Origin of the sequence: Streptomyces sp. NBC_01013 (assembly GCF_045162765.1) — a bacterium.
Classification (GTDB): Bacteria; Actinomycetota; Actinomycetes; order Streptomycetales; family Streptomycetaceae; genus Streptomyces.
Map to the genome: position 1 here is coordinate 1,207,576 of NZ_CP108687.1, position 227,613 is coordinate 1,435,188.

A 227,613-nucleotide genomic window follows, 5' to 3' on the forward strand; every position below is an offset into this window, starting at 1 on the left:
GCGGCTGCCGGCCCCCGCGAACGAGATCCATCTCCCCGGCCTGGCGGCCCACTTCACGTCGACGGAGCCCGTCGATGCCGTCAGCGCGGGCCCCGACGGGGACGGCAGCTGCCGGGACGGGATCCTGCGGCTTCCGGAGGAGTACCTCATGGGTGAGGGCGCCGATGTACTCGGTTGCGTGCGACGGGTCCGCCACCATGTCATCGCGGACTCCAGGATCGAGGTCTCCGCGGCCGACCCGTGGATCCGCCGCCACCTCGCCTCCATGAACAGCAAGCCTCCGATGGAGGGGTACCCGGCCCCCGACCTGCAGCCGCTGGACGCCGATGCGGCGCAGCTCACCGACATCGACGCCGCCTACGGCCTCATCAAGACCGTCTGGCCCGGTCTGATGCCGGAACTCGACTCGTATGTCAGGCTCTTCGTCCCCTACAGCAGCGCCTTCCACTCGAGCTTCGCCGAAGCCTGCCTCATGCGGGCCGTGTTCCTCTCCGAGGCCAAACACCCTTTCTCGTCCACCGTGTACACCGCCGAGCACCTGCTCCACGAAGCCGCACACCTGCGGCTCACCCTCATCGAGGAACTCGATCCGCTCGTGACGGGCGCCATCGACACCTCATTCGCCTCACCGGTGCGCAAGGACCCCCGGCCGCTCTCCGCCATGCTGCAGACGGTGTTCGCGTTCGCCAGGATCGCCGCGTTCCACCGGCACGCCATCGAGGCGGGCCGAAGCACCGAACACGAAGCACGACACGCCGAGTCGGTGGGTCTGCTCCACAAAGCCCTCCTCGAGGTGGAGAGCGATACCTCACTGAATTTCACCGCGGCCGGTCAACGGCTGTGGTCCGACATGTGGGCCGAGGTCGAACACGCATGACGGGCACGTCCATCACCCCAGCACCCCTGCTCAGACTCCGCGGCCGTGTGCAAGCGGTCTGGGCCGGCGACAGCCTTTTGTTGCGTCTGGGCCCCCGGGCCAGGCGCGTGACGCCGTTCGGCGAGGAGGAGATGCGCCATCTGCACGCACTGCGTGCCGGGCTGACCACAGAAGACGTCCACGCCCGTCCCTGGATGAGGGAACTCCACGAGGCGGGCCTTCTCGAAGAGGTGCGCCCGCCGTCCGACGATCCCGATCTCGGACGTTTCGACCGGCTCCTCAACTTCCTTTCCGAGCTTGAACTGAGGGGGGACGACCGGTACGACATGCTCGCCCGACTGCGGGCCTCACACTGCGTCGTCGTCGGGCTGGGGGGCCTCGCCAGCTGGACGGTGTACAACCTGCTGTGCTGCGGCGTCGGCCGGTTGTCCGTGGTCGACGGGGACACCGTGGAACTGTCCAACCTGAACCGCAGCATCCTGTTCACCGAAGGGGACGTGGGGCGGCCCAAGGTGGACGCCGCCCGGGACTCCGCCCTTCGCTTCAGCCCTCGTACGACGTTCGACGGCCACCACATGATGATCGATTCAGCCGGAGACCTCGCACCGATACTCGCTGACGCCGACTTGGTGCTCGGCGTGGCCGATCAGCCGCCGTGGCTGATCAAGGAGTGGGTCGCTCTTGCCTCCCACCGCGCCGGCGTCCCCTTCCTCCAAGCCAGCGGGTCCCGCGTCGGCCCCTTCCACCGCCGACAGGGCGATGCCTGTTCGATGTGCGACTGGAGCGGACTGCTCAGGGAGCGCCCCGAGCGCGGGGAGATGCTGCGGCGCCAGCAGCTGCTGCCGCGAGGTGACTCCGGTGCGCTCAGCCCGCTCGGATCGATGACGGGGGGCATGATCGCCATGGACGCCCTGCGTCACCTGCTCGGCATCACTCCTCTGACGGCGGACCGCGTATGGGAGATGGGCGGCGACCTCACCTCCGTACTGAGTGAAGTCCCGAACGATCCTGACTGCGCGGTCTGTTCGGACACGCAAACACCCCTGCCGCTGCCCAGCCAGTTCGTGAGGCCCGCGTGACCGGGCTGCAGACACCTCCCGGGCTCCGGACCGCTGCCTCGACGGCCGGATGGAAACTCTGCCGGCACCACCGGGACGAGAGCGGGGCGATCAGTCTCTGGGAACACCCCAGTGGCGCGAAGCACCTGCACCACGAGCGCTCCGAGGAGCGGGAACACACCTTCGGAGTCGTCATCGAGACGCCCGCCACCGATGACCGGGGAGCGGCGCACGTCCTGGAGCACTGGGTCGGCGCCGGCTCCGCCGCCTATCCGATGAGCAGTGCTCTGCTGACCGCCTCCCAGCGCTGCGGCTCCGCGTTCCTCAACGGCTTCACCGAAACGGGCCGGACGTCGTACACCTTCTCGGCTACGGACGCCGAGGATCACCGCGGACAGCTGGATGTCCTGCTGGACGCGGTCTATCATCCGCTGCTCACCGACCGCACCTTTGCCCGTGAGGCGTGCAGGGCCCTGCCGTCCTCGGAGAGTGCGACGCGGGCGCACGCGTGGACAGGCGTCGTGCACAACGAGATGCGGCTGAAGCCCGAACGGCCCACCCAGTGGCTGTCCCGGCTGTTCGCGGCCCGCCACGCACCCGGAAGCCACCACGGATTCCGGCACGAGGGCGTGCCGTCCGCCCTGCCCGAGCTGACCGCCGCCGACACGCGCGCGTTCCACCGCGCCCACTACCGGCCCGGTGCCTCCTTCTCGTTCGGGACGGGACCAGGACTCGTCGATGCCCTGACCGCGCTGGCACGCGTGACAGCGGACGCGCCCGCCGGCCGGACGCTCCCGGCCGAGCCTTCCCGGAGCGTCACGGCGCTGCATCCGCCCGCGGCCCTGGCACGGCGAAGCTGGGTCACTGCCACGCTGTCCTGGCCGGGTCGCGAGACCGCGTCGTGGGTGGGCGCCCTGCACGCACACGCGGTGCTGATCCAGGCATGGGGTCGGCGGGGGAACGACCGGCTGATCTGTCCCCCGTCTGCCGTCGGGGACGACGTGGTGCTGCTCGTGGCAACGCCCGGTGACGGCCTCGACGCCCAGGCGCGCGAGGAGGCAGGGCAGAGCCTCCTTCGTGAGATCAGTAAGGCCACCGACGGTGCGTCCCCGGAGGGGCCGCGCCCTCCCACCCTCCTCGAACACTTCGCGGAACCCTACGGCGGACTTCCCGACGGCATCCGCTGGGGGCTCGCGGTCTCCGCCGCGAGATCAGCGGGCCTGGCCCCCTTCGCCCTGCTGGTCCCCGGCAGCGTCGAGGCCGCGAGCGTCCCACCCCGGCCGGCGGCGGCGTTCCTCGACCCGGCCGGTCTCATCGCCGAGCCTGGTGGACCTCCGACCACGGAGCGCGTCGAGTCGGACCAGGCCCTGTGGCGCCTGCAACCCCCTTCGCGGGACGCCCGCTGTCTTCCCCTCAGACCGCTCGGTGACCGGCCGTGGCAGCCGCTGGCCCCCGCCCACGCGCAAGGACCGGGCCTGGACCTCCTCGATCCCCCCGATGCTGACGGCACGGTGGTCGCCCGCGTGTCCCTGCCGGTGGACCGTTCTGACGCGCCACTGCTCCAGCCACTCGTGAAACTTCTGTCCCTGGGCGCCGGCAAGACGCGGCTCCTTCCGGGGATTCCACAGGTTCGCGAGGAAGGGCGCGGGGTCGTGGCCGACCTCTTCGTCGCGGGCTGGACGCCGGCCGGCTGGCAGCGCAGCACCTCCCGGCTTCGGGACCTTCTGGACGGGCAGCAGGGCGCCGTACGCGCCTCGGCAGTCGTATCGGCGCTGCTGCGCGCCGGCTCCGGGAGGCTGCTGCTCTCCCCTCAGGAACTGTCGGAGAGCGCCGCATTCGCCGAGGTGTCGGCCACCGGAGCCGCCCATGACGCCATGGCCGGGCTGCCCGCCATGGTCGCGTGGAAAGGGATGACGGACAGCGAGGCAGTGGTCGCGGGACTGCGTCGGCTCCTGGACCGGGCGGAACGTGCCCCGGTCCGGCTGCTGGCCTTCGGCTCCGCGGCTCTCGTGGTGGCCAAGGAACTGGCCGCGACGCTGCCGCCCCCTGCCACGGACGACGCCACTTCCTGGGACACGGCCCAGGCGCGGGACCGCATCCGCGTGCCGGCCCGCGGTGAGGGCTACGCCCACGCGCTCGTATGGCCACTGCCGCCGGCGGCGGCGCCCGCGGTGGCGGAGGTCCTGGCCCGCGACGTGCAGCGTCGCATTCTCCATCCGTGGGTACGGGAGGAGGGCGGCGCCTATGCGACGCATGCCTTCTACGATCCCGGCCGTGGTGGCCTCGGCATCTGGATCCACGCAGACCCGGCGGGAGAGGAGCGGCTCGCCCGTCTCCGGGAGAGGATCTGCGAGCGCTACCGTCCACCGGACCGCGACGGCCTCGAAACGGCGCGGCTGATGGCATCCCGCACCTTCACACCGCGGCCGGTCACCGGCCCACGCGAGGTGGTCCGGCGATGGGGTCCGGCCTCTCGCGGCGGTGGCGGACTGCTCTCCGTCACAGCCGACGATCTCGAGCAGGCTGTCAGCACCTGGCTCGGTCCGGTGCGACCAGCCGCGGCAACGCTGGGATGAGCGGTTGCTTCCGGACAGCCGCAGAAGCCACCACGCCGAGCCCACGAGCGGCACCCACCGGTGGGAACCGAAAGCAGCAGATCATGAACGGAAAGGCGGAAGCCGCATGCCCGGCACGCTCCTCGACCCCGACGCGCACGCAGCCGCCGGCCACCGGCAGCGGCTGGAGCTGTCCCTGACCGGCGAGCTGAACGAGCTCCTCACCTCCCTTCCGGGGGACACAGCACCGCACGATCCCCTCGCCTCCTCCTGCCCGTCCGCCGACGAAGGGCCCCTCTATCCCGGCCTCTACTCCGCGTACCACTCGCTGCGGAAGCAGGACGCAAAGGAAGCCGGCGCGCTCTGGTTCGCCACGCTCCGGCAGGAAGCCGCCTACCGCACCCGCAGGCGCGACGGGCTCGCCCGCACGGGTGAGTCGGACTACGCCGCACGCTGCGTGCGACGTGCGCTCTCCCAGGCCCCGCCCGAGATGGACCGGTCCACGGTCACCAGTCATCTGACCGACTGGAGCCCGCCGCAGCGCGCACTGCTCGACCGTGCGCTCGCCCTGCTGGACGCGGCCTGGCCGCAGGCGTACACGGAGGTGGTCACCGCAGTGGCCGAGGTCTCCCTGCTCGGTGGCCACGGACTGATCGGATTCACCGACTTCGTCGCCCACGGTGCCGTCTTCATCAGCGATTTCCAGCTGACACCGCGTGACGGAGTGAGCGCGGAGCACCTGCTCGCCGAGTCACTCCTGCACGAGGCCACGCACACGGTCTGCAATGCCTCCGCGACGACTGAGCCGCTGATCCGCAGCCCCCGGGGCGGAGAGGCCCCGCGGGTCAGCACACCCCTGCGTTCGGACCCGCGTCCCCTCGCCGGCTTGACGCAGCAACTCGTCGTCCTGACGCGCTGCGCGGAGCTGTACGCACGAGCAGGCGTCGAGGGCTCCGACGGCGCAGGACTGGCCCGACGCGCCCAACTCCTGGCCGGGCAGGCGGCCGCGGCCGGCACGACGCTGCGGAAGTTCGAGAAACATCTCACCGAGGCAGGCGTCCGACTGGTTGACGAGGCCGAGCGCCGCCGCCAGGAGGCGACGGCGGGCGTCGGTTCCGTGCCTCCCTCGGCCTGACTCCTGCACATGGGGCGGTGCGACGGCCACTCCGGTTGCCACCACCACCCGGTGCGCCGCACCCAAAGGCCGGAGCACCGCCGCCGGCCCTTGCGAACTCCCCAGTCCTCGTGCGTGCTTCACGCCCAGTCAGAACCACTCGGCCCGGACGGACCCTGCCATGTCTCCTGCACGACTCGCGGCCGACACCGTCGCTCCGCCGGCTCCGCACACCCTGCTGGTGTTCCTCCTTCAGATCGGTGTGCTGCTGGGGCTCGCACTCGTCCTGAGCCGACTCGCCCGCAAGCTCGGCCTGCCCGCCGTCGCGGGTGAGCTCGCGGCAGGAGTTCTGCTGGGTCCGTCCGTGCTGGCACCCGCGCTTCCCGCTCTCTCCGCATGGCTCTTCCCCCGCGACACCGCGCAGATGCACCTGCTGGATGCCGTCGGACAGCTCGGAGTCCTGCTGCTCGTCGGCTTCACGGGAATGCATCTGGACATGGCGCTGGCACGCAGGCGTGGCCGCGCCGCTGCCGGCATCAGCGCGGCCGGTCTCCTGCTGCCGCTGGCCATGGGGCTATGGCTCGGGCACGCTCTCCCGGCGCAGTTGAGACCGGCGGACGCGGATCCGGTCGTCTTCGCCCTCTTCATCGGCGTCGCCATGTGTGTCAGTTCCATTCCTGTCATCGCCCGGACGCTTGTCGACATGCGGCTCCTCCACCGCAACGTCGGCCAGATGATCATGGTGGTGGCAGCGATCGACGACATCGTGGGCTGGCTGCTGCTGTCCGTGGTCACCGCGCTCGCCACCACTGGCGTGGGAGCGGGCGAAATCGCGACGCCCCTGATCCACATGGCCCTCGTCATCCTCGCCTTTCTCACGCTCGGCCGTCAGCTGGTGCGCCGCGTCCTGTCCGCGGTGGGGTCCTCCGACTCCCCAGGGGCGAGCACCGCCGTCACTGTCGTCCTGCTCGTCCTGGCCGCGGCAGGAGCACAGGCCCTGGGATTCGAGGCCGTTCTCGGCGCCTTCCTCTGCGGCATCCTGATAGGTACGCACGGCCCGAAGGAGCTGACCCAGCGGCTGGAGCCGCTTCGGACGACGGTGCTGCATTTCCTGTCACCCTTGTTCTTCGCGGGAGCAGGTCTACGTATCGACCTCACCGCACTCGCCGCTCCCACGACTGCCCTGTGGGGCCTGATCGCACTGGCTCTCGCGGTGACCGGCAAATATCTCGGGGCGGCCACAGGGCTGTTCGCCGGTGGACTCACCCGCTGGGAGGCGCTGGCACTTGCCGCGGGAATCAACGCCCGGGGCGTCATACAGGTGGTCATCGCGGTGATCGGACTGCGGGTCGGTCTGCTGAACACCGCGATGTACAGCATCATCGTGCTCATCGCGATCATCACCCCACTGATGGCGCCGCCCGTCCTGCGACTTGCTGCCCGGCGCATCGAGGAGAGCGCGGAGGAACGGCTCCGCGAGCACGGCCTGCACGCCCCGGAGGGACAGGACACGACCCGGGCGTCCACGGAAGACGCGCCCGGCGCTGCCGAACTGATCCACGACCGGGGATCGAAGGCGGAACGGGCTCCCGACACGAGCTGACTGTCCATCAAATCTGGTGAGCAGCCTGCTTCGTACCGTCGAACCAGAACACCGGGACAGCCCTCAGCACGCTGCCGAGCGGCCGAGGCGCACATCGCCCGGTCCGGCGGGAGCAGCCCTTCGCGGCCGAGCAGGGTGGTGGGGAGCGGGGGTCAGTGCTTGGCGTGGTCGGTGATCCAGCGGGCGGCGAGGAGGCCGGAGGCGGCGGTGAGGGTAGCGGCGGCGATGACGGTGGCATGCAGGCCGAGGGTGTCGGCGAGGATGCCCGCGAGGAGGGCTCCGGCGGCGTAGCCGATGTCGCGCCAGAACCGGTAGGTGCCCAGAGCGTTGGCGCGCCAGGCGGGGTGTGCGTGGTCGGAGACGGAGGCGATGAGGGCGGGGTAGACCATGGCAGTGCCAAGGCCGAGAACTACGGCGGAGAGGACGCCGGCGAGCAGGGGATCGCTGAGCAGGGCGAGGGCGAGGATGAAACCTGCCGCTTGGACGAGCATGCCGGTGACGATGAGAGGTTTACGGCCGACGCGGTCGGCGAGGTGGCCGGCGGGGATCTGCCCGATGCCCCACAGGATGGGGTAGATGCCTTTGATGAGGCCGACGGCGGCAAGGCCGAGGCCGTGGTCGGTGAACAGCAGGGGGAAGACGCCCCAGGTGAGGCCGTCGTTGAGGTTGTTGACAAGTCCGGCCTGGCTGGCGCCGCGCATGGAGCGCTCACGCCAGGAGGTGCGGATGAACGTGGCGGCCAGGCCGGTCTTCTCACTGCTGGGCGGTGGTTTCGGGTGCTGGGCGAGTTCGAGGGCCACATGGGCGGCGGTGTCCCGGACGGTGAGGGACAGGGCCAAGCCGGCGGTGACGAAGACGACGCCGAGGAGTTCGGGGACGGGGCGCAGGCCGTAGCCGGTGGCGAGGTAGCCGGTGAGCAGTGCGGTGGCGCCGACGGCGGTGTATCCGGCGGCCTCGTTGAGGCCGGTTGCCAGTCCGCGGCGGGCCGGTCCGACGAGGTCGATCTTCATGTTGACGGTCATCGACCAGGCCAGGCCCTGGTTGAGGCCGAGCAGGACGTTCGCGGCGATGATCCAGGTCCAGGACGGTGCCCAGGCAAGCATGAAGGGGACGGGGACTCCGAGCAGCCAGCCGGTGAGGAGGAGCTGCCTGCGGCCGAAGCGCGCGGTCAGGGCTCCGGCGGCGAGGTTGGTCAGGGCCTTGGTGAGACCGAACGCGATGATGAACGAGAAGACCGCCAGGTCGCTGGTCAGGCCGAAGGTGTCGGTGCCGATGAGCGGCACGGTGGTGCGTTCCAGGCCCACGAGGCCGCCGACGGCGACGTTGACGACGACGAGGAGGGTGAACTGGAGCCGGTTCTCCCGCAGCCCGAGGCGCACGGCGGGTCCGGCGGGCCGCTGCGTCGGGGAGGTTGTCGTCATACGTGGGCGTCCTTGCGGTCTATGGGTGGCGGGCCTGACCGGGAACCGGCACGGCGAGCCGGAAGGAAGGGGCGGACGGGTCAGATGAACGCGTCGGCGAGCATGAAGGCCGCGACCGCGAGCAGTGCGCAGGCGAAAACGCGCTGCAGCGTGTTGCCGCTGAGTCGTTGTGCGTAGCGTTTGCCGTCCCAGGCGCCGAGGATCGCGGCGGCGGTGAAGGGCGCGATGACGGCCCAGTCCAGATGCACTCCGGTGCCGGTCCGGGCGCTGAGCGCGGCGATCGAGTTGATGGTGATGACCAGCAGGCTGGTGCCGATGGCCCGCCGCATGGGGAGGTTCAGCACCCGTGTCAGGGCCGGCACGGCGAGGAAACCGCCGCCCACACCCAGCAGCCCGGTCACGCCGCCGAGGCCGGCACCGGCGGCGCCGGCCTTGGCGGGGCGCACCTTGCCCGCGGCAGGGGCGGGCGCGGGGCGCAGCATGCGCAGTGCGGCGACTCCCGCGACGACGGCGAAGGCGATGGTCAGACCTGCCTGGGGCAGATGGCCGGCGACCGCGCCGGCCAGCATGGCGGGGACGATGCCCGCGGCAGCGAACAGCAGTCCGGTCCGCCAGACCACGTTGCCGTCCCGGGCGTGCCCGGTGAGCGCGGTGATGGACGTCAGGGTGACGATGATCAGACTGGCGGTGATCGCTTCCGCCGGCGGCATGCCGATCAGGTAGGTCAGGGCGGGGACGGCCAGGACGCTGCCGCCACCGCCGAGTCCGCCGAGCGCCAGGCCGACGACGGCTCCGGCGACGAGTGCGAGTATCAGGGCGGTCATGCCACCGAGCCCTTCGTGCCGCGTGCGCCGACGACCGGGTGCCCGGCGGCAGCCCACTGCTGCATGCCGCCCTTGACGTCCCACGCGTCCGCGCCGCGCTCACGGAGCAGCTCGGCGGCCTGTTGCGAGCGGTTTCCGCTGCGACATATCACCACCAGCGGCCGCCCCTGGGCTGCCTGCGGCAGTGCAGCCCCCGCGACCAGGGCGGACAGGGGCGCGTGCACCGCGCCGGGCGCCCGCCCGGCGTCCCACTCGCCCCGCTCACGGACGTCCAGCAGGACGTCCGGGGCGTGGGCGCCCTGGGTGCGCCGATGGGCCTCCTCGACGGTGACGCGTTTCTTGCCTCGGGAGAACAGGGACATCACAGGACCTCTCGAATGCGGTCGTGCAGGAAGTGCATGCAGGAATCGGGCCGGCCGCCGGGGGCCTTGTCACCGGCTGACTGATCAGCCGGTGACAACGGGCACCCCGGCAGCGGTGGCGGAGTCGAAGGCGTCATCGACGGCGACCACGTCGCGGCCGGCGGCGTCCAGGAGGGAGGCGGCGATCGCGGCGCGCATGCCGCCCGCGCAGTGCACCCAGACGGTGCCTGCCGGGACCTCGCCGAGCCGCTGGTGCAGCTGGTGGACCGGGATGTGCACAGAGCCTTCGATGTGTCCGGCGGCTCGTTCGGAGTCGCGGCGCACGTCCAGGAGGACGACGTCGTCCGTTCCCTGTTCGGCCAGGCCGGTGAAGGTGGCGCGGGGGAAGGATGCCAGGGAGGTGCCCTCGCCGGCCCACTCCTGCGCAGTGCCCGTGGCTGCGGCTGCGGGCCGGTCGATGCCGACGCGTACCAGCTCCCGCTGGGCGGCGGCCAGCTGCTGGGGTGATTCGGCGAGCAGGGTCACCGGCTTGCCCCACGGGATCATCCAGGCGAGATACGTGGCGATCTTGCCGTCCGACTCGAAGTTGAAGCTCCCGGCGACGTGGCCCTCGGCGAACGCGACCCGGTTGCGCAGGTCCACGACCCATTCACCGGCAGCCAGCCGGGCGGAGATCTCACCGGCGTCCGCGACGGCCGGGGGTGTCAGGTCTACTGGGGCGGGACCGGCGGCGTTGGCCGGGCCCATGTGCGCGTAGTAGGCGGGGACGTCCTCAAGACCGGCCAGGATCTCGGCGACGAAGGAATCGACGTCGGTGGTGAGCGCCGTGTTCGCGGACTTCTCCCGGCCGATGGTGGTGTGGTCGCCTTCGGCCTGCGCGGAGGAGCAGAAGCTGCCGAAGCCGTGCGTCGGCAGGACGGCCGTCGCGTCCGGCAGCTCGGCTGCCAGACGGTGTGCTGAGGCGTGCTGGGCTCGGGCCAGCTCCTCGGTCAGCCGGGGCTCGACCAGGTCGGGGCGGCCCACGGTGCCGATCAGCAGCGAACCGCCGGTGAACGCGGCGACGGGGGTGCCCTGCTCTTCCAGCGCGTACGCGGTGTGGTGCGGGGTGTGCCCCGGGGTGGCGACGGCCCGCAGCACGAGAGCGGCATCGACGGTCACGGTGTCGCCGTCGGACACCGGCACCCGGGCGAAGGACACGTGCGCACCGGCCGGCACGAGGTAGGCGGCTCCGGTGACACGGGCGAGCTCCAGGCCGCCGGTCACGTAGTCGTTGTGGATGTGCGTCTCCACGACGTGGGTGATGCGTACCCCGCGCCGGGCCGCCGCCGCCAGGACCTGGTCGAAGTCCCGCGGCGGGTCCACGGCCACGGCCGTGTCCCTACCGCCGGCCAGGTAGTGACGATTGCCAAGCCCTTCCAGCTCGATGGTCTCGATGAAGAACACGAAGCTGCTCCTTTCCTCGAAATACCCCATGGGGTATTCATTTGAACCAAATATACCCATGGGGGTATTTCCGGCGCTGGAGTGTGAGGCGGCTCCCCCCTGGCGCGGGGCCCGTTCAGCTCTCGGGCGTTCTGCGGCGCCGCCCCGCCGGGTCCTGACCTCGGTCCACCGAAACACCGCCGGGCCTGGACAAGGACTTCACGGCGATCGCCGGGAGCGAGTCCTCGCGGCGTTACTCAATCGGAGGATCGCAGCCCGGGGTGAGCGGGATGCTCACGACCGGTTCCGCAGGGAGGCGAGAACGGTGCGGATGTCGGTGCGCGGGCCGCGGTTGTAGGGCAGCTTGGAGAGCATCATGCCCATGGCACAGGTATTGCTGAGCGCGGCGAAGGTCAGCCCGGCGCCGACCGCGGTGCCGATCAGGTGCACGCCGGGGACGAAGAAGCCCACGATGCCGCTGACGAGCACGATCGAGCCGGCGATGAGACGGACCTGACGTTCCAGTTCCCAGCGCTGCGGGCCGCGGTTGACCGGTGCGCCGGAAGCCTCCCAGGCCATCATGCCGCCGTCGAGGACTCGCAGGCTGGGCAGGCCCGCCTCGGCGAGCGCCTCCTCGGCCTGCGTGGCGCGGGCCCCGGAGCGGCAGACCAGCACCACGTCCTCGTCCAGATGCCGCCCCAGCTCCATGCGGTGCTCGCGCAGGGTGTCCAGGGGCACGTTGTAGGCGCCAGGGATGTGACTGGTCTGGAACTCGCCGGGTGTGCGCACATCGAGCAGACGGGGGCCGTCGCCGGTCTTGATCAGGTGTTGAAGGGCGGCGGGTGTGAAGGCGGGGATACGGGAAGCGTCGGTGGTCATGAGAACTACTCCGTGAAGGGGAAACGGGAACAGGGACGGGAAGTGGAGAGCAGGCGCCCCCGCACGAGGGGCGTCAGGGCATGGACGTCCCGAGCGGGGCGCCGGCAGCCGAAGGAAGAGGGAGGGTGTCGCGTCAGGCGGCGGGCGCGTTGAGCAGGGCCCAGGCGGCCCAGCCGCCGAGTACGTCGGAGACGTCGTCGAAGCCGTGGTGGCGCAGCAGGCTCGCGGCGATCGAAGAGCGGTGACCGCCCGCGCAGTGCAGGACCAGCGGCTTGTCACGCGGGATCTCGTCGAGGCGGCCGGGGAGCTCACCCAGGGCGATGTGCAGGGCACCCTCGACGAACCCGTTCTCGCCGCGCTCGCCGCAGTTGCGGACGTCAAGGACGACCGGCGGGTTCTCACCGTCCAGCGCGGCGCGCAACTGGGCGGCGGTGATGCGGCCGGCCGGGGCGACCGCGTCATCCATCGCCTCCAGGGCTTCGTCGGGGGAGGCCAGGTACCCGGCGACCCGGTCGAAGCCGATCCGGGCGAGCCGGGTGACGATCTCCTCGTCACGCTCCTCCGGTGCCACGACCAGCAGCTCCGCCCCGGGCGGCAGCACGGTGCCCGCCTGTTCGGCGAACCGGCCGTCGGCGGGGACGTTGACCGCGCCGCGCACGTGACCGGCGGCGAACTTCTGCGGGTCACGCGCGTCGACCACCACCGCGCCCGTGGCGCGCTGGGCCAGGAAATCCTCCGCGCTCAGCGCCCGCGGCGCGCTCGCCGGGTCGAACAGTTCCCGCTCCCGGCGGTTGAGGTCCGCGTCGTAGGCGAAGTACCCCGGAGCCGCCGACTGCCCGGAAGTCACGATCGCGACGAAATCCCGCTCGCTCATCGGCGCACACGCGTAGTTCGTCGCGCGCTGCTCGCCGATCGTCGACTGCCGTTCGGTGGACAGGTTCTTGCCGCAGGACGAACCAGCGCCGTGCGCGGGGAACACCCGCACCTCGTCGGGCAGCGCCATCAGTTTGTTCTGCACGCTGTCGTGCAGCATCGCGCCCAGCTCATCGGCGGTCACCCCGACCGAGGCCAGCAGGTCCGGGCGGCCGACATCGCCGATGAACAGCGCGTCACCGGTCAGCACCCCGTACGGGACCGTGTCCTCGGCACTCTCGTACACCAGCACGCTGATCGACTCGGGGGTGTGCCCCGGGGTCTCCATGATCTTCAGCGTCACGCCGCCGAGGCTGATGGTGTCCCCGTCGGCCAGCTCGCGGATCGCGTACTCGGTCTCGGCCCGCCGCCCGTATCCGATCCAGGCGCCGGTGCGGGAGGCCATCTCCAGGTGGCCGGCGACGAAGTCCGCGTGGAAGTGGGTGTTGATGACACCCACGACGGTGAAGCCACGGGCCTCGGCATCACCGAGGTACTCCGACACGTCCCGGCGCGGGTCCACGACCACGGCCTGGCCGGTGGTCTCGTCGGCGATCATGTACGACGCCTGGGACAGGCACTCAAGGTAGTACTGCGAGAAGAACACGAAAACCTCCAGAACGGGACGCGGCTTATACCCTAGGGGGTATTAATCGAGGCAAGAGGCGGCCTGGCGCAAGGCGGCGCACGGGACGGGGCGACTCTCGACCCGCCGGGGCTCGACTCGGCGACAGCCGCGAGCCCCGGGTCACGGTGGATACCCCATGGGGTATTACGCATTCGACCGTACGGAGCCCTGCCGGCGTTGTCAAATACCCTGGGGGGTATCACTGGATCGAGAAGGCGTCGCCCGGCGAGCACACTCGATGACCACGGGCGGACACCCTGAAGCCAGTCGGCACGACCCGAGGAGACAGGGCCGCCGAAGCGCACCCTGCGGGACAGGCGCGCGACCTGGCACCGGCGGATCCGCGGGCCCTCCCCCGAGAGGGAACCCGCCCCAGCGCCGCGGCGCCGGCCTTGTGCGGCGCAAGCCGTCCGGCATGCCGACTTAAGCCCGGATTAATACCCCGCGGGGTATCGTTGTCGAGAACGAAGGAGGATGACGTGCAAGTAGACGAAGAATCGATGCAACCCGTCCTGAACCGCCTACGGCGGGCCCAGGGGCAGCTGGCCGCGGTGATCACGATGATCGAGGCGGGCCGCGACTGCAAGGACGTCGTAACGCAGCTGGCCGCCGTCTCCCGCGCCTTGGACCGGGCCGGATTCAAGATCGTCGCCAGTGGAATGCGACAGTGCCTCGCGGGAGACTCCGACACTCCGCCCATGTCGCCGGAGGAGCTGGAGAAACTCTTCCTCACCTTGGCGTAACCGTCAGCGGGACCCTGCGACGCGGCCGGCCGGCCGGCTCACCGAAGGCCCGGAAGCATCGGCTTGTGGTGCTCGGACCGTTCTTCCGTTTCGCGCGCCCCCAGAAGACCGTCCTCGTTGATCCCGCCCGAGGTCTGACCGCCCGAGGGCAGAGCGGCTTGACGGGTGCGACGCTGACACGTGACGAGCAACGCGTGCTGTTCCGCCGCTGGACAACGGATCCGGCCGTTCACCCGCACGAAGCCCTGCTGGGCATGCTCGCCCCGCCCGCCGGCGCAGTGCGGGGTCCCGGTTCACCTCGACCAATGCGGCAACGTCCTCCATGCGCCAGGGGAGAAGAACGAGAGCGGGAGGGGCCGGCGGCGCGGCCACCTGACGTACGACGGGGCCACTATGCGGCGGCGTTACCACCCGACGCCGACCGCGTGCGGGCTGCGCCGCCTTGCGACCGCCCCGTCACTGCTGTGTCCGGACGCGCAGTGCCTCGAGGGACCAATCGAACACCGGAGCCAGACTCTCCGGCGCCGGCCAGCCGTTGATCACTGCGAGCAGCCGGAGGTACCGCTCCCTGCGGGGGTCGTTCACGCTCTCCAGCCGAGCCGCCAGCCGGCGGCGAAGCTCGACGTCGTCGGGGCGCCCGAGGAGGTACGCGTAGTACGCAGTGAACGCCGCGACGATCGGACCGGCCTGGGGCGAGGCCGGGTCGATACCGGCGGTCAGGGCCGGGGCCGTCCGGTCACGGACGGCTGCGGCGATGTCGCGGCGCAGACCCGTCGTGTCGCTCTGGGCCTGCTCGGCTGCCTGGTCCTCGGCCATCCGCCGCACGATGGCGCGGAAATCCGGGTCCAGAGACATCTCGGCCAACTCCACCCACGCCCGGACTTGCTCCGCCTCCGGGTTGTCGGGCAGCTCGGGGGTCATCGAGCGCATGACCCCCTCGAATGCGGGGGCGGCATCAAGACCGCCGAACGCGGCGTCGAGGAAATCGCCGATCAGACGTCGGCGTTCGTCCTTGGAAAGCTGGGCCAGCCGGTGCATGAGTTCCGTCTCCTCAGGTGTGGACCCGCGCTCGGCCACCGCCGTCAGCACCGCGCGCCGCAGGCGCAGGACGCTGATCTGCACCGACAGCGCTTCGGCGTGCGCCGCGGCGACATCGGGAAGCGAGAGCTCGCGGTCCACGACCCTGCGGATCGTGGGAAGGTCCAGTCCCAGCTCGCGCAGGGTCCGCACGAGCTCCAGGCGCGAGACGGCGTCGATGCCGTAGAGGCGGTAGCCGGCCGGGCTGCGGTCCGTCGGCGCCACGATTCCGCGATCGGAGTAGAACCGAATGGTCTTGACCGTGAGACCGGTCCGTCGCGCGAGTTCGCCGATCGAGTAAAGCGTGTTGCCGTCCATGCCCCCACCTTTGCGTCTCCCCCTACTGGAGACTCAAGTCCCTTCGTCCGCCAGCAGGCAACCACTCCTCATCCACACGTCCTGACAATTCCTCGATCCTTGCGTCACGGCAGCCTCTGAGCTACGAGGAGCGTTGAGCCGATCACCGGCTCCCAGGCCTCTCCCTTGCGTACAGCCCGGCTCACCCTCACCACCTCTGAGAGGCCATCCGCTTTCCGAACGTGATCCGTTGGTTCGGCTGTGGTGGGCATGAACCGCGCTCCGTGACGGCAGAGATGGGGCGATTCGTCCGCTCACGTTGGCCAGGGCGGCGACCTCGCTCCTGCGCAGACGCACCCGGCGCCGACTTCCGGAGGGCAGTCCCGCCTGCTCGGGGGTGGTCCTCGCTCGCCGCGGGGTCAGGAACTCTCGGACCTCCGCTCTGGTGTCCACGCCTTCGACGTTACGTCTCGTACGCAGCCGTGGGGATGTACTGGCAGTACACCCCTTGACCGTGCCTCGCTACGCATGCCAGGAGCGGGTTACCTGGATGACGTGGTCCTCTTCGCCAGGCCGCGAGCCGGGCGGACCCGACGCCACCTCGCTCTGCACTCGGCGACGGCCGCTGACCCGCGGCACGCCGCCTCGCACCCCGCCCACGGCGCCGCCGACGCCGACCCCGGCCGCCCCGGCCCCGACGCAAGGCTCGCCGGGCCGATCCGTGACCGGCCGGCCGAACCCTTGAGGAGAAACAGAGCCATGCGCATCCGCCTCACGATCGGCGGCCACAGTCTGGCCGCGGCCTTGAACGACAGCGCCACCGCGCGGGACTTCGCCGCGCTGCTGCCCCTCACCCTCGATCTCGACGATTTCCAGCACACCGAGCGCATCGCTGACCTGCCGCGCGCGCTCAGTACCGACGGCGCCCCGGCGTCGTCCGACCCCAAGGCCGGTGACCTGGCCTTCTACGCACCGTGGGGAAACCTGGCCCTCTTCTACCGAGACGGCCACCCGTCACCGGGCCTGGTCGTCTTCGGCCGGCTCACCGACCGGGACGACACAACGCGCCTGGCCGACGCCGGCCGCGTCCGCATCCAGCGCGACTCCTGACCGCTCCCCCTTTCCAAAGGAGAAGTTCCCCGTATGTCCCCTCCCGCCGCTCCCGCGCCGGGCAAGCTGCCCTTCGTCGTGTGGGTGCTCGCCGCCGGCACCTTCCTGATGGGCACCACCGAGTTCGTCATCGCCGGGATCCTCCCGGACATGGCCCCCGATCTCGGCGTCGGCGTCTCCCAGGCCGGGCTGCTGATCACGGCCTTCGCGGTCGGCATGATCATCGGCGGTCCGACCATGGCCCTGGCCACCCTCCGCCTGCCCCAGCGCCTCACCCTGGTCCTCGCCCTCGTGGTGTTCGCCGCCGGGCACGTCGTGGCCGCCCTCACCAGTTCCTTCACCGTCGTCCTGGCCGCCCGGTTCGTCACCGCCCTGGCCACGGGCGCGTTCTGGGCCGTCGGCTTCGTCATCGCCACCACCGCCGCGGGCCGCGGAAACGCCACCCGGGCCGTCAGCGTGATGATGGGCGGCCTGACCCTCGCGAATGTCGTGGGCGTCCCCGCCGGGTCGCTGGTCGGACACGTCACCGGATGGCGCGGACTGTTCTGGGCCCTGGCCGCGCTCGCCGCCCTCGCCGCCTCCGTGATCAGCCGCTTCATCCCTGAAACGGAGCGACGCGCCCGGATCTCCGTGCGGGACGAGATCCGGGTCCTGCGCCAGGGACGGCTGTGGCTGGCACTGGCCTCTGCCGTCCTGATCATGGGGGGTGTTCTGGCCTTCTACACCTACATCACCCCGTTGCTCACGGACCGCGCGGGCATCCCGGTCGGTGCCGTGCCCCTGGTCCTGATCGCTTTCGGCACCGGCGCGCTGGGCGGCACCGCGATCGGTGGCCGGTTCGGCGACCGCCGCCCGATGGCCACGACGATCCCGGCAGCCGCAGCCACCGCTCTGACCCTGCTCGCGCTGATCCCGCTGTCCGCCACCCCGGTCGCCGCCATCGCCCTGATCTTCCTCATGGCGCTGGCCGGCTTCACCATCAACCCCGTCGTCACCGCACTCGCCGTCCGCTTCGCAGGCGATGCCCCCACGCTCACCTCGGCACTGACCACGTCCGCGTACAACACCGGCATCGCAGCCGGGTCAGCGCTCGCCGGGCAGGCCCTCGCCTCCTCCTTCGGGGTGACCGGGCCGGCCCTGGTCGGCTCCGTCTTGGCGGGCCTGACCCTGCTTCCGCTGATCGCCCTGGCCGTCGCCGCCCGACGCGGGACGACCCGGACCGTCGCCAAGATGCGCAGCCCCGAAGTCCCGGCCCCAGAAACGCGCGAGACCGCCGAAGCGGCCTCGTCGCGGAGCTGACCCACGACCTCTGCCCCGTAAAGCAACGCAACGCCACGCACCCGCACCCGCACCCGCACCCGCACCCGCCAGGAGGCAACTGCATGAACCCCACCTACGACTTCGCCGGCCATGTCGCCTTCGTCACGGGCGCCGGCTCCGGCATGGGCCTGGCCGCAGCGCGGGCCTTCGCCGCCTCCGGCGCCGCCGTTGCTCTCGCCGACATCGACGGGACGGCCGTCAACCAAGCTGCGAAGGAACTCACCGACACAGGCGCCAAAGCACTCGGCCTGGTCTGCGACGTCACCGACGAGGATCAGGTCGCCGCCGCAGTCGACCGCACGGTGGAGACCTTCGGCCGACTCGACATGGCCTACAACAACGCGGGCATCCAGATTCCGCCCGCCGACGCTGCCGACGAGTCGGCGGACGTCTTCGACAAGGTCACTGCCATCAACCTGCGCGGCATCTGGGCTTCCATGAAGCACGAACTGCGTCACATGCGCACCCAGGGCAGCGGAGCGATCGTCAACTGCTCCTCCCTGGGCGGCCTGGTGGGCCTCCCAGGCCGTGCCTCCTATCACGCCTCCAAGCACGGCGTGATCGGCCTGACCAGCAGCGCGGCCCTCGAGTACGCGCCGCGCGGCATCCGAATCAACGCGATCTGCCCGGGCATCATCGGCACCCCCATGGTCAGCGACATGATCGCCAAGGGAGAACTCGACCGCGCCGAAGCCGAGGCGAACCAGCCCATCGGCCGCCTCGGCACCGCAGAGGAAGTGGCCCAAGCCGTCCTGTGGCTGTGCAGTCCCGGCGCCGGCTTCGTCGTCGGCGTCGCTCTGCCCGTCGACGGCGGATACGTCGCACAGTAGCCACCACGGCACCCACCCACACATACGCCCACGCCCGAGGAGTGACCTCCATGCCGAAGCAGTCAGCCCCCGAGGAACTACGCGCCCTCGCCCCCAAACTCGTCGAGGTCACCAACGGCGTCCTCTTCGATGACATCTGGAATCGCCCCGGCCTGTCTCCACGCGACCGGAGCCTGGTGACCGTCAGCGTCCTCGCTGCGCTCTACCGCAGCGAACAACTCCCCTACCACCTCGGCGTAGCCGTGGAGAACGGCCTCAGCATCGAAGAACTCTCCGAGGCCATCACCCACCTGGCCTTCTACGCCGGCTGGCCGAACGCGATGACCGCCATCAATCAACTCAAGTCGATCGCCGACGGACGCGCCCTCTGACACCCGCGTACCGCCGCCACGACCGCACGAGAACGGGAAAGAACCATGGAACACATCACCTCCACCCCTACCGTCAAAGCCCCGGCCGAGCGCTTCACCGGCGACGTCTACCTCAACCCCATCGAGATGCCCACCGACCCCGCCCGCTTCGCCTCCGCCCTGGTCCGCTTCACCCCCGGCGCGCGCACGAACTGGCACTCGCACGCCAACGGCCAAACCCTCTACATCACCGACGGCATCGGGCTGGTGGGCACCCGAGAAGGGGACTTCGCGCGCGTGAGCGCCGGGCAGACCATCAAGTGCCCACCCGGGGAGGAGCACTGGCACGGCGCCACCGACACCACCCTCATGGCCCACATCGCCATGGTCGTCGGCAACGCCGAAGGAGACGGAACCACCTGGCTCGAGCCCGTCACCGACGAGCAGTACGCCCGCGCCCTCGACAACGAGAACGGGCACTGACCCACACCCCCGCAGCGGTTCAGTCCCCGCACCCCCCGCAGTAGTTCAGGCCCCGCAGCACCTGTCGGAGGCCGTGCCCGCAGGGGCTGCGACCGGCAGGGAGACGCCGGCGCCGATCTGTACGAGCGCGGGAGCCGGAGCGCAGCAGCCGCCTTCGTCGGCCTGGCCGGCGGCGGGGTCGTCGAAGAGTCCGGCTCCGCCGCAGACGCCGGTCTCGGGGAGGGTGAGTTCGACGCGGTCGGCGGCCTGGATGTCGCCGGCGAGGGCGGCGGTGATGGAGCGGACCTGTTCGTATCCGGTCATGGCAAGGAACGTGGGGGCGCGGCCGTAGGACTTCATGCCGACGAGGTAGAAGCCCGGTTCGGGGTGGGACAGTTCGCGGTGGCCGTGGGGGTGGACGGTGCCGCAGGAGTGCTGGTTGGGGTCGATGAGCGGGGCGAGTTCCCTGGGCGCCTGCAAGCGTTCGTCCAGGGCGAGGCGCAGTTCGGACAGGAAGGACAGGTCGGGGCGCAGGCCCGTGAGAACGATGATCTCGTCCACCGGGTCGAGGCGCCTGCCGTCCTCACCGGTCAGGATCAGCCGGCCGTCGTCGGCGGCCTCGATGGCTTCGGTGCGGAATCCGGTGACGGCGGCGGCGTATCCGTTGTCGACGGCGGCCTTGGCGGTCAGGCCGAGTGCGCCGCGGCCAGGAAGCTGGTCGGCGGAGCCGCCGCCGAAGGTGGAGCCGCTGATGCCGCGGCGCAGGATCCACACGGAGTGGGTCCCCGGCTCGTCCTGCGCGATGTCGGCAAGGGTGGCCAGGGCAGTGAAAGCGGAAGCCCCGGAACCGACGACGGCGGTGCGCTTTCCTGCGTACCGGGCACGGACGGCCGGGTCCTTGAGGTCGGGGACGCGGTAGGAGATGCGGGTGGACACAGCGTGCTCGCCGAGGGCGGGGAGGCCGTCGGCGCCGATCGGGGCGGGGGTGGACCACGTGCCGGACGCGTCAATCACGGCGCGGCCCAGGATGCGCTCCTCGCCCCCGTCGGCGCGCGCGACGCGAAGGGTGAAGGGCCGCTGTTCCCGGTCGGCGTCGACGATCCGGTCGCGGCCGAGGCGGGAGACGCCGGTGACGGTGGCGCCGTAGCGGACCGTGTCGCCGAGCACATCGGCGAGTGGCTGGAGGTACTGCTCGGCCCAGTCGCCGCCCGTGGGGTACGTATCGGCGGCGGGCTTGGCCCAGCCGGTCGGCGTCAGGAGCTTCTCGGCGGCCGGGTCGGTCAGTTCGCTCCAGGTCGAGAACAGCCGCACGTGCGACCAGCCGCGCACGGCAGTGGCGGCGGTCGGCCCGGCCTCCAGGACCAGGGGCTCGATGCCGTGCCCGAGAAGGTGGGCGGCGGCCGCCAGCCCGGCGGGGCCGGCGCCGATGACGACGACCGGGAGGTCTGCGGTGGTGGTCACGGCGCTGATGCCCTCCGGACCGGCGACCTGCCCCGGTCGCTGCTTCGATTGTTGTCTATGTCTGCAGATTGCCACTCACATAGATGAGTGTCAACATAGACACATGTCGAACTCAGAGGTTGTCGAGCTGCCGGTCCTCGCACCTGACGCCGGGGTGCGGTGCTGCCCGCCGATCACCGCCGGGGAACTGTCGCAGGACGATGCGGAGAAGATGGCCGCGATGTTCAAGGCGCTGTCCGACCCGGTACGGCTCCGGCTGTTCTCCAAGGTCGCCTCGCACCCGGGCGGCGAGGCGTGCGTGTGCGACATCTCCGACGTCGGCGTCTCCCAGCCGACCGTGTCCCATCACCTGAAGAAGCTGCGCGAGGCCGGCCTGCTGACCTCCGAGCGACGCGGGACCTGGGTCTACTACCGGGTCGCCCCGACCGTTGTGGCGGCCATGTCCGCCATGCTCGACCTGCGCACCTGACCTCGCTCCGCACCTGCAGGCCAACCGACCCGGGCAGCGGCGCGCCGTCCACGCACAGCCGATCACCGTCTGCACGTCATCCGGAAGAATCAACCCGACGCCCCCCATGCGCCAGGAGGAGAACTCGTGCAGGACGCCTTCGGCCTGGAACGCATGCGCGCCGAGCACGCCGAGCAAGTGCTGGCGATTTACGAGGCGGGGATCGAAGAGGGCAACGCCACTTTCGAGACCGCCGCACCGACGTGGGCCTCGTTCGACACGTCGAGGCTTACCGCCCACCGTCTCGTCGCCCTGCGAGCCGACGGGACAATTCAGGGGTGGGTGGCAGCCTCGGCGGCATCCGCCCGTCCCGCCTACGCGGGCGTGGTGGAGCACTCTGTCTACGTCCGCCCGTCGGCACGCGGCCAAGGCGTCGGCGGCTTCCTGTTGGAAAGGTTCATCGCCTCGACGGAAACGGCGGGAATCTGGACGATCCAGGCCGGAGTGTTCCCGGAGAACACGGCCAGCCTCGTACTGCACGAGCGAGCGGGGTTCCGTGTCATCGGCACCCGTGAGCGAGTCGGCCGCCTGCATGGGGTGTGGCGTGATGTCCTGTTGATCAAACGCCGCAGCCCTGTCGTGAACTGACGTGCGGAGCAAGAACGTTGCATCATCCGCGTCCGACCCGGCGTCCTCCGGCAGCACGATCGGCGGCGCGTGGAGCGCGGTGCCGCGGCGCTGACGCCCGGAGACCCTCAGCTCCACCTCGTCACGGGCGATGAGGCCTCCGCACGGGAGGGCAGGCGCACAACCCCCCTGCCCTATGGGCGACATCGGTACGTCTGAAGCCGCGCCGACCACAGCCGCACGCCACGAGCCATCGGTCCACGTCAGATCCGGAACGGACGGCCCCGATCAACCACGTACGTTCAACAGAGCGCGAGCGGACGGTCAGCCTGGCCGACGGCTCTGTCAGGTCGGCGGCGCCCACCGTTCGGTGGCGCTCCCCTGCTCGCCGGCCGGCGTCGCATCGCCCGCTTCCGCCTCGTCGCATCCCGGCGACCGGGCCATCACACCCGATCTCCACGCACTTGTACCATTCGAGTCGACGGGCGAGGGAGACACGCCCGGCGATCTACGAACTCCTATAGGGATTGATCATGGCACGCGTACAAACCGGCTGCCCCGACTGCAAGCGATGCACCAACAGTGCCGTCGGTGAAGGCGCCCGGAAGGCAGGCCGCTGGACCGCGGGCATAGCAACCATGGGTCTCAGCGAAGCGGGTATGGCGTTCACGCGTAACTGCCGAGGGTGCGGGCACGCCATGTCCCTCCACGACCGCAAGGACAACAGCGCGCTCACGCGAGACCTGAATCATCGGGGCGCCCCGGTCGTCCCGGTGAACGCGGCCCCTTACCCTCCCGCCCCGGCCCCCGCTCAGGGGGCACCCGCGCCCACCCCTTCCGCGTGGGGAGCACCCGCCCCTGCTCCGGCGCCCCCGGCTCAGAGCTCACAAGAGGTCATGGATCTCCTGCGGCAACTCGGCGAACTCCGCGATGCGGGCGTCATCACTCCTGGTGAGTTCGAGGCGAAGAAGGCCGACTTCCTTCGACGGCTCTGACCCGAACGGGGTGACCCGGCGGCCTTTCAGCAGGTTCAGCAGCTCGCTTGCCGGGCGCACCCGGCATCCGCGGTGCCAGAGGGCTGTCCCGCAATTTCTGGTGAGCGCACGACGTCAGCTACGGCACCTCGCCGCGTTGTCGAAACGCCCGAATACATCCAGTACGCGGGCGCCTCTCCGCCTTGCGATGCACCGCATCCGACGCCGCGCGCTGATCCACCAGGAGTTGCGGGACAGCCCTAAGGCCTGGAGAGAGAACAGCGAAACCTTCGCCACTCAGCCCGGGGCGGCGAGGGACGCATCGGCGCTCAGTCGGCCGGGGTTGTCGCCACGGCGCTCAGTGATGTGACGGGGCTGCCGGGTCCGATCTCCGGCGATGGCCCGCGCTGTTCGGCCTCGGCACATGGGGTGGGGCCGGAGAGAGTCTCTCCGGCCCCACCCCATGGCGGACTTCCAGGGCCCACGTGGGCCTCGGCACCCGCTTTCCACCGATCAGATCCTGCCGCGCGCCAGCCGGGTCAAGGGGCCCGTCGGCGGCTTGGCGGTCGACCGGCCGATAGCGAAAGCGGCTCCGGCTACACCGGCGACACCCGCTGCGGCTCCGGCGGCGACTGCCTTTCTGTGCTTGATGACGGTCCAGGCCGTGGTGGCCACACTCGCCGCCTTGGCGGCGTTGGCCGTCACCGCCTGCTGCCCGCTCTGCAGACCTGCGACTGCGGCTCGCCCGACGCGTCGGGTGGAATCGCCGGCCGCCCGCACGCTGTCCGAGGCCGAGTTCTTGGCGCCCTCGGCCTCGGACCGCGCCTTGTCCGCGGTGGCGGTGGCCTGCTTGCCGGCCGCCGCGGTGCCGGTGTCGGCGGCCTTCCGTGCCGAGGCGGCGGTCTTGCGGGCGGTGGTGCTCCTGGCCTTGCTCGGGGTGGAGTTCTTGGTGTCCTTGTTTTCAGCGGTCATGGCCTCCTCCTTGCCTTGGGTGATGCGATGAAACCTGGGACGGACGCACTCAGGCCCCGTTGTGCGGAAGCAGGGAGCCGAGCGGCCCCAGGTCGAGATTGAGGTCGTCCATCGTCAGGTCGTAGCGCTCGCACAGCTCTGTCATGCGGTCGTTCAGGATCATCAACGTCATGCCGATGCGCTCCTCCTGATGCTCACTCAGGTCGCCCTGGTCGACGCGGTGGATCGCTGTGCGTTCCATGAGCTGGCGGAGCAGTTCCACGATGGTGAGGACCAGCTTGATGAGATCCCGTTCCACGGTGTCCGGGTCGGTGTGCAGCCTCTGCGCCGCGGCCGAGGGGCGGCCGTCGTCCGGCTCCGCGAGGCTGAGCCCGAACGCCCGGGTCGCGGTACGCACCACTTCGTCGACCGTCGCGCCGGATGTGCCCGCCGCGCCCCGTACGTGATCGCCTTCGGTCATCGTGTCCGCCTCCTTGCCCCGGTGCTCCGCTCGGATACGAAGTCGGGCCGTTGGCTCACCATGGCGCCGGCTCCTCACCGGTGATCGAACGGATCACCGCTCGAAGATTGATGTGGACGAGATCCACGTCGGCGATGGACAGGACGAGATCGCCGGTGAGCACCGCGCCACCGTTCAGCAGGCGGTCCAGCAGGTCGATCAGCGCGACGGGCGGGCCTCCACGGGGCTCGGACTCGCCGAGTACGTCGCCGACGATGCCCGTGCTCACCGCGCGCCTCCTCCACCGTTCGCCACCACAGCGGTGGCGAACGAGTAGGGCGCCCATGGCCCCGTCACCTCGATCGACACCCCGGGGGCGCCGTCGGCCAGCGCAACCAGCTCCTGGCGCAGTTGCTCGGTGTGCTTGCGGGGCACGAGATACGCTTCGTTGGCCACGTTCACCCCGGCGCGGGAGGCGAGCTGTCCCTGCTGCGGGCGGTGCACCGCCCGCGAGGCGGACACCCTCTCCGCCACCTGCGCGGAACGGGCGGCCAGGTCGGACGCCGCCCGGTAGGCGTCCTGGCTGTCGCGCTGCTGGGCCTGGCGCTTCCGCAGATAGGCACGGCCCGTTCCGGCCCCCTCGGACGACGCGGCGGACGACGCCGGGACCGCGGCTGCCGCTGCACGGGGATCGGCGTAGACCTTCACGCCCAGTTCGACGTGTCCCTCCAGCCGGCTCAGCAGCTCCTGGAATTCGCTGCGTTGCCGGACCAGCATGTCGGCCACCCGGGCGTCGTCCAGGTAGACGGTGGCCAGCCGCATCGGCAGGACCGAAGCCTCGGCGAACGCGGCGTCCACCACGGCGTGATGGGCGCGGGCGACCGCTTCGAGCCGGTCCAGGTCCTCCATCTGTGCGGCAAGGCCCTGCTCGCTGAACGTGTCCGCCGGTACGGGAGATACGAGCGCGCACAGCCCTCCCCCGCTCACCGGCCGCAGGGGCCGGCCGTCCACGCCCGGCAGCCGGGAGGCGAGCGCGTGCAGGGCGGGGCCTTCGCGGCCGATGGCGTAGACGTACACCATCTCCTCGCCGTCCCGGCCAAGAAGGCCGGATGGCGCGTTCGGTGGGGTGCTCATCGTTCCTCCTCCCGCTCGGCCGGGGACACTTGACCGTCGGCGTCCGCGGACTCCGTGATCCCGGCCACCGACCGTAGACGGGCCAGTTCGGCACGTAGCTGCTCGTTCTCCTCGGCCAGGGCGTCGCTCCCGGAGCGGGCCTCCGCCTCGCGCGCGGGGCGAGCCCTCGACGAGAGCGAGGGGTCGTGCTCCCACCAGTCGATACCCATCTCCTTGGCCTTGTCGACGGAAGCGACGAGCAGGCGAAGCTTGATGGTGAGCAGCTCGATGTCGAGCAGATTGATCTGGATGTCACCGGCGATGACGATGCCCTTGTCCAGCACCCGTTCCAGGATGTCGGCGAGGTTGGCCGACGAACCCTGCTGCCCGTACGCCGGGGCCGCCCCCCTGGGCGGGGCCGGCAGTCGGCCGGCGAGTGAATCGGCCACGGTTTCTCACGCCTTTCCGTTGGGTCTCGGTGCTGGTCCGTGCGCGGGCCCGGTCACCGGTCGGCGGTGGCCGCACGGCGTCGGGAGCGGCGGGCCGGCCGTGGCTCCTCCTCCGCCTCGTCGTCCTGCTCCTCGGCGTCGGCGGCCTCCTCGTCCGCGTACTCCTCCGGCTCGGCCTCCTCCGGCTCCTCCAGCTCGTCCGCCGGCTCCTCGTCCTCGTCGGCGAGTTCCTCGTCCTGCGGCTCTTCGTCGTCGTACTCGGAATCGGCCTCGTCGTCGGGCTGCTCATCCTCGGACGGCTCATCCTCGGACGGCTCGTCCTCGGAAAGCTCGTCGTCGGACAGCTCGTCCTCGTTCGCGTCGTAGGGCGAGTCCTCGTCGTCGGCTCCGGCACCGTCCTGCGCCTCGCCGCCGTCGGCCTGCGCCTCTTCCTCGTCCAGCGCTTCCTCGTGGCTGACGACGACCTCTCCGTCGCGGATCTCGCCGCGCCAGCTGTCCGTCGCCTCGCCGCGCATCATGATGAACTTGCGGTAGAGCTTGAGGTCAAGTCGGGCCCGGCGGCCCTGGGCACGCCAGATGTTGCCCGTCTTCTCGAACAGGCCCTTGGGGAAGTACTCGAGAACCATCAGGACGCGGGTGAGGTCGTCGGTGAGCGCGTGGAAGGTGACCACGCCCTTGACCGTTCCCTTGGCGCCTTCGGTGGTCCAGGTGATGCGTTCGTCGGGCACCTGCTCGGTGACGTTCGCCTTCCAGCTACGCGTGGACTTGGCGACCTTCACCTTCCAGTTGCTGGTGGTGTCGTCCGTCTTCTCCACGCTGACGACACCCTTGGCGAACGAGCTGAACTCCTGGAACTGGGTCCACTGGTCGTACGCCTCGCGAACCGGCACACCGACGTCGATGTCCTCGACGACGGTGACGCTCTTGGACTTGCCTCCGCCGGATTTGCGCCCCTTGCCGAACAATCCCTTGACCTTGTCCTTGACGGTGTCCTTCAGGTGGGAGACGCCCGCGCTCAGAGCTGCCTGACCGGGCGACTTCCCTTCGCCGAGGGCCTGTCCGCCCTTGGCGATGCTCTTGAGGGCGCCGCCCCCGCCGCTCGGCTCCGCGAGCTTCGACACCGATTCGCCGAGGCGGTGGCCCAGCTGGGTCACCGCGTGCTCGGCGCGGGCCCGGACGTAGTTCTGCAACTCGTCCTTGAGCCGGTCGGTCGCCGGACTTCCGAGCACATCGTTCTTGATTCCGCCGATCGAGGAGTCAGGCATTGCCGCCTCCCCGGGCCTTGCGGGCGCCGGACGCCGCGGTCTTGCGGGCGGCTCCGGCGCTCTTGCGCGCGGGGGCCGAGGACTTGGCCGCGCTCCCGGACCTGCTGCCGGACGCGGACCGGCTCTTCGAGGCGGGCTTCGAGGCGGGCTTGCGGGGTGAGCGCTTGCGCTGCTCGCCGTCGCCCGATTCCTCACCGTCTCGGGGCGCGGTCTCCTCGGCGGTCTCGTCCTCGGTCTCGTCGCCGCCCTCCAGCGCCCGGGTGCGCTGCTGGAGCGAGTCGGCCAGGCTGCCGGCCCGCTGGGTGACGGCCTTGGTGGCTGCCGTCCTGGTGGCGTCCACCAACTCCTTGCGTACCTGGCCGTTGAGCGAACTCAGGACCGGGGAGTCGGCCAGCATCCTGCCGATCTGCCGCGGGTCGAGATCGATCCTCTTACCGAGCAGGAACATCCCGAACCCCAGGGCGAGTTTCGCCTTCTTCGTGCGCCCGAGCAGGTAGCCCCCTACCAGAGCCGCGCCTATCTTGGCATTCTTCGTCATCTGCGTTGCACCTCGGATCTCCCCCGGTCATGTGTGTTCGTGGCTGATGGTCAGGGTCGTGTTCGTGGCTGTGCGTCAGGATGTGCGCCGTCTGCTGTCCCGGTACGCCTCGATCTCGTCGAGCCGGTCGAGCAGCTCGTCCTCGCGCCGGTCGAACTCCTCGTCGTCGATGAGGCCGTTGTTGAGGTCCTGCTCCAGTTGCGCGAGCCGACCGCGCACCGGTTCGGGGTCGTAGTACTCCTCCTCGGCGGCGTGGACGACCTGGTCCAGAACCCAGACCGTCCCTCGCACGGGAGCCAGCGGCAGGGTCAGGATGCTGCTGATCAGACCCATGGCGGCAGATCACCTCCGCTCCTGGGAGCCGGACGGGCCCAGCGGTCAGACGAAGCTGTACGGCGGCAGCGGACCGGTCAGGGTGAACGAGTAGGCATCGCCCCGCTGTTCGGCCTCGCGCTGGACCGCGGCCACGAAGGCGTCGGTCTCCGCCCGGGGCACGAGGAAGGACAGGTTGAGGAAGTGCTGGGGGCCAGGTTCCGCGTGCGAACTGCGGGTGGCGGCATCCGCCAGCCGGCCGGCCACTTCCTCGGCCTCCCTCTGGTGGCGGGCGGCCACCTCGCGGGCGACCGTCTCCCCCAGCGCGACCCGGTCGTCGTGGTTGCCCTCAGTACGCGTCCGCTCGTTGAGCTGCCGTATCCCGTCGTCCTCGGTCATGATCTCCCGCAGGAGGTCGTCCTCGTCCCGGCCGGCCTTGAGGTTGTACTCCACCCGACCGTTCAGTTCCGCCAGCCGCTCCCGGTACCCGTCCGCCTCCCGGTCCAGGGCCGCGGTGACCTCGTCGTCTCCGGGGCCCACCAGGCCGAAACGCATGGGCAGGGTCGCGCCACCCGCCATCAGCGCCTCCAGCACAGTCTGATGAGCCATCACATCGCGTCGCTTGGCCCGAAGTCCGGGAGGCGCGTCGCTGACCACGGCGGCCAGCCGGTCGGTACGCAGGGTGCGCAGCGCGGACGGGGGGTCGCCGACGCCGTGCAGGCCGTTCAGCGGCAACGGGTGGTCGGCGCCGGTTATGGCGTAGATGTAGGTGTGCACCGCTACTCCTCGCGTCGCTGGGACTGACGGCTGGACGTGGTCTTGCGGGCCGGGCGCTTACGAGGTTCCTCCTCGGGCTCGTCGCGCTTGCCCTGCAGCGACTCGCTGAATGCCTCGACGGCCCCGGTCAGGGCGCCCTTCGACTTTCCCTTGGCGCCGTTCTCCGTCATATCGCCGACCAGGTCGGTGAGCTGACTCGGCGCCTTGCGGCCGGATTCGAGATCGAGCCGGTTGCACGCCTCGGCGAATCGCAGGTACGTGTCGACACTGGCCACCACCACCCGGACATCGATTTTCAGGATTTCGATTCCGACCAGGGAGACGCGGACGAATGCGTCGATGACCAGGCCGCGGTCGAGTATGAGCTCGAGAACGTCGTAGAGGTTTCCCGAGCCGCCACTTCCACCGGACGTGGCATTGCTCTGCTGAACGAGTGTCATGGGGAACTCCTTTCGGTGATCTTCGTCTCGTCCGACGACGTGACTTCAGCGACGATCGATCTGGCCCCTGGCATAGCGGCGCAGTCGTTCATAGGACATGAGCCGTCCCTGGGGGTCGAGTTGGACTCGGTAGGACGCCATGACGCTCATGGTGTCCGGAACTCGTTCCAGCTCGACCACCTCCACGTCGGTCGACCATCCGTCGTCGGTTGCCCGCACTGCGGAGACAATTCCTGGCTCGCACCGGAGCATTTCCGTGAGCTGCGCAGACGCTTGTCTCATTGCGGTGGGAGCGTCGACGCGTTTTCCGTCGTTCTCCTTATCGGTGTCCTTCTCGGTACTCATCCTCCACCTGTCGCCGGGGAAGACCGCTCACTGATCGGCCTCCGTTGTTCGGGGCTTCCGGTCGCCTGCCCCTGCAATCCGGACGTATGCGCGAACAGACGAATGGATGGCCGCGATGCGTTTCTCCGGGGGCTTCGCGTCCCGGCGGCCGCGCGAGAAGGCCGCGGCCCGTCGAGCCGAAAGGGGTCCCGGCCGCCGAGCGGGGTATCCGAAGCGGGTACATCGACCGCGAAGGAGTCAGCCATGGAAATCTCCGGACTCGTCAGCGCTCTGATCATCGGTACCGTGGTCGGGCTGCTCGGACGTCTCGTCCTGCCCGGCCGTCAGCACATCGGCGTCCTGTGGACGCTCGTGGTCGGCATCGCCGCCGCTCTCCTCGGCTCGCTGCTGGCGTCCGTCCTGGGCGTGGGCGGCACGCGAGGAATCGACTGGATCGAGTGTCTCCTGCAGATCGTCCTCGCCGGCCTGGGTGTGGCCGCACTCGACCGTGCCCTGGCCGGAACCGAACGTCGGCCCTGAGCACGGCGCACGGTTCGCAGCGGGCGACTCCGTGGGCCGCTCCTCAGCCCTTCCGCAGTTCTGTGGAGGGACCCGTCTCACCCATGGCCCGGCGGTCCTCGTCGGACCACGCACGGGTGTCGCGCGGCTCGACGTAGGGCTCCTCGAACGGGGGGTGGCCGCCCAGGATGGCGCGTTCCCGGGCCATCTCGGCGTCGAACTCCAGGCCCAGCAGGATCGCCAGATTAGTGATCCACAGCCAGACCAGGAAGACGATGACACCGGCCAGCGCGCCATACGTCTTGTTGTACGAACCGTAGTTGGCGACGTAGAACGCGAACCCCGCCGAAGTCACCACCCAGATCAGCAGGGCCAGCACACTGCCCAGGGAACCGAAGGTGAAGCCTCGCCCCTTCGCGTTGGGGGCCGCCCAGTACAGGATCGCCAGCATGGCGGCCACACAGACCACGAGGGCAGGCCACTTGACGATCGACCAGACGGAGAGCGCGGTGTCGCCGATGCCCACCAGCGCGCCGAGCTGACGGGCGATCCCTCCGGTCAGCACCACCATGAGGGCGCTGGCACACGCCAGGAGCATGAGGACCAGAGTGAGCCCGACGCGGACTGGCAGGATCTTCCACAACGGCCGGCCCTCGGGGAGGTCGTAGACGGAGTTCGCCGCGCGCATGAAGGCGGCCACGTAGCCCGAGGCGACCCACAGCGCGCCCAGCAGGCCGACGATCGCCATGACCGAGCCTGTGCCGCCACTGCCCTTCAGTTGGGTGATCGCACTCGTGAGCACATCCCTGGCGGCTCCCGGCGCCAGCTTCCCGACGTTGTCCAGCACCTTCTGGGTGGTCGACTCACCGGCGATCCCCAGGAGCGAGACCAGCACCAGGAGGGCCGGGAAGAGCGACAGGACACCGTAGTAGGTGAGCCCCGCAGCCCGGTCGGTCAGTTCGTCCTGCTGAAACTCCTTGGCTGTCCGCTTGAGCACCGCCCACCACGCGGCCTTGCCCATCTCGGTCGGCGCGGCCGGTGCGTCGCGCTCCACCTGGGCGTCCGGGCCCGCCGATCCGTGCCGATCCCCCTTCTCCTTCTGTTCCGTTCGCCCGTCACTCCCCGGGGCGGCAACACGCGGGGACCCCTGCTCGCTGCGCTGTTCGTTCGCCATGACCGACGCCTACCCCGGACGGCGTCGATATGCCGACCGACGGGTCGCGCCACGTGGGGCCCAACTCCAGGGGCCGGCCCGAGCGGCCGGTTCGGCTGTCCGCGGCGGGTTGGACTGGCCTCGCGGGTTCGACCGGCGCTTCACCCGGCCACGCGCTGAGGACGTACACGACGACCGGTCCCGCTCTCCCCCGGCCTCGTCGTACGCGGAGCGACGTGCCCGCGGGCCGGGTCCGCGGCTGAGCTCGCGGCCTCCGGTGCGCACCGCACCGCACCGGCCCGGGCGGCGCGGTGCGGTGCGGTGCGGTGCGGAGGTGGAGGGAGGTGCGGGGCGGGTGCGGAACCTGGATGGTCAGTCGGACAGTATGGAGTCGTCGTGGACCCGCGCCCCGGGCAACTGGTACCGGGCAGCGATCAGCGCCGCATCGACATCCTGTGTCCCCGTCGACAGGCACAACGAATACGCCAGATCGTCCATACGCTGACGCGCCTCCGCGCTTCCGTCCTCCCCATGCAGGACCTTCAGTGCCTCGTATTCCCTGACCAGGCCCCACAACACCACGGGATGCGCCATCAGCACGGCCGTTCTCCTCACCTCACGGGACACGTTCGTTCGTGCACCGGCTGCCCGGCAATCAACACGACATGCGCAAGTCATTCCGGTTGCCCTTCACAGGAACCCCGTCGCCCGGGCCGCGGGAGTCAGCGGAACGGGGAGCGTCGGACGGACAGGATCGCGACGTCGTCGTGGGGGCCTCCCTCTCCGGCGAACGACCGCGCGTCGTCGTAGAGGGCCAGCGGCAGTTCGGTGGCCGGGAGGGTCACGCGCTCACTGAGGCGTTCGATGACGGGGTAGAACGTGCCGTCGGCGGCGCGGGTTTCGGTGAGTCCGTCCGTGGTCAGCAGCAGCGTCGCGCCGGGCGGGAAGGTGAACCAGTCGACGGTCGCGGGCTCGGAGGAGAGTTCGGCGAGACCCAGGGGAACGCCGGAGCCGAGGACCGGTGTGACGACCGTGGCGTTGTGCAGCAACTGCAGGGGAACATGACCGCAGTTGATGACCTGGACCTCCTCGTGCGCGTCGACGTTGAGGATGAGGGCCGTGACGAACCGTTCATCGTCACCGGTCTGCGCCGCGTAGGAGTTGTGCCGCACGACGGAGGCGTCGAGGGCGTCGACGAGCGCGGTCAGGGTCGGCTCCCGGTGGGCTGCCTCACGGAACGCTCCGATGACGGCGAACGCGGCTCCGACCGCCGGCAGCCCCTTGCCCTGGACGTCACCGATCAGAACCCGGGTCCCCCAAGGAGAGACAACGACGTCGTAGATGTCACCGCCGACGAGCCGGTCCTCCTGCACGGGCTCGTACAGGCCGTCGACCAGCACGTCGTCGGTGAGCAGCGGCATGGGGCGCAGGATGTGACGTTGCATGGCCGCGGCCGTGGATCGCAGCCGGAGCATCTCGGTCTCGCGGCGGGTACGCCGCTGGCAGGCGTACACGGAGGCCGCGCCCAGGGCGAAGGTCAGCACCATCATGAGGATTCCGTCGAGCCATGAGGTTCCGTCTCCCCTGCGGACCAGCACGGTGACGATGACCACGAGCATCGTCCAGGCCGCCACGAAGGCCGTCTGGCGTACGGTGCACAGGGCGGACGCCGTCCCCGGCAGGAAGACGAGAAGCCCGAGAAGCCAGACCGGGGAGTCGGACAGGGCACCGAGGAGCATCACCAGGACGGTCACCGAGACCACGCCGATCACCACGTCGGCCTGGGGCGGTGGCTCGATGGCGTCGAGGGGGTCTGTGCGCCTCGTCGGACGGTTACGGAACACAGCGCCTCCCGGGTTGCTGGTGCATCCCCGTACGTTAGGCAGACCCGACCGTGAGCCCGCCGCGCCCCGCCGCACGGTGTCACCAGCGCGGTGGCCGGTCCGGGCAGGGCCGATGACCGCGCGGCCCTGCCCGCTGCGGGGAGTGGCCGCCTGACACCCCGGACGCCGTCAAGGCTGCTTCGCTCTCACCGTCACCGTCACCGCTCACGCGGTCAGGCCGGGCGGTCCCCCTCGGCGGCGGGGCCGCCCGGTCTCAATCGAGCGGGCCCCGGACGGGCGGTGCAACCCGCCTCCGGACGGGGCAGTGGCGTACGGGCGGGTCACCGCCCCACCCCCAGCAGGGCCTCCAGGCCGGCCGCAAGCTCCGCGGGACCGCCCCGCTCGGCCATCACGACGGCCGTCGCCCGCAGGCGAGGAAGCTCGCGTGCGGGCAGCCGATGGAGGCCCAGCCGGAATGTGGGGTCGGGTTCGTCCGCGTCGTCGTCCATCGCCCGCAGCTCCACGAGCAGGAATCCGAGGAGCCAGGCGGTGAAAGCCCGGTGGATGCGCACGACCTCGCCGTCGTCGAAACCGGCATCGTGGAGCAGCGCCAGGACGCGTTCGTCGCTCCGCAGCACGGGCAGCGGCCGCCGGGTCATCGGGGTGGACAGCAGACGGGTGGCCAGGAGCGGCACCACGTTGGGGTGAAGCAGAGCCACCCCGTAGGTGGTCAGCGCAATGTGGTGCAGCTGGGCCAGCCAGTCAGGCGTGAGGGGATTCGCGAGCCCTTGCTCCGGCCGGGGGGTGCTCTCCAGATTCCGGTCCAGTTCAAGGCAGAACTTCTCGACCAGCCCGTCCAGCAGCGCGTCCTTGCTGGGGGCGTAGCGGTAGAGGGCCATCGCCTCCACGCCCAGTTCGGCGCCGAGCTTACGCATGCTGAGGCCGGAGAGCCCCTCACGGTCGACCACGTCGAGGGCGGAAGCCAGTACCCGTTCCCTGCTGAGCCGGCCGTAGCGCCCCTTGTCGCCTGCCCTTCGCCCCGGCCCCCGCTCGGCTTCGTTCACGATGACCCGCCTCCGGTTGACATGAGGGAATAATACGCTCAAAGTCGTACGTATATGACGTAAACGTACAGCGACAACGTACGACGTAGACACGCAGGAGCGTCCAGTCATGACGCACAGCGAGCTGAAGCCGCAGGATCTCCTCCAGATGGAGCAACATCTGGCGCGGATCTCGGAAGGCAATGTCGTACGGGTCTGCGACGAAGGTCCCAGCTTCGCGCACCCCTACCGGGCGCGGAGCGTCCGGCGGACCACCTTCACTCCGGTTCTCCCCGCCCGGGACCGGGCCGCACTGTGGTCGATCGCGGTCTGCTGGGTGGTGTCCTTCCTGTGGTTCTGGTCCTGGTGGCTGCAACCGGAGCACCGGGCGGGCTGGGCAGGACTCATCGTCAACAGCCTCCTTCTGCTGTACCTCACCGGCATTCCCTGCTACTTCTTCATCACCGCCCTGCGGTTGCGCCGGGTCGATCCACGGATGCCCGTGCCGTCGGTGACAGTCGCCTTCGTGGTGACCCGTGCCCCTTCCGAACCGTGGCCGATCGTCCGCCGGACCCTTCAAGCCATGCTGGCGCAGGACTATCCGCACGCCTACGACGTCTGGCTGTGCGACGAGGACCCCACCGAAGAGATCGAACGGTGGTGCAGCGAGAACCGCGTCAGCATGTCGTGCCGGCGCGGAGTCCTCCCGTACCACCGAGCGGGCTGGCCCCGGCGCACCCGGTGCAAGGAAGGCAACCTCGCCTACTTCTACGATCACTGGGGTTACCGGCGCTACGCGGTGGTCGCGCAGCTGGACTGCGACCACGTACCCGCTCCGACGTATCTCGCCGAGATGGTCCGTCCCTTCGACGACCCCGCGATCGGTTACGTCGCCGCGCCCAGCATGTGCGACGCCACCGACGCCGCGTCCTGGTCGGCGCGTGGCCGGCTGCATCGCGAGGCCATCTGGCACGGTGCCGTGCAACTCGGCCACAGCGACGGGCTCGCCCCGATGTGCATCGGATCCCACTACGCGGTGCGCACCCGCGCCCTGCGGGACATCGGCGGCCTGGGGCCCGAGCTGGCCGAGGACTTCTCCACCACCTTCCTGCTCAACTCGGCAGGCTGGCACGGGGCCTTCGCCGTCGACGCCGAGGCGCACGGCGACGGGCCGCTCAACTTCGCCGACATGGTCACCCAGGAATACCAGTGGTCCCGGAGCCTCACCACGATGCTGCTCGGACTGCTGCCCCGCCATCTGCGGCGGCTTCCCATGATTCTGCGGCTGCGGTTCGGCTACGCCCTGGCGTACTACCCGCTCCTGGGCCTGATGATCGTGTCCGGGCTGATCCTTCCGCCGGTGGCGGTGATCACGGGACTGCCGTGGATGAACGTCAACTACTTCGACTTCCTGCTCCACTTCTGGTCGATGCCCATCTGGCTGCTGCTGACGCTCGGCCTGCTGCGGCACCGACAGCTGATGCGTCCGCGTACCGCTCCTCTGATGAGCTGGGAGACCTGGCTGTTCACGGTCGCCCGATGGCCCTTCGTGGTGTGGGGTCTGTTCGGCGCGGCACGTCAGAGGATCTGGCACACACAGCTGACCTTCAAGGTCACTCCCAAGAACACCGGCGGGCCCGTGCCGCTGCTGGCACGGCTGACCTCACCGTTCGCGGCAATCGCCGTACTGCTGTCCTCGGTCGCCCTTTACGGGGAGCTGAGCGGTCCGTCGGCCGGATACGTCTTCCTCTGCCTCCTCGGAGCGATCGTCTACGCGACGGTGGCACTCGCCGTCCCCCTCCTTCACGTACGGGAAGCGGCCAGGACCTCGGGAATGCGCTTCTTCGCCGCTCTGCGGACTGCGCGTCTGTCCCTGGCCGTCGGAATCCTCTCGTCCTTGCCCGTCGCCGCGGCAATCGTCTTCTACCCGGCCTACGCGGCCGCCGTCCTGGGCTGGTGAATGCAGTGACCATGAACGCACGCGCACACGCGAACAACCGTGACCACCGCGCGAGTTCACCCTCCACGATCCTCGTCACCGGAGGAGCCGGCTTCATCGGCTCACACGCCTGCGTCGAACTTCTGGACCATGGCTACGAGTTGATCGTGGTGGACAACTACTCCAACAGCAGCCCACAGGTCTTCGCCCGTGTGCAGCGGATCGCCGGCCGTTTCGTCGGTGCCGTGTACGAGCTGGACATCCGTGATCGACGCGCCCTCTCGGCAGTCTTCGACCGCCACTCCGTGGACGCCGTCGTACACTTCGCCGCTCTGAAGGCCGTCGGCGAGTCGACCCGGATGCCCGTCGAGTACTACGACGTCAACGTCGGTGGGACGACGTCGCTGCTGCGGGCGATGCACGAACACGGGGTGCACCGGCTGGTGTTCTCCTCGTCCTGCTCCCTGTACGGCGACGCCGGAGGCGGACGGCTCAGCGAGGCGTCCCCGGCCCGGCCGACCAATCCGTACGCCGCCTCCAAGTGGACCTGCGAGCAGATCCTCGCCGACGTGTGCCGACGGATTCCGGATTTCACCGCGCTCTCGCTGAGGTACTTCAACCCGGTCGGCGCCCATCCCAGCGGGCTGCTCGGGGAAGACCCCTCCGGGACCCCGGACAACCTGATGCCGTACCTGGCGCAGGTGGCAGTCGGCCGCCGCGCGCGCCTGCCCGTCTTCGGCGACGACTACGCCACCCCCGACGGAACGCCCGTACGCGACTACCTGCACGTCATGGACACGGTGGAGGCGCACCGTGTCGCGCTGGACCACTTCACCGACGGCCCCGGGATGCACGTGTACAACCTCGGTGCCGGCCGGGGCTGGTCGGTCCTCGACGTCGTCGCGGCCTTCCGTGAGGCCTGCGGCAAGCCGATCCCGTACGACATCGAGCCGCGCCGCCCCGGAGACGTGACCGAACTGGTCGCCGACGCGGCCGCGGTGGCCCGTGCCTGGGGGTGGCGGCCCACACGGGACCTGGCAGCCATGTGCCAGGACGCGTGGCGGTTCCAACAGCTCAACCCGTCCGGCTATGCCGGTCCTGCCGGCAGCAAATCCGCAAAGGAGTGAAGTCATGCGTATGACAGTGATCGGAACCGGATACGTGGGGACGGTGCACGCCGCGTGCATGGCCGACATCGGCCACCAGGTCCTCGGAATCGACATCGACCCGGCAAGGGTCGCGTCGCTTTCGGCAGGCCGCGCCCCCATGCACGAACCCGGCCTGGACGAGCTCCTCGCCCGTACCGTCGCCTCGGGGAGGCTGCGCTTCTCCACGTCGCTCGCCGAGGGCGCGGAGTTCGCGCGGACGCACTTCGTCTGCGTCGGCACCCCGCAGCGGCCCGACAGCGAGGCTGCGGACCTGCGGTACGTGGACGCCGTGGTGGACGAACTGGCACGGCATCTGCGGCCGGGAAGCCTGGTCGTGGGCAAGTCCACCGTGCCGGTCGGCACGGCTGCGGCCCTCGGAAGGCGACTGGCGGCGTCCACCCGGGACTGTGAGGTCGCTTGGAACCCCGAGTTCCTGCGGGAGGGCTCCGCGGTGCAGGACACCATGCGGCCGGAACGGATCGTGGTGGGCGTCGGCTCGCCACACGCCGAAGCGGCCCTTCGGGCCCTCTACGAACCCCTGGTGCGCGCGGGCGCGGAGTTCTTCAGTACGGACACGGCCACGGCGGAGCTGGTCAAGGTCGCCGCCAACTCCTTCCTCGCGACCAAGATCTCCTTCATCAACGCGATGGCCGAGGTGTGCGAGGCGGCCGGCGCAGACGTGACCGTGCTGGCCCGCGCCATCGGTGCGGACTCGCGGATCGGCCACCTCTTCCTGGATCCGGGGCTCGGCTTCGGCGGGAGCTGCTTCCCCAAGGACATCCGGGCCTTCGCGGCCCGCGCCGAGGAGATCGGCGCCGGTGAGGCGGTGTCGTTCCTGCACGAGGTCGACCGCATCAACGTCCGCCAGCGGCGGCGCACCGTCCTGCGTACCAGGCAGCTCGTCGGCGGTTCCATCGCCGGCCGCCGGGTCGCAGTGCTGGGTGCCTCCTTCAAGCCCGGCAGCGACGACGTCCGTGACTCGCCAGCCCTGGCCGTCGCCTCCGTCCTGCACGAGCAGGGTGCGAGCGTGCGCGTGCACGACCCCCAGGCACTGGACAACGCGCGCGCTGCCGTCCCCGACCTGACATACTCGCTGGACATCCCCAAAGTGTGCGAGGACGCGGATGTGGTCCTGCACCTCACACCCTGGCCGGACTACCGCCGGATCGACCCCCTGGCCCTCGCCCCCGTGGTCCACTCCCCGGTGCTCCTGGACGCTCGCAACAGTCTCGACGCCCAGCCCTGGCGCGCGGCCGGCTGGTCGATGCACGCGCTGGGCCGCCCCACGGGAGGCACGTCATGAAGGTCGTCGTCACAGGGGGTGGCGGATTTCTGGGATCCCATCTGTGCGAGGCACTGCTGGGCAGAGGCGACACCGTGTGGTGCCTGGACAACTTCTCCACGGGCGAACCGGAGAACGTGTCCCACCTGTGCGCGAACCCCCGGTTCCGGCTCCTGCCCGGTGACGTCACCGCGGCCATGGACATCCCGGGTACGGTGCACGCCGTCGCCCACCTCGCCAGCCCGGCGTCTCCGCCCGACTATCACCGGCTGCCGCTGGAAACGCTCTCGGTCGGCAGCCGCGGCACGGAGAACGCCCTGCGCCTCGCCCTGCGGCACGACGCCCGGTTCGTCCTCGCCTCGACCAGCGAGGTGTACGGCGACCCGGAAATCCACCCGCAGCCCGAGGACTACTGGGGCCATGTCAATCCGGTCGGCCCTCGCAGCGTCTACGACGAGGCCAAGCGGTACGCGGAGGCGCTGTCCACGGCCTACCGGCGCAGTCGGGGCGTCGACGTCGGCGTCATGCGGATCTTCAACACCTACGGTCCGCGGATGCGTCCGTACGACGGCCGCGTGGTGTCGACGTTCATACGCCAGGCGCTGGCGGGCGAACCTCTGAGCATCTACGGCGACGGGAGCCAGACCCGCAGCTTCTGCTACGTGGCCGACCTCGTACGCGGAATCCTGGCCATGATCGACCGGAGCGGCCTGAGCGGCCCGGTCAATCTGGGCAATCCGGTCGAGCACACCGTGCGGGAGCTCGCGGACCTCGTCCTGGGCGTCACCGGATCGCGGTCACGGATCGAGTACCTCCCGCTGCCGGTGGACGACCCCTGCCGCCGCCGCCCCATCATCACCCGGGCCCGCCAGGAGCTCGGCTGGGCACCCGTGGTCCCGGTCGAGGACGGCCTGCGGCGCACGGCTGCCTGGTTCACCGACAGCGCCCGCCCCCAGCGGCCGAACGGGGCGCTCCAGCCGGTCGGAGAATCCGGCCCCGGCCGCTTCGAGTCCCTGAAGGCCTGATCAGCATGCACCGGACAGCCGCGATGACCACTCTGGCCGCCGCGATCATCCTGGCCGCCGGGAGCGGATGCGCCGACACCCCCCACTACGCCCCAGCGCCCGCCACCTACTACGTCAGCCCCGGCGGGAACGACCGGAACTCCGGTACGTCGCCCGGCGAGGCATGGCGGACCCTGCGGCGCGCCGAGGGCACGGTCCTCCACCCCGGCAACAAGCTGATGTTGGAGGGGGGTGCCCGGTTCGCCGGCACGCTGACCGTGGGGAAGGGAGAGGCGGGCGACGCGGACCGGCCGGTGGTCATCGGTTCGTACGGGACGGGGCGGGCGACGGTAGCGGCGACGGACGGCCCCGGCATCTCCGTGCACGACACCGCGGGAGTGGAGATCCGCAACCTCGCGGTGACCGGAAGGAACGGCTCCTATCTCCGGGAGGGGGGCATCAACCTCTACAACGACCTGCCAGGCGGCAACACGCTGGATCATGTGGCCGTTTCGGGCGTCGAGGTCTCCGGGTTCCGTGCGGGCATCGCGATCGGGGGCACACGCGGAGGGGCGGGATTCGAGAACGTGAGCGTCAGCCGTTCCAAGCTGCACGACAACAAGGACGTCGGGCTGCTCGCCTACGGTCCCGACTTCGACGCAGGCCATCCCTCGTACGCCCACAGCCACATCCGCATCGCTGACGTCGCGGCTTATCACAACACCGGGGACCCGGCCTCGACCACGACCCATTCCGGCAACGGCATCGTCCTCGGCAGCGTCCGCGACGCGACGGTCCGCGATTCGCGCGCCCACGACAACGGGACCCGCGCCGCCGCCGAGGCGCCGGCCGGCCCGGTGGGCATCTGGGCGTACGACTCCACCGGGGTCCTCCTGGAGCACAACAGCTCCTACCGCAACCACACCGGCTCCCGCGTCGACGGCGCGGGTTTCGGCCTCGACTCCAATGTCTCGGACTCGACGATCCAGTACAACCTGGCCTTCCAGAACGACGGGCCGGGGTACTACACGTACACGAACAAGAGGAACGGGGCCCATCGGGACAACACGATCCGCTACAACATCTCGGCCGACGACGGACGCAAGCTGCCCGCGAAAGGCTCCCTGGCCGTCTACGGCATAGACGTCCGGAGCCTGCACGTCTATCAGAACACCCTGGTCATGCCGCACTCACCCAAGGGCCGGGGGCCGGCGATCGTGCTGCGGGCGGGCCTGTCGCACGTCACCGTGCGCAACAACATCCTCGTAGCCGACGATGCCCCGCTGGTCCTCGCCGCGAAGGGCCTCACCCCCCGCAACGTGCTTCTCCAGGGCAACAACTACTCCACGGTCTCCGGTTCCTGGAGCGTGGACTGGGCAGGCCGCACCTACGCGAGCCTGGCCGCCTGGCGCACGGCGACAGGCCAGGAGCGCGCGGGCGGAAAGCCCTCCGGTACGACCACGGACCCCTGCTTCGCCGGCGGCGCCCTGCCCCGGATCCGCTCCACCGAGGACGCGCCACTGATCATCCCCGACTGCGCGGCCCCGGTGGGGGCCGGACTCGATCTGCACGCCCTCTTCGGAACGGACCCAGGCACCGTCGACTACTTCGGCAGGACCACGGGGACGCCGCCTTCCGTCGGCGCGGCGGTCCCGTCGGTGAAGGACTGAACCGGCAGGAACGGTCCGTACGCGACAAGATGCAAGGCCCTCCGGCGGTACCTACCATCGGAGGGGAGGCGCATGAAAGTGACCCGGACACGAGGACTCATGACCGCCTACGTCATCCTCGTCGCCGGCTTCACCGGCGTCTACCTGGCTGTGCCCGGCGCTCTCACTCCCGTGTGGGCGCTGATCGGCCTCCTGAGCGTGGCCGCTGTGCTGGTCGGCGTCAGGGTCAACCGGCCCGCGCACCGCTGGCCTTGGTGGACCCTGGCGGCGGCGTTGCTCACCTTCTCGGCGGGCGACACGTACTACAACAGCCTCGAAGCCTACTTCTCGGCAGCCAACCCCTTTCCGTCCCCCGCGGACGCCTGCTACCTCGTGACCTATCCGCTCTTCACGGCGGGGCTACTCGGCCTGGTCCGGCATCGCGTGACGGAACGTGACCTGCCGGGCCTGCTGGACGCCCTGATCTTCACTGCGGGACTCGCGCTGCCGGTCTGGGTGTTCCTGGTGCAACCGCTCACCCACGTCGCGGACCTGACGTGGGTGCAGCGCGCCACCAGCATCGCCTATCCACTCGGCGACGTACTGGTCCTGGCACTGCTGGTCCGACTGCTCACGCTCGGGCCCCACCGGAACCGCAACCGGGCGATCCAGTTCCTCGTCCTCGGCACTCTGACCCTGCTCGGCTTCGACATCGCGTACGGGATTCTGCAGCTCAACGGAACGTGGCAGGCAGGCTCCGTCCTGGACAGCGGCTGGATCATCTTCTACACGTCCTGGGGCCTGGCAGCCCTGCATCCGTCGATGACCGAGCTGACCGCGGGCGTGAGCCGGCCGCAGTCGCTGCTCCCGCCGCCAGGGCGGCTGTTGCTCCTGGCCGGCGCTGTGCTGATCGCCCCCGCGATCCTGCTGTACGAGGGGACGAGCGGTGCCCCTCGGGACGTGGCCGTCATCGCCGGCTTCTCCGGGTTGCTCATCCTGCTGGTGATTCTCCGGCTGACGGGCATGGTCGTGGTGCACCGTAAGGCGGTGGCTCGTGAGAACGCTCTGCGTTCGGCCGTGACAGCCCTCGTCGCGGCCATCACGCCGCGGGACATCTCCCACGCCTGCGACCGAGCGGTGGCGGAACTGTTCGGCCCGGCGGTGCCGCACGCCAGCATGCTTCTCTGGGCGCCGGGCGTCGAGAGCTCCGCGATGCAGGATGCCGGTACGGGCGAGACGCCCGCTGGATCATCGGCCGTGCTCGCCATCCAAGAGACGTGCTTGACGCCGGTCGACCGGCTGGGACCTGGGCTCACCGCCCGGCTGGGGCATCTTCGGACCGCTCTTCTGTGTCCTGCGACCGAACCTGACCAGCCTGCCCGGGCCGGACTGCCGGGTGTCCTGCTGACCGCCGGAGCCGAGAAGCGACTGAGCGAAATGCGCAGCTCCCTGGAGATCCTGGCCTCGCACGCGGGTCTGGCCATGCAACGCATGTCGCTCCGCCGGGAGATCAGCCGGCGTGAGAACGAGGCCTACTTCCGCACCTTGGTGCACAACGCCGCAGACGTCATACTCATCGTGGGTTCCGACGACACCATCCGCTACGCGAGCCCCTCGGCCCGTCATATGTTCGGGGCCGTCGAGCTCGTCGGCGTATCGCTGCCAGGACTCGTGGAGGAGGAGGACGGGCGCAGAGCCGTTCGGGCGTTGGCCGCCATGCGCAACGGAGACCGGCGCGAGGCCCAGGGCCACTGGGGCATACAGAACGGCAACAACCACATCGAAGCCCAGGTGCGCTTCCGTGACCTGCGCGACGACCGCACCGTACAGGGGCTCGTCGTCACCCTGAGAGATGTGACCGAACAGCGCCAGCTGGAGCAGGAACTCACCCAGCGGGCATTCCACGATTCGCTGACAGGACTTCCCAACCGGACGCTGTTGCTGGAGCGGCTCGATCGGGCGCTGCTGCGCGGTGGCCGCCAGGCGTCCGTCACCGGCGTCCTGTTCATCGACCTCGACGACTTCAAGATCGTCAACGACAGCATGGGTCACCTCGCCGGGGACCAGCTTCTGGCCGCCGTGGGCAGCCGTCTGTCGGAAACCGTGCGCCGCACCGACACCGCGGCACGGCTGGGCGGAGACGAGTTCGCCGTGCTGATGGAGAACGCGACGGCCCCCATCGACGCCGAACTCCTCGCCGCGCAGGTCATCCAGACGCTGAGCCGCCCGTTCCGTCTGCCGGAGGGTTCCGTCAGCGTGTCCGCCAGCGTCGGTGTCGCCACGACGGTCGACAGCGCCGACACCAGCGAACTGCTCACCCATGCCGACCTCGCGCTGTACGCGGCCAAAGTCGCCGGCAAGTGCCAGTGGCGCCACTTCCAGAACCGTCTCCGGGACCGCATGCTGGAGCGGTTCGAACTGCGGACGAACCTTGACGCGGCCCTCAGCCGGGAGGAGTTCGCGCTGTGCTACCAGCCCGTGGTGGATATCGCCAGGGGGGAAATCGTCGGATTCGAGGCCCTCGCGCGATGGCCGAATCCTCGGTCCGGCCCGGTGCCGCCGCAGCAGTTCATCGCACTCGCCGAGGAGACCGGGCACATCAATTCGCTGGGAGCCTGGGTCCTGGGGAACGCGACCTCGGACATGGCGGTGCTGCAGAGGGCCGCACCCGGCAATCCGCCGTACGTCAGCGTCAATGTGTCGGCCCGGCAGTTCCGGGATGCGGACTTCCTGGACAAGGTGCGCAGCGCCCTGGCCACGCCCGGCCTCGCTCCGGGGTCGCTGCAGCTGGAACTGACCGAAACGGTCCTCGTGCAGCGGGACAGCCAGGTCGAGGCCGTGATGCGGAGCCTCAAGGATCTGGGGGTTCGCATCGCGGTCGACGATTTCGGTACGGGGTACTCCTCGCTGCGGTACCTGCGGGACTTCCCGATCGACGTGCTGAAGATCGACAAGTCGTTCATCGACGAAATCACCTCGGACGCCCGGCAGATGGCCCTCGTCGAGGGAATCGTCAACATCGCCGACACGCTCGGCCTACAGGTCATCGCCGAAGGAATCGAGGACCTCGGACAACGCGATCTGCTCGCCCGGACGAGCTGCCGGTTCGGTCAGGGCTTTCTCTACGCCCGTCCGATGACGCTCCAGCAGGGTGATCACCTCCTGCGCCATCCCGCGGGGAACTGGCATGTGTCGGGCAACGGGCACCCGCAAAGGCACGCGGAGCCCGTCAGGAACCGTGGGCCCGACACCGAAAGGGGCAGCTGATGCCGGACACAACTGTGGAGACCGTGGGTACGGCCGACGTCCGGCCCGATCCGCGCTGGGGGGATCTCGAACATCTCAGGCGGACGAGCCCGATGACCGACGCGGTGCTCGACGAGGTACGGGGCAGGCACATCCGCTGCGGGAACCACTGGCTGATCGACTTCGCGTCCTGCAACTACCTGGGCTTCGACTACGACCCCGACGTCATCGCCGCGATCGAACCAGCCGTACGGCGCTGGGGAACGCACCCCAGCTGGTCTCGGCTGCTGGGCAGCCCCCGGATCTACCCCGAGATCGAGGAGCGGCTCACCACGCTGCTGGAAGCGCCGGACACCTTGCTGCTCCCGACGGCCACCCTGATCCACGCCTCGGTGATCCCGATCCTGGCGGACGGCGGACATGTCTTCGTCGAAGCCACTGCACACCGGACCGTGTACGACGGGTGTGCGGGCGCGCGGGGGCAGGGTGCCACGCTCCATCGGTTCCGGGGCGATCGCCCGGGAGAACTCGACGCCCTGCTGCGGGCCGCACCGTCACGCTCCGCTCGGCTCGTCTGTCTGGACGGCGTGAACAGCATGAGCGGGAACATCCCCGACGTACGTGAACTGGCCGCTGTGTGCCGCCGCAACGGTGCCACCCTCTACATCGACGACACCCATGGCTTCGGCGTCATCGGGGAACGGCGGCCGGACGAGCTGAGTCCGTACGGAGCTCGCGGAAACAGCGTCGTACGGCACACAGGTGAGTCGTACGACGACATCGTGCTCGTCGGTGGATTCTCCAAGGCGTACTCGTCGCTGCTGGCGTTTCTCGCCCTGCCCACCCCGCTCAAGTCACTGCTCAAGGTCGCCGCCGCCCCCTACCTCTACTCCGGTCCGTCTCCGACCGCTTCCCTGGCCACCACCCTCGCGGGTCTGGAAGTCAACGACCGCCGTGGTGATGCCATCCGCGCCGATATCCACCGCAAGACCGCCCGGGTGCTCGACCACGTCCACGGCCTGGGCCTGGACACACCCAACAGGGACGGACTGCCGATCGTGGAGATCCCGCTCGACGACCCATCGGACCTGGATGCCGTCGCCCTTTCCCTCTGGGACAGCGGTATCTACGTGACGCTGGCCGCCTACCCTCTCGTACCGCGCGACCGCGTCGGCTTCCGCGTCCAGATCACGGCACTGAACTCCGACGACGACATCGCATCCCTGTGCGGCGCGCTGACGCGGCTCAGCGAGCAGTTCGCACTGCGGCGGCGGGAAGGCTGAGGCCGTCATGCGCGGGACACCGACGTACAACGACGACGTGGACTGGGACAGCTGGCCCGTTCAGGACTATCTCGCGGAGAACTACCGGGAACTGCACCCGTCGGACGCGGCAGTGATCGCGCATCACAGCGCCTTCTACCGTCGGCTGGAACCGGGCAGTGCCGCGCGCTCGGTCGAGTTCGGGGCCGGACCCAACCTCTATCCGCTCATGCTGGCCGCCGCGGCGAGCCGGCAGGTCGACGCGATCGAGGCGAGCGCTGCGGGCATCGCCTATCTGAACCGGCAGCTCGACCAGGGCGCCGATCCCAGTTGGGAGCCCTTCTACGCGCTGTGCCGGGAACTGAATCCGCAGCTGCCGCCGACGCTGTCACAAGCCCTCTCGGTGGTGCGCGTCGTGCACGCCGACGCCCGCAGTCTGACCCCCGGCACCTATGACGTCGCGTCGATGAACTTCGTCGCAGAGGGAATCACCGAGGACTTCACCGAATTCAGACAGTTCTGCGGGCGCTTCGTAAGCTCCGTGCGCCCCGGCGGGCGTGTGGTCGCCGCGTTCATGGAGAACATGCCCACGTACCGTATCGGGCCGGCCTCGCGATGGCCCGGCTGCCCGGTGAACCCTCGCCTCGTCACCGACGTCTTCGCACCCCTGACACGGCAACTCTCCGTCACCCGGATCGACTCGGACTCCAGTCTGCCGGATTACGGGGATTCCGGCATGGTGCTCCTGACAGCGGTCAGGCCGCCGGCGTGACCCCTGACCGCTGGAGCGCGAACGCCGTCTCCACGAGAGCGAGGTGGCTGAAGACCTTCGGAGCGTTTCCGAGCTGGCGACCCGCCTGGGGATCCCACTGCTCCGACAGCAGGCCGACGTCGTTACGGACACCGAGCACCCGCTCGAACATGTCGCGCGCCCCGTCCGGCTGACCGATGCCGGCGAGGGCCTCGGCATACCAGAGCGAGCACGCCACGAACGTGCCCTCGGAACCGCGCATGCCGTCGATGCCGTGCACGCCGCTGCCATTCGACGCGTAGCGCCTCAGGAAGCCCTGGTGATCGAGGCCGCGCATCGCCGCGACGGTGCCGCGTACCCGTTCGTCGTCCGGCGGAAGGAAGCCGAGTCGCGGAATCAGCAGAGCTGACGCGTCGAGGGAGGCAGACCCGTAGGACTGGACGAACGAGCGCTGTTCCGCGTCCCAGCCCTCGCGGCACACTTCCTCGCGCACGGCGGCACGCATCGCCCGCCACTCCCCCGAGGACCCGTTTCTGCCGAGGAGAGTGCCCATGCGCAGAGCACGGTCCGCTGCGACCCAGGACATGATCTTCGAGTGGACGAAGTGCCGCTGGGGGCCCCGTACCTCCCACAGCCCTCGGTCCGGATCGCGCCAGTGCGTCTGGAGGTAGCGCATCATCGCGTTCACGAGGCTCCACGCATGGTGGGGCACCGGTATGCCCGCCCGGAGGGACCAGTAGAGGGCGTCGATGACCTCGCCGTAGACATCGAGCTGGAGCTGGCCCACAGCGGCGTTCCCGAAGCGCACGGGGCGCGCCCCTTCGTATCCGGGAAGCCAGGGCGCTTCGGTCTCCGGCAGTCTGCGCTGCCCTTCGAGCCCGTACACCGCCTGCAGGTCCGCCGGTTCACCAGCGATGGTGCGCAGCAGCCAGGCCAGCCACGCTGACGCCTCTTTCCGGTAGCCGCTGCGCAGCAGGCAGGACAGGGCAAGAGCCGAGTCGCGCAGCCAGCAGAACCGGTAGTCCCAGTTGCGCTCTCCTCCGATGCACCCGGGAAGGGAGGTGGTCGGCGCCGCGATGATGCCGCCCGTGGGTGCGTAGGTGAGTGCCTTCAACGTGATCAGAGAGCGCACCACCGCCTCGCGCCAGGGCCCCTCGTAGCGGCATCGGGATGTCCATTCACACCAGAAGTCCGATGTCGCCTTCAAGGCGGTCTCCGCCGGCACACACAGTTCGACGGGAGGGTCGGTCAGGTGCGACGGAGCCCAGGCCAGCATGAAGGTCAGGCGCCGGCCTGCCGGGACGACGAACTCCGCGACGGTGGAGCCACCGGTGTCGACGAAGTCCACCGGGGCGTCGGTGCTCTGCCACAGCGCGTCCGGACCGGCGACGGCCACGGTACAAGCGCCCGCCGGTCTCACCCAGGGGACAACGCGCCCTTGATGGAAACGTGGTCTCAGTTCGCTGCGCATGGTGACAGCGCCCGCGATGCCCGCCACCGTGCGCACCAGACAGGGCGACTTACCACGTGGCGGCATGAAATCCGTGACACGCACGGCGCCGGTCTCGGTTTCCCACCAGGAGTCGAGGATCAGCGTGTCGTCGCGGTATCCCCTGCGGGAACACTCTCGTGCGCCTACGGGCGCGATGCGCCAGAAACCATTGTTTCCGGTGCCGAGCAAGCCCGCGAAACACGCCGGTGAATCGAACTGCGGAACGCAAAGCCAGTCGACCGACCCGTCGTTTCCGATCATGCCGGCGGTCTCTAGATCACTGATGATGGCGTAGTTCTCGATTGGATTGCTCATAATCGCACATACGCCGTCGTACACAATGCCGCTGTATTCAGACTACGCCACATCCCTGCCGGAGGAGGCCGAGATCAGCCGGTCGGAGAGGCGCGGCTCGTGTGGCGCGCACATCGCGACGCCCGGTATCAGTAACTGGTCTCCCGGTTATGCATTCAGGTCGACCGGCGTGCGAGTCCCATGGCCGTTCGCGATCGAGTCCGACGTTCCACAGGGACGCGGCGATTTTCCACGGGAGTGAGGGGAATGGCGCGGGGAGATGACTACGGTGGCGTTCCGGTGGCCTCAAGACGTGAGGACGTGGCGCAAGAGATGCAATTAAACTGAAGCGGTGTTCTGTCGAACGAACCACAAGCAGAGCCCCAGCGCGGGGACGAGAGCAGCGTCAGGCGAACACAGGACGCGAGCAACCCCCGTGGCTGCCGCACGAGGCGGCCGTCCGGCGGTCCAACGCCCACCGCCGTGGCCCGGTCCAGGGTGACCGGGAACCCACTCTGCCGACAGTCCGGTCCGGCAGCCGGTGACTCGGAGGGCCGGGTTCTCGCCAACTCCGGCACCCCCGCTGCCGCGGGCCGGCAGTGCCCCCCGTGCCGTGCCTGCCGGCGTGGCGCCCGCCCCACAGAGAGAGCCATCATGCCCACCATGATCCGTCGGGCCGTCATCCCCGCCGCAGGTATCGGCTCCCGGTTGCTGCCGCTGACCAAGGCCATCCCCAAGGAGATGCTGCCGATCGGCGACAAGCCGGTCATCGAGCACACCGTCCGCGAGCTGGTCGCCTCCGGAATCACTGACATCACGATCGTCGTGTCCCAGGGGAAGGGACTCATCCAGGACCACTTCCGGCCGGCACCGGCGCTGGTCGAGCAGCTCCGCGCCGACGGAAAGGCTCACTTCGCCGACGCCGTGGACGAGGTCGCGGCTCTGTCCCGCCGCGGTCACATCACCTACCTCGACCAGCACGGCCCGTACGGCAACGGCACACCCGTCCTCAACGCCGCCCACAACCACGGCGACGAGCCCATGCTCGTGCTGTGGCCGGATGACGTGTTCGTGTCCGAGGTCCCCCGTGCCCAGCAGCTGATCCGGGCCTACGAGGCAATGAACTGCCCGCTGTTGGCCCTCATGCCCATGGACCGCGCCGACTCCTTCCGCTACGGCGTCCCCGTCGTCAAGGAGGACATGGGGGAAGGGACGCTGCGGATCACCGGGCTGGTGGAGAAGCCCCGGCCGCAGGACGCACCGTCCGACTACGCCGCCATCGGCGGATACGTCGTCACCCCCGGCATCATCGACGAACTGCGCGAGCAGACCCGCCGGTGGCACGCCGCAGGGGACCCGACCAAAGAGGTGTACCTCACCGACGCCATCAACGCATACGCGGCGACCCGCGCCGCCTACGGGCAGGTCATCCAGGGCCGGTGGTTCGACACAGGGAACCCGGCCGCATACCTCGAAGCCCAGTTCGCGACCGCCCTGCAGGACCCCGAATACGGTCCGCACCTGCGCGAACTCGCGCGGAACCTGGGCACATCCGGCACTGCCGAGACGTCAGCAGGGTGATCTGCTGAGCGCACCGTGGGCGCAACGCTGACGCACAGGGACGTCGGGCATGGCCGGTCCGTCCTGCCGGCGAGGAGTCCTGGACCCGCCTGAGAGACCGCCACAGATCGGCCGGCCCTCCTTCCCGGGCGGCCAGTGCACGTTCGCTCCCCCGAGCTGAACCGGGCTCACAGCCGTGGACCGGCCTCGCTCGCGCAGTGCCCGACGCTGATCCGCTCCCCTGCGCCGCAGCCTCGGTCAGGCCGAGGCCCGGGCCTTGGCAGCCCGTCACCTTCCGCGTGAGCGTAATAGCGCCTCCGCATGACCGGGCGAAGTACCTGAACAGGCACAGGACATGACGTATCCACTGAAGAAGTGCCGCCGCGTCAGGCCCACATCCATCCGTAGACGCGAAGTCGGGCTCATCGGGGACCTGGGGCCGCTTGCCGGACACGTACAGGGCATGGAACTGAACGACGCTGATCCCGCCGTGCCGGTCGGAGGGATATCCGACCGCGAGCTGTGGGTGAGGGCCGTCGCCGGCGACCGGGAGGCGTTCGGCCGGATCTTCGACCGTCATGGGAAGTCCGTCTACAACCATCTGTTCCGGCGGACGGCCGACTGGTCCGAGGCCGAAGACCTCACCTCGACCGTGTTCCTGCACGCCTGGCGCCGCCGATCGGAGACGGTGCTGGAGCGCGACTCGGCCTTGCCGTGGCTGCTGGGTATCGCCGACCGCCTGCTGTCGAACACCAGACGGCGCCTGAGACGGGCCGAGGCGTTGCTGCGCCGGCTCATCTCGCACGACGAGTCGGTGGGCGACCACGCGGAGCGCGTCGCCGTCATGGTCGACGACGAGCGTCGTATGTCGGAGATCCACCGGGCGCTGGCTCGGCTGCCGCGCCACGAACGCGAGGTCGTCGAGCTCTGCGTGTGGTCGGGCCTGGACCAGCAGGCAGCAGCGGCAGCGCTTGAGGTGGCGGTCGGAACCGTGAAGTCCAGACTGCACCGGGCGCGTCGGAGGCTGGGGGCCGACCTCGTCGGCGGAGCCACGGCTGCGGCGTCATTCAGTTCGAAGAACCCCGTCAACGCGGAGGAGGTCGCACGATGACTGACACGCAGGGCATTCCTGCGGCTCCTTCCGATCGTGATCTGCCGAATCACCGGCGGACCCGAGAGGAGCTACTCATGAGGATCGGTCCAGAGGACAACCGTGTTTCACTGCAACGCAGGTGGGGGGTGCCGCTGGGTGTCGCCGCCGGCGTTGCCGCGGTGAGCGTCGCGGCCGTGGCCGCCTTCAGCGGGGTGGGGGATGCCAAACCGCTTCTCGCCGGCCCCGCCGGTAACCCGACGAACGCGGCCACGTCACCGGGCGCGAGCACGGCGCCCGGCTCCGCATCGGGCGGAGCCGGCTCGGCACCGGCCTCGGCTCCCGTGGCGTCCGCACCGGACGCCTTCACCATCACCAGCGGCAGGACGACCCCGATCGCCGCGGCGTCCGTCGCCAGGATCCTGTCCTCCTGCCTGGGCCCGGACGCGTCGCGCTACCACGCGGTGATCGCCGTCCGCACTCCCATCGCCTCGCAGGACTGGGACGGCGTGGTCGTCGCCGTCGACTCCGCGGGCCAGTACGTGCAGTGCGAGTCGAAGGGCGACAAGGGAAGCAGCCCGGACTCCCCGCCCACGTTCATCAACGATCGGCTGTGGGGCACCGGTCGTTCGATCGCGTACTTCGACTCCATCGGCGCGCCCGCCGGCAAGGAGCAGTACCTCATGCTGGGCGCCGGCCACTACACCTCCGGCATTGCCAAGATCACCATCAGCTACGGCGAGGACCCGAAACAGTATCCGGCGGTCATGGCAGGCGGCGCGTTCGTCTACGCGGCGGCTCTCTCCCCCGGCACGTCCCGCCTCGGCCCGCACTACGCGGGCCCGAGCCCCTACGTCCACGCGTACGACGCCTCCGGCAGGGAGATCTACAACCAGAAGAAGGACCCGCAGTTCACCGACGAGCAGTAGTCGGCGAGGTCGGGCTTTCCGACCGACCTCCTTGCCGCCCCGGCGATGTGCCGGGGCGGCAAGGGCCACGACGGCTCGGCACCTGTCTGCCTTCGGGTTCCGAGCAGGGATGAGCAGTCCCTCGCACCTACCGTCCTTCGCTCTGCCTCAATGGAGCCGTGTACGAAGCCGCCCGATCCCGTTCCTCCGCCGACGGTGTTCGCCGGCGCGAAGGTGGGACATCCGCGCGCCGCTCGGGTCCGCGGTGCCGGCCGGTGGTGGGCCTGCAGCCTCGGCCCGCACGAGGAGTCCCGCATTGCAGCCTCCCGGACACGGACCCTGATTCAGGCGACGTCCCCCGGCGCACCGACCACGATGATCTTGCGGCCCGTGACGCGGCGGGGCGAAAGGACCATGACACGCTCGCGTCCGTCCCCGGCCCACGGTGTCGAGTAGGCCGCCTCCCTGAGGCGTCGGGCGGCATCCTCGTCCGCCACGAGACGAATGGGTCCGACGAGCAGCACGCTCCACCCCCTGCTGAAGGCGTCATCGATGTGGTCGGCCTCGAAGGCGATCTCCGAGCCGTCGGCCAGGGTCAGCGGGGCGTCTTCGCCCGTGCTGAACACCACCTCGCCGTCCAGAACCTGGTAGTTCAACGGCAGCACGAGCGGCCCGTCTGCGCCGGCCAGCGCGACCCTCCCCACGCCGTGATCGCCGAGCAACGTCCAGCAGTCGGGTTCTTCGAGCTCCACCATTCGGGCCTGTCGGGCCGCTTTCGCGATCCCGGAAGGCAGATCCCCGGCCCCTCCCGTCAACTCCTCGACGGTGGTGTCGAGGGCGTTGGCCAGCCGGAGCAGAAAGCCGATGCCCGGCGCCGTCGGCGCATGCTCCTCCACGTACTCGATGTAGCCGGGGGCGGCGGCCGCGCGCAAGGCCACCTCCTGCCTGGACAGACCGAGCTGTCTGCGGCGCGCGGCAACACGTCGGCCGATGTCACCTCGCGCCGGATGCGGTGGTGAGGCCATCGTCGGGCTCCCTCTTCGTCGGGTCACGCCTACAGCCTCACGCTAACGAGAGTGGCGGCCGACCGCAGGGCGGGGCGCCGCGGGTGTGCCCGAGGGCGTGCTCCACCTCGAACCGCCGTGACGGGGTGCTCCCCGGGGTGTCCGGGGCCCGGGGAGCACCCCGTCACGGCAGCCGCACCGGAGCGCGCCACCGGGTGGATCACCGCACCCCCCTTGCTTCGGGCCCCGGCACAGGTGCCGGGGCCGACGCTGCGGCCGGCGGAGAAGCATCCCGGCCCGGGACAGCCCGTTTCGGCTCCGGGAGGGGCGGCCCGGGCCTGGGCAGCCCTCGGGCGCCGCAGCGTATTCACTCGTATCGTGGAGCAGTACAGCCCCGATCAGGACCGAGGCGGACAGCACATGCGGCACCCGCAGATCGATTACGAGGCGGTTTTCCGGGCCCTCCCCGGCATGGTGGCACTGCTCGGCCCCGATCTGGTCTACGCCGACGCCAATGAGGACTTTCTCCGGTTGGCCGGGCGCACCCGAGAGCAGTTGGTGGGCCGCTACATCTTCGACGTGTTCCCCGAGAACCCCAACGAACCGGCGGCGGCCGGCATGCGGGAGACCAAGGCGTCGATGCTGCGGGTGGTGGCCACCGGCGAGCGGGACACCATGGCGCTGGTGCGCTACGACATCGAGGATCGCGAGCGCCCGGGGCACTGGGGTGAGCACTTCTGGAGCCCGGTGAACGCACCCGTGCTCGCCCCGGACGGGAGTGTGGCGCTGGTCCTGCACCGGGTGGAGGAGGTCACCGAGCTCATCCGTGCCCGTGGCGGCTCCGGCGGTGGCAACAGCCCGGCCCGCGTGCTGGAAGCCGAGCTCTACACCCGCGCCCGTGAACTGCAGGAGCTCAACGAACGCCTGCGCCGGGCTCAGGCGCGCGACCGCGAGATCGCCCTGGCCCTCCAGGACGCGATGCTTCCGGCACCGATGCCGGTGGGGCACCACCGGGCAGCGGTCCGTTACCAGCCCGCCGTCGGCACCCTGAACGTGTGTGGTGACTGGTACGACCTGGTCGACCTGCCGGGCGACCGCATCGCGGTCGCCGTCGGCGACGTCGTCGGTCACGGCCTGAGAGCGGCCTGCGTCATGGGACAGCTGCGCAGCGCCTTGAGCGCCGCGGCCCGTGTGGCCAACGGCCCGGCCCAGGCCCTGGAAGCTCTCGGACTGTATGCGCGCCATGTCGAGGGTGCGGAGTCGACCACCGTGGTGAAGACCTTCATCGACTGGGCCACCCTCACCATCACCTACAGCAGCGCGGGCCATCCTCCGCCCGCCCTGCTCCACCCCGACGGCACGGTGGCCTTCCTCGACCGGGCGACCGATCCGCCGCTGGGCGCCCGTCCCGAACACGTCCCCCGCCCTGAGGCCACCACGGCCTTCGTGGAGGGCGCCACTCTGGTCCTGTACACCGACGGCCTGATCGAACGCCGCCATGAGGACATCGACACGGGCCTGGCCCGCCTCGCCGACTCCCTCGTCCGCCATGGGCAAGCCGGTCCCGAAGGCCTGGCCGACGCGCTCATTGCGGAACTCCTCCCGCCCGACGGGAACACCGACGACACGGCGCTGGTCATCATCCGTCTGTGACCTGGCTCGTCGACTGCCCCGGGATGGATGCGGCCCGACAGCGGCCCGACCTTGTTCGGCCTGGCTTGTCCTGGTTTGACTTGGCCTGGTTCGGCTCTGCTTGACCCGACTGTGGCAGGAACAAAAAATCCGGAATCGTGTCCGATTTGACTCTTTGGGCAGTTCTGCAAACGTAGTGAGAGTCATGCCCTGCACCTCCCGCGAGGCCCCGACGGCGCAGCCGGGGCCTCGACGCCGAACGGCGACGGCGTTCTCGCTGCCCGGGCCACGGTCCGGGGGGCCGAGGAGTCCGCCCCCAGGCTCCGGATGGGCGAGTGCCGTACGCGAGCCCGCGCCGGCCCGTCCCGTGCGGCGCCGCTCGACGGCCGAAGTCCCCTCGACACGGTCCTGACCGTCTACCCCCTGGACGGACGACATGAAGCACCTCACCGCGCAGGAGCGGGCGTCACGCGGCAAGGCTGCGCGCGCCTCCGCACCCCGGTCCGGCCACGCCGAGTTCGAGCCCGGATCCGAGCGGCCGGACCCCTTGGAGATCATCGCAGCGCAGTCGGCGACTCGAGTGCAGGAGCTCGTGCCGATCCGCTACGGCAGGATGTCCGAGTCGCCGTTCCGGTTCTACCGGGGGGCGGCCGCCGTCATGGCGTCGGATCTCGCCGGCACCTCGACGTCCGGACTGCGGGCCCAGCTGTGCGGTGACGCACACATGCTGAACTTCCGGCTGCTCGCCTCACCCGAACGACGGCTCATGTTCGACATCAACGACTTCGACGAGACGCTGCCGGGCCCGTGGGAATGGGACGTCAAGCGCCTGGCCACCAGTCTCGTCATCGCAGGCCGGGCGAACGGCTTCAGCACCAAGGAGCGGGCAGCGATCGTCCGGGCCACCGTGCGGTCGTACCGCGAGACCATGCGGTCCTACGCCGGACTCGGCAACACAGCCGTCTGGTACGCCCGGTTCGACGTCGACTGGGTACGGGCCCGGTTCGGGGCGGACCTGTCCTCGCGGGGCCGCGCACGGTGGGCACAGGCCGTGACCCGGGCACGTTCGCGCGACACCCTTCAAGCGTTCGACAAATTCACCCGAGTCGTCGACGGCAAACGGCGCATCGCCCCTGATCCACCGCTCATCACGCGCCTTGAGGACTTGTTGCCCGACGACCAGCGCGGCGATGTGGAACAGGAGATCCACCGCCTGATCGAGCGCTACGGCCAGACCCTGCAGTCCGACCGGCGGTTCCTGCTGGAGCAGTACCGCGTGGCCGACATGGCCCGCAAGGTCGTCGGGGTCGGCAGTGTGGGCACCCGCTGCTGGATCGTGCTGCTGCTCGGCCGTGACGACGAGGATCCCCTCTTCCTCCAGGCCAAGGAGGCGGACGAGTCGGTGCTGGCGCCCCATGTGGGGGCCAGCACGTACCGGACGCAGGGCGAGAGGGTGGTCGCCGGCCAGCGGCTGATGCAGGCCACCAGCGACATCTTTCTGGGCTGGGAGCGCGCCGAGGGCATCGATGGCCGACGGCGGGACTTCTACGTGAGGCAGCTGCGGGACTGGAAGTGGGTCGCGACGGCCGAGGACATGGTTCCGCGCGGCATGCGTACCTTCGGCGCACTGTGCGGCGCGACACTGGCCCGAGCTCACGCCCGGTCCGGCGACCGGATCGCGATCGCCGCCTATCTGGGCGGCGGCGACAGCTTCGACCGCGCGTTGGTCACCTTCGCCGAGCGCTACGCCGACCAGAACGAGCGCGACCACCAGGCGCTCGTCGACGCCGTCCGCTCCGGGCGTCTGCCCGCCGAGGCAGGCTGAGACGGTGGGGACGCCGCGTCTCCGGGATTCCGGGGTCTGTCGCTTGAAGGCACCCCGCACCTTCACGAACTGCGTGGGGTCCCGGGCCGGGCGCCGGATGCGTTCTGCCATCAGGTCCGTCGGGCCGAGCCGAGCACGGTGCCGACGGCTCGGAGGGCGCACACGGACGGTTCAGGCGGTGTGCAGGTGGCGCGTGGGCTGGAAGGGCTCGGAAGCGGCGTCGCAGAAGGCGACCAGTCCTGTGGTCAGGGCCTGACGCGCCTCGGGCGTCATTCGGTTCATGGCCTGGGACAGGGCATGCTCACGGCGGCGCCGGATCTCCCGCAGGTGGGCCGAGCCCGCCTCGGTGAGTTCCAGCTGTACTTCGCGGCGGTCCTCGGTGCAAGGGGTTCTGCGGAGGAAGCCGGCTGCCTGGAGACGGTCACACAGGCGGGTGACCGAGGGTGCGGCTACGGACAGGTGGCGGCGCAGGGTGCTGAGGTTGATGCCGGGTTCACGTTGGATGATGTACATCACGCGCGTCTGTGCGGTGGAGACAGGAGCTGTGGTCAGGACGTCGCGACCGCGCTCCCAAGCGATTTCGAGCAGTTCCAGGGCCTGGACCACCTCCGGCAGGGCGTCGGGCAGCGGCGGGTGGAGAGCGGAGAGATCCTCGCGCATGTGACACTCCCGTGGGGCATTTTTGCCCCGTTTCGGCCGGTCGGTATGAGCAGTCGCACAAGTAAAGATATGCCAGGGAAGGCAGGACAAGCAGCGGTGAAGAGACCCAGTGCAGTCGAGCGCGCTCTGCGTGAGGCCGCACCTCATGAGATTTTCGACGTTCTTCGCGCTCTGATCGAGCGACGCCATCACGCCCTGGCGGTGGACCTGCTGATGGCCGACTACGCCATGACTCAGCTCCAACCGGTCGGCGTCCTTCCGCGAACCCGTTCGCCCCTGTCGATGCATGACACCGACGAAGGCCGTGCTTTCGGCGCCCAGGAGCCTTGCACCGTTCGGAACGGCTCCCTCTCCACCGTAACGGTCCATCTGCCCGTCAGTGTCCGGGGTGACCGGCTGGGTGTGCTGAGCGTCACCCTGCCTGCCGGCGCGGACGACGTCGCGGCAGGCACCGTGGACGACCTTCAGGAGTGCGCGAGTGCGCTGGCGCACGAGGTCGTCGTGGCGGAACGTGACACCGACCTCTTTCTCCAGGCCCGGCGGGCCGAGAGGCTGACTCTCGCCGCCGAGATGCAGTGGCAGCTCCTGCCGGGCCGGTCGTGCTCCCGGCTCGAGTACAGCCTCGGCGCTCAGCTGGAGCCCGCATACGCGATCTTCGGCGACAGTTTCGACTGGTCCGCCTCAGCCGACGACCTCACGCTGACAGTCAGCAACGGCATGGGCGAGGGCATCGACGCCGCCCTGCTCACCAACCTCGCGATCAACGCCCTGCGCAATGCGCGCCGCGCCGGGCTGAGCCTGGCGGATCAGGCGTTCCTGGCCGATCAAGCCATCTACGGCCAGCACCAGGGCCGGCAGTTCCTGTCCACACTGCTGCTCCGCTTCCATCTGCCGACCGGGCACGTGGAGATCATCGACGCCGGTTCACCCCGCATCTGGCGGCTGCGCGACGGAGTCGTCGAGCCCATCCACCTCGACGACCAGATGCCCCTCGGCATGTTCGAGGACACGGTCTACGCCCCTCAGCACTTCACCGTCGAGCCCGGGGACCGGCTGCTGTTCATCAGCGACGGTGTCTACGACGCCCTGTCACCCGCGGGCGAGAAGTACAGCCTCCACGCACTGGCCGAAGCGATCACCAGCACGGGTGCGCTCTCCGCTTCGCAGGTGCCGAGGACGATGCTGCAGGAGCTGCTCGGCCATCGTGGCGCGGGTCCGGCCGCGGACGACTCCCTGATCGTCTGCCTGGACTGGCACGGTCGCCCGAGCAGGGACTGAATCGGATATGTCACTCGACGACCCACCAAGGTGAAGCGCGTGACACCCCCGTCCATGACCTTTCGGTGAAGATACCGAAACCACGGCGTGTGCACGGCTCCGCGGTGGGCCGTCCGCGCTGACATGTCGCGCGGGGGCGGGTTGCCAGGAGGCGCACACCTGGGGGATGGTTGCCGCAAGGTAAGTATTTTCGTCCAGGTGGAAGGTGGTGCGGCTCGCCACAGGCGAGTCCCCCCTCATGGCCCCAGTCAAGGGAAGCTCCGTTACGAAGGCTCAAGTGCGTCCGGCGTCCGACGTGTGGGGCATGGCCCCGTATCCCGTGATCGAAGCCCACGCGGACGGCACCGTCATGTCGATGAACCCTGCGGCATCCCATCTTCTGGAGGGTGCGCTGCCCGGGTCCTCCATGGCGGACGTGGTCCCGGTCTGGCTCGCCGAAGCCCACCACGAGGTGGGCCTGCGCGCCGTGCTTCCGGCTCAGAACCCTCGGTGCGGCGGCGCGCTCACCTCGGTGTCGGGGCAGATCGAGGCACAGAGCTTCGTGGCACATCCCACCCGGGGGCAGGACGGGAACGTGGTGTGGTGGCTGGTCGAGGACACCGACCGGCGGCTCGCCGAGCAGGCCTTGGCCATCGAACGCGAACGCACGACGTTCCTCTCGGAGGCGTCCAATGTGTTGCTGGCTTCCCTGAACACCGACCGGTGCATGACGGTCACCGCGCAACTCGCCGCCCAGTACCTCGCGGATGCGGCGGTCGTGGTTGCCCCGGCCAGAGGCCACAAGCTGCCCGTCGCCCACGCCATCTCCGGGCAGGACGTCATCCGCAGCCTGATCGTGGCCGACCCGTCGCAACTACCGGGCCTGCAGGAGGCACTGCAGGGGTTCCCGCCCGTTCCCTCGCGCTGGCTCGACCCCACGACGCTGCCCGACTGGGTCACCCCCGAGGGGTACACCGGGACGATCGGGTCGGTCGTCATCACCCCGCTGCCCGGCCACGGCGCTCCTGCCGGTGCGCTGATCCTGCTTCGCGGCAACGGTCAGTTCACGGAGAACGAGGAGATCTTCGCCCGGCTGTTCGCCGCTCGGGCAGGTGCCGCCCTGTCTGCCGCCCGGATGTACGCCGAGCAGAGCGACATCACCACGACGCTGATGCGTGATCTGCTGCCGCCCCAACTGCACCGGATCAACGGGGTCGAGTTCGCCGGTGGCTACCGGCCGGCCGGTGCTGTCGAGCGGGTCGGGGGCGACTTCTACGACGTCCACCCGGGCAGCACCGAGGCCGAGGCTTCGCTGGTGGTCCTGGGCGACGTCTGTGGCAAGGGTCTGGACGCAGCCGTACTGACCGGCAAGATCCGCAACACCCTGCAGGCACTCATACCGATGGCCGATGATCACCAGCGAATGCTGCAGCTCCTCAACGGAAGCCTGCTCAACTCGCACCACACCCGTTTCGCGACCATGGTCATGGCCTCGGTCCAGCGTGCGGACAGCACGGTCCGGCTGCGCCTGACCTCGGCAGGCCATCCCCCGCCTCTGGTGGTGCGCGCCGACGGCGAGGTCGACGAGATCGAGACCCACGGCACCCTGATCGGAGCCCTCTCCCACGTCGAAGCCCACACCGTGGAAACCACCCTGCGCCCCGGTGAGACCTGTCTGCTCTACACGGACGGGATCACCGAGGCCCGCGGCGGGCCTCTCGGGAACGAGCTCTATGGCGAGGAACGCCTGAAGCAGGCCCTGTCGGAATGCGCGAACATGCCCAGCGAAGCAGTCGTCGAGCACATCCAGATGCTCGTCTCCCAATGGCTGCGCAGCGGCCGGCACGACGACATGGCCGTCGTCGCTATCACCGCTCCCCTCACCAACCACCTGAGCGCGGTGAACGGCCACACCCGGGGCAGGTACACCGCATGACTCCGTACACGACCGCCGACGACGAGCTCCAGGAACTGCAGGACCGGTTGTGGTCCGCGGCGGTCGACCGCGACGAGTTCGCGGCCGCCGGCCTCGTCTTCGCCGCCCTGGACAACGGCATGGACGCCGAGTCGGTCCTCCTCGACGTCATCGCCCCCGTGCAGATGAGGGTCGGCACCGAATGGGCGGCCAACCGCATCACCGTCGCCCAGGAACACGCCGCCAGTGCCATAGCCGAGCGCGTCGTCGCCGCCGTCGCCCACCGCCCCTCTTCCCGCACCACACCCCACCTCGGCCGGGTCACCGTGGCCTGCGTGGAGCAGGAGTGGCACGTCCTGCCTGCCCGACTCCTCGCCGAAGTCCTGACCCTGCGGGGGTGGGAGGTCGACTTCCTCGGCGCCCAGGTCCCCACCCCCCACCTGGTCGCCCACCTCCATCGCGCCGGTGCGGACGTGGTGGCTCTCTCCTCCTCCATCCCCACCCGGCTCCCCGCAGCCCATGGCGCGATCACCGCCTGCCAGTCCGTCGGCGTACCCGTCCTCGTCGGCGGTGCCGCCTTCGGGTCCGACGGCCGCTACGCACGCCTCCTCGGTGCCGACGTCTGGGCTCCCGACGCCCGCACCGCCGCACAGAAGCTCGCGGACGGGATCGCCGCGCCCAACCTGGCCGCCGGGCGGCTGCAGATCGATGACCTACCCCACCTGTCGGACCAGGAATACACCCTCGTCACCCGCTCCCAGGAGCAGCTCGTCAAACAGGTGCTCACACAGATGGAAGAGCGCTTCCCGGCGATGGCCGCCTACAGCGATCAGCAGCGTCAGCGCACCGCCGAGGACATCGCGCACATCGTCGAGTTCCTGACAGTGGCTCTCTACGTCGATGACGACGACCTGTTCACCAATTTCATGACCTGGACGGCGGGCATCCTCACCGCGCGCGATGTCTCCGCCCGGTCACTGCACCCGGCCCTGGGCATACTGGCGGCCGAGCTGAACGAATTTCCCCGGTCCACCCGGCTGCTCGACCAGGCGCGCCTGGCTCTGGACAGCACTGCGGCAGCCGGCGGCCGACACCCCGGAGCTCTCACATGACCGCGATGCCCCGCCCCTCCTTCAAGCTGGCCGCTGAAGCCGGACCGGAGGCCGTACGTCTGCGGCTCGCAGGGGATCTGGACTACGACACGGCCGACGAACTCCTCCAGTACGCGCACCGGTGCATGGCCGAGCAGTCACGACTGCGCGCGCTGCACCTGGACTGCTCCCAGCTGAGAGCGTGCGACTCCATGGGCGTCTCCACCCTCATCCAGATCCATCGCAGCTCCACGGCGCGTGACGTGCGCCTGCACCTGGAGAACCCGCCCCCTTTCCTGGAGCGACTCCTGCGCGTCACCGGAATCCGTCACCTCTTCGCCCCGGACGGCCGCGAGCCCCGGCAGGCCTCACGTACACACGCGGACGAGGCGCCCGCTCCGGCCGAAGCCCAGGCGCAGACCTCTCCTCCCCCCGCGCCCACCGTCTGACCACCACACCCCATCGCCGGGGTGGTGAGCGAGACCTCGGAGCAGCGCCGGCAGCGGACCGGTCGCCGGCGACGGCCGCACCGCACCCCCTCGCAAGCCGGGGCCGGCGCACATGCCCTTCGCCACGGGCCCGGAGACGGGCCGGTCGCTGAACAGCGGCAGGACGTGGGGCTTCGATGCGGGGCTGCGGACGGACGTGGCGTACCCCCGCGCCGTAGCGCGGCTTTCGCCCTGAGACCCGGGCGGAACCGGGCGGCTCCCGGTGCCTCGCCACGGTCGCGGGCCGCCTCGCCGCAACAGGCAGGGTCACGTCGTGGGGTCCATGATCGGTCCAGAGGGCACGGTGCCGTGGAACGGGCCGGGAGAAGGGACCGTGGCGATGGACGGACAGCGGGCGGGCGGAGCGGTTGCTCCGGCCGGTGACCGGGGCGTCCGGCTACATCGGCGGGCGCTCGACGCCGGAGCAGCCGGAGGCCGGTCGTCGAGGGCCGTGCCCGGTCCGCTCAGCCGCCGACTCCGGGACCGGCCCCGGTCCACCGAGGCCGAGAGGGTCCAGGAGGCCGTGGTCGGTGTCGACGTCGCCTGCCGACGACGTGGACCGGGCCTTCGACATCGACGGTCCGCACGTGCGCACCTTCACCCGTGCGGGCTCCTCGGTCACGCCTGTTGGTGGGCCGTATCCCCCTGCCACGCCGGCGGCTTCGGCGGCGCGGCCCGCAGCGTCACCCGGGCGGCCGCCAGGCGCTTGACCACCCGCAGGGGTGATGTGCCCGACCGGTGCATCCGGCGCCGCCACCCCCGACGAAGTGTGCAGCACCAGGCACCCGTTCACGCACCACTGCGCCAGGAGTGAAGCCATGACCGTCGCGGTCGTCCTGTTCACCTCGGACCTGCGTCTGCACGACCATCCACCGCTGCACGCCGCGCTCAAGGCGGCGGACGAGGTGGTGCCGCTGTTCGTGCTCGATTCGGGGATCCACGCGGCAGGCTTCGACGCGCCCAACCGGCGGGGTTTCCTCGCCGACTGCCTCAACGACCTCGACGCCTCACTGCGCCGGCGCGGCGGCCGCCTCGTGGTCCGTGCGGGCCCGGTCGTCCGGGAGGTCTGCGCGGTCGCCGCAGAGTGCGAGGCCACCGAGGTGCACATGGCCGCGGGCGTCACCGCGTATGCCGACCGCCGTGAGGAACGACTGGGCGAAGCACTCGGCGCCAGTGGTGTGGCACTGCGCGTGCACGAGACGGTGATCACCGCCCTCGCCCCGGGAGCGGTGACACCCGCCGGATCCGACCACTTCGCCGTCTTCACCCCCTACTTCCGCCGCTGGTCCCAGGAGTCGATGAGGAGTCCCCTCTCCGCGCCGCGGTCCGTGCCCGTCCCCGACGGGGCACACGGCGAGCCACTGCCCGAGCGTGCCGACGTGACCGGCACTTCGCCGGGTCTTCCGCCCGGAGGGGAGACGTCCGGGCGTGACCTGTTCTCGCGGTGGTCGCGTTCCGGACTGTCCCGGTACGAGGACCGCCACGACGACCTCGCGGGTGACGCCACTTCCAAGGTGTCGCCGTATCTCCACTTCGGAGCGCTCTCCCCGGTGGAACTCGTCCACCGGGCCCGCAAGCACGGCGGCCCCGGCGCGGACGCGTTCGTACGTCAGCTGTGCTGGCGGGACTTCCACCACCAAGTGCTGGCGGCACGGCCAGAGGCATCCGGGAAGGACTACCGCACCCACCACGACCAGTGGCGGAACGAGGACGACGCGGCCGAGGACATCGCCGCATGGCGGGACGGCCGCACGGGATACCCGATCGTCGACGCGGCCATGCGCCAGCTGCGCCACGAAGGCTGGATGCACAACCGCGCACGCCTGCTGGTGGCGAGCTTCCTGACCAAGACGCTGTACGTCGACTGGCGGATCGGCGCACGGCACTTCCTGGACCTCCTCGTGGACGGCGACGTCGTCAACAACCAGCTCAACTGGCAGTGGGTCGCCGGCACCGGTACCGACACCCGGCCCCATCGCGTCCTCAACCCCCTCCTCCAGGCGAAGCGGTTCGACCCGGACGGCACCTACGTACACCGCTGGGTCCCCGAGCTCGCGGACGTGGAGGGCAAGCAGGTGCACGAACCCTGGCGGCTTCCGGCGGGACAACGCGACGGACTCGACTACCCGGCCCCCCTCATCGACCTCGCCGACGGGCTCGCACGCTTCAAGCACGCCCGCGGCCGGGACTGAGGAGGCACCCGTCGTGCACTGGCTCTTCGGCGACCAACTCGGCCCGCACTTCCTCGCCCCGGGCGAAGGAGGACCGGGACGCGACACGCCCCTGCTCATGATCGAGGCGCGCTCCGTCTTCCGGCGGCGCCGGTTCCACCGGGCCAAGGCCCACCTCGTGCTGTCCGCGATGCGCCACCGCGCGGCAGAGCTCGGCGACCGCCTCACGTACGTACGGGCCGACACCTACCGGCAGGGCCTGGACCGGGCGACGCACGGGCGTCCGGTCAGCGTCCACCACCCCACCTCACACGCGGCCCTCCGCCTGATGCGTGCCCTCCCCCAGGTGACTGTGGGACCCGCGCGCGGATTCCTCGTACCGACGGCCGATTTCTCCGCCTGGGCGGACGGCCAGGGCGGGAAGCGCCTGCGGCAGGAGGACTTCTACCACTGGGTGCGTCGCGGTCACGACCTGCTGATGGACGGCGACCAGCCCGCGTCGGGCCGGTGGAACCTCGACCACGACAACCGGGAACGCCCGCCCCGCGACACCACCGCCCTCCAGGTCGGCCGTCCCTACAGGCCCCGTGAGGACGACATCGACGACGAGGTCCGCCACGACCTCGACCGGTGGGAGCGTGACGGGGACGTCTCCTTCGTCGGACGGGACGGCCCGCGCCTGTTCCCTGCGACCCGCACGGAGGCACTACGGGCCCTGCATCGCTTCATCGACCAGCGACTCGCCACGTTCGGGCCCTACGAGGACGCCATGCTCGGCTCCGATCCCGTCATGAGCCACAGTCTGCTCTCCTCCTCCCTGAACCTCGGCCTGCTGGACCCCGCCGAATGCGTCGAGCAGGCGGAAACGGCGTGGCGCCAGGACCGGGCACCGCTGAACAGCGTGGAAGGGTTCGTTCGACAGATCGCCGGCTGGCGCGAGTACGTCTGGCAGCTGTACTGGTACTTCGGCGAGGACTACCGGCACTCCAACGAGCTTTCGCACACCGCCCCGCTGCCCGACTGGTGGAACGACCTGGACGCGGAGGCCGTCCGGGCCAACTGTCTGCGTACCGTCCTGGCGCAGGTGCGCGACACGGGATGGACCCACCACATCCCGCGGCTGATGATCCTGGGAAGCCACGCACTCCAGCGTGGCTGGGACCCCGCCGCCGTCACCGACTGGTTCCACCGCTGCTTCGTGGACGGCTTCGACTGGGTGATGCTCCCCAACGTCATCGGCATGTCCCAGTACGCCGACGGTGGCCGGATGACGACCAAGCCCTACACATCGGGCGGCGCGTACGTGAACCGTATGAGCGACCTGTGCGGTCCGTGCGTCTACCGGCCGGGCGACCGGACCGGCGAGAGCGCGTGCCCCTACACCGCGGGCTACTGGGCGTTCCTCGACCGGCACCGGAAGCTGCTGGCCGGCAACCACCGCGTCGCCCAGCCGGTGCGGCAACTCGACCGGCTCACCGACATCGCGGACGTACGCGAACAGGAGCACGCCCGAGGTGACGCGCCGCCATGAGCCGCATACCGATGGGCCGCCGGGATGAGTTGACCCGGCGCCGGCGCCGACTCGGCAGGAGACGGCGCATCCGTATCAGGACGTCCGGCGGAAGCACTGACGTTCGGATGACCGAGAGTGAGAAGGGGTTGTGCATGTCTGGACAGCCGATGGCGGTCCCACCGGCCGGACTCGTCGAAGATCCTCTCGCCGCGGCCGACGCCACGGACGCGGTGGGCAGCGTCCTCATGCATGTCCTCGACGAGCGACTGCGCCATTCCCGCGCCGTCGATCCCGTCTTCGCCAGGGAGCTGGCCGAGCGCCTGGCCGTGTTGGTCGAGCGCGGCGGCAAGCGGCTGCGCACGGCGTTCACGCACTGCGGCTGGCGTGCCGCGGGCGGATCGGGTGACACCACCGCGGTCCTGCGGACAGGAGCCGCTCTGGAGCTGCTCCAGGCGTGCGCCCTCGTGCACGACGACGTGATGGACGGCTCAGTGCAACGCAGGGGTGCCCCGGCCATGCACGTGCAACTCGCGCGCAGGCACTGGGCCTCGGGCATGCACGGCTCCGCGGAGTCGTTCGGGACATCGGCCGCCGTCCTCGTCGGGGACCTGGCGCTGGCCTGGGCGGACGACCTGCTGACGGAGACGGCACTCGGTACGCCGCACGGACCGCGCCTGCACGAGGAGTGGCGGGCGATGCGCACCGAGATGGTCGCCGGACAGTACCGCGACCTGCACGCCCAGGCCGCTCGTTCGTCCGGTGCCGACGAGGCACTGGCCATCGCCACCCTGAAGAGTGCTCTGTACACCGTCGCCCGCCCACTCGCGCTGGGCGCGTCGCTGGCCGGGGCCGACGATCACGTGCTGGACACCCTGCGGGCGGCCGGCCGGTGTGCCGGGCTGGCCTTCCAGCTCCGTGACGACCTCCTGGGCGCCTTCGGCGACCCGGCGCTGACCGGCAAACCGGCCGACGACGACCTGCGGTCCCGCAAGCTCACCTACCTCCTCGCCCTCGCCGTCCAGCTCGCGGACACGGCCGGCGACCACCAAGCCACCGCAGCGCTGGCTCCGGACACGGTCCCGAAGTCCGAGTACGCCGTGCGGCAGATGCGGGCGGCCCTGAGACGCACCGGCGCCCGGGACCTGGTGGAGGCGAAGATCGAGGAGCTGACCGCAATGAGTCTCGACCACTTCGAACGCAGCGGCGCACACCCGGCCCTTCGGCACGAGTTCGCCGCGCTGGTCCAGCGTGCGACGGGCGTGGGCCCGCGCCGTGCGCAGGCGATCGCGTGAAGGGCGTGACGGGGCCGACCGACCATGTGGTCGTGGTGGGCGCCGGACTGTCCGGACTGGCCTGCGCCCTGCACCTGCTGGGCGCGGGGCGCCGGGTCACCGTCGTCGAACGCGACGCCGGCCCAGGCGGCCGGGCGGGCCGTGTGCAGGTGGGCGGATACCGGATGGACACCGGCCCCACGGTGCTGACCATGCCGCATCTGGCCGACGAGGCGTTCGCGGCCGTCGGTGACAGCCTCCACCGGCGCGTCGAGCTGATGGCTCTGGACCCGGCCTACCGGGCATGCTTCGCGGACGGCTCCTCGCTCGACGTGCGCACCGACGGTGAGGCGATGGAGGCAGAGGTGCGGCGTTTCGCCGGACCGGCGGCGGCGGCCGGGTACCGGGACCTGAGGCAGTGGCTGGAACGGTTGTACCGGGCGCAGATGCGCCGCTTCATCGACACGAACTTCGACTCCCCCTTCCAGCTGCTGCACCCGGATCTGGCCCGGCTGGCAGCGCTGGGCGGCTTCGGCCGGCTGGACGGCCGCATCAGCCGCTTCATCGCCGACGACCGCCTGCGCCGCGTCTTCTCCTTCCAAGCGCTGTACGCCGGCGTGGCCCCGGCCCGCGCACTCGCGGCCTACGCCGTGATCGCGTACATGGACACCGTCGCCGGCGTCTGGTTCCCGAAGGGCGGCATGCACGCCCTCCCGCGTGCGATGGCCGACGCGGCGGCGGAAGCCGGCGCCGATCTGCGCTGGACCTCCGAAGTGAGCACACTGGAGCGCTCGGCGGGGCGGGTACGTGCCGTACGCCTGGCCTCCGGCGAGCGCATCCCCTGCGACGCCGTGGTGCTGACCTGCGAGCTGCCGACCGCCTACGAGCTTCTGGGGCGTCGGCCACGGCGCCCGGCACGCCTGCGTCATTCACCGTCCGCCGTGGTACTTCACGCGGGCACCGACCGCACCTGGTCGCACCTCGCCCACCACACCATCTCCTTCGGCGCCGCATGGGAGAGCACGTTCGATGAACTGACCCGTACGGGCGAGCTGATGAGCGATCCCTCTCTGCTGATCACCCGCCCCACCACCCACGATCCCTCCCTGGCACCGCCGGGGCGCCACCTCCACTACGTCCTGGCGCCCTGTCCCAACACCACGGTCGGTCCCCCGGCCGCCGCGTGGCGAGACCTCGGTCCGCGCTACCGCGAACGTCTGATCGGCGAACTGGAACGCCGGGGCCTGGACGGGTTCGCCGACAGCGTCCAGGAAGAGGTCCTGGTCACCCCCCTCGACTGGGCGGCGCAGGGCCATGCCGCCGGCAGCCCCTTCTCGGTCTCCCACACATTCGCCCAGACCGGACCGTTCCGCCCGCGCAACCTCGTACGAGGCGTGGAGAACGTGGTCCTCGCGGGATGCGGGACCACTCCGGGCGTCGGCGTTCCGACCGTGCTGATCAGCGGCAAGCTCGCGGCTGCCCGCATCACCGGCGGCAGTGGCCGCCGGCCCGCACGAGCGCGTCCGCTGCCGGCCACAGCCGACGTGTCCACCGTCCCGGCCCCGGCAGGTACTGATGACCCGTCATGAACTGGACGCGGCGGGGATCACCGATCCCGCGCTGCGCGCCGCCTACACCCAGTGCCGACGGCTCAACGCCCGTCACGGCAAGACCTACTTCCTGGCCACGCGTCTGCTGCCGCTGGAACGCCGCTCCGCCGTACACGCTCTGTACGGCTTCGCCCGTTGGGCGGACGACATCGTGGACGACCTCGACCGGCACCGGACGCCCGAGGAGCGGGACCGGCTGCTGCACCTTCTGGAGAGCGATCTCGCCGGCGGGCTGCGCACCGGTACCGGCAGCGAACCGGTGGTTCGGGCCGTCGCCGACACCGCCGACCGGTACGGCATCGGACATGTGCTCTTCGCCGACTTCCTTTCCTCGATGCGCGCCGACCTGACGGTCACGGACTATCCGACCTATGCCGATCTGCAGGTGTACGTGCATGGTTCCGCGGCCGTGATCGGCCTGCAGATGCTGCCGGTCCTCGGCACGGTCACGCCGCGGGAGGAAGCGGCACCGCACGCGGCAGCGCTCGGCGTGGCGTTCCAGCTCACCAACTTCCTGCGGGACGTGGGCGAGGACCTCGACCGGGGCCGTGTCTACCTTCCCGGCGACCTGCTCGCCGCCCACGGTGTGGACCGGACGCTGCTGGAGTGGAGCCGACGCACTGGGCACCGCGACGCGCGCATCCGGGCGGCCCTGGTGGACGCGGCAGCCATGACGCGGGACGTGTACCGGACGGCGGAGCCGGGCATCGCCATGCTCGATCCGCGGGTGCGTCCCTGTATCCGCGCCGCGTTCACCCTCTACGGCGGGATTCTCGACGCGATCGCTGAGCAGGACTACACCGTGCTGCATCGGCGTGCGGTGGTGTCCCGTCGGCGTCGTGCGGCCACCGCCGCGGGTGGTGTGCTGCGCGTGGCCGGTGCCCGGTGGCGCGCACGCGCCCCGCGCCGCGCCGTCGCGGCGAGCGGTCCGGCGACCAGGGGGAAGGGACCGGTTCGGTGAGTGGACGCAGGAACGGGAAGCACTGGTCGCCACCCCTGCGGCGCAGACGTTCCGGTCCGGGCTGGGCGGCACAGGCACCGACCTGGCGTCAGGCGCGGCCGGCGCTCATCGCCGAGGCGCTCAAACGGGCATCCGCCCGGCCCTCCGGCAACTGGTTCGTGGTCGGCGCATCCCGGGACGTGCGTCCGGGAAGGCGCCCCTACGGCACGGCGGTCGGTGGTGTGGAAGTGGTGCTGTGGCGCTCGGACGACGGTGATCTGCACGCGGGGCCGGGCAGTTGCCCGCACCTCGGCGCTCCCCTGCGCGACAGCCGGGTGGTGTGCGGCACGCTGGTGTGCCACTGGCACGGCCTCGCGCTGGACGGTTCTCCGACCGCCGGCTGGCAGCCGTTCCCGGTGCACGACGACGGCGTACTGATCTGGGCACGGCTGGACGAGGTGGGCGGCGAGGAGCCCACGGAGCGCCCCATGGTGCCCCTGCGCCCCCCGACGGGCAGTGGGGTGGACGCGGTGTTCACGACGGTGGGGCGGTGCGAACCGCAGGACGTGGTGGCCAACCGGCTCGACCCGTGGCACGGCTCGTGGTTTCACCCGTACTCGTTCGTCGACCTGTCGGTGGTACGGGAGCCGCAGGGCGAGGAGGACGACGCGTTCGTCGTCGACGTCTCCTTCCGGGTCGCCGGGCGCATGGTGGTCCCGGTGCGGGCGGAGTTCACCGCTCCGGAGCCGCGCACGGTCGTCATGCGCATCACCGAGGGCGAGGGGTCCACTTCCGTGGTGGAGACGCACGCGACGCCGCTGACCGGACTGGACCACGAACGGCCGCGCACCGCGGTGGTCGAGGCGACAGTCGCCGCTTCGAACCGGTCGGGCTTCGCCCTCGCCCGGGCCGCCGCTCCTGCGCTGCGCCCACTGATGCGCCGGACGGCCGGGCGCCTGTGGCGCGACGACCTGGCCTACGCCGAACGGCGCTGGGCGCTGCGCAGTACCGGGCGCTTCCCCGGCTGAGCCGGCAGCCGTGGCCTCCCGCCCCGGCGGGCGGGAGGCCCCCGGTCACGGACGACGCCTCGCCATCGCGCCGAGCGCCCGGAGCACGGGTGAACGGCCCGCCCGGGGGACGGTCCACAGCACCTGTCCCCGTACGCCCCGGTCGGCGAGCAGGGCGTTCGCGGCCAGGAAGCCGGTGGTGGCGGCTCGTTCCATGAGGGCGACGGGCAGGTCGCAGCGGATCGCGTCACCGGCCAGGGTCAGCCATGAGTGAGGAGTGCGCACGGCGGGGCGCCGGCGGTGGGAACCGATCTCGAAGAGCGGGCAGTCCGAGCGCCACTCGTGCCGGTCATCGACGATGCGCGCCTCCCGGGTCTCCGGGTACACCTCGTGCAGCTGGTCGACGAGCATGGCCTGCACGTCCTTCCGTTCCGCCGCGGGATCGGCGGCGTAGGCGTGCAGTTCCACGACCGAGCCCCCGGTACGCGCGGCCCAGCGGGTGGCCTCGCCCTCGTACCGCTCCAGGATGCTGATGTTGTCCAGCCCGCCGTAGCCGCTGGTGCCGAGGAACCCCGGCCGGTCGGCGCGGACCGGCCGGTCGAGCCAGAGCCGGGAGACGAGGAAGGGCGGTGCGGTACGCAGGGCCGCGATGCTCTCGCGCCAGGCGGAGGTGCCCAGGCCGGGGGACGCGGCGACGGTCTGCCGCAGTCCACCGGCGTCGAGGGCGAACACCACGGCCTGGTGGTGGTCGGTACCGGTCTCGGTGCACACGTCCGCTCCCGCGCCGTCGCGGGGAAGGACGGCGTGCACGGGGGTGCCGGTGCGCACGTGGGCGCCGAGGCTCTGGAGGTAGTCGCCGAGCGGGTCCCAGAGCGCCTGGGGGAAGGGCTCGCTCGGCACGTCGAAGAGCAGGCCCTCGGCCGATCCGAGGAAGTAGATGTGGAACATCAGCAGCAGTTCGGCGGCGGACAGCTCGCGCGGGTCGGCGAAGAAGCTGCGCGAGAAGACCTCGAAGGCCAGGTGATGCGCGGCTTCCGGGAAGCGCACGCTCTCCAGGAAACCGGTGGCGCTGACGTCGTCGAAGCGTTCGTACACCTCGGGCACGCGCACGTCGAGGAGAGGGAGCGCAGCCCGGGCGTCCATGGCGGCCAGGTCCCGCCAGCCGAAGGTAGGGCTGAGGGCGACGAATCCGAGCGCGCTGAAGGGCGGGGTCCTCGGGACGCGGGCGAAGCTGTCGGTCAGGCCGCCGCTGTGCCGCAGGGGGTAGTCGGGCAGCGGGGTGAGTCGCGAAAGGGCGGGGTCCGTACGACGGAGCAGACCGCGAAGGTTGTAGTACTGGCGGAAGAAGGCGTGGAACCCGCGGGTCATGGTCACCGGAGAGCCGTCGGCCAGTGTGGTGCGCCGGCCGGAGAGCCGGCCGCCGAGTGAACCGTCCTTCTCGTACAGGGTCACGCGGGCGCCGCGTTCGGCCAGCTGGGTGGCCGCGGCCAGACCGGCGATTCCGCCACCGATCACGGCGACGGACGGTTCTTCCCCGCGCCGGAAACGCTCCGCGCCAGGTGCGGGCAACAGGATCTCGGCCTTGCGGTCACGGCCTCGTCCGGCGGCGGCGGTGCTGCGGGCTGTCACTGGGTTCGCTCCCTTGTCGTGGTCGAACCACCGTTGCGGGCGAGGAGGGCGCGGCGCAGCATGCCCGCGGAGGTGTCCACGGCCGTGATCCGGGCCGCGGGCGCGACTCTGAGCAGGGCTCGGGTGGAGGCGCCGGTGCCGCATCCGAGGTCGAGCAGATGCAGCCCGGCTCCGCCGTCGGGAAGGCGGAGACGGCGGGCCGATCGCAGGAGGCCGGTGCGGTAGCCGGGGTTGAGGGTGGTAAGGCCGTCGTAGGTGTGGGAGGCGTGGTCGAAGGCGCGGGCCAGGTCGTGGTCGCGCAGGAGGCTCATCGGTGGCTCTCTCCGCTTCTTGCGAGGGGCCGGGAACGGCGGGGCAGGAAAGGCAGTTCGGCTGCCGTGAGGAGCATCGGGCGGACAGGGGTGCGCAGCCCGATCCCCCACTCCTCCCGGAGCGAGGTCGTGCCGTCGAGGAACCGCAGCAGGCGCTCGGCCGGGACGTGGCGGAACAGGTTGGTGAAGAAGTCCGGGCCGTTGATCCGCCCGGTGTCCAGAGCGCGCAGCAATATCGCGTCCATGGCCAGCGCGCGTCGCCCGTAAGGCGCGGGAACGGTTCCGTGCCCGTCGCGCAGGGTGGCGGCGATGGTTCTGCTCTGTCGTTGCGCCGCGGCGAAGGTGTAGCCGGTGGCGGGACGGGTGGTGCCGCCCGCTGTCCCGATCCGGAACACGGAGGACCCGGCCCGTCGTGGAAAGCGGGCGTCGGTCATCGGGATGATTCCCTGCTCCGCCCGCTCCACCGTGAACGTGCCGAAGCCGAGGATGTCGCGGCAGTAGTGACCGAGTGCCGCCTCGTAGGCCTCGGTGGTCAGCGTGTTGCGGGAGAACTCGGTGTACTCCACGAGTGCCCGGTCCGGCGCCAGGGGCAGGACGTAGCCGAAGGCGAGCCCGTGTGCCGGCTGGGGGACCCTGAAGTCCATGAGGTCCGCGACCGCCGGGTCGAAACGGTCGGTTCCGGTGCGTACGAACCAGCCGCGGAAGTGCTGCAGCAACTGCGTGCGCGCCGGCGGCAGGGCAGGCAGCGGCCGCGAGTCGAAGACGTGGCGGGCGCGCAGTGTCCGCGACCGGCCGCCGGGCAATGCGCAGCGGATCTCCGCGCCGCCGGGCACGCTGTGCACCGATTCCGCTGTCGCGCGCAGGACGCGCCCGCCCTCCGAGCGGGCCAGGTGACCGTGGACCAGTCGTTCGAAGGCTGTGGAACGCACCATGCGGTAGGTGAACGGGGACGGTTCGACGGTGATCGGGCGGCCGTCGGCGCCGTGCACGCGCACCACGTTCCAGGACGCGCTGACGACCTCTTCGAGACCGTCGACACCCGCGTCCCAGTAGCACCAGGTCCGCTCCGCAGGGCGTAGCGGACCGTCCGGCGGCTCGATCACGGTCACGGTGGTGCTGCCGGTCTCCACCAGGCGGTGCGCGAGGCTGAGACCGGCCGCGCCGCCTCCGACCACGACCACATCGGACATGTCGGCGGAGCGGGGTGTCACCGGGCTCGCCGTTCCACGACGGGCGTTCCGTCCGGCGCGCGCACCGGCTCGGCGGCCGCCTGTCGCGGGTCGCCGCCCCCGGGCAGTGGTGACGGTGTGCCCGCTACCGGGCGACGGGCCAAGCCGGTGTCGCGATGCCCCGGCCGGGCCCCCCGTACGCGAGGGCACGGTGCGGATTCATGGGCATCGAAGCGAGCGGTCGGAGGGCAGAACTCCGCCGTCGGGCCCGACGCCACCGCCGAACCGGCCCGGCGTGCAGCGCCCGGGTACGGCGGGACCGCGTAGGGCAAGCGGTTCGGATCGCGTCCGGCGAGGGCCACGGGCGCACCCCGGCCGACGGCTCCGGCGGCGATGGCACCGCCCAGCACTCCGGTGGCACCGGCCACCAGGACACGGGCACCCCTCAGTTCCACACTTCACTCCTGGATACAGATCCGACGAGGTCATCCGATCGGTCAGTACTACGGGCCCTGGGCCTTCCACGGATGCGGCCGGTCACGACGTGGTCCCGGCGTCATCTCTGCCGCCCCAGGTCGGCGGCCACCTCCCGCGCGGCACGCGCACCCGATGCCAGGGCGCCCTGCACGGATCCCGTTGCCCGGTAGTCCCCGCACACGTACCTGCCGGGGCCGAGGCGGGTGGTGCGGCTCAGCGGCCACGGAGGAAGCATCTCCGGCAGCGCGCCTTCGACCGTGCAGGCGGCGACCTGCTGCCAGCCACTCGTGTCGCTGCCGTACAGCTCGGCCAGACGCCGGAGGACCGCCGGTGCTCTGCCGGGGCGGTCCGTCCCCAGTACGGAGGTGGAGATCAGCCCGGTGCCGGGGGGCGCGTAGGTGGGAGCGACCGCGCTGAGTACGCAGGTGTTCAGGATCGCGCCGGTGCTGTCCACCATCAGGACGGGTTCGTCCGTCGGTGTTCTGTCGGTGGCGTGGTAGTAGGTGGTGACGGTACGTGTGCCGGGCACGGTGAGTGCGGGCAGCAGCCGGGCGGCGGTCGCGGGGTCCGTCGCCACCACGACGGTCCGGGCCGGCACCTCTTCCCCGTCCTTCAGCAGCACTCCGGCGTCGGTGATCTCCTCGACGGGGGCACCCAGTCGCAGGACGCCGCCGGGCAGGCCCTCGGCGAGCTGGGCCGGCACGGCGCCGATGCCTGCCGCCGGCAGGCACAGGGACCCCCGCACCATGCTTCGCCAGATCAGGTGGAAGAAGCGCGCGGAGGTCTCCAGACGGTCCTCCAGGAAGACACCGGCCAGGAACGGCCGCAGGATGTCGGCGATCGCGGCGTCCGACACTCCCGCCCGGGTCAGAGCCGCCGAAGTGGAGCCCTCCCTGCGCCGTTTGACAGCGGAAGCGGGCAGCACGGCGTCGCGCGCGGTGAGTGCCGCCAGAGCGGCCAGGTCGCGGGCCGAGAAGACCCGCCCCGGCAGCAGAGCCCCCGCCGCACCGGGCTCCCTCGTGGGGTCGGCGAGACGGACCGGCCCCTTCGGTGTGTGCGCGACGAGGCCCGCGGTGAACGGCCGCAGCCGCAGGCTCCTCAAGTCCAGACGCCGCTTCACCTGTGGATACGAGGTGTTGAACACCTGGAAGCCACGGTCCAGCAGGAACCCGTCCCGCCGATCCGTGCGCATCCGGCCGCCCACCCCGTCGGACGCCTCGAGCAGGGCCACCCGCCGTCCGGCACGGGACAGGTCCAGCGCGCATGCCAGGCCGGCGAGCCCCGCACCGATCACGACGGCGTCCGGTGCCCGGCGGTGTTGGTCGGTCATGTCGCTCCTCGGTCGACTCGACAGCTGTGGCGCACGGAAGCGCGGGCGCCTCTCCCGTCCTTCACCCGGCCGGAGCCCGGTACCCGCCGGCACGGGCCGCCGCCTCGAACGCGGCGCCGAGGGCAGCCGGCCGACGACGAGTGGCGCAGGGGCGGCCGCCGGTCCAGCGGACCACGTTCCGCCGGCCGATGCCAGGCGCCACGACCAAGCAGCCTGACGACGGGACGTCACTGGGCAACCACCGACTCCAGGGTGGCGACGGCCTCGGCAAGTCCCACCGGGCGCGCCGAGCCGACCGGCGCCTGACCTGCCCAGCCCGGTCCGAGGGTCAGGACGACCGGCCTTCGACGGGCTCCACGCACGCCCCACTCCATACCGGCCACGTGCTGGGCCAGCGGCCGGCTGGCGGTGGTACGGGACTGTGCCCACAGCCCCACCGCGGCCGGGCCGGTCCTGCGCACCGCGGAGACGAGCGACTCGACGGGCAGCGCTCCGCCGAACATGCGCACCGGAACGCCCCTCTCCGTCAGCGCGGCGGACAACACCTCCAGCGGCAGTGTGTGCATCTCCCCCGGGACGCAGGCGAGCACCGTGGTGGCGCCTCGCCGGTCGGCGGCCGTATGGGGCACGGCTCGCCGCAGCGCGCCGGAGACGTGCCAGGAAAGGAAGTGCTCGACCTCGACGTACTTCTCGCCCGAGGTCTCCCACTTACGACCGACGGCCTGGAGCGTCGGCATGATCACCTCGGTCCAGGCGGTGACCAGTCCGTGCTCGGCTATCGCGGTGCACAGCAGCTCGTCCAGTGCGGCGGCGTCGAGGCGCAGGGCCGCCCGGGCGATCCCCCTGCATTCCTGACGCACGTCGCCGAGCCGCATACCGCTCCCCGCCCGGCTGCGCGCGTGGGCCGGGAACGGCGGCGCCCCGACGCCCGTCCGTGCCGGCGGAGCCGCCGTCAGCGGCTCCTCCCTGCGCGCCAGGCGGGCGGCCTCGGCGGGCGGCAGTCCGGTCGCCGTCCACGCGCACATGCGCTCCAGCCGGGCCACGTCCCGTGCGGTCCACCGCCGGTGACGGCCGCCGGTGTGCCCCTCGGGGCCGAGCCCGTACCGGCGGTCCCACGTACGGACCGTGGTGGGAGCCACCCCCAGACGCCTGGCCACCTCGCCGGTGGTCAGCCCGCCGCCCTGCGAACAGCCCTCGCCGCCGTCCCGGCCCTCACCGTCACCCGTCGCCGCGTCCATGCCTCCAGCGTACGACGCACAAACGACGCATGTTGCTTGCGTCATTTGTGCGTCCAAGACTGGCCCGCACGCACGGCGGCCACGCACGGCGACCGGCGAACTTGCCGTCCGACGCGGGAACTTCCGTCCCCGCAGCACACGGCAGGAGGAATCAAGTCATGAACACGAGCACGCGAACGATCACCGCCCCCGGCACGGAGGAGACGCGGTACGAGGAGGACCTGGCCCGTGGTCTCGTCGCCGCGGACGAGGAGGCGTTCGCGGCCATCTACCGTCACTGGGGCTCGCTGGTCCGCACCATGGCCACCCGCTCCCTCGGCGACGTCCACGAGGCCGAGGACGTGACCCAGCAGGTCTTCGTCGGCGCCTGGCGCGGGCGGCACGGATTCCGGCCGGAGCGAGGCGCGCTCGGCGCCTGGCTGGTCGGCATCACCCGCCGCAAGATCATCGACGCTCTGGCCGCCAGGACACGGCGCATGGCCGTCGTCGACTCGGCGACGCGGGACGCCACGCCCACCCGGCTCACCCAGGCCGCACCGGATGCCGTACTGGACCGCGTGCTGCTCGCCGAGGCTCTGTCCCAACTGCCTCACGCTCAGCGCGACGTCCTGCGGATGGCCTTCTACGAGGATCTGACCCAGGTGCAGATCGCGGAGCGCACCGGTGTGCCGTTGGGGACGGTCAAGAGTCACGCTCGACGCGGTCTGCACCGGCTGCGTCTGATGATCGACCAGCCCGGCGTGCACGGCGCAGGCATCCGACCGAACCGATGACCGTCGAAGCCGTCAGGGCCGGTGGCGGTCGTCGATGGGGACGCGTGCCTCCTCGAACAGGGCCGGGCCGTCCTGCGGTGTCTTCGGCCAGGCGCCCGACTCCGGGTTGAGTGCGATGAGTTGCTCGGTGGAGAGGGCGTAGACGACCCGGCCGAGCCCGGAGCGGACGATGCCGCCTGCACACATGCCGCAGGGTTGGCAGCTGGTGTACATGGTGGTGCGGGCGGCCGTGCCGGGGTCGAGTTCGCGGGCCGCCCAGCGGGCGAGTTTCAGCTCGGGGTGGGCGCTGATGTCATGGTCGCGGCGCACCGTGTTGTGGGCTTCGGCGAGGATCGTGCCGTCCGGGCCGGCCAGCAGTGAGCCGTACGGCGCGTCGCCCACGGTGGTGGCATGGGCTGCGATGGCGATCGCCCGCCGCAGGAGGTCCTCGTCGGCGGTGGTGATCACGATGGTGTCCTCCAGTGGGTGGCTACGGCGGTGAGCGCCTGCCATGCAGCGTGGGGCCGGCGGGTGTCCTCCGGGTCTCCGTGGTACGGGTCGAGCACGACGGTGTCGGCCCCGAGGTGGTGCAGCCGGTCGAGATCGTCGAGGATCTGTTCGAGGGTGCCGGTGCCCGCGGGCCGCTCGGGGTCGTCGACCGGTGTGGTGGTCAGCCGCAGGGCAATGCGGGGCGCGAACGCCGGCAGAGAGTGGTTCGCGAGGACCGAGCGCATCCAGGGAAGGGTTCCCCGCAGCGGATGCCAGGCGTCGCCGAACCTGATGGCGCGCCGGATTCCCGCTTCGCTGTTACCGCCGACCCAGACGGGGATCGGGGCCGTGTTCTCGTCGGCCTCCTCGCGCCAGGCTTTCCGCAGGGTGACGAGGTGTTCGTCGGTGAGCCTGCCGCGCGCGGTGAACGGCACACCGAGCGCGTCGAACTCCCGGGCTGCCCAGCCGACCCCCACCCCGAGCACGAGTCGGCCGCCGCTGAGCTGCTGGAGGTTGGTGGCCATGCGTGCCACCAGCAGCGGATGCCGATAGGGCAGCACGAGCACGGTCGTGCCCAGTCGCACCCGGGAGGTGATGCCGGCCACCCAGGACAGTGTGGTGAACGGCTCGTAGAACGGCGCCGGATAGCGCTCGGCCACGTCCGGAGTGACAGCCACGTGATCCGACACCATGAGGAGGTCATAACCGAGTCCCTCCACGACGCGTGCCCACTCGCGCAGCACTCCGGGGTCGGTTCCCGGCCCGAAGTTCGGTACATTGACGCCAAGTTGCATGAGTGGAGGCTATCCCGGCGATCACGGAGCCCGGAAGTAGCTTCTCCCGGTCGCCCTCGCATTCCCCTGTTGGTTTCCCGGTAGAATCGCGATATGGCCGGGAATCTTGACGACATCGACTGGGCGATCATCGACGAGCTGCAACGGGACGCGCGTCTCTCCCTCAGCGAGCTGGGGCGGCGGGTGAACCTCGGATCGTCGGCCACCACGGAACGGGTGCGTCACCTGGAGGCGACGGGCGTCATCACCGGCTACCGCGCCGTGGTCGACCTGGCCAAGGTCGGCTTCCCCGTACTCGCCGTCGTCCGTCTGAAGTACCCCGGAAACCGCCACCAACCGTTGCGCAGGCTGCTCAGCGACAGGCGGGAGATCCTGGAGTGTCTGCGGACCACCGGCGACGACTGCTACACCCTGAAGGTGGCCGCGACCTCCATGGAACACCTGGAGGCACTCATGGACGAGCTGGCCGGCCTCGGCAGCACGACGACGAGCGTCGTCTACAGCCAGACGCTGCCGTATCGCGGACCCGACCGGCCTTGACGGACAGCTGACCGGCCGCCGCAGCCCCGCACGTTGAGGTGGTACAACGAAGCGCTCCGGGTGCGCCCGGGCTCGACAGCATTCACTGAGCCCCCACCAGCGCGCCGGAGCCCACTCCTTTCGGAGTCGTCATTCCTTCCTGACCGCACCCTTCGAAGGTCGCGGGGCCCGGGGCTTCGGTGATCGCCGGGGGCCTCGCCGCCGATGCCGTTGTCAGCCGCTCCGGCGAGCGGGTTCGCCCGTACCGGGCCGAGCAGGACCCTCGCGCGATCACCGAACGGGCCGCAGGTCGCTTTCGAGGCCCGTTGCGAACAGAAGCACAGGAAACTCCTGGCTCCACGGTTCGCCGGCACGCGCTTCCCCGGTCCGCTCCCCGCGAGTTCTGCCTGTAGTTCTGCCTGGAGAGTGAAGCGCTCCCCTGGTTGGCTGATGGTGCGGGCGGTCACCCGGATCTCGCCGAATGCAGGCCGGTGGCGCTGTGCAGCAAGGTCGCTGCTCGCACCACGAGCCACCCGGCGTCGCCGGGCACCGGACACAGCCCTCCGGGAGGTGCAGCCGTCCGTTGCCGCCCCTGAGCCACTTCCCAGAAAGAGGAGCAACTTGAGCCCGGTGTTGACAACCGCCTCGGTGCCGGACCGGGACAAGGTCACGTACTGGAACGACGCGTTGAACAGGACGCTGGTGCCGATGACCGTCACGCCGCGCGACGACGGCCCCTTCGACGCCCGCATCGTCACGAACCGCCTCGGCTACCTCCAGGTCTCCACCATGGAGGCCGACGCGGAACGGGTCAGCCGTACTCCGGCTCAGATCGCCCGCTCGTCCGAGGCGCTGGTGGCCGTCGGTGTCCAGATATCGGGCACCGCCACCTTCGTCCAGGACGGCCGACGGGCCGAAGTGGGTGAAGGAGACCTGGTGGTGTGCGACAGGAGCCGACCGTACTCCTTCGACTATCCGCACCGGTTCGCCACCCACGTCTTCCAACTGCCGCGCCGCGTGCTGGGCGTGCCGGACACCGAAATCCGTCAGGTCACGGGCCACGCCATCGGCACCAGGGACGGCTTCGGTGCGGTGCTGCTCCCCTTCCTGGCGTCCCTGGCCTCCGCGACGGACGCCTACCCGCCGGCCGTGGCGGACCGGCTGGCCGGCAATGTCGTCGACCTGATCGCCACTCTGATCACCGAACGGACCCACGCGAGCGGTGCGGACGCCGAGGACACCGCCCGCAACCACCTCCTGTTGCGCATCCGCGACCACATCAACCAGAACCTGGGCGACCCGGACCTGTCACCGGAGAGCATCGCGGGGGCGCACCGGATCTCCATCCGGTACCTCCACCGGCTGTTCGAGGGCGAGGGGACCACGGTCGCCCGGCTCGTGCAGAAGCGGCGCCTGGAGGAGTGCGGCCGCGAACTGGCCCGCCGCGGCAGGACAGCCCCCACGGTGTCCGCCGTCGCCCAGCGGTGGGGCTTCGTCAACCCCGCCCACTTCAGCCGGGCCTTCCGCGCCGCCTACGGTGTCTCCCCCCGCGAATGGCGCAACCTGCGCACCCCCCAGGGCGACATCGCACTCCCTCCCGTCCGCAGGCCGGCGCTCTCGTCGACGGTGGCAGACCGGCCGGCGTCCGACCTCGCGCCCTCCAGGGGGTAGGGTGCCCGCTCGGAGCCGCGCGGGACGCCCCGCACCCACGACGGTGCTGTCCCGGCCCGGCAGCCGCAGCATCGTCCGCCGCCTCTCGACCGTGTGCTCGGTGCGCCGGGAACCCCTTCCTTCCAGCACTTCGCTTGGCCCTCTCGGCAGGAGACCGCGTGACCGACTTCGCCGCATCGCCCCTTCGGCACCCGGTCCTGGACCACGGCACCCGGGCGTTCGTGGACAGACACACCTGCCCACCGTCGGGGCACGACCCGGACCTGGCACAGGCCCGACTGGACCTGGCCCGGTTGCAGGGCGAGGACCTTCCGCCCGACGAGCAGGAGACCTCCACGGAGTGGTTCGCGCTGCCCGGCGGGCCGACCGGTCACGTACGGGTGAAGGTGGTCAGGCCCGCCGACAGCGTCGGCGAGATCCCCGTCGTGCTGTTCCTGCACGGTCTGGGCTGGGTCCTGGGTGATGCCGGCACCCATGAGCGCCTGCTGCACGCGTTCGCCCTCGGTACGGACGCGGCCGTGGTCTTCGTCGAGTACGAGCGCGCCCCCGAGGCGCAATACCCGATCGCCGTCGAACAGTGCTACGCGGTGGCCAAATGGATCTGCGAGCAAGGTGGCGAGATCGGCCTGGACGGGAGCCGGATGGCCGCCGTCGGCGACTCGGCCGGCGGCAACCTGGTCGCGGCACTGACCCTCCTCGCCAAGAAGCGCGGCGGAGTACGGCTGCTCCAACAGGTGCTGCTCTGCCCCATCACCGATGCCGACTTCGACACCCCCTCGTACCAGGAGTTCGCCAAGGGCTACTTCCTCGGCCGCGAGACCATGCGCTGGTTCTGGGACCAGTACCTGCCGGATGCACGACAGCGCAACGAGGTCACCGCGTCGCCGTTGCAGGCGACCCTGGAGCAGCTCGCCGGACTTCCCCCGGCGCTGGTGGTCACCAGCGAGGCCGACGTGCTGCGTGACGAGGGTGAGGCCTACGCGGCGAAGCTCCGGGCGGCCGGCGTCGCAGTCGTCTCCATGCGCTACCACGGAACGATCCACGGCTTCATGGTGCTCGATCCGCTGCGCGACACCGACGCCGCTCGCGCAGCCCTCATCCAGGCCCTCGACACCCTGCACATCGCCCTGCACCGGCACCGGGCCTGACTGCTCCTTGCGCCGCGGGGTGTCCGTCGCCCCCACCGGAAAGCCGCCCGAGCGGGCGACGCGGGCGCGTGTGACCGCGAGTGACACGGCACGGGGGCCGGTCGGGAGCCGGCAGCGTCGTGGGCAGAGCGATCCTCCCTCCTTTGTCCCCTCGCGTCGGTCTCCGCCATGATCACCGGGCCCGTGGCAGCCCCGCAGGATGCCGACCCGGGGCACGTCGCGGCCGCCGGGGCGCGACTCACTCGCCGGAGTGCGTGTCCAGGAGCTCCTGAGCGGCCTTCAGACGGCTGCTGTCGGCCGCGTCGCCGAGGACGAGAACCCGACGCAAGCAGGAGCGGGCTTCCTCGGTGTCCCCCGGTTCGGTCAGGGCTTCACCCAGCCCCAGCAGTGTGAGGCCCTCCAGGATGGTCTGGCCGGTGCGGTGGGACTGCACCACGGTCCGGCGATGGAAGTCGGCGGCCTCGCGCCACCGCCCGAGGGCGGCGTAGTCATGACCGAGGGCGCCGGTCGCGATGGCACGACAGGTGTCGGCGGCTTGCCCGGTCACCGGGCGTTCGGGCGCACGGTCCGGCGTCCGCGCCCCGCCCCGGGCGCGGACAGGCCACATCCGGTGCACCGAGAGGCAAGGCGCCTTCCGCGGTCGCCGCTAGTGTGCTGTGCGCGCCTGCGGCTCGGACACCGCGCACGCCGCCCCGGCCGCTGAAGCGGCTCGGACCCTGAAAGCGTCGTCGACGTCCGCGGGCGCATCCGGGGCGGCCGGGCCTTCGTGGCGCTCCGGATGGTGTTCACGCGCGAACGAGGAGGTGATCACACACGTGAGGATCCAGGTATCAGGGAGGCCCTGCGGACGTGATGCTTACTCAGGACGGAGACCCGGTTGAACGCGTTGATGGTGATCGCCACCCAGATCACCGCGGAGATCTCGTCGTCATCGAGGACCTGTCGTGCTGTCTCGTAGGCACTTTCCTGAGCGACGGCGTTCGCGGGTTCGGTGGTCGCCTCCGCCAGGCCGAGCGCCGCGCGTTCCCGTTCCGTGAACAGTTCGGTGTCGCGCCACGCGGCCAGCACGCCCAGCCGCTGGGTGGTCTCACCGGCGCGCAGCGCGGCCTTCGTGTGCACGTCGAGGCAGAAGGCGCAGCCGTTGAGCTGGGAGACGCGGAGGTTGATCAGCTCCACCGAGCGGCGGTCCAGGCCCGCCTCGTCGGCGACCGCGCGGACCGCATCGGCCGTCTCGACCAGTGCGCGGTAGGCCTTGGGGCTCTGCTTGTCGATGAAGACCCTACGGCTCGCGGGGTCTGCTGTGGGGTGACTCAACGTGGACTCCTTCGGGGCCGCTCCCGCCCTCGCTCGGTTTGCCGTGCATGTGCTGAGCAAGGACTTACTATCAGGCATCATTGTTGAATATGAAATCACCTTCGGGTGTGAGAGGCAGCGCGATGAACAACGTCGACACGGATCCCGACGGCCTGCCCGGCGGTGACGGGGAGCACGCCGAGGGCTCCCCGCAGGTCGACGTGCTGACCGCGCGGGACGTCCCGTTGGGCGGGCCAAGGGCGATGAGCGTCCGGCGCACCCTGCCGCAGCGCGCCCGCACGCTGATCGGGGCCTGGTGTTTCATCGACCACTACGGCCCCGACGACGTCGCCGACACGGGCGGCATGGACGTCGCTCCCCATCCCCACACCGGCCTGCAGACCGTGAGCTGGCTGTTCAGCGGAGAGATCGAACACCGCGACAGCATGGGCAACCACGCACTGGTACGGCCCGGTGAGCTGAACCTCATGACCGGTGGGTACGGCATCAGCCATTCGGAAGTCTCCACCCCCCGCACCACGCTCCTGCACGGCGTGCAGCTGTGGGTGGCCCTGCCCGGAGAACACCGGCACACCGGCCGTGACTTCCGGCACCACGTCCCGAGCCCGGTCACCGTGGGCGGGGCTGAAGTCAGAGTGTTCCTGGGGTCTCTGGCCGGCGACACCTCTCCGGTGGGGACGTTCACCCCCCTGCTCGGCGCCGAACTCCTCCTGGAGCCGCGCTCGACGACCACACTCCCGGTGGATCCCGCCTTCGAGCACGGCCTGCTCGTCGACCGAGGGAATGTCCGCGTCTGTGGAACGCCCCTTCGACCGACGGAACTCGGATACCTGCACGCGGGAAACGACACCCTGACGCTGACGAACGAGACGGACACCCCGGCTCGGGCGGTCCTGCTCGGCGGGACACCGTTCGAAGAACAGATCGTCATGTGGTGGAACTTCATCGGCCGCAGCCACGAAGACATCGCCGAAGCCAGGACGGCCTGGCAGGACGCGTCCGACCGCTTCGGGAACGTCGACGCGTACGACGGCGACCGCCTGCCGGCGCCCGCCCTGCCCAACGCCACCCTCGCACCGCGCACCAACCCGACGCGTCACTGAAAGGCACACCATGACTCAGCCCGCCGCCGCTCCTACCGTCCGCCGAGTGGACGCCAAGCACCGTTACGAAATCCTGGTCGACGACAAAACCGCAGGCCTCACCGCCTACCGGGACCGAGATGATCAGCGCGTCTTCTACCACACCGAAATCGACGACGCCTTCGCCGGACAGGGCTTGGCCTCGGTACTCGTGCAGCAGGCCCTGACCGACGTACGCGCCTCCGGGAAGCGCATCGTGCCGGTCTGCCCCTACGTGGCGAAGTTCCTCAAGAAGCACGACGAGTTCGCCGACATCACCGACCCCGTGACGTCCGAAGTCCTGCATTGGCTGGAGGCCCAGCGCCGGCACTGATCCTGCGCCGCCGCCCGGTCACTCGCACCTGCGGGCACGCAGGACCGTGGGCCTGTGTGCCCGCAGCCGGGCCCCTGAGGGCGAGCCGCATCCTCCGAGACCTCCTCATGGAAGGGTCCGTACGGAGCCGGTGTAGCTTGGATCGCGTAGGGGGAGCCGCCCCTGCGGGCTGCACCACCGGGGCAATGCCCCTGGTCAGCACCGTAAAATCTTCCTCGCCGCCGCCGACCGACTCGCCTTGTTCGGGCACGAGCGGTTCGGGTGTGGGTGACGTGAGGGAGCAGGTGGGGCCGGGTGGCCGACGTGGGTGGTGAGGGATTCGGCGCACTGTTGCGTCAGCTGCGGTCGGAGGCGTCGCTGACGATCGAGGCGCTGGCGGAGGCGTCGGGGGTCAGCGTCCGCGGGATCGGAGATCTCGAGCGGGGGCGGCGGGCGACTCCACAGCGGGGAACGGTCGCCGCGCTGGCGACCGGCCTGGGACTCGGCGAAGTGGAGCGGGAGCGTCTGCTGGCCGCCGCCCGGACCGGCCGCAAACCCCGTCACACCGCGTCCGGCGTGCGTGCGTTCCCGCGCGGCATCGACGATTTCGTCGGCCGGGAGGCGGAGCTGACACGGCTGACGGCACTGGCCGGACAGGCCGCCGGACAGCCGGTGGTCGTGGTGCTGCCCGGGCCGCCGGGGACGGGCAAGACCACCCTGGCACTGCACGCCACCCGAATGCTGGCCGACCGCTTTCCCGACGCGCAGCTCATGGTCGACCTGCGCGGCATGGACGACACCCCGCCCGGCCCGGCCGAGCTGATACTCCGTGTCCTGAAGGCGCTGGGGGTGGCGGACCAGGACCTGGCCAAGGCCGGCCCGCAGGGCCACCCCGAGCTGTACCGGCAGGCACTGGCGGAACGGCGCTGCCTGCTGGTGCTGGACAACGCCCGCGACGAAGCACAGGTCCGCCCGCTCCTGCCGAGCGCCGGCGCGGGAATGGTGATGATCACCAGCCGAAGGATGCTCACCGGCCTGGAGAGCGTTCACCGCCTGCCCCTCGGCGAGCTCTCCCCCGCGGAATCCGCCGCCTTCCTGGCCCCCTTGGTCGGACAGGAGCGCGCGGACGCCGACCCGGCCGCGCTCGCCGAGGTCGCCCAGCGGTGTGCGCATCTCCCGCTGGCCCTGCGTGTGGCGGGAAACTGGCTGGCTACCCGCACGGGCTGGACCGTACGCCGCCTCGCCGACCGTCTCGCGCTCGAAGAGCGCCGCCTGGACACCCTGACCGCCGGTGACCTGCATGTCTCGGCGGCCTTCGAACTCTCCTATCGCCAGCTCACCCCCAAAGCAGCCCGCCTCTTCCGGTTGCTGGCCCTGGTCGACGGTCCCGATGTCAGCACCGCCGGCGCCGCCCAGCTGACCGGCCGGCCACTGTTCGAAACCGAGGACACCCTCGAAGAACTGGTCGAGAGCGGACTACTGGGAACCGACCAGGACCGCTACCGCTTCCACGACCTGCTGTGCCTGTACGCCCGAGGCCGACTGCGGGCCGAGGAGCCCGACGGGACCGCCGAGGCGGCCCGGTCGGCACTGCACCGCTGGCTGCTCGAAACCACAATAGTGGCCGGGCGCTGGTACGAACCCGGCCACGGCGCCCCACCCCCCACCTGGCAGGGCACCGTCGACCTGTCCACCGCCGAACACGCCCGTCAGTGGCTCCAGGCCGAAGGCGACAACTGGCTCGCCGCTCTTCGCGCGGCCGCCGCGGCGGGGGATCACGCCAACGTCGTGGAGGTCGCCGAGGCCCTGCACTGGTTCTCCGACCAGTGGATCTTCTGGGGGCACTGGCCCGAGGTCTTCCGGACCGCCGTCCAAAGCGCCCAGGCCCTCGGGGACCCGCTCCTCGAAGCGACCCAACTGAACTACCACGCCTGGGCCCTGATGATCTGCGAGGGCCGCCACCACGACAGCGTCGAGCGCTCCGCCCGGGCCCTCGCCGCGGCCCGGCGCGCCGAAGACCTCCGGCAGCAGGGCTGGGCCCACTACTACAGTGCCTGGGCCCTGGGTCTGCTCGGCGACCACGCCGCGGCGGCACCGCACAACCGGGAGGCAGCCAAGCTGTTCGAAGCTGTCGGTGACCTCCACGGGACCCTCCAGGCCATCAGCAACACCGCGCAGAATCTCTCCCTGGGGGGTCGGCACGAGGAATCCATCACGGAGATCCAGCGCACGCTCGCCTTCCTCGATCAGGTCGGCGACCGCATCGAACCGCATATCGCCGCCTTCACCCGTGCGACGCTGCACAGGAACTGCGGCCTGGCCCACACCGCCCTGGGGAACTGGTCCGAGGCCGCCGACCACCTGCGCACCGCAGCGGACCTCTGGCGGGACAGCGGAAACCACGGCGTGGAAAGCCGCGCCCTGGTCCGCCTCGGCGACGTCCTGCTGGCTGCCGGGCGCCGCGACGAGGCCCGGGACGCCTTCACCCGGTCGGTAGCCCTCGGCAAGGCAGCCGACCCCATCCGCCTAGCCGAGGCCCGCGCACGCCTCGCCGACCTCGACACCCACCGAGCATGGCCCCCTGCGCCCGGCTCTGCGGCCGGCCGTACGACCGGAACCGAGTAGGCACGGTCGAGGGCCGTCGGGGCGACACCGTTGTGACTGAGCGCGATCCGCGGCCTGGACAGCCAACCCCAATACTCAGGGTCTATTGAGGCCCCGAGGATTCGGGAGGCTGCCGCGGGCTTCGACCCAACGCGTTGGCCGCTGGTGCGCTGCGAATCGGAAGACGGATCCCGTCCCGGCAACAGACTTCCTGCATGTCTACCGAATTCAGCGGGATGGTGGAGTGCAACCCGGGAGCACATCGCTGGGGTCCGGATGACGAGGACTCCGTGTGGCAGTCCGCCATCGACGTATGGCTCCTCAACTCCGGCAATGCCTATGACGCCCTGGCGGCGCTGTTCGGCGTCCGCAACTACATCGGCTTCCGTCCGCCGGCGGAGGACCGCGGCCTGCCAAAGGACACGTCCCACGGAATCCGCGACGTGTTCGCCGCTACCGGCGGACCCGATGATGTGTACGGCACTACGTGGATCACTTGGGCGGAGCTGACATCGGCCGACTGGCAGGAGACCCACAGCTCAGGCTCGCTCAGTCGCCAGGACGTGGCAGGAGACAGGACCCATGGGGGTCCGGTCCGGAGACCCATGGGGGTCCGGTCCGGAGTGTGATGCGCTTCCTCGCCGTGCTCTACGGCCCCGAGAACGTCCGGCTCATCGTCTGAGTAATTGTCAAGAGCTGTGGATCGATGGGCGGGGCGAGGGCGAGGTGCCCTCGTGCTGTCGTGATTCCATCGATGGTTCGGTGAGTGCCGAACCGTCCGGCCGGTAGCGTGCCGAGTCCTGCGGGAGATGCCCGCGCTGGTAATCGCCGGAGGCGACCCGATGCCGGAGACAGACCTGAAGCAGCAGCTCGCCGAGCGATTCCGCGAAGTCAACGGCGACCATCCGATGACCGATACCGATGACGCATACGTCAGCGCGCAGTTCGTTGCCCTGGAGGAACTGTGCGCAGTTCATGGCCGCGATGCCGATGCGGTCCGCCGGCTGATGCTGGGGCAGCATCTGCCGCTTCCGGGATATCTGCGCACCGACGGTGCTGAGATGGTGCCGGCCGACCTGTTCGCTCTCGCCGACGAAGCCGGCGGTGTAGAGCTGCTCGAAGCGTGGTTCACCGCTCACTGGGCCGACCCGATCACCGGGAAGGCGGAGTGGAATGCGTATCTCAGCGGACAGTACGTGTGCCTGCACTCGGTGACCCCGGCCGCCATTCAGCGCAAGGATTACCTGACGACCGCGATCAGCGCCGCAGCGAACGAGCCGGATGCCGGTTCAGCACAGTGGTCTGAGCAGCTGCAAGCACTGGTCGACGAACTCGACACGCTGGAACCGGCGTTCACGGCCTACGACCGTCTTCGGTTCGGTGGACCCACGTCCCGGGACATCTGCATCGACGCCACGCGCGCCCGCTTCCCGCGCCCGTGACCCGAATCCATGGGTGGCGTTCTGCGGATCGGTTGCGATCGCTCATGCCGCGCGGGCTTCGGGACGTTCGGCGAGGTGGCCGCGTTCGAGGCGGGCTCCGCGCGGACGAGGGCGACGAGGTGGGGCGCGTTCACGGCCCGCCACAGGGCCTGCGGACTCGATGAGCTTGAAGACCATCGTCAGGGCTGCGGTGCGGGAGCCGGCACCGCGGGTGACCTTGCTCAGGGCGCCGTCGCCGACCGCGAGGACCGGGGCGCGCATGCTCCGGCGGGGCTGTCCCGTAAACGCTGGCCGGGTTGCGCCCAGGTGAGCACGGGGATACGCGCGAGCCTCCGACACGGCCGGTGTGGCAGCCTGCTGACATGCCATGGGATCTGCGAGAACATGCAGGCCGTCACTACGCCGTCCTGTTCCACTACGCCTTGCCTGACGATGCCTGGGCCGTGGAGCTGAGCGAGGCTGTGCCTGCGCCGGTCACGGGTACCGAGAACTCCCACGCCGCGGTGACCCACTTGCCCGGCGCCGCCTTCTTGGCAGCGCTTGTCCCTGACGAGGACCCGAGTCTGCAACCAACCGTCCGCGTCTACAGCCCTGACGAGCGTGTTGTCCCCTACGAGGTCATGCGCTGGTTCATGGAGCAGGTGGCTGACCAGGTGGAACGCTGCCGCATCGCGTTCGAGCAGGGGGAACCTGAAGCAGCGGAATGATCACGCAGTGAACAGTTCCTGGCGGGACAGCCCTTAGTGGTTGGCTCCGGAAGTCCTTCGGGGGTTGACGCGGCAGTTGGTTTCGGGGCCGAAGTGCGCAGGTGTGCCGACCGCTGGTGGGACGCGATCACTACGGTCTTTGAGCAGCCTCACGGCCCTCACCCAGTCCCTCTCCGTCATCACCAACCAACGATGGCCACCTAGATGCAACCCTTGGGTTGCGCCTAGGCGGCCGAAGTGCAACTCTGGGGTTGCATCCGATGGTGACGGTGAAGGAGTCCCCCATGAGCGAGGACCGGATCGAACGCGAAACCCTGATCACAGCACCCCTGGAGCTGGTCTGGTCGCTGGTGGCCCAACCCGGGTTCTGGGTGGCCGACAAGGCGAGCCTGCCCGGCACCGTGGCCAAGGAAGGCGAGTCGATGATGGCGAAGAACGCCGAGCACGGCGACTTCCCTGTGCGTGTGGAGAAGGTCGAGCCGCCCACGTACCTGGCGTACCGCTGGACCAGCGCGTTCCCCGGAGAAGAGCTGCGCGAGGACAACAGCACGCTCGTGGAGTTCACGTTGACCCCGGAAGGCGAGCAGACGCGGCTGCGCGTCGTCGAGAGCGGGTTCGCGGCGCTGGCCGGGTCCGAGGAGCTGCGCAGTCAGAACCTGAAGGACCACACGGAAGGCTGGCCCCTGGAGCTCGACGCGCTCAAGACACGCGCCGAACAGCCCTCCACGTGAGGGAAGAACGTCCCGGCGCCGCCGAGGTCGTCGACAGCGTCCTCGGTGCGCTGGCCGACCCGACGCGACGTCAACTGCTCGACCTGCTCGCCGCACAGGGCGAGGCCACTGCCACGACGCTCGCCGAACGACTTCCCGTCTCGCGGCAGGCGGTGGTCAAGCACCTCGCCGTCCTGGAGGCCGCCGGGCTGGTTTCCGGCGGCCGGGTCGGACGCGAGGTGCGGTATGCAGTGCGGCCCGCGGCGCTGGACACGACGGCACGGTGGATGGCCGCACTCGCGGCCTACTGGGACCGGCGGTTGGCGAACATCAAACGCGTCGCTGAGGCAGCGGAGCGGGATTCGAGTTCGACACGCCCCGAATGAAGGAAGCACGCTATGGACACGACAGTACTTCGCAGCGCCTACGACAGGTTGCTCGATGCGGCGGCCATCCCCGACCTCGGCGACGCGGACAATGGAGGATGGAACGCCGACCAGATACTGGCCCATCTCCTCAGCGTCGACGCCTCGATCGCAGCGGTTGCTCTGGGCGTCGTCGCCGGCTCACGGCCCACCTTCGACAACCGGATCTCCCTCGACACCTGGAATCTTGACCGGATCATCACCGAGCACTCAGGTCGGGCGGACCTGATTGATCACGTCCGGAGCCAGGCCACCGTCCTGTGCGACATCGCCGATCGACTCAACGAGGAAGCCGCCTCGGTTCTGGTGCCGTCGCTCCTCCTTTCCAATGACGCACTCGTGCTGGACCGGCCGATTCCGCTGACAGGCCTCATAGACGGCCTCGCCGAAGACCATGTGCCCGTGCATACCCAACAGCTCCTCGATCTCCGCGTCGCCGTCCCCGGGCACGCCTGAGGGCGGCGCCTGAGTCGGACATCGGGCACCCGGTCCCCCGGTCTCCTCTTGAGGACCGACTGCGTGGACCGGGCCGCTCCGCCGGCGCACGGCGCTGAACCTGTACGCCCACACCTGGAACGGCACACCGCTCGGCGCGGACGAGTACGTCATCAGCGCCGACGAGAAGACCTCCATCCAGGCCCGCTGCCGCTGCCACCCCACCCTCGCCCCCGGCCAGGCCCGGGCGATGCGGGTCAACCACACCTACGGACGCGGCGGCGCCCTGGCCCACCTCGCTGCCTACGACGTCCACCGCGCCCGCATGTTCGGCCGTACCGAAGCGCCCAGGTCGGGGACCGGCTCCGAGCTTTCGAAGACCGCTACAAACGCCACGGCACAGCCGTTCCAGCGGAGGTTCACCACCTCAGACCTGGACGATCTGCTGGCCAGGCTCGACCGGCACACCACCGATCACCACCACGAATCCTCGGCCGCACTGGCAGAGTGACCAACCCCCGAAGGACTTCCGGAGCCGACCACTTAGCGTGAGGGAGGCGCGGCGCCCTGCTGTTGCGACAGTGCACTGGATTCATTCCCCGAGTGCACCGGTCTCCCCTGTCCGCACGCGCTGCCCCAAGTCCGCACGCTCGGGCCCCTCGTTCGTACGCTCTGGGGTCAGCGACGGTGCGCTGGTGGTCAATTTCCGCCGTCTTCGGCGTTTTAGCGTGGTCTCCGACGACCCCGCAGATCCCTGTTCCGGACCCGGGAGTCGCGTCACCCTGCCGGAAGAGCCGGCGCACCAGATGAAACTCAGGAGATTCGCATGTCTGACGCCACCGGGCCGGTTCAGCCGGTCCTGGAGCCGGCCGCAGCCGCTTTCGCCGAAGCGACCGCCAACCCGCCCTACCTCTTCGACCTGCCGCCCGCCGAGGGCCGCAAGGCGGTCGACGACGTTCAGTCCGGCGGGACCGACGAGCCCCGGATCGACGAGGAGTGGATCACGGTCTCCGGAGGCCCGACGGGCAGTGTCCGCGTACGTATCGTGCGCCCGGCCGGCGTGGAGGGGCCTCTGCCGGTTGTCCTCTACATCCACGGCGCCGGCTGGGTGTTCGGCAACGCCCACACCCACGACCGCCTGGTCCGCGAACTGGCCGTCGGCGCGAACGCCGCCGTGGTCTTCCCCGAGTACGACCTCTCCCCCGAGGCCCGCTACCCGATCGCCATCGAGCAGAACTACGCGGTCGCGAAGTGGGTCGTCCAGGAGGGCGGGTCCAAGGGCCTGGACGGCTCGCGGCTGGCGGTCGTCGGCGATTCCGTCGGCGGCAACATGAGCGCCGCGCTGACCCTCATGGCCAAGGAACGCGGCGACGTCCCCCTCGTGCAGCAGGTGCTGTTCTACCCGGTCACCGACGCGAACTTCGACACCGGCTCCTACCACCAGTTCGCGGAGGGCTACTTCCTGCGCCGCGACGGCATGCAGTGGTTCTGGAACCAGTACACCACCGACGAGGCCGAGCGCGCCCAGATCACCGCCTCCCCCCTCCGGGCCACCACCGAGCAGCTCACCGGGCTGCCCCCGGCCCTGGTCATCACCGGCGAGGCCGACGTCCTGCGCGACGAGGGCGAGGCCTACGCCAACAAGCTCCGCGAGGCCGGTGTCCCCGTCACCGCCGTCCGGTTCCAGGGCATCATCCACGACTTCGTCATGCTCAACGCCCTGCGCGAAACCCACGCCGCCGAGACGGCGATCACGCTGGCCATCAGCACCTTGCACAACGCGCTCCACGCCGGCTGACCGACGCTCCGGCGTCGCGAGCACACCCACACCCACACCCACACCCAGGAGAAGCATCCGGTCATGACCACGTCTCCCCTTCCCACAGCAGTTCTCGTGCACGGAGCCTTCGCGGACGCCGCCAGCTGGACGGGGGTCATCGCGGAACTGCAGAACGACGGCATCCCCGTGGTGGCGCCGCCGAACCCGCTGCGCGGACTGGCGTCCGACTCCGCGTACATCGCCTCCGTGGCTGCTCAGATCGACGGTCCCGTGGTGCTTGTGGGCCACTCCTACGGCGGGGCGATCATCTCCGTGGCAGGTGCCACCGAGAACGTCGTCGGGCTGGTCTACGTAGCGGCCTATGTCACCGAAGAGGGCGAGAGCCTGGGCGAGTTGCAGGGACGATTCCCCCTCTCGCCGCTCGTCAGCAACCTGAAGGAAGCGACGTACCCCGTGGAGGGCGGGGAGCCCGCGGTCGAGGTCACCATCAAGGCCGAAGCGTTCCCGGACATCTTCGCCGCTGACGTACCGGCCGCCGTCACCCAGGTCCTGGCGGTCGCGCAGCGTCCGCTGGCCGCTTCGGCGTTCGCGGAGACGGCCACGGCCGCCGCATGGAAGACGAAGCCCTCCTGGGCACTCGTGGCCGGCGCGGACCAGGCGATCAACCCCGAGGTCGAGCGCTTCGGAGCGAAGCGGGCCGGCGCGACCATCGTCGAGATCGAGGGCGCCTCGCACGCGGTGGCCGTGTCCCGGCCCAAGGAGGTCGCCGCTCTGATCCGTGACGCGGTGCGCGCCACGAGCTGACTGAGTTGCCGAAGGGCCGCGCGGCCGACTCCTCCGGGAGTCGGCCGCGCGGCCCTTCGGCAACTCGGCGAAGCGCTCCGCGCGCGGCCTCGACCGTTCGGTGGAGGGCCGGACAGGTGTGGACCACGTACTGGAGCCGGTCGTCGGGTGCGGTCACCACGTCACCCGGCGCGGTCCGCAGAGACGTCCCGTGGTCCGGGCCGGACGGGCCCCCTCGGCCACGAAAAGGTCGGCGACCACTTGGCCGTCCCCTCGTCGGTTGCCTCCGCACGGGGTCCGGCGCCCCAGCCACAGTCCGCAGCCACGGCTGCCTCACCGGCGAGGGCGGAACACCTGGCCGGCTCGGGGCACAGTGCGCCGACGGGCATCACCGCGTGCACTGTCCGGCAAGGCACCCTCCGTCCGGGTACCTAGCGTGACTCGGGTACGCACAGCACGACACCGCAGGAGGAAGACCATGACCACCAGTTCCAAGCCCGTGATCAGCAGCCAGCCGTGGCTGCACCAGAAGGGCGAGGTGATCCAGGAGTTCGGCACCGTCAAGCAGTTCCCGATCGGTCTGTCCTACGAGGCGCGGATGTACTCCTGCCAGCGCCTGAACAGGGCCCTGGCGGACACCCAGATCCTCTTCGGCCTCTACAAGAAGCACCACTGGCTGATGCGCGGAGCGACCTTCTACCAACTGCACCTGGTCCTGGACAAGCACGCAGCGGAGCAGCTCGAACTCATCGACACGATCGCCGAACGCGTCCAGTCCCTGGGGGGTGTCGCCGTGGGCGATCCCAGGCATGTCGCGGAGCTCACGTCGATTCCGCGGCCCCCGGACGGAGTGGAGGAGGTGCCGGCCATGCTGTCACGGCTGCTGGAGGCTCACGAGGCCATCCTCATCGACGCCCACGACGCCGCCGCCCGGACCATCGAGCTGGGTGACGACGGTACGAACGACCTGCTGGTCTCACAGGTGATCAGGACCGGGGAGCTGCAGACGTGGTTCCTCGCCGAGCATCTGGTCGACACCCCGCTGGTCCGCGCCTGACGGTCTTTCGGCCCGCGATCGAGGCTCCTGTGGCGGCAGGGCACGAGCACGGCCAGGCCCGGACGGCGCCCCGCCGACCCCGTACTACGGAGCGGGGATCGAAGGTACCGCCCCCGCCCCGGCGGTGCCGGCGTGGCCCGGCCGCCGCGGGCCCCGGCGGCGGCGTCCCGTCCGTTCCGCACGGGCCGCATCCGAGCGGTTCGCGCAACGGCTGTCCTCGTCCCCGGCCGGGGCGGAGGGCGTCGCGGGCAGGTCTCCCTGGATAGGGTTCCGCGCGGCTCCCGGCCCCGGGTCGCGGACCGGAACACCCCTCGGCCACGCGGAGCAGGACGGGCATCCTCGGCATGGCCGCCGGCTGTCGCCGACGAATCTCCGACTCGGGTCACCAGGGCGACCGGGTACAGTGCGCGCCGGCAGTTACTTGAGGAGGGAACGCGTGACGGACACCAGCGAAGCCCGGTCCGCGGACGGTGCGGCGGATGCGACCCAGCAGAGTCGGCTGCGCCGCCTGATGCGCTACATCCCCATGATCGCCCCCGTCCTGCTGTGGTCCGTGCCCTGTTGGGTGCTGTTGCACACCGGCCAGCACTGGCCACTTCCCGTGGCGCTGGGCGGTACCGCCCTCTTCCTCCTCGGGCTGATCGCCATGCCGCTCGCGATGATGCGCGGCCACGGCCGCCGGCAGCAGGACCGGGCGGCAATCGTCGGAGACACCCTCCTCGGGGTCGGCTGGGTGCTGTTCGCCTGGTCCGTCCTGCTCGGGGTCCTGCTGCGCCTCGCCCTGACGGTGGCCGGCACGGGCGACGGTCAGAGCCGAGCCCGTATCGTCACCTGGGTGGTCCTCGGCGTCGCCGCAGTGCTGCTCGCATGGGGGTACGCGGAAGCCCGCCGGGTTCCACGGGTACGCCGGCTCGACGTACAACTCCCCCGCCTGGGAGCCGGGTTGGACGGCACTCGCGTCGCCCTCATCACCGACACCCACTACGGGCCGCTCGACCGTGCCCGCTGGTCGGCGCGGGTGTGCGCGAAGGTCAACGCTCTGGAGGCCGACCTGGTCTGCCACACCGGTGACATCGCGGACGGCACGGCCCAACGCCGGCGCGCCCAGGCCGCGCCGCTGGGCACGGTGCGAGCCACCCGGGCCCGGGTCTACGTCACCGGAAACCACGAGTACTACAGCGAGGCCCAGGGTTGGGTCGACCTGATGGACGAACTGGGCTGGGAGCCGCTGCGCAACCGCCATCTGCTGCTCGAACGCGGCGGTGACACCCTCGTGGTCGCCGGCGTGGACGACGTCACGGCCGAGTCGTCCGGCCTGGCCGGCCACCGCGCCCACCTCGCCGGAGCCCTGAGCGGCGCCGACCCCGACCTGCCCGTCCTGCTCCTGGCCCACCAGCCCAAGTTCGTCGGCCAGGCCGCAGCGAGCGGCGTCGACCTCCAGCTCTCGGGCCACACCCACGGCGGCCAGATCTGGCCCTTCCACCACCTCGTCCGCCTCGACCAGCCCGCCCTCGCCGGCCTCAGCCGTCACGGCACCCGCACCCTCCTCTACACCAGCCGCGGCACCGGCTTCTGGGGCCCGCCGTTCCGCATCTTCGCCCCCAGCGAGATCACCCTGCTCGTGCTCCGCTCCCCGAAGCGTCCAGACACGCCCTGAACCGTCACGGCCTGACGGCTTGGCTTGTTCCTCAACTACCGATGATCGTTGCGGATGCGGGGAACAAGTTCTGCGGCTCCGCGATATCCCGCCGAGGTGGCTGATCGTGCCCCGGTACGCTGAGAACGTGATGGTCAGGAGGACAGGATGACAGTGGCTCGTTGCCACACTGACCGCTTCTGCTGTACTCACCGCTGGCTGCGCCCGCACCGTACACACCAATGATCTGCCGGGCGAATACCGTAACGAGAAGACCGGCGGACAGATCCGCCTCGCGCGCGACGGAGCGTTCACCGCAACGCACGTATCGACCAACTCCCGCTCGGCCCCTGCCGATTTCCACGGCCGGTGGGAGTTCGTCGACAGCAGCACGACCAACGACTTCATTTACCCCGACGTCGAGGACAGCGGCCTCGGCAAGGTGTCCGGCATCCAGCTGCACACGAGCGGCGACGGAACGGTGGAGTTCAGGGTCCCGGACAACCCGTGGTCCCTGGTGCTCACCAAGGTGCCCCCGTCGTAGAAGTCCCACCTCGCTCAGCTGTGGGAACCCTCTGGCCCGATCCTCAGCTGGGATCTGCCCCACTTCCGGACAGCCTTCCCATGGTGTCTGTCCGCGCGGAAGGATGCGTGCTGCGAACCCACTGCCGCCCTGCTGTGTGCGGACGGCGCGGTACGGGCACCGGTAGAGCTGCCACTGACGGCCGAGTACGGTCGCCTACGGCTCGCTGGACGGCGCCCTGGCCGTGGCACGATGTACCGCATGACGACGAACCGAATGGTCCATGCCGCCGTCTGGAACCTTCCGACCCGGCCCTACGACGCGGCCGGAAGACAAAGGACGAGCCAAGCCGTCCCACCATTCCTGGCGGGCCACGAGGACGGCTACGACACCTCACCGCGTTGTCGAAACGCCCGAATACATCCAGTACGCGGGCGCCTCTCCGCCTTGCGATGCACCGCATCCGACGCCGCGCGCTGATCCATCAGGAATTGTGGGACAGCCCTTGGGCGGATGTGTCCGTCGCCGCTGCGATCAGGGCCGTTGCCGCAGCGCGGGAGGCCACGGCTGCCGTGGAGTCGTGGTCCATCAGGGCGGAGATGCCGGCGCCGTCGTAGAGGAGTTGGAGCTGGTGGCCCAGGGCGTCGGGGTCGGCGGCGCCGGCCTCCGCGGCGAGGCGGGTGAAGAGTTCGCGCAGCCAGCCGCGGAAGGCGTCCGCCGCTTCCTGGACCAGTCCACCGGGGCTGGCCTCGGCGCCGGCACGGATGAAGGCGCAGCCGCGAAAGTCGGGCCGGTCGAACTGCCGCCCCTGGGACTCGAAGACCGCCAGGATCTGCTCACGCGGCGTGTCGCACTCCGCGACGGCCCGGGTGATCCGGTCGGCGGAGCCTGCGTGCCGGGTGTCGAGGTACGCCCGGACGAGCTGCTCCTTGCCGCCGAAGGTGTTGTACAGCGACGCCTTCGCCACGCCCGCGTGCTCGATGACCCGGTCGATCCCGACGCTCTGCACGCCCTCGGCGTAGAACAGCTCGTCAGCGGCGGTGAGCAGGCGCTCACGCGCCGAGGGCTTCGCGGTGTTCCGGACACTCGCCATGACGGCCACTCCTTCAGACAGATCTGTCTACATTATGCCCCGGCCGTGGCCCTCCGCCCGGAGTCCCGGCCGGGTCCCGGCCGGACGTCACCCCTCAGGCGTTGCCGCCGACCGGCTCGCCCGACAGGACCGCCGCCCCGTCCCGGCCGCCGCGCAGCAGTCCGAGGAGGGCGAACGCCGCGAGGACGATCACGGCGGCGCCGTACTCCTGCGCGGTGGCGGTCAGTCCGCCCGCGTGGACGACGAGGAAGCCGGCGATCACGGCGGGCACCCCCATGCCCAGGTAGGAGATGACGAAGAGCAGCGACAGCACTCCGGAGCTCTCGTGCGGCCGGGCCAGCGGCATCACCGTACGGATGCCGCCCTGGAACCCGCTGCCGAAGCCGACGCCCGCGACGGCGGTTCCGACGAAGAAGCCGGTGGAGGAGGAGTCGCGGATCGAGACGAGGGTGAGAGTCACCCCGGCGATCAGCGCGAGGATGCCGGTGAGCATCACCGTCCGGGTTGCCGCCTTCCTCAGGACAAGCACCGAGAGGGCGGCCACCCCGGCGAGCACGAACAGGCTCAGCCCACCGAGGACTTCCGACCTCGAACCGGTCAACTGCCGTGCGAGGGAGGGGCCCAGCGACCCATACAGCCCGGCCAGCGCCCAGACGGCGAACAACACCGGCGCGGCCACCAGCATCGGGCGGCGTACGGCGCGCGGCAGCTTGATCTCCGGCGCCAGGCTGGCCAGCGCCCCCGGCTCGCGGGTCACCGTCTCCGCCATCAGGGCGACGGCTACGGCCTGGAGGACGAAGATCACCAGCAGCCCGTAGTAGACCAGATGGGTCGGGGCGGGCAGGAACTGCACGACGAGGCCGGAGACCAGCGCGCCGGTCGCCGTGCCGATGCCCGGGACGACCGCGTTGGTGATCGTGCCGCGCGGCCGGTCGATGTCCATCATCCCCGCCCCGATCGCGCCGAGCGCTGCGCCGGTCGACAGTCCCTGGACGATCCGGGCGACCATCAGCCCCGAAACCCCGTCGGCGGTGGCGAACACGACCATCGAGGTGGCCTGCGCCGCCAGCGCGGCGAGCAGCACCGGCCGCCTGCCTACGTGGTCGGAGAGCTTTCCCATGGTGAGCAGCCCGAGCAGCACGGCCACCGCGTAGACGCCGAAGATCATGGTGGTGGTGATCGGGTCGAAGCCCCATTCGGCCTGGTAGACCGCGTAGAGCGGGGTCGGCGCGCTGGAGGCCGCCAGGAACGAGATGGCGATCGAGGCGAGTACGTACAGCGCCACGTTCGGCGGCAGCCGCCTGCCCCGCGCGGACACGACGGCAGGCTCGGAAGCGGATTCGGCATCGGTGCGCACCACGTCCGAAGAGGGCGCCGGCTTGGACGCCGGAACGACCGAGAGATTCGTCATGACCATTCCCGTCCGAAGCTTGAGTAGACCTGTCTGTCTAATCGCGCTCACATTAGACAGACAGGTCTACTCAGGTCAAGCGGGAAGGGTGAGCGTCGCCCGGAGCGCGATGCCGGGCTCGCGAGAGGGGGCGCGCTGACGGGCAGGCGGGCCCGGGATGTGCTGACAGGCTCGCGGCCTCGCGGGCAGGCCCGGGGCCCGCGAGGCCGCGAGGCCGGGCCGCCCGGCCCGACGGAAGGCCGGAGCCCGTCGGAGCCGGCCACGGTCGAGGCCGCGCGGTGGTGGCGGTGCCGATTGCGGGCGCGAAGGCGAGGGGCAGGCCCGGCACCCGTCCGGACGGAGAAGCGCGGACCCCGCAGACGCACTGTCCTGGTGACCGGCCCCCAGGCCGCGCAGGAACCGCGTCAACAGCCTCCGGGTCCGCACACCCGGCCGGCCCCGAGCGCACCCCGCCCGCTCACACCGCGCCGATGAGCCTGGCCGGGCCCCGGTCGGCCGAGCTGATCAGCGCAGTCCGGCAAAGAGATCGTTCTCGGGTACGGCCGCGCCGGAGGCGTCCCTGACGCGCACGAAGGTCTCCATGCCCATGAACTCGCCGAACCGCTCCTTGCCCATCTTGAGAAAGAAGATGTTCTCGCCCTGGCTGGAGTGCGCGGCCAGCGCATCGAACTTCTGGCCGCTGTACGCGGTGGTGTCCACCCACGTGGTGATCTCGTCGTCAGGGAGGCCGATCTCGGCCAGCGCGGCGGCTTCGGCCGGGTCCGGCTCCGGCATGTCCTCACGGAACTCGCGCATGATCTCCCCGAACCGCTGCATCATCGAGCGGGGCATCGTCGTCCAGTACACCTTCGGGGTCAGCTCGGCCATCTCCAGCGCCGCCATCGTGATGCGGTTGGCCTGGATGTGGTCGGGGTGCCCGTAGAAGCCGTTCTCGTCATACGTGACGACCACATCGGGTCGGTAGTGCCGCATGAGCTCCGCGAGTCGGGCAGCGCCTTCCTCCACGGGGGTCTGCCAGAAGGATCCGGGGGCGTCATTGCTCGGCCAGCCCATCATCCCGGAGTCGGCGTAGTCCAGCAGCTCCAGTTCGCTGATTTTCAGGACGTCACAGCTCGCCTCGAGTTCTTGACGGCGCATCAAGGCGACGGCGGCCGGGTCGTGCCCGGGGTCGCCCGGCTTGACGCCCCCCGGCCCGTCACCGCAGCCGCCGTCGGTACACGTCACGAGAACGGTGCGGATGCCTTCCGCCGCGTACCGCGCAAGCACCCCTCCGGTCCCGGTGGCCTCGTCGTCCGGGTGGGCGTGCACTGCCATGAGTGTCAAAGGCCGGTCAGACATGAAAATCCTCCTGCTTACATGCGTATGGGTCGAGGGCGCGGCGGACGTGCCGCGACCCTGGGCCCGGTTCCTGGCAGGGCGGACGGCCTGCGTCCCCGCCCCCCCCGCCCGTGCGGCGCCGGCCCCTCGCTCGGTGCAACCGCGCAGGCCGCACCGGCTGTTCCCGGCGCAGCGGATTGACTGTCGGGCATCGGGGCCGGCGCGGACGGGGGACGGACTCGGCCTGCGCGACTCCGCGCCGCGGGGCGCGCGCACCCGGTTCAGCGTCCGCGAGAGGTCACGTGACCGCGGGGGCCGGGGTGCCGTGTCGGGTGAAGGCCCACAACACGAGCCCGACGCAGCTGAACGCGGCACCCAGCGCGCACACCGCACCCCAGCCGCCCACCGCGTAGAGCGAGGTGGCGGCGATGGCTCCGGTGGCGCTGCCGATCGAGTAGAAGACCATGTAGCCGCCGATCAGCCGGCCGCCCGCGTCCGGGTGGAGCTCGTAGATGAGGGTCTGATTGGTGACATGAACCGCCTGTACGGCGAAGTCGAGAAGGATCACTCCGACGGCCAGGGCCACGAGCGAACTGCGGGTGAAGGACAAGGGCAGCCACGAGCCGACGAGCAGCGCCAGGGCGATGCCGGTGGTCCTTCCCGAGAATCCGCGGTCGTTCAGGCGGCCTGCCACGGTCGCAGCCGGCGCGCCGACGACGCCGATCAGGCCCAGCGCCCCGATCTCACTGTGGGACAGGTGGTACGGGGCCCCGCTGAGCGGCAGCGCGACGCTGCTCCACAGGGTGCTGAAGGCCGCGAAGATCAGCAGGCCGAACAGGGCGCGGAGCCGCAGCAGGCGTTCCCGCGCGAACAGGGTGATCGTGGAGCGCAGGAGCTGTCCGTAACGCAGGGCCGCCGGCGGAGCGCCATCGCGGCCCGGCAGCACGCGGTGCAGGACCAAGGCGAGCAGGGCAGTGAGCGATGCCGAGCCGAGGTAGACGGAGCGCCAGCCCACGAGATCGGCCATGACGCCGGATGCGGTGCGGGCGAGCAGGATTCCGATGACCACGCCGCTGGTGACCAGACCGACGACCCGCCCTCGCCCGGCGGGAGGGGCCAGGGAAGCCGCGAAGGCCACCAACGTCTGCGTGACGACCGCGAGAAGCCCCATAGAGGCCAGGCCCGCGAGCAGGATCGCCGCCGTGCGGGCGGTGGCCACCACGACCAGCGCCAACACCAGGAGGAGCAACTGGGCCACGACGAGCCGCCGGCGGTCGACGACGTCGCCGAGCGGCACGAGGAAGAGGAGTCCCAGCCCGTAGCCGACGTGCGTGAGGGTGACCACGGCGCCGACGAGTGCCGGGCTCATGCCGAGGTCGTGGCCCACGGTCACCAGGAGCGGCTGGGAGAAGTAGACGTTGGCCACCGCGGCCCCGCAGGCGACGGCGAGCAGAATGACGACGCCGCGGGACAGCACGAACCCTGAACCTTCTCCCCTCGGGGCGTCGGTCCGACGCGTCACCGTCTCACCGTTGCCGGGCATCAGGACCCCCTCCACACATCTGGTTGCATCTTGCTACCAACACTGCGGCGACGGTAGCCCGATTGGTAGCATGTTGCAACCAGACATCGAGGAGTGAGGGAACGCTTTGGTGACCAGGACGCGCTTCGACGACAGTGAATGCCCTGTCGCCCGGTCGGTGGACGCCATCGGCGACTGGTGGTCGCTGCTGATCGTGCGGGACGCCTTCGACGGAAGCCGGCGCTTCGGGGAGTTCCAGCGCAGCTTGGGCGTGGCGAAGAACATCCTCACCGCGCGCCTGCGCAGCCTGGTAGCCGGGGGCGTCCTGGAATCCGTACCGGCCTCGGACGGCAGCGCCTACCGCGAGTACGTACTGACTCCGAAGGGCAAGGCGCTCTTCCCGGTCATCGTGGCGCTGCGGCAGTGGGGCGAACAGAACTTCTTCGCCCCCGGCGAACAGCACTCACAGTTGATCGACCGCCGAGAAGGCCACCCCCTCCGCCCCCTGGAGGTGCGGTCCGCGGACGGTCGCCGGCTGAACCCCGACGACACCGCCGTCCACAAGATCTCCCGCCAGTGATCCGAGCGGGGGGCGCGGCGCCGGCACACCGCTCTGCCGGTCACTCCCCCGCTCTGCCGGTCACTCCCCCGAACCGGCCGGGGCATGGGCACCGGCCCCCTCCGCCGGTACCCCCGGCGCCCCGCGGTCAGGGCTTCAGGAGGGCCTTGATGGCGCGGCGTTCGTCCATGGCCCTGTAGCCCTCGGCGACCTGGTCGAGGGGAAGGGTGAGGTCGAAGACCTTGCCCGGGTTGATCCGGCCCGACAGGACCCGGTCGATCAGATCGGGGAGGTAGCGGCGTACGGGGGCGGGGCCGCCGCGCAGGCCGACGTGGGAGAAGAAGAGTTCCTGTCCGTCGACGGCGACCTCGTGGGGGACGCCGACGAAGCCGACGTTGCCACCGGGGCGGGTGGAGTGCAGGGCCTGCTGCATGGCCTGTGCGGTGCCGACGCACTCCAGCACGCTGTCGGCACCGATGCCCGCGGTGAGGTCCTTGACCCGGGCGATGCCCTCGTCGCCGCGCTCGGAGACGATGTCGGTGGCGCCGAACTCGCGGGCCAGTTCCTGACGGGAGACGTGGCGGCTCATCGCGATGATGCGCTCCGCTCCCCTCTCCTTCGCCGCGATCACGGCGGAGAGGCCGACCGCGCCGTCCCCGACCACGACGACCGTCGAGCCGGGCCCGACCTCGGCGGCGTCCGCGGCCCACCAGCCGGTGCCCATGACGTCGGAGACGGCGAGCAGACCGGGCCAGAGGTCCTCGGCGGGAATCCCGTCCGTGGCGACCAGCGTGCCCTGGGCGTTGGGAATGCGTACGTAATCGGCCTGGCAGGTGGACATGAACTCGCGGTGCAGGCAGTTCGACTGGAATCCGTTGCGGCAGTTCGCGCAGGTGTTGTCCGAGGTCGCGAACGAGCCGACGACGAACTGCCCCGGCCTGACGGAGGTGACCTCGCTGCCGACCTCCTCGACGAAGCCGACGTACTCGTGCCCCATCGGGTGCGGGTCGCCGATCGGCTCCAGACCGCGCCAGGGCCACAGGTCCGAGCCGCAGACGCAGGAGACGGCCGTGCGGATGATCGCGTCGGTCGGGTGGAGGATCTTCGGGTCGTCCAGCGACTCGAAGCGGACATCGCCGGGGGCGTGGATCACTGCACCGCGCATGAGAGGGATTCCTTACGTACGGGGGGTCGGACCGCTTCGGGCGGTCCACGTGCTGGGGGGCCGGGCCACTTCGTACGGCACGGGCCCGGGGCGCTCGCTCCGCGTACCGCCGGCGGCCGCGAAGGAGTGCCACGTCATCCAGGTAACCGCCATTCGCTCCGGGCAGCCAGTCACCGTCGATGGGTGTACCGGCAGTACATTCCTCCCGCGGCCCGCACGACGTACGGTCGAGGGGTGGACAACCAGCAGGAGGTCCGCGAGTTCCTCACCTCGCGGCGCGCGAAGATCACCCCCGAGCAGGCGGGACTGGCCTCAGGCAGCAGACGCCGCGTCCCTGGCCTGCGACGCAGCGAAGTCGCGGCACTCGCCGACATGAGCGTCGAGTACTACGCCAAGCTCGAACGCGGCAGCCTCGCAGGCGTCTCCCCCGCCGTCCTCGAAGCTGTCGCCCGCGCGCTGCGGCTCGACGAGGCCGAACGCGCCCACCTGCTCCATCTGGCCCAGGCCGCCGACGGCTCCGACTCGCTCACCCGGCCACGTCGCCGACGCGCCAAGGGGCAGTGGACCCCGCACCCCAGCCTGCAGTGGACGCTGGACGCGATCACCGCGGGGCCCGCCTTCGTCCGCAACGGCCGTATGGACGTCCTCGCCGTCAACGCGCTCGGACGCGCCTTCTACAACGACGTCTACGCCGCACCCCACAACCAGGCGAACCTCGCCCGGTTCACCTTCCTGGACCCGGCCGCCCACCGCTTCTACCCCGACTGGGCACCCGCCGCCGACGTCACCGTCGCCATCCTGCGCACCGAGGCCGGCCGCAATCCCCACGACAAGGACCTGCACGACCTCGTCGGCGAACTGTCCACCCGCTGCGACGAGTTCCGCACCCGCTGGGGCGCCCACAACGTCCGCCACCACGGCACCGGGACCAAGAACTTCCACCACACCGCCGTCGGTGATCTCACCCTTGCCTTCGAGGGACTGGAGATGGCCGCCGAACCCGGGCTCACCCTGACCATCTACACCGCCGAACCCGGCTCACCCTCCGAAGAGTCCCTGCGCCTCCTCGCCACCTGGGCCGCCACGCAGGAAGCCGGCACCCCCACCCGGCAGACCTTTCACTGACGGGCACCCGTCCCGGACTCGCGCCGGGACCGCGCAGCACGGGAAAACCACGGGCGCCCTCCGCCGCCGCACGGGATCATGGGGCATGTACCTGAACTCCTGGCACGCCATCGACGGGGTCGAGACCTTCCTGGCCCGCGCAGGCGACTTCCTGCACTCACGTCCCGCCCTGCACACCCTCCCCCTCACGGTGACCGAGTCGCTGCGTAGGCGCGGAGCGCACGCATTCGGCACCGAAGCCCCTGTCTTCGGCATACTCGAGAGAGAGGGCGAGGTCCGGGCGAGCTACTTCCGCACCCCGCCGCGCCATCTGAGCCTCACCCCCCTGACGCCCGACGATTCCGACTCACTCGCCGTCCATCTGGCCGCCCTCGGACACACCCTCCCCGGCGTCAGCGCCGACCGTGACACCGCCCTGTCCTTCGCCGAGGCGTGGCACCGGCACACCGGCGCGACCCCGGTCCTGAGCAAACGTCAGCGTCTGTACCGCCTGGGCACGCTGACCGTGCCGGAGCCCCGCCCGGAGGGTCGGAGCCGGATCGCGGGCGTACGGGACCGCGAACAACTCATCCGCTGGCACGACGAGTTCGTCGCCGCCATCGGGGGCTCTCCCTCCGGCGACGCCGCCTCCTGGGCCGACGTACGCATCGCCGACGGGAGCGTCATCCACTGGGAGACTCCGGACGGCAGCCCCGTCTCCATGGCGGGCGTGACCCCCGTGGTCGCCGGACAGATCAGGGTGGCCCCCGTCTACACGCCGGCCCATCTGCGCGGCCGGGGCTACGCGGGCGCTGCGACGGTCGAGGCCTGCCGGGCCGCGGTGGCGGCGGGCGCGTCGGAAGTGCTGCTGTTCGCCGACCTGGCCAACTCCACGAGCAACGGCCTGTACCAGCGGATCGGCTTCCGTGCTGTGGCGGACTTCGCCCTGTACGACTTCCCGCATGTGAGGGCCGGATGAGCGACAGCCGGTACCGGCCTTCCGTGACCCACCGCCATGGGGGGTGACATTGCGGACAGCCTTCCGGATTTCACCTGCCGCGACCTTCACCCATGCGCACGTTATGTACCTTTTTGCACTATATTCACGTTCGGTGGATGCGTGGGCACTGGAGTTCGTCGTGGTTCGTGAACGGGGTGGGGATGGCGGACGGCAAGCAGGCGGAGGCGCTGCGGCGTCCGGTGCGTGAGCCCTCGCCGGCTGAAGCCGATCATCGGCACCGTCATATTCGGTGCCGTGCTGGAGGAGTCCGGGCTCATCGCACGGGTCCTGTCGTCACACCTGTTCCGGGCCGGGTTCGGGAAGCGCGCGCCGACGACGCCGGGTCCGTCCCCGCCTCGCGCCGACAGCGGCACTGCGCCCTCCGCGCATGTCCCACACGCCTCGGCGTACGGACCGGCGCACGGAATCCGGCACACACGTTCCGGCGCACAGACGAGGGAAGACATGAGCTACGCAGAGACCAGCACCGCGACCGCGTCCCCCAGTGACCGGCCCGCGGCAAAGCTGACCCTGGTGACGCTGACCACGATGGTGGTCGGCTCCATGGTCGGCGCCGGGGTCTTCTCGCTGCCGAGCCGGTTCGCGCAGGAGACCGGGGTGGCCGGGGCGTTGATCGCCTGGGCGATCGCGGGGACGGGCATGCTGATGCTCGCCTTCGTCTTCCAGGCGCTGGCCGTGCGGCGGCCCGCGCTGGACGCTGGTGTGTACGCGTACGCCAAGGCCGGATTCGGCGAATACCTCGGGTTCTTCTCGGCGTTCGGTTACTGGGCGAGCGCCTGCGTCGGCAACGTCACGTACTGGGTACTGATCATGTCGACGATCGGCGCGATCTGGCCCGCGCTCGGTGACGGCGACACGTTCCTCGCCGTCGTCCTCTCCTCGGTCGGACTGTGGGCGTTCTTCCTGCTGATCCGACGCGGCGTCAAGGAGGCGGCCGCGATCAACAAGATCGTGACCGTGGCGAAGGTCGTACCGATCCTGGTGTTCGTCGTCCTCGCGCTGTTCTACCTCGACACGGATGTCTTCGTGGACAACTGGGGCGGCGCCGACTACGCGGGCTCGCTGTTCAACCAGGTCCGCGGGACGATGCTGGCCACGGTGTTCGTGTTCCTCGGAGTCGAGGGCGCCAGTGTCTACTCCCGGCACGCCAAGCGGCGGGAGGACGTCGGCCGGGCCACGGTCCTCGGGTTCCTCAGTGTGTTCGCGGTCTTCGCCTCCGTCACCATCGTGTCCTACGGGATCATGCCGATGGCCGAGATCGCCGAGCTGCGCCAGCCGTCCATGGCGGGCGTGCTCGAACACGCCGTCGGCACGTGGGGCAAGGTCTTCGTCAGCGTCGGTCTCATCATCTCCGTGCTCGGCGCGTACCTCGCGTGGACACTGATGGCCGCGGAAGTGCTCTTCGTCGCCGCCAAGGACAAGGACATGCCCCGGTTCCTGGGCCGCGCCACACCCGAGGACGTACCGGTCCCCGCGCTGCTCATGACCACCGTGCTGAGCCAGGTCGTCCTGGTCGTCACGATGTTCTCGGACGACGCGTTCAACTTCGCGCTCGACCTCACCAGCGCGCTGAGCCTGATCCCGTTCCTGCTCGCCGCCGCCTTCGCCGTGAAGATCTGCTTCGGCCCCGGCCGTGCGGAGAGTTCCGGGCGGAGCACCCGCCCGGAACTCGTGATCGCCGTCGTCGCCACGCTCTACACGGCGTTCCTGCTGTACGCCGCCGGGCTGAAGTTCGTCCTCGTCTCCTTCATCCTGTACGCCCCCGCGACGTTCCTCTTCGTCAAGGCCCGGCGGGAGCAGGACCGCCGGCTGTTCTCGCCCCGCGAGGCCCTCATCTGCGCCGTCTCGGTCGCCGGTGCCGTGCTGGGCGTGATCGCCCTGGCGGCGGGCTGGATCGAACTGTGACCCGTACCCGACCCGTGCCGTACCCGACCCGTGCCGTACCCGACCCGTGCCGTACCCGACCCGTGCCGTACCCGATCGAAAGGCGCACTGCGATGAGTCCCGACACCACTTCCGAACCGGCCCTCGGCGTTCACTCCGAGGTCGGCAGGCTCCGTAAGGTCCTGGTGTGCGCGCCCGGGCTCGCCCACCGCCGGCTCACCCCGACCAACTCCGACGACCTGCTCTTCGACGACGTCATGTGGGTGGAGAACGCGCAGCGGGACCACGCGGACTTCGTCGACCAGCTGACCGGCCGCGGAGTCGAGGTCGTCGAACTGCACGATCTGCTGGCCCGGACCATGGACATCCCCGAGGCCAGGAGCTGGCTCCTGGACCGCAAGATCGTCGCCAACGAGGTCGGACTGGGACTCGTCGACGACACCCGCGCCTTCCTGGACACGGTCGGCTCCCGGCAGCTCGCCGAGTACCTGATCGGCGGCCTGTCGACCACTGACCTGCCGGCAGGGTTCCGCTCCGGTTACGTGTCGCTCGCGCGCGAGGCGATGGGGGCGCGGGAGTACCTCATGCCCCCGCTCCCCAACACCCTGTACACCCGTGACACCACCTGCTGGCTCTACGGCGGTGTGACGCTGAATCCGCTCTACTGGCCCGCCCGGCACGGTGAGACCCTGCTGATGAAGGCGATCTACACCTTCCACCCGGACTTCAGGGACAGCACGGTGTGGTGGGGCGACCCCGAACAGGACTGGGGTCAGGCCACGTTCGAGGGCGGCGACATCATGCCCGTCGGCAACGGGGTCGTGCTGATGGGCATGAGCGAACGCACCTCCCGCCAGGCCATCACCCAGGTGGCCGCCTCCCTGTTCCGCAACGGCGCGGCCGAGCAGGTCATCGTCGCCGGGATGCCCAGGCTCCGTTCCGCGATGCACCTGGACACGGTCTTCACCTTCGCCGACCGCGACATCGTCACGCTCTATCCCAAGATCATGGACGCCGTGCACACCTTCTCCCTGCGCCCGAGCGACAAGGACCCGGGCGTGGAGATCACCGATGAGGAGTCGACGCCGTTCGTCGACGTCGTGGCCAAGGGCCTGGGCCTGCCCCGGCTGCGGGTGGTCGAGACGGGTGGCGATGTGTACGCCTCCGAGCGGCAGCAGTGGGACAGCGGCAACAACGCCGTCGCCCTGCGGCCCGGCGTGGTCTTCACCTACGACCGAAACACACAGACCAACGCCCTGCTGCGCAGGGCGGGCGTCGAGGTCATCACGATCGTCGGCGCCGAGCTCGGGCGCGGGCGCGGTGGCGGCCACTGCATGACCTGTCCGCTGATCCGCGAGCCCGTCGACTTCTGATCCCGCCCGGTGGGCGCGCGCCGCGTCGGCACATGTCACGCACCCGGCTGCCGCGGACCGACGGGCGGTCCCGCCGGCTTCCGGTCAGGGGGTCGCGGCGGAGACGACGTACACGACGGGCGACATCGGGTCGGTCATGTCGACGGTGATGTCCTGCGTGGGCCGCGGGTCCTTGTTGGTGTGCGTGGTGCCCGCCCACGAGACGCCGTCGCCGAAGTACCAGCCCGCGATCTTCGTGTCGCGCTCGCCGACGGTGACCCGACCGGCCTCCAGTGCGGCACGGCCCGTGCCCACCTGGGTCAGGAAGCGGTCGAGGCCGTTGGACGTCGTGCGGAACTGCACGTACATCCGGCTGGCCTTCCAGTTGTTGGTCTCGTAGTACTGGACCTCCTTGGCGTCCCCGGGGATCGGCACCTCGAAGATGCGGCGGAGCATCCGTGACGGCCAGCCCTCCCGAAGACCCTGGGCCGCCGCCTCGGCGGCCTTGTCCTGCCCGGACCGGCGGCTCTGCCCGGCGGAGATCAGCAGATAGCCGGCCGGGATGCCGATGAGCAGCACGATGATCGTCGCCGTGATCAGGCGGCGGCGGATGGTCCGGCGCCGCTCCTCGGGCGTCGGCCCCTCGCCGGGCGGCGGGGACTGGCGCGGCACGACGGGGTGCTCGGCTGCTGTCATGGGTGCGGGGATTCCTAAGGAGTGCGGGTGTTGCGCGTGTTACGGATGGTGCTGGCGGCCTGGTCGTACATCTGGGCGTACCGCTCGTACCGCTCGACGCGTCGGCGGTTGGTACGCCGGAAGCGGCGCGCCACCAGCCTGGCGAGGTCGGCCGCGCCGACCATACCCGCCTCGGGGCCGAGCTGCGCCTTCGCGATCCGGGCCTCGGGGCGGTAGCCGCGGCCGGTGAGCTGCCGTTTGAAGGCGTCCCTGGCCGGTCCGATCAGCAGGTCGTCGGCGGCGCTGACACCGCCTCCGATGACGAAGCAGGAGGGGTCGAGCGCGGCGGCCAGATTGGCGATGCCGACACCGAGCCACTGGCCGATGTCCTGGAGGAGCTCGATGCACATCGCATCGCCCTCGCGGGCCAGTTCGGTGATGAGCGGCCCGGTGATGTCGGGGATGTTGCCCTTGACCCGCTCGATGATTCCGTGGGCCACCGGGGAGTCCGCCGCGGCCAGTTCCTTGGCCTCCCGGACGAGTGCGTTCCCGGAGCTGTACTGCTCCCAGCAGCCGCGGTTGCCGCAGGGGCAGCGGTGACCGCCGGGCACCACCTGCATGTGGCCGAACTCACCGGCGACGCCGTACTTGCCGCGCTTGACCTGACCGTCCTCCAGGATCGCGCCGCCGATGCCGGTGCCGAGCGTGATCATGACGAGGTGGTCCTCACCGCGGCCGGCACCGAAGCGCCATTCGGCCCAGGCTGCGGTGTTGGCGTCGTTGTCCACCATGACCGGGACCACGAGCCGGGAGGCGAGGGCGTCGCGCAGGGGCTCGTCGCGCCAGGCCAGGTGCGGGGCGAACAGAACCTTGGACCGGTCGGCGTCGACCCACCCGGCCGCCCCGATGCCCACGGCGTGCACGTCGTGGCGGTCCGAGAGGTCCAGCACCAGCTCGACGATGGTGTCCTCGACGACCTTGGGGCTCTTGGACTTGTCGGGCGTCTCGGTGCGCAGGGTCTCCAGGATGTTCCCGTCGGCGTCGACGACGCCGGCCATCACCTTGGTCCCCCCGATGTCGATGCCGACCGTGGGGACCCGTGGCGCGGTGAGGTGCGAGCGCCGCTCCCTGGTGCCTACGGTCCGCAGGACGGTGGCGCGGGCGGAGCCGCGGTGTGTGAAGTCGCGGTACGTGCTCATCGTCCCTGCGGGGTCTGGGAGGGCCGGTTCGTCGTGCTGCCGGCGGCGGACGGTGCCCACCGGAGTCGATTCTGCCACTGCCGAACACGGTCCGTACCGCGACCGGCCTGCCGGCGCCCGCCGCCCGGGCCGGAGGCCGCACCCGGGAGGCGGGCTGGGACGGTGGCGGACACGGTCACGCGGAGGTGTCGTCCTCGTCCCGACGGCCGTCGAGCAGGCCGGGACCGGGGGTCCGTTCCAGCTCGTGGCTGAGCTCCTCCAGCTCGCTGCCGCCCGCCATCTGGCGGGTCAGCTCGTCCAGCGTGACGCCGTCCTTCGTGTGGCTGCCCGCCATGGCGCCCCGCTTGAGCAGCACGAAGCGGTCACCGACGAGGTAGGCGTGGTGCGGGTTGTGCGTGATGAGGACCACGCCGAGTCCCGCGTCCCGGGCGGCGGCGACGTACTTGAGCACCACCCCGGACTGCTTGACGCCGAGCGCAGCGGTCGGCTCGTCCAGGACGAGGACCTTGGCGCCGAAGTGGACGGCCCGCGCGATGGCGACGCACTGGCGCTCACCGCCGGACAGGGTGCCGATGGGCTGGTCGACGTCGCGCAGGTCGATGCCCATCCTCAGCAGCGCGGAGCGGGTCGTCTCCCGCATCAGCCGGACGTCGAGGCGCTTGAACGGCCCGGCACCGGTCGTCGGCTCGGAGCCGAGGAAGAAGTTGCGCCAGACCGGCATCAGGGGGACGACGGCGAGGTCCTGGTAGACCGTGGCGATACCCCGGTCCAGGGCGTCGCGCGGATTGGCGAGGGTGGTCTCCTCGCCCTCGATCAGGAAGCTCCCGGCGTCGTGCCGGTGCAGACCCGCGATGATCTTGATCAGGGTGGACTTGCCGGCGCCGTTGTCGCCGAGGACGCAGGAGATCTCGCCCGCGTGGACCTCCAGCGAGACGTCCTGCAGCGCCTTGATGTTGCCGTAGTACTTGCTGACGTGGTCCAGCTCGACCAGCGCCCGCCGGTCGGTGGCCGCCGGCCCGCTCGATTCCCTGGGGGCCGTCATTTCGTCGCCTCCGCGCGCTTGCGTACCCATGCGTTGAGCAGGGTGGCCAGGAGCAGCATGGCTCCGAGGAAGAACTTGAACCAGTCCGGGTTCCACTCCGCGTACACGATGCCCTTGCTGGTCATGCCGAAGATGAACGCACCGACCGCGGAGCCGATCGCGGAGCCGTATCCGCCGGTGATCAGACAGCCGCCGATGACGGCCGCGATGATGTAGATCAGCTCGTTGCCGACGCCCTCACCGGACTGCACCACGTCGTAGCTGAACAGCAGGTGCTGGCCGGAGACCCAGGCGGCGAACGCCACCCCGAGGTAGAGCCCGATCTTGGTGCGGATCACCGGGACGCCGACCGCGCGGGCCGCATCGGCCTCGCCGCCGACGGCGAAGATCCAGTTGCCGAAGCGGGTACGGATCAGGATCCAGGTCGCGATGGCGACGAGGACGGCCCACCACAGGATGGTCACCTTCAGCTCGACGCCGCCGACCGTCCAGGCCGAGGCGAAGACCTTGCGGGCCGAGTCGAAGCCCTCCATGTTGCCGATGGTCTTCGTCGAGACGGTCCCGCTGATCAGCTTGGTGAATCCCAGGTTGAGACCGGTCAGCATCAGGAACGTACCGAGCGTGATGATGAAGCTCGGAAGTTTCGTACGCGTCAGCATGAAGCCGTTGAAGGCGCCGATGGCGAGCGTGACCAGCAGGGACACGAAGACGCCGACCCAGACGTTGGCCGTCATCCGGTAGCTGAACATCGACGAGATCAGTGCCGAGCTGGTGACCATCACACCCGCGGAGAGGTCGAACTCCCCGCCGATCATCAGCAGCGCCACAGGCGCCGCCATGATGCCGATGGTGGAGGCCGCGTACAGCACGGTGCCGAAGCTGGTGGCGCGCAGGAAGCTGTCGGCGACGACGGCGAAGAAGAGGAAGACGGCCAGCGCGCCGACGACCGAGCCGAGCTCGGGACGGCCGAGCAGCCTGCGCAGCGGTGAGGTGCGCAGCAGCCTCTCGTCCGCCACGGCGGAGGACGTGCCGGGCCCCGCGGTCATCGGGTTCCCCGGTCCGCGTACTCGGCCAGCTGGGCGGCGTCGTCCGCGGTGATGACCTGCGGGCCGGTCAGGACCGGGCGGCCGCCGCCGAGCACGTTGCGGTTGTAGCGGTAGAGCCAGAGCAGGTCGACGGCCTCGTACCCCTGGAGGTAGGGCTGCTGGTCGACGGCGAACCCGAGGGCCTTGGCCTGGAGGTCGGCGGCGACCTTGGCGTTCAGGTCGAAGGTGTCGATCTCGGCCTTGCTCCCGGCCGTCTTCTTCGCCTTGACGGCGGCGTCCGCGAACGGTGCGCCCAGGGTGACGACCGCGTCGATGCCCTTGTCTGCCTGGAGCTTCGCCTCGATGGAGGCCTGGACGTCGGGCATGTTGGTGCCCTCGACGTACAGGTTCTGCATCTGGCCGTCGAAGGTCTTCTTCGCCCCGGCGCAGCGCTGCTCGTGGCCGACGTTGCCCTGCTCGTGCAGGATGCACAGGGCCTTCTTGCGGCCGCGTGCGTTGAGCTCCTCGCCGACGGCCTCGCCCGCGATCGACTCGTCCTGGCCGATGTGGGTGAGCGCGCCGTACTTCTTGGACTCGGCGGAACCGGAGTTCACCGTGATCACCGGGATGCCGGCCTTGGTGGCCTTGGCGACGACGGCCTTCATGGCGTCGGGCTTGGCCAGCGTGACGATCAGCCCGTCGACCTTCTTGTCGATCGCGGCCTGGACGAGCTGGGCCTGCTGCTGCGCCTCGTCGTTGTGCGAGTACAGGAAGTTGATGTTGTCCTTCTTGGCCGCCATGTCGGCGCCCTTCTGGACGATGTCCCAGAAGGTGTCACCGTCGCCCGAGTGGGTGACCATGGCGAAGGTCCAGCGGGGCGTGTTCACCGCGGACCGGCCCTCGGCCGCAGCCTTGGCCGCACGCTCCTCCGCCCGCTTGCCGCCGGTGCTGCTGCATCCCATGAGGGAGGCCCCGAGCACCGCCGCAAGCACGGCGCCCATCGCACGTACCCCTGTCCGAACCCTTGCCACGACGCCGTGCCCTTCTTGTGCTGCTCGCTGTGCTGGTGGAGCCGGGGCCATGCGGTCCCGGCCCGGCTGGACAAGTATCCCCGAGCCCGGCTCGCGCCCGCCCGGCAGGGGCGAGGCGCGTGTGTCGGATCGGGGCGTATACGGCGCCGGGGCGGCCGGGTGCGGCCGTCCGTCACCGTACGAGTAGCCGAGAAGCCTGTGACACCGTACGAGAGCCGGGGCCCCCTGTCACCGTACGAGGAGCTGGAAATCGAAGGCGTAGCGCGAGGCGCGGTAGAGGTGTGAGGCGAACTCGACCGCCCGGCCGGTGTCGTCGAAGGTGGTGCGCTCCATCGTGAGCAGGGCCGCGCCCTGTCGCTCGCTCTCCCCGAGCAGGGCGGCCTCCTCGGCGGTGGCGAGGCGCGCTCCGACGGTCTGCCGGGCGCTGTGCAGGGTGATGCCCGCGCCGCGCATCATCCGGTAGAGGCCGGTGGCCGCCGGCTGGTCGCCGGAGAGGTCGAGGAGTCCGGCGGGGAGGTGGTTGCGCAGGAGGGCTAGGGGCTCGCCGTCCGCGTGGCGCAGCCGCTCGATGTACTGCACCTCGGCGCCCTCCGGGACGCCCAGCGCCGCGGCGACGGCTGCCGTCGCGGGGCGTGGGGCGTTGGTGAGGACGGTGGTCGAGGGGTGCCGGCCCGCGGCCTCCAGGTCGTCGTAGAGACTGCCGAGTGCGAGCGGTCGCCTGACCTTGCTGTGCAGCACCTGGGTGCCGACGCCGCGGCGTCGGACCAGAAGGCCCTTGTCGACGAGCGACTGGATGGCCTGGCGCACGGTCGGCCGGGACAGCCCGAGCCGGGCGGCGAGCTCGATCTCGTTGCCGAGGAGGGCGCCGGGGGCGAGCCGCCCGTCCTCGATGGCCGCCTCCAGCTGCTGGGCGAGCTGGTAGTAGAGCGGTACGGGGCTGGAGCGGTCCACGTTCAGGTTGAGGGCCGTGGCGTCGGCGGTGGGTTTCGGCACCTCGGGAGCGTAACGCTCACGTCCGCATCTCCGGTAGTTCGGTCGTCCTGTTGTCCGGACACCTTCACACGGTGTTCAACCTACCGAAACCGGCACCCATTTGTCAGGACATACAGTTGACACCGCCACGGGTGGACGGCACGTTGGGTCCATGCGCATCGGACTCCTGGGCACCGGCCGGATCGGCTCCTTCCACGCGGGCGTCCTCGCCCGCCATCCAGCGGTGGAGGCGCTGGTGGTGGCGGACATCGACCCGGACCGCGCGGCCGTCGTCGCCGCCCGCACGGGGGCGCGCACCGTGCCCACGGCGACGGCGTTGTTCGACGCGGGTGTGGACGCCGTGGTGATCGCCTCCGCCACCTCCGCCCACGCCGAGCTGATCGGCCGGGCCGCCCGAGCCGGTCTGCCCGCCTTCTGCGAGAAGCCCGTCGCCCTGGACCTGGCGGGCACCCTGAGGGCATTGCGTGAGGCGGAGCGCGCCCACAGCATCCTGCAGCTCGGCTTCATGCGCCGGTTCGACGCCGGATACGCGGCGGCCCGTGCCGCGGTCCGCACGGGAGCACTCGGCCGGCTGCACACCGTCCGCACGGCGACTTCCGATCCGACGCCGCCGCCCGCCGCGTACCTGCCGCTCTCCGGCGGGCTGTTCCGGGACTGCCTGATCCATGACTTCGACATGGTGCGCTGGGTGACGGGCCGTGAGGTGACGCGGGTGTACGCCACCGGGTCGGACGCCGGACCCGCGATGTTCCGCGCGGCCGGGGACGTGGACACGGCGGCGGCACTGCTGACGCTGGAGGACGGCACTCTGGTCACCGCGACGTCGACCCGGTGCAACGGCGCGGGGTACGACGTCCGGATGGAACTCGCTGGGGAACTCGACCAGATCGCCGTCGGCCTCGACGCCCGCACGCCCCTCACCTCCGCCGAACCGGATGGCCCCGGCGCCCCGGCCCACCCCTGGCCGGGTTTCCTGGAGCGCTTCGCCCCCGCGTACGAGGCCGAACTGGACGCCTTCGTCCGTCTGGTACGCGGCGAGGCGGCCAATCCGTGCGACGGCCGGGAAGCGCTGAGCGCCCTGCGGATCGCGGAGGCGTGCGAGGTCTCACGGCGGGAGAGGCGCCCGGTGGAGCTGACGGAGATCCCGTCCGCCTGACCCGGGCACGCCGTCCGCGGCTCACCACCTGACGGGCAGCTCCTCCGGTCCCCGGATGAGCATCCCCGTACGCCACGTCAGCTCCGCCGGATCCCCGTCCAGCGCCAGCTCCGGGCAGCGCTCCAGCAGCTTTCTGACGGCGACCGCCGCCTCGATGCGTGCCAGTGGCGCCCCGAGGCAGTAGTGGATGCCGTGGCCGAAGGCCAGGTGCCCCCGGGCGTCCCGGGTGATGTCGAAGCGGTCCGCATCCCGATAGCGGTCCGGGTCGCGGTTGGCGTCGGACATCGCGACCAGGACGAGTTCGCCGCCGCCCGGGATCACCGTGCCGCCGATGTCGACCGCTTCGGTCGTGAAGCGGTACGTGGGCGTCTCGACCGGGCCCGCCCAGCGGAGCATCTCCTCCACGGCGTTGTCGATCAGGCCGAAGTCCGCCCGCAGCGCCGCCAGTTGCTCCGGGTGTGTGAGGAGGGCCAGCACCCCGCCTGAGATCAGGTTGACCGTGGTCTCGTGGCCCGCGACCAGCAGCAGCCAGGCCATGCCCATCAGTTCAGCGGCGGACAGCCGGTCGCCCTCCTCGTCGGCGGTGTGAATGAGCGCGCTCATCAGGTCGTCGCCGGGCTGCTTCCGCTTGTCGTCGAGCAGCCCGGCGAGATAGCCGGACATGTCGGCGGTCGCGGCGCGTCGGGCCGCACCGTCGAGGGACGACACCACGGTGTTGGACCAGTCGCGGAAGGCCCGGCGGTCCAGGAACGGCACACCGAGCAGCTCACAGATGACGGACATCGGGAGCGGGAAGGACAGGGACTCGACGAGATCGGTGCTGCGCTCCGGGCCCGCCAGCATGGTGTCGAGCAGTTCGTCCGCCATCTGCTGGACGCGCGGGACGAGTTGCTGCATGCGCCGGGCGGTGAACTCCCGGGTCACGAGCTTGCGCAGCCGGGTGTGCGCCGGTGCGTCCGAGCTGAGCATGGAGGTCCCTGCGGAGACCTGGCTGACGCCGAGGGAGGGCGAGGCGTTGTGCCACTGCTTGGAGAACCGCTGATCCGCGAGCGCGGCCCGGCCCTCCTCGTACCCGACGACGAGCCAGGCGGCGGTGCCCTCCGGAATCCGGACCCGGTGCACGGGCCCGCGGGCCCGTAAGGCCGCGTACACGGGGAAGGGATCACGGGTGAACCGCTCACCGAGCGCCCCGAGGTCGAATATGGCTTCGGTGGTCACGTGGGCTCCTTCAGGACGAGGTGGCGCTCAGCACGGTGCCCTGGGCGACGGCACAGAGGGTCTCGGCACCGTCCTCCCCCACGACGGAAAGGTCGCAGCGCGCCACTGCCTGCCGACGGCCGGTGTGGACGACCTCCGCCCGTGCGACGAGCGTGGTGCCGGTGGCGGGGCGGACGTACTGGATGGAGAAGCCGCCGGTCAGCACCGCCGGGCCGAGCGTCGTCCCGGCGGCGAAGGTGAGGGCGTTGTCGGCGGCGTAGGCGAGCACGCCGCCGTGCAGGAATCCGTTCTGCTGCCGCAGTTCCTCGCGGCTGTCGATCTCCAGCGTGGCCGCGCCGTCACCGAAGGCGGTGATCCGCGCGCCGACGAGGACGCTGAAGGGCTGGCTGTCGAGTACCTTCCGTGCCATCTGCAGGTCGAGTCCGGTCATGAACGGGTCCCTTCTCCGTCACCAGCGCACGGGGAGCCGGCGCACCCCGCGGATCAGCATGCCAGGCAGCCAGTCCGGTTCTCCGGCCGCCGGGTCCAGCAGGAGCCCGGGGCAGCGTTCGAGCAGCGTGCGGATCGCGATTCGGCCCTCCATCCGGGCCAGTGGGGCCCCCAGGCAGAAGTGGATCCCGTGGCCGAAGGCCAGGTGCCCCTGCGCCTGGCGCCGGATGTCGAAGCGGTCGGGACCGGGGTAGCGGGCGGGGTCGCGGTCGGCGCCGGCCAGGGAGACCAGGACCGGGTCACCGGCCGGGATGGTCCGCGAGCCGATCCTGACGTTCTCGCGGGCGAACCGGAAGGTGGCGGTCTCCACCGGTCCCTCGTAGCGGAGCATCTCCTCCACCGCACTGTCGAGGAGACCGAAATCGGCACGCAGATCGGCCAGTTGGTCGGGATGGGTGAGCAACGCCCGTACGCCGTTGGAGATCAGGTTCACCGTCGTCTCGTGGCCCGCGACCAGCAGCAGGAAGGCCATGCCGACCAGTTCGTCGGGTGACAGCGTGTCCTCGTCGTTGTACCGGGCGGCGATCAACGCGCTCAGCAGGTCGTCGCCGGGCGAACAGCGTTTGTCCTCGATCAGTTCGGCGAGGTAGGCGCCCATCGCACGGACGGCGTCGCCCTCCTGCTGCGCACCGGCCGGGGAGACCACGGCGTTGGACATCACACGGAAGGCGGCCCGGTCCAGGTCGGGTACGCCGATGAGTTCGCAGATGACGGTCATCGGCAGCGGGAAGGCGAGCACGTCCAGCAGGTCGGCCTTCCCGGCGGGCAGCATCGTGTCGAGCAGTCCGTCGGTGATCTGCTGCACGCGGGGGCGCAACGCCTCGATCCGGCGCGAGGTGAACTCCCGGGCGACGAGTTTGCGCAGGCGGGTGTGGTCCGGCGCGTCCATCTCCAGCATGTTGGCGTTGACCGGGTCCCCCGCGCCCGCCTGCCCGGGAAGGGCCCGCCAGTCCTTGCCGAATCTCTGGTCGGCGAGCACGGCACGTCCCTCGTCGTACCCGACGACGAGCCAGACCCGGTCGAACTCGTCGGTACGGATGGTGTGCACGGGACCGTCGGCGCGCAGTCCCGCGTAGTACGGGTACGGATTCGCGGTGAAGTCGGCGACCGCGCGCAGATCTGCGTCGACATGGGACATGGGCCCGCCTCCCGGTCAGATCGGTCCGGTCAGCCTATGCCGACCGGTGCGGCGGGGACGACGGGTTCAGGACAGGCCGGTGTCGGCCTCTTCGTCGAGGAGGCCCGCGTCGTGGACCAGCAGCGCGATCTGCACCCGGTTGTTGAAGTCGAACTTGGCGAGAACGCGTGACACCTGGGTCTTCACGGTGGCAACACTCAGAAAGAGGGAAGCGGCGATCTCCGCGTTGGACCGGCCCTGCCCGACGGCGACCGCCACCTCGCGCTCCCGGTCGGCCAGCAACGCGATCCGCTGCCGTGCCCGTTCGCCCCGGCCGACGCGCTCCTCCCGGCCGGAGCCCGCCGCGCGGGCCATCAACTGCCGGGTGACCGCGGGCGACAGGACGGGGTCACCCGCCGCCACGCGCCGCACGGAGTCGACGATCTGGGCGGGCGGGGTGTCCTTGAGGACGAAGCCCGCCGCTCCGGCACGGATGGCGCGGAGCACCTGTTCGTCGGCGTGGAACGTCGTCAGGACGACGATCTCGGGCGCGTCCGGACGGCTGCGCAGCACCTCGGTGGCGGTCAGCCCGTCCATGACCGGCATCCGGATGTCCATCAGGACCACGTCCGGCCGGAGCCGGTCGACGAGTTCGGCCACCTCGCTGCCGTCGGCCCCCTCGCCGACGATGTCGATGTCCTCGGCGCCCCCGAGCATGAGGGTGAGCCCCGCGCGTACGAGCGGGTCGTCATCGACGATGAGCAGCCGAACGGGCCGGGGCGGGGAGGCGGGTGCCGGGGTGGTCATGAGGACCACGGTAGCCAGGCCCGCACTCCGAACCCGCCGTCCGGTTCCGGTCCGTGGTCGAGACGGCCTCCGGCGAGGGTGGCCCGCTCGGTCAGGCCGATGAGGCCCTGGCCGGATCCCGGCACGCGCTCGAAGGGTTCGGTGGGGGCCGGGTTGCACACCTCGACGGTGATCCCCCGGCCGGGCCCGCCGGTGACGGTGACGGTGGCCTCGGCGCCGGGCGCGTGCTTGCGGGCGTTGGTCAGTCCCTCCTGGGCGATGCGGTAGACGGTGCGGCCGGTGGCTCCCGGGGCGGCGGCCGGGTCGGCGATGCGGTTGTCAAGGGTGACCTTCATGCCGGCCAGGCGGGATTCGGCGACGAGGGCGTCCAGCGTGGCGAGTGTGGGCTGCGGCCGGTCGGCGTCGCCGTCGCGGGGGCTGCGCAGGACGCCGATGATCTCGCGGAGGTCCTGGAGTGCCTCGTGCGCACTGTCCCGGATGACCCCGGCGGCGCGGGCGACCTCGGCCGGGGGTGCGTCGGGGCGGAACTCGAGGGCGCCGGCGTGGACGCTGAGCAGGGTCAGCCGGTGGGCGAGGACGTCGTGCATCTCGCGGGCGATGTCCTCGCGGGCCAGGCGCTGCGCCTGTTCGGCCCGGAGTCCGGCCTCGGTCTCGGCCCGCCGGGCGCGCTCGCGCAGCGTGCCGACGAGTTGGCGCCGGGACCGTACGACCATGCCCCAGCTGAGCACGAGCAGGACCAGCAGCACTCCGATGACGGTGGACGCCAGGAACGAGGTGGACGGATCCGGGCGCAGATACGGCTGTACGGGGGCGACGACCAGGGCCCCCGCGCCGACCAGGGCTACCGGGCGGAACGGCCGGTGGACCGCCACGCTGAAAAGCGCCACCAGCAGGGCTCCCGCGGCGACCGGCTCCACGGTGGACAGGAGCGTGAGCACCACGGCGAGGCCGACCGGCCACCGCCGCCGGACCCACAGGGCGCAGCAGGCCGCGGCGCCGACGAGCGAGTCGAGGAGGATCACGCCGGCGGGGGTGCTGTGGTCCGCGTCGATCGCGGCGACGGTCGCCATTCCGATGCCCGCCGCGCACAGGAAGGCCATGATGTCGACCACCCAGTCCCGCACGGTGCGGCGCGTTCGGCTGCCCCGGTCGCCCGGGAGCTCGGGATCGGCCATCGCCGAGGGCAGCAGCCAGGGGTACTCGGTGCGCGTCATGTCGACAAAGCTACGCAGCCTGGACGGGGCTTTTGGACGTTCCGGGCCACGGAGCGACCAAAGTCGCGGAAGCGGAGACTTTCGGACCGGCCGCGCAGACGACCGGCCGACGCGGCGCCCGTGTGCGGCCCGGCAGGCTCGCTTCCATGAAGAAGATCTGTGAGACGGTCGGATTCCTGGTGTTCGTCCAGGGCGCAGCCGGGCTGCTCCACGAATGGCTCGACTGGTTCGGTTTTCTCAGCGTGGTGCGGCGGCTGCCGTTCTTCGGTGACTACGCGTTGTTCGCCTGCATCGTGCTGGTGGTGACGGGGGCCGCCATCATGATCGCCTCGGACTCGGTCAAGGAGTGACGCGATACGGGGCGACGCCGTCAAGGAGCGGCTGGTTCCGCGCTGCGGCGCCCCCACGCCGTTCCGGCCAGTACCAGCACCGCGCCCGCGACCCCCAGGACGCCAAGCCGCTCGCCTCCGATCGCGATGCCGACAGCGGCGGCCCAGAGCGGCTCCGTACCGAGCAGCAGGCTGACCCGGGACGGCGAGGTGCGGCGTACGGACCACATCTGCACGAAGAACGCGAAGAGTGTGCAGAAGACCGACAGGAACAGCAGCCCGCCCCATTCCCGCACGCCGAACCCGGCGGCGACCGACCACGGTGACTCCCCCGTGCCGGGGGCGGCGGCCAGCAGGGCGAAGACGGCGACCGCGCTGCCGAGCTGGACGGTCGTCAGCGACAGCGAGTCCGCCGACCGGACGGACTTGATGCGCGCCATCAGAAGCACGTGGAGCGTACGGGCGAGTGCGGCGACCAGCATCAGCAGATCGCCCGCCGAGGGGCTGGTGAATCCGCCGCCCTGGGTCAGCAGGACCACCCCGGTGACGGAGAGCCCGGCGGCCGCGAGGAAGGTCCCGGTCGGCCGGGTCCGCGTCACGACGGCCTCGGCGAGCGGGGTGAAGATCATGGTGAGGCTGATGATGAGTCCGGCGTTGGTCGCCGAGGTGTGCACGATGCCGTAGGTCTCCACGAGGAAGATCCCGCTGAGTACGAGGCCCAGAAGTCCCGCGCCCCGCCACTGGGCCGCGGTCAGCGCCCGCAGCCGGGACCATCCGGCGATCACCAGGACGGGGAGCACGACGGCGAACCGCAGGACGAGGACGGCGATCACGGTCTGCGTCGTGGTGATGCCCTTGGCGGCCAGATAGCTGGAGCCCCACACCACGGCGACGAGCAGGACGGGCAGATCGGTAAGCCACGCCCGGCGGGGCGGGGCGAGGACGGGCACGGCGACGGAGGACACCCGGATCTCCTGGTTCTCCACAAGGATGGTGTGGAGACCTCACTGGCTCGCACGCGGAGCGATCACGCTACCTGGCGCCCTCCTGCGAGGGCGAGCCCCGGGACCGGTCCGCCGCAGCCGCCCGCACTGCACGGAACACGGAGTCGCCCGTTGGCGGGAGAGCCTCCCGGGCGGACGGGGCCGGTGGGGTGGTCGGGACAGACAGGACCGACAGGACCGACAGGGCGATCGTGCCGACGTCGCACTGGAGGAGCCGGCACGCATCGGCTCCGGCAGGACCGGCGCCAACGACTCGTCGACACTCCGACCATGACCGGCGCCGACGACTTGGTGAAAACAAACAGCACGCTCGTTCGTCCACTTGTATGGTGGCGGGCATCCGGCGCGGACGGCCGTGCCGGACCTCGGAAGGGGCCACTCGTGCCGCACACCCTCTGGAGCACGGCCTGGCAGGCCGGCCCGGCCGCCGAGCCGCACGACCGCGGCACCGACGTGGTCGTCTCCGTCACCGAATTCGTCACCCACCGCCCGTGGACCACCCCCTCCGTCGGGGCCGCTGGACTGCGGCTGCGCCGCACCTGGCCGCACACCCCCGGCGCGGTCGGCATGTGGCTGTGGGCGGACATCGGTCCCCGGATGAACCGCTCGGGCTCGGTCACGGTCTGGACCGCCCGTGCGCACCTGCTGGGATTCGTCGCACGCCCCGACCACCGGCACATCGTGCGCGCGTACCGGGACCGGGGCACCCTGCGCTCGGCCACCTGGCACACCCCGTTCACCGGCCGCACCGCGCTGCGCGAGGCCGCCTGGAGTCTGCTCTCCGGGTCCGCCCCGTGGCCCGCAGCCGAGTCCTGAACCAGCCACGCCCCCGTCCTCGCTCAGGCGCACTCACAAAGGAATCCGGACCATGGACATCGTGCAACTCGACCGGGCCGCAGTGCTCGAGTCCGTCCGCGTGGTGGAACAAGCAGGCCCCGGCGACTGGGACCGGCCCACCCCCTGCGACCGCTGGACCCTGCGGCTCCTCGTGGAGCACATGGGCACCCAGCACCTCGGTTTCGCCGCCGCCGCACGGGGCGAAGGCTCCGAACCGGCCGCCTGGGAACCGCGTGCGGCCGGCAACGATCCCGTCGAGTGGTACCGCTGGGTGGCTCACGCCCTCCTGGACGCGTTCGCTCAACCGGGCGTGCTGGAGCGGCGGTTCGCGCTCCCGGAGATCGACGCGAAGGCGCGGTTCCCCGCGACCACCGCTATCGGGTTCCACTTCATCGACTACGTCGTGCACTCCTGGGACGTGGCGGCCGCCCTGGGATCGCGTACCGCGTTCGCGCCGGCCGTGCTCGATGCCGCACTGCCCGTGGCGTTGCGCGTGCCGGGCGGGGAACGGCGCGAACAGCCGGGGGCGGCCTTCCGGCCCGCTCTCGGTCCCGCCCCCGGGGACGGCACGCTGCGCCTCGTGCTGTCGGCCCTCGGCCGCTCCCCGGACTGGCTTCCGCCGCACGGCAGTTGACCGCGAGGGTCACTCCGACCGCGTCGGCCGCTCAGCTACCGTCCGGGATCGAGCCGAAGGTGGCCCGTCCGGTGGGACGGTAGGTCTGGATCGCGATGCCGTTGGGCGTCGTCCGGGATCCGGTCAGCTCGAAGGCCGTCGGCAGCCCGCCGTCCGGGAACAGCCGTCCTCCGCGGCCCAGCACGACCGGATGGACGAGCAGGTTGTACTCGTCGATCAGGTCGTGCGCCATCAGGGAACGCGCGAGTGCGCCGCTGCCGTGGATCTGCAGTTCACCGCCGCGCACGCTTTCCTTGATCCGGGCCACCTCGTCGGCGACACCGGTGGAGATCACCGTGGTGTTCTCCCAGTCGGCCTTCTCCAGCGTGGTCGAGGCGACGTACTTGGGAAGGGCGTTGAGACGGGAGGCGATCGGGTCGTCCGGGTCGGTGACCGCCGGCCAGTACCCGGCGAAGATGTCGTACGTGCGCCGGCCCAGCAGGAACGCCGCAGCACGGTCGAACGTCTCGATCATGAACTGCCCCATGGCCTCGTCCATGATCGGCGCGACCCAGCCGCCGTACTCGAACCCGCCGGCCAAGTCCTCCTCGGGTCCGCCGGGTGCCTGCATGACGCCGTCGAGCGTCAGAAAGGTGGTGAGCGTCAGCTTCGCCATGGTCCTGCTCCTTCGGGATCACCTGCCGGTCGTGCCTCCACCTGTTCCGACCCCGCCGGCGCCCCGAACTCATCGGCAGCGGCCGCCGCCGTACCGGAGTGGGCGTCCGTTTCCCGCCGGTATCCGGCCCCTCGAAGCACTTTGCTTGGTCCTGTCAGCACGACCCGCAACGGACAGGAACCCTCATGAACAGCGGCATCAGCACGAACCGCACCGCGCTCGTCACCGGCGGCAGCCGCGGCATCGGCGCGGCGACAGCCCTGCGTCTCGCCCGGGACGGCGCCGATGTGGCGCTGACCTACGTACAGGACGAGGAGGCGGCCCAGGAGGTCGTGCGCAAGATCGAGGCGGGCGGCCGCCGGGCCATCGCCCTGCGCGCGGACTCGGCCGACCCGGAGGCCGTCCCCGCGGCGGTGCACCGGGCGGCGGAGGTCTTCGGCCGGCTCGACATCCTGGTCAACAACGCGGGCATCGGTGTGCTCGGCCCGATCGACGGCATCACCGACGCCGATGTCGACCGGGTGCTCGCCGTCAACGTCCGGGCGGTCTTCCTGGCCTGCCGGGCGGCGGCCGGTGTCCTGGAGCAGGGGGGTCGCATCATCTCCGTCGGCACGGCCCTGAGCCGGTACGCGGGCGGTCCCGGCGGCACGCTCTACGCCATGAGCAAGTCCGCGCTGTCCGGACTGACCAAGCCGCTCGCCCGTGAACTCGGTCCGCGCGGCATCACGGTCAATCTGGTCCAGGCCGGTGCGGTGGACACCGACATGAACCCGGCCGACGGTCCGTTCGCCGCCGGGCAGCGTGCCGCCAACGCGCTGGACCGGTTCGGGACGACCGGTGAAGTGGCCTCCCTGATCGCGTACTTGGCGAGTGACGAGGGGGCGTACATCACGGGTGCGGAAATGGTCGTGGACGGTGGCCACGCGGCGTGAGCGTGGCAGGGTGAGGGCAGCGAGCGAGCCCTGAGGAGGCCCTCATGTCCGTGTCGGGTGAAGAGGGCGGCCGCCGGTCGGACGAGCGGTTCGGCTTCCGTATCGCCCGGCGCGGATACGACCGCGATCAGGTCGAGGCCTACATCACCCGGCTCCGCGAGGGCGCCGCGCCGGCCGGGTCCGTGGCGTTCGACCTGGTCCGACGGGGCTACGCGCGGGGCCGGGTGGACGAGGTGATCGCGCAGCTGCACCGCGAGGCGGGTTCCCCCGGCCGGCCCTAGGCTGGCCGGGCAGTCCCCCACCGAGAAGGGAACACCATGCCCGCGACCCCGGCGCACACCCTCGTCGACGGCCACACGATCCCCGCGGTCGGACTCGGCACCTGGCCCATGGACGACGCCTCCGCCGAGGAAGCCGTCGACGGCGCGCTGGGTCTCGGCTACCGGCTCGTCGACACCGCGCTGAACTACGGCAACGAGACCGGTACGGGGCGCGGCATCGCCCGCAGCGGCGTGCCACGCGAGGACGTCTTCGTCACCACCAAGGTGCCGGGCCGGCACCAGGGGTACGAGAAGACCCTCGCCTCCTTCGAGGAGTCGCGCCGCAATCTCGGCCTGGCCTATGTGGACCTGTACCTCATCCACTGGCCGCTGCCCCGCGTCGATCTGTACGTGGACACGTGGCGGGCACTGATCCGGCTGCGCGAGGACGGGCTCGTACGCTCGATCGGGGCCTCCAACTTCACCGCGGACCATCTGGCGCGGCTGGAGGACGAGACGGGGGTGCTGCCCGCCGTCAACCAGATCGAGATGCATCCGCGGCTGCCGCAGGAGGAGTTGCGCTCCGTGCACGCCGCCAAGGGCATCGTCACGGAGAGCTGGAGCCCGCTGGGGCGCGGCCACGATCTGCTGGCCGACCCGGCGCTCGTGGCCGTCGCAGGGGCGCACGGTGTGACGCCGGGCCAGGCCGTGCTGCGCTGGCACACCCAGTTGGGCGCCGTCCCGATCCCGAAGTCGGCCGACCCCGGACGACAGCGCGAGAACCTCGATCTGTTCGGCTTCGAGCTGACACCGGACGAGCTGGCCCGCATCTCGGCCGGCCCGCAGGAGCGGTTCGGCGGGGACCCCGAGGTGCACGAGGAGTTCTGAGCCGGGCGGCGGGACGGCCCGCGCGCCTCGGCCTCAGCTGGATCGTGGCTGCACCTCGGCCATGCGGGACCAGCCCTCGCCCGGCACCTCGACGTTGATGATCTCGGGCACCTCCGCCACCAGGTCCGCCATCGTGTCCATCGCCGCCGCGAAGTGGGCCGACTGCACGTGGGCCGCCCCCGCCTCGGGAGACGCGAACGCTTCCAGGAGCACGAACTGGTCCGGGTTCTCGACGCTGTAGGACCAGTCGAAGAACACGTTGCCGGGCTCCTGCCGGGTGGCGAGGGTGAAAGCCTCGACTGCGGGCAGCCAGTTGTCGCGCTCGGCGGTGCGCACGGTGAACCTGACGGCGATGAAGATCATGGCGACTCCTGTGGGGATGTGCGGGAACCCGGACAGGCTCCCGCATCTCTAAGCTATCGCCCGAATACGGACAGGCCCCGGCAGGGTGCGGCCGGCGGCCCGGACTCGACCGCCGAGAAGGCCGCCCGGACTCAGCCACCCAGTTCCACGTGGCGGGCGGCCAGCCGTGCCGCGCCCTGCGTGGTCAGCGAGCCGAAGAGGCGCAGTCGCGAGATTCCGCCGTCCGGAAAGATGTCGATGCGGACCTCACCGGCCCGTACGGCCTCCGGCAGGACGAAGCGGTGGTTGGTGTCGGGTTGCAGGCGGGTCCTGGGCAGCACTTCGGCCCATTCGCCGCTGCCCGCAGCCCGGGCCGAGAGGCTCGCCCAGCCGGCCGAGTTGCCCTTCAGGTACGCGGTGTCGATCTCGACGGCACGGATCTCCGCCTCTTCGACGAGGTGGTAGTGGATCCAGTCGTTGCCCTGGTCGCGGCGGCGCCGGGTCTCCCAGCCGTCGTCCATCTTGCGGGAGCGGCCGGGCTGGATGGTGTTGGTCGCCGGGGAGTAGAAGCGGTCGGACGCGTCCTCGATCCGGCCGCCGTTCTCCAGCGCGACGAGGTCGAAGGTGCCGAGCGCCGTCAGCCAGGCCGGATCCGGGGACACTTCGCCGTGGACCCGGAGCCGGGCTATGCCACCGTCGGGGTGCTGTTTGACCCGCAGGTGGGTGAAGCGTTGCGCCACGTCGACGGCGAAGCCGTTGGCCGCATGGCCGCCTACGGCCGTACGGGGGACGAGCGTTGTCCACTTCACGTCGGGCCCGCAGAGGTCTTCGGGCGACGGGGAGCCGGGCAGCGAGACGGCTTCGACGGAGACCGCCTGCGGGTAGTTGCCGCGGAAGTGGGCGGTGTCGACGACGATGCCGCGCACGACGCCGGGTGCGCCGAGCCGGACCAACGCCCAGTCGTGGTCCTCGTCCGCCGGGTGGGGCTGTGCCGCGCTCACGCCACGGCGTCGGCGGGTCTCCCAGCCGTCCATGATCTTGCCCTTGTGCCCGAAGTGCTCCGGGTCGAAGTGGGCGGGCTCCGGCTTCAGCAGATTCTCGCGTTCCGCGAAGAACTCGTCGTTGGCCGCGATGACCCCCGCGCCCAGCCGCCGGTCCGCGAGGTCGACGAGGTGGGTGAAGGGGAGGTCGGTGGTGCGGTAGTCGGCATACGGGTCGCCGCCGCCGTACGGGTTCGCGTCGCCGGTGAAGTGCGCTGTCGCCGTCATGGTCAGGTGTTCCTTGTCTGGAGGCGGCCGGTGGGTTCGGCGAGGGTGCCCTCGGTGGCGATCCGTACGCCCCGCAGCCAGGTCGACCGCACGACGCCGTGCAGGGTCCGGCCGGCGTACGCGGTCACCTGGTTGCGGTGGAAGAGCTCGGCCGGGTCGACGGTGAAGGTGGCTTCGGGCGCCAGGACGGCGAAGTCGGCGTCGCGGCCGGGCTCGATCGCACCCTTGCGGTGAAGCCCGGCCAGTTCGGCGGGGGCCGCCGACATCCATCGGGCCACGTCGTCGAGCGAGTGGCCGCGCCTGCGTGCCTCGGTCCAGATCGCGGGCAGTCCGAGCTGGAGGGATGAGATGCCGCCCCAGGCGGAGGCGAAGTCCGGCGTCTTGAGGTCGGTGGTGCAGGGCGAGTGGTCGGAGACGATGCAGTCGATGGTGCCGTCGGCGAGCCCCTGCCACAGCGTGTCCTGGTTGGCGGCCTCGCGGATGGGCGGGCAGCACTTGAACTCGGTGGCGCCGTCGGGGACTTCCTCGGCCGTGAGGGTGAGGAAGTGCGGGCAGGACTCGACGGTGACGCGGACGCCCTCGCGCTTTGCGGCGGCGATCAGCGGCAGTGCGTCGCTGGAGGAGAGGTGCAGGATGTGGACGCGCGCGTTCAGCCGCCCGGCATGGGCGATGAGCCCTTCGATCGCGGTGTTCTCCGCGTCGCGGGGCCGGGAGGCGAGGAAGTCGGCGTAGGCCGGGCCGCTGCGCTGCGGCGCGGTCGCCAGGTGGTGCGGGTCCTCGGCGTGCACGATCAGGAGGCCGCCGAAGCCCGCGATCTCCGCCATCGAGCGGGCCAGTTGCTCCTGGTCCAGTTCGGGGAACTCCTCGACGCCGGAGGGCGAGAGGAAGCACTTGAAGCCGAACACCCCGGCCTCGTGCAGCGGTCGCAGATCCTTGACGTTCGACGGGATCGCGCCGCCCCAGAAGCCGGTGTCGACGTGCACCTTGGGTGCCGCCACCTGCTGCTTGACCCGCAGGTGCTCGACCGTGGTGGTCGGCGGGAGCGAGTTGAGCGGCATGTCGAGCAGCGTGGTGATCCCGCCGGCCGCGGCGGCGCGGGTCGCGGTGTAGAACCCTTCCCACTCGGTGCGGCCGGGGTCGTTCACGTGGACGTGCGTGTCGACGAGTCCGGGCAGCAGGACGTCGTCGCCGAAGTCCTCGACCCGGGCACCCGCCGGCGTCCGTGCGTCGTAGGGCAGGACGGCGTCGATCGTCCCGCCGGCGACATGGACCGCGGCGGGCCGTGTGCCTCCGGGTGTGACGACGCGCGTCGAGCGCAGTACCAGCTTCACGTCCGTACCGGACACCCCTGCTCCCCACTTCATGAATTCAACGAACTGTTGAAGGAGTCTTCACTCGGGAACGCGACCCGTCAAGACCCCATCCTCCGCTCGGACCGCCCAGCCGACCACGCGTGGCGTCGACTGGAGGTTTCCACGAAGTAAAAGACTGTTTTCGGAGTGTGGAATGTAGAATGAGCCAGGCGCGGCGCCGCACGCCCCGTCGGACCGGCCCCGGACACCGGGACAAACGAGCCCTGACCGGCCAGGACGGTACCCCTTCGACAGTGGGCCGATCGGGAAGCGCCCGGTAGGCTGCTGCCTTGCTCTTCCGCTTCGAAAGGACCGTTGACGTGCCGCCGTCCCACGCCAGCACTTCCGACTCCAAGCCCGCCGGTTCCAGCGGTGGTGTGCAGTCCCTTGAGCGCGCCTTCGATCTGCTGGAGCGGATGGCCGATGCGGGGGGCGAGGTCGGCCTGAGCGAGCTCTCCGCGAGCAGCGGTCTTCCGCTGCCCACCATTCACCGGCTGATGCGCACCCTGGTCGTCTGCGGTTACGTACGCCAGCAGCCCAACCGGCGCTATGCGCTCGGCCCGCGCCTCATCAGGCTCGGCGAGTCCGCCGCGCGACTGCTCGGCACCTGGGCCCGCCCGTATCTGGCCCGGCTGGTCGAGGAGACGGGTGAGACGGCCAACATGGCGCTCCTCGACGGCGACGAGATCGTGTACGTGGCGCAGGTGCCCTCCAAACACTCGATGCGCATGTTCACCGAGGTCGGGCGCCGGGTGCTGCCGCACTCCACCGGCGTGGGCAAGGCGCTGCTGGCGCACACGTCGCCCGACGAGGTGCGGGCACTGCTCGCGCGCACCGGGATGCCGGCCGCCACCGAGAAGACGATCACCACACCTGACGGCTTCCTGGACGCTCTGGAGCAGGTGCGCAGGGTGGGTTACGCGGTGGACGACAACGAGCAGGAGATAGGGGTCCGCTGCCTGGCGGTCCCGGTCCCCAACTCCCCCACCTCCGCGGCGATCTCGATCTCCGGGCCGGCGGGCCGGGTGACCGAGGCGGCGACCGAGCGCATCGTGCCGATCCTCCAGCAGGCCGCGAAGGAACTGTCCGAGGCGCTGGCCAGCAGCGGGCCGGCCGGCTGAAGCGCGAGGAGGGCGGTCGGGAGCCTCAACTCCGGACCGCCCCTCAGCCCTGTTCGGACACCCTCTCGTTCAGGTCAGTGCCGGAGCGGTCAGCCGACCGTCCTCCATCACGACGGTCAGGTCCATTCGGTCCAGATGGGTCCGGTCGTGGGTGACCATGACGGTCGCCGTGGACCGCTGCCGGGTCAGCGAGACGAGGAGATCGAGCACCGCCCCGCCCCGTTCGTGGTCCAGGGCGCTGGTCGGTTCGTCGACGAGCAGGACCGCCGGGTCGTTCATCAGGGCCCGCGCGATGTTGATCCGCTGACGCTGCCCGCCCGAGAGCTGGTGAGGCCTGCGATCCGCCTTGTCGGCGAGACCGACCGCGTCCAGGAGCTCCAGTGCGCGAGCCCGGGCGGTCCGCGCCGCACGGCCCGACAGGTGCGACATGACCTGGAGCTGTTCGGCTGCGGTCAGCGAGGGCAGCAGATTGGGCTGCTGGAAGACGATGCCGATCCGTTCGCGGCGCAGCGCGGCCTTGTCCGCGCGGCCGAGCCCGGCCGTATCCGTACCGGCGACGACGACGGCGCCCTCGTCGGGGGTGACCAGGGTGGCTGCCACGGCGAGCAGGCTCGACTTGCCGGAGCCCGAGGGGCCGACGACGGCGGTGAGGGTGCCCGCGGGCACATCGAGCGCGACACGGTCCAGGGCGGTGAGCCGCCCTTCGCCGTCCGGGTAGGTGAGCGTGACATCGGTGAGCGTGAGGGTCATCGGGCACTCCGGGGTGTGACGTAGGGGCTGGAGGTCACCGGGCACTCCCCAGTGCGGTGAGCGGGTCGACGGCGGTGATCCGCCGGATGGACAGGGCCGCCCCGACCGCGCCGAGGGCGATCATGACGGCAGCCGGGACGAGAACGGTCGACGCCTCCAGGACGAAGGGCACGGCCCCACCGCTGACCAGTGCGCCGACGCCGGAGGCGAGCACGGTGCCCACTCCCGTACCGATCGCGAGCATGACCACGGCCTGGCCGAGCGCGTCCCGCAGCAGATACGGCGTCGAGGCACCCAGCGCCTTGAGAACGGCGACATCGCCGCTGCGCTGGATCGTCCAGACGGTGAAGAAGGCGCCGATCACCAGGGCGGAGATGGCGAAGAGGAACCCCCGCATCAGCTGGAGGGAGCCGTTCTCGGCCTGGTAGGAGCCGATAGCCGAGAGGGAACCGTCGAGTGTGAGCGTGCTGGTGCCCGCCGCCCGGTCGCCGGCAGCCAGATCGGCGCCGTCGGCGGTGGTCAGCGCGATGACGGTGGCGTGCTCCGTACCGCCGTCACCCTCGGCCCCGAACCGCTGCCAGTCGGCGAGCACGGTCCACACGACCGGCGTGTGGCTGTACGAGGCGCTGCCTGCGACCGCCGCGACGGTGACCTCGTCGCCGCCGAGCCGCAGCCGGTCTCCGGCGCGGGCCGCCAGGTCCTCGGCGGCCTGCTCGGAGAGCACGACCTTGCCCGGGCCGACCTTGGTGCCCGATGGCGACAGGCCGCTCCCCGCCTCGACACCGAACGCCGAGACGGCCGCCGTCCGCTCCCCCGTCACCGCCGCGGCGTTCAGCGTGCGGATACCGAGGGGCTGTGCGGCCTCGACCCCCGGCTCCTTCTCCCAGCTCTGCCAGGCGGTCTCCCGGACGGTCGAACCGGTGAAGGACACCGACTGGCCGTCGGGCGGGGCGGCGAACGCGATGTGGTCGGCGTTCAGCCCCGTGACGGCCGAGGTGTTCTCCCGGGCCAGTCCGGCCATGAGGCCGGACAACAGGCCCACCAGCAGCGTGATCAGCACCACGACCGTGCCCATGAGCGCGAACCGGCCCTTGGCGAACCGAAGATCTCTCCATGCGACGAACATGACTCCAGCCTCGGGTTTCCCGGCCGCGCAAACATCGCCCGCGGGCCGGTCCCGACATCAACCTTTCGATTGACCGGCCTCGCAGACCCCGCGTCTACGCTGGACGAATCATGGAAACGCGTGTTCATCCCCCGGTCGCCGCCGCGCTGCGGCTGTGCCTGCACGCCCTGCTGCTGGGTCTGCTGGCGCTCGCCGCCGTCCAGGCCGTGAGCGACGGGGCCGCGCACTCCGTGGCCGTCGTCGCCGTCGCGGGCGTACTGGCCGTGGTGTACGCGGCAGGGGCACTGGCCCCGTCCGTCCAGCCACGGACCCGGGCGGGAGCGCTCTGGCTCGCGGTCCTGTGGGTGCTCTGGCTGGCGCTGCTGGTCCTGTCGCCGGACGCGCTGTGGCTGGCGTTCCCGCTCTACTTCCTCCAGCTGCACCTGCTGCCGATCCGCTGGAGCCTGCCCGCCGTGGTGGTGACGGCTGCTGCCGCGATCACCGGTTTCCTGCTGCACGGCGAGACGGTCACCCCCGGGACGTTCATCGGCCCGCTGCTCGGGGCGGCGGTCGCGGTCGCCACGGTCCTGGGATACGACGCGCTGTTCCGCGAGAGCGAGCGGCGTCGCGAGCTCATCGAGGAGCTCGTCTCGACACGCGCGGAGCTGGCCGAGGCGGAACGCACCGCCGGAACCCTCGCCGAACGTGAACGGCTGGCCCGCGAGATCCACGACACCCTTGCGCAGGGCCTCTCCAGCATCCAGCTGCTGCTGCGCGCCGCCGAACGCACCCTTCCCACGGACGCCCCCGCCGTCGCCCATGTCCGCCAGGCCCGCGAGGCCGCCCAGGACAATCTCGCCGAGGCCCGTCGCTTCGTACGCGCCCTGACCCCGCCCGATCTGGAGAACGGCTCACTCGCGGCAGCTCTGGAACGGCTCTCGGCCCGCATCACCACGCCCGGGCTGACCGTGCAGTTCGCCGTGAGCGGCACCCCGGTGGAGCTGCCCACTCCGTACGAGGTGGCGTTGCTGCGCACCGCTCAGTCGGCGCTGGCCAACACGGTGCAGCACGCGGACGCGCGGCGGGCGGAGATCACGCTGAGCTTCATGGACACCTCGGTGGCGCTGGACGTGGTCGACGACGGCCACGGCTTCACGGACGACTCCGCCGCGAGCTTGGGCACCGGGACGGGCGGCTTCGGCCTGCCGGCCATGCGGTCCCGGGCCCGTTCGCTGGGCGGCACCCTGAGCGTCGAATCGGCGCCGGGCCAGGGCACGGCCGTCGCCCTGACCCTGCCGCTGCCGCTCTCCGACGGCCGGACCGGACGGGACGCCGCATGACCGAGACCACGCAGATCAGACTCCTGCTCGCCGACGACCACCCGGTGGTACGGGCGGGCCTGCGGGCCGTCCTGGACACCGAGCCGGACTTCCGCGTCGTCGCCGAGGCCGACACCGCCGAGCGGGCGGTTGCCCTGGCCGCGACCGGTGAGTTCGACGTCGTCCTGATGGACCTGCAGTTCGGTGCGGGCCTGCACGGCTCGGAGGCGACCGCCGCGATCACCGCGCAGCCGGACGCGCCCCGGGTCCTGATCCTGACCACGTACGACAGCGACGCCGACATCCTCGCCGCGGTGGAGGCGGGCGCGGCGGGCTATCTGCTCAAGGACGCCCCGCCGGAGGAACTGGCCGGCGCGGTCCGTACGGCGGCGGCCGGCCGCTCCGCCCTGGCGCCGGCCGTCGCACACCGGCTGATGGACCGCATGCGGATGCCGGCCCAGGCGCTCACCAAGCGCGAGCTGGAGGTCCTGCAACTGGTCGGTGAGGGTCTTTCGAACCTTCAGATCAGCAAGAAGCTCTTCCTCAGCCAGGCGACGGTGAAGTCCCACCTGGTGCACGTCTACGCCAAACTGGGCGTGGACTCGCGCACCGCGGCCGTGGCGGCGGCGACGGCCCGCAGGCTCATCCGGCGGTGAAGCCGATGGGGCGGGCCCCCGCCCCACCCCGTCGGCTTCACCGCCCCACAGGCTTCACCGCCGCGGCGGCTCGCCGAACAGATCGACCGCGATCCGCACGTCCCTGAGTGCCGATGCCAGTGCGCTGACCGAGCCGACCGCCCCCGCGATCAGCAGCAGCGACCGGCGGAGCCGGGGAATCTCGGGCGCGCCCCCGGCCGCCATCGCGTCCAGCGCCGCCAGCTCGTCCTCGGCGATCGCTCGGTCCGGGAACTCCGCGGGATGTCCGGCCAGCTCCCGGCGGAGGCGGGAGACGGCCGTACGCAGCTCCGTCACTCTCGGGTCCTCGCCACTGCTGGTCACCCGCGCCTGCCCCACGCTCTTCAACAAAGCACTCCCCCTCGCACATCTTTGTGCCGGTGTTTCGACCAAGCCCCGCACCGTGGTCAAGTGTCCGGGGATGCGGGCAAGTTAACGCCATGACAGGTGTCGGGCGCCACTCCGCGGACGGAACTCGGAGTGTCCCGCACATGGACGCGGCCCGGCGGACCGGCCCGGTCCGTGCGCGAACGGCCCGTCCGGTGTATCCAGGCGGGATGACAAGCACACCGCAGCCCCTCACCTCCCCTCCCCCGCCCGCCAGCCCCGTCATTGCCGGATTGCTGCTCGCGGCGGGTGGCGGGCGCAGGCTCGGCGGGCGCCCGAAGGCCCTGCTGGAACACCGTGGCCGCCTGCTGGCCGACCATGCGGTGGGCACGCTCCGGGAGGGCGGCTGCGATCCGGTCCAGGTGGTGCTCGGCGCCGCCGCCGACGAGGTGCGGGCGCGCGCCGAGCTGGCCGGCTGCATGGTGAGCGTCAACCCGGAGTGGACCGAGGGCATGGGCTCCTCACTGCGGTCGGGGCTCACCGCCCTCGCCGGCGGGGGCGCGGAAGTGGACGCGGTTGTCGTACTCCTGGTCGACCAGCCCGGCATCGGCGCCGAAGCCGTGGCCCGGGTACGGGCGGCGTACCGCTCGCGCACGAGCCTGGCGGCTGCCTCGTACGACGGAGAGCGCGGCCATCCGGTGCTCTTCGGGGCCGATCTGTGGACGGACATCGCGGCGGGCGCGGTGGGTGATCGGGGGGCCCGGGCGTACCTGCGGGCGCATCGCGATGCGATCACGCTCGTCGAGTGTTCGGATGTGGCTCAGGCCTACGACATCGACACGGCGGAGGACCTCTCCCACCTGGAGTAAACGCACTGGCACGCTGCGACAACAACCGCCCGCTTGTGTCGACCCGGAGAATCTCGACATCAACAAACCATTGAACTTCCACCATGAGGAAACTACTATCCACTGGTCAGAAGCCCTCTGCACCTCAGACGGCGACCACGGCCGTATCCCGGAGCCATGGCACGCCGTGCCATTTCAGGCGACCCGGCGGCCGTGAGACGTCGCCCGCACCGCCCGCTGAAGGAGTGACAGCTCATGTCCGCACCAGCGCCGTCCTCGCTGGCCATCGTCGATGCCGAGCCCCTGCCCCGGCAGGACGAGGTCCTCACCCCCGCGGCCCTCGCGTTCGTGGCCGAGCTGCACCGCCGGTTCACGCCCCGCCGGAACGAACTGCTCTCCCGACGCGGGGAGCGCCGTTCCGAGATCGCCCGCACCTCCACGCTGGACTTCCTGCCGGAGACCGCCGCGATCCGCGCGGACGACTCCTGGAAGGTCGCACCGGCCCCGGCCGCGCTGAACGACCGCCGGGTCGAGATCACCGGTCCGACCGACCGCAAGATGACCATCAACGCCCTCAACTCGGGCGCGAAGGTCTGGCTCGCCGACTTCGAGGACGCGTCCGCCCCCACGTGGGAGAACGTCGTCCTCGGCCAGCTCAACCTGATGGACGCGTACGACCGCGCCATCGACTTCACCGACCCGAAGTCCGGCAAGTCGTACGCCCTGAAGCCGGCCGACGAGCTCGCGACCGTCGTCACCCGCCCCCGCGGCTGGCACCTGGACGAGCGCCACCTCCAGCTCGACGGAACCCCGGTGCCCGGCGCGCTGGTCGACTTCGGCCTCTACTTCTTCCACAACGCGCAGCGCCTCATCGACCTCGGCAAGGGCCCGTACTTCTACCTGCCGAAGACGGAGTCCCACCTGGAGGCCCGCCTCTGGAACGACATCTTCGTCTTCGCCCAGGACCATGCGGGCATCCCGCAGGGCACCGTGCGCGCCACGGTCCTGATCGAGACGATCACCGCCGCCTACGAGATGGAGGAGATCCTCTACGAGCTCCGCGACCACGCCTCCGGGCTGAACGCGGGCCGCTGGGACTACCTGTTCTCCATCGTCAAGAACTTCCGTGACGGCGGCTCGAAGTTCGTCCTCCCGGACCGCAACGCGGTGACGATGACCGCCCCGTTCATGCGGGCGTACACCGAACTCCTCGTCCGCACCTGCCACAAGCGCGGCGCCCACGCCATCGGCGGCATGGCGGCCTTCATCCCGTCGCGCCGGGACGCCGAGGTCAACAAGGTCGCCTTCGAGAAGGTCAAGGCCGACAAGGACCGCGAGGCGAAGGACGGCTTCGACGGCTCCTGGGTCGCCCACCCCGACCTGGTCCCGATCGCCATGGCCTCCTTCGACGCCGTCCTCGGCGAGAAGCCGAACCAGAAGGAGCGGCTGCGCGAGGACGTCTCGGTGGCCGCCGGAGACCTCATCGCCATCGACACCCTGCACGCCAAGCCCACGTACGACGGTCTGCGCAACGCCGTCGCGGTCGGCATCCGCTACATCGAGGCGTGGCTGCGCGGCATGGGCGCGGTCGCCATCTTCAACCTGATGGAGGACGCGGCCACCGCCGAGATCTCGCGCTCGCAGATCTGGCAGTGGATCAACGCGGACGTGGTCTTCGAGAACGGCGAGCACGCCACAGCGGATCTGGCCCGCAAGGTCGCGGCCGAGGAACTGACCGCGATCCGCACCGAGATCGGCGACGAGGCCTTCACCGCCGGCAAGTGGCAGCAGGCCCACGACCTGCTGCTCCAGGTCTCCTTGGACCAGGACTACGCGGACTTCCTGACGCTTCCGGCGTACGAGCAGCTGCGCTGACGCGTCGCGCGTACGCGACCGCCCCCGGTGCCGCACGGCGCCGGGGGCGGAGTCGTAGGCCAACGCACCCGAGGTGTGGAGGGCGTCAGGAGGGCGTCAGGATGACGAACCTGACCGGCTCTTCCAGAACAGCCCGCGCACCCTCGAGGTCGGCAAATCTCGTTGCCAGAGTCGCCTGCGCGAGACGAGCGGGAAGCGCCTCACCGAACTTCAGCCCCTTTACGGCCCGCTGGTCGACGTCGGGCAGACAGAGCTGGTCCGGTTGCTGGTCGAGGTCCAGATCGGTGAGTGGCACAGGCCTTGGAACGCCAAAGACGGCGTCCAGCTCGACAGCGTCCCGGAGTCGAGTCAATGGGCAACCGATCCGAGAGGTTTCGGGCAGATCGGCTGTATCTATACGGCGCAGAACTTCGAGTTCGACTGGACCGGAGTCATCATCGGTCCTGACCTGGTCTGGCAGAACGGGCGCTTCACCGTGGACCGGACCGGGACCCATGACGGCAGGCTGAAGCAGAAGACAGTTAGCGACGCGCAGGTCGACCGCCTGATTCGGCACGCCTACCACGTCCTGCTGACGCGCGCCCGGAGCGGGATCGTCATCTACTCCGAGGACGAGGGCACCCGCAACGTTTGCGCACTCTGATCTCGGGCACAGTCGCCGACTCGCCTTTGGCTAAACCCAAGAAGAAGCTCCCGCCACTGGTCACAGAGGTCGAACAAGCTGTTGCGCAGCAGCTCACGATAGAGTTCGACTAATTGTCATTGCGGCCCGACGGGCTTCCGCTCCGCTCCGGCGGGGTCTCGAAGGACATGCCCCCACCCGCACGAGTTCCTTCGTGCTGCCTGGGAGCATCCGTTGCTGTTCCGCGAGTCCGCCGCCGCGGTCGCCGCTGAGTGTCTGTCCGGCTCTCTCTTCCTCCGACTGGCTGAGCAGTTCGTCCACGTGCACGGTTACCGGCCCAGCCCCTCCGAGGCGCGGTAATGGGAGCGCAGCATCCCTGCGCTGGCCAACGCGCTGAACGAAGCCGGTCTCGACCAGGTGGAAATCCTGTTGGAGTATGGATTGCCACTCAACAGCAAGCGTGCTGACGCAGTGGTGGCCGGCGTGCACCCCCAGACCGGAGAGCCGTCGTACGTCGTTGTCGAGCTCAAGCAGTGGAGCAGCGCCGAGCCGGATGACGAGGATCCATCGCTGTGCCGCATCGACGCGTACGCTCGCCCGGTGCTCAATCCTGTCGACCAGGTGCGCGCCTACTGTCAGTATCTGGTCTCCTTCAACGGCGCACTCGCCGAGCACCCTCACCGGGTCTCCGGAGCCGCATATCTGCACAATGCGAACGAGTTCGGCGTCCGTGGGCTGTTCGAGGCCGAGCAGGACTCCTTCGGGCAACTCTTCATCGGCGCGCGACGCGGCGAGTTCATCAACTATCTGCGCACGAGGTTGGGGACGGGTTCCGGAGCATCCGCCGCCGACGAGTTCCTGGCCGGAAGAATTGGTCCGTCCCGACAGCTGATGGCTGTGGCTGCTCAAGAGGTTCGCGAGCGGGAACAGTTCGTATTGCTGGACGAGCAGCAGGTCGCCTACCGCACGGTGCTCAATGCCGTGCGGCGATCAAGGCAATCCGACCACAAGGAAGTCGTGATCGTCACCGGCGGTCCAGGTACCGGAAAGAGTGTCATCGCGCTCTCATTGCTCGGCGAGCTGTACCGCCAGGGAACCACAGCTCTGCACGCCACTGGGTCGAACTCGTTCACCACGACGATGCGTAAGGTGGCCGGCGCCCGGAAGCGCGAAGTCCAGGACCTTTTCAAGTATTTCAACAGCTTCATGACAGCCGAGCGCAACAGCATCGACGTCCTGATCTGTGACGAAGCGCACCGCATCAGGCAAACCTCGGCAAATCGCTACACGTCGGCGTCAAGCCGTACGGGCAAGGCACAGATCGAGGAACTCATCGACACGGCACGGGTGCCGGTCTTCCTGCTCGATGAGCATCAGGTTGTGCGGCCAGGAGAGATGGGCACGGTCGCCGAGATCAGAGCGGCAGCTGCCGCCCGGGGGCTGAACTGCCAAGTGATCCCTCTGGACAGCCAGTTCAGGTGCGGAGGTAGCGACGCCTACCTGCGTTGGACGGTCCGCCTGCTGGGCTTGGAACCAGGAGGCCCCGTGCAGTGGGATCCGGACGACAAGATGAAACTTGTCGTCGCCGACAGCCCACAGGAGATGGAGGAGTTTCTCGAAGGCCGCCGCGCGCAAGGTTTCGGGGCGCGTATATCGGCGGGTTACTGCTGGAAGTGGTCCAAGAAGGTCCCGCCCGGCCAGGCGCTCCCTGCGGATGTCGTCATCGGGGGCTGGGAACGGCCCTGGAACGTCTTCGGCGAGCGAGCGGTCGCGGGGGCGCCTCCGGCTGCACTCTGGGCAACCGATCCGGCAGGCTTTGGGCAGGTGGGGTGCGTCTACACAGCTCAGGGATTTGAGTACGACTGGAGCGGCGTGATCCTGGGCCCCGACCTTGTCTGGCGCGAGGACGGCTGGGTCACCGACCGCACTGCGTCCAAGGATCCCGTCTTCAAGAAATCCACGTCTGACGCAGACGTGGACCGCCTCATCCGAAACACGTACAAAGTTCTCCTCACACGCGGCATGGTGGGGACGGTGCTGTATTCAACCGACTCCGCAACGCGCGCGAAGTTGCACCAGTTGGTCCGAGCCGATGCTGATCACGCCGCGTCCGCTCACCACACGGGCATGGTGCGCTGAGCCAGCAACTCGCCCCGGCGCTATGAGTGGGACTGCTATATCTCACGCTCGCAGATCTGGCAGTGGATCAACGTGGACGTAGGCTTCAAGTGCGGCGCCCCCGGTAACCCACGGCGCCGGGTCGGAGCCATGTACGGGGCACCCGAGCGGGCCCGTGGTGCGTCGCCCGTCGTGAAATCATCCCGGCGTCGGCCTTCGGAGCCCGACTCCGTCATGCATCGACCGAGGGAGCGCCGCGCCGCATGCCCGTCCATTCACTCGCCCACTCACCCCTCTCCGCCGCCGCCGTGCGGGAGTTGCTGGCCATGCCCGCGATGCCGGCCGTCCCCGAGGAGGAGTTCGACGAGTACAGCGAGAAGGTGCTCGGCTGGGAGTACACCTATCTCGTCTCCGACGCCGTCCTCACCGGGCACCATCACGTCCTGTGGTACGAGGGCGATCCGCTGGGCGACCCCGAGTGCACGCTGATCCTGACCTTCGGCGAGGCGTATCCCGTCGATCCGCCGGATCCTGATGAGTACGGTCATGACTCGCTCGTCGAGCTCATCGGGGAGTGGGCCGCGCTGCCGGGCTGGGTCCTTCTCCAGCAACCGGACGAGGCGGAGTGCGAGGCCGTGCTCGACCGGGCGGCGGACGTCGTCGCCGCCGAGCTCGGTCCGCCCGTGCGCACGCTGCGCTCCGACGGCCGGCTCGGCATGGGGCCATACCTGCGCTGCCGGATCTGGCGGATGGGCGAACACGGTGTGGTGCTCGCCCCGCGCGAGGACGGCGGCCCCTACGGCTATCTGACGCATCTGGTCCTGACGGTGCTTCCCTGGCCGGCGGGCGAGGAGCTGCCCGCCGGGGACGAGGAATGCCTGCGATGGGTGCGGGACCGCATCATCCTGTGAGACCGCGCCGTCCGGCCCGCGGAGTCCGCCGGACCTCCGCGGGCCGGAGAGCCTCTAACGCAGCCCGGAGTCGAGCGCGCCCATCAGCGTGCCCTGCGGGGTGTCCCCCGACATCTCCCAGACCATGACGCCCAGCAGGCCCTTGTCCTTCACATAGGCCGCCTTCCTGCCGATGGACCAGGTGTCGTCGAACGACCACCACTGATTGCCGGTATATCCGTATGTCGATACCGACTGCTCGTCGTGGTGCACCGTCATCGCCGGGTACGCGCCGACGAGGTTGGAGTAGCCCCGGGTGCCGGCCTCCTCCGCGAACTGGCCGGGGGCGGCGCCACCCGCCGGCTGCCATTCGCCGGCCGCTCCCCCGTCGGTGACGTTCTGCCAGCCGCGGCCGTAGAACGGGATGCCGAGGGTCAGCTTGCGCGGTTCGACGCCCGCGTCGGTGTACGCCTTGATGGCGGCATCCGCGCTGAAGTGGAAGGCGTACGGGTCCTCCGCGTCGTTGTAGAGGCTGGCCTGGTGGCCGGTGCGGTTCGGCTCCCAGGAGTTGTCGCTGCCCGAGCCGTGGAAGTCGTAGCCCTGGACGTTGGCCACGTCGAGGGAGTCGAAGACCTTGGCCAGGTCCCAGCCCTCGCCGATCTTCTGCGGGTCGGCAGGGGTGAAGGCGGTGAGGAGGCGGTGGCCGCCACCTACGGCGTCCAGCTGCCTGCGGAACTCGGCGAGCAGCAGGGTGAGGTTGTTCTTGTCGTTCGGCGCGTAGTGGTTGCCGGGTGCCCAGTGCCGGTGCCGGGCCACTCCCAGTCGATGTCGAAGCCGTCGAAGATGCCGGCCGCGGTGCCGGGGCCGCCCGCGCCGTTGTACTCGGGGAGGTTGCCCTTGATGTACATGTCGATGCAGGAGGAGACGAACTTCTTGCGCGCCGCGTCGGTGGCGGCGACGTCGGAGAAGTACTTCGAGTAGGTCCAGCCGCCCAGGGAGACCACGATCCTGAGGTCCGGGCGCAGCTTCTTCAGTTTCTTCAACTGGTTGAAGTTGCCGCGCAGTTTGCCCCAGCCGTCGTCCGCGGTCCCGTCCACGGACTGGGCAGCGCTGAACGCGCGGGCGTAGTCGGCGTCCGCGTCACCGGCGCCGGTGCCCTGCTCGGGGTCCTGGGGGTCGGCGGTGGTGCCCTTGGTGACGCCGTTCAAGCAGGTGAGGTTGTTGGGGTCGATGTTGGCGAACGCGTAGTTGACGATGTCGAGTTTCCCCGCGGCGCCGGATGTGTGGAGGTTCTTCACGAAGTACTGACGGCCGTAGATCCCCCACTGGACGAAGTAGCCCACCTTCGCGTAGTTGCCCGCGCCGACGATGTCGTCGGTCTTCACCGTGAGGGTGTTGCTCGCGGGCGACACGTTGTCGGCCGCGTCGCGCGCCTTGACGGTGAAGGTGTACGAGGTCGAGGGCGACAGGCCGCCGATGGTGGCGGTGGTCGTGGTGCCGGAGACCGTGGTGGCCGGGGTGGAGCCGCGGTAGATGTCGTACGCGGCCACCCGCTGGTTGTCCGTCGCAGCGGTCCAGGCCAGCGTGACGGACGAGGAGTCCCTCGCGGTGGCGTGCAGGGCGGCCGGGGCCGTCGGCGGGAAGGTGTCGGTGGCCGGGTCGACGGTGGTGACGGTCAGCGGGGCGCTCTCGGCGGAGGTGTTCCCGCGGGTGTCTTTGGCCCGGACGGTGAACGCGTAGGCGGTGGCGGGGCTGAGGCCGGTGACGGTGGCGGAGGTCGCGGCGGTGGCCGAGCCGACCACCTTGCCGCCGGCCAGGATGTCGTACGAGGCCACGGGGAAGTCCCCGGCCACGGCGGCGGTCCAGGACAACGAGGCGGTCCGGGCGGTGACATCGGTCCGCTTCAGGCCACCGGGCGCGCCGGGCGGTGCGTCCGCGGACCCGTCGCACTTGTCTCCGTTGATCCGGCAGCCGGCCGGGGCGGTGATCGGACCGGTGGCGACGAACCAGAAGCTGTACGGCTCGGTGGTGCCGTGCGCGGCGACCGTGCCGTTGTAGTGGGCGTTGACTGCGGTGATGTGGCTGCCCTGCGTGGTGACGGTGCCGTTGTACGAGGAGCTGATCGCGACCCCGGCGGGCAGGTCGAACTCGAGGCTCCAGCCGGTGACGGGAGTGTCGGTGTCGTTGCGCAGGATGTAGGTCCCCTTCCACCAGGGGCCGTTGTCGGCCGAGGTGAAGGTCGCCGTCAGCTTGCCCGCCGCGTGAGCGGGGCCGGTCTGGAGGGACAGCAGGGCGAGGAGGAGGGCGATGGCGGCAAGCAGCGCAGTCGTCGTTCTCCGTCTGAAGGGCATGTGCTCGAACATGGTTCTCCCTAGCGGCTGGGACCGGTGAGGCGGTCCTCGGGGGAGCGGATGCATGTCGTTCCATGGAGCACAGGGGAAGGTAATTGGTCTGGACCAAGTCGTCAAGAGGTACAGACCACTTGCCATGCACCCGCGGGCGGACCTCCTCCCGGACCGGCCCCCTCAGCGCCGACGGCCAACTCGGGTACGGGTGTGCGAATTCGGCGGCGCGGCCGCTAGGATCATGAACGGCAAGGCTGTAGCGCAGAGGTCGTCGCGCCCTAGCATCGAGCTGGAGGACGTCGGTTCGAATCCGACCGGTCTTGCCGCCTTTTCGTGAAGGAAAGTCGATGGCGTCGGCGTCCTGGACGGGCGGCGGACGCGGTCGTCCTCCGGCCCCGCGGGATTTCGGCGAGGGACTGGGGAGTTGAGATGTCGCAGCCAATGCCCGTGCGCTGCCCCGCGATCGAGCACCCGGACATTCCGCTCGCCGACGCGGCACAGCTGGATCCGCTGCTGGACCGGCTCGCGCAGGAGCGGGCCGTCGGAGCGGACGAGGTGTTCCCGCTGGGGACCCTGCGTGCGGACGGACGTGTCGATCTGTGCAAGCAGGGGCTCGGAGCCACCGGTGCGGCCCGGGTGATGCCCGCTCTCGTACGGTCGCCGCACGCCGTCCACGCCCTGCTCGGTACCAACTCCCTCGGCGACGAGGGCGCGCGCACGGTCGCGGACGCGTTGCGCGGCGGACATCACTCGCTGCGGACCGTCTATCTCGGCTGCAACCGCATCGGGGCCGAGGGAGCCGCCGCGCTCTCCGACGCCCTCGGCGGGGACGAGACCGTCAGGGCGCTGTGGCTGAAGCGCAATCCGCTGGGCGACGCCGGTGTCCGGGTCCTCGCGCGGATGCTGGCCCGCAACACCACGCTGCGCAGCCTGGACCTGGTCAACAGCGGGATCACCGCCACCGGGCTGGACGTACTGCTCGGGGTGTTGTCAGCCCGGGAGCGGCCCGTGGAGCGGCTGTTCCTCGGCGGCAACGGGCTGGAGGCGGAGAGCGCCCCCGCTCTCGCCGCGCTGATCCGCGACGCGGGCGTGCGTGAGCTGTACCTGTCGGCCAACCACCTGGGCGACGCGGGGGCCACCGTGCTCGCCGCCGCGGCCGATCCGGCGCGCCCGGTGCGGCTCGGGCTGGGCGGCAACGGCATCGGGCCGGCGGGGGCGCGTGCGCTGGCGGGCGCGCTCGACGGGATCGAGGCGCTCGACCTGGGGCGCCCGATGTCGGAGCGCAGCCTCGGGGCGGCGGGCAACGCGACGGGTGACGCCGGGGCCGGGGCGCTGGCCGGGGCGCTGCGCGGCAGTCCGCTGCGACGCCTTGAGCTGGCCCACACGGGGCTGACCGGGCGGGGCGCGAAGGTCCTGCTGGGCGCGGTGGGGACGGATTCCCGACTGGAGTACGTCGGGCTGGGCCCGGGGCTCCCCCGCAAGGTGAAGCGGTCCTTCGCGACGCGGCTGCGCCCGGACAGCGGCGCCCACGCGGACCTGCGGGCGATACGGAGCGTCTACCGGTGAAGCGCCGCCCCGACGACCCGTTCCTCCCGGCCGAGGCAGCGTCGAGTCTGCGCAGCGCACGTCGGTACGCCGTGCCCCGCTGGATGGTCGAGCGTGCCACGGAGCGCCGACTGGCGGGTGACTGGCGGGGAGCGCTCGCCGTGTCCGGATTCGATGTGGCCTTCGACCCGGCGCAGGTGGCGGCCGAGCACGGTCGGGCCGTGGCTGCGGCGCTCGTGTCGGACCTCCAGCACCTGGCCCCCGACCTGGTGCGCTGGCATCTTCCCCGGGTACTGGGAGGACGCTCGACGGTCGCCACGGACCGCACCGTCGTCCTGGCGGGCTACCGGACCGGCGGCGGTCTGCCCCTCTCTCCGTATCTGCATCTGCGGACGCCCCCGATGGTCGACGGACCCCAGCGGCTCGCGTTGCGCTTCGGTGGCGTCCCCGGCGAGACCTCGCCGGGTGTGTTCGGTTCCGGCACCGAGGACTGGCGGGCGGCCCGCTACGTGTGGGATGCGCGGCGTACCGACGAACTGCGCGGGGCCGCGGGTGCCGGGGAGTGGATCCCGTTCCTCCACGACGACGGCACCCCCCTGACACCGCGGGAGCTCGGCCCGTCCGGCCGCGGGGACGCGGCGGAGCGGGCGGAGCGGGTGACGCTGCTGCACCAGGACGGCAAGGTCGCCGAGGCGTTCGCGGCCGCGGGGGTCGACTGGGATCCGACGCCGCCGGAGTCGGAGCGCTCGTGGTACCGCGTGAATCCCGAGGAGGTCGTCGCCTGGTCGGCCGTCGACATCGCACGGCTGGAGGCGGGAGTACGGCGGGCGACGGCAGCCACCGGGAGGGAGCGCTTCCTGATCGGCGCCCACTGGCGGGGGCACGTCCTGCTGGAACTCACCGACCACAGCGCCGGCGGGCGGCTGCGGGCCCGCGTCGTGGAGCCCGGGACGGTTCCGGCCGCGGCCTTCCTCCCCCAGGTGGTCTGGCACCGGCTTCCCGACCTCGATCTGCTGCGGGCCGGCGCCATGCCCGCGAAGTGGCTGCATCCGCTCGTCGCCAGGGCGCTCTTCCCCGGGCTCGAAGGCCCGTTCGGCCCACCGGATCCGTCGGCGCCGAGCCCGGTGCGGGTGCGGTGCCGAGGCGAATGGCACGAGGTCGTGTTCCGGGACGGTGCGCTTCGCTCCCCGCACACCGAGGAGGAACGCAACCGCGAGAGCGCCATGCGTGCGTTCGGCGGCGCCGTGTCCGGCTGCTTCGCGGTCGAGCACTCCTGTACCTCGGGAACGGGGCGGCTCCCGAAGGCGCTGCGGGCGCAGCGCCAGGAGTTGTTCCTGCGCGTCCAGCACGGGGACACCCCGGGTGTGCTGGAGCTGCTGGACGCCGGTGTCGACGTGCACGTACGCGACGGCAGGCGGCGCGGGCTGCTGCACGTGCTCCATCTGCTCGACCACGAGGAGTTGCTGCCCCGGCTGCTGGCGGCGGGGCTCGACCTCGAAGCCCTGGATCACCACGACCGGACCCCGCTGGGTGTCGTGGTGAGCGAGGCCGGCTCCCCCGCGCTGGTGAGGGCTCTGCTCGACGCCGGGGCCCGTATCGACGTCATCGATCAGATGGAGCTTTCGCTGGCCCAGGTGATCCGCCGGTACAAGCGCGCGGACCTTGAGTTCCTCCGGGAGCGGGTCCTGACGGAGCACCCGGGCATCGGGGCGCAGTGGTACGACGACGCGCTGCAGCAGAAGGAAGAGGACGAGGAACAGTGAGCACCACCATCCGGCCCCCGTCCGTCGGTTCCGGCCCGCTGGCGGCCGCGGACGAGCTCAACCGGCGGTTGCGCACCACCCGCACCGAGCCGTCCGGCAGCCCTCAGCTGGAGGCGCTGGCCCTCGCCGTGACGGCCAACCAGCCCGTCCTGCTGTGGGGTGAGCCGGGGATCGGCAAGTCCGCCGGTATGGAGCAGCTCGCCGCAGGTCTGGGGCTCGGCCTCGAGACGGTCATCGCCAGTGTCCACGAACCGTCGGACTTCGCCGGCTTGCCGGTCGTGGGTGACAACCCGGCGGAGACGGGTGTGCCGATGGCACCGCCCGACTGGGCGGTGCGCCTCGCCCGGACCGGCCAGGGGCTGCTCTTCTTCGACGAGCTGTCGTCGGCGCCGCCCGCCGTGCAGGCCGCGCTGCTGCGGGTCGTACTCGAACGCCGGGTCGGCAGCCTGGTGCTGCCGGAGGCGGTACGCATCGTGGCGGCGGCCAATCCTCCGTCCAGCGCGGCGGACGGCTGGCACCTCAGCCCGCCGCTCGCCAACCGGTTCGTCCATCTGCAGTGGACGCACGACCCGCGCACCGTGGCCCGCGGAATGGCGGGGACGTGGCCCGCCCTGGGCGTTCCTGTCGTCCAGGCGGCCAAGGTGCCGGGGGCCGCGGCCCGTGCGCGGGGTGCCGTCTCCGGTTTCCTGACGGCGCGGCCCGGCCTGGTCCACCACATCCCTGCCGACGCGGAGAGCCGGGGCCGGGCCTGGCCTTCGCCGCGTACCTGGGACATGGCGCTGCGCCTGCTCGCGACCGGGTACGCGACGGACGCCGGGCGGGAGGCGCTCGCCGCCGCCCTGACCGGAGCGGTCGGGGACGGTGCGGGCATCGAGTTGCTGTCCTATCTGGAGAACCTCGATCTGCCCGACCCCGACCGGGTGCTCGCCGACCCGGACGCCTTCGCGCTCCCCCGGCGCGGGGACCGGCAGCTCGCCTTCCTGATCGCCGTCGTGGCCGCCGTGCAGGGCGATCCGACCCGGCAGCGCTGGGAGGCGGGCTGGGCCGTGCTGGCCAAGGCCGTGGAGGCGGGGGTGCCCGATGTGGCCGCCCGGGCCGCGGTCGACCTGGCGGCCATGCGCAGTCTCGACTGGCCTGTACCGCCGGGGATCGACGGGTTCCTGGATCTGCTGCGGCAGTCCGGCGCCCTACCGCAGGGGGGCTGAGCCGGCTGGACACGACGAAGCTGCTCGCGGCGCGCTACCGGGCGGCCCAGGACCGCCCGTACCTCGCGTCCGCGTTGTACGCGCTGACGGTGGTGCCGAGCGACGACGTGCCGACCATGGGCGTGGACCGGCACTGGCGCTGCTACGTGTCGCCGGCGTTCGTGGACGGGACGCCGGTGGCGGAGCTGGCGGCGGTCTGGGTGCACGAGGTGGCACATCTGCTGCGCGACCACCACGGCCGGGCCGGACTGCTGTCCGCTGCGGACCAGCGGGACCGGCACCGCGTGAACGTCGCACAGGACTGCGAGATCAACGACGACCTGATCTCCGACGGGCTCCCGCTGCCCGCCGGGCGGCTGGAGCCGCGCCTCTTCGGTCTTCCGGAGGGGCAGCTCTTCGAGGTGTACCTGGCGGCCCTGCCCCCGTCCCCTTTCGCCCACGACTGCGGGTCGGGCGCCCATGGGCAGCCGGTGCCCTGGGAGTTGGACGGTCCGGGGGCCGGCCCGACGGGGGTCGGCCCGGTCGAGGCCGAGGCGCTGAGGCGCCACACCGCGGAAGCGATGCGCGCCCATGCGCGCAGCAGAGGCAACCTGCCCGGTGGCTGGCGGCGCTGGGCGGACGAGGTCCTGGAGCCCACGGTCGACTGGCGGCGGGCACTCGCGGGCGCGGTCCGGGAGGCAGCCGCTTGGGCCGCCGGAGCGGTCGACTACACCTACCGACGTCCGTCCCGCCGGAGTGCGGCGCTGCGCGGCGTCGTCCTGCCGAGCCTCCGCCGGCCGCTGCCCAGGGTGGCGGTCGTCATCGACACATCGGGGTCGATGGGCGAGCCCGAGATCGCCTCGGCGCTGGCCGAGGTCACCGGCGTACTGCGCGAGGTGGGGATCCGGGGCAACCGGGTGACCGTACTGGCCTGCGACGCCGATGTGCACGCCGTCTCACGGGTCACGGCCGCTGAGCAGATCACGCTCGGCGGGGGCGGCGGCACCGACATGCGGGTGGGCATCGCCAGGGCGCTGGCCGCCCCCGAGCGGCCCGGCATCGTGGTCGTCCTCACCGACGGCTTCACTCCCTGGCCCGACGAGGCCCCCTCCTGCCGGCTCCTCGCGGCGCTCATCGGGACGGACGCCCCGCAGCCGCCGCCGTGGATCGAGACGGTCCGCGTCCCCGGCTGATCCCGGCGGATGGCTCAGCCCGCGAGCACGACCGTGCGCGCCGCCGAGAAGTCACCCCACTTGCCGTCCGGCAGCTTGGCGCGGATCTTCATCGAGTGACGGGTGCCGCGCGGCTCGCTCAGGGTCAGCCGGTAACTCGCCCGGCCGGCGGGCGGTTCGCCGCCCCAGACGATCGTGGTGGTCAGCCTGCCGTCCAGGTAGAGCTGGTAGGCGGGTATCTTGCCCCCGGTCTCCGGCTGCTTCCAGTCCAGGTCGACCGCGTACTCCTTGCCCTGCGCGCTGCTCGTGATCCGCAGATCCGTGGGGGCGGTGCTCGCGGGTGCGCCGGGGACGGCCGCGGTGGTGAGGTCGACGGTGTTGCTGTCCGACGACGAGGTGTCGGCCGCGTCGCGGGCGCGGACGGTGAAGGTGTAGATGGTGCCGGGGCGCAGTCCGGTCAGCCGCGCCGTGGTCTGCGCGGCGGGCACGCTGTGGATGCGGGAGCCCTCCTGGTAGATGTCGTACGCGGTGACGCCGACGTCGTCCGTGGAGCCGCCCCAGGACAGGGTCGCGGCCCGGCCGCCGTCCGCCTTGCCGCGCAGTTTCACCGGCCGAGTGGGGGCCTCGTGGTCGGCGGGGGTCGGCGCGGGAGTGGTGAGGGCTGCGGCGGTGCTCGGCTCGGAGAGGTTTCCGGCAGCGTCCCTGGCCCGGACGGTGAAGGTGTACGCGGTCGACGCGGTCAGCCCGTCGACGTCGGTCATCACCTTCGACGCCGGGACGGACTTGGCCTTCCTTCCTTCGCGGTAGACCTCGTACCCGGTGACGGCCGTGTCGTCGGTGGACGGCTCCCACATGACGTGCGCGGACGTGGCGCTGCTCGCCTGGGCGGTCACCCCCTGCGGCGCGGTCGGTTTTCCGGTGTCGACCTCGGCGTTCTTGCCGCAGGCGGTGAGGGTGGCGAGGAGCAGGGCGGCGGAGCAGGCAAACGCGGCGGTTGCGTGGGGGCGTTGCACGGTGGTGCCTTCCATCCGACAGCAATGGTCCAGACCTGTATCGCATGGCACGGGGGCCGCCGACAAGGGGCGGAGCGGGAGCCTTCCGCAATCTGCCGATCTGCACCGCCGGCCGGCCGCCTGACGTACCGTCGGCGGATGCTGTGCGTACGAGGAGTGGTGCTGCCCGAACGCGAGGAGCGTTCCTTCCTGGTCGACGGAGAGGTGCTCCGGGCCGGGGCACCGCCGGGGGGTTTCGCGGGCCGGCATGCCGAGATGGTCGTGGACGGCGGCTGGCTGCTGCCCGGACTGGTCGACGTGCACACCCACCCCGGGGCCACGGAGCCGGGCACCCCCTTCGACGAGGACCTGCTGCGCGAGCAGTTGGGCGAGCACCGGGACGCCGGCGTGCTCGCGGTGCGCACGCCGGGGACCGCCGGGCGGATACCCGCGTGGGTGGGCAGTGATCCGGCTCTGCCGCGGGTCACCTCGGCGGGGCGGTGGCTGGCCACGCCCGGCAGGTTCTTCCCCGGATTCGGCCGGGACGTTGCCGAGGGCGACCTCGTGCGGGCGGCGCTGGAGGAGGCTGCCGCCTCGTCCGGGTGGTGCAAGGTCATCGGCGACTGGCGCGCGGACGAACCCGCGCTGCCCCTCGCGCTGCTGACCGAGGTGGTCGCCGCCGTGCACGCGGCCGGCGGCAAGGTGGCGGTGCACTGCCAGACCGCCGAGGGCACCCGCAACGCGGTGCTGGCGGGGGCCGACGGCCTGGAGCACGGGATGCATCTGGATCCCGCGCTGCTGGACCGGATGGCCGCGCAGGGCACCGCGTTCGTACCGACGCTGGGTGCGTTCGGCGTGAAGGCCGACGCAATGCGGGCGCGGGAGCCGAGCGTGCGGCGGGATCTGTGGCTGGCCGGCTGGGACACCATGTTCGGCAACGTCCGGGCCGCGCACGAGGCGGGCGTCACGGTGCTGGCCGGCACGGACTCGTTCCCCTGCGGAACGGTCGCGGGCGAGGCGGCCTGGCTGCGGCGAGCCGGCCTGTCCGCCGAGGCGGCTCTCGGCGCGGCGTCCTGGACGGCCCGGGCCTGGCTGGGGCTTCCCGGCCTGGCGGACGGGGCTCCCGCCGACCTCGTCGCGTACGCCACCGATCCCACCGCCGATCCGGCGGCACTCGATCACCCCAGCAGGGTCATTCTGCGGGGACGCGTGGTGCGCTGAGCGATGAGTCCGGGGCGTTCCGGCAGTCTGCACAGGTATGGATACGCAGACGAACCCATCGCCCCTCCTCGACCTCGAACCCGCGGCCCGGCAGATCGCCGGGATGCTCGACACCATCGACGATGCCCGGCTGTCCGGCCCGACCCCCTGCCCCGACGTCACAGTGGGCGCGATGCTCGCCCATGTCGAAGGGCTGGCCGTGGCGTTCCGTGACGCCGCACGCAAGGAGCTGGGCGCCACCACCGACACGGCACCCTCGGTGGAGTCGGGGGTGCTGACCGACGGATGGCGCAGCACGCTGCCCACCGCACTCGACGAGATGGTGGCTGCCTGGCGCTCCCCGGACGCCTGGCAGGGCATGACCCGGGCAGGGAGTGTGGACCTGCCCGGCGAGGTGGCCGGCATGGTCGCACTCAATGAGCTGGTGCTGCACGGCTGGGACCTGGCGAGGTCCACCGGGCAGCCGTACCGGGCCGAGGAGGCGCATCTGCGGACCTCGATGGCGCTGCTCGCCGACCTGGGCGACAACCCTCCGGCCACCTCCCCGTTCGGGCCGCCGGTCCCTGTCCCCGACGACGCGCCCCTGCTGGACCGGGCGGTCGCCCGCAGCGGCCGGCGCCCGGACTGGCAGCCGGGGAGCTGATCCAGCGGGCGCCCCCGCCGCCGGCGGTGCCCCGGGGCGGGCCCGTCAGCTCGTGAAGAACTCCGTGATCTGCTGGGCGACCTGGTCGGCATGGACCTCGTGCAGCCGGTGGCCGCCGCCGAGCGTGATGAGGTGGCAGTCCGGGATCAGCGAGGCCATGTCCTGGAGGCGGGCCTGCGGCATGGTGCTGGCCGGGCCGCCGGCCAGCATCAGCGTCGGGGCCACGATCTCCCCGAGGCCCTCCGCCCAGGCCGGGTCGGGGTCGGCCACCTGGGTCCGCACGGCCGCGAGCACGGCCTCGTCGTAGTCGACCGGTCCTTCGGGGGGCACGGCGGGGCCCGCCGCGCCGGGGAACGGCGGCGGGGTCTCCACCAGGACCAGTCGCTCCACCCGGTCCGCGTGCTCCTGGGCCACGAGGTGGGCGACGACCCCGCCCATGTCGTGGCCGACCAGGCCGACCCGGTCGATCTCGCACGCGTCCAGGAAGCCGAGGACGTCGTCCCGCATCAGCTCGAAGTCGTACTCGTCCGGCCAGTCGCTCTCGCCGTGACCTCGCAGGTCGAGGGCGTACACCCGCCATTCCTGACCGAGCAGACTCCCGGCCGCCTCCCAGTTCGCGGAGGAATCGCCGAGGCCGTGCAGCAGCAGCACGGGCGAGCCGAACGGGTCGCCCCAGGTCCGGTACGCCAGACGTACATCGCCGACATCCACAACAGACTGATCATCCATACCCCTGACGCTACAGCCGAATGAGCGAAGATCATTCCCACGGCCTGGCAGGCTGGAAAGGTGAAGCTCACCGCGCGTTCTCCAGTCGTCACCCTCATCGCTCTCGTCCTGGCCGTCGCGGCACCCTCCGGCTGTGCGGGGGTGGGTACGGGCAACTCCTCGGGCAAGGGGGCCTCCGGTGCCGGACTGGACGATCCGGCGAAGAAGGACATCGCCATGCGCCTGGTCTCCAGCGCGGAGAACTCGACCCTGGACTGGAAGGCCCAGTACGGCTACATCGAGGACATCCGTGACGGCCGCGGCTACACGGCCGGCATCATCGGCTTCTGCTCGGGCACCGGCGACATGCTGAGCGTGGTCAGGCGCTACACGAAGGCCCGGCCCGGAAATCCGCTGGAGCGGTTCCTGCCCGCCCTGCGCGCGGTGAAGGGGACCGACGCGCACACCGGACTCGGCCGTCCGTTCACCGAGGCATGGTCGAGGGCCGCCGGTGACGCGGCGTTCCGCAGGGCCCAGGACACCGAGCGGGACCGGTCGTACTTCGATCCCGCGGTCAGACAGGCGAAGAAGGACGGGCTGGGCACGCTGGGCCAGTTCATCTACTACGACGCCTATGTGATGCACGGGGCCGGTGACACCGCGGGCAGCGTCGGATTCCGGACGATCCGCAGCCAGGCACTCGACGACGACCGGACGCCCACGGACGGCGGCGAGGAGGGGACGTACCTCGACGCCTTCCTCGACGCGCGGGTCGCGGCGATCCGCAAGGAGCCCTCGCACAGCGACACCAGCCGGGTCGAGACGGCCCAGCGGGTGTTCGTACACGAGGGCAACTTCGGTCTGGAGACACCGCTGGAGTGGAAGGTGTACGGCGACAGCTACCGGATCAAGGGGCCGGGCGGTTCGTAAACCCATGATCGACAGGCGCGCGAGGCATTGGCCGCGCGATCTGTGTACGCCGGTGCAAACCACATGTGACCTGTGCTTTCGCTGCCCCGGCACAGACACCCGCGACCCGTGACCCGTCGGCCGGCCGGCCCGTTGAGGCGGGCGGACGGTCCACGCGTCGTGGGCCGGATCACTGAGGAGCTTGCGACATGATGAAGAAGATTCTGCTGGCCGCGGCCATGCTGACCGCCGGTCTCGGTCTGGCCGTCTCCCCCGCCGCCCAGGCCGCGCCGAGCACGGTGACGGCGCACAGCGTCGAGGCGGCGCCGACCCTGGTCTGCACGGTCAACGACAACGGAGTGAACTTCCGCGGCGGGCCGGGGACGGACTACCCCGTGCTGGGCCAGGTGAACCGGGGCCAGAACCTCGACTACCGCGGCCAGCAGGGCAATTGGGTGATGGGTAACCTGTGGGGCGGACCCACGGGTGTCTGGATCCACGTGGCCTATCTGGACTGCTGACCCGGCACTACCTGCCCCGCACCACGCGCCCTTACGGCCCGGTGCGGGGCTTTCGTACGTCCGGTCCGAACCGAACTCGCACGTGTCGCAGGGGTGTACGACCGTCGTTCGACTCTGATAGGAAAGCTTCCTAACAGAATCATCGGAACGACGAACTCCCTTGGAGGACTGGTGCACGCTCCCCACAAGCGCACCGTACGTCGCAGCAACCGATCCGTGCGCGTCGCACTCGTCGCGCTCGGTCTGACCCTCACGGCGATCCCCGCCACCGCCTTCGCAGGCACCACATCCGCCCCCACGGCGGTTCACCACCAGGAGGCAGCCGCGACCGGGCTCGACGATCCGGCGAAGAAGGACATCGCCATGCAACTGGTCTCCAGCGCGGAGAACTCCTCACTGGACTGGAAGGGGCAGTACGGCTACATCGAGGACATCGACGACGGCCGCGGCTACACGGCCGGCATCATCGGTTTCTGTTCCGGCACCGGCGACATGCTCGACCTGGTGGAGCTGTACACGGAGCGGGAGCCGGACAACGTCCTCGCCGAGTACCTGCCGGCCCTGCGCGATGTGGACGGCACCGACTCGCACGACGGCCTCGACCCCGGGTTCAGCGAGGCCTGGGAGGCGGCTGCCGGTGATCCGGCGTTCCAGCAGGCCCAGAACGACGAGCGCGACCGGGTGTACTTCGACCCGGCGGTCAGCCGGGGCAAGAGCGACGGGCTGGGCACGCTCGGCCAGTTCGCGTACTACGACGCCATCGTGATGCACGGCGACGGCGGCGACAGTACGAGCTTCGGGTCCATCCGCAAGCGCGCTCTCGCGCAGGCGAAGCCGCCGGCCCAGGGCGGCGACGAGGTCACGTACCTCAACGCATTCCTCGACGCGCGGGTCTGGGCCATGCAGCAGGAGGAGGCCCACTCGGACACCAGCCGGGTGGACACCGCCCAGCGGGTCTTCCTGGACGAAGGCAATCTGAACCTGGATCCGCCGCTCGACTGGAAGGTGTACGGCGACAGCTTCCACATCGGCTGACACCCGGGGCCTGCAACGGTTGTGGCGCGTACGGCCGCCCTCGCGGGCGATGGCGTACGCGCCACAACGTTTTGGCAGGCCGTCAGTGCGCCCCCACCGGGGCAGCGCTGACCGGATCGCGGTCCTGGGCCTCCGCTTCGGGCTGGGCGTCGTCCGGCTTCCGGCCCAGGTGGTTGAAGGCCACGTTGAGGACGATCGCCACGACGCACCCGGTCGAGATCCCCGAATCGAGGACGACGAGCAGGTCCTTCGGGAAGGCGTGGTAGAACTCCGGCGCAGCGATCGGGATCAGCCCGATACCCACGGCGGCCGCCACGATCAGCGCGTTCTCGCCCTTCTCCAGTGCGGCGGCGGCCAGCGTCTGGATGCCGCTCGCCGCGACCGAGCCGAAGAGCACGATGCCCGCCCCGCCCAGCACCGGCAGCGGCACCAGCGCGATGACGGACGCGGCCACCGGGCACAGACCGAGCAGAATGAGGATGCCGCCGCCCGCGGCGACGACGAAGCGGCTGCGGACCTTCGTCATCGCCACCAGACCGATGTTCTGGGCGAAGGCGCTGCACATGAAGCCGTTGAACAGCGGGCTGAGGGCACTTCCCAGCGTGTCGGCGCGCAGACCGCCCTCGATGGTCCGCTCGTCGGCCGGCCGGTCGACGATCTTGCCGAGGGCGAGCATGTCCGCGGTCGACTCGGTCATGCAGACCAGCATCACGATGCACATGGAGACGATCGCGGCGATCTCGAACTGCGGCGCCCCGAAGTGGAACGGCGTGGGGAAGCCGACGACATCGGCCTCCTTGATCGCTCCGAAGTCGGTGATGCCGACCGGTATCGCGATGAGCGTGCCGATGACGAGCCCGAGCAGGATCGCGATCTGCTGGAGGAAGCCGCGCAGCAGTTTCCTCAGGGCCAGGACGATCACCAGGGTGACCGCCGCCATCGTGATGTTGGTGGTGGAGCCGTAGTCGTCGGCCGTGGCGTTGCCGCCCTGGGACCAGTTGAAGGCGACCGGCAGCAGGGAGACACCGATGAGGGTGATGACCGTGCCGGTGACGACGGGCGGGAAGAAGCGGACCAGCTTGCAGAAGTAGGGGGCGAGGACGAAGCCGAGGAGGCTGGCGACGATGATCGCGCCGAAGATCACGGCGATGCCGTCGTGTCCGCGGTCCTTGCCGATCGCCACCATCGGCGTCACCCCGGCGAACGAGACACCGTTGACGAACGGCAGCCGGGCGCCTATTCGCCAGAAGCCGAGCGTCTGGAGCAGGGTGGCTATGCCCGCGGTGAACAGGCTCGCCCCCATCAGGAAGGCGGTCTCCTTGGGGGTGAGGCCCACGGCGGGTCCCACGATCATCGGCGGGGCCACCACACCCGCGTACATGGCGGCCACGTGCTGCAGACCGCTGGTGAACATCTTCAGTGGGGGGAGCGTCTCCTCGACCGGATGTTTCCGGTCGGACGGGGCCGTTTCCGGCCGGCCGTCCGGGTCGGGTGCTGCACTTGCGTCGTTGCGAAACCTGGGCGTAGCTGCCACGGCGGTTCCTCCGGTCGGGTACACGTCTGCGGCGACGTGGGTATCAGGGAGGTGGTGCCGGAGCCGGTCCGGAGGACCGGGCCCCGTGTGGTGCGTTGATGCAGGTGGGGCAGGTCGTGCAGCTGGTGCGGCAGCTTATTCACCGGTACGGGAGGTACGTACCTCTGGGTACGCGCCTCCCGGACCGGCTGCCGTGGACCCCGCTCGGGTCCACGGCGGCCGGCCGAGGGCCGTCCCCCTCGGCCGGCCGGTATCGGGGCGCCGGAAGCCGTCAGGCTCCGGCGGCGATCTGCGCGAGGCGGCGGGCCTCGTCGCGGGTGGCACGGGCGATGGCGTCCTCGTCCACGGTGGTCAGGCGGTGGGATTCGACGACCGGCTTGCCGTTGACGAGGGAGAGCGTGACGGGGGCGGCGGCACCGAAGACCAGGGCGGTCACCGGGTCGGCGATGGAAGCGTGGGCGAGGGTGTCCATCTTCCAGAGCACGAGGTCGGCGAGCTTGCCGGGTTCCAGGGAGCCGATCTGGTCCGCGCGTCCGAGGACCTCGGCGCCGCCGTACGTGCCCAGGCGCAGGGCCTGACGGGCGTTCAGGGCGCGTTCGCGGTGGGGTCCGAGGCGGTTGATGAGGAGGGCGTTGCGCAGTTCGGTGTGGAGTTCGCCGGACTCGTTGGAGGCGGTGCCGTCGACGCCGAGACCGACCGGGACGCCCGCGGCCAGCATGTCCGGGACCCGGGCGATGCCTGCGGCGAGGCGGGCGTTGGAGGACGGGCAGTGCGCGACGCCGGTACCGGTACGGGCGAAGGCGGCGATGTCGGAGTCGTTCATGTGGACGCAGTGCGCCATCCACACATCGTCACCGAGCCAGCCGGTCGACTCGAAGTAGTCGGTCGGGCCCATGCCGAACAACTCGTGGCAGAACTTCTCCTCCTCCACCGTCTCGGAACCGTGCGTGTGCAGCCGGACCCCGCGCCGCCTCGCCAACTCAGCCCCCTGCCGCATCAGTTCGGTGGACACGGAGAACGGGGAGCAGGGTGCGACGGCGATCTGGGTCATGGCGTCGAAGGCGGTGTCGTGGTGCGCGTCGATCGTCGCCTCGGTGGCGGCCAGCGCGCCTTCGAGGGTCTCCACGGCGAAGTCCGGCGGCAGCCCGCCGTCCTTCTCGCTGCGGTCCATCGAACCGCGCGCGAGCGTGAACCGTACGCCCACGTCACGGGCGGCGCCGATGATCGCACCGGACAGGTCGCCGGAGCCCTTCGGGTAGACGTAGTGGTGGTCCATGGCGGTGGTGACGCCGCCGCGCGCCATCATGGCCAGTGAGCCCTGAGCGGCGGCACGGGCCATCGGCTCGTCGATGCGCGCCCAGGTCGGGTACAGCGCGACCAGCCAGTCGAAGAGGTTGTGGTCGGTGGCCAGACCGCGGGTGATCCACTGGTAGAAGTGGTGGTGCGTGTTGATCAGACCGGGCGTGACGAGGTGCCCGGTGCCGTCGATGCGCCGTACGACGTTCTCCAGGCCCTCCGGTGCCCGGCCCGCGCCGACGGACTCGATGCGGTTGCCCGCGACGACGACATGGCCCGCGGCGTACTCGGTGTCGTCGGCGTCGACGGTCGCGATCGAGCAGTTCTCGATGACGATGCGTTCCACTCGGTCGGCTGCCGGTGCTGCCATGGTGCTTCCTTCTCTCATCAGCGATGTGGGCACGGCAGGACCCTAGGAGGATTTGAGTGCCACGGCCGTGCGGCCGTGGGTGCCGAGGTGGTGGAAGAACAGGTTGAGCAGGACCGCGACAAGCGCACCGGCGCTGATGCCGGAGCCCAGGACGGTCTGTGCCCAGGACGGGAATCCCGCGTAGAAGCCGGGCGCGGCGAGCGGGATGATGCCTGCGCCGAGCGCCACGGCGACCAGGATGATGTTGGAACTGTCGTCGAGTCCGGCCTCGGAGAGCGTACGGATGCCGCTGACTGCGATGGAGCCGAACAGGACGATGCCGGCGCCGCCGAGCACGGGCATCGGGACGAGCGAGACGACCGCGCCGAGGACCGGGAAGACGCCGAGGACCAGCAGGGCGCCGCCCGCGGCCGCGACGACGTACCGGCTGCGCACCTTCGTCAGCGACACCACGCCGACGTTCTGCGCGAACGCACTGGTGGGGAATCCGCCGAAGACCGGTCCGGCCAGGGTGGCCAGGCCGTCGGTGCGCAGTCCGCGGGTGATGGTCCGCCCGTCGGTGCGCCGGTCGCAGATCTCGCCGAGCGCGAGCATTCCGGCGGACGACTCGGTCATCAGGACGAGCATCACGATGCAGAGCGAGAGGATCGCCGCGGGCTGGAACTCCGGCGCCCCGAAGGCGAAGGGGGTGGGCAGAGCCGCGACCGGCGCCGACCGGATCGCGGAGAAGTCGGCGAGCCCGAACGGCACGGCGGCCAGGGTTCCAACCAACAGACCTATGAGCAGGGCCACTTGACGGAAGAAGCCCCTGCCGAAGCGCTGGACGAGCAGGATGACGACGAGGGTGAAGGACGCCAGGGCGAGGTACTTCATGGCGCCGAAGTCGGCGGCCGTTCTGTCGCCTCCCTGGGCCCAGGAGACCGGGACCGGCATCAGGGTGACACCGATGAGGGTGATGACGACGCCCGTGACGAGCGGCGGGAAGAAGCGGAGCAGTCTGCCGAAGAACGGGCCGACGGCCAGGCAGAAGATACCTGCGACGAGCACCGCCCCGTAGATGGCGGGTAGTTGGTGGCCGGGAGCAGTGGTCTCGGCGATGGCGAGCATCGGCGCGATGCCCGCGGACGAGGCGGCGTTGACGAACGGCAGCCGGTTGCCGGCGAAACCACCGATGCCGAGCGTCTGGACGATGGTGGCGCAGCCGGCGATCAGCAGGCTCGCCGCAATCAGCCGGGTCATACCCGCCTGGTCGAGACCGACGGCCTGGCCGATGATGAGCGGTGGAGTGACGACACCCGCGTACATGGCGGCGATGTGCTGGAGCGCGGCGGGGACGAGCCGCGACGGGGCAGGCTTCTCGTCCACCGGGTGGACCGGGCTCCGAGGCGGGGTGGGACATGGGCCTTCTGCTTCTGCGGGCCCAAGTGCTGGCTGTGCCATGGGAATTCCCTCCGGCCCGGCCGGTTCCCGTCCGCTGTGGACGGACGGGAACCGGCACGGCGCCGCGTCAGAGGTTGGTCATGTCGACCGGGATCTGCGGCTCGACTCCGTCCCGCAGTACGGTGGCCTCGATGAGCCCGTACGGACGGTCGGCCGCGAAGTAGACCTCGTTGTCGTTCTTGAGGCCGAACGGCTCCAGGTCCACCAGGAAGTGGTGGTTGTTCGGCAGCGAGAACCGGATCTCGTCGATCTCGCTGCGGCTGTTGATGATGCGCGAACCCATCTGGTACAGCGTCTGCTGGAGCGAGAGGGAGTACGTCTCGGCGAAGGCCTGGAGCATGTGCTTGCGCGCCTGCTCGTAGGACTTCTCCCAGTTCGGCATCCGCTGCTCGTCGTCGGTCCAGTTGTAGCGCCAGCGGGCGGAGACGTCGGTGGCCAGGATGCGGTCGTACGCCTCCTTGAGCGTCGTGTACCTGTCCTTGACGTAACCCCAGAACTCGGAGTTGGTCGAGTTCATCACGGTCAGGTCCTTGAGCCCGGAGACGACCTGCCACTTCTCGCCGTCGAAGGTGATCTGGCTGGTGCGGATCTCCTGGTTCTTGCGGACGAAGGAGTGCTTGACCTCGTCGGAACCGATGAACTGCGAGTTGCCGTCGGAGGTGGCGATGCGCTCCCAGGCGTACTCCTCGATCCGGATCCGCGCGGTCCTGATCGGCTCCTGCGACGTCACGAAGTGACGGGCGAGGTGGATGCCGAACTGCTCGGCGGACTCGATGCCGTGCTCCTTGGCGAAGGCGAACACCGTGTTCTTGGTGGTGTCCGTGGGCAGCACGTTGGCGTTGGAGCCGGAGTAGTGCACGTCGTCCATGTCGCCGGAGAGGGCGACCGAGACGTTCAGGTCCTTGATGTGGTGGGTGTCGCCGTCCCTCGTGATCTTGACGACGCGGTTCTCTGCTTTGCCGTACTGGTTCTGGCCGAGAATCGTGGGCATGTGTCTGCTAGCTCCCTCGGTATACGGAGTAGCCGAACGGGTTGAGCAGCAGCGGTACGTGATAGTGCTCGCCCGGGGTGACGGCGAACGTGATCGCCACCTCCGGGAAGAACGCGCCGCTGTCCCTTACGCGGGGGGCGTCCTGCTGCGCCTCGGCTTGCTTCTTGCGGGCGAAGTACGACTCGGTCTCGAAGTCGAGCCGTACGTGGGTGGTGCCTTCCGGCAGGGCCGGCAGGTCCTTGCAGCGTCCGTCCGCATCGGTCGCGGATCCTCCGAGCGCCACCCACTGCGCGTCACTGCCCGAGCGGGCGGCGAGCGCGATGGCGACGGCTGCGGCGGGCCGGCCGGTGCTGGTGTCCAGGATGTGGGTGGACACCGATGCGGTGGCGAAGGTGCTCAAGACCTTCACTCTCCTTCTTCTGCTGGCTCCTACGAGCCTTCCGTGACGAGACGGGTGAGGCGGATGCGGTTGATCTTGCCCAGTTCGGTGCGCACGATGGCGCGTTCCTGCTCGGGCGTGTTCCCGGTCCGGGACTTCACCGCGTCGCGCATCTGCTCACCGGTGGCTCCGGTGGCGCAGATCAGGAAGACATGTCCGAACCGCTCCTGGTAGGCCAGGTTGAGTGCGAGCATCTCGGCCTTGAGCTCCTCGGTGGCGCCGGCCATCCCCCGCTGTTCGCGGGAGGAGGCCGGGTCCCCGGGCTTCGGGCGGCCGATCGGCGGGTGACCGGCCATGGCCTCGGCCAGGTCCTGCGCGTCGAGTGCCGCCGTGGCGGTGTCGCTCGCGGAGAGCAGGGCTTCGGCGGTGGCGTACGGGCGGTGGGAGAGGATCGCTCTTCCCCAGGCCGCACTGGCACAGACCTCGTGCAGCTCGGTGGCCGCCTCGTCGTCCGCCAGGGTGTTGAACCGGGTGAGGCCCGGCGTGGAGCTCGAAGTCACGGGAGCCTCCGTGGCTGTTTTCGCTGTGCGTTGGTCGGGCTGCGGATAGCTAACGCCCTCCACAACACCACGTCAACACTTTGTTGAAATTCCGTTCACGTAAAAGGCCGTCGCCCGATGACCCGGACGACGGCCCGCACGTTAACGCGTTGTTCACCTCTACCCGACGGCCCGGGGGCCCGACTGCTCACCCTTGGCCCCGTTCTCACGGTTCAGGTAGTTGTAGACGGTGAAGCGGCTGACGCCCAGGGCACCCGCCACGGTCTCGACGCCGTGCCGCACCGAAAAGGCACCGCGTGCCTCCAGGGTCCGGACGACCTCCTGCTTGGTCCTGCGGTCCAGTTCGGCGAGCGGCTTGCCGTGCCGGCGCTCCAGCGCGGCCAGGATGCGGTCCAGCGAGTCGGAGAGCTGCGGCAGCCGGACGGCTATGACGTCCTCGCCCTCCCAGGCCAGGACGACGTCGTCGGCCTGTGCCTGCTCGGGTCCGAGCAGCTCGGCGCCCATGGCGTCGACGAGCGGCTTGACGGCGGCGACGAGGGGGTGGTCCGCAGGCCCGGTCACTTCGGGTCCTCCCCGATGACGTTGACCTGGAGCGAGACCCGGGTGGCACCGGATGCCAGGGCCCTGCGCAGCAGGGAGTCCACCGCGGTGAGCACCTCGTCGGCGCCGCCCTCCGCCGTGTTGCCGAAGGGGCCCACGTCCACCGCGTCCAGTTCGGCCGACTGGATGACCTCGCGGGCCACGACCGCGTGGGCCGGTGCCTCGTCGAGATCGAACGGCTCGGTGGTGAACTCCACTCTCAAGCGCACTGTGCCTCCCACGTGTGTCGCACCGCGTCAGGGGCGACCCGCGGCTCGGGCATGACCCTGGGGCGTGTCGCCGGACCGCTGTCGTCGCCGCCCGGCGGACGGCAGTCCGGCGACACACCTTAACGGACCGGCGCCGCCCCGCACGGCCTACAGCGGCAGCACGCAGACCGCGGCCGGGGCGGGGAACGGCGCCCCGGCCGGGCTCATAGCGCCGGTGGTCGTGTCGACGCGGAAGGACGTGACCGTGCCGGACCGCTGGTTGGCGGCGAGGAGGAGGGTTCCGTCCGGGGAGAAGGCGGTGTGCCGGGGGAAGTCTCCGCCCACCGGCACGGTGTCCAGCAGTCGCAGCGTGGCCCCGCCGTCCTCCACGGCGTACCGGGTGAGGCTGTTGTGGCCCCGGTTGGCGAGGTAGGCGAAGCGGCCGTCGGCGGTGACCAGGAGCTGGGAGGGGTAGCTGGTGCCCTCGCCCGTGCCGGTGGACTGTGGTGTGCCCGGGGTCAGGGCGCCGGTGGCGGGTTCGTAGCCGCAGACGACGACCGTGTTGTCGAGCTCGCACGCCAGGTAGGCGTGGCGGCCGCCCGGGTGGAAGGTGAGGTGACGCGGCCCGGCGCCGGGGCGCAGTGCGGCGTACGAGGACTGCGTCAGGGTGCCGCGTTCCTCGTCGAACCGGTAGGTGTACACGGTGTCGTTGCCGAGGTCGACGGCGAGGACGTGGCCGCCGTCGGGGGCGGTGAGGATCTGGTGGGCATGGGGGCCGTCCTGGCCCGGTCCGGGCGCGGGCGCGGTGTGGGCGACCAGGTCCGTACGCTCCCCCACCGATCCGTCGGCGGCCAGCGGGTGCACGGCGACGCTGCCGGAGGTGTAGTTGGCGCTGAACAGCCACTGCCCTCCCGGGTGGACCGAGAGGTGGCAGGGGCCGGCGCCGCCGGTGGCCCGTGTTCCCAGGACGCGGAAGGTACCACCGGTGAGCGCGACGGCCGTGACGCCTCCGTTCTCCTGTTCGTCGACGGCGTAGAGCGTGCCGCCGGTGGGGTGCACTGCGAGGTACGAGGGGTTTTCGACGCCGGTGACGACGGTGCGGGAGGTGATGCCGCCCGTCGCCGAGTCGTACGAGGCGACGCCGATGCCGGTGCCTCCCGGGGTGGTCGAGGTGTACGTACCCAGGAACAGCGTCCCGGTCCGGCGGGCCCCGGGCTTCACGGGGCGCGGCGGCGGGCCGGGGCGGATCTCGCCGCGGGGAAGCGTGGGGGCGGCGGCGAGGGCGCCGCCCGCCAGGAGTGCGCCGAGGAGGGTTCGGCGGCTGGTGGGCGATGTCATGCGAGGCACCTCGTGGGGTCGGTGGCGTCGGATGTGTCAGTCACAGTGGCCTTCCCCGAGCGCCCTGCGCAAGAGACGCACGAGCCATTGCGCAGGACGCAGCGACAGCGGAGCCGTGGGCCGTCCGCGCGGGGCGGGCGGGCGGCGTCCGCGCGGGGCGGGCGGGCGGCGTCCGCGCGGGGCGGGCGGGCGGCGTCCGGCTCAGTCGCCGGACTGGATGTCACCGCGGGTGGACGACGTGATCGGGTCTCCCTGGGCGAAGTCCCCCGGCGGGATGCCCGGGTGGTGCCCGCCCTCCAGATGCTCCACGGCGGCCGCCGGACCGAGGGCCAGCCGGGAGACGATCCGGTAGCGGTCGCCGCGGTAGAGCGAGTGCACGTACTCCACGGGGCAACCGGTCGTGTCCGAGGTCAGCCGCTCGAAGAGGAGGGCCGGGGAGAGCTCCGGAACGTCCAGGAGCCGGGCCTCGGCCCGGGTCACCACGGTCGGCTCGATCGCCTGGACCGCCTCGTGGACGTGCACGTCGTGGCGCTCGCGCAGGTGCTCGTACAGGTCGCCGTTCTCCAGCTCCTGGGCCGAGAGGCCCGGGACCAGCTCGGCCCTGATGTGCAGGTGCTCGATCGCCATCGGGGCGCCGTCGACGAGCCGCAGCCGGGCCACGTACACGATCTCCGCCGCGGGCGACATGCGCAGCTTGCGGCCGACCCGGGCGCCCGCCTGGAGGGTGGTGAACTCCAGCAGGCGGCTCGACCAGGCCCCCGCAGCCTGCGGGACCGTCAGGGCCAGGTCGGCCGAGACGAGCTCCTGGGTGATCTTCTCGGGTGCGACGAACATCCCGCGGCCGTGCTCGCGCACCAGCAGCCCGGAGGCCACCAGTTCGTCGATGGCGGCGCGCAGAGTGGGCCGCGAGACGCCGAGTGTGACGCAGAGGGAGCGCTCCGACGGGATGGCGTCGCCCGGGCGGCGCGACTCGATCAGCTCCAGTACGGCGTCACGGGCCCTCTCCCGTTTGAGCACCGCCCCCGATGCGTCGGCGTCCATGCACTGCCCCCTTCTCACACGTCACTTTCTTACCAGTCGAGTGACCAGTTGAGCCAACTGCGCTACTGGTCAGGGAAAGTGTAGCCCGTCACGCGCCGGGCATCCGGCCCGCGTTCCCACCGAGATCACTAAATCCCTTTGCAGCCAGAGGGGTTGACGACCTCATTGGTCTATGCCACCTTCATCCACCATCAAGAGGTGAGCTGTCCAGTGGACTTCACTGGTCAGGTGGTCAGGTCCTGTCTCCCAGAGGTGAACCGTGAAGTACCGCTTGCTTGCCGGTGGGTCCGCACTCGTGATGGCCGCCGTTCTCAGTGCCTGCAGTTCGTCGTCCGACTCCACCGGTACCTCCGGGGACGGAGCGACGAGCATCGATGTGTGGCTGATGCGCGACAGCGTGTCGGCGCAGTTCCAGAAGGAGTTCGTGACGGGCTTCGAGGCCGCGCACCCCACGATCAAGGTCCGGGTGCAGATCCAGGAGTGGGACGGCATCGGGGAGAAGATCACCGCCGCGCTGGCGAGCAACGACGCCCCGGACGTGATCGAGAGCGGCAACACCCAGGTCGCGCAGTTCGCCCAGAGCGGGGGGCTGCTCGACCTCAGCGACAAGGTCGACGAGCTGAACGGCAAGGACTGGCTCAAGGGGCTGGCCGAGCCGGGCGCCTACGAGGGCAAGCAGTACGGCGTTCCGTACTACGCGGCCAACCGCGTCGTCATCTACCGCACCGACCTGTTCGCGAAGGCGGGGATCGACGCGTCCGCGATCAAGACGCGCGACCAGTGGCTCACGGCCACCGGAAAGCTCAACAAGGGCGGGACACAGGGCATCTACCTGCCGGGCCAGATGTGGTACGCCCTGGCCGGCTTCGTCTGGGACGAGGGCGGCGACCTCGCCACCGAGTCCGGCGGCACGTGGAGGGGCTCCCTGGACACCCCCGAGGCGCTGCGCGGAATGGAGTTCTACGGCAAGCTCCAAGGACTCGGCAAGGGCCCCAAGGACTCCGACGAGGACGACCCGCCGCAGGCCGACGTGATGGCACAGGGGAAGACCGCCCAGGTCATCTCCACCCCGGGCGGCGCCAATGTCGTCATCGAGAAGAACCCGGACCTCAAGGGGAAGCTCGGCTTCTTCCCCATCCCGGGCAAGAGCGCCGACACCCCGGGCGCCGTCTTCACCGGCGGTTCCGATCTGGTGATCCCCACGGCGTCCGGCAAGCAGGAGGCGGCGCTGACCTTCGTCAGGGAACTCACGGGCGACGCCTGGCAGAAGAAGCTAGCCGTAGCCATGAGCTACGTGCCGAACAGAACCACGCTCGCTTCCGCCGTGGCCGGCGACCCGGGTGCGGCGGCCATGGCGGCCGGTGCGGCGAACGGGCACGCGACGCCCAACACGCCCGGCTGGGCGGCCGTCGAGGCGGAGAACCCGATCAAGGACTACATGGCCGCCGTGCTCACCGGCGGTGACCCGGCGAAGGAGGCCGCCAAGGCCTCCGAGGACATCACCCGGGCCATGAACACCGCTTCCTGACCCCGCCCCTCCTGCCGTCCCGACCCATGAGAGGAGGCGAGCCGTGTCGGTCATCCGGGAACGGACCGCACCCCCCAGCCCGCTGCGCCGGAGAACCGCCGGCCCATCAGGACCGCCGCCCCGCCGGCGGCGGTCCGGGGAACCACGCGGCCTGTGGCCGTACGCCCTGATCGCACCGGCGGTGGGCGGCATGGTCTACCTGCTGCTCTACCCGCTGCTGCGGGCCGTGCTGATCTCGCTGCAGGACTTCCGGCTGCGCCAGCTGATCATGGGTGACGCACAGTTCGTGGGGCTGCGGAACTACCGCACTCTGCTGTCCGACCCGCGGTTCTGGGAGGTGGTCAGGCGCACCTTCCTCTTCATGGCGGTCAACGTGGTCCTGATCATGGTGATCTCGATCCTGGTCGCGCTGATGACGGAGCGGCTGGGCCGGTTCGGCCGCACCGTGGTGCTCAGTTCACTCGTCCTGGCCTGGGCCATGCCGGTGATCGCGGCCACCACGGTCTTCCAGTGGCTGTTCCACTCCGAGTTCGGCATCGTCAACCATGCGCTGACCGGGGCGGGCTTCTCCTCCTTCGACCGCTACCCGTGGTTCGCACACGGCACCGCCGCCTTCTGCATCCTGGTCCTGCTGGTCGTCTGGCAGTCGGTGCCCTTCGCGGCGATCACGATCTACTCGGCGCTGACCACCGTCCCGGCCGAGCTGTACGAGTCGGCGCGGCTGGACGGGGCATCCGGGTCCCGGATCTTCCGCTCGGTCACCGTCCCGATGCTCCGGCCGATCTTCCTTCTGGTCTTCTCGCTGGAGGTGATCTGGACATTCAAGGCGTTCGTCCAGATCTGGGTCATGACCCGCGGCGGCCCGGGGGACGCCACCACGATCCTGCCCGTGTACGCGGTGCAGACCGCCCTCGCCGGCCAGCGCTACGACCTGGGCTCCGCCGCCTCGATGGTGACCGTGGTCCTGATGTCCGGGGTGCTCGTCCTCTACTTCCGCCAGATGCTCCGCCAGGAGGGCGAAACCCCATGAGCCGGACACACCCGCGGGTCCGCCGGATCCCGTTGAACGCCGCCGCCGTACTGACCGTCCTGATCTGCCTGTTCCCCGTCTACTGGATGATCTCCACCGCGTTCAAGCCGTCCAAGGACATCCAGTCCACCCGCCCGCAGCTCGTCCCGCACACGTGGACGCTCGACCACTTCCGTACGGCGGTGCAGGCCGACGGCTTCGAGGTCTTCTGGCGCAACAGCGTCCTGGTGACGGCGAGTTCGATCCTGCTGGCACTGATCGTCGCCATGGGGTCGGCGTACGCGGTGGCACGGATGCGGTGGAAGGGCCGGCGCCAGTTCATGCTCATGGTCTTCATCGCCCAGATGGCGCCCTGGGAGTCGTTGATCATTCCGATCTACATCATCTCCCGCGACACGGACATGCTGGACCGGCTGCCCACGCTCACCCTCGTGTACTTCATGGTCACGCTGCCGTTCTCGATCATCGTGCTGAGGGGCTTCATCGGGACGATCCCGCCGGAGCTGGAGGAGGCCGCCCAGGTCGACGGATGCACCAGGACGGGGGCCTTCAGGAGGGTGGCACTGCCACTGCTCGCGCCGGGGCTGATGGCGACCTCGCTGTTCGGTTTCATCACCGCCTGGAACGAGTTCGCCTACGCCAACTTCCTGATCATCAAGCACCAGGAGAGCCGCACCCTGCCGGTCTGGCTCTCCTCCTTCCAGAACACCTTCGGCACCGACTGGGGCGCCACCATGGCCGCCTCGACGCTGTTCGCCCTGCCCGCGCTGGTCGTCTTCCTGCTGCTCCAGCGCCATGTCACCTCCGGCTTCGCGGCCGGCGCCGTCAAGGGCTGACCCGCCCGACGATCCGATTCCGGAGGACCCCCATGCCCTCGCCACGCCCCGAACACTCCCTCGTCCCCCGTCCCCGCAAGGTCGCGGCCCGCCCCGGCCGGTTCACCCTCGACCAGGACACCTCGATACGGGCCTACCCCGGCGCGCAGGACGCGGCCGACCTGCTGCGCACCCTGCTCGCCCCCGCCACCGGCCTGCCCCTCGCCCCCTCCGCCGCCGGCCGCATCGTGCTGGCTCTCGACCCCCAGCTGGGCGGGCTGGGGGAGGAGGGTTACGGGCTGACCATCGGCTCCGACGCCCTGCTGCTGCGGGCCGCGCGCCTGCCCGGCCTGCTCAGGGGCGTACAGACGATCCGTCAACTGCTGCCCGCCGAAGCCCTTTCGGACACGGCACAGCGCGGGGCGGCGCCGTGGACGCTGCCGTGTGTCGAGATCAGTGACGTGCCGGCGTATCCGTGGCGCGGCACGATGCTCGACGTCGCTCGGCACTTCCAGCCGGTCTCCTTTCTGCGCCGGTACGTGGACCTGATGGCGCTGCACAAGCTCAACACCCTGCATCTCCACCTCACCGACGACCAGGGGTGGCGGATGCCCGTCCCCGCCTACCCGCGACTGACCGGGATCGGCGGTCACCGCAGGCAGTCGATGTCCGGCCCGCCCGGCCGCGGGGAGGAGCGCTTCGACGGGATTCCGCACTCGGGCGCGTACACCCGTCAGGAGCTGCGGGACCTGGTGCGGTACGCGGCGGCGCGCGGGGTGCGCGTGGTGCCGGAGATCGAGATGCCCGGCCATGTGCGCGCGGCGCTCGCCGCCCACCCCGAGCTGGGCAACAACCCCGCGCGGCGGCTGGACGTGTGGACCCGCTGGGGTGTCTGCGACACGGTGTTCGGCGTCCACGAGGAGGTCTTCGACTTCTGCCGCACAGTGCTGGAGGAGGTCATGGACGTCTTCCCGTCCCCGTACATCCACATCGGCGGCGAGGAGTGCCCGACCACGGAGTGGGAGTCGAGCCCTGCGGCTCTGGCGCGGGCCGCCGCCGAGGGGCTGCCCGACGCCCGGTCTCTGCACGGCTGGTTCATGGGCCGGATCGGTTCGTTCCTGGCCGAGGCAGGCAGGCGCCCGGTCGGCTGGGCCGAGACGGGCACCGAACTGCCCCTCGAATTCACGGTGATGACGTGGCGCGACCCGGCCCACGCCCGCGCCGCAGCCCGCCGCGGCCATCGTGTGGTCACCGCTCACCACCGCACGACGTACCTCGACTACGCCCAGTCCACCGATCCCGGCGAGCCGGCCACCCAGCCGGGGCCGCCCGTCGGCCTGCGAGCCGTGCACGGCAACCGGCCTGTTCCGGACGGCTGGGAGGCCGCGGACGCCGGCCAGGTGCTGGGCACGCAGGCCCAGTTGTGGACCGAGTACGCGAGCACGCCGGAGCGGATCGAGTATCTGACGTATCCGCGGCTGTGCGCCCTCGCGGACCGCGCCTGGTCGGGCGGACGCAGCGACTGGCCCGGCTTCCTGTCCCGGCTCGGCCGGCACACGGCACGGCTGGACGCCCTCGGTGTCCGCTACCGCCCCCTGAACCCCCGGTCGCTCCTGACCACTTCCCCAGGAACAGCGCCACCTCGACAGGAACCACTCCCCCACGACCGTTCCGGAGAGGAACAGGTTTCATGAAGTCACTCGCGAAAACCCGAATCCGTGCGGCGGCGGCAGCCGCCGCCACACTGGCACTGGGCTGTACGGCCCTGGCCGCCGTCCCGTCGTCGGCGAGCGCCGCCGGCGTGCCGCTGACCGTGCAGTACCGCACCAGTGCGTCCGGCAGCACGGCCGACCAGAGCGAGCCCTGGCTGAAGGTGCGCAACACCGGCAGCGCAGCCATACAGCTCAGCAACGTCAAGGTCCGCTACTACTTCAAGGGCGAGGCGGCGGGCGACGCCTACCGGTTCGCCTGCTCCTGGGCGGTGAAGGGCTGCGCGAACATCACCGGGACGTTCGGCACACTCGCCTCCCCGACCGCCACCGCCGACCGCTATCTGGAGATCGGCTTCACCTCCGGCGCGGGGTCGCTCGCACCCGGCGCCGACACCGGCGACATGCAGCTGCGCTTCTACCGGTCGAGCTGGCAGCCCCTGCTGCAGAGCGACGACTACTCCTTCGACGCGGGCCGGACGGCGTACGGCGACTGGTCGAAGGTGACCGCGCAGCTCGGCGGTGCCACGGTCTGGGGCGAGGCCCCGGCCGGCAACGGCCCGACGGACCCGACCGATCCCACGGACCCGACCGATCCGCCGGAGGGTGCGCCCACGCTGTTCGACGACTTCAACTACGGCTCTCACACCGACCCGCAGATCGCCGCGCACGGCTGGAACGTCCGCTCGAACTCCGGCGGGCCCGGCGTGCCCGGCGCCACGTGGGCGCCGGAGAACGTCACGTTCGCCACCCAGAGCGGGAACTCGGTGATGAACCTGGAGACGTCGACGGCGGGCAGCGGCGAGTCCACGAAGCAGACCGAGATCCTGACCCAGTCGACGAAGTTCCGCAACGGCACCTACGCGGCGCGGGTGAAGTTCAACGACGCACCCGTGGCCGGTCCGGACGGCGACCATCTCGTCCAGACGTTCTTCACCATCAACGACCTCAAGGCGCCGATGGCGGACGACTACGCGGAGTACGACTTCGAGTACCTGCCGAACGGCGGTTGGGGCGAGAGCGGCAACATCCTCTACACGACGTCGTGGGAGACCTACCGCCCGGACCCGTGGGAGGCGGTCAACGCACACAGTGAGGCCCGGCAGAGCTATGCCGGCTGGCACGACCTGGTCGTGACCATCGACAACAGCGCGATCACCTACTACATCGACGGACAGCTGTTCGGCACCCACGGCGCGGCGTACCTGCCGGAGCGCGGGATGTCGATCAACTTCAACCAGTGGCTGATCGATCTGGCCGGGCAGACGAGCACGACGCCCCGCTCGTACGACCAGCAGGTGGACTACGTCCTGCACGTGAAGGACCAGGTCCTCACACCGGCCCAGGTCAACGCCAAGGTGAGCGCCTACCGCTCGGCGGGGACCACGTTCCAGGACACGGTGCCGGCCGGGTGATCCGGTAGGGGAAGCAGAAGGCGGGGCGCAGGCCGACGGGCCTGCGCCCCGCCTTTCGTGTGTCCGGAGCCGTGCGAGACCCGCGGTGGCCGGCCGCGACCGGCCGCGACCGGCCCGAATTCCGGGCACCCCCTTGACAGCCCGCCCACCCTCCGGGCAATCTTCCGTTAAGCAGAAACTAACTTCCGCAATACGGAAGGAGCGCCGAAACCCTCATGGGCTACCCGGACCAGCGCTTCGATGTGAACCTTTCGATCCTCTTCACGGAAATCCCGCTCCTGGAGCGACCCGCGGCAGCCGCCGCGGCGGGCTTCACGGCGGTCGAGCTGTGGTGGCCATGGACCGAGACCCCCACCCCTCCGCAGGCCGGACTCGACGCGCTGAAGAAGGCGCTCGACGAGGCGGGCACCCAGCTGGTGGGGCTGAACTTCTACGCCGGACAGCTGCCCGGCCCCGACCGCGGCGCACTGTCCGTGCCCGGCACGGAGTCGGACCGCTTCCGGGCCAATGTCGAGGTGGCGGCGGACTTCGCCGCCTCGGTCGGCTGCAAGGCGCTCAACGCGCTCTACGGCAACCGGGTCGACGGCGTCGACCCCGCCGCGCAGGACGAACTCGCCCTGGAGAACCTGGTCACCGCCGCCCGCGCGGCCGACCGGATCGGTGCGGTCCTGCTGATCGAGACCCTGAACAAGCCGGAGTCACCGCGCTATCCCCTGGTGAGCGCACCGGCCGGGATCGCGGTCGTGGACCGTGTCAACGCGGCGACGGGCCTCGGCAACGCGAAGTTCCTCCTGGACCTGTACCACCTGTCGATGAACGGCGAGGACCTCAGCCAGGTCATCGCGGCGTACGCCGACCGGACCGGTCACGTCCAGATCGCGGACAACCCGGGGCGCGGCGCGCCCGGCACCGGCTCGCTCCCGCTGGAGCAGCTCTGCGACGAGCTGACGAAGGCCGGTTACGACGGCTGGGTCGGCCTGGAGTACAAGCCGGGCGACCGGCCGAGCGCCGAGTCCTTCGAGTGGCTCCCGGCCGCCGCGCGGGCCGCCCGCTGAGGGCGGCGGCGGACTCCCCTCGTACACACGCTGAATCGGAAGGCACCCTCATGAGCAACAACCTCCCCAAGGTTGCGTGGATCGGGCTCGGCATCATGGGCTCACCCATGTCCGAGAACCTGATCAAGGCCGGTTACGACGTCACCGGATACACCCTGGAGCAGGACAAGGTCGACCGGCTGGCCGCGGCCGGCGGCACCGGCGCGGGCTCGATCGCCGAGGCGGTCAAGGACGCGGACGTGGTCATCACCATGGTGCCCGCCTCCCCGCAGGTCGAGGCGATCGCGTACGGCCCCGAGGGCATCCTGGAGAACGCGAAGCGCGGCGCGCTGCTGATCGACATGTCCTCGATCACCCCGCAGACCTCGGTGGACCTGGCGAAGAACGCCGCCGAGAAGGGCATCCGGGTCCTGGACGCCCCCGTCTCCGGCGGCGAGGCCGGCGCGATCGAGGCCGTGCTGTCCATCATGGCCGGCGGTGAGCAGGCCGACTTCGATGCCGCGAAGCCCGTACTCGAAGCGCTGGGCAGGACCATCGTGCTCTGCGGTCCGCACGGCTCCGGGCAGACGGTGAAGGCGGCCAACCAGCTGATCGTCGCCGTCAACATCCAGGCCTGCGCCGAGGCCGTCGTCTTCCTGGAGAAATCCGGGGTGGACCTCGCCGCCGCGCTCGACGTCCTGAACGGCGGACTGGCGGGCTCGACCGTGCTGACCCGCAAGAGGGACAACTTCCTGAACCGGGACTTCGCTCCGGGCTTCCGGATCGACCTGCACCACAAGGACATGGGCATCGTCACGGACGCCGCCCGCAACGTCGGCGCCGCACTGCCGGTCGGCGGTGTCGTCGCTCAGCTCGTCGCGTCGCTGCGCGCGCAGGGCGACGGCGGCCTGGACCACTCGGCGCTGCTGCGCTCGGTCGAGCGCCTGTCCGGTCAGCCCGTCCAGGGCTGACCGATGCGGCCGGGCCCTTCGCGGGCCCGGCCGGCACCCCCCCCCGCCGGGTGAGCACCCCCCGGCCCACAGACTTCCGGGCGGCGTCGGCGCTGACACCTGTCCTGTCGCGCCCAGGCGCCGGCGCCGTCCGGAACACCTCTTGCGCCACCTCTCCACCATGAATTTCAACAAACTGTTGACGTCGGGTTCGGAGCGTACTTACGCTCCCGGGGGCGTGTCCGCAACGTGTCGTCGTCCGCCCGAAGGGCGGGCCACGCCCCCCAGGCCCCCAAGCCGTCGCAGTTCAGCAGCTCCCGTACGGAAGGTCGCCCCGACACCATGACGCAGCGCGTGCTTACGACCGAGTCCGGCGCCCCGGTCGCCGACAACCAGAACTCCGCCACCGCCGGCGCCGGCGGCCCGATCCTCCTCCAGGACGGTCATCTCCTGGAGAAGCTCGCCCGCTTCAACCGGGAGCGCATTCCGGAGCGCGTGGTGCATGCCCGGGGCTCCGGCGCATACGGCTACTTCGAGGTGACCGACGATGTCACCGGCCTCACCCGCGCGGACTTCCTCTCCGAGGTCGGCCGCCGAACCGAGACGTTCATCCGGTTCTCGACGGTCGCCGACTCGCTCGGCGGCGCGGACGCGGTGCGCGACCCACGCGGCTTCGCGCTCAAGTTCTACACGAACGAGGGCAATTACGACCTCGTAGGCAACAACACCCCGGTGTTCTTCATCAAGGACCCCATCAAGTTCCCCGACTTCATCCACTCGCAGAAGCGCGACCCGTTCACGGGCCGTCAGGAAGCGGACAACGTCTGGGACTTCTGGGCGAACTCCCCCGAGGCCACACACCAGATCACCTGGCTGATGGGTGACCGGGGCATCCCGGCCTCCTACCGCCACATGAACGGGTTCGGTTCGCACACCTACCAGTGGACGAACGCCGCGGGCGAGGCCTTCTTCGTCAAGTACCACTTCAAGACGAACCAGGGCGTGCGTTCCCTCTCCGCCGGCCAGGGCGCGGAGCTCGTCGGCAAGGACGCCAACTCCCACCAGACGGACCTGCTCCAGGCCATCGAGCGCGGCATGAACCCGTCCTGGACGCTGTACGTGCAGCTCATGCCCACCGCCGAGGCCGCGGACTACCGCTTCAACCCGTTCGACGTGACCAAGGTGTGGCCGCACGCGGACTACCCGCTCCAGCGGGTGGGCCGACTGGTGCTGGACCGCAACCCGGACAACGTCTTCGCGGAGGTCGAGCAGGCCGCGTTCTCCCCGAACAACTTCGTGCCCGGCATCGGCCCGTCCCCGGACAAGATGCTTCAGGGCCGGCTCTTCGCCTACGCGGACGCCCAGCGTTACCGACTCGGCATCAACCACACCCAGCTGCCGGTGAACGCGCCGCGCACCGCGACCGTCGACAACTACGGCCGCGACGGGCTGCACGCGACGCGCTACGGCGCACGGCACGACAAGAACTACGAGCCCAACTCGCACGCGGGTCCCGCCCAGACGGACGCGGCGCACTCCGCGCCGCTGGCCGTCCACGGCTGGACCGGCACGCACGAGGCGCCCGCCCACAGCAAGGACGACGACTTCTTCCAGGCGGGCGAGCTGTACCGGCTGATGTCGGACGACGAGAAGGGCCGGCTGATCGCCAACATCGCGGGGGGCCTTTCGCAGGTCACGCGTGACGACGTGATCGAGAAGAACCTCGCCCACTTCCACGCCGCGGACGCCGAGTACGGCAAGCGTGTGGAGGAAGCTGTCCGCACCCTGCGCGAGGAGTAGCCCTCGCGCTCACCAGCCCTGCCCGCGTCGTCGCGCCCGCCCGGATGAGGGGTTGCGCGGGGCGCGGGCAGGACGAGGCCGCGGCGGTGGTGCGATACCAGTGCGGTGGTGTGGGCGGGCGGTCCTGGTCCCTGACCTGAAGGGGCGGGTCCCGTCACCCGTTCGCGCCCCGCCGCGGCCCCTGTTCTTCCCTGAGCCAGGGCGTGGAGTACGGATACGGTCCCGTACTCCACGCCCTTTCGCGTGTCCGGCCACCACCCGACCGGTTCCGTCCTTGATCGCCGGACGGGCTCGGGGGCACGCGGCGTCGGGTCCGGCGGGGAGGGCCACGGCAGGATCACGTCCTCCCGGCTGCTGAGGACGTCTCCGGCGACACGACCCCGCGGCCCCCACCCCCCGTTGGACGGGAGGCAGGGGCCGCGGGGTCGTGGGGGATCAGGCCTTCGCGAACGGCCGGATCGCCGTGGGCGCGTGGCCCGGCTCCGTCGCCACGTCCTCGAACTCGTTGACCGAAGCGATGTCCGTACCGCTCATCGCGATGTTCGTGACCCGCTCCAGAATCGCCTCGACGACCACCGGCACCCGGAACTCCGCCGCCAGCTTCTTCGCCTCCTCGAAGGCCGGCAGCAGCTGATCGGGCTCGGTGACCCGGATCGCCTTGCAGCCGAGCCCCTCGACGACCTTGACGTGGTCCACGCCGTAGACGCCCAGCTCGGGAGAGTTGAGGTTCTCGAACTCCAGACTGACCTGGAAGTCGATGTCGAAGTTGCGCTGCGCCTGGCGGATCAGCCCCAGGTAGGAGTTGTTCACCAGGACGTGCACGTACGGGATGCGGTGCTGCGCGCCGACCGCGAGCTCCTCCAGCATGAACTGGAAGTCGTAGTCGCCGGAGAGGGCGACGACGGAGCCTTCGGGGTCGGCCGTGGCGACGCCCAGGGCCGCCGGGATAGTCCAGCCGAGCGGGCCCGCCTGGCCGCAGTTGATCCAGTGGCGCGGCCGGTAGACGTGCAGCATCTGCGCGCCGGCGATCTGCGAGAGGCCGATCGTGGTGACGTAGCGGGTCTCGGGCCCGAACGCCCGGTTCATCTCCTCGTACACGCGCTGCGGCTTCAGCGGCACGTTGTCGAAGTGCGTGCGCCGCTGGAGGGTCGCCTTGCGCTCCTGCGTGGACGCGGCCCACTGCGAGCGGTCCTTCAGCTTGCCGGCCGCCTTCAGCTCGTGCGCCACCTCGACGAACAGTTCGAGCGCGGCCTTGGCGTCGGAGGCGATGCCGAGGTCGGGGGCGAAGATCCTGCCCAGCTGGGTGGGCTCGATATCGACGTGGACGAAGGTCCGGCCCCTGGTGTAGACGTCCAGCTTGCCGGTGTGGCGGTTGGCCCAGCGGTTGCCGACGCCGAGGACGAAGTCGGACTCCAGGAAGTTCGCGTTGCCGTAGCGGTGCGAGGTCTGGAGGCCCACCATGCCGGCGTTGAGCTCGTGGTCGTCGGGGATGATGCCCCAGCCCATCAGGGTCGGGACGACCGGAACACCGGTCAGCTCGGCGAACTCCACCAGGAGTTCGGCGGCGTCGGCGTTGATGATGCCGCCGCCCGCGACGAGCAGCGGGCGCTCGGAGGCGTTCAGCATCTCCAGGGCGCGTTCGATCTGCTTGCGGGTCGCGGCGGGCTTGTGCACCGGCAGCGGGTCGTACAGGTCGGGGTCGAACTCGATCTCGGTGAGCTGCACATCGATCGGGAGGTCGATGAGGACGGGTCCGGGCCGGCCGGTGCGCATCAGGTGGAAGGCCTGCTGGAAGACGCCCGGGACCTGCGCGGCCTCCAGGACGGTGGTGGCGGCCTTGGTGACCGGCGCGGCGATCGACGCGATGTCGACTGCCTGGAAGTCCTCCTTGTGGAGCACCGCCGTCGGAGCCTGGCCGGTGATGCACAGGATCGGGATCGAGTCCGCGATGGCGGAGTAGAGGCCGGTGATCATGTCGGTGCCGGCCGGGCCCGACGTCCCGATGCAGACGCCGATGTTCCCCGGGCGGGCCCGGGTGTAGCCCTCGGCCATGTGGGAGGCGCCCTCGACGTGGCGGGCAAGCGTGTGATGAACCCCGCCGGAGGCCTTGAGGGCCGCGTAGAAGGGGTTGATCGCCGCGCCCGGCACACCGAACGCGTTACTGACGCCTTCGCGCTTGAGGATCTCAACTGCCGCTCGGGCAGCGGTCATTCGAGGCATTGAGTGCTCCTGCTCGGACCTGGGTGGAGTCGGGCTCTGTCGCGCCACCTGAGAGCACCAATTCCGTATTACGGAAGTTTGATTCTGCTATACGGAAGCAAATCTAAAGTGTGCTCCCACGGCCGTCAAGAGAGGCGGGCCGGACGCCGGCGGCAGGGACAGCCGCCTCGAAGTACCCCAAGTCCCTCCCCCGGGCGTCGCTCTTGGTGGAGCATGGAGGTACGGAGCGGAGCCGGCCCGGAATGCGGGTGCCCGGCCGCTTGGTCATCGGCCGTAGGGAGTCCGAGGTGGAGTCAGTGCCGGTACGGTGCCCGGCCTGCCGGCGCGACCACGCGTACACCACGCCCGTCTATCCGTGCCCGTGCGGCGCGCCGACCGCACCGCCCCTGCTGCGCGGCGCCCCTGTCACGCCGATCACCCACCGCACCTGGAACGACGACTGGGTGACCGTGCGCTGCAGTGGCTGCGGCCGGCACGACCAGTGGCCGCAGCCCGAGCTGTGCTGCCCGTGCGGGGCCGTCCTGCGCATCCCGGTCCGGCCGGTGGCGGCGCCCGGCCGCCCGGCCGGCTCGTCCGCCCCGCCCGTGCGGCCGTCGCACATACCGCTGCCCCGCACGGCTCCGGCCCCACGGCCCCCCTTCCGGCCGCAGGCGATCCGCACCGCACGCGACGCGGTCGGCGCCGCGGCGCAGTACCTGACGTGGCTGGGCTACCGCGATGTCGTACAGCCCGCCGGACGCCCCGCGTCAAGAATCGATCTGCGGGCGGCCGGACTGATCGCCCAGGTCGACTCCACCACTCGGCCGACCACCCTGCGCGACATCGAATGCCTGTGGCTCAACGCGCTCAGCACCTCGGTGACGAGCGTGTTCTTCTCCCTGGCGGGATACGCGCAGGACGCCCGGGAGCGGGCGGACGGGCTCGGCATCCCGCTGTTCGTCATGGACCTCACGGGAACCCCGCAGCCGATGAACCCGCCGGCGGACGAACTTCTGAGCTCCGGCGCCTGAGCCCGGCGCCCGCCCGCCGAAGGGGCGCCGGCCGCCACACCGTGCGCATGAATCCGGCCTCGCGGCCGGGCTGGGCGCAATGCGCGCCGCGGAGGCCGAACACGGCCTCGACCGGTGACCGCGGGTCCGCACGCGGCGCAACGTGCCGCACCTCACAGAAACCGTCCGGCCACAGTGAGTGCTATCCGTCACGTTCGAGCCAGGGGCCACAGATGTTCGGTCCGTTGTCGGTGGCGGGCTCTACAGTGGGGCGCATGGTCTTAACTCCACGGCTTTCTCCACCCGCGACACCGGTTTCACCCGCCGCACCCGCGACCCCGGCGCACCACACCTTTCCCGCACAGCCGGCCCACCCCGCCGCCGTAGAGGCGAACGAGGCGATCCGTGCGCTCGTGGACGCGCGCGCCGGCCAGGACTGGTCCCCCATGGAGTCCGCTGCCTACGAGGTGCTCCTCATCGAGTGGGCGGCCGCGACGCAGGGCACCACCGGCGACATCATCGAAGCCGCCTGACGGCGCCCCGGCGCCCGTCCCCACCCCTACCGGGCGTAGTTCTCCCGTAGTTCGATCTTCCGGACCTTCCCGCTGACCGTCATCGGGAAGGTATCCATGATCTGGAGCAGGCGCGGCACCTTGTAGTGCGCCAGCTGCCCGTGGCAGAAGTCCCTGACCTCCTTCAGGCTCGGGGGGCCGGCCGGGTCCGCCGCGATGACGCAGGCCAGGATCTCCTCGCCGTACCGCTCGTCCGCCACCCCCACCACCTGCACGTCGGCGATCTTCGGGTGACGGTAGAGGAACTCCTCGACCTCCCGTGGATAGACGTTCTCGCCACCCCTGATGATCACGTCCTTGATGCGGCCGACGATCTGCACATAGCCGTCCTCGCGCATCACCGCGAGGTCCCCGGTGTGCATCCAGCGCCCCGCGTCGATCGCCTCGGCGGTCCGCTCGGGCTGCTCCCAGTAGCCGAGCATCACGCTGTAGCCGCGGGTGCACAGTTCGCCCGACGCGCCGCGCTCCAGCGTCACTCCCGTCGCCGGATCGACGACCTTGACCTCGATGTGCGGCATCACCCGGCCGACCGTCCCGGTGCGGCGCTCCAGGTCGTCGTCGCGGCGGGTCTGGGTGGAGACGGGGGAGGTCTCCGTCATGCCGTAACAGATGGACACCTCGTCCATGTGCATCTCGGCGACGACCCTCTTCATCACCTCGACCGGGCAGGGAGATCCGGCCATGATGCCGGTGCGCAGCGAGGAGAGGTCGTACGAGGCGAAGGTGGGGAGGTTCAGCTCCGCGATGAACATGGTGGGGACGCCGTACAGCGAGGTGCAGCGCTCCTGCTCCACCGCGGCAAGGACGGCGGCCGCCTCGAAGGCGGGGGCCGGGATCACGATGCAGGCTCCGTGCGAGGTGATGCCCAGATTGCCCATCACCATGCCGAAGCAGTGGTAGAACGGCACCGGCAGACAGACCCGGTCCTGTTCGGTGTAGGCGACCAACTCCCCCACGAAGTAACCGTTGTTGAGGATGTTGTGGTGGGAGAGAGTGGCACCCTTGGGGAAACCGGTCGTGCCGGAGGTGTACTGGATGTTGATCGGGTCGTCGCAGGACAACCCGGCTTCACGGGCCGTGAGTTGCTCTGCGGTCACCGATCCGGCGACGGCGAGCAGATCGTCCCAGGAGCGGTCGCCGATGTAGTGCACGGCGCGCAGGTCGGGGCAGCCGGCCCGGACCTCGTCGACCAGCGCCCGGTAGTCGCTGGTGCGGTGCGCGAGCGAGGCGACCAGGAGCGAGACCCCGGCCTGCTTCAGTACGTACTCCAGCTCGTGCGCGCGGTAGGCCGGGTTGATGTTGACCATGACGGCGCCGATGCGCGCGGTCGCGTACTGGACGAGGACCCACTCCGGGCAGTTGATCGCCCAGATGCCGACCCGGTCCCCCTTCGCCACGCCCGAGGCCATGAGCGCACGGGCCAGTTCGTCGACGGCCGCGCCGAATTCGGCGTACGTCCAGCGCCGTCCGGACGGTACGTCGACGAGCGCCTCCCGGCCGGGGTACGCCTGGACCGCCCGGTCGAGATTGCGTCCGATGGTGTCGCCGAGGAGTGCGGTGGTGCCGGTGCCGTGGGCGTAGGACGGTTCGGTCATGCCAGGTCCCCCTCGCTGTACTCGGTTCCCGTGCCCTGGGCAGTGCGCTCGCGCAGCTCGATGCGGCGGATCTTCCCGGAGACGGTCTTGGGCAGCTCGGCGAACTCCAGCCGGCGGACCCGCTTGTACGGGGCGAGCACGGCCCGGGAGTGGGCGAAGAGCACCTTGGCGGTGTCCGGTCCGGGCTCCCAGCCCTCGGCCAGCACGACGTACGCCTTCGGGACGGAGAGCCGCAACGGGTCGGGGGCCGGCACGACGGCGGCCTCGGCCACGGCCTCGTGCTCCAGCAGGGCGCTCTCCAGCTCGAACGGGGAGATCTTGTAGTCGGAGGCCTTGAACACGTCGTCGGCGCGGCCGACGTAGGTGATGTAGCCCTCGGCGTCGCGGGAGCCGATGTCTCCGGTGCGGTAGTAGCCGCCCGCCATGGCTTCGGCTGTGCGGTCCGGATCGCCGTGGTAGCCGGTCATCAGGCCGACCGGGTGGGCCGACAGGTCGAGCGAGATCTCACCTTCGACGGCGCCCGGCTCGCCGCTGACCGGATCGAGGAGGACGACCTTGAAACCCGGGCTGGGGCGGCCCATCGAACCGGCCTTCAGGACCTGGCCGGGTGTGTTGGCCACCTGGACGGCGGTCTCCGTCTGGCCGAAGCCGTCGCGGATGGTGACGCCCCACGCCCGCCGGACGGTCTCGATGACCTCGGGGTTCAGCGGCTCGCCCGCCGCGACGACCTCGCGCGGCGGGGTCGTCAGCTGGGAGAGGTCGGCCTGGATGAGCATGCGCCACACGGTGGGCGGGGCGCAGAAGCTGGTGACGCCCGAGCGGTCCATCTCGGCCATCAGCCGGCCGGCGTCGAAGCGGGTGTAGTTGAAGATGAAGACGGTCGCCTCGGCGCTCCACGGGGCGAAGAGGTTGGACCAGGCGTGCTTGGCCCAACCGGGCGAGGAGATGTTGAGGTGGACGTCCCCGGGCTTGAGGCCGATCCAGTACATCGTCGACAAGTGGCCCACGGGGTAGGAGACATGGGTGTGCTCGACGAGCTTGGGGCTGGCGGTGGTGCCCGAGGTGAAGTACAGCATCAGCGGCTCGTCGGCGTCGGTCTCGCGGTCCGCCGTGAACGTATCCGGCTGGTCGTCGGCCCCGGCGTAGGAGATCCAGCCCTCGGTGTCGGCGCCGACGGAGATCCGGGTGTAGTCGCCGGGCACCTCGTCGAACTTGGCGGTGTCGGCGTCCCGGACGAGGACGTGCCTGACCCGGCCGCGCTCGACCCGGTCGCGCAGGTCGGCCGGGCCCAGCAGCGGCGTCGCGGGGATGACGACGGCGCGCAGTTTCATCGCGGCGAGCGCGGTCTCCCAGAGCTCGGCCTGGTTGCCGAGCATGACGAGGATGCGGTCGCCCTCCCTTACGCCCTGGGCGCGCAGCCAGTTCGCGGCCTGGTTGGAGCGGGCGGACATCCGGGCGAAGGACATCTCGGTGCGTCCGCCGTCCTCCTCCACGATGTGCAGGGCGGTGCGGTCGTTGTCCCGGGCGATGACGTCGAACCAGTCGAGCGCCCAGTTGAAGTGGTCGCTGCGGGGCCAGCGGAAACCGTCGTAGGCCGCGGTGTAGTCCTCGCGGTGCCGAAGCAGAAAGTCCCGGGCGGCCCGGAACGTCTCCGTCGCGCTGGATGCCGACATGTGCCCTCCTCATTGCGGACCGGACCGGTCGCTTAACATCATGTAAACAGTGACCCAGCTCTCACCACCCCCGAACGGGGGTGCCGCGGGGAATGTCGTGTCCCCCTGAGCCGGGTGGAGAGGCGTCAGCGTGCCGGAATCCGTCGATGCGGTCGAGATGCAAGCAGCGTTGTTGCGGCTGCGCCGGACGAGCGGGCTGCCCGTGGCCTTCGGCGGGCTGCTCTCCGACACCCGCCACGCCAGGATCGCGGAGCTGAACGGGGCGCAGACCGCGGCCCTGCGCGGACTGGTGATCTCGGCCGGCAGCGGTCTCGGCGGGAAGGCGATCGCGCTCTCGCGGCCGTGCGCGGTGACCGACTACCACTCCTCGCGCCACATCAGCCACGAGTACGACCTGGCTGTGGCCGCGGAGGGCCTGCGCTCGGTGGTCGCCGTGCCCGTCGTCGTACGCCGCCGGGTGCGGGGTGTGCTGTACGGGGCGCTGCGCGAGCCCCTCACGCTCGGGGACCGGACCTTCGACGCGGCGGTCGCGGCGGCCCGCGACGTGGAGCAGGCGCTGGCCGTGCGGGACGAGGTGCAGCAACTGCTCGCCGTGACCCGGGAGGAGGTCACCGACCCCCGGGCCGTGCCCGGGGCGTGGGAGGACGTCCGGGAGGCGCACCGAGAGCTGCGCACCCTCGCCCCGAAGGTCGTCGACCCGGCCCTGCGCGACGAACTGCTCGCGGTGTGCGGGCGGCTCGCCGCGGCGGCGGGAGCGCGGGTGCCCACGGTGCGCATGTGCCGGCTGGCGCCGCGCGAGGTCGACGTCCTCGCCTGTGTCGCCGCGGGCGCGACGAACGCGGTGGCGGCGGACCGGCTGGGGCTGCGGCCGGAGACCGTGAAGGGCTACCTGCGCTCCGCGATGCGGAAGCTGGGCGCGCACACCCGGCTGGAGGCGGTCGTCGCGGCCCGGCGGGCGGGGCTGCTGCCGTAGTCAAGCCGCTCACGCAGGCGGGGCGGGGTCCGGTACGGGACTCGCCCGTTCCTCGCCGGCGGTGCGCCGGTCCCCCTCCGGGGACCCGCGGGAACGCGAGGCGTGCGCTCTCTCCACGGGACCCGCTTCGGCTGCGAGTTCCGTCCGGCACCGGGCCACGACTCCGCCACGTGGAGTACGACGCCCTGACCCGCCGGCGGGGCCGGCGGGTCCGCGTCGCGGGGATGCGCTCGCGTGGCGTACGGCAGGTGCCCTCCGTACGGGAGGGTCAGCGCACCTTGCGCACCGGCAGGATCGCCAGCGCGCCGCCGAGGCACACCAGGGAGGAAGTGATCAGCAGGATCGAGTAGTTGTGGCCGCCGCCGAGGGAGATGAGCAGGGCTCCGAGTGCGGGCGCGAAGATCTGCGGGGCCGACATCGCGATGTTGAAGATGCCGAGATCCTTCGAGGGATTCTTCGGGTCCGGCAGTACGTCGATGACCAGGGCGAGGTCGACACCGAGGTAGGTGCCGAAGCCCAGCCCCAGGACGATCTCGGCGCAGTAGAACAGGCCGACCGTGTCGGACCGGCTGAGGATCAGCATGCCGACGCCGAACAGCACCGCGGCGGCGGCGATGAAGGGCTTGCGGCGACCGCAGCGGTCCGAGAGCCAGCCTGCGGCCTGAGCGGAGCTCATCACGCAGAGCCCGTAGATGAGGACACCGGTGGCCAGCGTCTCGGTCGCCTCCGCGGTGGTGAGCCGCATCTCGTGCTGGAGGTAGATGAGGCGGAAGGTGGTGAACATCCAGTTGGCGAGGGTCAGCAGGAAGCGCGAGAGCCAGGCCCAGGCGAAGTCCGGGTGCTGCCTGGGGCTGACCCAGTAGGTGCGCAGGACGGCCTTGAACCCCTCCCGCGGGGGCTTGTGCTCCAGCGGCCTGTCCGGCAGGACCAGGACGTAGCCGATCACCAGGAGGATGCCGATCAGGCTGGGGACCAGGAAGAGCAGCAGCATCTGGTCGGTGAAGCACTTGGCTATCCAGGTGCCCGCGGTGGGGGCCAGGTTCTGCATGATGCCGAGCAGCCCGCTGATCCTGCCGCGCTTGTGCTCGGGGACGTTGTCGGCGACGGTCGCGACGAAGGCGGCGAGTGCCGCGTTGGCGGACGCGGAGGCGATGACGAAGCCGACGGCGACGACGGCGACGCTGCTCGCGGTCGCGATGATCATCAGCCCGATCAGCAGACCCAGCATGCCGAGGACGAGCCAGGGCCTGCGACGGCCGAAGCGGCCGGCGGTGCGGTCGCTGAGACGCCCGAAGAACGGGTTCGCCAGCATTGCGGCTACCGAACCGGTCATGGTGATGATGCCGAGCGAGGTCACCTGGTCGTCCTCGGGGACGATCGACTGCACCTTGAGTTGCAGGCTCACCAGGATGGGCGTCAGAAGGGCGAGAAACAGGCCGAGTTGGCCTGCTGCCATGCCGACCACAAGTCGGGGCCGGGGCGCCTGGGCGGAGGCGGGGGACTCGCCGGGCGGGGGCGCTCCGGCGTCGCGGCGGAGGGTGTCCGTGGTCACGGTGGGGGCTGCTTCCTGTTGAGCGGGCAGGACGTGCGCAGAGGTGGGGAGGCACGGTGTGAGGCAGCGCTCGCCTGCCGTCGGTTGCGGCAGGGTTCACGCGGGGTCGGGGAGATGTTCGGCCCGTGGGGACGGGGGCGCGGGGTCGCGGAGATGTTCGGCCCGTGGGGACGGGGGCGCGGGCGCTGGTTACGAATGGGTGAGGTGGCGCTCCGCGCCCACCCGGCGCTGCGGTCCGGTGAGTTCGATGTCGGCACTCAGCCGGATGTCGCCGCTGGAGGAGCCGACCATGAGGCGGATGGTGCCGGGTTCGACGATGCGCAGGCCGTCACCCGAGGCGTCCTTGGTGTACGAGGTCTGGTCCGCGTGGACCCTGAACGACACCCGGGTCTCCTCGCCGGGCGCGAGGTCGACCGCCTTGAAGGCCGCCAGTTGCTGGGTGGGACGGGCGACCTGTGCGACCGGGTCGTCGTAGTACATCTGCACGATCTCTCGGCCCGCGCACCCGCCGGTGTTGCGCACCAGGCAGGAGACCTCGATGAACCCGTCGGTGGGAACGCGCCCCTCCTGGGCGACACGCAGGTCCTCGTAGCCGAAGGACGTGTACGAGATGCCGTGCCCGAACGGATACAGGGGCGTGTTGTCGAGCACGCTGATCCCGTCACTGAAACGGCCGAGGGGCGGGTTGAGATAGGTGCCGGAGCTGTTTCCCGGTGTGGCCGGGATCTGCACGGGCAGTTTGCCGCCCGGAGTGACCCGGCCCGACAGCACGCGGGCCAGCGCGGGGCCACCCTCCTCGCCCGGCATGAAGGTCTGCACCACGGCGGCACACCTCTCCGCGAGACCGCCGAGAGCATAGGGGCGGCCGGAGACGACGAGCAGGACGACCGAAACCCCGGCGGCAAGGACATCCTCGACCAACTGAGTTTGCACACCCGGCAGTTGAAGGTCAGGGGCGTCACACCCCTCCCCCGAGGTGCCATTGCCGAACATGCCGGAGCGGTCGCCGACGACGACCAGGGCCAGATCGGCCGAGGCGGCGGCCCGGACGGCGGCGGGCAGACCGGAGCGGTCGGTGCCGCTGACCGTGCAGCCCCGCTCGTAGGTGAAGGTGACGTCCGGCAGCTCGGCGGTGAGCGCCTCGCGCAGACTGGGCAGCGCGAGTCCCGCCGGGTGGCCGGGGTGCTTGGGCAGCACGTGGTTGGGGAACGAGTAGCAGCCGAGGAACGTGCCGGAGTCGTCCGCGCCCGGGCCGATCAGGGCGATGACTGGAGTGCGGGCGGCCTCCAGGGGAAGGGCCGCGCCCTCGTTGGCGAGCAGGACGACGGAGCGTTCGGCAAGGGTGCGCGCGAGCGTGCGGTTGGCCGGGGAGTCCAGGTCGACGGCGGTGCCGACACCGGCGTCCGCCTCGGGGGTGTAGCCCTCGTCCAGCAGGCCGAGCGTGAGCTTGTGGCGCAGGACGCGTTCGACGGCACGGTCCAGGAGTTCGGGGGCGACCCGGCCGGCGTCGAGCTGCTCGGCGAGAGGGCCGCCGTAGCAGCGGGTGTTGGGGAGTTCGATGTCCATGCCGGCGCCCAGGGCGAGTCCGGCAGCATCCCCCTCGGTGGCGGCGACGCGGTGCATGGTCCGCAGGAACGCGATCGACCCGTAGTCGGAGACGACCGTACCGGTGAAGCCCCACTGCTCGCGCAGCACGGTCGTCAGGAGGTGCTCGTCTGCGCAGGCCGGGACGCCGTCCTGGTCGGTGTAGGTGTTCATCACCGAGCCGACGGCGCCTTCGCGCACAGCCATCTCGAACGGCGGCAGGATCACATCGGCCATCTCGCGGGCACCGATGGAGACGGGCGCGTGGTTGCGGGCCCCCCGCGAGGCGGCGTGACCGGCGAAGTGCTTGAGGGTCGCGATGACGCCCTGGGACTGCATGCCGCGCACATAGGCCGTGCCCACGAGTCCGGTCAGGTACGGGTCCTCACCCAGAGTCTCCTCGACACGGCCCCAGCGGTAGTCGCGTACGACGTCCAGGACCGGGGCTAGCCCCTGGTGGACGCCGACGGAGGCCATGTCGCGGCCGATCGCGGCACCCATCTTTTCGACCAGCGCGGTGTCGAAGGTCGCGGCCCAGGCCAGGGGCGTGGGGTAGACGGTGGCGCCGAAGGCGGCGAAACCGGTGAGGCACTCCTCGTGGGCGATGGCGGGGATGCCCAGGCGGGTGGCGTCGATCAGCCGTCGTTGCAGGCGGACGAGCTCGGTGCGGCCCTGGTCGGGGGTGAGGGGCCTGGTGCCGTAGGGGCGGGTGAGATGGCCGATGCCGTGGGCGAGGGCCGTGGACTCCCCCGAGGCGGCGGCGAGTGCCTCCTCGATCGGTGCGACGCGGGCATCGCCGCTGCCGACATTGGCCTTGGCCCAGTAGCTGCCCAGCTGGGCGAGCTTCTCGGCCTGCGTCATCTCGGCCATGAGGGCCTCGACCCGCTCGTCGTCGCCGAGCGCGGTGTCGTTCCAGGGGTTCATGGGGGGGCTCCTGCTCCCGGCCCGCGAGCCTGCGACGCCACGTCGGAAGTCGGACCGGTGAGATAAGTTCACATCAATAACAAATGGTGGATGCAGCATGCACGGGAGCAAACAGCCAGGTCAAGAGATTGCGAGTGTGGTCTTCAACCATCCGGAATCAAGGATTCCGGGCAGGCTGAAGAGCGGCTGCGGCCCCGGTCGGGGACAGCGCGCAGCCGCTACGGTCCTTCAGGAACTCCGAGTGGCGGGCCCTCTGCGAGTGCCGACGTCAGTGGCCGAACGACCGGTGCGCCACGCCCTCCAGATGCACGCGCATCGCCGCCTCGCAGGCGTCCCCGTCCGCTGCCTCGAACGCACCCAGGACCGCTGCGTGTTCGGCCAGCGCCTCCTGCGTATCGGTGACGCGACCGCCGGTGAAACGACGGAAGCGCTGGATGTGCGCGCCCAGCGGGTCGATCGCCGCGGCGAGGAAGCGGTTGCCCGCGGCCCGGGCGATGGTGGCGTGGAAGGCGGAGTCGGCCTGGAGGTAGGCGCGGAAGTCGTCCGCCACGCGCTGCCCCGCGGCTGCTTCCATCAGCCGGTGGCTCTCGGCAAGGGCGCGCGCCGTGCCTGCCGCATCCCTCTCGCATGCCTGGCGGGCGCTGTACGGCTCGATGAGCAGCCGGGCACCCATCAGCTCACGGAACCCGCCGTCGTCCAGGAGCGGGGCGACCGTGTAGCCGCGGTGCGGGACGCGCACGACCAGGCTGGTGCTCTCCAGCTTGGCGAGTGCCTCGCGCAGCGGCGTCGGCGAGACGCCCCAGTCCTTGGCGATGGTGTCGATGCGCAGGGGCGTACCAGGCTCCAGGCCCTCATCGAGGATCAGGGCGAGCAACGCGTCGTACGCCTCGTCCATGAGCACGGTCCTGCCGAGCCCTGCCGGACGTACCTGCCTGCCGACTGGTCCCATCGTTGACTCTCCCTGTGATGTGCCGGACGCTTCCCGGCGGACCGGCTTTCAGCCTAGTCGGAGCGGCCGTCCCTCCCGCCGTGGGGCAGCGTTCAGTGCGCGGTCCGCGGGGAGAGCAGCGTGATCAGCGCCGAGTCGTCCTCGGCGGCGAGGCCCTGGCTGATGGCGAGCTGATAGAGCTGGTCGGCCGCGGCGGCCACGGAGGTGGCGACGCCGGCCTTCTTGGCGAGGGACACCACGATGTTCATGTCCTTGCGGATGATGTCCAGCCGGGAGCGCAGCTCGGGTCCGCCGGTGCCGTCCTCCTTCACCTCGTACTGCTGGACCATGCGCGGGCCGCGGTCGGCCAGCATGAAGGACGCGGCGGCGCCCTGGCCCAGCACGTCCACGGCGCGGTCCAGGTCGATGCCGAGGGCACGGGCGAGCGCGAGGGACTCGGCGGCGGCCGCGGTGTGGATGCCGCACAGGAGCTGGTTGACCGTCTTCATGATCTGGCCGTCGCCGATGCGCGGTCCGACGATGTGCAGCGTGGAGCAGAGCCGGGCGAGGACCGGCCGGGCGGCGGCGAGGGCCGCGTCGTCCGCGCCGACCATGATCAGCAGATCGCCGGTGCCGGCACGGACGGAGCCGCCGCTGACGGGAGCGTCGACCAGCCCTACGCCCTGCTCGGCGAGGCGCGCCGCGACGTCCTGGACGCCGTCGACACCGACGGTGGAGGTCACCACGACGACCGCACCCTCACGCAGCGACTCGGCGGCGCCGTGCTCGACGATCCCACCACCGAACAGGCAGGACTCAAGCTGTTCCTGGTCGCGAACGGCGATGACGACCACATCGGCGCCCTGCGCGGCCTCGGCCGGAGTGGCAGCGGGCGTGGCACCGGCCTGCGCGGCGAGGGCGCGGCGTTCCTCGAAGACGTCGAAGGCCCGGACCGGGAAGGCACCGGCGAGGCGAGTGGCCATGGGCAGGCCCATGGCGCCGAGGCCGAGGACGGCGGTGGTGGGGGTGGAGGTGGGGTTCTCAGCAGGCATCGGGTGCTTCTTCCTTACAGGATGCGGTCGTGGGGGCCGCATGAACGGATTCTCTTACGGGTCCGTGGAGGCCGGGCCCGTTGCCCGCTCCAGTTCGGGAGCGGGCAACGGGCCGCGAGCCTGCGGGCAGGACGTCGCGGGCAGGACGGGTCAGACGAAGACCGCGTACATGAGCAGGGACATGCCCAGGCCCATCACGGCGACGATCGTCGAGAGGGCCGACCATGTCTTGATGTTCTGGGAGACGCTCATCCCGAAGTACTCCTTCGCCAGCCAGAATCCGGCGTCGTTGACGTGCGAGAAGAAGAGCGACCCCGCACCCACCGCGAGCGCGATCAGGGAGGCCTCCACCGGAGGGACGCCGGCCGCCAACGGAGCCATGATGCCCGCGGCGGCGGTCGTGGCGACCGTGGCGGAGCCGGTGGCCAGCCGGATCAGGACGGCGAGCAGCCAGCCGAGGACGAGCAGCGGCATGTGCGCCTCCGCGGCGAACTTGCCGATGGCGTCGGCGACGCCGGTGTCCACGATGAGCTGCTTGAAGCCACCGCCCGCGCCGACGACGAGCAGGATGCCGGCGACGGCGGGCAGGCCCGCGCTCACGGTGGCGCGGACCTCGGCGCGGTCCCGGCCGAGGCGGAAGCCGAAGGCGACCATGGCTACGAGCACCGCGACGAACATCGCGACGAGTGGGGTGCCCAGGAAGTCCAGCAGGTGGTTGTACCAGGCGTCACCCGGGAAGGCGATGTCGACGACCGACTTGGCGAGCATCAGCACGACGGGCAGGGCGACCGCGCCGACGGAGACGGCGAAGCTCGGCACCCGGCGGTCCGCGCCCGCCTCCCGCGTCCCGTCGGCCTCCTTGACGAGGGAGGCGATGAGTTCGGCGGGCGCCTCGCTGCGCACATGACGGGCGATGAACCTCCCGTACAGGGGGCCGGCGACGATCACGGTGGGTATCGCCGCGAGCAGGCCCAGGCCGAGCGTGGTGCCGACATCGGCGTTGAGCGCGCTGACGGCCACCAGCGGACCGGGGTGCGGCGGCACGAACGCGTGCATGGTGCCCAGGCCCGCGAGGGCGGGCACGGCGAGCAGGACCAGTGGCGTGTTCGTCCGCCTGGCCATGACCACGATGATCGGCACCAACAGGACGAGGCCGACCTCGAAGAACATCGGCAGGCCGATGACCGCGGCTATCAGCGCCATCGACCAGGGCAGCAGGCGGGGCCCCGAGCGTGAGCCGATGGTGTCGACGATGCGGTCGACGCCTCCGGAGTCGGCGAGGAGTTTGCCGAGGATCGCACCGAGCGCGATCAGGGCGCCGGTGGAACCGAGCGTGGAACCCATTCCGGCGCTGAACGAGTCGACGACCGTGGACAGGCCGGTGCCCGAACCGACACCGAGGACGAGGGAACCGCCGATGAGGGCGACGAACGGATGGAAGTCCAGAATCGCGATCAGCGAGATGATCACGCCGATGGCGAGGGCGACCATGACGATGAGCCGGGTGTCGTGTCCGGTCCAGGGCGCGGTCGCCGCAGCCAGGCTGTGAGTCCCGGACATGGCGAGCGGAGACATGCAGGGTGCACCTTACGTCGTTGTAAGTGAGGGCAGGGGGCGATGCTGATCAGGTGGCGCTGACGAGGTGGCGTTGATCAACGGGGCGTACTTGTCCGCGGCTGGGGGTGTCAGCAGCCGGACCCGGGCTCGCCTTCGGGACCTTCGTGACCGGCAGCCGCGGCGGTGTCGTACGCGTCGAGGACGGCGACCTTCTCGCCCGAGGGGGAGGACGCGTCGAAGCGGTACCCGAGCCACTCGCGAACGAGTCGGCGGGCGAGTTCGATGCCGATGACGCGCTGGCCCATGGTGAGGACCTGGGCGTTGTTGCTCAGGACCGCGCGCTCGACGGAGAAGCTGTCGTGCGCGGTGACGGCACGGACTCCCCGCACCTTGTTGGCGCTGATCGCGACACCGAGCCCGGTTCCGCACAGCAGCAGGGCCCGGTCGGCGTCCCCGTCGGCGACCAGGCGGGCGGCGGCCACCCCGATGTGCGGGTAGGCGGTGTGCTCGCCCTCGGTCACACCGACGTCGACTACGCACTCGACGCGAGGATCCGCTTCGAGGTCGGCCTTGAGGGCTTCCTTGTACGCGTATCCGGCGTCGTCGCAGCCTATGACGATGCGGAGCGGAGCAGGGTGCTGGTTCTGCGTCATGTCAGGTTTCCCAAGGGGTGGTGGGGATGGTCGGGATCATTCGGGCCGCGAGCGGGGAGCCGTGAGCCCGCGGGGCCCGGCTCTCGCTCAGCCGTTGTCGTTGCCGCCGAGGCGGCCGTTTCCCTGGCCGTTTCCCTGGCCGTCGCCCTCGCCGAGCAGAGCCGCGACGGTCCGCGCGCACAGGGCCAGGGAGAGGGCTCCGGCGTCGGGGGTGCCGACGCTGCGTTCGGCCAGCGGGCGGGCGCGGCCCAGGCGCGGGGTGAGCGCGGCGGTGGCGGCAGCGGCCTCGGTGGCCGCGGCTGCGGCCTCCGCGAGGACGGACCGGGGATTCCCCCCACGCGCGACGCCGGCGGTGAAGGTGTCGACGAGCGGGACGAGGGCGTCGACGAGGGTTTTGTCGCCGGGCTTCGCACCGCCGAGGGAGGTGACGGCGTCGAGAGCGGCGCGGGCACCCGCGGCGGCGCGCATGCCGTCGGCCCGGCCGGTGTCGCCGAGTTCCTGGGCGAGGGCGCGCAGGGCGACACCCCAGAGGACCCCGGAGGTGCCGCCGGCCTCGTCGGCCCAGGCGTCGGCGGCGGCGCTGAGCAGCGAACGGGCGCCCGCGCCGAGCGCCTCGGCTTCCTCGGCGGCCCGCACGGCGGCGTCGACGCCCTTGGTCATGCCGCGCCCGTGGTCACCGTCGCCGGCGACCGCGTCGATGCGGCCGAGTTCCGCGGCGGCATCGTGCAGCGCGGTACGCAGCGAACGCAGGGCGGCCAGAGTGTCGGCAGCGGCCGCACGCGAGGCGCTGTCCCCCCGGGTGACAGGGGCCTTGGCTATCGCTTCGGGCTCGGTGCCGGGCCCGTCCGGGGCCTTCGGCAGCGGCAGCCGGCTGAAGCCGGGGGTGTCGGCCCTGGAGCACCACCAGCGCTCCAGGTCCTCGTCGAGCCACATCAGCGTGAGTGAGCAGGCGGCCATGTCGAGACTGGTGACGAGCTCGCCGACCTCGGGCCGCACCACCGTGAGCCCGGCCCCGGCCAGGGCGTCGGCAACGTGTCCCCACAGCAGGAACAGTTCCTCGTACTTGGTGGCGCCCAGTCCGTTGAGGATCGCGGCGACGCGTCGGCCCGCCCCTTCCGGGCGCTCGTCGAGGAGCCGCTCCACGAGGGTGCGGGCGATCGTCGGAGCGTCGGCCATGTCGGCGTCGCGGACGCCGGGTTCGCCGTGGATGCCGAGGCCGATGGCCATCTTGCCCTCGGGAACCACGAAGAGCGGAGCATCGGCGCCGGGCATGGTGCAGCCGTCGAAGGCGATACCGAAGGAGTACGTACGGTCGTTGGCGTGGCGTGCCGCGGCCTCGACGCCGTCCAGGTCGAGGCCCTCCTCGGCGGCCGCGCCGGCGACCTTGAAGACGGTGAAGTCGCCTGCGATGCCGCGGCGTTCATGACGCCGCTCGGCGGGGGCGCTGGCCACGTCGTCGGTGACCATGACACTGCGGGTGTCGATCCCGGCGTCGCGCAGGCGGGCCTGGGCCATGCCGAAGTTCATGCGGTCGCCCGCGTAGTTGCCGAAGGAGAAGAGGACTCCCCCGCCGGCGTCGGCGGCCCGGGCCACGGACTCGGCCTGCCGGGCGGAGGGCGAGGTGAATATGTTGCCGACCACGGCGCCCGCCGCGAGTCCTTCCCCCACCAGCCCGCTGAACGCGGGGTAGTGCCCCGAACCGCCGCCGACGACCACGGCGACCCGGCCCGCGGCCAGCGGCCGGGTACGGACGACGCCGCCGGGCACCACGGTGACGTGCTCCGGGTGGGCCGCGGCGAAGCCTCGCAGTTGGTCCTCGCTGAAGCGGTCGGGGTCGTCGAAGAGCCGGGTCATGGCGGGTGAGCTCCTAGTCGGAGAGGTAAGGGTGGGTGCGGCGCCTCGTCGGTGCGCCGGGGAAGGCCTGCGGTACGAAGGCCGGTGAAGGGGCCCTTGCGGGGCCCGGCACTCCGCACCCGGGGCCCGCCCGCGTCAGGGGAGGCGGGGGCGGTGCGGGCGCCCGGGGGCGTGGGAGGGACGGGGCGGCCGGGGCCCGCTCGCCGAGCAGGCCCCGGCACGGCTGACGCACGCGCGTCACTGAGTCAGGACGCGTCACGGCATCGCTTCACGGGCGCCGGATCGCGGCGCCGTGTTCTGCGTGGGCCGGGCAGCGGGGGGAGCTGCTCAGGCTCCGGTGCGGCGCGGCAGGATGCGCCTGAGGTAGTCGCGGTTGGAGGCAGCCACGCTCAGGCCGTCGCCGCCGTAGTGCTCGACGCAGAAGGCGCCGGTGTAGCCGTGCGCCAAAGCGATCCGGACGGCCTGGCGGTAGCTGACGAAGCCCGACTCCATGGGCGCAGGGGACGTCAGAACGGTGCCCGTGGCGGGGTCCTCGACACGGTAATAACTCTTCACGTGCCAGTAGTTGGCATGCGGCAGCGTCTTGGTGACCATGGATTCCCAGGACTCGATGGGCCGCTGCATCCGGATGAGGTTGCCGAGGTCCGGATTGAGGCCGACATTGTCGCGGCCGATGTCCGTGAGCAGGGCGACGGAGGAGTCGGCGGTGCCGAGGTAGGTGTCCTCGTACATCTCCAGGGACAGCTCGACGCCCACCGAGGCTGCGTGGTCGGCGAGTTCGCGCAGGCGGGTGACGGCCTTGTCCCAGGTCTCGCGGTCGCCGACCGGGTCCTTGGGCCCCGGCACCGTCCAGAACCAGAGCACTGCCTGCTGCTCAGGGGTGAGCGGCCGGTGCAGACCTACCGAGACGAGCGGGACACCGAGAGCGGCGGCCGCCTCGATGGTGCGGTGCGAGTACGCGAGGTTGGCGTCGCCGTCGACGGGGTCGATGACGCTGCGCCGGATCGCGGAGATGGCGGGGGCGCTCAGGCCGACCCGGGAGAGCGTGGACCGCAGTTCTTCGAGGCGGGCGGGGGCGAGGTCGCCGGGGCGCAGCCAGCCGTCCGTGAGGTCGACCTCGGTGAACCCGGCGTCCACGACGTCCTGAAGGCTCTCGGCCCACTGCTGGGCCGTCTGCTCCTGAGTGGAGACACCATCGGGCCCGACGTTCGGGAACTGCAGCAGGGCGGCGGCGATCGGCCAGGTTTCTGCGGTGTGAGTCATCTTCGGCTCCCTTTCTCTATTTCATATAGGATCTAGAATTATGGAGGCTGTCAATGTGGCCCATCTCACACCTCGACGGCGTGCGCTGGTGAGTCGACACCTGGACGAAGAGGTGGGGGACGCCGGAACTTTCCACGACGTCGATGCCTCCCGGGCCCGGCGAAGGGCCGCCGGCGACCAGGTGGCTGTGCGGCCGGCGTCCTACGGGAGGATCTCGCGAGCCTCGCATGGCCGATGCCACGTCATGTGTGCTTGGTGCAGCGGGAGTTCGGTGAAGACCCGAAGCGAGTTCAGGGGGTTCGCAGCTCGTTCCCGGCGGCAAGCGAGCAGGAGGAAGCTGCGAGACCCCGAGTCGATCGCAGGAGGACTACCGGGGAGGTGAAGGGCCGACGGGCAGCGCGCACCGCTCAGGCGTCGAAGTCGACGAACGGGGCGAACCTGATGTCGTGGCCGCCGCCGTCGGTGTCCGCCTGTGTCATCACGGAGAGCAGTGCCGCGGCCTCGTCCGTGACGGCGTCCCGCTCGGCGGCGGTGAACGGGCGCAGCTCCTGCACGGTGACGGTCGTCGGCCCGCCGGACCGGCCGGCCTCCAACCGCCAGATCGCCGCGAGGAATCCGTCGACCAGCACGCTTCCGTACGCCTGGTTCCCCACCCCGTTGCGTCCCTTGAACCGCGGCGGGATCACACGGGTCCGGTCCGCGTGGCCGAGCAGGACGTTGTCGAACTCGGGCAGGAAGCGCGGCGGCGCGGGGGTGTCCTCGGCGGGGCGCGGGGCGTCGGGCAGGTCGAAGAGTTCGACGCCGCTCTCGTCCCGGAAGGTGACCAGCTGCGGGCGGAGCCGTTCGAAGACCTCGCGGAGACGGGTCAGCCCGGCCCACGTCTGCATGTCCTTGACCGAGGCGGGCCCGAAGGCGGCGAGGTAGCGCAGCACGGTGGCGTCGGGCGCGGGGACCGGCGCGGCGGGCCTGCCGAGCCAGTGCTCCGCGGTGGTCAGCGCGACCTGGCCGCTCCTCCCCCACACCCCGCGCGGGGTGATCTGGACGAGCGGCAGCAGACAACGCGCGGCCGTACTCAGGGCCTGCGGGTCCGCTTGGGGCCATTCGACGAGGAGCCGCTCGCGGATCTGCTTCGGGGTGCGGGGCGCCTCCTCGACGTACGCCCTGCTGAGGTCGCGGAGCCGGTCCAGGTCCACACCCACGAGCCGCTTCCGGAAGATCCTGAGCTCCCGGTCGCGGGCCTCCTGCACGAGGGGACGCAGGGTCAGGGCGTCGTCTGCGGTGTGGGTGTGGATGGTGGAACGCAGGGTGACGATACGGACGACCTCGCGCGACTCCATCAGCCCGGCCAGCTCGGCCGGCTCGAAGCCCTCCAGCCGGGCGAGGAGCTGGTAGTACGGCGGCTTGGTGTTCTGCGCCTGAAGGCCGACGAGGTGACGGACGGCCTCCTCGGCGCTCATCGCCGCACGATGGAGCAGGAGTTGGCGCTCCAGGGTCGCGCGCCCCAGCGCCCGCGGCGAGAGCACGGCGGGCGGGACGGCGGCGGAGGACTTCTTCTTCACGGCCATGGAGGGCACGCTACGCGGCCAGGCGGTCAGGTTCCGTCCTGATGGCGAGCCGTCCTTCGCCGAGACCTCCTCCGCCATGCCGTTGCCCGGCTGGATCCCCGATTGCGTGCCGGGCACCCCCATCATGGTCCGGTGATCAGCGTCCTGTTCGCCGTCATGACCGCGCTCAGCAACGGCGCGGCGTCCGTCCTCCAGCGCCGCGCGGCCAGTACCGCCCCCGACAGCGATGCGATGCGGCTGTCGCTGATCGGCCATCTGCTGCGCCAGAAGGTGTGGTTGGCCGGCATCGGCCTGGTGATCGTCGCGGCCGTCTGCCAGGCCGTGGCACTGGCCACCGGCCCCATCGCCGTGGTGCAGCCGATCTTCGTGATCGAGCTGCCGGCGACGCTCCTGATGGCGAGCTTCGTCATGCGGGTACGGCTCCCCCGGCCCGTGTGGTTCGGGGTGGTTGCCGTGACGTCGGGCCTGGCACTCGGTATGGCATCGGCCGCTCCGGAGGGCGGGAGCGCCACGGTGCACGGGGCGGCATGGGTGCCGGCACTGATCCTGACGGGCCTGTTCGAGGCGGGCCTGATCGCGGGGGCCATGGCCACCCGCGGCAACCCCCGGGCGGCGCTGCTGGGTCTGGCCGCCGCCTGTGCGTACGCACTCACCGCCGCCCTGATGAAGGACGCCATGGCCCGGCTCGACGACGGCGGTGGAGTGACGGCGTTGTTCTCGTCCTGGCAGCTCTACGCCATGGCCGTCGTGGGCGTCGGCGCGCTGTTCCTCCTGCAGAACGCGCTGCAGGCGGGCACGCTCGTCGCGGTCCAGCCGTGTCTGACCCTGGGCGACGCCCTGATCAGCATCCTGTACGGGGTGACCCTGTTCGGGGAGCACCTGCGCACCGGCTGGTGGCTCCTTCCGGAACTGCTGGCGCTCGCCCTGATTGCCGCAGGGTGCGTGCAGCTGGCGCGTTCGCCCCTGGCCTCCGGGAACGCGACGGCCCCGGCCCGTACGCGGCGGGTCGGCTGAATCGCCGCGTACGGGCCGGGGCCGGGGCGATTCAGCCGACCCGCCTGCCGGTGGCCAGAGGCTACTTGCTGACCGCGAAGCGCATCAGGGCCTGCTCGTCGCCCTGCTTGATCTTCCCCGTCTCGTTGATCACCTCAAGCTTCCAGCTGCCGCCGGCCCGCATGGCCTTGGCCACGGCGCAGCCGTTGTCGTTGCTGAGCAGGCTCGGCCAGATGTCGGCGACCTGCTGGGAGCTGCCGCCCGTGGCGTCGTACACCTTGAAGCTGATGTTGCGCGCGCTCTGGAAGGAGCTGTGCTTCTTGTACGCGGCAGCGATGAAGACGATGGACGTGATGTTGGTCGGCACCCGGGCGAAGTCGACGGTCACGGTCTCGTCGTCGCCGTCACCGTGGCCCGTCTGGTTGTCGCCGCTGTGCAGCAACGAGCCGTTGCCCAGCGGGTCCAGGGAGTCGAGGCCGGCCAGACGCACGGGCTCCGCGCCCTGCATGGCGATGGCGATCAGGTCGAGGTCGGTGCCCTTCTTCTGACGCAGCTTCCCCATGAGCCCGCCACTGGCGCCGACCGTGGGGTCCCAGGACACCCCGATGGACAGGTGGGTGACCCCGTCCAGATCCGCCGGGCCGTCTTCCTTCTTCAACGTGATCATGCGTGATCCTCTTCGTGGCGAGATTCCTACAGCTTGAGTGTGCCTGGTGTCCCCTGGATGCAGCCCACCAGGGGCAAAATTTCGACCAAGTGTTGGACGGCTCAGGACGAATTGTCCTGCGTCGGCACGATGCCGTCGGGCATGGGCGCGTGATATGGGTCCGCGACTCCGACGATGCCCCGGGCGCGCAGTTCCGCGATGTCGGAGGCACTGCGTCCCAGGTCGGCGAGGATCCGCTCGGTGTGCCGGCCCGCCGCCGGGACCGGATCCATCCGCGGAGCGACGCCGCCGAGGTCCACCGGCGGCAGGAGTGCCTGTACGGGGCCGGGGGCCCCGGGGACGGAGATATCGCGCCAGCGGTCGCGCTCGGTGAGCACGGGGTGGTCGAGGAACTCCGCGACGGAGTTCACGCCGGCGTTGGCGATGGCGGCCCGGTCCAGGAGCTCCATCGCCTCCTCGCTGCCGAGGTCAGCGAACCGTGCGGCGACGATCGCGTTGATCTCCTCGCGGTGGGCGACCCGGTCCGGGCCGGTGGCGAACCGGGGGTCGTCGACCAGTCCGGGCAGGCCGAGGACGGTGACGCACAGGGCGTCCCACTCGCGCTCGTTCTGGATGGACAGCATCACGTCCTTGCCATCCGCGGCGGTGAAAGGGCCGTACGGCGCGATCGTGGCGTGCTGCGCGCCGATGCGCGGCGGCTGGGTTCCTCCGTAGCGCGTGTAGTACGCGGGCTGGCTCATCCACTCAGCGAGCGCGTCGAACAGGGAAACCTCGACGGTGGGGGCCCGGCCCGTGGTGGCTCGGGTGAACAGGGCGGACAGGATGCCGCTGTAGGCGTACATACCGCCCGCGATGTCCGCGACGGAGATCCCCGAGCGGGCGGGTTCGTCGGGCGAGCCCGTGATCGACAGCAGGCCGGTCTGGCACTGCACCAGCAGGTCGTACGCCTTGCGTCCGGACCACGATCCGCTGGTGCCGTAGCCGCTGACCGTGCAGGTGATGAGGGAGGGATGCCGGGCCTGGAGGGCGGCGGCGCCGAGACCCATCCGGTCCGCCGCACCGGGCGCGAGGTTCTGCACGAACACATCGGCCCCCGCGATGAGTTCGTCCAGGATCTCGCGCCCCTGCGCTTCCTTGAAGTCCAGGGTCAGGGACTCCTTGGAGCGGTTGAGCCAGACGAAATAGCTGGCCTGACCGTGCACGGTGGTGTCGTAGCGGCGGGCGAAGTCACCTCCGTCGGTGCGCTCGACCTTGATGACGCGAGCGCCGAGGTCGGCCAGCTGACGGGTGGCGAAGGGCGCCGCGACGGCCTGTTCCAGGCTGACGACGGTGATGCCCGCGAGCGGAAGCGGAAGCGGTTCGGTCATGGGCACATGATCCAGGGCCGCCGCGCCCCTGCGTCCCCGCTGGGTGCCCGTGCCGCAGTGTGCCCGGGCCGGCATCACGTGTAGCGGCTCAGGCGCTCGGCTCCGGCACCACCAGCGGCGTCCCGAGGAGCTGGTGCCCGCCACTGGCGAGCATGCGCACCTCTCCGCGCTCACTGATCTCCGCGCGGACGATGCCGGTCTCGTCCTCGTAGACCGGGTATCCGCCCGCTCCGGACTGTGCGGTTCGCCGGACGATCACGGTGTCGTCCTCCACGGCGGACGTCTGAAACACCAGCTGATAGCTCTCCGGGTAGTCCATGACGGGCCTCTCCACGACGGCCTTCGGACGGTCTGGGCGGGCCGTTCGGGCGAGGGACTGCGCCCCCCGGCCCCCTGCGGTCCGGCCTGCACCTCCCATGGTCTCGCACACCTACCGTCCCCGCCCGCGCAAGGCCGCACGGTGCGGGCGGGGGCCGTGGCTGCCTATCCTGAAGAGGTGGGGGGAGTTCGAAGGCAATCGGGACGTTACGCCCCTTTGCTCCCGCGTCGTACGGCAGGCATGGCCCGGGATCCCCGACACCGGGAAGGGAATCGTCATGGAAGGTGCCGACCGGGGCGACGATGTGTACCAGCCCCAGCAGCCGGAGGCCGCCGACCCCGTCGAGCAGCTCGACACGGCGGACACCCTCGACAACCGGCAGCTCGCCGACGTCCTGGACGAGGGGTACTCACCGCCCGAGCGGCCCTGGGCCGTGGAGGACCGGGGTACCACCGGGGCCGAGCAGCTCAGGGGGGAGACGCTGGACGGTCGGCTGGCCCGGGAGCTGCCCGAGGCCGCCGACCGGCCCGGCGACGACGTCGGCGACGTGTCCGACGGGGACGGCGAGCCCTGGGACGCCGAGGTCGGGGACGCGCGCGCCGGCCGGCTCACCCGGGAGCTCGACCTGAACGAACCGGACAGCATGGCCGGCGAGGACGTCGGGATCGACGGGGCGGCGGCGTCCGCCGAGGAGGCGGCCATGCACGTCATTCCGGACGCCCAGGCCTAGACGCTGCTGGCGTACCGCCTCGGCCGGAGCCCCCGGCCCTTCCGTCGTGCCACCGCGGGATCGCCGCACCCACCACGGCCTCGCGGGCTCACCAACACCCACCACAGCCAACGCGAACTCACCGCACCCACCAACAGGGAGAGTCACATGCCGCACATCACCGTCGGCCGGGAGAACTCCGCCGGGATCGAGCTGTACTACGAGGACCACGGGACGGGCAGGCCTGTCGTCCTCATCCACGGTTTCCCGCTGAACGGCGCCTCGTGGGAGAAGCAGCTGCCGGTCCTGCTCGGGGCCGGATACCGGGTCATCACGTACGACCGGCGGGGCTTCGGCCGGTCCGACCGGCCGACGGCCGGCTACGACTACGACACCTTCGCAGCCGACCTGGACGTGTTGATGGAGAAGCTCGACCTCCAGGACGCCGTGCTCGTCGGGTTCTCCATGGGGACCGGAGAGGTCACTCGCTACCTCGGCAACCACGGATCGGCGCGGGTCGGTCTCGCTGTGCTGGTGGCGCCCGTGCCCCCGTTCCTGCTGAAGACGGACGACAACCCCGAAGGCGTCGACCAGAGCGTCTTCGACGACATCATGAGCGCCATCACGGCGGACCGGCCCGCCTATCTGACGGACTTCCTCGACGCGTTCAACAACACCGACGAACTCGGCGGCACCCGGATCAGCGAGCAGGCGCTGCGCTCGCAGTGGACCGTGGCGGCCGGAGCGGCAGCCCATGCCACCCTCGCGTGCGTCCCGACCTGGCTGACGGACTTCCGCGAGGACCTGCCGAAGAACGACGTGCCCACGCTCGTCGTCCAGGGCGACCAGGACCGCATCCTGCCGATCGACTCGACCGGGCGCAGGCTGCCGGACCTCATCCGCGACAGCCGGCTCGTGGAGATCGCGGGCGGCCCGCACAACATCGGCTGGACCCATGCCGACGAGCTCAACACGGCGCTGATGGGCTTCCTGGACGAGCACCGGCGCTGACAGGAGCCGGGGCACCCGCCGCGGCCGCCCTTACCCCGGAGGTAATCGACGCCTCCCGCCCCCGTCGGACATCGTGTTCCTCACGAGCACAGCGCTCCCGGCCCACCGGCCGGGGCCGACGAGAGGACCGCACGATGACCGCTTACGACGAGGCCGTCCAGCGCTACTTCGCCGCCTGGAACGCCACCACCCCCGAGGAGCTGGAGAAGGCCGTCGCCGCGGCGTTCACCGAGAACGCCACGTACACCGACCCGCTGGCCGACGTGCGGGGGCACGAGGCCCTGGCCGCCGCGATCAGCGGCGCCCAGCAGCAGTTCCCCGGGTTCTCCTTCCAGCCGGACGGGGCGGTGGACGGGCACCACGCCCTCGCCCGCTTCAGCTGGGAACTGGTCGCCGCTGCCGACGGCTCGGCGCCCGTCGCCGGCTCGGACGTGATCACTCTGGCCGACGACGGGCGGATCAGCTCGGTCAGCGGCTTCCTGGACCGTGTGCCCGCCGCCTGAGCCGGGACGGAACGGCACACGGGGGCAGGCCTCGCGGGGCGGGTCGGTCTAAAGCGTGTTTCGAAAGTCCCGCCTGCTCTCCGAGCGGACGGCGCTACTTTCGAAACAGGCCCTGGACTGCCGGGTGCGAACGGCGGCGCAGCGCCGGGTCCGCGAGTGCGGCCGGGTGGTAACCGGCGTCCCGGGGCGAGAGGTTGGTGCCGGGCGGGACGATCTTGTCGATCCGGTCGAGCACGTCCTGACCCAGCCGTACCCGGTCGGCGCCGATCTGGCTCGTCAGCTGCTCGAAGGTACGCGGGCCGATGATCGCGGACGTGACCGCCGGGTGCTCCAGCACGAAGGCCAGCGCCAGTTGGACGAGGGTCAGGCCGGCCTCGTCGGCGAGCTGGGCAAGTGCTTCGGCGGCGTCGAGCTTGGCGGCGTTCTCGGGCGAGCCGATGTCGAACCGTTCGGCCTGCCGCTCGGTCCGGCTGGAAGCGGGCCGGTCTGCCCCCTTGCGATAGCGGCCGGAGAGCCACCCACCGGCCAGCGGACTCCAGGACAGGACTGCGAGGCCGTGGCGGCGGGCAGTGGGCAGCACTTCGCGCTCGATGCCGCGGGCGAGGATCGAGTACGGGGGCTGCTCGGCGACGACGCGTTCGCGGCCCCGGCGCTCGGCGATCCACTGGCCCTCGACGATGGCGGACGGCTCGAAGGTCGACGTACCGATGTAGCGGATCTTCCCCTGGTGGACCAGGTCGGAGAGAGCGCCCAGGGTCTCGTCGAAGTCGGTTCCGGGCTCCGGCCTGTGCACCTGGTACAGGTCGATCCAGTCGGTACCGAGCCGCCGCAGACTGTTCTCCACCTCCCGGATGATCCAACGACGCGAGTTGCCCTGCTCGTTGGGGTCGTCGCCCAGACTGCCGTGGAATTTGGTGGCGAGCACGACGTTGTCGCGGCGCCCCCCTGCCAGGGCCTTGCCGACGATGGTCTCGGACTCACCGGCGGAGTAGACGTCGGCGGTGTCGACGAAGTTGATGCCGGAGTCCAGGGCGTGGTGGATGATCCGGATGCTGTCGTCGTGGTCAGGATTGCCCCGGGCGCCGAACATCATGGTGCCGAGACAGAGCGGGCTGACCTTGACACCCGTGCGGCCGAAATCGCGGTACTGGGTCATCCTGCGTTCTCCTTGACGAGTTCACTGACGTTCAGGCGGTCGCGGCGGCGCCGAAGACCATGAGCAGATCGGTACGGTGTCGCAGGCAGTAGCCCGGCAGCCGCCGCGCTCAGCCGGGCGGCGGCTGCCGGGGTGTACCGGTTTCCGGGTCGGACAGGCCGTCACCGGGCGTCCGCCAGAGAGATGCCGAAGTGGCCCTCGCTGCGGTCGACGGTCTCGAAGAGCCGGTTGGCGGGGCGCGGCAGCCCGTAGTGCCCGCGCAGGGTGCTCGCGGTGTACTCGGTGCGGAACAGGCCGCGTTCCTGGAGGATCGGCACGACCCGGTCGACGAAGACCTCCAGTCCGGAGGGCAGGACGGCGGGCATGATGTTGAAGCCGTCGGCGGCCCCGCTGTCGTACCAGTGCTCGATGGTGTCGGCGACCTGCTCCGCGGTGCCGGCGAAGGTGCGGTGGCCGCGTCCGCCGCCAAGCCGCCCGATGAGCTGACGGACAGTCAGTCCATCCCGCCTGGCGAGCTCCACGATGAGGGTGTAGCGGCTCTTGGCGCCCTCGATCTCGTCCTCGGTGGGGATGTCCTCGGGGAGTTCGGCGTCGAGGTCCAGGTCGTCGGGGGCGACCTTCAACGTCCGGGCGAGCTGCCGCTTGGCGTACTCGGGGACGATGAGGTCCTCCAGCTCGGCGTCGAGCGCCAGCGCCTCGGCCTCGGTGTCGCCGATGACGGGCACGATGCCGGGCAGGATCTTGATGCCGTCGGGGTTGCGGCCGAGGGCCTCCGCGCGTTGCTTGACGTCCTTGTAGAACGCGATGCCCTCCTCCAGGGTCTGCTGTGCGGTGAACACCGCCTCCGCGTACCGGGCCGCGAAGTCCTTGCCGTCCTCGCTCGATCCGGCCTGCACGAGCAACGGGTAGCCCTGAGGCGGACGCTGGACGTTCAGGGGGCCGTCGACGCGGAAGAACTCCCCGCTGTGCTCGATCTTCCGCACCCGTTCGGCCAGGGCGTGGACGCCGCGTTCCTTGTCGGCGATCACGGCGTCGTCGGCCCAGCTGTCCCAGAGCTTGGTGGACACCTCGACGAACTCCCCCGCCCGCCGGTAGCGGTCGCGGTGCAGCGGGGTGTCTTCCAGGCCGAAGTTGCGGGCCGCGTCGGCGCCCGCGGTGGTGACGATGTTCCAGCCGGCCCGGCCGCCGGAGACGTGGTCGAGGGAGGCGAACCGGCGGGCCAGGTTGAACGGTTCGTTGTAGCTCGTCGACGCGGTGGCGATCAGACCGATGTGGTGGGTGGCCCCGGCGAGCGCGGTGAGCAGGACGGTCGGCTCCAGCTTGGCGGCGGGCCGCCGGCCGGGGTCGCCCATCAGGACGGGGCTGTCGGCGAGGAACAGCGAGTCCAGCCTGCCGCGCTCGGCGATCCGGGCCAGGTTCTTGTAGTGCTCGATGTCGGAGTTGGCCTCGGCCGGGCTCTCGGGCAGCCGCCAGGACGCCTCGTGGTGACCGGTCGACATGAGGAACGCGTTGAGGTGGAGCTGCTTGCGGTCAGGCGTGCTGGGCATGGTTTTCCTTCGCTTCGGAGAGGGCCTGGGGCTGGGTCACACCGAGGGCGGTGAGCAGCGTGTCGCGGTACTCCTGGAACCGGGGGTCGCGGCGGGAGCGCGGGCTGGGCAGATCGACGGTGAGATCGACGGAGATCCTTCCGTCCTCCAGGACCAGCACCCGGTCGGCGAGTTCGACGGCCTCGTCGACGTCGTGCGTGACGAGCAGTACCGCGGGGCGGTGGCGTTCGTAGAGTTCGCGCAGCAGGCCGTGCATCTTGATCCGGGTGAGCGCGTCCAGTGCGCCGAACGGCTCGTCGGCCAGCAGGAGTTCGGGGTCGCGGACCAGGGCACGGGCCAGGGCGGCGCGCTGCTGTTCGCCGCCGGACAGCTCGTGCGGCCAGGACCGGCCACGTCCCTCAAGGCCGACCTCGGCCAGGGCGGTGAGACCACGCTCGCGTGCCTTGGGGCCGCGCAGTCCGAGGACCACGTTGTCGATCACCCGGAGCCAGGGCAGCAGCCGGGAGTCCTGGAAGGAGAGCGAGACCCGGTCGGGGACGGTGAGTTCGCCGGAACCCTCGACCGTGTGGTCGAGCCGGGCTACGGCCCGCAGCAGGGTGGACTTGCCGGAGCCGCTGCGACCGAGCAGGGCGGTGAACTCGCCTGGCGCGACGGTCAGATCGAGTTCCTTGAGGATGTCCCGGTCACCGAACCTGCGGACCAGTTTGCTGGTGCGGATGGCCGGGTGTTCCGCGACCGCGGTCGCGGCGGCCTCCTCGCGGGGGGCGGTCAGCCCGCCAGAGTGCGTCGCCATGACAGGACCTTCCTCTCGACGGCGCGGACCGCCGCGTCCGACGCATAGCCGAAGATCCCGTAGGCCACCAGGCCCACGATGATCACGTCGGACTGGGCGTACTGCTGGGCCTGGAACATCATGTAGCCGATACCGCTGGTGGCGTTGATCTGCTCGACCACGATCAGCCCGAGCCAGGACGCGGTGACGCCCAGGCGCAGTCCGACGAAGAAGCCGGGCAGCGAACCGGGCACCACGACCTTGCGGACGAACTGCGCGCGGCTCAGGTCGAGGCCTTCGGCGAGCTCGACGTATCTGCTGTCGATGCCGGTCAGCGAGGCGTACGTGTTGATGTACATGTTCACCGCGACGCCGAGCGCGATCACGGTGACCTTCATCTGTTCGCCGATGCCGAGCCAGAGGATCAGCAGCGGGAGCATGGCCAGGGACGGGATGGCGCGCTTGATCTGGAGCGGCCCGTCCAGGAGGTACTCGCCGGTGCGGCTGAGTCCGGCGGCCACGGCGAGCAGGACCCCGGCGGTCACCCCGAAGAACAGGCCGAGCCCGGCGCGTTGCAGCGAGATGAGGACGTTGTCCTGGAGCCGGCCGCTCGCGACGAGGTCGGACGCGGTGGACAGGACCGTGCCGGGTCCGGACAGGATCCGGGGATCGAGGTATCCGATGGCCGAGGCGAACCACCAGAGGCCGATGACCAGCACCGGGCCGATCAGCCGGCCGAACGGAACGGTGCGGCCGGGCCCGAGGCGCCTGCGGGTGGCACGGGGTGCGCCGGGCTTCCGGGCCGGCACCGCACCGCGCGGCTGGTCCTCCCTCTCCCCGGGCACGACGGCCGTGTTCACCCGGCCCGGGGTGCGGGTGTTCGTGAGCAGCTGGGTCATGACGTCTCCCGGTACCGGGCGGCCACGGCCTTGGCGGCGAGCCCTTCGAATCGGCGGTCGAACAGCCCGGCGACGTCCTGCTTCGGCACGAAGCCGCCCTCGGCCATCAGGTCGGCGGTCTCCTGCTCCCACGCGATCGCCTTGTCCCAGTTGGCCGGGAACTGCGGCTTGTGGAGCGAGGCGACGATGCGCTTGCCGTCGTCCGCGGAGACGCCCTGGTCCTTGACGTAGTACGTGTCGATCCACTCGTCGGTGTTCTCCCAGGCCCAGGTCAGCCCGCGGGCCCACAGTGGGACGAAGCTGCGGACGGCGGCGGCCTTGGCCGGGTCGTTCAGCACCTCGTTGGGCGCCCAGAGGACCGTGAGCAGGTCCACGACGTCGGTCTTCAACCCACGCGCCCCGTCCTTCCCGTACTGGGCGAGGTACTTGGTGACGGTCGGTTCGCCCAGCGGCGCCACGTCGACCTGCTTGGACTGCAGGGCGGTGAGGAACTGCGTGCTGGGCAGGGCGACCAGTTCGACGTCGTCGTTGGCGAGCCCGGCCTGCTTCAGGGCGCGCAGGACGACGACGCCCTGGGCCTGTCCCTGGGAGAAGCCGATCTTCTTGCCGCGGAAGCCGGCCACGGACGTGATGTCGGAGCCGGGTGCGGTGGCGAAGACGTACGAGGGACGGTTCCGCACCTGCACCGCGACGATCTTCGCTCCGACTCCGATGGCGTGGGCCTGGATCGGCGGAATTCCGGCATTGACCGCGAGATCGATGGAATGGGCCCGGAATCCCTGGATGATATCGGGGCCCGCATTCAGGTTGGGCCATTGCGAAACATCGAAGGGAAGGTCCTTCTCCAGACCTGCGGGTTTCAGCTGGAGTCGCGTGGTGCGGACGGCTATGGAGAGTTTCGTCCCCGGCGGCGGCGCTCCCGAGGGGAGCTTTCCGGCAGGTTCGGCGCTCGCCGCGGTTCTTGCCTGGGGTGAGCAGGCGGCGAGCGTACCGATGAGCGTTCCCCCGGCGAGGGCGAGAAAGGACCTGCGGCCGACGGTCCGGTACATGTCGTGGCGTGTCATGGTGGGTTCCTGATTTGTAGTCATGGTGAGGGGCGGCGCTCAGAGCGAGTGGTACGCGCCGTCGTGGAAGAGCAGCGGGCTGTGTCCGTCGTCGAGCCGGGCGTCCACCACCCGGGCGATGACGATGCGGTGGTCGCCGGCCGGGACGATCTGCTCGGTCTCCAGCCGCAGCCAGCCGCTCACACCGTCGAGTACCGGCTCTCCCTCCGGCAGGCGACGCCAGCGGGTGGGAGCGGCGAACCGGTCGATGCCACTGGTCGCGAAGGTGGTGGCCAGCGACTGCTGTTGGGCGCCGAGGAAGTTCACGACGGCGGTGCCGGCCCGTTCGATGTGGGGCCAGGACGAGGTGCCGGTCCCGATGCCGAACGACACGAGCGGCGGGTCGAGCGACAGAGAGGTGAGCGAGGTCGCGGTGAAGCCGATCGGGCCGTGGCCCGCGTCGGCGGTGACGACGACGACTCCGGCCGGGTAGCGGCGGAACGCCTGCTTGAACCGGTCCGGGGCGATCCCCTTCGCGGCGGGCGCGGCCGGCGCCAGGTATGAGGGCACGGTGACGGTCAACGTCTCTCCCATGGTGGAAAGTGGAATGGAGGCAGAGAAATGTGGCTGGACACGTGAAGATGGGCCCGCACATGGGCAGGGCAAGGCGCATGGGGCGAGTGCGGAATCTCGCGGGAATTCAGCGGGTGACGGTTATCGGGGACCCGGACAGGGGCGACAACACGAGCGCGGGGCGCACATGCGGGCCGGCGCGGCCGAGCGGAAGGAACGCGTCGTCGAGGACGCGTTTCCTGAATTCCGCTGTCGGCTGGTCATGAATCCATCATCCGTTCGGCTTTGCGTCCGGTCAACAATGCAACTGCCTGAATTAAGTCGGATACGGGAGGGAGCGGGCGCCAGGAGCCCGCGCGCTGTTCCACCAGGGATTTACGGGACAGCCCTCAGTGGGTCCCCGTACAGCGCACCGAGCGCCACCGCGCCACCCGCGGTGGCCAGTACGGAGCCGGTGAAGCTGCTCGGCACCACGGCCCGCTCCGGGTCGTCACAGACCCAGGAGCGCTCCGCCACCTCCGCCCGCAGATCGGCCAGACACTCCGGGATCCGGCCCGCCCCCGGTTCGACCACGACGAGCACCTCGGGGTCGAACATGTCCAGCAGCAGGGCCGCGGCCCGGCCCACCAGCCGCGCCCGCCTGCGGAACAGCGCCACCGCCCGCGCGTCACCGGCCAGCGCCTGATCCAGGAGCTCCGGGAACGAGTCGACGAACAGCCCCTGAGCCGCGGCGCGCCGCACCATGGCGCGCTCCGAGACCTCCGACTGGAGGCAGCCGGTCCGTCCGCAGGAGCAGGGTTCGGCGCCCCCCGTCCCGCCGGCTCCGAGCGGCAGATGCGCCACGCTTCCGGCCCCCGACCGCGGTCCACGGTGCATGGCCCCGTCGGTGGCGAAGGCCGCGTCGACGACGGCGCCGACGAACAGCAGGACGGTGCTGCTCCGGGTCGACTCCTCGCCGAACATCTGCTCCGCCCGGGCCAGTGCCCGGGAGTGACTGTCCACGTGGACCGGCAGCCCGGTCGCGGCGGAGAGGATGTCGCGGGCCGGTACATCGCGCCAGCCGAGCTGGGGGTGTTCCACGATCACCCCGGTCACCGGATCGACCCGGTGTCCGGTGGCCAGGCCCAGGGCGAGCACGGTGCGCCCGCCGGCGTGCGCGGCCGCCAGCCGGGGCAGCCGGGCCGCGATCGCGGCAAGCATGCGGCCGGGTTCGGTGGTGCCGTGCGGTTGCCGGTCCTCGGCGACGATCCGGCCCCGCAGATCCATCAGGGAGACGGTGGAATGGGCGACGGCGATGTGCGCCCCGGCCACCAGATAGCCGTCCGTGTCGATCTCGACGGGGACGTGGGGCCTGCCGAGCCCCTTGGGACCGGCGGTCTCCGCGCTCTCGCGGACCAGCCCGCGGGCGAGCAGCCGGCCGACGTGCCCGCTCACGGAGGCGGGCGAGAGGCCGGTGAGGCGGGCGACGGTGGAGCGGGCGACCGGTCCGTGGTCGAGGATCGCCCCGAAGACGGAGCCCGTGCCGGTCGGCCGTCGGCCGGGCGCGGCGGCAGGTATGTCGGAGCGGCGCAGCGGGTTGGGGTGGTTCTCGTGCGGGCGGCGGACGGGCGCAGACAGACTCTTCACAGTGTCTTCCAGGTCCTTGGTGGCAGCGGTTGGCGCGGTGTGTGCTTCGCGTACGGAGTCCGGGGCAGACCTGCTCCGGCGTGAGGCGGGAACGGGTGCCGTCTCTTCTGCGGAGAGTTGCCCTGCGGGGCGGGCGTCGCCCCTCGGCGCGGGCGTGGCGCTCTCAGACGCGGTGACACACGGCGGAGCACACACGCTTCAGGTCGATATGACCTCGCGTCGTCAGGTGTGCGGATCGCTGCATGCCGCGCAACGTAGCCGGATCGGCGGAAGCCGGTCAAACGCTCGCCGCATCCTGGACACCGCACACAGGAGGGGAGTTGCCCCCGTATGTCGGGCGCGTGGCGGGCGTACGGCGTGCGTGTGAACAGCCCGTCCGGGAAGGGGCACGGCAACGACGACGGGCATGCCCGTCGGGGGGCGTCCAGCCGGACGGGGGAGCGATTTCTGGAATTAACCTCTGATGCCTTGTCATCGCCGGTTCTACGCGCATAGCTTGTGCTCCCTCACCACACTCTGAGGGGCAGTTTCCGTGCGCATATCCAGATCCCGTTCCGTCCTGCTGGCCGGCGCGGTAGCCGTGACCCTCTCGGCGACCGCGCTGCCCGCCGCCTTTGCCGCACCGTCCTCGACCGCCGTGATCTCCGAGGTGTACGGGGGCGGCGGGAACTCGGGAGCGACGCTCACCCGTGACTTCGTCGAGCTGGCCAACTCCGGTTCCGCCGCGTACGACCTGTCCGGGTTCAGCGTCCAGTACCTGCCCGGGGCCCCGTCCGCGGGCTCGCTGTGGCAGGTCTCGGCACTGACGGGCTCCGTCGCGCCCGGCGGCCGCTACCTGGTCGCGCAGGCCGCGGGCACCGGCGGCACGGTCGCCCTGCCCACCCCGGACGCGACCGGCACCGTAGCCATGTCCGCCGCCAGCGGCACCGTCGCACTGGTCTCCGGCACCACGCCGCTGACCTGCAGGACGGCGGCCGACTGCGCCACCGACACCCGCATCGTCGACCTGGTGGGCTACGGCTCCGCCGTCGTCCGGGAAGGCAGCGGCCCGGTCACGGGCGCCTCCGCCACCGCCTCCGTGGCACGCGCGGCCTCGCTCGCGGACACCGACGACAACGCCGCGGACCTGTCCGCCGCGACCCCCACCCCGGTCAACGCGGCCGGCGAGACGTCCGGCGGCGGTGAGGGCCCCGGCGATCCGGGAAACCCGACCGAGCCCGGCACCGTCCGCGTGCACGACATCCAGGGCATCACCCGGGTCTCCCCGCTCGACGGCAAGGCGGTGACCGGCGTGCCCGGCGTCGTCACCGCGGTGCGCACCACGGGTTCGCGCGGTTTCTGGATCCAGGACACCGCGCCGGACGCGGACCCGCGCACCGGCGAGGGTGTCTTCGTCTACACGGGCTCCACCGCCCCGGCAGTCGCGGTGGGCGACTCCGTTCTGGTCAGCGGCACCGTGGACGAGTACTACCCGTCGGCCACCACGCAGTCCATCACCGAGATCACCTCTCCCCGGACCACGGTCCTCTCGTCGGGCAACGCGCTGCCGGCGCCGGTCGTGCTCGACGCGGCCGCGGTGCCCGCCGCCTACGTACCCTCGGCCGGTGGCGGCTCGATCGACGCGCTCCCCCTGGAGCCGTCGACGTACGCCCTCGACCTCTACGAGACGCTCGAAGGCACCCGTGTACAGATCGCCGACACCCGGGTCACGGGCGCCACGACCGCGTACGACGAGATCTGGGTGACCGTCGATCCGAGGCAGAACCCGACCCGGCGCGGCGGCACGCTGTACTCCTCGTACACCGACCAGAACACCGGCCGGATCAAGGTGATGTCGCTCGACACCACGCGCCCATTCCCTGTGGGCAACGTCGGCGACGTGCTGTCCGGCACCACCACCGGTGTGATCGACTACGCCTCTTTCGGTGGCTACAACCTCCAGGCGACCGAGCTCGGCACCCTGACCGACCACCACCTCCGGCGCGAGGTCACCCGCGGGCAGAAGGGCGGCGAACTCGCCGTCGCGACGTACAACGTGGAGAACCTGGACGCGCTGGACGACCAGGCCAAGTTCGACACGCTCGCCGAGGGCGTCGCGGTCAACCTCTCCTCCCCCGACATCGTCTCGCTGGAGGAGATCCAGGACGACAACGGTGCGGTCAGCGACGGCACGGTCGGCTCCGAGGCGACGCTGAAGCGGTTCACCGACGCGATCGTCGCGGCGGGCGGGCCCCGCTACTCCTGGCGCTACGTCGCGCCGCAGGACGGCCAGGACGGCGGCGAGCCCGGCGGCAACATCCGCAACGTCTTCCTCTTCAACCCGCACCGGGTGTCCTTCGTGGACCGTGCGGGCGGCGACGCGACGACGGCCGTGTTGGCGGTCCCGACGAAGAAGGGCGTCACGCTGTCGGTGTCGCCCGGCCGGATCAACCCGGCGAGCGCGGCGTGGGACGACAGCCGCAAGCCCCTGGTCGGCGAGTTCCTCTTCCACGGGAAGCCGGTGTTCGTCATCGGCAACCACTTCGCCTCCAAGGGGGGCGACCAGCCGCTGCACGGCCGCTACCAGGAGCCGTCGCGCAGCTCGGAGACGAAGCGGGTACAGCAGGCGGCAGAGGTCAACACGTTCGTGAAGTCCCTGCTGGCGGCCGACAAGTCGGCGCGGGTCGTCACGCTCGGCGACCTCAACGACTTCGCGTTCTCACCGACGATGTCCGCACTGACCGCCGGTAAGGCGCTCAAGCCGCTGATCACCACGCTGCCGGCGAACGAGCAGTACAGCTACGTGTACGAGGGCAACTCCCAGACGCTGGACCACATCCTGACGAGCCCCGGCATCCGGCGCTTCGACTACGACGTGGTGCACATCAACGCGGAGTTCGCCGACCAGGCGAGCGACCACGACCCGCAGATCGTGCGGATCAAGGTCGACGGCCGCCGCTGATCCCGTCGGACGGGCGGCCCCGCGTTCAGGAAACGCTGCGGCCGCCCGCCTGCGGCAGGGCCGGACCTGCCGCGCCCGCACGCGGGCGGGGCAGCGAGGGGAGCGGCCGCAGGGCGGGCGCGGCCTCCAGGGGGCGGTCGGTGAAGAAGCGGGCGACCAGGTCCGCCACGTCGTCGGACCGTTCCAGGACGACCCAGTGGTCGGAGTCACCGATCGTCAGGAAGCGGCTGCCCTCGATCGTCGCAGCGAAGGCACGCTGACGTTCGGGGGAGGTCACGGTGTCGTGCTCGCCCGCGAAGACGAGGGCGGGCACCCCGCTCAGCCCGCCGGAGAAGTCGGGCCGGTGCCCCAGCGCGCGGCGCAGCGACTGTGCCGCGTGCGGGGAGTTGGTGAGCGCGTGCAGAAACGACCGCCGGACATAGCGCCGGGCGAGCTCTCTGCGGTGCACCGTGCGCCGCGGGTCCAGACACAGCAGCGCCTCGGTGGACAGGGTGGCGAGCCCTTCCACGTCACCGGCCCCCAGCCGCTCGACCGCCCGGCCCCACTGACTTCGCTGGCCGTCGCTGATGTGCGCCGGCACGCCGCCGAGGACCAGCCGGGCGATCCGGCCGGGGTTGCGCCGGGCGCAGCCGAACGCGATCGACGTGCCGTAGGAGAAGCCGAAGAGGTTGACCCGGTCCGCGCCCAGGTCGTCGATGATGCCCGCGACGGCCGCGTACAGGAGGTCGTCGCCGGTGCCGGGCGGCAACGGATCAGCGCCGCCCATGCCGGGCAGGTCGGCGGTGACGACCTGGGCGTGCGGGCCCAGGTGCTCCTCGATCTGCGGCCAGCCGTACATCCCCTGGAGGGCGCCTCCGAGAACGACGACCGGTTCGGTGCGGGGCGAGGGCTGCGCCAGGACGCGGTAGCTGTAGCGGAGCCCGTGCACCGACAGCTTGCGGATGGTCTCGTCGGGCATCGTCATCGGTCCTTGGTCCTTGGTGAGTGCGTCCGCTGCGCGGTCAGGCCCTGGTCAGGACGAGGGCGGCGTTGTGCCCGCCGAAGCCGAGCGAGGTCTTGACGGCGGCGTCGAACGCACCCGCCCTGGCCTCCTTGCTCACCACCTCGATGGGGATCTCCGGGTCGGGGGCGTCGAGATTGACGGTGGGCGGCACGAGCTGGTGCTGGAGGGCGAGCACGGTCAGCGCGGTCTCGATGCCGCCCGCGGCGCCGAGGGTGTGGCCGGTCATCGCCTTCGTCGACGTGACGAGGGGGCGCTCGCCCAGGACCCGGCGCAGCATCGTCGCCTCGATCAGGTCGTTCGCCACGGTGGAGGTTCCGTGGGCGTTGACGTGGCCGATGTCGGCGGCGGCCACCCCGGCGTCGGCGAGCGCGGCGCGCAGGGCCCGTTCGATGCCGAGCCCTTCGGGGTCCGGGGCGACGGCGGAGTACGCGTCGCTGGAGGCGCCGTAGCCGGCGATGTGGGCGCGTACGGTGGCGCCCCGGGCGGCCGCGTGCTCGGGGCGCTCCAGGACGAGGAGGCCGGCGCCCTCGCCGACGACGAAGCCGTCGCGGTGGGTGTCGAACGGCCGGCAGGCCGCCTCGGGGTCGTCGCGCCGGGTGGAGACGGCCTTCAGCTGACAGGCGCTGGCGATCAGCAGCCGGCAGCAGACGGATTCGGCGCCGCCCGCGACGACGATGTCGCAGGCACCGGTGCGCAGCATCTGGTGGGCGGTACCGATGGCGACGGTGCCGGAGGAGCAGGCGGTGGAGACCGCCTGGCTGGGGCCACGCGCGCCGAGGTCGGTGGCGACGCTGCTGGCGGCGCCGTTGACGACGGTGAGGGGGGCGAGTTTCGGGGAGACCCGGCGGGCCCCGCGCTCGGCGAGGGCGGTGTGCTGCTCGTCGTAGAAGGGCAGTCCGCCGTGGGCGGAGCCGATCACGACGGCGACGCGGCCACTGTCCCAGACCGACGGGTCGAGCCCGGCGTCGGCCACGGCCTCGCGGGCGGCGATGACGGCGAGCTGCGAGAAGCGGTCCATGAGCCGCTGGGTCGCGACCCCGAGCACGGCCCTCGTGTCGAGGCCGGTGATGGTGTACATGAAGTCGCACGGCAGGTCGTGGAGTTCGGGCCGGTGCAGGACCGAGGGCGCGTCCGCGGCCTCGGACACCCCGCGCCAGGTGTCGGCGGCGGTGGCGCCGGCCGCGGTGACCAGGCCGATGCCGGTGACCGCGGCGGCGAACGGCTCAAGGCGGTAGGGGGCCGTCATGCCGCGACCTTGCGGTGGACCGCGTCGACCAGTCGGCCGACGGTGTCGCGCGAGGTCAGCTGGACGTCGTCGAGGTCGATGCCCATCCGGTCCTCGATGAGGAGCCGCAACTCCTCCAGGGCCAGTGAATCCAGCCTGAGCTGACGGAGCGACGCGTCGGGGCGGATCGCCACCGGGTCGGTTCCGAAATTCGCCACCAGCAAGGTGCTGATCTCGTCTGCCGTGCTCAAGGGGGCACTCCTCCGCTGTCGTACGCGGTGACGCCTTGCCGCGTGGGTGGTGAGTGCCATCGGGGGACGCCGGCTGGTCCGGAGGAACCTTTTATACGCCCTGTCGGCGGCGGGCCCGGCCCACGTTCCCCCGTGCGGTGGGGGGCTGTCCAGGTGTGCGAATCCGCCGGGGTGCGACGATGGGTCGGAAGGTACGCGAGAGGGAGAGAGCGGCATGACAGTGGAGAACGGCGACGAGGCGTCCGCACAGCTCAGCCCGAGCACCTGGGTGGCGAAGCAGGCCGAGTTGTACGAGTCGTCGGGCGGGACGAAGGGCACCACACAGCTCGGCGTCCCCTGCCTGCTCCTCGACTACGTGGGGCGGCGCAGCGGCGCCGTGCGGCGCACGGTGCTGATGTATGGGCGTGACGGCGACGACTATCTCGTCGTGGGGTCGAACGGCGGCTCGGACAGCCATCCGCTCTGGTACCTGAACCTCGTGGCGAACCCGGCCGTCGAACTCCGGGTGGGCCCGGAGCGGTTCCCGGCCGTCGCCGAGACCCTGCCCGCGGACGAGAAGGAACGGGTCTGGCCGCACCTGGTGGAGGTCTTCCCGCGGTACGCGCAGTACCGGCGCGGCACCGACCGCGACATCCCGGTGGTCAGGCTGCGGCGCACCGCCCCGACGGCGGACTGATCAACGGGCCTCTTCACGGCGGGGCTTCGCCCCTCCTCACAGCGGGACTTCGCCCGTAAACTCCGCGATCATGAAGATCGAAACGACTCGGGAAGCCGGAACGGCCGAGACCGAGGCCCTGTTCTCCACCATGTCCACGATGCGCGCGATGCGCCGCCTGAAGCCGGAGCCCCTGCCGGACGAGACGCTCGAGCAGCTCATACAGGCCGCCGTCTGGGGTCCCAGCGGCGGCAACATGCAGTGTTACGAGTACGTGGTGGTGACCGACCGCGAGGTGATGGCGCGTCTCGCACCCCTGTGGAAGCGGTGCGTGGACGCGTATCTCGCGACGACCGGGAAGTACGCGCCGAAGGGCATGGACGACGCGGCGTACGGCCGGATGGTCGCCGCGATCGAGTACCAGCGTGACCACTTCGCCGACACCCCGGCGCTGATCATTCCCTGCTACCGGTTCCCGGAGCCCCGGATGGAGGAGGAGGGCCTGGCCGCGTACGCACAGGCGCTCGGTCCGGCGGGGGTCGAGCACATGATGAGCACCCAGACCCGTTTCCAGGCGCTGGCCGAAGGGTCCTGCGTGTACCCGGGGGTCCAGAACATCCTGCTCGCCGCCCGCGCAATGGGACTCGCGGCGAACATCACCATCTGGCACCTGATGCTGGAGCAGGAGTGGAAGGAAGCGCTCGGCATCCCCGAGGACATGCAGACCTTCGCGGCCATTCCCGTCGGATGGCCGCAGGGCAACTTCGGACCGGTCCGGCGCCGCCCGGTGGCGGACGTCATCCACCGCGACCGCTGGTAGAACCGCCGTCCCGCCGCTCCGGTCCGGACCACGCCGCTCCGGACCGGGCGGCGTTGTTCGGTCCGGGCGACGTGACCCACGGCGACGCGGTTCGGTCCCGAGCAGCGCACCTCGATGCCGACTCCCCCCGCCGCCACCTCAACTCCATTGGGGTGAAAGGCAGTTCGACACGCGTAGATGTGATTGTCATGCTCTGGACAGATGGATAGCCTGAACGGGCTTCGGCCCTCGGCCCACCCCACTCGGGCCCGGGGGCCGTTCTTCTCCCCCACAGAGCAGGAGCAGGTATGCCCACACGCGCCGCCGCCCACACCAAGGCCCGCGCATCCGTGCTGGCGGCCCTCACCGCCACCGTCCTCGCCGCGACCGGCACTCCGGCCCTGGCCTCGACGGACGACGGGCACCCGATGAACCGGGCGTTCGAACAGGCCGCCGAGACCTTCGACGTACCCCGCGATCTGCTCGCCGCCGTCGGATACGGCGAGACCCGGCTCGACGGCCACTCCGGTCGCCCCAGCCAGGCCAACGGCTACGGCGTGATGCATCTGGTCAGCAACCCCACGAACCGCACCCTGGAGCGGGCCGCCGCCCTCACCGGGAAGCCCCGCGCCGAGCTCCGCGCCGACACGGCGGCCAACATCCTGGGAGGCGCGGCGGTGCTGCGCGGATACGCGGACGGGCTCGGGCTGGACGCCCGGGACCGCGACGACCTCGGCTCCTGGTATCCGGCCGTCGCCCGGTACAGCGGTGCCGAGGGCGCGGCCGCCGCCCTCTACGCCGACACCGTCTACACCTTCCTCGCGGACGGGCTCGACACCGTCGCCCCGGACGGCGAGCGGATCTCCGTGACGGGCCGCCCGGTCTCACCGCACAAGGGTGCGCTCAGCACCGCCGGCCCGAGCTCCAGGAGCGCCGACTACCCGTCGGCGCTGTGGGTGCCGGCCGACCCGAACAACTTCGCCACCGGGCGCACGGCGGCGATCGACAAGGTGGTCATCCATGTCACCCAGGGCTCGTACGCGGGCTCGATCAGCTGGTTCCAGGACCCGGTGTCCGAGGTGAGCGCCCACTACGTGGTCCGCTCGTCGGACGGCCAGATCACCCAGATGGTGCGGGACAGCGACACCGCCTACCACGCACGCAGCGCCAACGCGTCGGCGCTCGGCATCGAGCACGAGGGCTTCATCGACGACCCGTCCTGGTTCACGGACTCGATGTACCGCTCCTCGGCCGCCCTGACCGCGTACCTGTGCGACCGGTACGGCATCCCGAAGGACCGCGCGCACATCATCGGGCACAGCGAGGCACCGGGCAACGACCACACCGACCCGGGCCCGTACTGGGACTGGACCCGCTACATGGAGCTGGTCGGCGGGAGCACCGGAGGCGGTACCGGTGCCGACGAGCTGAGCTTCACCGCGTACACGACACAGCGCAGCGGTTCGACGGGCGCCCAGGTCAAGGCCGTTCAGACACTGCTGAACGCGCAGGGCTACCCGGCGGGCGAGGCCGACAGCAGCTTCGGCCCGGCCACCGAGGGCGCGGTGACGGCGTTCCAGTCGGCGCACGGCCTGGACGCCGACGGCATCGTCGGCGCCAGAACCTGGACGGCCCTGCTCTCGGCCGGCGACACGCCCACGCTCGCCGAGGGTGCGTCGGGCGACGGCGTGAAGCGGCTCCAGCGCTCACTGACCGCGGCGCTCGGGTCGACGGTCGGCGTCGACGGGAGCTTCGGCCCGGGGACGGCGACCGCGGTGCGCAGCTACCAGACGAGCCGGGGCCTGACGGCCGACGGCATCGTGGGACCGGGCACCTGGGCGGCCCTCCAGGCGGGACGCTGACCCATGCGCCGGTGCCGGGCCGGGGCCACCGGTCTCACGGCCCGCGGTTCGGCACCGGCGACGGCGTTCAGGCCCGCTCGTACCGCAGTTCCACGACCCCGCTGCCGAAGGTCCGGGTTCCCGCGAGCCGCAGTGAGGTCCTGGAGTCCGTCGACGGGAACATGGACCTCCCCCGGCCGATGAGGACCGGGTGGACGTAGACCCGGTACTCGTCGATCAGGTCGAGCGCCGCGAACGACGCCGCGAGGTCGGCGCCGCCGAGCCCCAGGTCGCCGCCGGGCTGTTCCTTCAGCGCCCTGACCTCTTCGGCCACGACCTCGCGGACGATGGTGGTGTTCCAGTCGGCCCGCTCCAGCGTCCGGGAGTAGACGTACTTCGGCATGTTCCGCCAGATGACGGCGAAGTCGGCCACCGGCCCGGCGTTGGCCGGGTCCTGGTCGGCCGTGGGCCAGAAATCGGCCATCAGCTCATGGACGACCCGACCGTGGAGGAACCCGCCCAGCTCGGCGATCCGCTGGTTGAAGTAGCGGTGCAGTTCGTCGTCGACGCAATGCCAGCTGATATCGCGGTCCGGTCCCTCGAAGAAGCCGTCGAGGGAGATCGACATGGAATAGATGATCTTTCGCATCGCGCACCTCACCGGACGGAACTTCGGGGACGGGCCTGCGGAACGAACCCGACCATACCCGGCGGAGAATCACAGGCGCGGGACCTTGAGGGCAGCGCTTGCCGATCACCGGGGTCCGGATTCCCGAACCCCCGGCCCGGGAGCCGCAGGATCGCTCCGCAACCAGGAGCGGTCCTGGGGACCGGGGCGGCCCCCGCGACCGTCAGGCGGCGTTGACGTCAGCGCGTGATGGCGAACGTGGCCGCGCGGGGCACGAACGTCGTGCCTCCGTCCTTGGCGGTCGCCAGCACCGATACGTCCCAGGCGCCCTCCGCCAGGCCGGCCGCCTCCTGCTGTGTCACCTTCAGTGTGTAGGTGCAGCGCGAGGTGGTGTCCGAGGTGCTGCGGCAGACGGCCGCCTCCACGAACCGCATCTCCGCCTCGGTCGGGTCGAGCTTCGAACTCCGCGGCCAGGCAAGAACCTTGAGGCTCCGCACTCCCGAGTCGTCGGTCACGTCCGCGGTGTACGTGAGCGCCCCGGCAGTACGCGGGGAGGGAGCCGCATACCGTGCTGAACCGTGCTCCACGCTCGGCCCCGCGGGGGCCGAGGCCACGGCGTACCCGCCGGCGGCGAGGGCCCCGAGGGCGATGGCACCGATGACGGACGGAACGAGGATGCGCTTGGACATGGGTGACCCCTTGAATCGACGGGAGCGTTGACGGGCGGGAAGCGCGGAACAGCCGGTGACCGGCCGCTTTCCCGATGTGATCGAGCCTAGGGCCGACGGGTGCCCGCGGTCCTCGGGCCGCGGGACGACCACGACGTCCCACCGCGGGTGCAGGGTCTGCAACCCCGGTAGGAGACGGAGGTCCGCCTCCGGTCGCAGGACGGTCACTCACCCGCGGTCATAGCCTTGCTCCGTCATGAATCGAACCGACCACCGACTGCTCCCGCTCCTGCTGCTCTGCGCCCAGGGCGCGGTGTGGCCGGGGACGGCCCTGATACGCGGGACCGTCCCGGCCGGGTCCGCACTTCTCGGGGCGGCTCTCGTCGCCGGACTGGTGACGGGGGCGCTCGTCTCCCGGCACGCGAGACCGGTGACCGCCCTCGTCCTGGTCGCGGCCACCTGCGCCCTGGGAGCCGGTCCGTTGCCGGCGGGCGCCGTGGCAGTCCTGGGTACAGCCGGTGTCGCGCTGGCCCTCTTCACAGTGGCCTGCGAACACGACACCTTCACCGCCCTGTTGTGCGTGCCGGCGCTCGCCGCCTGGCAGCTTGTGCAGAACCTCAATCTGCACGGGCTCAGTGACCGCAACGGCCTCGACCTCGCCCTGACGGCCGTGCTGTACGCCGCCGCGTGCGCCGCCGGGCTGCTCGTGCGCCGCGCCCGGCAGGCGCGACGGACCGCCGCGCAACTGCTGAGCCGGGCCGAGACCGAGCGCCATCGGCTCCCCGGCGCCGAACGGCAGCGGATGGAGCGCGAGTTGCACGATGTCAGTGCCCACCACCTGACCGCCGTGGTCGTCACGGCGGGGGCTGCCCTCGGTTTGCGTGAACGCCGCCCCGAACTGGCAGGCGAAGCACTCCGGTTCGCTGCCGAGACCGGTCGTGAGGTCACCCGGGCCCTCGGTGCGGTGCGGGCTCCGGCACCCTCGCGGGAGCAGCTCCCGTCGCCGAGGGAGCGACTGCTGGAACTGGCCGCCGGGTTCTCCCGGCTGGGCCGGACCGTGGAGTGCGAGATCGATTCGCTGCCGGACGGCACCGTCGCCGACGCGGTGTTCGGCATCGTGCGGGAGGCGCTGACGAACGTGGCGCGGCACGCCCCGGGTGCGCCGACGACCGTGACGTGCCGGTACGGCGACCTGCGCACGGAGGTCCTGATCACGAGCGCGGTGCCCCCTGCGGGGGCGGCGGCGCACGGCGCGGGCCTCGGTTCGGGACGGGGCCAGGGCTTTCTGCGCTCCCGGGCCCGGGAAGCGGGTGGCACTCTGACCAGCGGCCCGACGGTGGAGGGCGGCTGGGAGGTGCATGCGGTCCTGCCGGGCAGGAGCGCGGCCCCGGTGGAGCAGCCGGTCCCGTGGAGCTACCGCTTCGCACAGCTCACGGCCGCGGTCTTCCTCGTCCTGCAACCGCTGGTTCCCATGCTGGCCGTCCGGGCGGATGACGTATCGAGCGAGGAGCGGGTGTCGGCAGGCGTGTTCTTCGCCCTGCTGGCCGCGGCGCAGGCGTTGGTCCTGCTGGGGCGGCGCCGGGCGCCCGCCGCCACCCTGGGGACCGTGCTCGGCCTCGCCCTGCTCTGGCCGGTGGCGATGGCCGTGGGCGACTACACCGGTCCGGTGCTCCTGCCCCTGGTACTGAGCATGGCCGCCGGCTGCGCGGCCGTCGCCTCCGCCGCGGCCCGCGCGACCGCGGGCGGCTCGCCCGACACCGGCGTACGCCCCCGCATCCCCCTGCCGGCCGCCCCGCTTGTGGCCGTGGTGGTGCATGCGGCGGCCACGACCGCCGCCTTCCTTCACCGGGGCGGCGCGAGCATCCCCGTCTGGGCGCTCGCCGCCTGGGCGACGGTCCAGGCCGCCCTGGTGATCGGCGCGGCATGGTGGGGCGGATCCCTGCGCGGGCGACGCATCCGGGCCGCCGCCGACGCGCAGGCCGAGCACCTCGCGGCCTGGACCGAGGAGGCGGTGCGGGACGCGTGGGCGGAGCGCCGCCGGATCGCCGACGGGCTGGAGACCACCGTGCTGGCGCGCACCGCCGATATGGTCACGCAGGCCGAGGCGGGCCGCCTCGACGCGGTCGCCGACCGCGCCCGCGAGGCCCTCGCCGCGATGCGCGCCCTGCTCGACTCGGCCCGCGAGGCAGCGGATCCGCCCGCGCTCCGGCCGCAGCCCACCCTCCAGGCCCTCGACCTGCTGGCCCATCAGATCCGGGCCACCGGACGCGAGGTCGAGATACGGACGGCCGACCGCATGCCGGGACGGCTGCCCACCACCGTGGACCTGGCCGCCTACCATGCATGCGAGACGATCATCACGGCCGGCGGCGAGGAGCCCATGGTGCTGACACTCGACGCGGACGACACGGCGCTGACGCTCACGGCGACCGGCGTGCCGGATTCCGTGCGCTCCGCTCTGTGCCGGCAGTTGGCCGAGCGGGCTTCCGTCATCGGCGGCGGCCTCGCCGGCGGCCCGTCGGGCCCGGTGAGGGTACGGTTCCCGCTGACCGCGGCACCGGCCGTGCTGCGGAACGACGAGGAGGGACAACGATGAGCCTCAGCGTGCTGGTCGTCGACGACCAGGGCATCGTACGGGCCGGATTCGCCGCCGTGATCGACGCCGAGGAGGACATGACCGTGGTCGGCGAGGCCGGCGACGGGGCCGAGGCGGTGCGCCTGGCCGGGGAACTGGCCCCGGACGTGGTCCTCATGGACGTCCGCATGCCCGAACTCGACGGCATCGCCGCGACCCGGATCATCACCGGCCGTCCCGGCGCCCCTCGCGTCCTGGTGCTGACCACTTTCGACCTCGACGCGTACGTGTTCGACGCCCTGCGCGCCGGCGCGTCCGGATTCCTCCTCAAGGACGTGCGCCCAGGCGAACTGCTCGACGGCATCCGGGTGGTGGCCGCCGGCGAAAGCGTCCTCGCCCCGTCCGCCACCCGTCGGCTCATCGGTCACTACGCGTCCGCACCGGGCGCCGGCATCCCGGGCGCCCGCACCCCACGCGAGCTGGACAGCCTGACCGCCCGTGAGCAGGGCGTCCTGACCCTGATCGCGGCCGGCCTCACCAACACGGAGATCGCCGGTCACCTCGGCATCACCGTCGGTACCGTGAAATCCCATGTCAACGCGGTGCTCCGCAAGCTGGGGCTGCGCGACAGGGTGCAGGCGACGATCCTCGCCTACGATCTAGGACTCGCCCGGCCGGACCGGTCCCGAGGCGTTCCGTCGTGAGGGTCGCGGCGGCGCGCGCCGCCGCAACCCGCTGGGTGGCCGCTTACGCCCGCCCGGCCCCCGGCTACCGCGGGGCGTATTTCAGCGGTTCGACCGTCGGCCGGCCCGGCGACGCCGAGCTGCCGCCCTCCTCCGACGTCGACGTCATGGTCGTCACGGAGGAGGACGACCCGCCCGCCAAGCCCGGCAAACTCCGTTACGGGGGCGCCCTGCTGGAGATCTCGTACGTGCCGTGGGCCGAACTGCGCGACCCGGAGGCCGTGCTCTCCTCGTACCACCTGGCGGGCAGTTTCCGCAGTGACACGGTGATCGACGATCCCACCGGCGAGCTGCGCGCCCTGTACGCGGACGTCTCGCCCCGATTCGCCGAGCGACGCTGGGTGCGCCGCCGGTGTCTGGATGCCCGCCGGCGCGTCGAGGGCCGGCTGGCGGCGTTCGACGCCTCCGCCCCCTTTCACGAGCAGGTACCGGCCTGGATGTTCCCCACCGGGGTCACCACGCACGTCCTGCTGGTCGCCGCACTGCGCAATCCCACCGTCCGGCTGCGCTACCGGGCGGTGCGCGACGTGCTCATTGAGTACGGGCAGCCGGAGCTCTACCCGGAACTGCTGGGACTTCTCGGCTGCGCCGAGGTCTCCGAGCGGGTGGTGCGGCACCATGTGGGCGAGCTGAGACGGACGTTCGACGCCACGGTCCCGGTGTCGCGCACCCCGTTCTTCTTCAGCAGCGACCTCACCGGGCCGGCGCGTCCCCTCGCGGTCGACGGCAGCGTGGAACTCCTGGACCGGGGCGAGCACCGTGAGGCGGTGTTCTGGATCGTCGCGACGCTCGCGCGCTGCCACACGGTGCTGGCCGTCGACGACCCGGCGCTGCACGCCGCGCGGCTGCCCGCGTTCGAGGCCGCCGTCGCCGGGCTCACCGGGATCACCTGCACCGCCGATCTGTTGGAGCGGCGCGAGCGGGTCCTCCGGTTCCTGCCACGCCTGGAGGAGGCCACGGAGGCCGTGCTGGCGGCCAACCCGGACATCACCGGGCAGGCCCCTTTGCCGCCGCCTCGTGCGTGCTGCTAACTTGCGCGCATGTTCCTTCCTCGTGCATAGGCCCCGCTCCGGTCGCACCCGCAGTGCCGGGTGCGGCACTCCGGTGTCCCGCACGCCCGCAGCGCCGGCTCTCCGCGCTGCCCTCACGAGGAACGTCATCGTGCTCACGCCTTCTCCCGCGCCCTCGCGCGCGCCTTCGTATGCGACCGTGCTCCGTACCCCCCATGCCGCACGCACCTTCGGTGCCGCACTGCTGGGGCGGCTCTCGTACGGAATCGTCCCCCTCTCCCTCCTGCTCGCGATCAAGGACGCCACCGGCTCGTACACCGTGGCCGGTGGTGCGTTGGCCCTGTTCGGGGCCGCGAGTGTCGTCCTCTCCCCCGCCCGTGCGGCTCTGATCGACCGGCACGGGCCGCGCCGGGCCCTGCCGCCGATGGCGGGGCTGTACGCGGCGCTGCTCGCGGTACTCGCCCTGGTCACCTGGCGGCCGGGGGCCCCGCCTCTCGTGCTGAGCGCGCTCGCCTTGACGACGGGCGCCTGCACGCCTCCGCTGGGGCCGGTCATGCGGACGCTCTGGAGCAGCCTGGTGTCCGACCGGGAGTTGCTCCAGCGTGCGTACAGCCTGGACGGCGTCGCCGAGGAACTGCTCTATGTGACAGGCCCGTTGCTGGTGGGGATCGTGGTGACGGTCACCGAGCCGGCCGCCGGTGTCCTGGCCGGTGCGGTGCTCGTGTTCACGGGAGCGGCGGCGCTGGTGTCGTCGCCGGCGGTGTCCCGGGAGCGGGTGACTGCCGAGCGGCCCCCGGCCGGTACGCCTGCCGCGCCCCGGCTGCGGCTGCACGGCATCGTCGCGCTGCGCCACGCGGTCATGGTGACGGCCGCCGTGGGGCTGTGCCTCGGGGCGCTCGATCTGCTGGTGGTGGCGTTCACCGACCGGCTTCATCAGCCGGCGGCGGTGTCCTGGGTACTGGCGGCCCTCTCGGCCGGGAGCGCCGTCGGCGGCCTGGCCTACGGGGCGGTCCGGTGGAAGTCGGCGGGCCGGGTGCGGCTGCCGGTGGTGGCCGCCGCCCTGGGTGCGGCGCTGATGGTGGCCGGGGTGTCGCCGCATCTGTATGCGCTGGTCGCCGTCGTCGCAGTCGCCGGGCTGTTCGTCGCTCCGGCGCTCACGACCGCGTATCTGATCGCCGACGAGTCGGTCGACGCCGACCGGCGCACCCAGGCGGGCGCCTGGGTCAACACCGCGTTCAACGCGGGAGCGTCGGGCGGCAGCGCTGTGATCGGGCTTCTCGTGGACCGGCTTCCGCTCGCACTGTGCTTCGCGCTGGCGGCGGCCCCGGCGCTGCTGTGCGCGGCGGCGGTGGCGCGCGCCGGGGCCCGTCGCTCCCGGGCGGCGGGAGCGGGGGCCCCGGACGCGGTCGGCGGAGCCTGATCTCACCGCCGTCGGCCATCGGGGTCCGACCGGTGACGTAACGGGCCTCGCCGCCCACCGGAAACGTGATGGCGAGGTCCGTGTGCGGGTCACCGAAGCGGCCGGGCGGATCCCCGGGCGGCGGAGAGGGCGTGCTGCTCCGGGGGCGGCCTCCGCCCGGGAGGGGCGGCGAACAGGCCGGTGTCCCCAAGGCGGCCACGCACCCCGCGAACGGGGTGCGTGGCCGCCTTGGGCGAAGCTCTCAGAAGGTCACTTCAGGCCGAAGGCCCGGATGATCTCCTGGTCCACCGCGAGACCGTGGCCGGCCTCGGCGTGCGCCTTGAGCGAAACGGCCGCGGCACCCTTCTTCGGGGTCTTGAACCGGGCGGTCCAGGAACCGGCCGAGTCCTTCTTGAGCTGCACCGCGCTCCAGGACTTCCCGTCGTCGTAGCTGACCGACAGCGAGGCCTCGGTCGCCTTCACGGCACCCTCCAGCCACTCCTGCGTGGTCGACGACAGACCGATCTCGGTCCATCCGCCGGCCTTCACGTCGCCCGCCAGGTCCGTGTGGACGTCGTAGTCCAGCTGCAGGAGCGGGATGTCGGCCTGGTACGGGCCCTCGGGGTCGAGCGCGCCCGAGACGAACGCCCACTCCGTGTGCGTGCGGACGGACGTCTTCCAGACGTCCGCGTCGCGCGCGGCGTCGAGCACCAGACGGTAGGGCAGTTCCTCGGAAGCGAGGTTCCCGACGTACCCGGCGCGGCCCGGCGACTCGTCGAGCAGCGTGTCGCCCTGGTACACCGCCGCCGTTCCGGTGTCGTACTCCTTGTCCGGCATGGCGCCCGAGTGACCGGCGCCCCCGTCCGTCCACGGCGTGATGTTGTACTGCATGTCGCCGTACGTGGTGCGGAACGGACCCCAGTAACCGGTGCCCAGGCGCGGGCGGGCGACCGGCGCGAACCAGTCGGCGGGGTAGGTGCGGCCCGCCGTGTAGTCCAGATCGGCGCTGCGCTCCTCCAGCGAGGTGTCCGAGCCGGTCTCGTTGAGCACCGAGTGGTCCTCGTACCAGAACGACTCGCCCGGCAGCGGGTTGACCCACTCGGTGCGGGTGGCGGGGTACTTCTCGTACTCGGGGAAGCCGATGCCGTAGCCGTAGTCGGGGATGTCGTAGCGGTAGCCGGCGCCGAGGGCGTCCCGGTGGCCGTAGTAGGTGTTCTCCACCTTCGCGAGCTGACCGGTGGACGGGGCGAAGGCGAGCGAGCGGTCCGGGATCGTGCCGTCGTGGCGGTCGACCAGGTCGTACACATAGCTCGCGTACTTCCGCTGGTCGACGGTCACCGGCTTGCCGCGCTGGGCGGCCTTCACGAGGCTCTCGCCGGCGAGGCGCTGGACGGAAGCGACCGGGAGGGGCAGCGTGGTGCCCCAGTCGGCGTAGGACTCCATCAGGACGCCGTCACCGCTGTTGACGACGAACAGGGCCTTCGCGCCTGCGGCGATCGCGGCCGCGGCACGGTCGGCGGGGGCCACCGCGTCACTGCTGCGGATCACCACCGCCTTGCCCGTGACGTCGAGGCCCTGGTAGTCGGCAGCGGCGCCGTTGCCCGCGAAGACGCTCGGAAGCTGCTTCCGGCTGTCGTCGGCGACGGACGAACCGCCCTGCACGGCCACCGGGACGTCCCGGCCGTCGGCGGTCAGGTCGATCTGCTTCTCGCCCTGGCGCCAGCGCGTCAGGAAGCTGAAGCTGCCCGTGGTGACCTTCTTGGTCGGGCTCGCCCACAGCTGGTCGTAGGTCAGCGGGATCTGGTACGCGTCACGCTGGACGGTGCCGTCGGGTGCGGTGCGCGCCATGTCGTACCGCAGCTGACGCGTCTCCGTCTCCTTCGGCGTCCTCACGGCGACCTTGTGGGCCTCGGAGGCGTCGAGCGTGGCGGTGGTGGGCTTGTCGAGGATGATCTCGGGGACCGCCAGGAAGGCGAGGGCCTTCGAGTCGGCGGTGTCACCCTTGACGTCCGCCGCGGACCAGGCGGTGTAGTTGCCCGGGGGCAGCCGCAGTGTGGTGCTTCCGGACACCTGGACGGGGCTCAGGTTCGGGTCGCCGAGCGTGGCGAGGACGACGATGCCGTCCATCGGCTTGCCCGAGCGGTCACGCAGTTCCAGCGTCAGGTCGTAGAGCTCCTGCTCCTTGTTCAGCGCGAACCCGGTGTGCGCGACGATCGCGCCGGCGGCGTC

Annotated in this window: 205 protein-coding genes, 1 tRNA gene and 5 pseudogenes (2 of these 211 cut by a window edge); 109 read left to right on the forward strand and 102 right to left on the reverse strand. The window is 70.8% G+C overall.

Translation table 11 applies throughout. The annotated features are described in order from the left end of the window. From OG538_RS05130 to OG538_RS05150, 5 genes are all read left to right on the forward strand, one after another. Positions 1-877: the 3' portion of an aKG-HExxH-type peptide beta-hydroxylase gene (locus OG538_RS05130; protein WP_406090585.1), read on the forward strand. It extends 359 nt beyond the left edge of the window; only the last 877 of its 1,236 coding nucleotides appear in the window; its start codon lies off the left edge, out of view; the stop codon is at positions 875-877. After that, a complete protein-coding gene (locus OG538_RS05135; protein WP_406090587.1) occupies positions 874-1,956 on the forward strand; it encodes a HesA/MoeB/ThiF family protein in 1,083 nt (360 codons plus the stop codon). Before OG538_RS05130 ends, OG538_RS05135 begins: the two co-directional genes overlap by 4 nt. After that, a complete protein-coding gene (locus OG538_RS05140) occupies positions 1,953-4,511 on the forward strand; it encodes an insulinase family protein (protein ID WP_406090589.1) in 2,559 nt (852 codons plus the stop codon). The genes OG538_RS05135 and OG538_RS05140 overlap by 4 nt, the downstream gene beginning before the upstream one ends. 106 nt (positions 4,512-4,617) lie before the next feature. After that, positions 4,618-5,625, forward strand: a complete 1,008-nt coding sequence (locus OG538_RS05145) for an aKG-HExxH-type peptide beta-hydroxylase (RefSeq protein ID WP_406090591.1) — start codon at positions 4,618-4,620, stop codon at positions 5,623-5,625. 160 nt (positions 5,626-5,785) lie between these two features. Further along, positions 5,786-7,207, forward strand: a complete 1,422-nt coding sequence (locus OG538_RS05150; RefSeq protein ID WP_406090593.1) for a cation:proton antiporter — start codon at positions 5,786-5,788, stop codon at positions 7,205-7,207. A gap of 152 nt (positions 7,208-7,359) precedes the next feature. Here the strand turns inward: OG538_RS05150 and OG538_RS05155 are convergent, their stop codons facing one another. From OG538_RS05155 to OG538_RS05180, 6 genes are all read right to left on the reverse strand, one after another. After that, positions 7,360-8,628, reverse strand: a complete 1,269-nt coding sequence (locus OG538_RS05155) for an MFS transporter (protein ID WP_406090594.1) — start codon at positions 8,626-8,628, stop codon at positions 7,360-7,362. Between the two features lie 80 nt (positions 8,629-8,708). Beyond that, on the reverse strand, positions 8,709-9,452 hold the full coding sequence (locus OG538_RS05160) for a sulfite exporter TauE/SafE family protein (RefSeq protein WP_406090596.1): 744 nt from the start codon (positions 9,450-9,452) through the stop codon (positions 8,709-8,711). Further along, positions 9,449-9,814 carry a rhodanese-like domain-containing protein gene (locus tag OG538_RS05165; protein ID WP_406090598.1) on the reverse strand — a complete coding sequence of 122 codons (366 nt, stop codon included), beginning with the start codon at positions 9,812-9,814 and terminating at the stop codon, positions 9,449-9,451. The genes OG538_RS05160 and OG538_RS05165 overlap by 4 nt, the downstream gene beginning before the upstream one ends. 84 nt (positions 9,815-9,898) lie before the next feature. Continuing rightward, a complete protein-coding gene (locus tag OG538_RS05170; RefSeq protein WP_406090600.1) occupies positions 9,899-11,257 on the reverse strand; it encodes a rhodanese-like domain-containing protein in 1,359 nt (452 codons plus the stop codon). Between the two features lie 273 nt (positions 11,258-11,530). Next, positions 11,531-12,115, reverse strand: a complete 585-nt coding sequence (locus OG538_RS05175; RefSeq protein ID WP_406090602.1) for a rhodanese-like domain-containing protein — start codon at positions 12,113-12,115, stop codon at positions 11,531-11,533. Between the two features lie 133 nt (positions 12,116-12,248). Beyond that, entirely contained in the window at positions 12,249-13,634 is a 1,386-nt protein-coding gene (locus OG538_RS05180) for a rhodanese-like domain-containing protein (RefSeq protein ID WP_406090604.1), read from the reverse strand. Between the two features lie 521 nt (positions 13,635-14,155). Here OG538_RS05180 and OG538_RS05185 point away from each other — a divergent pair. Continuing rightward, positions 14,156-14,398: a metal-sensitive transcriptional regulator gene (locus OG538_RS05185; protein WP_406099987.1), complete on the forward strand. Its 243-nt coding sequence runs from the start codon at positions 14,156-14,158 to the stop codon at positions 14,396-14,398. Positions 14,399-14,854: 456 nt separating this feature from the next. On the opposite strand, the gene OG538_RS05190 is transcribed toward OG538_RS05185, so the two are convergent. Continuing rightward, entirely contained in the window at positions 14,855-15,793 is a 939-nt protein-coding gene (locus OG538_RS05190; RefSeq protein WP_406090606.1) for a MerR family transcriptional regulator, read from the reverse strand. Between the two features lie 291 nt (positions 15,794-16,084). Continuing rightward, positions 16,085-16,225: pseudogene (locus OG538_RS05195) on the reverse strand (transcriptional regulator); the annotation flags it as partial. A gap of 306 nt (positions 16,226-16,531) precedes the next feature. On the opposite strand from OG538_RS05195, the gene OG538_RS05200 reads away from it, so the two are divergent. The 5 genes from OG538_RS05200 (at position 16,532) to OG538_RS05220 (ending at position 19,865) form a co-directional block, all read left to right on the forward strand. Then, on the forward strand, positions 16,532-16,882 hold the full coding sequence (locus OG538_RS05200) for a cyclophilin-like fold protein (protein ID WP_406090608.1): 351 nt from the start codon (positions 16,532-16,534) through the stop codon (positions 16,880-16,882). A gap of 33 nt (positions 16,883-16,915) precedes the next feature. Then, entirely contained in the window at positions 16,916-18,181 is a 1,266-nt protein-coding gene (locus OG538_RS05205; protein ID WP_406090610.1) for an MFS transporter, read from the forward strand. Between the two features lie 83 nt (positions 18,182-18,264). Beyond that, the gene (locus OG538_RS05210; RefSeq protein ID WP_406090612.1) at positions 18,265-19,032 is read left to right on the forward strand and encodes a glucose 1-dehydrogenase; all 768 of its coding nucleotides are present in this window, start codon (positions 18,265-18,267) and stop codon (positions 19,030-19,032) included. A 50-nt stretch (positions 19,033-19,082) separates the two neighbouring features. Continuing rightward, positions 19,083-19,403 (forward strand): carboxymuconolactone decarboxylase family protein, encoded by a 321-nt coding sequence (locus tag OG538_RS05215; RefSeq protein WP_406090614.1) that lies wholly within the window; start codon positions 19,083-19,085, stop codon positions 19,401-19,403. A 45-nt stretch (positions 19,404-19,448) separates the two neighbouring features. After that, positions 19,449-19,865, forward strand: a complete 417-nt coding sequence (locus OG538_RS05220) for a cupin domain-containing protein (RefSeq protein ID WP_406090616.1) — start codon at positions 19,449-19,451, stop codon at positions 19,863-19,865. A 45-nt stretch (positions 19,866-19,910) separates the two neighbouring features. Here the strand turns inward: OG538_RS05220 and OG538_RS05225 are convergent, their stop codons facing one another. Further along, on the reverse strand, positions 19,911-21,314 hold the full coding sequence (locus OG538_RS05225; RefSeq protein ID WP_406099988.1) for an NAD(P)-binding domain-containing protein: 1,404 nt from the start codon (positions 21,312-21,314) through the stop codon (positions 19,911-19,913). A gap of 94 nt (positions 21,315-21,408) precedes the next feature. Between OG538_RS05225 and OG538_RS05230 the strand changes: the two genes are divergently transcribed. The 3 genes from OG538_RS05230 (at position 21,409) to OG538_RS05240 (ending at position 23,375) form a co-directional block, all read left to right on the forward strand. Next, a complete protein-coding gene (locus tag OG538_RS05230) occupies positions 21,409-21,774 on the forward strand; it encodes an ArsR/SmtB family transcription factor (RefSeq protein ID WP_406090618.1) in 366 nt (121 codons plus the stop codon). A gap of 153 nt (positions 21,775-21,927) precedes the next feature. Continuing rightward, positions 21,928-22,401 carry a GNAT family N-acetyltransferase gene (locus tag OG538_RS05235; RefSeq protein ID WP_406099989.1) on the forward strand — a complete coding sequence of 158 codons (474 nt, stop codon included), beginning with the start codon at positions 21,928-21,930 and terminating at the stop codon, positions 22,399-22,401. 875 nt (positions 22,402-23,276) lie between these two features. Beyond that, complete coding sequence (locus OG538_RS05240; RefSeq protein ID WP_406090619.1) at positions 23,277-23,375, forward strand: SHOCT domain-containing protein; 99 nt, start codon at positions 23,277-23,279, stop codon at positions 23,373-23,375. Positions 23,376-23,867: 492 nt separating this feature from the next. Here OG538_RS05240 and OG538_RS05245 read toward each other — a convergent pair whose 3' ends face one another. From OG538_RS05245 to OG538_RS05295, 11 genes are all read right to left on the reverse strand, one after another. Continuing rightward, entirely contained in the window at positions 23,868-24,326 is a 459-nt protein-coding gene (locus OG538_RS05245; protein ID WP_406090620.1) for a hypothetical protein, read from the reverse strand. A 49-nt stretch (positions 24,327-24,375) separates the two neighbouring features. Further along, complete coding sequence (locus tag OG538_RS05250) at positions 24,376-24,786, reverse strand: gas vesicle protein K (RefSeq protein WP_406090622.1); 411 nt, start codon at positions 24,784-24,786, stop codon at positions 24,376-24,378. 55 nt (positions 24,787-24,841) lie between these two features. Continuing rightward, on the reverse strand, positions 24,842-25,054 hold the full coding sequence (locus OG538_RS05255) for a gas vesicle protein (RefSeq protein ID WP_406090624.1): 213 nt from the start codon (positions 25,052-25,054) through the stop codon (positions 24,842-24,844). Next, a complete protein-coding gene (locus OG538_RS05260) occupies positions 25,051-25,899 on the reverse strand; it encodes a GvpL/GvpF family gas vesicle protein (RefSeq protein WP_406090626.1) in 849 nt (282 codons plus the stop codon). Before OG538_RS05260 ends, OG538_RS05255 begins: the two co-directional genes overlap by 4 nt. Further along, positions 25,896-26,327 carry a gas vesicle protein gene (locus tag OG538_RS05265; protein WP_406090628.1) on the reverse strand — a complete coding sequence of 144 codons (432 nt, stop codon included), beginning with the start codon at positions 26,325-26,327 and terminating at the stop codon, positions 25,896-25,898. Before OG538_RS05265 ends, OG538_RS05260 begins: the two co-directional genes overlap by 4 nt. A gap of 53 nt (positions 26,328-26,380) precedes the next feature. Then, positions 26,381-27,592 (reverse strand): SRPBCC family protein, encoded by a 1,212-nt coding sequence (locus OG538_RS05270; protein WP_406090629.1) that lies wholly within the window; start codon positions 27,590-27,592, stop codon positions 26,381-26,383. Beyond that, the gene (locus tag OG538_RS05275; protein WP_406090631.1) at positions 27,585-28,130 is read right to left on the reverse strand and encodes a hypothetical protein; all 546 of its coding nucleotides are present in this window, start codon (positions 28,128-28,130) and stop codon (positions 27,585-27,587) included. Before OG538_RS05275 ends, OG538_RS05270 begins: the two co-directional genes overlap by 8 nt. A 75-nt stretch (positions 28,131-28,205) precedes the next feature. Then, positions 28,206-28,463, reverse strand: a complete 258-nt coding sequence (locus OG538_RS05280; protein ID WP_406090633.1) for a gas vesicle protein GvpG — start codon at positions 28,461-28,463, stop codon at positions 28,206-28,208. Between the two features lie 45 nt (positions 28,464-28,508). After that, positions 28,509-29,219 carry a GvpL/GvpF family gas vesicle protein gene (locus OG538_RS05285; protein WP_406090635.1) on the reverse strand — a complete coding sequence of 237 codons (711 nt, stop codon included), beginning with the start codon at positions 29,217-29,219 and terminating at the stop codon, positions 28,509-28,511. 2 nt (positions 29,220-29,221) lie between these two features. Further along, positions 29,222-29,659, reverse strand: a complete 438-nt coding sequence (locus tag OG538_RS05290; RefSeq protein ID WP_406090637.1) for a gas vesicle structural protein GvpA — start codon at positions 29,657-29,659, stop codon at positions 29,222-29,224. A 45-nt stretch (positions 29,660-29,704) separates the two neighbouring features. Continuing rightward, a complete protein-coding gene (locus tag OG538_RS05295) occupies positions 29,705-30,004 on the reverse strand; it encodes a gas vesicle protein (protein ID WP_406090638.1) in 300 nt (99 codons plus the stop codon). Positions 30,005-30,247: 243 nt separating this feature from the next. Here OG538_RS05295 and OG538_RS05300 point away from each other — a divergent pair, with 243 nt between their 5' ends. Continuing rightward, positions 30,248-30,523 (forward strand): GlsB/YeaQ/YmgE family stress response membrane protein, encoded by a 276-nt coding sequence (locus OG538_RS05300; protein ID WP_406090640.1) that lies wholly within the window; start codon positions 30,248-30,250, stop codon positions 30,521-30,523. 43 nt (positions 30,524-30,566) lie between these two features. Here OG538_RS05300 and OG538_RS05305 read toward each other — a convergent pair whose 3' ends face one another. The 4 genes from OG538_RS05305 to OG538_RS05320 form a co-directional block, all read right to left on the reverse strand. After that, entirely contained in the window at positions 30,567-31,676 is a 1,110-nt protein-coding gene (locus OG538_RS05305; protein WP_406090642.1) for a YihY/virulence factor BrkB family protein, read from the reverse strand. A gap of 351 nt (positions 31,677-32,027) precedes the next feature. Next, positions 32,028-32,255: a DUF5133 domain-containing protein gene (locus OG538_RS05310; RefSeq protein WP_406090644.1), complete on the reverse strand. Its 228-nt coding sequence runs from the start codon at positions 32,253-32,255 to the stop codon at positions 32,028-32,030. Positions 32,256-32,377: 122 nt separating this feature from the next. After that, complete coding sequence (locus tag OG538_RS05315) at positions 32,378-33,499, reverse strand: PP2C family protein-serine/threonine phosphatase (protein ID WP_406090646.1); 1,122 nt, start codon at positions 33,497-33,499, stop codon at positions 32,378-32,380. 320 nt (positions 33,500-33,819) lie between these two features. Beyond that, entirely contained in the window at positions 33,820-34,545 is a 726-nt protein-coding gene (locus OG538_RS05320; RefSeq protein WP_406099990.1) for a TetR/AcrR family transcriptional regulator, read from the reverse strand. A gap of 106 nt (positions 34,546-34,651) precedes the next feature. Between OG538_RS05320 and OG538_RS05325 the strand changes: the two genes are divergently transcribed. The 8 genes from OG538_RS05325 (at position 34,652) to OG538_RS05360 (ending at position 46,823) form a co-directional block, all read left to right on the forward strand. Next, positions 34,652-36,481, forward strand: a complete 1,830-nt coding sequence (locus OG538_RS05325; RefSeq protein WP_406090648.1) for a glycosyltransferase family 2 protein — start codon at positions 34,652-34,654, stop codon at positions 36,479-36,481. An 11-nt stretch (positions 36,482-36,492) separates the two neighbouring features. Then, complete coding sequence (gene galE, locus OG538_RS05330; RefSeq protein ID WP_406090650.1) at positions 36,493-37,587, forward strand: UDP-glucose 4-epimerase GalE; 1,095 nt, start codon at positions 36,493-36,495, stop codon at positions 37,585-37,587. 4 nt (positions 37,588-37,591) lie between these two features. Next, complete coding sequence (locus OG538_RS05335) at positions 37,592-38,911, forward strand: UDP-glucose dehydrogenase family protein (protein ID WP_406090651.1); 1,320 nt, start codon at positions 37,592-37,594, stop codon at positions 38,909-38,911. Further along, positions 38,908-39,915, forward strand: coding sequence for a UDP-glucuronic acid decarboxylase family protein (locus tag OG538_RS05340; protein WP_406090653.1), 1,008 nt, complete (start codon positions 38,908-38,910; stop codon positions 39,913-39,915). Before OG538_RS05335 ends, OG538_RS05340 begins: the two co-directional genes overlap by 4 nt. Before the next feature lie 5 nt (positions 39,916-39,920). Continuing rightward, positions 39,921-41,564, forward strand: a complete 1,644-nt coding sequence (locus OG538_RS05345) for a right-handed parallel beta-helix repeat-containing protein (RefSeq protein WP_406090655.1) — start codon at positions 39,921-39,923, stop codon at positions 41,562-41,564. A 99-nt stretch (positions 41,565-41,663) separates the two neighbouring features. Next, on the forward strand, positions 41,664-44,810 hold the full coding sequence (locus OG538_RS05350; protein ID WP_406090657.1) for a putative bifunctional diguanylate cyclase/phosphodiesterase: 3,147 nt from the start codon (positions 41,664-41,666) through the stop codon (positions 44,808-44,810). Further along, complete coding sequence (locus OG538_RS05355) at positions 44,810-46,072, forward strand: aminotransferase class I/II-fold pyridoxal phosphate-dependent enzyme (RefSeq protein WP_406090659.1); 1,263 nt, start codon at positions 44,810-44,812, stop codon at positions 46,070-46,072. The genes OG538_RS05350 and OG538_RS05355 overlap by 1 nt, the downstream gene beginning before the upstream one ends. Before the next feature lie 7 nt (positions 46,073-46,079). Continuing rightward, positions 46,080-46,823 (forward strand): class I SAM-dependent methyltransferase, encoded by a 744-nt coding sequence (locus OG538_RS05360; RefSeq protein WP_406090661.1) that lies wholly within the window; start codon positions 46,080-46,082, stop codon positions 46,821-46,823. Here OG538_RS05360 and OG538_RS05365 read toward each other — a convergent pair. Next, positions 46,807-48,609 carry a glycoside hydrolase family 15 protein gene (locus tag OG538_RS05365; RefSeq protein WP_406090663.1) on the reverse strand — a complete coding sequence of 601 codons (1,803 nt, stop codon included), beginning with the start codon at positions 48,607-48,609 and terminating at the stop codon, positions 46,807-46,809. The genes OG538_RS05360 and OG538_RS05365 overlap by 17 nt on opposite strands. A gap of 633 nt (positions 48,610-49,242) precedes the next feature. Here OG538_RS05365 and OG538_RS05370 point away from each other — a divergent pair. The 3 genes from OG538_RS05370 to OG538_RS05380 all read left to right on the forward strand — a co-directional run bounded on the left by OG538_RS05370 (position 49,243) and on the right by OG538_RS05380 (position 52,167). Then, complete coding sequence (locus OG538_RS05370) at positions 49,243-50,169, forward strand: UTP--glucose-1-phosphate uridylyltransferase (protein ID WP_406090665.1); 927 nt, start codon at positions 49,243-49,245, stop codon at positions 50,167-50,169. A 442-nt stretch (positions 50,170-50,611) separates the two neighbouring features. After that, the gene (locus tag OG538_RS05375; RefSeq protein ID WP_406090667.1) at positions 50,612-51,259 is read left to right on the forward strand and encodes an RNA polymerase sigma factor; all 648 of its coding nucleotides are present in this window, start codon (positions 50,612-50,614) and stop codon (positions 51,257-51,259) included. A 77-nt stretch (positions 51,260-51,336) separates the two neighbouring features. Then, positions 51,337-52,167, forward strand: coding sequence for a hypothetical protein (locus tag OG538_RS05380; protein WP_406090669.1), 831 nt, complete (start codon positions 51,337-51,339; stop codon positions 52,165-52,167). 323 nt (positions 52,168-52,490) lie between these two features. On the opposite strand, the gene OG538_RS05385 is transcribed toward OG538_RS05380, so the two are convergent. Then, the gene (locus OG538_RS05385) at positions 52,491-53,171 is read right to left on the reverse strand and encodes a helix-turn-helix domain-containing protein (RefSeq protein WP_406090671.1); all 681 of its coding nucleotides are present in this window, start codon (positions 53,169-53,171) and stop codon (positions 52,491-52,493) included. Between the two features lie 399 nt (positions 53,172-53,570). Between OG538_RS05385 and OG538_RS05390 the strand changes: the two genes are divergently transcribed. Both OG538_RS05390 and OG538_RS05395 read left to right on the forward strand, forming a co-directional pair. Next, the gene (locus tag OG538_RS05390) at positions 53,571-54,803 is read left to right on the forward strand and encodes a PP2C family protein-serine/threonine phosphatase (RefSeq protein WP_406099991.1); all 1,233 of its coding nucleotides are present in this window, start codon (positions 53,571-53,573) and stop codon (positions 54,801-54,803) included. Positions 54,804-55,218: 415 nt separating this feature from the next. Beyond that, positions 55,219-56,607: a DUF2252 domain-containing protein gene (locus OG538_RS05395; protein ID WP_406090673.1), complete on the forward strand. Its 1,389-nt coding sequence runs from the start codon at positions 55,219-55,221 to the stop codon at positions 56,605-56,607. A gap of 171 nt (positions 56,608-56,778) precedes the next feature. On the opposite strand, the gene OG538_RS05400 is transcribed toward OG538_RS05395, so the two are convergent. Then, entirely contained in the window at positions 56,779-57,267 is a 489-nt protein-coding gene (locus OG538_RS05400) for a MarR family transcriptional regulator (protein ID WP_406090675.1), read from the reverse strand. A gap of 96 nt (positions 57,268-57,363) precedes the next feature. On the opposite strand from OG538_RS05400, the gene OG538_RS05405 reads away from it, so the two are divergent. From OG538_RS05405 to OG538_RS05450, 10 genes are all read left to right on the forward strand, one after another. After that, the gene (locus tag OG538_RS05405; protein WP_406090677.1) at positions 57,364-58,545 is read left to right on the forward strand and encodes a PP2C family protein-serine/threonine phosphatase; all 1,182 of its coding nucleotides are present in this window, start codon (positions 57,364-57,366) and stop codon (positions 58,543-58,545) included. A 238-nt stretch (positions 58,546-58,783) separates the two neighbouring features. Further along, positions 58,784-60,460, forward strand: a complete 1,677-nt coding sequence (locus tag OG538_RS05410) for a SpoIIE family protein phosphatase (RefSeq protein WP_406090679.1) — start codon at positions 58,784-58,786, stop codon at positions 60,458-60,460. Beyond that, complete coding sequence (locus tag OG538_RS05415) at positions 60,457-61,551, forward strand: B12-binding domain-containing protein (protein WP_406090681.1); 1,095 nt, start codon at positions 60,457-60,459, stop codon at positions 61,549-61,551. Before OG538_RS05410 ends, OG538_RS05415 begins: the two co-directional genes overlap by 4 nt. Then, the gene (locus OG538_RS05420) at positions 61,548-61,979 is read left to right on the forward strand and encodes an STAS domain-containing protein (RefSeq protein ID WP_406090683.1); all 432 of its coding nucleotides are present in this window, start codon (positions 61,548-61,550) and stop codon (positions 61,977-61,979) included. Before OG538_RS05415 ends, OG538_RS05420 begins: the two co-directional genes overlap by 4 nt. 857 nt (positions 61,980-62,836) lie before the next feature. Continuing rightward, entirely contained in the window at positions 62,837-64,210 is a 1,374-nt protein-coding gene (locus tag OG538_RS05425) for a cryptochrome/photolyase family protein (RefSeq protein WP_406090684.1), read from the forward strand. Positions 64,211-64,223: 13 nt separating this feature from the next. After that, a complete protein-coding gene (locus tag OG538_RS05430; protein ID WP_406090686.1) occupies positions 64,224-65,720 on the forward strand; it encodes a cryptochrome/photolyase family protein in 1,497 nt (498 codons plus the stop codon). Between the two features lie 134 nt (positions 65,721-65,854). Next, positions 65,855-66,994 carry a polyprenyl synthetase family protein gene (locus OG538_RS05435; protein ID WP_406090688.1) on the forward strand — a complete coding sequence of 380 codons (1,140 nt, stop codon included), beginning with the start codon at positions 65,855-65,857 and terminating at the stop codon, positions 66,992-66,994. Then, on the forward strand, positions 66,991-68,562 hold the full coding sequence (locus OG538_RS05440; protein ID WP_406090690.1) for a phytoene desaturase: 1,572 nt from the start codon (positions 66,991-66,993) through the stop codon (positions 68,560-68,562). Before OG538_RS05435 ends, OG538_RS05440 begins: the two co-directional genes overlap by 4 nt. Further along, complete coding sequence (locus tag OG538_RS05445; protein ID WP_406090692.1) at positions 68,549-69,544, forward strand: phytoene/squalene synthase family protein; 996 nt, start codon at positions 68,549-68,551, stop codon at positions 69,542-69,544. Before OG538_RS05440 ends, OG538_RS05445 begins: the two co-directional genes overlap by 14 nt. Beyond that, the gene (locus OG538_RS05450) at positions 69,541-70,551 is read left to right on the forward strand and encodes a DUF5914 domain-containing protein (protein ID WP_406090694.1); all 1,011 of its coding nucleotides are present in this window, start codon (positions 69,541-69,543) and stop codon (positions 70,549-70,551) included. The genes OG538_RS05445 and OG538_RS05450 overlap by 4 nt, the downstream gene beginning before the upstream one ends. A gap of 45 nt (positions 70,552-70,596) precedes the next feature. Here OG538_RS05450 and OG538_RS05455 read toward each other — a convergent pair whose 3' ends face one another. The 5 genes and pseudogenes from OG538_RS05455 to OG538_RS05475 form a co-directional block, all read right to left on the reverse strand. After that, positions 70,597-72,159 (reverse strand): FAD-dependent oxidoreductase, encoded by a 1,563-nt coding sequence (locus OG538_RS05455; protein WP_406090696.1) that lies wholly within the window; start codon positions 72,157-72,159, stop codon positions 70,597-70,599. A 41-nt stretch (positions 72,160-72,200) separates the two neighbouring features. Continuing rightward, positions 72,201-72,470: pseudogene (locus tag OG538_RS05460) on the reverse strand (class I SAM-dependent methyltransferase); the annotation flags it as partial. Beyond that, the gene (locus OG538_RS05465) at positions 72,467-73,660 is read right to left on the reverse strand and encodes a lycopene cyclase family protein (protein ID WP_406099992.1); all 1,194 of its coding nucleotides are present in this window, start codon (positions 73,658-73,660) and stop codon (positions 72,467-72,469) included. The gene OG538_RS05465 and the pseudogene OG538_RS05460, both read right to left, overlap by 4 nt. Before the next feature lie 535 nt (positions 73,661-74,195). Then, on the reverse strand, positions 74,196-75,446 hold the full coding sequence (locus OG538_RS05470; RefSeq protein ID WP_406090698.1) for an NAD(P)/FAD-dependent oxidoreductase: 1,251 nt from the start codon (positions 75,444-75,446) through the stop codon (positions 74,196-74,198). 227 nt (positions 75,447-75,673) lie between these two features. Further along, positions 75,674-76,684, reverse strand: a complete 1,011-nt coding sequence (locus tag OG538_RS05475) for a MerR family transcriptional regulator (RefSeq protein WP_406090700.1) — start codon at positions 76,682-76,684, stop codon at positions 75,674-75,676. Positions 76,685-76,842: 158 nt separating this feature from the next. Between OG538_RS05475 and OG538_RS05480 the strand changes: the two genes are divergently transcribed. After that, positions 76,843-77,457, forward strand: coding sequence for a sigma-70 family RNA polymerase sigma factor (locus OG538_RS05480; RefSeq protein ID WP_406090702.1), 615 nt, complete (start codon positions 76,843-76,845; stop codon positions 77,455-77,457). A gap of 12 nt (positions 77,458-77,469) precedes the next feature. Here the strand turns inward: OG538_RS05480 and OG538_RS05485 are convergent, their stop codons facing one another. Both OG538_RS05485 and OG538_RS05490 read right to left on the reverse strand, forming a co-directional pair. Next, on the reverse strand, positions 77,470-77,904 hold the full coding sequence (locus OG538_RS05485; protein ID WP_406090704.1) for a nucleoside deaminase: 435 nt from the start codon (positions 77,902-77,904) through the stop codon (positions 77,470-77,472). Next, positions 77,901-78,719, reverse strand: coding sequence for an LLM class flavin-dependent oxidoreductase (locus OG538_RS05490; RefSeq protein ID WP_406090706.1), 819 nt, complete (start codon positions 78,717-78,719; stop codon positions 77,901-77,903). Before OG538_RS05490 ends, OG538_RS05485 begins: the two co-directional genes overlap by 4 nt. A gap of 93 nt (positions 78,720-78,812) precedes the next feature. Here OG538_RS05490 and OG538_RS05495 point away from each other — a divergent pair, with 93 nt between their 5' ends. The 3 genes from OG538_RS05495 (at position 78,813) to OG538_RS05505 (ending at position 82,057) form a co-directional block, all read left to right on the forward strand. Then, positions 78,813-79,259 (forward strand): Lrp/AsnC family transcriptional regulator, encoded by a 447-nt coding sequence (locus OG538_RS05495; RefSeq protein WP_406090708.1) that lies wholly within the window; start codon positions 78,813-78,815, stop codon positions 79,257-79,259. Positions 79,260-79,859: 600 nt separating this feature from the next. After that, positions 79,860-80,909: a helix-turn-helix domain-containing protein gene (locus tag OG538_RS05500; protein WP_406090710.1), complete on the forward strand. Its 1,050-nt coding sequence runs from the start codon at positions 79,860-79,862 to the stop codon at positions 80,907-80,909. 158 nt (positions 80,910-81,067) lie between these two features. After that, positions 81,068-82,057, forward strand: coding sequence for an alpha/beta hydrolase (locus OG538_RS05505; protein ID WP_406090712.1), 990 nt, complete (start codon positions 81,068-81,070; stop codon positions 82,055-82,057). Positions 82,058-82,295: 238 nt separating this feature from the next. Here OG538_RS05505 and OG538_RS05510 read toward each other — a convergent pair whose 3' ends face one another. Both OG538_RS05510 and OG538_RS05515 read right to left on the reverse strand, forming a co-directional pair. Next, positions 82,296-82,604, reverse strand: coding sequence for a tetratricopeptide repeat protein (locus OG538_RS05510; protein ID WP_406090714.1), 309 nt, complete (start codon positions 82,602-82,604; stop codon positions 82,296-82,298). Between the two features lie 260 nt (positions 82,605-82,864). Further along, positions 82,865-83,371, reverse strand: coding sequence for a carboxymuconolactone decarboxylase family protein (locus OG538_RS05515; protein ID WP_406090716.1), 507 nt, complete (start codon positions 83,369-83,371; stop codon positions 82,865-82,867). Between the two features lie 122 nt (positions 83,372-83,493). Here OG538_RS05515 and OG538_RS05520 point away from each other — a divergent pair, with 122 nt between their 5' ends. The 5 genes from OG538_RS05520 to OG538_RS05540 all read left to right on the forward strand — a co-directional run bounded on the left by OG538_RS05520 (position 83,494) and on the right by OG538_RS05540 (position 88,851). Continuing rightward, entirely contained in the window at positions 83,494-84,474 is a 981-nt protein-coding gene (locus OG538_RS05520) for a pirin family protein (RefSeq protein ID WP_406099993.1), read from the forward strand. A gap of 10 nt (positions 84,475-84,484) precedes the next feature. Continuing rightward, positions 84,485-84,826 carry a GNAT family N-acetyltransferase gene (locus tag OG538_RS05525; RefSeq protein ID WP_406090718.1) on the forward strand — a complete coding sequence of 114 codons (342 nt, stop codon included), beginning with the start codon at positions 84,485-84,487 and terminating at the stop codon, positions 84,824-84,826. A 294-nt stretch (positions 84,827-85,120) separates the two neighbouring features. Continuing rightward, positions 85,121-87,430: an ATP-binding protein gene (locus OG538_RS05530; RefSeq protein ID WP_406090720.1), complete on the forward strand. Its 2,310-nt coding sequence runs from the start codon at positions 85,121-85,123 to the stop codon at positions 87,428-87,430. Between the two features lie 194 nt (positions 87,431-87,624). Continuing rightward, positions 87,625-88,038 carry a hypothetical protein gene (locus tag OG538_RS05535; protein ID WP_406090722.1) on the forward strand — a complete coding sequence of 138 codons (414 nt, stop codon included), beginning with the start codon at positions 87,625-87,627 and terminating at the stop codon, positions 88,036-88,038. 213 nt (positions 88,039-88,251) lie between these two features. Further along, positions 88,252-88,851, forward strand: coding sequence for a DUF6058 family natural product biosynthesis protein (locus tag OG538_RS05540; RefSeq protein WP_406090724.1), 600 nt, complete (start codon positions 88,252-88,254; stop codon positions 88,849-88,851). 42 nt (positions 88,852-88,893) lie between these two features. Here the strand turns inward: OG538_RS05540 and OG538_RS05545 are convergent. Continuing rightward, positions 88,894-89,073 (reverse strand): annotated as a pseudogene (locus OG538_RS05545) (IS256 family transposase); the annotation flags it as partial. Positions 89,074-89,213: 140 nt separating this feature from the next. Between OG538_RS05545 and OG538_RS05550 the strand changes: the two are divergent. From OG538_RS05550 to OG538_RS05590, 9 genes are all read left to right on the forward strand, one after another. After that, positions 89,214-89,558, forward strand: coding sequence for a hypothetical protein (locus OG538_RS05550; RefSeq protein WP_406090726.1), 345 nt, complete (start codon positions 89,214-89,216; stop codon positions 89,556-89,558). A gap of 284 nt (positions 89,559-89,842) precedes the next feature. Beyond that, the gene (locus OG538_RS05555) at positions 89,843-90,289 is read left to right on the forward strand and encodes an SRPBCC domain-containing protein (RefSeq protein WP_406090728.1); all 447 of its coding nucleotides are present in this window, start codon (positions 89,843-89,845) and stop codon (positions 90,287-90,289) included. Then, a complete protein-coding gene (locus tag OG538_RS05560; RefSeq protein WP_406090730.1) occupies positions 90,286-90,654 on the forward strand; it encodes an ArsR/SmtB family transcription factor in 369 nt (122 codons plus the stop codon). Before OG538_RS05555 ends, OG538_RS05560 begins: the two co-directional genes overlap by 4 nt. 12 nt (positions 90,655-90,666) lie before the next feature. Then, the gene (locus tag OG538_RS05565; RefSeq protein WP_406090732.1) at positions 90,667-91,149 is read left to right on the forward strand and encodes a hypothetical protein; all 483 of its coding nucleotides are present in this window, start codon (positions 90,667-90,669) and stop codon (positions 91,147-91,149) included. Positions 91,150-91,378: 229 nt separating this feature from the next. Beyond that, the gene (locus OG538_RS05570; protein WP_406090734.1) at positions 91,379-91,639 is read left to right on the forward strand and encodes a hypothetical protein; all 261 of its coding nucleotides are present in this window, start codon (positions 91,379-91,381) and stop codon (positions 91,637-91,639) included. Between the two features lie 315 nt (positions 91,640-91,954). Continuing rightward, positions 91,955-92,926: an alpha/beta hydrolase gene (locus OG538_RS05575; RefSeq protein ID WP_406090736.1), complete on the forward strand. Its 972-nt coding sequence runs from the start codon at positions 91,955-91,957 to the stop codon at positions 92,924-92,926. A gap of 63 nt (positions 92,927-92,989) precedes the next feature. Continuing rightward, positions 92,990-93,712 (forward strand): alpha/beta fold hydrolase, encoded by a 723-nt coding sequence (locus OG538_RS05580; protein ID WP_406090738.1) that lies wholly within the window; start codon positions 92,990-92,992, stop codon positions 93,710-93,712. Positions 93,713-94,169: 457 nt separating this feature from the next. After that, positions 94,170-94,748: a Dps family protein gene (locus OG538_RS05585; RefSeq protein ID WP_406090740.1), complete on the forward strand. Its 579-nt coding sequence runs from the start codon at positions 94,170-94,172 to the stop codon at positions 94,746-94,748. A gap of 436 nt (positions 94,749-95,184) precedes the next feature. After that, positions 95,185-96,405, forward strand: coding sequence for a metallophosphoesterase (locus tag OG538_RS05590; protein ID WP_406090742.1), 1,221 nt, complete (start codon positions 95,185-95,187; stop codon positions 96,403-96,405). Positions 96,406-97,391: 986 nt separating this feature from the next. On the opposite strand, the gene OG538_RS05595 is transcribed toward OG538_RS05590, so the two are convergent. From OG538_RS05595 to OG538_RS05610, 4 genes are all read right to left on the reverse strand, one after another. Beyond that, a complete protein-coding gene (locus tag OG538_RS05595) occupies positions 97,392-98,000 on the reverse strand; it encodes a TetR/AcrR family transcriptional regulator (RefSeq protein WP_406090744.1) in 609 nt (202 codons plus the stop codon). A gap of 94 nt (positions 98,001-98,094) precedes the next feature. Continuing rightward, a complete protein-coding gene (locus tag OG538_RS05600; protein WP_406090746.1) occupies positions 98,095-99,411 on the reverse strand; it encodes an MFS transporter in 1,317 nt (438 codons plus the stop codon). A gap of 504 nt (positions 99,412-99,915) precedes the next feature. Beyond that, positions 99,916-100,749, reverse strand: a complete 834-nt coding sequence (locus OG538_RS05605; protein ID WP_406090748.1) for a PIG-L family deacetylase — start codon at positions 100,747-100,749, stop codon at positions 99,916-99,918. A gap of 277 nt (positions 100,750-101,026) precedes the next feature. Continuing rightward, positions 101,027-102,205 carry an MFS transporter gene (locus OG538_RS05610; protein WP_406090749.1) on the reverse strand — a complete coding sequence of 393 codons (1,179 nt, stop codon included), beginning with the start codon at positions 102,203-102,205 and terminating at the stop codon, positions 101,027-101,029. 172 nt (positions 102,206-102,377) lie between these two features. On the opposite strand from OG538_RS05610, the gene OG538_RS05615 reads away from it, so the two are divergent. After that, positions 102,378-102,830, forward strand: coding sequence for a winged helix-turn-helix transcriptional regulator (locus OG538_RS05615; protein WP_406090751.1), 453 nt, complete (start codon positions 102,378-102,380; stop codon positions 102,828-102,830). A gap of 127 nt (positions 102,831-102,957) precedes the next feature. Here the strand turns inward: OG538_RS05615 and OG538_RS05620 are convergent, their stop codons facing one another. Beyond that, the gene (locus OG538_RS05620) at positions 102,958-103,974 is read right to left on the reverse strand and encodes a zinc-dependent alcohol dehydrogenase family protein (protein WP_406090753.1); all 1,017 of its coding nucleotides are present in this window, start codon (positions 103,972-103,974) and stop codon (positions 102,958-102,960) included. Positions 103,975-104,208: 234 nt separating this feature from the next. Between OG538_RS05620 and OG538_RS05625 the strand changes: the two genes are divergently transcribed. The 4 genes from OG538_RS05625 (at position 104,209) to OG538_RS05640 (ending at position 109,356) form a co-directional block, all read left to right on the forward strand. Beyond that, a complete protein-coding gene (locus OG538_RS05625; RefSeq protein ID WP_406090755.1) occupies positions 104,209-105,099 on the forward strand; it encodes a helix-turn-helix transcriptional regulator in 891 nt (296 codons plus the stop codon). Positions 105,100-105,184: 85 nt separating this feature from the next. Continuing rightward, positions 105,185-106,057, forward strand: a complete 873-nt coding sequence (locus tag OG538_RS05630) for a GNAT family N-acetyltransferase (protein ID WP_406090757.1) — start codon at positions 105,185-105,187, stop codon at positions 106,055-106,057. A 486-nt stretch (positions 106,058-106,543) separates the two neighbouring features. After that, entirely contained in the window at positions 106,544-108,004 is a 1,461-nt protein-coding gene (locus OG538_RS05635; RefSeq protein WP_406090759.1) for a basic amino acid/polyamine antiporter, read from the forward strand. 92 nt (positions 108,005-108,096) lie between these two features. Continuing rightward, entirely contained in the window at positions 108,097-109,356 is a 1,260-nt protein-coding gene (locus tag OG538_RS05640; RefSeq protein ID WP_406090761.1) for an arginine deiminase, read from the forward strand. An 84-nt stretch (positions 109,357-109,440) separates the two neighbouring features. Here the strand turns inward: OG538_RS05640 and OG538_RS05645 are convergent, their stop codons facing one another. The 6 genes from OG538_RS05645 to OG538_RS05670 form a co-directional block, all read right to left on the reverse strand. Further along, the gene (locus OG538_RS05645) at positions 109,441-110,031 is read right to left on the reverse strand and encodes a hypothetical protein (RefSeq protein WP_406090763.1); all 591 of its coding nucleotides are present in this window, start codon (positions 110,029-110,031) and stop codon (positions 109,441-109,443) included. Between the two features lie 14 nt (positions 110,032-110,045). Further along, positions 110,046-111,209: an ROK family glucokinase gene (locus OG538_RS05650; RefSeq protein WP_406090765.1), complete on the reverse strand. Its 1,164-nt coding sequence runs from the start codon at positions 111,207-111,209 to the stop codon at positions 110,046-110,048. A 175-nt stretch (positions 111,210-111,384) separates the two neighbouring features. After that, positions 111,385-112,251 (reverse strand): ATP-binding cassette domain-containing protein, encoded by an 867-nt coding sequence (locus OG538_RS05655; protein ID WP_406090767.1) that lies wholly within the window; start codon positions 112,249-112,251, stop codon positions 111,385-111,387. Continuing rightward, positions 112,248-113,297, reverse strand: a complete 1,050-nt coding sequence (locus OG538_RS05660; RefSeq protein ID WP_406090769.1) for an ABC transporter permease — start codon at positions 113,295-113,297, stop codon at positions 112,248-112,250. The genes OG538_RS05655 and OG538_RS05660 overlap by 4 nt, the downstream gene beginning before the upstream one ends. Further along, complete coding sequence (locus tag OG538_RS05665) at positions 113,294-114,277, reverse strand: sugar ABC transporter substrate-binding protein (RefSeq protein ID WP_406090771.1); 984 nt, start codon at positions 114,275-114,277, stop codon at positions 113,294-113,296. The genes OG538_RS05660 and OG538_RS05665 overlap by 4 nt, the downstream gene beginning before the upstream one ends. A gap of 258 nt (positions 114,278-114,535) precedes the next feature. Further along, entirely contained in the window at positions 114,536-115,258 is a 723-nt protein-coding gene (locus OG538_RS05670; RefSeq protein ID WP_406099995.1) for a GntR family transcriptional regulator, read from the reverse strand. 193 nt (positions 115,259-115,451) lie between these two features. Here OG538_RS05670 and OG538_RS05675 point away from each other — a divergent pair, with 193 nt between their 5' ends. Beyond that, positions 115,452-116,456 carry a Gfo/Idh/MocA family oxidoreductase gene (locus tag OG538_RS05675; RefSeq protein WP_406090773.1) on the forward strand — a complete coding sequence of 335 codons (1,005 nt, stop codon included), beginning with the start codon at positions 115,452-115,454 and terminating at the stop codon, positions 116,454-116,456. Positions 116,457-116,477: 21 nt separating this feature from the next. Here OG538_RS05675 and OG538_RS05680 read toward each other — a convergent pair whose 3' ends face one another. From OG538_RS05680 to OG538_RS05700, 5 genes are all read right to left on the reverse strand, one after another. Then, positions 116,478-117,674 carry a cytochrome P450 gene (locus tag OG538_RS05680; protein ID WP_406090775.1) on the reverse strand — a complete coding sequence of 399 codons (1,197 nt, stop codon included), beginning with the start codon at positions 117,672-117,674 and terminating at the stop codon, positions 116,478-116,480. A 10-nt stretch (positions 117,675-117,684) separates the two neighbouring features. Beyond that, on the reverse strand, positions 117,685-118,104 hold the full coding sequence (locus tag OG538_RS05685) for a PaaI family thioesterase (RefSeq protein WP_406090777.1): 420 nt from the start codon (positions 118,102-118,104) through the stop codon (positions 117,685-117,687). Between the two features lie 18 nt (positions 118,105-118,122). Next, positions 118,123-119,301, reverse strand: coding sequence for a cytochrome P450 (locus tag OG538_RS05690; protein ID WP_406090779.1), 1,179 nt, complete (start codon positions 119,299-119,301; stop codon positions 118,123-118,125). 66 nt (positions 119,302-119,367) lie between these two features. Then, complete coding sequence (locus tag OG538_RS05695) at positions 119,368-120,087, reverse strand: response regulator (RefSeq protein WP_406090781.1); 720 nt, start codon at positions 120,085-120,087, stop codon at positions 119,368-119,370. After that, positions 120,084-121,301, reverse strand: coding sequence for a sensor histidine kinase (locus OG538_RS05700; RefSeq protein ID WP_406090783.1), 1,218 nt, complete (start codon positions 121,299-121,301; stop codon positions 120,084-120,086). Before OG538_RS05700 ends, OG538_RS05695 begins: the two co-directional genes overlap by 4 nt. 146 nt (positions 121,302-121,447) lie before the next feature. Here OG538_RS05700 and OG538_RS05705 point away from each other — a divergent pair, with 146 nt between their 5' ends. Next, on the forward strand, positions 121,448-121,651 hold the full coding sequence (locus tag OG538_RS05705) for a hypothetical protein (RefSeq protein ID WP_406090785.1): 204 nt from the start codon (positions 121,448-121,450) through the stop codon (positions 121,649-121,651). Between the two features lie 20 nt (positions 121,652-121,671). Here OG538_RS05705 and OG538_RS05710 read toward each other — a convergent pair whose 3' ends face one another. Further along, positions 121,672-122,595 (reverse strand): DMT family transporter, encoded by a 924-nt coding sequence (locus OG538_RS05710; RefSeq protein ID WP_406099997.1) that lies wholly within the window; start codon positions 122,593-122,595, stop codon positions 121,672-121,674. Positions 122,596-123,015: 420 nt separating this feature from the next. Here OG538_RS05710 and OG538_RS05715 point away from each other — a divergent pair, with 420 nt between their 5' ends. Beyond that, positions 123,016-123,450 (forward strand): hypothetical protein, encoded by a 435-nt coding sequence (locus tag OG538_RS05715; protein ID WP_406090787.1) that lies wholly within the window; start codon positions 123,016-123,018, stop codon positions 123,448-123,450. A gap of 52 nt (positions 123,451-123,502) precedes the next feature. Further along, positions 123,503-124,105, forward strand: a complete 603-nt coding sequence (locus OG538_RS05720; protein WP_406090789.1) for a TIGR03086 family metal-binding protein — start codon at positions 123,503-123,505, stop codon at positions 124,103-124,105. Positions 124,106-124,136: 31 nt separating this feature from the next. On the opposite strand, the gene OG538_RS05725 is transcribed toward OG538_RS05720, so the two are convergent. Then, the gene (locus OG538_RS05725) at positions 124,137-124,760 is read right to left on the reverse strand and encodes a dihydrofolate reductase family protein (protein ID WP_406090791.1); all 624 of its coding nucleotides are present in this window, start codon (positions 124,758-124,760) and stop codon (positions 124,137-124,139) included. Positions 124,761-124,945: 185 nt separating this feature from the next. Between OG538_RS05725 and OG538_RS05730 the strand changes: the two genes are divergently transcribed. From OG538_RS05730 to OG538_RS05740, 3 genes are read left to right on the forward strand one after another with little or no spacing between them, the layout of a single operon-like run. Beyond that, positions 124,946-125,692: an SDR family NAD(P)-dependent oxidoreductase gene (locus OG538_RS05730; RefSeq protein ID WP_406090793.1), complete on the forward strand. Its 747-nt coding sequence runs from the start codon at positions 124,946-124,948 to the stop codon at positions 125,690-125,692. Positions 125,693-125,736: 44 nt separating this feature from the next. Next, entirely contained in the window at positions 125,737-125,973 is a 237-nt protein-coding gene (locus OG538_RS05735) for a hypothetical protein (protein WP_406090795.1), read from the forward strand. A 36-nt stretch (positions 125,974-126,009) separates the two neighbouring features. Continuing rightward, complete coding sequence (locus OG538_RS05740; RefSeq protein WP_406090797.1) at positions 126,010-126,840, forward strand: aldo/keto reductase; 831 nt, start codon at positions 126,010-126,012, stop codon at positions 126,838-126,840. Positions 126,841-126,873: 33 nt separating this feature from the next. On the opposite strand, the gene OG538_RS05745 is transcribed toward OG538_RS05740, so the two are convergent. The 3 genes from OG538_RS05745 to allB form a co-directional block, all read right to left on the reverse strand. Continuing rightward, positions 126,874-127,203 carry a putative quinol monooxygenase gene (locus tag OG538_RS05745; RefSeq protein WP_406090799.1) on the reverse strand — a complete coding sequence of 110 codons (330 nt, stop codon included), beginning with the start codon at positions 127,201-127,203 and terminating at the stop codon, positions 126,874-126,876. Between the two features lie 131 nt (positions 127,204-127,334). Continuing rightward, the gene (gene alc / locus OG538_RS05750) at positions 127,335-128,450 is read right to left on the reverse strand and encodes an allantoicase (protein WP_406090801.1); all 1,116 of its coding nucleotides are present in this window, start codon (positions 128,448-128,450) and stop codon (positions 127,335-127,337) included. A 2-nt stretch (positions 128,451-128,452) separates the two neighbouring features. Next, on the reverse strand, positions 128,453-129,796 hold the full coding sequence (allB, locus tag OG538_RS05755) for an allantoinase AllB (RefSeq protein WP_406099998.1): 1,344 nt from the start codon (positions 129,794-129,796) through the stop codon (positions 128,453-128,455). Between the two features lie 326 nt (positions 129,797-130,122). Between allB and OG538_RS05760 the strand changes: the two genes are divergently transcribed. Then, the gene (locus OG538_RS05760) at positions 130,123-130,923 is read left to right on the forward strand and encodes an IclR family transcriptional regulator (protein ID WP_406090803.1); all 801 of its coding nucleotides are present in this window, start codon (positions 130,123-130,125) and stop codon (positions 130,921-130,923) included. Positions 130,924-130,992: 69 nt separating this feature from the next. Here OG538_RS05760 and OG538_RS05765 read toward each other — a convergent pair whose 3' ends face one another. Together OG538_RS05765 and OG538_RS05770 are read right to left on the reverse strand one after the other, a co-directional pair. Continuing rightward, positions 130,993-131,673 carry an ABC transporter ATP-binding protein gene (locus tag OG538_RS05765; protein WP_406090805.1) on the reverse strand — a complete coding sequence of 227 codons (681 nt, stop codon included), beginning with the start codon at positions 131,671-131,673 and terminating at the stop codon, positions 130,993-130,995. A gap of 34 nt (positions 131,674-131,707) precedes the next feature. Beyond that, positions 131,708-132,799 (reverse strand): ABC transporter permease, encoded by a 1,092-nt coding sequence (locus tag OG538_RS05770; protein WP_406090807.1) that lies wholly within the window; start codon positions 132,797-132,799, stop codon positions 131,708-131,710. A gap of 110 nt (positions 132,800-132,909) precedes the next feature. Here OG538_RS05770 and OG538_RS05775 point away from each other — a divergent pair, with 110 nt between their 5' ends. Beyond that, entirely contained in the window at positions 132,910-134,118 is a 1,209-nt protein-coding gene (locus OG538_RS05775) for a sensor histidine kinase (protein ID WP_406090809.1), read from the forward strand. Continuing rightward, a complete protein-coding gene (locus tag OG538_RS05780) occupies positions 134,115-134,753 on the forward strand; it encodes a response regulator (protein WP_406090811.1) in 639 nt (212 codons plus the stop codon). The genes OG538_RS05775 and OG538_RS05780 overlap by 4 nt, the downstream gene beginning before the upstream one ends. Positions 134,754-134,807: 54 nt before the next feature. On the opposite strand, the gene OG538_RS05785 is transcribed toward OG538_RS05780, so the two are convergent. Beyond that, positions 134,808-135,122: a DUF5955 family protein gene (locus OG538_RS05785; RefSeq protein WP_359081997.1), complete on the reverse strand. Its 315-nt coding sequence runs from the start codon at positions 135,120-135,122 to the stop codon at positions 134,808-134,810. 206 nt (positions 135,123-135,328) lie between these two features. Between OG538_RS05785 and OG538_RS05790 the strand changes: the two genes are divergently transcribed. From OG538_RS05790 to OG538_RS05810, 5 genes and pseudogenes are all read left to right on the forward strand, one after another. Further along, positions 135,329-135,967, forward strand: coding sequence for an NTP transferase domain-containing protein (locus tag OG538_RS05790; RefSeq protein WP_406090814.1), 639 nt, complete (start codon positions 135,329-135,331; stop codon positions 135,965-135,967). 234 nt (positions 135,968-136,201) lie between these two features. Further along, positions 136,202-137,821 (forward strand): malate synthase A, encoded by a 1,620-nt coding sequence (gene aceB / locus OG538_RS05795; protein WP_406090816.1) that lies wholly within the window; start codon positions 136,202-136,204, stop codon positions 137,819-137,821. 262 nt (positions 137,822-138,083) lie between these two features. Further along, a complete protein-coding gene (locus OG538_RS05800) occupies positions 138,084-138,464 on the forward strand; it encodes a DNA/RNA helicase domain-containing protein (protein ID WP_406090817.1) in 381 nt (126 codons plus the stop codon). Positions 138,465-138,677: 213 nt separating this feature from the next. After that, positions 138,678-140,582, forward strand: a pseudogene (locus tag OG538_RS05805) (DNA/RNA helicase domain-containing protein). A 242-nt stretch (positions 140,583-140,824) separates the two neighbouring features. After that, entirely contained in the window at positions 140,825-141,472 is a 648-nt protein-coding gene (locus OG538_RS05810; protein ID WP_406090819.1) for a hypothetical protein, read from the forward strand. A gap of 54 nt (positions 141,473-141,526) precedes the next feature. Here the strand turns inward: OG538_RS05810 and OG538_RS05815 are convergent. After that, positions 141,527-143,814: pseudogene (locus tag OG538_RS05815) on the reverse strand (glycosyl hydrolase family 18 protein). A 232-nt stretch (positions 143,815-144,046) separates the two neighbouring features. Here OG538_RS05815 and OG538_RS05820 point away from each other — a divergent pair. From OG538_RS05820 to OG538_RS05840, 5 genes are all read left to right on the forward strand, one after another. Then, positions 144,047-144,119 (forward strand) — tRNA-Arg (locus tag OG538_RS05820). A gap of 106 nt (positions 144,120-144,225) precedes the next feature. Next, entirely contained in the window at positions 144,226-145,362 is a 1,137-nt protein-coding gene (locus OG538_RS05825; protein ID WP_406090821.1) for a gala protein, read from the forward strand. Then, on the forward strand, positions 145,359-147,104 hold the full coding sequence (locus OG538_RS05830; protein ID WP_406090823.1) for an ankyrin repeat domain-containing protein: 1,746 nt from the start codon (positions 145,359-145,361) through the stop codon (positions 147,102-147,104). Before OG538_RS05825 ends, OG538_RS05830 begins: the two co-directional genes overlap by 4 nt. Then, positions 147,101-148,309, forward strand: a complete 1,209-nt coding sequence (locus OG538_RS05835) for an AAA family ATPase (RefSeq protein WP_406090825.1) — start codon at positions 147,101-147,103, stop codon at positions 148,307-148,309. The genes OG538_RS05830 and OG538_RS05835 overlap by 4 nt, the downstream gene beginning before the upstream one ends. Next, positions 148,306-149,481 (forward strand): DUF2201 family putative metallopeptidase, encoded by a 1,176-nt coding sequence (locus tag OG538_RS05840; protein ID WP_406100000.1) that lies wholly within the window; start codon positions 148,306-148,308, stop codon positions 149,479-149,481. The genes OG538_RS05835 and OG538_RS05840 overlap by 4 nt, the downstream gene beginning before the upstream one ends. 14 nt (positions 149,482-149,495) lie before the next feature. Here OG538_RS05840 and OG538_RS05845 read toward each other — a convergent pair whose 3' ends face one another. Then, the gene (locus OG538_RS05845) at positions 149,496-150,488 is read right to left on the reverse strand and encodes a fibronectin type III domain-containing protein (RefSeq protein ID WP_406090827.1); all 993 of its coding nucleotides are present in this window, start codon (positions 150,486-150,488) and stop codon (positions 149,496-149,498) included. A gap of 123 nt (positions 150,489-150,611) precedes the next feature. Between OG538_RS05845 and OG538_RS05850 the strand changes: the two genes are divergently transcribed. Together OG538_RS05850 and OG538_RS05855 are read left to right on the forward strand one after the other, a co-directional pair. After that, positions 150,612-151,673 carry an amidohydrolase family protein gene (locus tag OG538_RS05850; RefSeq protein WP_406090829.1) on the forward strand — a complete coding sequence of 354 codons (1,062 nt, stop codon included), beginning with the start codon at positions 150,612-150,614 and terminating at the stop codon, positions 151,671-151,673. 37 nt (positions 151,674-151,710) lie between these two features. Continuing rightward, complete coding sequence (locus tag OG538_RS05855; RefSeq protein ID WP_406090831.1) at positions 151,711-152,316, forward strand: TIGR03086 family metal-binding protein; 606 nt, start codon at positions 151,711-151,713, stop codon at positions 152,314-152,316. Positions 152,317-152,361: 45 nt separating this feature from the next. Here OG538_RS05855 and OG538_RS05860 read toward each other — a convergent pair whose 3' ends face one another. Further along, the gene (locus OG538_RS05860; protein WP_406090833.1) at positions 152,362-153,045 is read right to left on the reverse strand and encodes an alpha/beta fold hydrolase; all 684 of its coding nucleotides are present in this window, start codon (positions 153,043-153,045) and stop codon (positions 152,362-152,364) included. Between the two features lie 60 nt (positions 153,046-153,105). Between OG538_RS05860 and OG538_RS05865 the strand changes: the two genes are divergently transcribed. The 3 genes from OG538_RS05865 (at position 153,106) to OG538_RS05875 (ending at position 155,489) form a co-directional block, all read left to right on the forward strand. Continuing rightward, positions 153,106-153,954 (forward strand): chitosanase, encoded by an 849-nt coding sequence (locus tag OG538_RS05865; RefSeq protein WP_406090835.1) that lies wholly within the window; start codon positions 153,106-153,108, stop codon positions 153,952-153,954. Positions 153,955-154,142: 188 nt separating this feature from the next. After that, positions 154,143-154,454, forward strand: a complete 312-nt coding sequence (locus tag OG538_RS05870) for an SH3 domain-containing protein (RefSeq protein ID WP_406090837.1) — start codon at positions 154,143-154,145, stop codon at positions 154,452-154,454. A 171-nt stretch (positions 154,455-154,625) separates the two neighbouring features. Beyond that, positions 154,626-155,489, forward strand: coding sequence for a chitosanase (locus OG538_RS05875; RefSeq protein ID WP_406090839.1), 864 nt, complete (start codon positions 154,626-154,628; stop codon positions 155,487-155,489). Between the two features lie 82 nt (positions 155,490-155,571). On the opposite strand, the gene OG538_RS05880 is transcribed toward OG538_RS05875, so the two are convergent. From OG538_RS05880 to OG538_RS05925, 10 genes are all read right to left on the reverse strand, one after another. Next, positions 155,572-157,023: a nucleobase:cation symporter-2 family protein gene (locus OG538_RS05880; protein WP_406090841.1), complete on the reverse strand. Its 1,452-nt coding sequence runs from the start codon at positions 157,021-157,023 to the stop codon at positions 155,572-155,574. A gap of 271 nt (positions 157,024-157,294) precedes the next feature. After that, the gene (locus OG538_RS05885) at positions 157,295-158,689 is read right to left on the reverse strand and encodes an 8-oxoguanine deaminase (RefSeq protein WP_406090843.1); all 1,395 of its coding nucleotides are present in this window, start codon (positions 158,687-158,689) and stop codon (positions 157,295-157,297) included. A gap of 42 nt (positions 158,690-158,731) precedes the next feature. Then, a complete protein-coding gene (locus OG538_RS05890) occupies positions 158,732-160,129 on the reverse strand; it encodes a nucleobase:cation symporter-2 family protein (protein WP_406090845.1) in 1,398 nt (465 codons plus the stop codon). Positions 160,130-160,196: 67 nt separating this feature from the next. Next, positions 160,197-161,120, reverse strand: a complete 924-nt coding sequence (pucL, locus tag OG538_RS05895; RefSeq protein ID WP_406090847.1) for a factor-independent urate hydroxylase — start codon at positions 161,118-161,120, stop codon at positions 160,197-160,199. Between the two features lie 7 nt (positions 161,121-161,127). Next, positions 161,128-161,520, reverse strand: a complete 393-nt coding sequence (gene uraH / locus OG538_RS05900) for a hydroxyisourate hydrolase (protein WP_406090849.1) — start codon at positions 161,518-161,520, stop codon at positions 161,128-161,130. A 29-nt stretch (positions 161,521-161,549) separates the two neighbouring features. Then, positions 161,550-162,059 carry a 2-oxo-4-hydroxy-4-carboxy-5-ureidoimidazoline decarboxylase gene (gene uraD, locus OG538_RS05905; protein ID WP_406090851.1) on the reverse strand — a complete coding sequence of 170 codons (510 nt, stop codon included), beginning with the start codon at positions 162,057-162,059 and terminating at the stop codon, positions 161,550-161,552. Positions 162,060-162,218: 159 nt separating this feature from the next. Then, positions 162,219-162,620: a helix-turn-helix domain-containing protein gene (locus OG538_RS05910; protein ID WP_406090853.1), complete on the reverse strand. Its 402-nt coding sequence runs from the start codon at positions 162,618-162,620 to the stop codon at positions 162,219-162,221. Beyond that, entirely contained in the window at positions 162,617-162,856 is a 240-nt protein-coding gene (locus OG538_RS05915) for a hypothetical protein (protein WP_406090855.1), read from the reverse strand. Before OG538_RS05915 ends, OG538_RS05910 begins: the two co-directional genes overlap by 4 nt. A 159-nt stretch (positions 162,857-163,015) precedes the next feature. Beyond that, positions 163,016-164,185, reverse strand: coding sequence for a lactonase family protein (locus tag OG538_RS05920; RefSeq protein WP_406090857.1), 1,170 nt, complete (start codon positions 164,183-164,185; stop codon positions 163,016-163,018). A 201-nt stretch (positions 164,186-164,386) separates the two neighbouring features. After that, positions 164,387-165,226 carry a GntR family transcriptional regulator gene (locus OG538_RS05925; RefSeq protein WP_406090858.1) on the reverse strand — a complete coding sequence of 280 codons (840 nt, stop codon included), beginning with the start codon at positions 165,224-165,226 and terminating at the stop codon, positions 164,387-164,389. 259 nt (positions 165,227-165,485) lie between these two features. On the opposite strand from OG538_RS05925, the gene OG538_RS05930 reads away from it, so the two are divergent. From OG538_RS05930 to OG538_RS05965, 8 genes are all read left to right on the forward strand, one after another. Then, positions 165,486-166,754: an extracellular solute-binding protein gene (locus OG538_RS05930; protein WP_406090860.1), complete on the forward strand. Its 1,269-nt coding sequence runs from the start codon at positions 165,486-165,488 to the stop codon at positions 166,752-166,754. A gap of 43 nt (positions 166,755-166,797) precedes the next feature. Beyond that, positions 166,798-167,784: a carbohydrate ABC transporter permease gene (locus OG538_RS05935; RefSeq protein ID WP_406090862.1), complete on the forward strand. Its 987-nt coding sequence runs from the start codon at positions 166,798-166,800 to the stop codon at positions 167,782-167,784. Continuing rightward, on the forward strand, positions 167,781-168,620 hold the full coding sequence (locus OG538_RS05940) for a carbohydrate ABC transporter permease (RefSeq protein WP_406090864.1): 840 nt from the start codon (positions 167,781-167,783) through the stop codon (positions 168,618-168,620). Before OG538_RS05935 ends, OG538_RS05940 begins: the two co-directional genes overlap by 4 nt. A 32-nt stretch (positions 168,621-168,652) precedes the next feature. Continuing rightward, on the forward strand, positions 168,653-170,293 hold the full coding sequence (locus tag OG538_RS05945) for a beta-N-acetylhexosaminidase (RefSeq protein ID WP_406090866.1): 1,641 nt from the start codon (positions 168,653-168,655) through the stop codon (positions 170,291-170,293). Further along, complete coding sequence (locus OG538_RS05950) at positions 170,290-171,723, forward strand: cellulose binding domain-containing protein (protein WP_406090868.1); 1,434 nt, start codon at positions 170,290-170,292, stop codon at positions 171,721-171,723. The genes OG538_RS05945 and OG538_RS05950 overlap by 4 nt, the downstream gene beginning before the upstream one ends. A gap of 215 nt (positions 171,724-171,938) precedes the next feature. Further along, the gene (locus OG538_RS05955; protein WP_406090870.1) at positions 171,939-172,778 is read left to right on the forward strand and encodes a TIM barrel protein; all 840 of its coding nucleotides are present in this window, start codon (positions 171,939-171,941) and stop codon (positions 172,776-172,778) included. Between the two features lie 50 nt (positions 172,779-172,828). Continuing rightward, complete coding sequence (locus tag OG538_RS05960; protein ID WP_406090872.1) at positions 172,829-173,728, forward strand: 2-hydroxy-3-oxopropionate reductase; 900 nt, start codon at positions 172,829-172,831, stop codon at positions 173,726-173,728. Between the two features lie 321 nt (positions 173,729-174,049). Beyond that, entirely contained in the window at positions 174,050-175,507 is a 1,458-nt protein-coding gene (locus OG538_RS05965) for a catalase (RefSeq protein WP_406090874.1), read from the forward strand. A gap of 435 nt (positions 175,508-175,942) precedes the next feature. Here the strand turns inward: OG538_RS05965 and gcl are convergent, their stop codons facing one another. Then, on the reverse strand, positions 175,943-177,718 hold the full coding sequence (gene gcl / locus OG538_RS05970; protein ID WP_406090876.1) for a glyoxylate carboligase: 1,776 nt from the start codon (positions 177,716-177,718) through the stop codon (positions 175,943-175,945). Positions 177,719-178,014: 296 nt separating this feature from the next. On the opposite strand from gcl, the gene OG538_RS05975 reads away from it, so the two are divergent. Next, the gene (locus OG538_RS05975) at positions 178,015-178,737 is read left to right on the forward strand and encodes a hypothetical protein (RefSeq protein WP_406090878.1); all 723 of its coding nucleotides are present in this window, start codon (positions 178,015-178,017) and stop codon (positions 178,735-178,737) included. 254 nt (positions 178,738-178,991) lie between these two features. Further along, positions 178,992-179,249: a hypothetical protein gene (locus tag OG538_RS05980; protein WP_406090879.1), complete on the forward strand. Its 258-nt coding sequence runs from the start codon at positions 178,992-178,994 to the stop codon at positions 179,247-179,249. Between the two features lie 26 nt (positions 179,250-179,275). On the opposite strand, the gene OG538_RS05985 is transcribed toward OG538_RS05980, so the two are convergent. Further along, on the reverse strand, positions 179,276-180,883 hold the full coding sequence (locus OG538_RS05985) for an AMP-binding protein (protein ID WP_406090881.1): 1,608 nt from the start codon (positions 180,881-180,883) through the stop codon (positions 179,276-179,278). Beyond that, complete coding sequence (locus OG538_RS05990; RefSeq protein WP_406090883.1) at positions 180,880-182,556, reverse strand: AMP-binding protein; 1,677 nt, start codon at positions 182,554-182,556, stop codon at positions 180,880-180,882. The genes OG538_RS05985 and OG538_RS05990 overlap by 4 nt, the downstream gene beginning before the upstream one ends. Before the next feature lie 130 nt (positions 182,557-182,686). Here OG538_RS05990 and OG538_RS05995 point away from each other — a divergent pair, with 130 nt between their 5' ends. Next, positions 182,687-183,529, forward strand: coding sequence for a response regulator transcription factor (locus OG538_RS05995; protein ID WP_406090885.1), 843 nt, complete (start codon positions 182,687-182,689; stop codon positions 183,527-183,529). Positions 183,530-183,797: 268 nt separating this feature from the next. Here OG538_RS05995 and OG538_RS06000 read toward each other — a convergent pair whose 3' ends face one another. From OG538_RS06000 to OG538_RS06040, 9 genes are all read right to left on the reverse strand, one after another. Next, positions 183,798-185,081, reverse strand: a complete 1,284-nt coding sequence (locus tag OG538_RS06000) for an MFS transporter (RefSeq protein ID WP_406090887.1) — start codon at positions 185,079-185,081, stop codon at positions 183,798-183,800. 189 nt (positions 185,082-185,270) lie between these two features. Further along, positions 185,271-187,589, reverse strand: coding sequence for a beta-glucosidase (locus OG538_RS06005; RefSeq protein ID WP_406090889.1), 2,319 nt, complete (start codon positions 187,587-187,589; stop codon positions 185,271-185,273). A 268-nt stretch (positions 187,590-187,857) separates the two neighbouring features. Continuing rightward, the gene (locus OG538_RS06010; protein WP_406090891.1) at positions 187,858-188,538 is read right to left on the reverse strand and encodes a GntR family transcriptional regulator; all 681 of its coding nucleotides are present in this window, start codon (positions 188,536-188,538) and stop codon (positions 187,858-187,860) included. A 92-nt stretch (positions 188,539-188,630) separates the two neighbouring features. Beyond that, positions 188,631-189,569: an NAD(P)-dependent oxidoreductase gene (locus OG538_RS06015; RefSeq protein WP_406090893.1), complete on the reverse strand. Its 939-nt coding sequence runs from the start codon at positions 189,567-189,569 to the stop codon at positions 188,631-188,633. A 150-nt stretch (positions 189,570-189,719) separates the two neighbouring features. Then, complete coding sequence (locus OG538_RS06020) at positions 189,720-191,144, reverse strand: gluconate:H+ symporter (RefSeq protein WP_406090895.1); 1,425 nt, start codon at positions 191,142-191,144, stop codon at positions 189,720-189,722. A gap of 110 nt (positions 191,145-191,254) precedes the next feature. Beyond that, positions 191,255-191,779 carry a ribose-5-phosphate isomerase gene (locus OG538_RS06025; protein ID WP_406090897.1) on the reverse strand — a complete coding sequence of 175 codons (525 nt, stop codon included), beginning with the start codon at positions 191,777-191,779 and terminating at the stop codon, positions 191,255-191,257. Positions 191,780-191,866: 87 nt separating this feature from the next. Beyond that, the gene (locus OG538_RS06030) at positions 191,867-193,633 is read right to left on the reverse strand and encodes a dihydroxyacetone kinase family protein (RefSeq protein WP_406090899.1); all 1,767 of its coding nucleotides are present in this window, start codon (positions 193,631-193,633) and stop codon (positions 191,867-191,869) included. Positions 193,634-193,960: 327 nt separating this feature from the next. Then, positions 193,961-194,896, reverse strand: a complete 936-nt coding sequence (locus OG538_RS06035; RefSeq protein ID WP_406090901.1) for a sugar phosphate isomerase/epimerase family protein — start codon at positions 194,894-194,896, stop codon at positions 193,961-193,963. A gap of 407 nt (positions 194,897-195,303) precedes the next feature. Further along, positions 195,304-196,461 carry a winged helix DNA-binding domain-containing protein gene (locus OG538_RS06040; protein ID WP_406100002.1) on the reverse strand — a complete coding sequence of 386 codons (1,158 nt, stop codon included), beginning with the start codon at positions 196,459-196,461 and terminating at the stop codon, positions 195,304-195,306. 132 nt (positions 196,462-196,593) lie between these two features. Here OG538_RS06040 and OG538_RS06045 point away from each other — a divergent pair, with 132 nt between their 5' ends. After that, positions 196,594-197,475 carry a DMT family transporter gene (locus OG538_RS06045; protein WP_406090903.1) on the forward strand — a complete coding sequence of 294 codons (882 nt, stop codon included), beginning with the start codon at positions 196,594-196,596 and terminating at the stop codon, positions 197,473-197,475. 61 nt (positions 197,476-197,536) lie between these two features. Here the strand turns inward: OG538_RS06045 and OG538_RS06050 are convergent, their stop codons facing one another. The 3 genes from OG538_RS06050 to OG538_RS06060 form a co-directional block, all read right to left on the reverse strand. Continuing rightward, positions 197,537-198,121 carry a TerD family protein gene (locus OG538_RS06050; protein ID WP_385273163.1) on the reverse strand — a complete coding sequence of 195 codons (585 nt, stop codon included), beginning with the start codon at positions 198,119-198,121 and terminating at the stop codon, positions 197,537-197,539. A 101-nt stretch (positions 198,122-198,222) separates the two neighbouring features. Then, the gene (locus tag OG538_RS06055; protein WP_406090905.1) at positions 198,223-199,488 is read right to left on the reverse strand and encodes a CaiB/BaiF CoA transferase family protein; all 1,266 of its coding nucleotides are present in this window, start codon (positions 199,486-199,488) and stop codon (positions 198,223-198,225) included. An 88-nt stretch (positions 199,489-199,576) separates the two neighbouring features. Then, a complete protein-coding gene (locus OG538_RS06060) occupies positions 199,577-199,807 on the reverse strand; it encodes a DUF6296 family protein (protein ID WP_406090907.1) in 231 nt (76 codons plus the stop codon). Between the two features lie 277 nt (positions 199,808-200,084). Between OG538_RS06060 and OG538_RS06065 the strand changes: the two genes are divergently transcribed. The 3 genes from OG538_RS06065 to OG538_RS06075 all read left to right on the forward strand — a co-directional run bounded on the left by OG538_RS06065 (position 200,085) and on the right by OG538_RS06075 (position 202,030). Then, the gene (locus tag OG538_RS06065; RefSeq protein ID WP_406090909.1) at positions 200,085-200,537 is read left to right on the forward strand and encodes a DUF5709 domain-containing protein; all 453 of its coding nucleotides are present in this window, start codon (positions 200,085-200,087) and stop codon (positions 200,535-200,537) included. A gap of 147 nt (positions 200,538-200,684) precedes the next feature. Beyond that, positions 200,685-201,527 carry an alpha/beta fold hydrolase gene (locus OG538_RS06070; protein ID WP_406090911.1) on the forward strand — a complete coding sequence of 281 codons (843 nt, stop codon included), beginning with the start codon at positions 200,685-200,687 and terminating at the stop codon, positions 201,525-201,527. Positions 201,528-201,661: 134 nt separating this feature from the next. Next, positions 201,662-202,030: a nuclear transport factor 2 family protein gene (locus OG538_RS06075; protein ID WP_406090913.1), complete on the forward strand. Its 369-nt coding sequence runs from the start codon at positions 201,662-201,664 to the stop codon at positions 202,028-202,030. Positions 202,031-202,124: 94 nt separating this feature from the next. On the opposite strand, the gene OG538_RS06080 is transcribed toward OG538_RS06075, so the two are convergent. From OG538_RS06080 to OG538_RS06110, 7 genes are all read right to left on the reverse strand, one after another. Further along, positions 202,125-203,186, reverse strand: coding sequence for an aldo/keto reductase (locus tag OG538_RS06080; protein ID WP_406090915.1), 1,062 nt, complete (start codon positions 203,184-203,186; stop codon positions 202,125-202,127). Between the two features lie 161 nt (positions 203,187-203,347). Beyond that, the gene (locus OG538_RS06085; protein WP_406090917.1) at positions 203,348-204,733 is read right to left on the reverse strand and encodes an LLM class flavin-dependent oxidoreductase; all 1,386 of its coding nucleotides are present in this window, start codon (positions 204,731-204,733) and stop codon (positions 203,348-203,350) included. Continuing rightward, complete coding sequence (locus OG538_RS06090; protein WP_406090919.1) at positions 204,717-205,526, reverse strand: ABC transporter ATP-binding protein; 810 nt, start codon at positions 205,524-205,526, stop codon at positions 204,717-204,719. The genes OG538_RS06085 and OG538_RS06090 overlap by 17 nt, the downstream gene beginning before the upstream one ends. After that, the gene (locus OG538_RS06095; RefSeq protein WP_406090921.1) at positions 205,502-206,404 is read right to left on the reverse strand and encodes an ABC transporter permease; all 903 of its coding nucleotides are present in this window, start codon (positions 206,402-206,404) and stop codon (positions 205,502-205,504) included. The genes OG538_RS06090 and OG538_RS06095 overlap by 25 nt, the downstream gene beginning before the upstream one ends. Further along, positions 206,401-207,468 carry an ABC transporter substrate-binding protein gene (locus OG538_RS06100; RefSeq protein WP_406090923.1) on the reverse strand — a complete coding sequence of 356 codons (1,068 nt, stop codon included), beginning with the start codon at positions 207,466-207,468 and terminating at the stop codon, positions 206,401-206,403. Before OG538_RS06100 ends, OG538_RS06095 begins: the two co-directional genes overlap by 4 nt. A 39-nt stretch (positions 207,469-207,507) precedes the next feature. Continuing rightward, positions 207,508-208,041: a flavin reductase family protein gene (locus tag OG538_RS06105; RefSeq protein ID WP_406090925.1), complete on the reverse strand. Its 534-nt coding sequence runs from the start codon at positions 208,039-208,041 to the stop codon at positions 207,508-207,510. 354 nt (positions 208,042-208,395) lie between these two features. Then, positions 208,396-209,646: an ROK family protein gene (locus OG538_RS06110; RefSeq protein WP_406090927.1), complete on the reverse strand. Its 1,251-nt coding sequence runs from the start codon at positions 209,644-209,646 to the stop codon at positions 208,396-208,398. Positions 209,647-210,178: 532 nt separating this feature from the next. On the opposite strand from OG538_RS06110, the gene OG538_RS06115 reads away from it, so the two are divergent. After that, a complete protein-coding gene (locus tag OG538_RS06115; protein ID WP_406090929.1) occupies positions 210,179-212,587 on the forward strand; it encodes an endonuclease/exonuclease/phosphatase family protein in 2,409 nt (802 codons plus the stop codon). Positions 212,588-212,612: 25 nt separating this feature from the next. Here OG538_RS06115 and OG538_RS06120 read toward each other — a convergent pair whose 3' ends face one another. From OG538_RS06120 to OG538_RS06130, 3 genes are read right to left on the reverse strand one after another with little or no spacing between them, the layout of a single operon-like run. Further along, entirely contained in the window at positions 212,613-213,545 is a 933-nt protein-coding gene (locus OG538_RS06120; protein ID WP_406100003.1) for an alpha/beta fold hydrolase, read from the reverse strand. Between the two features lie 43 nt (positions 213,546-213,588). Beyond that, a complete protein-coding gene (locus OG538_RS06125) occupies positions 213,589-214,836 on the reverse strand; it encodes a beta-ketoacyl-[acyl-carrier-protein] synthase family protein (RefSeq protein ID WP_406090931.1) in 1,248 nt (415 codons plus the stop codon). Beyond that, positions 214,833-215,066: an acyl carrier protein gene (locus OG538_RS06130; RefSeq protein ID WP_406090933.1), complete on the reverse strand. Its 234-nt coding sequence runs from the start codon at positions 215,064-215,066 to the stop codon at positions 214,833-214,835. The genes OG538_RS06125 and OG538_RS06130 overlap by 4 nt, the downstream gene beginning before the upstream one ends. A gap of 214 nt (positions 215,067-215,280) precedes the next feature. Here OG538_RS06130 and OG538_RS06135 point away from each other — a divergent pair, with 214 nt between their 5' ends. The 3 genes from OG538_RS06135 to OG538_RS06145 all read left to right on the forward strand — a co-directional run bounded on the left by OG538_RS06135 (position 215,281) and on the right by OG538_RS06145 (position 218,382). Next, on the forward strand, positions 215,281-215,742 hold the full coding sequence (locus OG538_RS06135) for a nitroreductase family deazaflavin-dependent oxidoreductase (RefSeq protein ID WP_406090935.1): 462 nt from the start codon (positions 215,281-215,283) through the stop codon (positions 215,740-215,742). A 70-nt stretch (positions 215,743-215,812) separates the two neighbouring features. Next, a complete protein-coding gene (locus tag OG538_RS06140) occupies positions 215,813-216,541 on the forward strand; it encodes a nitroreductase family protein (protein ID WP_406090937.1) in 729 nt (242 codons plus the stop codon). Positions 216,542-216,828: 287 nt separating this feature from the next. Beyond that, positions 216,829-218,382, forward strand: coding sequence for a peptidoglycan-binding protein (locus tag OG538_RS06145; protein WP_406090939.1), 1,554 nt, complete (start codon positions 216,829-216,831; stop codon positions 218,380-218,382). Positions 218,383-218,449: 67 nt separating this feature from the next. Here OG538_RS06145 and OG538_RS06150 read toward each other — a convergent pair whose 3' ends face one another. Next, positions 218,450-219,010: a dihydrofolate reductase family protein gene (locus OG538_RS06150; protein ID WP_406090940.1), complete on the reverse strand. Its 561-nt coding sequence runs from the start codon at positions 219,008-219,010 to the stop codon at positions 218,450-218,452. 218 nt (positions 219,011-219,228) lie between these two features. After that, on the reverse strand, positions 219,229-219,678 hold the full coding sequence (locus tag OG538_RS06155) for a DUF5707 domain-containing protein (protein WP_406090942.1): 450 nt from the start codon (positions 219,676-219,678) through the stop codon (positions 219,229-219,231). 235 nt (positions 219,679-219,913) lie between these two features. On the opposite strand from OG538_RS06155, the gene OG538_RS06160 reads away from it, so the two are divergent. The 4 genes from OG538_RS06160 to OG538_RS06175 all read left to right on the forward strand — a co-directional run bounded on the left by OG538_RS06160 (position 219,914) and on the right by OG538_RS06175 (position 225,405). Beyond that, positions 219,914-222,253, forward strand: coding sequence for a histidine kinase (locus tag OG538_RS06160; RefSeq protein WP_406090944.1), 2,340 nt, complete (start codon positions 219,914-219,916; stop codon positions 222,251-222,253). Then, positions 222,250-222,936: a response regulator gene (locus OG538_RS06165; protein WP_406090946.1), complete on the forward strand. Its 687-nt coding sequence runs from the start codon at positions 222,250-222,252 to the stop codon at positions 222,934-222,936. Before OG538_RS06160 ends, OG538_RS06165 begins: the two co-directional genes overlap by 4 nt. After that, on the forward strand, positions 222,933-224,006 hold the full coding sequence (locus tag OG538_RS06170; RefSeq protein WP_406090948.1) for a hypothetical protein: 1,074 nt from the start codon (positions 222,933-222,935) through the stop codon (positions 224,004-224,006). Before OG538_RS06165 ends, OG538_RS06170 begins: the two co-directional genes overlap by 4 nt. A gap of 178 nt (positions 224,007-224,184) precedes the next feature. Beyond that, a complete protein-coding gene (locus OG538_RS06175) occupies positions 224,185-225,405 on the forward strand; it encodes an MFS transporter (RefSeq protein WP_406090950.1) in 1,221 nt (406 codons plus the stop codon). Between the two features lie 249 nt (positions 225,406-225,654). Here OG538_RS06175 and OG538_RS06180 read toward each other — a convergent pair whose 3' ends face one another. After that, a protein-coding gene (locus OG538_RS06180) for a S8 family peptidase (protein WP_406090952.1) crosses the window boundary here: on the reverse strand, positions 225,655-227,613 show its 3' portion. It continues 1,794 nt past the right edge of the window; 1,959 of the gene's 3,753 nt are visible here — the last part of the coding sequence; its start codon lies off the right edge, out of view; its stop codon occupies positions 225,655-225,657.

What these genes read in the sequence shown, in the direction of transcription:
- OG538_RS05135 (WP_406090587.1), top strand. Translation starts at nt 874, where the DNA reads ATGACGGGCACGTCCATCACCCCAGCACCCCTGCTCAGACTCCGCGGC.
- OG538_RS05145 (WP_406090591.1), top strand. Translation starts at nt 4,618, where the DNA reads ATGCCCGGCACGCTCCTCGACCCCGACGCGCACGCAGCCGCCGGCCAC.
- OG538_RS05150 (WP_406090593.1), top strand. Translation starts at nt 5,786, where the DNA reads ATGTCTCCTGCACGACTCGCGGCCGACACCGTCGCTCCGCCGGCTCCG.
- OG538_RS05155 (WP_406090594.1), bottom strand. Translation starts at nt 8,628, where the DNA reads ATGACGACAACCTCCCCGACGCAGCGGCCCGCCGGACCCGCCGTGCGC.
- OG538_RS05160 (WP_406090596.1), bottom strand. Translation starts at nt 9,452, where the DNA reads ATGACCGCCCTGATACTCGCACTCGTCGCCGGAGCCGTCGTCGGCCTG.
- OG538_RS05165 (WP_406090598.1), bottom strand. Translation starts at nt 9,814, where the DNA reads ATGTCCCTGTTCTCCCGAGGCAAGAAACGCGTCACCGTCGAGGAGGCC.
- OG538_RS05175 (WP_406090602.1), bottom strand. Translation starts at nt 12,115, where the DNA reads ATGACCACCGACGCTTCCCGTATCCCCGCCTTCACACCCGCCGCCCTT.
- OG538_RS05185 (WP_406099987.1), top strand. Translation starts at nt 14,156, where the DNA reads ATGCAACCCGTCCTGAACCGCCTACGGCGGGCCCAGGGGCAGCTGGCC.
- OG538_RS05190 (WP_406090606.1), bottom strand. Translation starts at nt 15,793, where the DNA reads ATGGACGGCAACACGCTTTACTCGATCGGCGAACTCGCGCGACGGACC.
- OG538_RS05200 (WP_406090608.1), top strand. Translation starts at nt 16,532, where the DNA reads ATGCGCATCCGCCTCACGATCGGCGGCCACAGTCTGGCCGCGGCCTTG.
- OG538_RS05205 (WP_406090610.1), top strand. Translation starts at nt 16,916, where the DNA reads ATGTCCCCTCCCGCCGCTCCCGCGCCGGGCAAGCTGCCCTTCGTCGTG.
- OG538_RS05210 (WP_406090612.1), top strand. Translation starts at nt 18,265, where the DNA reads ATGAACCCCACCTACGACTTCGCCGGCCATGTCGCCTTCGTCACGGGC.
- OG538_RS05215 (WP_406090614.1), top strand. Translation starts at nt 19,083, where the DNA reads ATGCCGAAGCAGTCAGCCCCCGAGGAACTACGCGCCCTCGCCCCCAAA.
- OG538_RS05220 (WP_406090616.1), top strand. Translation starts at nt 19,449, where the DNA reads ATGGAACACATCACCTCCACCCCTACCGTCAAAGCCCCGGCCGAGCGC.
- OG538_RS05230 (WP_406090618.1), top strand. Translation starts at nt 21,409, where the DNA reads ATGTCGAACTCAGAGGTTGTCGAGCTGCCGGTCCTCGCACCTGACGCC.
- OG538_RS05235 (WP_406099989.1), top strand. Translation starts at nt 21,928, where the DNA reads ATGCGCGCCGAGCACGCCGAGCAAGTGCTGGCGATTTACGAGGCGGGG.
- OG538_RS05240 (WP_406090619.1), top strand. Translation starts at nt 23,277, where the DNA reads ATGGATCTCCTGCGGCAACTCGGCGAACTCCGCGATGCGGGCGTCATC.
- OG538_RS05245 (WP_406090620.1), bottom strand. Translation starts at nt 24,326, where the DNA reads ATGACCGCTGAAAACAAGGACACCAAGAACTCCACCCCGAGCAAGGCC.
- OG538_RS05250 (WP_406090622.1), bottom strand. Translation starts at nt 24,786, where the DNA reads ATGACCGAAGGCGATCACGTACGGGGCGCGGCGGGCACATCCGGCGCG.
- OG538_RS05260 (WP_406090626.1), bottom strand. Translation starts at nt 25,899, where the DNA reads ATGAGCACCCCACCGAACGCGCCATCCGGCCTTCTTGGCCGGGACGGC.
- OG538_RS05270 (WP_406090629.1), bottom strand. Translation starts at nt 27,592, where the DNA reads ATGCCTGACTCCTCGATCGGCGGAATCAAGAACGATGTGCTCGGAAGT.
- OG538_RS05275 (WP_406090631.1), bottom strand. Translation starts at nt 28,130, where the DNA reads ATGACGAAGAATGCCAAGATAGGCGCGGCTCTGGTAGGGGGCTACCTG.
- OG538_RS05280 (WP_406090633.1), bottom strand. Translation starts at nt 28,463, where the DNA reads ATGGGTCTGATCAGCAGCATCCTGACCCTGCCGCTGGCTCCCGTGCGA.
- OG538_RS05290 (WP_406090637.1), bottom strand. Translation starts at nt 29,659, where the DNA reads ATGACACTCGTTCAGCAGAGCAATGCCACGTCCGGTGGAAGTGGCGGC.
- OG538_RS05295 (WP_406090638.1), bottom strand. Translation starts at nt 30,004, where the DNA reads ATGAGTACCGAGAAGGACACCGATAAGGAGAACGACGGAAAACGCGTC.
- OG538_RS05300 (WP_406090640.1), top strand. Translation starts at nt 30,248, where the DNA reads ATGGAAATCTCCGGACTCGTCAGCGCTCTGATCATCGGTACCGTGGTC.
- OG538_RS05305 (WP_406090642.1), bottom strand. Translation starts at nt 31,676, where the DNA reads ATGGCGAACGAACAGCGCAGCGAGCAGGGGTCCCCGCGTGTTGCCGCC.
- OG538_RS05325 (WP_406090648.1), top strand. Translation starts at nt 34,652, where the DNA reads ATGACGCACAGCGAGCTGAAGCCGCAGGATCTCCTCCAGATGGAGCAA.
- galE (WP_406090650.1), top strand. Translation starts at nt 36,493, where the DNA reads ATGAACGCACGCGCACACGCGAACAACCGTGACCACCGCGCGAGTTCA.
- OG538_RS05335 (WP_406090651.1), top strand. Translation starts at nt 37,592, where the DNA reads ATGCGTATGACAGTGATCGGAACCGGATACGTGGGGACGGTGCACGCC.
- OG538_RS05340 (WP_406090653.1), top strand. Translation starts at nt 38,908, where the DNA reads ATGAAGGTCGTCGTCACAGGGGGTGGCGGATTTCTGGGATCCCATCTG.
- OG538_RS05345 (WP_406090655.1), top strand. Translation starts at nt 39,921, where the DNA reads ATGCACCGGACAGCCGCGATGACCACTCTGGCCGCCGCGATCATCCTG.
- OG538_RS05350 (WP_406090657.1), top strand. Translation starts at nt 41,664, where the DNA reads ATGACCGCCTACGTCATCCTCGTCGCCGGCTTCACCGGCGTCTACCTG.
- OG538_RS05355 (WP_406090659.1), top strand. Translation starts at nt 44,810, where the DNA reads ATGCCGGACACAACTGTGGAGACCGTGGGTACGGCCGACGTCCGGCCC.
- OG538_RS05360 (WP_406090661.1), top strand. Translation starts at nt 46,080, where the DNA reads ATGCGCGGGACACCGACGTACAACGACGACGTGGACTGGGACAGCTGG.
- OG538_RS05365 (WP_406090663.1), bottom strand. Translation starts at nt 48,609, where the DNA reads ATGAGCAATCCAATCGAGAACTACGCCATCATCAGTGATCTAGAGACC.
- OG538_RS05370 (WP_406090665.1), top strand. Translation starts at nt 49,243, where the DNA reads ATGCCCACCATGATCCGTCGGGCCGTCATCCCCGCCGCAGGTATCGGC.
- OG538_RS05375 (WP_406090667.1), top strand. Translation starts at nt 50,612, where the DNA reads ATGGAACTGAACGACGCTGATCCCGCCGTGCCGGTCGGAGGGATATCC.
- OG538_RS05380 (WP_406090669.1), top strand. Translation starts at nt 51,337, where the DNA reads ATGAGGATCGGTCCAGAGGACAACCGTGTTTCACTGCAACGCAGGTGG.
- OG538_RS05385 (WP_406090671.1), bottom strand. Translation starts at nt 53,171, where the DNA reads ATGGCCTCACCACCGCATCCGGCGCGAGGTGACATCGGCCGACGTGTT.
- OG538_RS05390 (WP_406099991.1), top strand. Translation starts at nt 53,571, where the DNA reads ATGCGGCACCCGCAGATCGATTACGAGGCGGTTTTCCGGGCCCTCCCC.
- OG538_RS05395 (WP_406090673.1), top strand. Translation starts at nt 55,219, where the DNA reads ATGAAGCACCTCACCGCGCAGGAGCGGGCGTCACGCGGCAAGGCTGCG.
- OG538_RS05400 (WP_406090675.1), bottom strand. Translation starts at nt 57,267, where the DNA reads ATGCGCGAGGATCTCTCCGCTCTCCACCCGCCGCTGCCCGACGCCCTG.
- OG538_RS05410 (WP_406090679.1), top strand. Translation starts at nt 58,784, where the DNA reads ATGGCCCCAGTCAAGGGAAGCTCCGTTACGAAGGCTCAAGTGCGTCCG.
- OG538_RS05415 (WP_406090681.1), top strand. Translation starts at nt 60,457, where the DNA reads ATGACTCCGTACACGACCGCCGACGACGAGCTCCAGGAACTGCAGGAC.
- OG538_RS05420 (WP_406090683.1), top strand. Translation starts at nt 61,548, where the DNA reads ATGACCGCGATGCCCCGCCCCTCCTTCAAGCTGGCCGCTGAAGCCGGA.
- OG538_RS05425 (WP_406090684.1), top strand. Translation starts at nt 62,837, where the DNA reads ATGACCGTCGCGGTCGTCCTGTTCACCTCGGACCTGCGTCTGCACGAC.
- OG538_RS05435 (WP_406090688.1), top strand. Translation starts at nt 65,855, where the DNA reads ATGTCTGGACAGCCGATGGCGGTCCCACCGGCCGGACTCGTCGAAGAT.
- OG538_RS05445 (WP_406090692.1), top strand. Translation starts at nt 68,549, where the DNA reads ATGACCCGTCATGAACTGGACGCGGCGGGGATCACCGATCCCGCGCTG.
- OG538_RS05465 (WP_406099992.1), bottom strand. Translation starts at nt 73,660, where the DNA reads ATGTCCGATGTGGTCGTGGTCGGAGGCGGCGCGGCCGGTCTCAGCCTC.
- OG538_RS05470 (WP_406090698.1), bottom strand. Translation starts at nt 75,446, where the DNA reads ATGACCGACCAACACCGCCGGGCACCGGACGCCGTCGTGATCGGTGCG.
- OG538_RS05475 (WP_406090700.1), bottom strand. Translation starts at nt 76,684, where the DNA reads ATGGACGCGGCGACGGGTGACGGTGAGGGCCGGGACGGCGGCGAGGGC.
- OG538_RS05480 (WP_406090702.1), top strand. Translation starts at nt 76,843, where the DNA reads ATGAACACGAGCACGCGAACGATCACCGCCCCCGGCACGGAGGAGACG.
- OG538_RS05490 (WP_406090706.1), bottom strand. Translation starts at nt 78,719, where the DNA reads ATGCAACTTGGCGTCAATGTACCGAACTTCGGGCCGGGAACCGACCCC.
- OG538_RS05495 (WP_406090708.1), top strand. Translation starts at nt 78,813, where the DNA reads ATGGCCGGGAATCTTGACGACATCGACTGGGCGATCATCGACGAGCTG.
- OG538_RS05520 (WP_406099993.1), top strand. Translation starts at nt 83,494, where the DNA reads ATGAACAACGTCGACACGGATCCCGACGGCCTGCCCGGCGGTGACGGG.
- OG538_RS05525 (WP_406090718.1), top strand. Translation starts at nt 84,485, where the DNA reads ATGACTCAGCCCGCCGCCGCTCCTACCGTCCGCCGAGTGGACGCCAAG.
- OG538_RS05535 (WP_406090722.1), top strand. Translation starts at nt 87,625, where the DNA reads ATGTCTACCGAATTCAGCGGGATGGTGGAGTGCAACCCGGGAGCACAT.
- OG538_RS05540 (WP_406090724.1), top strand. Translation starts at nt 88,252, where the DNA reads ATGCCGGAGACAGACCTGAAGCAGCAGCTCGCCGAGCGATTCCGCGAA.
- OG538_RS05550 (WP_406090726.1), top strand. Translation starts at nt 89,214, where the DNA reads ATGCCATGGGATCTGCGAGAACATGCAGGCCGTCACTACGCCGTCCTG.
- OG538_RS05555 (WP_406090728.1), top strand. Translation starts at nt 89,843, where the DNA reads ATGAGCGAGGACCGGATCGAACGCGAAACCCTGATCACAGCACCCCTG.
- OG538_RS05565 (WP_406090732.1), top strand. Translation starts at nt 90,667, where the DNA reads ATGGACACGACAGTACTTCGCAGCGCCTACGACAGGTTGCTCGATGCG.
- OG538_RS05570 (WP_406090734.1), top strand. Translation starts at nt 91,379, where the DNA reads ATGCGGGTCAACCACACCTACGGACGCGGCGGCGCCCTGGCCCACCTC.
- OG538_RS05575 (WP_406090736.1), top strand. Translation starts at nt 91,955, where the DNA reads ATGTCTGACGCCACCGGGCCGGTTCAGCCGGTCCTGGAGCCGGCCGCA.
- OG538_RS05580 (WP_406090738.1), top strand. Translation starts at nt 92,990, where the DNA reads ATGACCACGTCTCCCCTTCCCACAGCAGTTCTCGTGCACGGAGCCTTC.
- OG538_RS05585 (WP_406090740.1), top strand. Translation starts at nt 94,170, where the DNA reads ATGACCACCAGTTCCAAGCCCGTGATCAGCAGCCAGCCGTGGCTGCAC.
- OG538_RS05595 (WP_406090744.1), bottom strand. Translation starts at nt 98,000, where the DNA reads ATGGCGAGTGTCCGGAACACCGCGAAGCCCTCGGCGCGTGAGCGCCTG.
- OG538_RS05600 (WP_406090746.1), bottom strand. Translation starts at nt 99,411, where the DNA reads ATGACGAATCTCTCGGTCGTTCCGGCGTCCAAGCCGGCGCCCTCTTCG.
- OG538_RS05605 (WP_406090748.1), bottom strand. Translation starts at nt 100,749, where the DNA reads ATGTCTGACCGGCCTTTGACACTCATGGCAGTGCACGCCCACCCGGAC.
- OG538_RS05620 (WP_406090753.1), bottom strand. Translation starts at nt 103,974, where the DNA reads ATGCGCGGTGCAGTGATCCACGCCCCCGGCGATGTCCGCTTCGAGTCG.
- OG538_RS05630 (WP_406090757.1), top strand. Translation starts at nt 105,185, where the DNA reads ATGTACCTGAACTCCTGGCACGCCATCGACGGGGTCGAGACCTTCCTG.
- OG538_RS05635 (WP_406090759.1), top strand. Translation starts at nt 106,544, where the DNA reads ATGAGCTACGCAGAGACCAGCACCGCGACCGCGTCCCCCAGTGACCGG.
- OG538_RS05640 (WP_406090761.1), top strand. Translation starts at nt 108,097, where the DNA reads ATGAGTCCCGACACCACTTCCGAACCGGCCCTCGGCGTTCACTCCGAG.
- OG538_RS05645 (WP_406090763.1), bottom strand. Translation starts at nt 110,031, where the DNA reads ATGACAGCAGCCGAGCACCCCGTCGTGCCGCGCCAGTCCCCGCCGCCC.
- OG538_RS05650 (WP_406090765.1), bottom strand. Translation starts at nt 111,209, where the DNA reads ATGAGCACGTACCGCGACTTCACACACCGCGGCTCCGCCCGCGCCACC.
- OG538_RS05655 (WP_406090767.1), bottom strand. Translation starts at nt 112,251, where the DNA reads ATGACGGCCCCCAGGGAATCGAGCGGGCCGGCGGCCACCGACCGGCGG.
- OG538_RS05660 (WP_406090769.1), bottom strand. Translation starts at nt 113,297, where the DNA reads ATGACCGCGGGGCCCGGCACGTCCTCCGCCGTGGCGGACGAGAGGCTG.
- OG538_RS05665 (WP_406090771.1), bottom strand. Translation starts at nt 114,277, where the DNA reads ATGGGCGCCGTGCTTGCGGCGGTGCTCGGGGCCTCCCTCATGGGATGC.
- OG538_RS05675 (WP_406090773.1), top strand. Translation starts at nt 115,452, where the DNA reads ATGCGCATCGGACTCCTGGGCACCGGCCGGATCGGCTCCTTCCACGCG.
- OG538_RS05685 (WP_406090777.1), bottom strand. Translation starts at nt 118,104, where the DNA reads ATGACCGGACTCGACCTGCAGATGGCACGGAAGGTACTCGACAGCCAG.
- OG538_RS05690 (WP_406090779.1), bottom strand. Translation starts at nt 119,301, where the DNA reads ATGTCCCATGTCGACGCAGATCTGCGCGCGGTCGCCGACTTCACCGCG.
- OG538_RS05695 (WP_406090781.1), bottom strand. Translation starts at nt 120,087, where the DNA reads ATGACCACCCCGGCACCCGCCTCCCCGCCCCGGCCCGTTCGGCTGCTC.
- OG538_RS05700 (WP_406090783.1), bottom strand. Translation starts at nt 121,301, where the DNA reads ATGACGCGCACCGAGTACCCCTGGCTGCTGCCCTCGGCGATGGCCGAT.
- OG538_RS05705 (WP_406090785.1), top strand. Translation starts at nt 121,448, where the DNA reads ATGAAGAAGATCTGTGAGACGGTCGGATTCCTGGTGTTCGTCCAGGGC.
- OG538_RS05720 (WP_406090789.1), top strand. Translation starts at nt 123,503, where the DNA reads ATGGACATCGTGCAACTCGACCGGGCCGCAGTGCTCGAGTCCGTCCGC.
- OG538_RS05725 (WP_406090791.1), bottom strand. Translation starts at nt 124,760, where the DNA reads ATGGCGAAGCTGACGCTCACCACCTTTCTGACGCTCGACGGCGTCATG.
- OG538_RS05730 (WP_406090793.1), top strand. Translation starts at nt 124,946, where the DNA reads ATGAACAGCGGCATCAGCACGAACCGCACCGCGCTCGTCACCGGCGGC.
- OG538_RS05735 (WP_406090795.1), top strand. Translation starts at nt 125,737, where the DNA reads ATGTCCGTGTCGGGTGAAGAGGGCGGCCGCCGGTCGGACGAGCGGTTC.
- OG538_RS05740 (WP_406090797.1), top strand. Translation starts at nt 126,010, where the DNA reads ATGCCCGCGACCCCGGCGCACACCCTCGTCGACGGCCACACGATCCCC.
- OG538_RS05745 (WP_406090799.1), bottom strand. Translation starts at nt 127,203, where the DNA reads ATGATCTTCATCGCCGTCAGGTTCACCGTGCGCACCGCCGAGCGCGAC.
- alc (WP_406090801.1), bottom strand. Translation starts at nt 128,450, where the DNA reads ATGACGGCGACAGCGCACTTCACCGGCGACGCGAACCCGTACGGCGGC.
- OG538_RS05765 (WP_406090805.1), bottom strand. Translation starts at nt 131,673, where the DNA reads ATGACCCTCACGCTCACCGATGTCACGCTCACCTACCCGGACGGCGAA.
- OG538_RS05770 (WP_406090807.1), bottom strand. Translation starts at nt 132,799, where the DNA reads ATGTTCGTCGCATGGAGAGATCTTCGGTTCGCCAAGGGCCGGTTCGCG.
- OG538_RS05775 (WP_406090809.1), top strand. Translation starts at nt 132,910, where the DNA reads ATGGAAACGCGTGTTCATCCCCCGGTCGCCGCCGCGCTGCGGCTGTGC.
- OG538_RS05780 (WP_406090811.1), top strand. Translation starts at nt 134,115, where the DNA reads ATGACCGAGACCACGCAGATCAGACTCCTGCTCGCCGACGACCACCCG.
- OG538_RS05790 (WP_406090814.1), top strand. Translation starts at nt 135,329, where the DNA reads ATGACAAGCACACCGCAGCCCCTCACCTCCCCTCCCCCGCCCGCCAGC.
- aceB (WP_406090816.1), top strand. Translation starts at nt 136,202, where the DNA reads ATGTCCGCACCAGCGCCGTCCTCGCTGGCCATCGTCGATGCCGAGCCC.
- OG538_RS05810 (WP_406090819.1), top strand. Translation starts at nt 140,825, where the DNA reads ATGCCCGTCCATTCACTCGCCCACTCACCCCTCTCCGCCGCCGCCGTG.
- OG538_RS05825 (WP_406090821.1), top strand. Translation starts at nt 144,226, where the DNA reads ATGTCGCAGCCAATGCCCGTGCGCTGCCCCGCGATCGAGCACCCGGAC.
- OG538_RS05845 (WP_406090827.1), bottom strand. Translation starts at nt 150,488, where the DNA reads ATGGAAGGCACCACCGTGCAACGCCCCCACGCAACCGCCGCGTTTGCC.
- OG538_RS05850 (WP_406090829.1), top strand. Translation starts at nt 150,612, where the DNA reads ATGCTGTGCGTACGAGGAGTGGTGCTGCCCGAACGCGAGGAGCGTTCC.
- OG538_RS05855 (WP_406090831.1), top strand. Translation starts at nt 151,711, where the DNA reads ATGGATACGCAGACGAACCCATCGCCCCTCCTCGACCTCGAACCCGCG.
- OG538_RS05860 (WP_406090833.1), bottom strand. Translation starts at nt 153,045, where the DNA reads ATGGATGATCAGTCTGTTGTGGATGTCGGCGATGTACGTCTGGCGTAC.
- OG538_RS05870 (WP_406090837.1), top strand. Translation starts at nt 154,143, where the DNA reads ATGATGAAGAAGATTCTGCTGGCCGCGGCCATGCTGACCGCCGGTCTC.
- OG538_RS05885 (WP_406090843.1), bottom strand. Translation starts at nt 158,689, where the DNA reads ATGGCAGCACCGGCAGCCGACCGAGTGGAACGCATCGTCATCGAGAAC.
- OG538_RS05890 (WP_406090845.1), bottom strand. Translation starts at nt 160,129, where the DNA reads ATGGCACAGCCAGCACTTGGGCCCGCAGAAGCAGAAGGCCCATGTCCC.
- pucL (WP_406090847.1), bottom strand. Translation starts at nt 161,120, where the DNA reads ATGCCCACGATTCTCGGCCAGAACCAGTACGGCAAAGCAGAGAACCGC.
- OG538_RS05920 (WP_406090857.1), bottom strand. Translation starts at nt 164,185, where the DNA reads ATGACATCGCCCACCAGCCGCCGAACCCTCCTCGGCGCACTCCTGGCG.
- OG538_RS05925 (WP_406090858.1), bottom strand. Translation starts at nt 165,226, where the DNA reads ATGGACGCCGACGCATCGGGGGCGGTGCTCAAACGGGAGAGGGCCCGT.
- OG538_RS05940 (WP_406090864.1), top strand. Translation starts at nt 167,781, where the DNA reads ATGAGCCGGACACACCCGCGGGTCCGCCGGATCCCGTTGAACGCCGCC.
- OG538_RS05945 (WP_406090866.1), top strand. Translation starts at nt 168,653, where the DNA reads ATGCCCTCGCCACGCCCCGAACACTCCCTCGTCCCCCGTCCCCGCAAG.
- OG538_RS05950 (WP_406090868.1), top strand. Translation starts at nt 170,290, where the DNA reads ATGAAGTCACTCGCGAAAACCCGAATCCGTGCGGCGGCGGCAGCCGCC.
- OG538_RS05955 (WP_406090870.1), top strand. Translation starts at nt 171,939, where the DNA reads ATGGGCTACCCGGACCAGCGCTTCGATGTGAACCTTTCGATCCTCTTC.
- OG538_RS05960 (WP_406090872.1), top strand. Translation starts at nt 172,829, where the DNA reads ATGAGCAACAACCTCCCCAAGGTTGCGTGGATCGGGCTCGGCATCATG.
- OG538_RS05965 (WP_406090874.1), top strand. Translation starts at nt 174,050, where the DNA reads ATGACGCAGCGCGTGCTTACGACCGAGTCCGGCGCCCCGGTCGCCGAC.
- gcl (WP_406090876.1), bottom strand. Translation starts at nt 177,718, where the DNA reads ATGACCGCTGCCCGAGCGGCAGTTGAGATCCTCAAGCGCGAAGGCGTC.
- OG538_RS05980 (WP_406090879.1), top strand. Translation starts at nt 178,992, where the DNA reads ATGGTCTTAACTCCACGGCTTTCTCCACCCGCGACACCGGTTTCACCC.
- OG538_RS05985 (WP_406090881.1), bottom strand. Translation starts at nt 180,883, where the DNA reads ATGACCGAACCGTCCTACGCCCACGGCACCGGCACCACCGCACTCCTC.
- OG538_RS05990 (WP_406090883.1), bottom strand. Translation starts at nt 182,556, where the DNA reads ATGTCGGCATCCAGCGCGACGGAGACGTTCCGGGCCGCCCGGGACTTT.
- OG538_RS06005 (WP_406090889.1), bottom strand. Translation starts at nt 187,589, where the DNA reads ATGAACCCCTGGAACGACACCGCGCTCGGCGACGACGAGCGGGTCGAG.
- OG538_RS06010 (WP_406090891.1), bottom strand. Translation starts at nt 188,538, where the DNA reads ATGGGACCAGTCGGCAGGCAGGTACGTCCGGCAGGGCTCGGCAGGACC.
- OG538_RS06015 (WP_406090893.1), bottom strand. Translation starts at nt 189,569, where the DNA reads ATGCCTGCTGAGAACCCCACCTCCACCCCCACCACCGCCGTCCTCGGC.
- OG538_RS06020 (WP_406090895.1), bottom strand. Translation starts at nt 191,144, where the DNA reads ATGTCTCCGCTCGCCATGTCCGGGACTCACAGCCTGGCTGCGGCGACC.
- OG538_RS06025 (WP_406090897.1), bottom strand. Translation starts at nt 191,779, where the DNA reads ATGACGCAGAACCAGCACCCTGCTCCGCTCCGCATCGTCATAGGCTGC.
- OG538_RS06030 (WP_406090899.1), bottom strand. Translation starts at nt 193,633, where the DNA reads ATGACCCGGCTCTTCGACGACCCCGACCGCTTCAGCGAGGACCAACTG.
- OG538_RS06035 (WP_406090901.1), bottom strand. Translation starts at nt 194,896, where the DNA reads ATGACTCACACCGCAGAAACCTGGCCGATCGCCGCCGCCCTGCTGCAG.
- OG538_RS06040 (WP_406100002.1), bottom strand. Translation starts at nt 196,461, where the DNA reads ATGGCCGTGAAGAAGAAGTCCTCCGCCGCCGTCCCGCCCGCCGTGCTC.
- OG538_RS06050 (WP_385273163.1), bottom strand. Translation starts at nt 198,121, where the DNA reads ATGATCACGTTGAAGAAGGAAGACGGCCCGGCGGATCTGGACGGGGTC.
- OG538_RS06055 (WP_406090905.1), bottom strand. Translation starts at nt 199,488, where the DNA reads ATGACCGAACCGCTTCCGCTTCCGCTCGCGGGCATCACCGTCGTCAGC.
- OG538_RS06060 (WP_406090907.1), bottom strand. Translation starts at nt 199,807, where the DNA reads ATGGACTACCCGGAGAGCTATCAGCTGGTGTTTCAGACGTCCGCCGTG.
- OG538_RS06065 (WP_406090909.1), top strand. Translation starts at nt 200,085, where the DNA reads ATGGAAGGTGCCGACCGGGGCGACGATGTGTACCAGCCCCAGCAGCCG.
- OG538_RS06070 (WP_406090911.1), top strand. Translation starts at nt 200,685, where the DNA reads ATGCCGCACATCACCGTCGGCCGGGAGAACTCCGCCGGGATCGAGCTG.
- OG538_RS06075 (WP_406090913.1), top strand. Translation starts at nt 201,662, where the DNA reads ATGACCGCTTACGACGAGGCCGTCCAGCGCTACTTCGCCGCCTGGAAC.
- OG538_RS06080 (WP_406090915.1), bottom strand. Translation starts at nt 203,186, where the DNA reads ATGACCCAGTACCGCGATTTCGGCCGCACGGGTGTCAAGGTCAGCCCG.
- OG538_RS06085 (WP_406090917.1), bottom strand. Translation starts at nt 204,733, where the DNA reads ATGCCCAGCACGCCTGACCGCAAGCAGCTCCACCTCAACGCGTTCCTC.
- OG538_RS06090 (WP_406090919.1), bottom strand. Translation starts at nt 205,526, where the DNA reads ATGGCGACGCACTCTGGCGGGCTGACCGCCCCCCGCGAGGAGGCCGCC.
- OG538_RS06095 (WP_406090921.1), bottom strand. Translation starts at nt 206,404, where the DNA reads ATGACCCAGCTGCTCACGAACACCCGCACCCCGGGCCGGGTGAACACG.
- OG538_RS06100 (WP_406090923.1), bottom strand. Translation starts at nt 207,468, where the DNA reads ATGACACGCCACGACATGTACCGGACCGTCGGCCGCAGGTCCTTTCTC.
- OG538_RS06105 (WP_406090925.1), bottom strand. Translation starts at nt 208,041, where the DNA reads ATGGGAGAGACGTTGACCGTCACCGTGCCCTCATACCTGGCGCCGGCC.
- OG538_RS06120 (WP_406100003.1), bottom strand. Translation starts at nt 213,545, where the DNA reads ATGCCCGACGAGACCATCCGCAAGCTGTCGGTGCACGGGCTCCGCTAC.
- OG538_RS06125 (WP_406090931.1), bottom strand. Translation starts at nt 214,836, where the DNA reads ATGACGGCCCCCTACCGCCTTGAGCCGTTCGCCGCCGCGGTCACCGGC.
- OG538_RS06135 (WP_406090935.1), top strand. Translation starts at nt 215,281, where the DNA reads ATGACAGTGGAGAACGGCGACGAGGCGTCCGCACAGCTCAGCCCGAGC.
- OG538_RS06140 (WP_406090937.1), top strand. Translation starts at nt 215,813, where the DNA reads ATGAAGATCGAAACGACTCGGGAAGCCGGAACGGCCGAGACCGAGGCC.
- OG538_RS06145 (WP_406090939.1), top strand. Translation starts at nt 216,829, where the DNA reads ATGCCCACACGCGCCGCCGCCCACACCAAGGCCCGCGCATCCGTGCTG.
- OG538_RS06150 (WP_406090940.1), bottom strand. Translation starts at nt 219,010, where the DNA reads ATGCGAAAGATCATCTATTCCATGTCGATCTCCCTCGACGGCTTCTTC.
- OG538_RS06155 (WP_406090942.1), bottom strand. Translation starts at nt 219,678, where the DNA reads ATGTCCAAGCGCATCCTCGTTCCGTCCGTCATCGGTGCCATCGCCCTC.
- OG538_RS06160 (WP_406090944.1), top strand. Translation starts at nt 219,914, where the DNA reads ATGAATCGAACCGACCACCGACTGCTCCCGCTCCTGCTGCTCTGCGCC.
- OG538_RS06165 (WP_406090946.1), top strand. Translation starts at nt 222,250, where the DNA reads ATGAGCCTCAGCGTGCTGGTCGTCGACGACCAGGGCATCGTACGGGCC.